Source organism: Actinoallomurus iriomotensis, from assembly GCF_030269445.1.
Lineage (GTDB): Bacteria > Actinomycetota > Actinomycetes > Streptosporangiales > Streptosporangiaceae > Actinoallomurus > Actinoallomurus iriomotensis.
Genome location: NZ_BSTJ01000007.1, coordinates 268824 through 490690, shown reverse-complemented (window position 1 = coordinate 490690; position 221867 = coordinate 268824). Strand labels below are relative to the sequence as shown.

Below are 221867 nucleotides of genomic sequence, written 5' to 3'. Positions count from 1 at the left end.
CGCGTGCCGGCGGAAGTGCTTGAACTCCAGGCGCGCGCGCCGGCCCTGGGCCCGCCAGATGTTCCCGGTGTGCTCGAACAGGCCCTGCGGGTGGTACTCCATGACCAGGCAGATACGGGTGAGGTTCGGGGCCAGCTCGGAGAAGGAGACCGCGCCGTCGACGTAGCCCTTGGCGCCCTTGGAGCGCCAGATGATGTGGGAGTCGGGCACCTGTTCGAGCGTCGTCGCCTCCCAGGAGCGGTGGGACAAGAAGACCTGCGCCTTCCAGTTCGACTTCTCGTCCTCCGGACGCTCGACGTGCTCGACCTTCTTCATGAACGAGGGAAAGTCCTCGTACTGGGTCCACTGGTTGTAGGCGACCCGCAGCGGCACGCCGACGTCGATCGTCTCGACGATGTTGGTGAGCTTGGCCTTCTTGCCCTTGCCGGCGCCGAAGAGCTTCTTGACCTTCTCCTTCAGCCCGGTGGCGCCCGCGCCGAGCGCCGCGCGTACGGGCCCCTTGCCCTCGGTCAGCGCCGTCAGCCCCGAGACCGCGGCCTTGACCCCCGGGCCGGCGCCCTCCGCGTCACCGACCTTCTCGAGCAACCCGTGGCTGAACTCGTTGACCTTGTCGCTGACCCTGTCTCCCACCGAGGACAGCACCCTCTCCGCGAAGGCCTCCAGCAGGCTCTTGGCCTCCTTGGCGAGCCTCTGCGTGGGCAGGCTCTCGGTCAGTTGGGCGCTCTCCCGGCCGAGCCGGTCACCCTCGGTCATCGCTGCTCCCTCCCCTGGGCGTTCGCTCAAGGTCGCGAGATCGGCCCCGGCGGACCCGGCTCACGGGTACGGCGGCCCCGGAGAGCCGTCAGCGGGGTGACCGTCCCCTTCTCGGGCGGTCGTCCTCACGCCTCGGCGTCCGGCGGCGCGGCTCCGGCCGCGACGAACGGGCCGGCGGGCGGCGGTCCTGACGGGGACGCCGCTCCGGCTCGGAGCCTCCGCGCTCGTCCTCTTCCTCTTCCTCGTACTCGTCCCGGTCGTAGTCGTCCCGGTCGTAGTCGTCCTCGTCCTCGTACTCGTCGTAGTCGCCACGGCGCGGCGCGCGCTCGCGACCTCGGCGGTCGTCCTCGCGCTCGTCCTCGTCGCGCTCGTAGTCTTCGTCCTCGTCGTACTCGTCCTCGTCGTACTCCGGCTCGCGTGTGCGCCTACGCCGGGAGGGCTCCTCACGGCCCCGCTCGCGGCGGCCCGGTTCCTCGCGCCTGCGCCGAGTGGGCTCCGCGCGCTCGCGCCGTGGCCGGGCGCGCTCCGGCTCCTCCTCGCCCTCTTCGGGGACCTCCTCGCGTCTCCGGGTGCCCGACCGCAGCGTCTCCGCGCGCTCCTGCAGCCGGTCGCTCAGCGAGTCGATGCGGCTGCTCGCCGCCTTCTTCGCGACCGACATGCCGGCGTCGACGATCTGGCCGCGCAGATCTCCGGTGAGCTTGTCGAGCTGCCCGCCCAGCGGCGTCTTGCGCAGCAGATCCTCGGGCCCGACGGGAAGCTTGCCGCCCCCCGCAGCCATGAGCGCCAGCAGGATCGCCATCCGGGTCTTACGGCTCCGCCCCAGGACATAGCCCCCGACGACGGCGACGGCGATCTGACTTCCGCACTTCATGCCATCTCCCCCCTGCGCTCCCCCCGGCGCGACCCGAGAACTCAGCGGTACCTGACGACGGTGTCGGGGCGCGGAAGCCGCCTGGCCGTGGCCTCCGGGGCCTCGGAGGGAAGAGAGGGCGGTCTCGGGACCGGCGTCCGTCGGCCAAGGTCCTTGTCGCCAGGGGCCGGGCGCGAGCCGAGTCGTGCGACGCGGCCGACCGCGGGTCGCGGTGTCTTTTGTATCGACTCTACCCAAGTGATTCCCGTTAGAGCAGGTCAGAGCCTTTCTTTGCGAGGTCTTCACTCCTCACGCCCGCGGCTCGCACCGGCCGATCCGGGCGTTCGGCGCCGTCTTCGGCGCCGTCTTCCGCGGGCTCCACCGGGATGGCGGCGAGGACGGACGTGCCCCCGCCGGGCGGGCTGATGATCTCTATGGTCCCGCCGAGCGCCTCGACCCGATCTTTCAGGCCGACGAGGCCGGACCCCCGGGTGAGGTCGGCTCCGCCACGGCCGTCGTCGCGGACCGACAGCCGTACGGCCCCGTTCTCCAGGCTCAGGTCGACCCGTACCTCGGAGGCCCGCGCGTGCTTGGCGACGTTCGTCAGCGCCTCGGCGGCGGTGTAGTAGACGGCGACCTCGACGCGTTCGGGCAGGCGTTCCGCGAAGCCCGTGCCGAGCCGTACGGTGACGGGTGAACGCCGGGCGAGGGAACGCAGCGCGGGGCCGAGGCCGCTCCGGCCGAGGATCGGCGGGACGATGCCGCGCGAGACCTCCTGCAGGTCGTCCAGCACGCCGGACAGATCGTCGACGAGGGCGGACATCTGCGCCCTGAGGCGTTCCTGACCGGGGGCGACCGCGGTCTCGAGCGTACGGACCCGGAGCGCGAGCGCGACGAGCCGCTGCTGGGCTCCGTCGTGCAGGTCGCGTTCGATGCGGCGGCGGCTCTCGTCGGCGGCCGCGACCACGCGGGCCCGCGACGCGAGGAGGTCGCTGCGGCTCTGGGCGCCCGCGATCGCGGTACCGACGAGTTCGGTGAACTGCCGCATCCGCTCCTCGGTCCCCCCCGGCGGCGGTTCCTCGTCCATCGAGTGCAGGAACATCGCGCCCCAGACGCGGCCCTCGACCTTCACCGGGCAGCCCACCACACAGCGGATCCCCGCCTGGCGCGCCCAGACCCCGATCGCGCTGGTGGCGCGCTCGTAGTCGCACATCCGCGCCGGGCGTTCGGTGTTGCGCGTCGCGGCCGTGACGGTGCCGTCCTCGACCGGCCAGCGCCCGCCCATGGGCGGCATGGCCCTGGGCACGCGCGGGTCGCTCCAGTGGCCGACCACCCGCGCCGTCTCGTCGGGCTCGAACCGGATGATCGACGTGTGCTCCACCTTCAGAACGCGCCCGACCTCGGCGGCGACGGCGTCGAACACCTGCGCCGGCGAGACCCCGCACGCGACGAGCGTGGCGACGCGCCGCAGCGCGCGCTGCTCGTCGGCGAGGGCGTCGGCGAGGTCGGCGGCCTGCCGGACCGGGCGGACGACCAACCGGGGAAGGAAGGCGACGAACGAGACGAACAGCAGCGCCGCGGCCGCGCAGACCACCGCGGAGACCGTCATCCTCCGCGCCACCTCGGCGGCGTGCCGCCCGGAGCCGGCGACCGCGTTCGTCCGGGTCGCCTCGAAGCCCGCGCTCCGCTCCCGCAACGAGGAGAGCCGCGACAGCCCCTGGCCGTCACGCACCATGGCGCGCGCCCCGGCGGGATCGCCGCGGGCGGCGTTCACCAGGGGGGTGAGCCGGTCGCGCACGTAGGCGTCGTCGGCCTGGACGATCTCCCGGGCCAGGCGGGCCTCGTCCGGGTCGACCCGCGCGGTGAGCCGCGCGAAGTTCGCCCCCTCTCCGGAGAAGGCGGCCCGCTCGGCGTCGTAGGCGCGGAGGTAGGCGGGAGCACCGGTGAGCGCCAGGGCACGCGCGTCCCTATCGAGGGCGAGTACGAGCCGGTCGAGCCGGTCGGCGGAGATCAGCACGGCCGCGGACCGCCGGGCGGTCGCATCGGCGTCCCGCAGGGCGGTCACCGCCGAGAACAGGAGCGCGAACGCTCCGATCATCGGCAGCGCCATGACGCCGCCGACGAGGATCAGCCGAAAGGCCGGCCCCCTCCGCCGCACGATCCTCCACCTTGGGCCCGGGCCCGGCACCCTCACGCTCACCTCCTGATCGATACGGCAGGCGGTCCAGGTGGCCACCGGCGGAAAAGCGGCAATGTCGCCATGCTCCGCGAAGCCCCCCGTCCCCACATCGGCCGGTCGGGCAGGTTGTACGCCCTGCCGGGAACGTCCCGGGCAGGCCGTGCGGCCGGGGCGGGCGAGTTTGGAATGGCGTTCGGCCGGGCGTCACAGGGCGTAACCGTCGCGCATGGGTTTGTACAGGGCAGGCCACCCCCGGACACCGCCGAATCCCGCCAACCGACCCGACCTGCGGATATAGCGCCACTAACGATTCAGCTTCAGGAAAAATCACGCGCAATCACCTCTGATTTAGAGGTACTTTTCGTACCTGTCCCCCGAGCCATCTCCTGTGGAGACGGTGGCGCTTGCCCGGATTCCTTTCGCCGACAGGAAGAGTTGCGTGTGCTGATCCGACTTCTGCGCGCCTATCTGCGCCCGTACCGAAAGCCGTTGGCGCTCGTGGTGGTGCTTCAGCTGGTGCAGACCCTGGCGACCCTGTACCTGCCGAGCCTGAACGCCGACATCATCGACGACGGCGTGGTGAAGGGCGACACCGGCTACATCATGCGGACCGGCGGCATCATGCTCGCCGTCGCTCTCGTACAGATCGTCTGCTCGGCGACCGCGGTCTACTTCGGCGCCCGTACGGCGATGGCGCTCGGCCGTGACGTACGGGCGGGGATCTTCAATCGCGTGCAGGAGTTCTCCGCGCGTGAGGTGGGCCGGTTCGGCACGCCGTCCCTGATCACCCGGACCACGAACGACGTGCAGCAGGTCCAGATGCTGGCCCTGATGACGTTCACGATGATGGTGTCGGCGCCGATCATGGGGGTCGGCGGCATCGTGCTGGCGCTCAACCAGGACGTCGAGCTGTCCTCGCTGCTGCTGGTCAGCGTGCCGGTGCTCGGCGTGGTGATCAGCCTGATCATCACTCGGATGCGCCGGCTGTTCCGGCTGATGCAGGGACGCATCGACACGATCAACCGGGTCCTCCGCGAGCAGATCGGCGGCGTCCGGGTGATCCGGGCGTTCGTACAGGACCGGCCCGAGCAGGAGCGGTTCGCCACCTCCAACACCGAGCTGCTCGAGGTCTCGCTCGGCACCGGGCGGCTGATGGCCCTGATGTTCCCGACGGTGATGCTCGTCGTCAATGTCTCCAGCGTCGCGGTGCTGTGGTTCGGCGGCCACCTGATCAACGACGGGTCGATGCAGATCGGCGCGCTGACCGCGTTCCTCAGCTACCTCATGCAGATCATGATGTCGGTGATGATGGCCACCTTCATGTTCATGATGGTGCCGCGCGCCGAGGTGTGCGCCGAGCGCATCCAGGAGGTGCTGGAGACCGAGCCGAGCGTCGTCGCGCCGGACGAGCCGGTCCGTACGCTCGCCGTGCACGGTCATCTGGAGCTGCGGGACGCCGAGTTCCGCTACCCCGGCGCCGAACAGCCCGTGCTGAGCGGCATCGACCTGGTCGCGCGGCCGGGCGAGGTCACCGCGATCATCGGGTCGACGGGCAGCGGCAAGACCACGCTGCTCAACCTGATCCCCCGGCTCATGGACGTCACCGCCGGCACCGTGCTCGTCGACGGCATCGACGTGCGCACGCTCGACCCGGACGTCCTGTCGGAGGCGGTCGCGATCGTGCCGCAGAAGCCGTACCTGTTCTCCGGCACGGTCGGCTCCAACCTCCGGTACGGCAAGCCCGACGCGACCGACGAGGAGATCTGGCACGCCCTGGAGATCGCGCAGGGCCGCGACTTCGTCGAGCGCATGGACGGCGGCCTGGACGCCAAGATCGATCAGGGCGGCACCAACGTCTCCGGCGGCCAGCGGCAGCGCCTGGCCATCGCCCGGGCGCTCGTACGCCGGCCCGAGATCTACCTGTTCGACGACTCCTTCTCCGCCCTGGACTACGCCACCGACGCGGCGCTGCGGGCGGCGCTCGCCGCCGAGACCTCCGACGCGACCGTCGTCATCGTCGCCCAGCGCGTCTCCACCATCCGGCACGCCGACCGCATCATCGTCCTCGACGAGGGCCGCGTCGTCGGCACGGGCACCCACCACGAACTGATGGACACCAACGAGACCTACCGGGAGATCGTCCTCTCCCAGCTCACGGAGCAGGAGGCCGCTTGACGTCCTCCCCCTTCCAAAGACGGGGGATTCCAACCCGGTTCCTACCCGAAGGAGAGCACAGGTTGAGGTTCGCGGTTCGCAGCCCCGCCCAACGGCTGGAGGGCTCCCCGCGCAGTCACGGCACGTCCTGCCGCGATGTTCTTGGCCGCGTTCACATCCGCGTGATCGGCATGTCCGCAGGCGCGACAGCGAAAGACCGCTTGGCTCTCACGGTTGTCCGCAACGCAGTGCCCGCACGCATGACAGGTCTGGGACGTGTACGCGGGGTCGACCTTCTCCACCCGGCCCGGAGCCTTGTCCTCCAGCCGGGTCACCAATCGGCCCCAGCCGGCCGAATGGATGGCCCGGTTGAGTCCGGCTTTGGCCCGCACGTTCTTCCCCGGCGTTTCGAGCGTGCCGCGTGCGGAGCGGACCATGTTCTTGATTTTCAGGTCCTCGATGCGGACGAGGTCGTAACGGCGGGCCAGACCGGTGGAGGTCTGCTCCGCCCAGTCCCTGCGCCGGTCGGCCTGGCGGGCCTTGATCCGGCCGATCGCGGTTTTGATCCGCTTACGCCGGTTCGACCCCCGCTGCGCCCGCGCCAGCCTACGCTGCAGCCGCAGCAGGCGCCTGGTCTCGGTCTCACGCAGGCCAGGCACCGACAACAGCTCTCCGGTCGACAGTGCGGCCGACACGGTCACGCCACGATCGACACCGACGATCTCACCCGTACCGGGGCCCTCGATCGGCGGCGGGATCACCGCGAACGCCACATGCCAGCGCCCCGCCTGGTCCCGGTTCACCCGGAACGACTTCACATCGCCGGGGAGTTCGCGGGACCAGCGGAACCGTACCCAGCCGACCTTGGGGACCCGGACCTCGCCCACCTTGCGGGACAGACGGCGCGTGTCCCAGTGGTTGCCGCGCTGCCCGACGATCCGAAATCCTTCATGCACGCCCGCCTTACGCCACCTCGGACGCCGATGCGTGCCGGCGAAGAAATTCGCCATGGCCTGGGCGAAGTCACGCAACGCCTGCTGCTGCACCGTCTGCGAACCCGCCGCCAGCCACTCGAACTCTTTCCTGGCCTCGGTCAACTGGCGGGACTGCTCGACATACCCCGGCGCGCTCGCCCGCCCCGGCGACCAGTGTTGATGCTGCTCCACCGCGAGATTCCACACATACCGGGCATGCGCACAGTGCTCCAGCAAAGCCGCCTCTTGGGCGGGCGTGGGCGCAAGCCGGAACCGCATGCCAGCACGCTAACCACCACCACCGACATTCTGAGGAGGGAGCGGCGTTTCCTCCCCGGCATGAAGACCGGGGATCTCCACGCCGCACAACCGATGAGCGAGCGGAGCGAGCGAATCAACGACACAGCGTCCCCGGTTACTCGTACGGTGAAGGAGGCCCTGTGAGTCGCCCCGCTGGGGAACGTCCCGTACCGGGTCGCGGGCCGGGACCGGCACCCGGTACGGCCCGTGGACCGGCCGCGTTCATGGCCGGGCGGTCGGTCGAGAAGTCCCTGGACTTCCGGGGATCGAGCCGGCGTCTGCTGCGCATGCTGCGGCCCGAGCGGCCGCTCATCATCGTCACGCTGCTGCTGGCCGTCGCCAGCGTCACCACCACCGTGATCGGTCCGCGCATCCTCGGCCGGGCCACCGACCTGATCTTCGCCGGAGTGGTCGGCCGTCAGGCGCCGGCCGGGCTCACCAAGGCCCAGATGGTCGCGCACCTGCGCGCGAGCGGCCAGACGACCCTCGCGGACATGCTCAACTCGATGGACTTCGTGCCGGGTCACGGCATCGACTTCGGCAAGGTCGGCACGGTGCTGCTGGTCGTGCTGGCCCTCTACGTGGTCGCCGCGGTGTTCGGGCTGCTGCAGGGCCGGCTCACCACGACGATCGTGCAGCGGTCGATGTACCGGCTGCGCGAGGAGGCCGAGACGAAGCTGGCCCGGCTGCCGCTGGGCTACTTCGACCGGCAGCCGCACGGAGAGGTGCTCAGCCGCGTCACCAACGACATCGACAACCTCCAGCAGACGCTGCAGCAGACGCTCAGCCAGATCCTGACCTCGCTGCTCACCATCGTCGGCGTGCTCACCCTGATGATCGTCATCTCGCCGCTGCTGGCGCTGATCGCGCTGGTGACCGTGCCGGTGTCGGTCTTCGTGGCGGCGCGGATCGGCAAGAAGGCCCAGCCGCAGTTCGTCAAGCAGTGGGCGACGACCGGCCGGCTCAACGGGCACATCGAGGAGATGTTCACCGGGCACGCGCTGGTCAAGGTCTTCGGGCGGCAGAAGGAGTCGCGGGAGACCTTCGAGCGGCACAACGAGACCCTGTACGCCGCCAGCTTCCGCGCCCAGTTCATCTCCGGCATGATCCAGCCGGCGATGATGTTCATCGGCAACCTCAACTACGTGCTCGTCGCCGTCGTCGGCGGGCTGCGGGTGGCCTCGGGGTCGCTGTCGCTGGGCGAGGTGCAGGCGTTCATCCAGTACTCCCGGCAGTTCACCCAGCCGATCACGCAGGTGGCCAGCATGGCGAACCTGCTCCAGTCGGGGGTGGCCTCGGCCGAGCGGGTGTTCGCGCTGCTGGACGCCGACGAGCAGGAACCGGACCCGGTGACGCCGGTACGCCCGCAGGACGTACGCGGACGGGTGGCGTTCGAGCACGTCTCGTTCAGCTACGACCCGGAGATCCCGCTGATCGAGGACCTGTCCCTGACGGTCGAGCCGGGGCAGACGGTCGCGATCGTCGGCCCGACCGGGGCCGGCAAGACCACGCTGGTGAACCTCCTGATGCGCTTCTACGAGGTCACCGGCGGCCGGATCACCCTCGACGGCGTCGACGTCGCCGAGATGACCCGCGAGGACCTGCGCGCCCGTACGGGCATGGTGTTGCAGGACGCCTGGCTGTTCGGCGGCACGATCGCGGAGAACATCGCGTACGGCGCGGCCGGCGCGACCCAGGAGCAGATCGTGGAGGCGGCACGCGCCACCCACGTCGACCGGTTCGTCCGTACGCTGCCGGACGGCTACGACACGGTCATCGACGACGAGGGCGCCAACGTCAGCACGGGCGAGAAGCAGCTGATCACCATCGCCCGCGCGTTCCTCGCCCGGCCGTCGATCCTGATCCTGGACGAGGCGACGAGCTCGGTCGACACGCGCACCGAGGTCCTCATCCAACGGGCGATGAACTCCCTGCGGGAGGGCCGCACCAGCTTCGTCATCGCCCACCGGCTGTCCACGATCCGGGACGCGGATCTGATCCTCGTCATGGAGTCGGGGAGCATCGTCGAGCAGGGCACCCACGACGAGCTGCTCAAGGCGGAAGGGGCCTACGCCCGCCTGTACACGGCGCAGTTCGCGCAGGCCGTCGTCGAGGTCGACTAGTAACGAGAGGGCGGTTTCGACGTTTCGAAACCGCCCTCTCTCCGTATCAGCGGCGCAGCCGCCGGAAGCTCCGCACCGACAGCGGGAAGAAGATCGCCACGATCAGCAGCGGCCACGCGACCGCCATGGGCAGCGCGTGGTGGACGATCCACGAGTCGCCGCCCCAGCCGGGGTTGCCGAACAGCCGCCTGGTGGCCGAGATCGTGGCGGACAGCGGGTTCCATTCGGCGATGGCGCCCAGCCAGCCGGGCATCGTCGCCGGGGAGACGAACGCGTTGGCCAGGAAGCCGATCGGGAACTCCAGCGTGCGCACCGCCGTGACCGCCTCGGGGTTGCGGTGGAACGTCAGGCCGAGGTAGACGCCCACCCACACGAACGCGAACCGCAGCAGCAGGAGCAGGCCGACCGCGAGCAGCGCGTCGCCCAGGCCGCCGCGGGCCCGCCAGCCGACCGCCAGCCCGCACGCGATCATGGCGGCCAGCGCGAGAGCGGAGTTGAGCATGTCGGCGGCGGCGCGGCCGACGACCACGGCCGACGGCGCCATCGGCATGGAGCGGAACCGGTCCGTGACGCCCCGGGCCGCGTCGGTGCTGACCGAGACCAGCGTGGCCCCGATGCCGAACACCATGGTCATCGCGAACATGCCCGGCATCAGGAATTCGAGGTACCGCCCGTCCCCGGGCGTCCTCATCGCGCCGCCGAACAGGTACCCGAACATCAGCACGATCATGATCGGGAACAGCACGCTGCCGGCGATGACGGCGCCGGGCCGGCGGGCCCAGTGCGTGAGGTCGCGGCGGGTGACGGTCCAGCCGTCCGCGACCGCCCACCGCATCCGGTCGAGCGGCCCGCGCGGAAGCGCCGGGGCCGGCGTGGTGGGGGTCATCGGCTCGCCTCCGCGTCGACGCGGTCGCCCGGCGCCGCGGTCAGGTGCAGGAACACCTCGTCCAGGGTGGGGCGGCGCAGCGCGATGTCCTCGGCCACGACGCCCTCGTCCCGGAGCGCGCGGGCGGCCTCGGCCAGGGCGGCGACGCGGTCGGCGGGCGGGCGCACGGGCACGCTGACCCGACGGGTGTCCTCGTGGGTCTCCGGTCGCGCGCCGAGCGCCCGGCCGACGACGGCCGCCGTCGCGGGCAGGTCGGCGACGTCGCGCACCACGACGTCGAGCCGATCGCCGCCGAGGGCGGCCTTCAGCCGTTCCGGGTCGCCCTCGGCGATCACCCGCCCGGAGTCGATCACCGAGATGCCGTGCGCGAGCTGGTCGGCCTCCTCCAGGTACTGCGTGGTGAGCAGCACCGTGGTCGTGCCGTCGGCGACCAGTGAGCGCACGGCCGCCCAGACCTCGTTGCGACTGTGCGGGTCCAGGCCGGTGGTCGGCTCGTCCAGGAACAGCACGGGCGGCGCGACGATCAGCCCGGCGGCCAGGTCGAGGCGACGGCGCATCCCGCCCGAATAGTCCTTGACGGCCTTCCGCCCGGTGTCGGCCAGCCCGAACCGCTCCAGCAGCTCGTCCGCCCGCCGCGCGGCCGCCCTCGCCCCGAGGTGGTAGAGGCGGCCGAACATCGTCAGGTTCTGCCGCCCGCTGAGCGCCTCGTCCACGGCCGTGTGCTGCCCCACCAGCCCGATCCGGGCGCGCACCCGGTCGGCCTGGCGCCCCACGTCGTACCCGGCCACCTCGGCCCGCCCGCCGTCGGACCGCAGCAGCGTGGTCAGCACCCGCACGGCCGTGGTCTTGCCCGCGCCGTTGCGGCCGAGCAGGCCGTGCACCGTGCCCGCCCGTACGGCCAGGTCGAACCCGTCGAGCGCGGTCGTGCCGCGGAAGCGTTTGCGCAGCCCCTCGGCGACGACCGCGTAGTCGGTCAAGCTCATGAGCCCCATCTCTCTACGCCGTATAAAGTTGGACGCACAGATTACCTTACGCCGTAGAGAGTTCAAGCCGGCCTGCTGACGCAAGGACAATGGCGGGGTGACGACGGAGTACAGCGCCGCGGGCGACCCGAAGCGCAGCCTCGAGCTCCTCTGGGGCGCCGAGGGGCGCGACGACAGACCCGGCAGACCCGGCCCCAAGCCACGGCTGACCGTGGACGGCATCGTGCGGGCCGCGATCGAGATCGCCGACACCGAGGGGCTGGCCGCCCTGTCGATGCGACGCGTCGCCGAACGCCTCGGCGTCACCGCCATGTCCCTCTACACCTACGTGCCGGGCAAGGCCGAGCTGATCGACGTCATGCTGGACCGGGTCTACGGCGAGACCACGACGCCGGCCGCGCCCGAGGACGGCGACTGGCGGGCCCGGCTCCAGGCGATCGCGCGGGACAACCGGGCGCGGTACCTCCGCCACCCCTGGCTCCTCCAGGTCGCCACCAGCCGCCCGGTGCTCGGCCCCAACGAGACGGCCAGGTACGACCGCGAGCTACGCGCCGTCGACGGCCTCGGCCTCTCCGACATCGAGATGGACCTGGTGGTCAGCGTGCTGTCCGACTACGTCCACGGCGCGGTACGAGGCGCGGTCGAGTCCGCGCAGGCGCAGCGGCGCACCGACCTGACCGACGAAGAGTGGTGGCAGGCCCGCGCCCCGCTCCTGGAGAAGGTGCTCGACGTCACCCGCTTCCCCACGGCCACACGCGTCGGCGCCGCCGCCGGGGCCGAGTACGGGTCCGCGCACGACCCGGCGCGCGCGTTCGAACTGGGCCTCCGACTGATCCTCGACGGCCTCCAGGCCCTCATCCAGGCCCGCTCCGACGAGTCCGGATGAACCCGTCGCCGGCCCCGGTCACGGCTCGGAAAGGATGAGCGGCCCGGCCGCCTCCGAGGCGGACGCGAGGCCGGGGCCCAGGTCGCGGGCCAGCGTGGTGGCCAACGCGCGGAAGGCCCGTACCTGCGGGCGGATGTCGTCCCTCCGGCTGGCCAGCACGCTCTGCGCCCAAGGCGCGTCGATCACCGGGACGAACCTGATGCCGGGCCAGCGATAGAGGCGGGAGAAGGAGTACAGCGCGGCCCCGATCGCCCGCCCGGCCGAAGCACTGGTGAGCACGTCCTGGATGGTCGCCGCCTCGTCGACGCCGCACCGTGGCGACATGCCGTTGCGCGCCGAGGCGAAGTACAGGTAGTCGGTGAACACCCGGGGCACGCCCTCGGGCAGCCCGACGAAGGCCAGGTCGAGCACGTCGCTCAGACGCAGCGCCTCCGCGTCGCCGACCGGGCCGGCCGTGGGCAGGATCAGCACCCGGGGCTCGGTGGTGAGCACGTCCACGTTGAGGCGCTCGTCGTCGGGCCGCGGGCGGACGAACGCCAGGTCGACCCGGTGCTCGGTCAGCGCGGTGGTGTGCTCGGCGAAGGCGAGGCTCTCGACGATCAGCGGGATGGTGGGCTGCGCCCTGCGGAAGGCCCTCAGGATCACGGGCGTCAGCTCGGCCGAGCCGGGAGCCATCACGCCGACGCGCAGCGGGAGATCGTCGTCGGTGCGCAGATCGGTGACGGCGTCGGTGGCGGCGTTCGCCGCGGCGAGCATCGTACGGGCGTGGGGCACGAGGCGCTCGCCCGCCGGGGTCAGCGCGATCGGCGAGCGTTCGAGGAGCTGCACGCCCAACTCGCGTTCGAGCCGCTGGATGTGGCCCGTCACCGCGGGCGGCGACAGGAACAGCCGGGCGGCGGCGCGGGCGAACTGGCCCTCCTCGACGACCGCCAGGAACGACGCGAGTTGCCGTAGTTCCACGGTTCTCACCGTACGTGACCGGCCGTCCGGCGCCTGAGGGCGATTCAACTTTCGTGAACTTCGTCCGCTCCTTCGGCCACGCGGCGTTATACCGGAAGCGTGACCGCGAACACGTTTTCCCCGGCACCGGGCCCCTCGGCATCCCTGGGCCATGCGTTTCGCCGTCGGCGCGGCGGGTCCCCGGCCCGCCGCCGGTACGCTCACCGCCGTCACCGCCCAGCCCTGGTCACTTCCCCCATCGGCGCCCGCGTCCCCACGCTCGCCGGCCAGGGTCTTCCGCCGCACCGGTGGCGGCGGTGAGCGCCTCATCTTTCCTATAGGCCACATTCCCCGCATACGGGATGTCTCGGAATCGACCTCACACTTTGGGTGATGGTTCAGTTACCGACGGAGAAGAAGGTAACGCTTCCGGGCGATTGAAGCAGCGAACGCCTGTCACCACCATGAAGCTGCGCTTTCACCTGCACATCAGACGTACCGGAAGGACCGATCACATGGCGAGTGAGTTCCAGAGGAAGAAGATCGCCGGGGTGTTCGAGGCGATGGACGCCGACGGCGACGGCTTACTCCAGGAGGCCGACTTCGCGGCCCTGACCGCACGCTGGATCGCCATCCGGGGGACGAGCGGCAGCGTCCGGCTGACCTCGATCATGATGGGCTGGTGGGACACGTTGCTGGCCGCCTCCGACGCCGACCGGGACGGCAAGATCACCCTCGATGAGGTCCTGCTGGTCGTCGACCGGCTCGGCGGCATGCCCGGAGCGGTCACCGACACCGCCGAGGCGATGTTCGTGGCCGTCGACGAGGACGGCGACGGGCGCATCTCCGCCTGGGAGTACAACCGGCTGATCGAGGCATGGAGCGGCCGCCCGACCGACACCGACGAGGTCTTCCCCCTGCTCGACCTCGACGGCGACGGCCACCTGTCACGCGAGGAGTTCGTCCGGCTGTGGACCGCCTTCTGGGCCGGCGACGACCCCGCGGCACCCGGCACGTGGCTGTTCGGGCGCTTCGAACTCCCGGTGGGCTAGTGCCCGTCCTCAGTGCAGGACCCAGCCTCCGTCCACACACACGGTCTGACCGGTCATGAAGGCGCTGTCCGGGCCGGCGAGGAAGCTCACCACGTTCGCGATGTCCTCGGCCAGGCCCCGGCGCTGGAGCGCCTGACGCGACAGGGCCTGCCGCTCCATCGCCTCCTGGTCCGGGTAGGCCTCCAGCTCCTCCTCGGTCCGGATCGCGCCCGGCATCACGGAGTTGACCCGTACGCCCGCCGGCCCGAGGGCGCGGGCCATCGAGCGGGTGAAGCCCAGCAGGCCCGCCTTCGTGGTGGCGTACGGGACCGAGTCCGCCGCGCCGATCCGGGCGAGGACGCTGCTGACCGTGACGATCGCGCCGCCCTCGGCCGGCGATTCGCCGAAGGCGCGCCGCGCGCACAGCCACGCGCCGGTGAGGTTGACCCCGAGGATCCGGTCCCAGTCGGCCTCGGTGAGATCGGTCCACTCCGTGCGCCGGGTCACCGCCGCGTTCGTCACCAGCACGCCGACCCGGCCCAGCTCCTCCTCGCAGCGGCCGAACATCGCGTCCACCGCGCCGGCCTCGGCGATGTCCGCGACGTACACCGCGGCCGTGCCGCCGTCGTCGCGAATCCCGGCGGCGACCCGGTCGGCCGTGGCGACCATCCGCTCCTCCGGGTGGGAGTTGATCGCCACCGCCATCCCGTCCCGCGCGAGCCGCCGCGCGGTCGCCGCCCCGATGCCCCTCGACGCACCCGTCACCAACGCCACCCGCTCCGGCATCCGCCCCGCCTCTCTCTCACACCGTCCGACGACCAAGAGTCTGGAGCAGCGGACGGGAGCCCGGCCAGCCGCCGGACGACCGAGACCGTCCATCGACTTTTTGCAATCAAAAGTCAGCCTCTTGCGTTGTCTTGTCGGCGAATCTAATCTCTGTGATGCGTCCCACATGCCTCCCCCAGGCACGTGCCCCCTCCAGAGCGCCGACCGTGCGCGGTCGGCGCTGTCGCAGACGAGAGGCGCAATGAGACCCCACCACACCCGCCTGCGGCTGATCGCCGCCACCGCCGTGATCAGCCTGTTCGCCGCCCTGGGACTGGCGTCCCCCGCCGCCGCGTCCCCCGTGCCCTCCTCGCCCCGTCCGGCCGCCGACACCGACCTCGCCGCCGGAAAGCCGATCACCGCCTCCTCGCACGTGTACGACTTCGTCGAGACGAACGCCAACGACAACAACGTCGGCACCTACTGGGAGAGCGCCTCCGGCGCGTACCCGGCCACCCTGAGCGTCAACCTCGGCGCCAAGGCCGTCATCAGCTCCGTCGTGATCAAGCTCAACCCCGACCCGATCTGGGCCGCCCGTACGCAGACGATCGCGGTACTCGGCCGGGCGACGCACTCCGGCGGCTACACCATCCTCGTCGGCGCCAAGAGCTACTCCTTCGACCCGAACAACGGGGCGAACACCGTGACGATCCCCGTCTCCGCCACGGTCGCCGACGTGCAGCTGGCGTTCACGAGCAACTCCGGCGCGCCCGGCGGGCAGGTCGGCGAGCTCCAGGTCATGGGCTCCCCGGCCCCGGCGCCCGACCTGACGATCGGCGACATGTCGTGGACCCCGTCCTCTCCCGTGGAGACCGACACGGTCACGCTCAAGGCCACCGTGAAGAACATCGGCACCGCCGCCTCCGACGCGACGAACGTCAACTTCTACCTGTCCGGGCAGAAGGCCGGCACCGCGTCGGTCCCCGCGATCGCCGCGGGCGCCTCGGCCTCGGTGTCCGCCTCGGTCGGCACGCGGACCGCCGGGACGTACCAGCTCGTCGGCAAGGTCGACGAGTCCGACACCGTGCTGGAGCTGAACGAGAACAACAACACGTACACGAACCCGGCCTCGCTGGTCGTCTCGCCCGTCGCCAGCTCCGACCTGGTCGCCTCGTCGGTCAGCTGGACGCCGGGCAACCCGGCGAGCGGAAACAACGTGTCGTTCAGCGTGACCGTCAAGAACCAGGGCACCGTCGCCTCGGGCTCGGGTTCGCACGGGATCACGCTGTCGCTGCTCGACGCGAACAACTCCGTGGTCAGGACGTTCACCGGCTCGGTCAGCTGGACGATCGCCGCGGGCGCCACCGCCGCACCGGTCACCCTGGGCTCGTGGACGGCCGTCAACGGCAAGTACACCGTCAAGACCGTCCTCGCGAACGACCCGAACGAACTGCCGGTCAAGCAGGCCAACAACACCAGCACGACGCCGTTCTTCGTCGGCCGCGGCGCGAACATGCCCTATGACGCCTACGAGGCCGAGGACGGCGTCCTGGCGGGCGGCGCGACGATCGTCGGCCCGAACCGGACCATCGGCGACCTCGCCGGTGAGGCCTCGGGCCGCCGGGCGGTCAAGCTGGCGAGCACCGGCGCCAGCGTGGAGTTCACCACCAAGGCGTCCACCAACACCCTGGTCACGCGGTTCGCCATGCCGGACGCCTCCGGCGGCGGCGGGATCAACTCCACCCTGGACGTCTACGTCAACGGCACCTTCCTCAAGGCGATCGACCTGACCTCCCACTTCGCCTGGCTGTACGGCGACGAGACCAGCCCGAACAACGCGCCGAGCTCGACGCCCCGGCACATCTATGACGAGGCGCACGCGATGCTCGGCACCACGGTCCCGGCCGGCAGCAGGATCAGATTGCAGAAGGACGCGGCCAACACGGCCGCGTACTACTCGATCGACTTCATCGACACCGAGCAGGTCTCCCCCATCGCCAACCCCGACCCGGGCAAGTACACGGTGCCCGCCGGGTTCACCCAGCAGGACGTGCAGAACGCCCTGGACAAGGCCCGCCAGGACCCGAGCCTCGTCGGCGTCTACCTGCCCGCCGGCACGTACCAGACGTCGAGCAAGCTCCAGGTGTACGGCAAGGCGATCAAGATGGTGGGCGCGGGCCCCTGGTACACGCAGTTCCAGGCGCCGACCGGCCAGGAGAACACCGACGTCGGCATCCGGGCCGACTCGTCGGCGAACGGCTCGACGTTCTCCGGGTTCGCCTACTTCGGCAACTACACCTCGCGCATCGACGGGCCGGGCAAGGTGTTCGACCTGCAGAACGTCGCGAACGACACGATCGACAACATCTGGGTCGAGCACATGGTCTGCATGTACTGGGGCAACAACACCGACCACATGACGATCACGAACGACCGCATCCGCGACACCTTCGCCGACGGCGTCAACATGACGAACGGCAGCTCGGACAACCTGGTGTCCAACGACGAGGCCCGCTCGACCGGCGACGACAGCTTCGCGCTGTTCGCCGCGACCGACTCCGGCGGCACCGGGGAGAAGAACAACACCTACCAGAACCTCACCGCGATCCTGCCGTGGCGCGCGGCCGGCGTCGCCGTGTACGGCGGGCAGGACAACACCGTCAAGAACGTCTACATCGCCGACACGCTGACCTACTCCGGCATCACCATCAGCTCGCTCGACTTCGGCTACCCGATGGAGGACTTCGGACCGGACCCGACGAACTTCGGCAACATCTCCATCGTGCGGGCGGGCGGCCACTTCTGGGGCGCGCAGACCTTCCCGGGGATCTGGATGTTCTCGGCCTCGAAGCAGTTCCGCGCGATCCGGGTCAGTGACGTCGACATCATCGATCCGACGTACTCGGGGATCATGTTCCAGACCGACTACAGCGGAGGGCGGCCGCTGAACCCGGTCACCGACACCGTGCTGACCAACATCACGATCAGCGGCGCGCACAAGAGCGGCGACGCGTACGACGCCAAGTCCGGCTTCGGGATCTGGGCGAACGAACTGCCCGAGTCCGGCCAGGGCCCGGCGGTCGGCTCGGCGACGTTCAACAACCTCAAGCTGAGCGACAACGCCATCGACATCCGGAACACGACGTCGACGTTCACGATCAACGTCCAATAAGGGGAGGCGGACGGCCCCGGCGCCTTCCAGGCGCCGGGGCCACGCGCCGTCCAGGCGCGTACGGCGGGCTATTGGAAGCCGTAGACGTGCTGGTCGGTGGAGCAGCGGTTGTCTGGGCGGGCTCTGGTGGTTTCGGTGACCTGCTTGGCGTTAAGTCCGCCTGGAGTTCGCCGGTCAGGAGTCGGACGGCTGTGGGGAGCGCGGCCGTCCGGGCCACCGGCGTCAGGGGCACCGCTCGCGCCTGGGCAGCGGGGACGGCGAGGAGGCCGATGGCCGCGGACGGGCCAGCCGCTGAGGCGCCCACGGCCGGGATCTTCACTGTGGTACCACCTGAGCTCGGAGATTGAACGCTCCACGGCTGGAGTGAGCGCTCCACCGCCCCCGCTGTGGCGGGGGCGGTGGAGCCGCCGCGCTGTCTTGGGGTGTCAGTAAGTGAGGACGACGCAGCCGTTCGCGCCGGGGAAGCCGCGCCGGTAGGGGGCAGGAGCCGAGTCGGCGCCGTTTCCGCCTCGGCCGACACCGGCGGGGCAGGCGCTGGAGACCCCGGCGCCGGGCGCGCCTCCGGGGCCTCCCGTGTCTTTGACTCCGGCCGTGCCGGCCTGGCCGAAGTTCTGACCGGCGTCGTCGCCGGCGCACCAGGTGGCGTTCATACCTCCCGCGCCGCCGGCGTTGTCGTGACCGCCGGGGCCGGTATGGCCGCCGCCGCCGGCGTCGGCGCTGGCGCCGCCGCCGCCGGCGTCGGCGCTGGCGCCGCCGGCGCCGGCGTAGGCGACGGAGGAGGCCGTCCCGGCGAGACCGTCGCCGTTCGGTGCGGCACCGCCGGCGCCGACGGTGATGGTCATCTGGTCACCGGGCTGGACGGCCAGGGTGCAGAACGAGGTGGCGCCCCCGCCCCCGCCACTGCCGCCGGACAGGTAGACGGTGTTGCCGGTCCCCATGCTGCCGCCTCCCCCAGCACCGGTCAGGACGACCCTGATCCGGGACACACCGGTGGGCACGGTGAAGGTGTTCGTGCCCGGCGCGGCGTAAACCCTTTGGGTCTGGGCGTAGGCGGGAACGGTCCCGGCCGTCGCCAGCAGTACCCCGGCCGCCGCCGCGACGCCCACGACGCCTCCTCGGACGCGGCAGAAGAGGTTGCCCGTGCGACGACCGGGCTGCGGTGTGTGGGTGTGCATGCACTCTCCCATGTGATGGTTACCTATGGTGCCGGAATGACTACACAGAATAACCATCACTCGGGACGGCGAGACCCAGCAACTCCGGGCGTACGGCGCGCCGGCGCCACTCCGCGGCCGGGTCCCGGACAAGGCGTCGCGTCCGCAGGTCGAGCAGGCCGCTCACGTGCTTCAGCTCCGCGGCGACCGTCCCGTCGATCCGGCGCAGGACGTGCCGCACCTCGTACGTCCGGCCCGGCCGCCAGGCCCAGGCGCAGGAGACGTCGACCGTGTCGCCGCCGCGCAGCTCGGCCCGGTAGTGGATGACGGTTTCGAGGTTGACCGGGCCCATGCCGTCGGCGATCAGTTCGTCCACCGAGACCCCGGCCGCCTGGACGCAGGCGAACCGTGCGTGGTCGGCGTACTGGTGGTAGACCGCGCCGTTCACGTGCAACTGCGCGTCGAGGTCGTAGAGCCGCACGTCGAGGCGTACGGAGAAGGGGTCAGAGCTCATGGCCGGGCTCCTGTTCGGCGAGCCACCGCACCGATCGGCTGGTCAGGTAGCGGAGCCCGTCGTCGCGGACCTCCAGCCAGTCGCCGCGGACCCAGCCCCCGGCCGCCTGGGGGGAGAAGCCGTGCCGGCGGAAGAGGTCGCTGGCCTCGGCGCGGGTCAGACCACGCCGGCCCCAGGCGACCATGAGGTCACGGTGGCGCTCCTCTTCGGACCGCTCCCCCGTGCCGCCGTCGAGCGCGTCCGCCAGCGCGGTCAGACCCTTGCTGATCTGCCGCAGCGCGGCGGCGACCTGAGTCGGCTCCATGGCCGAATAGCATAAGCGATCGGTAGCGATCGCCATAGCGATGAAGGAGGCTAAGCGGCGCTGCGCGCACTGACCGGCCGGCGACGGAGGGCCGAATCCCGCAGGGCGGGGGGCAGGTAGGCCTGGTCGAGCGTGCCGACATCGGTGCCGGGCGGGACGATCTCGTCGATCCGGTCGAGGATCTCGTCGGTGAGGGCGACGTCGAGGCCGCCGAGAAGGTCGTCGAGGTGGTCCATCGTGCGCGGTCCGATGATCGCGCTGGTCACGTCGGGGTGCGCGATGGCGAACGCCGTCGCCAGGTGGGTCAGGCGCATGCCCGCCTCGTCGGCGAGGGAGGCGAGCCGCTCGGCGACGTCGATGCGGCGCTCGTCGTTCAGGTGCTTGACCAGGCCCGCGCGGCGCAGGTCGTTCGGCCGGCCCCTGCGGACGCGGCCGGTCAGCATTCCCTGCCCGAGCGGCCCCCACACCAGCACCCCCATCCCGTGGCGCCGCACGGTCGGCAACACCTCGCGCTCGATGCCGCGGCTGAGAATCGAGTACGGCGGTTGTTCGGTGTGGAACCGTTCCAGTCCGCGCCGCTCGGCGACCCACTGCGCCTCGACCAGGTCCGATGCCGGCATTCCGGACGTCCCGATCGCGCGGACCTTTCCGCTGTGGATCAGGTCGGAGAGCGCCGACAGCGTCTCCTCGATGTCGGTCGCGGGGTCCGGCCGGTGGATCTGGTACAGGTCGATGTGGTCGGTCTGGAGGCGGCGCAGCGAGTCCTCGACCGCCTTCATGATCCAGCGCCGTGAGGCGCCCTGCCGATTGGGATCGTCGCCCATCGGGCGGCTCACCTTGGTCGCGAGGACGACGTTGTCCCGGCGCCCCTTGAGCGCCTTGCCCACGACCTCCTCGGAGTCGCCGTAGGCGTCGGCGGTGTCGATGAAGTTGATCCCCGCGTCCAGCGCCTTGTGGATGACGCGGGCCGAGTCGTCGGGATCGGGGTTGCCGACGGACGTGGCGAACATCAGTGTGCCGAGCGCGTACGGACTGACCTTGATCCCGGTCCGGCCGAGGGTGCGGTACTGCATGCGATCACTCCTGAGATGACGGCCGATGCCCTATCCTCGACCTAAGTGGAAAGCCCTTCCGGAACTATACGGAAAGGCTTTCCGGTTATGCAACCAGAGGAGTGTGGTGACCGAGAACACCCCGTCGGCCGGACGCACGCCGCGCCGGCTGCGCGCCGACGCGCAGCGCAACGTCGACTCCCTGCTCGAAGCGGCGAAGACCGTGTTCGCCACCTCGGGAGTGGACGCCCCCGCGAAGGAGATCACCGATCTGGCCGGCGTCGGCGTCGGCACGCTGTACCGCCACTTTCCGCAGCGCTCGGACCTGGTCGCGGCCGTGCTCCAGCGCGGGATCGACGTCTGCGCCGAGGCGGGCCCGGCGCTGAGCGCCGCGCACGAGCCGGGCACGGCACTCATGAAGTGGCTCCACCGGTACACCGAGTTCGTCGGAACCAAACGAGGGCTCGCGTCGGCCCTGCACTCGGGCGATCCGGCGTTCGACGCCCTGCCCGGCTACTTCATGCGGCGGCTCGAACCCGTCCTCGGGGCGCTGCTCGACGCGGCGGCCGCGACCGGCGAGGTCCGCGCCGACGTCAGCGCGAAGGACCTCCTGCACGCCGTCGCCCTCCTGTGCCAGCCGGTACGCGGCGAGGGGCTCGACTACAACCAGCGCATGGTCGCCGTCCTCGTCGACGGACTGCGCCGAACCGCCGAACGGCGTGGAACGGTGGCCGCGCCGCCCCGGCCAGTGGAATGATCGTTAGGACGTACCACACCCGTTTTCGTGCCCGATGTCGCGATTCATAGGATGTGGTCAATCCTGCCCTTGACCTCGGAGGGGTTATGAGCATTGTCGGCACCCGCGTCGTGCGAACCGAGGATCCGCGCCTGCTCACCACCGGCGCGCAGTATCTCGAAGATCTCCGGCTGCCCGAACTCCAGGGCGCCGCGTACGCGACCTTCGTGCGCAGTCCGATGGCCCACGCGCGGATCACCGGCATCGACGTCTCCGCGGCACTCGACGAACCCGGCGTGGTCGCCGTGCTGACCGCGGACGACCTCGACGACATCCCGGAGTCGCCGCCCGGCCGGGAGCCGCTGCTCGCCAAGGACGTCGTGCGCTTCGTCGGCGAGCCGGTCGCGATCGTCCTCACCGAAGAGCACTACCAGGGTGAGGACGCCGCCGAGCTGGTCAGCGTCGACTACGACGAGCTGCCCGCCGTCGTCGGCGTCCAGCAGGCGCTCACCGACGAGACCCTGCTCTTCCCCGACAAGGGCACGAACGTCCTCAGCCGGGGAGGCGCCAAGGAGTTCGACGACGAGGCCTTCGCCGACTGCGAGGTCGTCGTCGAGCGCACCATCGTCAACCAGCGCGTGGCCGCGGCTCCGCTGGAGGTCCGCGCGGCCGCCGCCCGCTGGGCCGACGACCGGCTGACGCTCTGGTCCAGCACGCAGAACGTACACGGGGTCAGGGACGAGCTGACCGGGAAGCTCGGCCTCGACAAGAAGGCGGTCCGCGTGATCGCCCCTGATGTCGGCGGCGGCTTCGGCGCCAAGATCGGCGCCGACCGGGAGACGGTCGTGGTCGGCTGGGCCGCGCGCCGCACCGGCCGGCCGGTCCGCTGGGTCGAGACGCGCAACGAGAACCTCATGGCCATGTCGCAGGGCCGCGCCCAGCTCCACACCATCACGATCGGCGGCAGCCGCGACGGCCGCGTCCAGGCCTACCGGCTCGACATCGTCCAGGACTGTGGCGGGTACGTCCGCATGGGCGGCATGCTGCCGCACCTGACGATGCTCATGGCCAGCGGCGTGTACGACCTGCCGCGCGTCGAGACGGCGTTCCGCAGCGTCGTGACCAACACGACGCCGATCGGCGCGTACCGCGGGGCCGGCCGCCCGGAGGCGACCGCCGCGATCGAGCGGGCGATGGACCTGTTCGCCGCCGAGATCGGCATGGACGCCGCCGAGGTACGCCGCCGCAACTTCGTCGCGCCCGACAAGTTCCCGTTCACCACGCCGACCGGGGCGACCTACGACACCGGCGAGTACGCCAAGGCGCTGGACACCGTGCTGGAGGCCGCGGGCTACGACGAGCTGCGCGCCGAGCAGCGGCGGCGCCGCGAGCGCGACGACCCGATCCAGCTCGGCATCGGCGTCTCGGCCTACGTGGAGATCACCGGAGGCGGCCCGGACGCCGGCGAGACCGCCCGGGTCTCGGTGCACCCCGACGGCACGGTCACCGTCTGGACCGGCAGCTCGCCGCACGGGCAGGGCCACGCGACCGCGTGGGCGATGCTCGTCCAGGACGAGCTCGGCATCCCGATGGACCGCATCACCGTACGGCACGGCGACACGGACGTGCTGACCGAAGGCGTCGGCACCTTCGGATCCCGGTCCCTGCAGATCGGCGGCACCGCCGTACGGAACGCGGCCGTGGAGATCAAGGAGCGGGCGCGCGAGCTGGCCGCCGAGGAGATGGAGGCCGACCCGGCCGACCTCGTGCTGGACCTGGAGAGCGGCACGTGGACGGTACGCGGCGTGCCGGGCCGGGGCGTGCCCTGGGCGCAGCTCGCCGAGCGCGCCGGGCCGGAGGGGCTGTCCGCCGACACGACGTTCGCCACGGACCAGTCGACGTTCCCGTTCGGCGCGCACGTCGCGGTCGTCGAGGTCGACATGGAGACCGGCCGGCCGCGGCTCGTACGGCACGTGTCCGTCGACGACGCCGGGCCGGTGGTCAACCCGATCCTCGCCGAGGGCCAGCGCCACGGGGGCATCGCCCAGGGCGCCGCGCAGGCCCTGTTCGAGGAGGTCTCCTACGACGAGTACGGCAACCCGGTGACCGCCACCCTGCTGGACTACACCTTCATCAGCGCCGCCGAGCTGCCGAGCTTCGAGCTGGTGCCGATGGAGACGCCCACGTCGGTGAACCCGCTGGGCGTGAAGGGCATCGGCGAGGCCGGGACCATCGGCTCCACCCCCGCCGTGCAGAGCGCCGTCGTGGACGCGCTCGGCCACCTCGGGGTACGGCACATCGACATGCCCGCCTCACCCGAACGCGTCTGGACCGCGATCAACGAAGCGAGGACCGCCCAGTGAACGTGACGATCACTGTCAACGGCGAGAAGACCAGCCACGAGGTGGAGGACCGCACGCTGCTGGTCCACCACCTGCGGGACGTGGTCGGCCTCACCGCGACCAACGTCGGCTGCGACACGAGCACCTGCGGGGCGTGCACCGTGCTCGTCAACGGCGAGTCGGTCAAGTCGTGCACCGTGCTCGCGGCGCAGGTCGACGGCGACGAGGTACAGACCCTCGAAGGCCTGGCCGGCGAGAACGGCGAGCTCGACCCGATGCAGAGCGCCTTCCGGGAGCACCACGCCCTCCAGTGCGGATTCTGCACCCCCGGCATGGTGATGGCCGCGACGTCGCTGCTGCGCGAGAACCCGCACCCGACCGAGGAGGAGGTACGGGCCGCCCTCAAGGGCAACCTGTGCCGGTGCACCGGCTACCACAACATCGTCCAGGCGATCATGTCGGCCGCCGAGAGCGCGGAGGGTGCGCGATGATCCCCCCGAAGTTCGCCTACCGGCGCGCGGGCTCGGCGGAAGAGGCGGTGAGCCTCCTCGCCGAGTACGGCGACGAGGCCAAGATCCTCGCGGGCGGGCACTCGCTGCTGCCGCTGATGAAGCTGCGCCTCGCACAGCCGGAGTTCCTCATCGACATCGGCCGCGTCCACGAGCTGTCCTACATCCGCGGCGAGGCCGACCACATCGCGGTCGGCGCGCTCACCCGGTACCACGACCTGGAGCACTCCGAGCTGCTCGCGGCGGAGCTGCCGCTGCTCGCGCACGCCTCGGGCAAGGTCGGCGACCCGCAGGTACGGCACCGCGGCACCATCGGCGGCTCGATCGCGCACGGTGAGTCCGCCTCGGACGTGCCCGCCGTCGTCCTGGCGCTGGACGGCACGCTGGTCGTGTCCGGCCCGTCGGGCGTACGGGAGATCCCGTCGAGCGAGTTCTTCCTGGGGCCGTTCGAGACGGTTCTGGAGCCCGACGAGCTGCTCACCGAGATCCGCCTGCCCCGTCCCGCGTCGCCGGGCTGGTCGTTCCAGAAGCTGACGAGCCGGGCCATCGACTGGGCCATCGTGGCGGTCGCGGTCCAGGGGTCGTCGGTCGGGCTGGTCAACATGGGCTCGACGCCGCTGCGGGCGACCGCGACGGAGCGGGCGCTGGCCGACGGCGCCTCGATCACGGACGCGGCGGCCCGGGCGGCCGAGGGCACCTCGCCGTTCGCCGACCGCAACGCGAGCCCGGAGTACCGCAAGCACCTGGCCCGCGTACTGGTCCGCCGCGGCCTGGAGGAGGCGGCCGGACGGGCGGGCTGATCAGAGCCAGTCGCGGCGCTTGAACAGCACGTACGCCACGATCGAGCCGAGCAGCATCAGGGCGAGGGCGAACGGATAGCCCGCCACCCAGTGCCGCTCCGGCATGTGCTCGAAGTTCATCCCGTACACCGTGCCGACGAACGTGGGGGCGAAAAAGATCGCCGCCCAGGCGGAGATCTTCTTGAGGTCCTCGTTCTGCGCGAAGCTGGCCTCGGTCAGGCGCTTGACCTCCTCGTTCTGCGCCTGGCCGATGAGCGTCGACTTGATGGTGAGCACGGTCCGGTAGAACTCGATCACGCCGTGGAGGTACTCCTGCTCGCCCTCGGCCAGGTCGCGCACGCGGGCGAGCCGGTCGGCCGCGTCGGCCACCAGCGGGCGCCCGGCCGGTGAGATCCCGGTGAGGGCCTGCATCCGGCCGTACGTCGCGGCGCCGAGCGCGCCCATGGTCCGTACGGCGAGCAGGCCGTGGCGGGCGCGGAACAGCTCGTTGAGGAACTCCTCGGGGTCGCCGACCTGTCCGCCCGTGACCCGCTGTTCGAGCCGCCAGACGTCCTTGGTGACGGTCTCGACGAACTCCTCCTGGGTGCGGATCATGGCCGAGACGATCGCGTGCGACAGCTCCCACGAGGAGGACGGGCGCAGGCGGCCCGCCCGTATCCGCCGCAGCACGGTGCCGGTCTCCCGCAGGGCCGCCTCCGGGGGCACCGCCGGGTTGACCGGGCCGTGCACGGTGACCAGATAGTTCCGGCCGACGAACTGGTCGAGCTCGACGTAGTGCACGTGGCCGCGCTCGCCGCGCTCGGGCGTGTGCAGGACGACGAAGACGTGATCGGAGTAGGCGTGCATCTTCGGCACCCGGTTGCGCTCGACGCACTCACGCACCGCCAGCGGATGGAAGCCGAACACCTCCGACAGCGCGTGGGCGGCGTCCTCGTCGCATGCCGGGATGTCGACCCAGACCAGCCCCTCCTCGCCGTGGACCAGCGCCGGCAGCTCCTCGGCGCGGCGATCCTCGACCCCGTCCGCGGTGACCAGGCGAACACGCATCCGCCTCACGCTCCTTCGACCCCCGCCGTGCCCCGTGTCCGATCATGCCAAGCATGTTCCGGTGTGCAGTAGGACGGGTCGGTGTGGCGTCCGGTTCACCGCTCCAGTTCGGCTCGTACGCCGAGCAGGCGCACCGGCCGGTCCGGGGTGAAGGCGTCGAGGGCGGCGAGCGCGGCCCGCTCGACCGCGTCCGTCTCGGCGGTCGGCATGGCCGGCGTCCGGCCGTGCGTCCGGGTCGTGAACGGCGCGTACCGCACTTTCACCACGACCCGGACGGCCCGGCGCCCGTCGGCGGCGACCTCCTCGGCGACGCGCCGCGCGAGCCGTGCCACCTCCGCGCGCACCTCGGTCCAGTCGTCGAGATCGCGCTGGTAGGTGGTCTCCCGGCCGCGCGAGTGCGGGACGTGCGGCGCGGCGCTCACCGGCGAGGAGTGCTCGCCCCGCGCGATCCGGACCAGCCACGGACCGGTCGCCGGGCCGAACCGGGCGGCCAGCGCGTCCGGCTCGGTCTCGGCGAGCCCCCGTACGGTGCCGATGCCCAGCGCGGCGAGCCGCCGGGCGGTCTTGCGCCCGATCCCCCACAGCGCGTCGGCCGGCCGGTCGCCGAGCACGTCGAGCCACGTGGCGCCGGTCAGCCGGAAGATCCCGCCGGGCTTGCCGAAGCCGGTGGCGACCTTGGCCTGGAGCTTGTTCTCCCCGATCCCGACGCTGCAGTCGAGGCCGGTCGCCGCGTGGACGCGGCGGCGGATCTCGCGAGCGTCGGCCTCCGGGTCGCCGGTGTCGACGGCCAGGAACGCCTCGTCCCAGCCGAGCACCTCGACGACCGCGTCGTACGCCCGCAGGACCGCCATCACCTCGGCGGACGCCGCCTCGTACACGGGCCGGTCGACCGGCAGGAACACCGCGCCGGGACACCGCCGCGCGGCCGTACGGAGGGGCAGCCCGGAGTGCACGCCGAACTCCCGCGCCTCATAGGAGGCCGTGCTGACCACACCACGCTTGGCCGGGTCGCCGTCGCCGCCGACGACGACCGGGAGGCCGCGCAGCTCCGGGTGGCGCAGCACCTCCACCGCGACCAGGAACTGGTCGAGGTCGACGTGCAACACCCACGGGGCCACACTCCATCTTCACCCGAGAGTGTCGACACTGACCTGCCACAGGCGCTCGGCCGCCTCGGGGTCCAGGGCGTGGGCCGCGACGCCGGAGCGGGTGCCGGGCCGGTGGGGCTCGGCCTCATCGCAGTCCTCGAAGTAGCGCCCGCTCACCCCGTCGAGCAGCGGAGAGGCCGCGACCAGGACGGACGTCGCGGCGCCCTGCTCGGGGGTCTTCCACTTCGGGCCGCCGCCGCCCACCGCCGCGCGGAGCCGGTCGAGCTCCTCGTCGGTGACGTGACGCTGCAGGTTGGTGCGGATCCCGCCCGGCATCAGGGAGTTGACGGCGATGCCGTCCCCGGCCCAGCGCCGGGTCGCCTCCACCGCGAACAGGACGTTGGCCGTCTTGGACTGGCCGTACGCGGACCAGGGCTCGTACGGGCGCTCGCGGAAGTGGATGTCGTCGAACACGACCGCGGACCGCAGGTGCGCGCTGGAGCTGACGGACACGACCCGCGCGCCCCCGGCGGCGGCGAGCGCTTCGTGCAGGCCGGTGGTCAGGGCGAAGTGGCCGAGGTGGTTGGTGGCGAACTGCAGCTCCCAGCCCTCCGGCGTGCGGGTCTCCGGCGCGGCCATGACGCCGGCGTTGTTCACGAGGATGTGCAGCGGGCCCTCCCAGTCGGCGGTGAAGCGCCGCACGGAGGCCTGGTCGGCGAGGTCGAGGTCGGCGACCAGGACCTGCTTGTTGCCGGTGGTCGCGATGATGTCCTCGGCGGTGCGCTCTCCGGCCTCGCGCCTCCGGACCGCGATCGTGACCTCCGCGCCCGCGCCGGCCAGTGCCCGCGCGGTCTCCACGCCGATGCCGGACGCGCCGCCGGTGACGATGGCGCGGCGTCCGGTGAGGTCCACGCCGTCCAGCACCTCGGCGGCCGTGGAGGCGAAGCCGAAGGGCGTGGTGATACGTGTTGCCATGATTTTTCCGTCTCCCCGGGGTCCTGCGGTGCGCAGGTCCGGCCGGTAGGATGTGAACCGGAGGAACCTCCGAATGACTGCCACTTTAAGCGGAGGATCCTCCATTTACAAGTCTCGCGCCACCCGAGGAGGAGCCGTGCCACCCACCGGCCCCCGACCGCTGCGCGCCGACGCCCAACGCAACCGCGATCGTCTCCTCGACGCCGCCGCCCGCGCCTTCTCCCAGGCCGGCGGGGCGGAGGTCACCCTCGACGCGATCGCCAAGGACGCCGGCGTCGGCATCGGCACGCTGTACCGGCACTTCCCCACCCGCGAGGCTCTCGTGGAGGCCACCTATCGCAAGGAGCTCGCGCGCCTGTGCGACGCCACGTCGGAGCTGCTGGAGAGCCTGCCTCCCGACGAGGCGCTGCGCACCTGGATGGACCGCTTCGTCGACTACATGACCACCAAGCGCGGCATGGCCGACGCCCTGCGCGCCGTCATCGCCTCCGGCGGCAACCCGTTCTCCGAGAGCAAGGCCCGCCTGACGGAGGCCGTCACGACGCTGACGCGCGCCGGCGTCGACGCCGGCCGGGTACGGCCCGACGTCGACGCGGCCGACCTCGTGGCGAGTCTCGGCGGCGTCTCCCTGATGGCCGCCGAGCCCACTCAGCGCGAGCAGGCCGGCCGGATACTCGACCTGCTGATGGACGGCCTCCGCTACGGCGCGCGGGGCACGGCCGCCGAACCCGGCACGTAGCGCCTCACCCCTGACGGGCGAGGCACACGGCCGGCGCGCCAGGCGGCCCGGGACGGCCGCCGCCCGCACAAGAGCACGACCAAGCCCTGGACCGGCTCCGGCACGTACCGCGCCAGCCCTGGCATGGCCGGCGCGCCGGCGGCCGCCGCCCGCACAAGGAGCGCGACCAGCTCCTGTAGCGCGTCAGCCCTGGCGGGTGAAGCGCGCGGCGGGTGCGCCCGTCAGGCGGTCCGGGGGCAGGCGCCGTCCGCACAGGAGCACCGCCAGGTCCTGTGCGGCGCCGGTGACGGGTTCGCCCGCCCCGTATGACCAGTCGATGTCGTCCGCGCGCAGTTCGACGCCGTTCAGGTCGACGCCGAACCACTTCAGGCCCCTTTCGCTCGCCAGGCCGTCCAGGACGAGGCGCAGGCGCTCCTCCGGGACCTTCCGGTCGAGGCCCAGCGGCACCGTGACGTCCAGCCCGTGGACGACGTCATGGGTGAGTGCCGCCCCGTACCCGCCGCGCGGTGGCTTCCACGGGTGTTCGGCGTTGTCCCGCAGCACGGCGGTCAGCTCTCCGGCCGACAGCGCGGCCGTGTCGCGGCGGGCGGCGCGGTCCAGCATCCGGTCGAAGCCGCCCCTCGCGCGTACGAGCCCGAAGATCACCTTCGGGGCCGAGTAGCGGAACGCCATCGTCATGTGCGCCACGACCTCGCGCACCCGCCAGCCCGCGCACAGGGAGTCGGCGTCCCACGCGTCGGCGGGGAGGCCCGCGAGCACGGCGGCCAGCTCACGGCGCTCCTCCGCGATCTGCTCCCGGATCTCGCTCATCGGTTCCCGGCCTCCCACGCCGCCACCACGCGCTTGGGGGCGCGGGTGCGCCAGGCGAGTTCGACCAGCCGGCCGAGCAGGTCCACGTCCGCCTCGCCCAGGTCCAGCTCGACACCGATGACCTTGTCGAAGCGCCGCAGCTCGGTGAGCACCGGGTGTTCGGCGACCAGTGCAGGCACCTGCTCGGCCGGCACGGACAGGCCCGCGTGGCCGTTCGGCAGCATTCCGGCGAAGCCCTTGCGGCGCACCTTGAAGTCCACCAGCCGAAAGTGGGTCCCCTCCTCCGTCTCGGGGAGGGCGAGCGCCAGGCGGCGCAGATCGTCGAGGTCGGCCATTGCCGTCTCCTCCGTTCGTCGTCATGGTCTTCCGGTTCACCCCACCGACGAACGGCCCGGACGCGGGAGGACACCCTCAGGCCAGAATCTCGGTGAGCCGGCGGCCGAGGTAGCGCCGCTCGGTGTCGGTGGTGGTCAGTTCCAGCGCCGCGCGGTAGGCCGCCGCGGCCTCGTGTGTACGGCCGAGCCGGCGGAGCAGGTCGGCGCGGGTCGCGGGCAGCAGGTGGTAACCGGCCAGGGCGCCGGACTCGTCGAGCCGGTCCACCAGCGCCAGTCCCGCTTCCGGCCCGTGGGCCATGCCGACCGCCACCGCGCGGTTCAGCTCCACCACCGGGGTGGGCACGAACCGGGCGAGCCGCCCGTACAGGGCGGCGATCTGGGGCCAGTCGGTGTCGGCCGGGCCGGCGGCGGTGGCGTGGCAGGCGGCGATGGCGGCCTGTACCTGGTAGCGGCCCGGCGCCCCGCGCCCGAGCGCGCCGTCGAGCAGGGCCACGCCCTCTTCGATCCCGGCGGCGTCCCAGCGGCGGCGGTCCTGGTCCTCCAGGGTCACCAGGTCGCCGGCGGCGTCGAGCCGGGCGGCGCGGCGGGCGTCGTGCAGCAGCATGAGGGCGAGCAGGCCGGCGGCCTCCGGCTCGTCCGGCATCAGCGTGGCCAGGACGCGGGCCAGCCGGATCGCCTCGGCGCCGAGGTCGGGACGCGTCAGGTCGGCGCCGGCCGTCGCGGAGTAACCCTCGTTGAACAGCAGGTACAGCACGGCCAGGACGGCGTGGAGGCGTTCGGGCAGCAGGTGTGCGGGAGGCACCCGGTACGGGATGCCGGCGTGGCGGATCTTCCGCCGGGCGCGTACGAGCCGCTTGGCCATCGTCGCCTCGCCGACGAGGAACGCGCGGGCGATCTCGGCGGTCGTCAGTCCGGCGAGGGTGCGCAGGGTGAGCGCGACGCGCGCCTCGGGCGCCAGCGCGGGATGACAGCAGGTGAACATCAGGCGCAGCCGGTCATCGGGCACGCCGCCGTCGTCGGCGTCCTCGCCGGGTTCGGCCGGGGACAGGGCGGCGACCTCTCGCAGCTTGGCGGCGCCGACCGCCTCGCGGCGCAGCCGGTCGACGGCGCGGTTGCGCGCGGCCGTGGTCAGCCACGCGCCGGGCCGGCGCGGGATCCCGTCGCGCGGCCAGTGCCGCAGGGCTTGCGCGAAGGCGTCCTGCGCGCACTCTTCGGCGAGGTCCCAGTCGCCGGTGACCCGGATCAGGGTCGCGACGACCCGGCCCCACTCGTCGCGGAAGGCCCGGTCGACGGCGGCCTCGACCTCGGTCGTCACGGCTGCCGGACGGGCCGGACCTCGATGGTGCCGTAGGCCGCGGCCGGATGCCGGGCGGCGATCTCCAGCGCCTCGTCCAGGTCGGCGCAGTCGATCAGGCAGAACCCGCCGATCTGCTCCTTCGTCTCGGCGAACGGCCCGTCGGACAGCAGCACGGTGTCGTCGCGCACGCGTACGGTTTTGGCCTCGGACGGCGGCCGCAGCCCGGCCCCGTCGCGTACGACCCCCCGGCGCAGCATCTCCTCGCTCCAGCCGCCGCAGCCGTCGTCGGCGTGCTCGGCGGCGGACTCGTCACCGCAGATCAACAACAGGTACTTCACCGGATCCTCCTCATGCCGCGCTGCGGCTCATCGGCTCGCTACGGCGCGGTCGAGCAGCTCGTGAACCAGGCCGACGACCTCGTCGGGGGTGAACTCCATGGCGTTCTCGCCGACGCTGATCTCGAACGCGCACCGGCGCGGGTCCGGGAGCGAGCGCACGCGGGGGAACAGCTGCACGCCCGTCTCGGCGAGCAGCGCGGCCCCGGCCCGCTCGACCGCGTCCTTCGGCGCCGGCAGGTGGATGTGGAAGAGGGGCGTCTGCGGCGGCTCCGGGCACGTGCGGGCGGCACCGTCGGCGTTGACCGCCGCGGCGATGGCGAGCGCGTGCTCGCGGAAGACCGGCATGCGCGGCGGGATGGTGTCGAGGCCCGCGAGGGCGGTCAGCGCGAGCGGCCACGCGTCGGGAATCGAGCCGCCGAGGCGGGTGCGCCACACGTCCGCGGCGGCGATCGTGGCCGCGTCCGCGGCCAGGACCGCGCCTCGGGTGCCCTGAAGGCTCTTGTAGAGAGAGACGTACACCGTGTCGAACAGCCCGGCGATCTCCTCGAACGGGCGACGGTAGTAGGTCTGGGCCTCCCACAGGCGGGCGCCGTCCAGGTGAGCCGCCGCGCCGCCGGCCCTGGCGACCGTGACCTGCTCGGCGAGGTCGTCCCACTCGGGGAGCAGGCCGCCGAGGTCGCGCTGCGGCAGCTCCCAGAGCACCGCGGCGAGCGGCTCGCCGATCGCCGCGAGGTCGGCGGCGGTCATCAAGGTGTTCGGGTCCCCGGCGCGGTGGTACCAGAGGCCGTGCACGGCGTTGTAGCCCTGCCTCTCCCACTGGTCGAGGTGGCAGTGCGGGTGCGCGGCGAACCCACGGCGCCCGCTCCGCTCGGCATGCACCCGCAGCGCGACCTGCTGCGCCATCGTGCCGCTCGGGAAGAACAGCGCGGCCTCCTTGCCCAGCAGCGCGGCGAGGCGGCGTTCCAGCACCGCCATCGGCCCGTCGGGCCCGTCGGGCGGCGTGTCGGCGTCCACCAGGGCGAGCAGTCCTTCGAGCACGACGCGGGGCCGCCGGCGGATCGGCGCGTGCAGGAACAGCGACCGCCGGATCTCCGGAGTCGTCGCGGTCACCCCGGCCGCCTCAGGACTCGCGCCAGCGGGCGGGGGCCCCCGGCCAGGTCGGCGGGGCGGGCCACCGCGCGGCGGAGGCACCGCCGCGACCGGTGAGCCAGGCCAGCAGCTCGTGGCCCGGCGCGCTGATCTCCGGGCCGTCGCCGAGGCGTACGTCCACGTCGAGGTCGGTGGCGCGGACGCGGCCGGCGGCCAGGCCGCCGTCGAGCCGGATCGCCGCGAGCGTCTCGCCCAGTTCCCACCGCACGTACGCCGGCGACCAGTCGGTGTGGGTGTAGCCGAAGTCCAGGTCGACGTGGTGCGCCTCGACCTCACGCCAGCGGCGGTGCAGGACGTACCAGGCCGGATGCGTCCAGCCGGAACGGGCCGCGACCGTGGACCGCCACGCGGCCTCGGGCAGCGTGGCGGCCTGGAGGGCGAACCGCTCGACCGCGAGGCGGAGTTCGGCGCGCAGCTCGGTCGCGGGGCGGCCGGAGTTGGCCTCGACGCCGGCCTCGCGGACCCGGTCGTCCGGGTACTGCCGGATCATCGCCCCCGTCCGGGCCCATTCGAGCAGGTTCCAGCACGAGTCGGCGTTGCGGGCGAGGTGCGCGAGCACGTGCCCGCGGGTCCAGCCTGGCAGCCGCGACGGGGCACGCAGGTCGTCGTCGGTCAGCTCCGCCGCGGTCGCCGTCAGCCGCTTACTCGCGGCCTCGACCTCCGCCAGTGTCGCGCGTACTTCCTCCATCGGCTCTCCTCCCGCCGGGCCCACCGGACCGAAGCATCGTCCCGCAGGGCACCGACAGCCCACCACCTCGGCCCGCCGGACGGCGGCGTACGTCCGTTACTCAACCGTTACTTGTTACCGACTGGTCAAGCATCTCTGACTCAGTTAATTTACTGGTCAGTAACCGTCATGTGACCTGCTTCACACCCCTCCGGCACGCCGTCCCCTGCTCTCCCTCGCCCCCGGGAGGATCCGTGCTGCCCCGCCGCGCACTCCGGTCCCTGCTCGTCGCCGTCACCGCCCTGCTGGGCACGACGCTGCTCGCCTCCGCCGCCCAGGCCACCGACCCCGTCGACGCCGCCAAGGCCCTCGCCGCACCCGGCGTGCCCGGCGCGAACGACTGGTCGTGCCACCCGAGCGCCGCACACCCGCGTCCGGTCGTCCTGGTCCACGGCACGTTCGCCGACGGCACCGTGAACTGGGTCGCCGCCGCTCCCGCCCTCGCGGCGCGGGGCTACTGCGTCTTCGCCCTGACGTACGGCGCGCAGGCCGGCGTCCCGGTGCTGCGGGCCATCGGGCCGGTGGCCGGCTCCGCCGCGCAGCTGTCCACGTTCGTCGACGGCGTCCTCGCCGCGACCGGGGCGTCCCAGGTCGACATCGTCGGGCACTCGCAGGGCGGCATGATGCCGCGCTACTACCTGAAGTTCCTCGGCGGCGCGGCCAAGGTGCACACGCTCGTCGGCCTGGCGCCCTCCAACCACGGCACCACGCTCGACGGACTCGCGACGCTGGCGACGCAGTTCCCGGGCGCGACCGACGTCCTGAACTCCGCCTGTCCCGCCTGCGTCGACCAGTTCGCCGGATCGGACCTGCTCAGCCGGCTGAACTCCGGCGGCGACACCGTCCCCGGCGTGAGCTACACCGTGATCGCGAGCCGGTACGACGAGGTCGTCACGCCGTACTCCACCCAGTTCCTCAGCGGCAGCGGCGTGCACAACGTGACGCTGCAGGACCTGTGCGCCGCCGACATCTCCGAGCACGTCGCGATCGCCTTCGACCCGGTCGCGCTGCACGAGACCGAGAACGCCCTGGACCCGGCGCACGCCTCGCGGACCACCTGTCTGTCACACGGCTGAACCACCACCGACCCCGCCAGGCGGAGGCCGGGGATCCCATCGACGGATCCCCGGCCTCCGTGCACCACGCTCAGGCGATCCAGCCGCCCTCCCGCGCCTGCTCGAGCGCTTCGTGCGCCCCCGGGGTGTCGAGCATCTCCAGCCCGCGGATCGCCCAGAACCGCACCGAGTCGTCGTCGCTCTCCAGCTCACCGGTCAGCACGCGCAGGGCGCGCGGCGACCGCGCCTCGGAGATCAGCTCAAGGAGCCAGCAGCGCAGCTCGTCATCCTCTTCTCGGCCGAACTCGGCGATGAGCTCGTCCACGTACGCGTCCGCGTGCTCACGCAGGAAGTCGAAGCCGTGCGTCCGGAGCCGCGCGTCCGGGCTCCGCATCGACTCGAGCGCCTGCGCGAAGCGCCGGTTGGTCATCAGGTCGTCCTCGCGTCCACAACGAATACGGAATACGGACGCGTCGAATGCTAAACGCCGGATACGACATTTGCTCCGGTCTCCCCCGGTACTGTCACCTTCGTCGCATCCGTCGTTGGAGGATCAATGCCGCAGGCCCTGCGCACCGGAGACCCCCAGAAGATCGGCGACTACCGCCTGGTCGGGCTCCTCGGGGAGGGCGGCCAGGGCGCGGTCTACCGCGGCGAGGCTCCGCGCGGCGAGCCGGTGGCGATCAAGCTGCTGCACGCCCGGTTCAGCGGGGACGCCAAAGCCCGTGCCCGGTTCGCGGCCGAACTCGCCCACGCCCGGCGCGTGGCACCGTTCTGCACGGCCCGGGTCCTCGACGCGGACCTGGACGGCGACCGTCCCTACATCGTCAGCGAGTTCGTCGAGGGACCCACGCTGTCCGACGTCATCGCCGGCGGGCCGCCGCCCGATGGATCGGCGCTGGAGCGGATCGCCATTGCGACGGTCACGGCGCTCGCCGCGATCCACGAGGCCGGTGTCGTGCACCGTGACTTCAAGCCCGGCAACGTCATCATGGGCCCCGACGGTCCCCGCGTCATCGACTTCGGCATCGCACGCGCGCTCGACGCCACCGGCACCCTGTCGAGCGCCGTGGTGGGCACGCCCGCGTACATGGCACCCGAACAGATCGCCGGCGGCGCCATCGGACCGGCCGCGGACATCTTCGCCTGGGGCTGCGCGATGGCCTTCGCGGCGAGCGGCGTGACGCTCTTCGGGCAGGACTCCATCCCTGCGGTGATGCACCGGATCCTGCACGAGGAACCCGACCTGGGCCGGCTGGCCACGCCCCTGCGTGAGATCGTCGCCGCGTGCCTGGCGAAGGAGCCGGACCGGCGGCCGAGCGCCCGGCAGATCCTGCTCCGGCTGCTCGGCGGGGCCGAATCCGCCGCGACCCCAAAGACCCTGCTCACCGAGGGTGCCCGGATATCGGCGTCGCCGCCGGGCCCGCGAAACGCCACGCGCCCCTGGCCGCCCGGCGATCCGTCCTCGCCGGCGTACGGTCCAACTCAACGGGCGTACGGGCCGGCCGGGCAGGCGTACGGGCCCGGGCAGCCGGTGGCCGTACGCGACGGGACACCGAGGAGTCACCGGGCCCTGACACGCGCGATGGGCGTCGCCGCCGTCGTCCTCGGCGTGACGACGCTGCTGCCCTGGGCGCACGTCGGCCGGCGGCTGATCGGAACATCCGTACCGATCGACGTCGTCGGCGTCAGCGGGCTGCGGACGCTCTGGGGGGTGCTCATCCTGGTCATGGCGGTGATCGCCGTCAACCTGGCGATCATTGATGAATTCTCGCCGCGCCTGTCGGCCGTCTGGGCGGCCGTCCCCGGCGGGGTGACGATCGTCTCGATCGCGGGGTTCGTCGTCCGGCGGCAGGACCTGTTGAGCAAGCACCCGAACTTCGGCCTGCTCTCCGTGGACGACCTGCACAAGATGGGCTACGCCCTGGACATTTCCCTGTCTCCAGGCGTGTACGCCGCGCTGGCCGCCGCGGTGGTCCTCACGGCCCTCGCCCTGCTCTCCCGGCGCTAGAGCGGGACGGACCAGTCGAGACGCCGGACGACCTCTTCGTCGGGGATCCCCGCGGGCCCCGTGCCGGGCCGCCGGGCGGGTGCGCGGCCCGCCGTCAGCCGGGCGCTGGTGGCGGTGTTGAGCTCCACGCGAGGACGCCGCAGCCGTTCGTACGTCTCCAGGGCCGCGTCCGTGGACGGTGCGTCGCGCAGCGCCTTGGCCAGCACGATCGCGTCCTCCATCGCCATGGAGGCGCCCTGCCCGGTCGCCGGGGAGGCGGCGTGCGCGGCGTCGCCGATGAGCAGCGTCCGCGCGCTGCGCCAGCGCCCGCCCGGGGGCAGGTCACAGGCGTTGACGGCCATCAGCCGGTCGCCGGTGGCGGCGACGATGTCCGCGGCCGGGGTGGCGTCGGGCCGCAGCAGCGGCAGCAGGTGCTCGCGCCACGCCTCCGGAGTGCCGCCGGTGAGTTCCCCGGCCGTCAGCGCGGCCCCGGCGACCCGGGCGAACCAGTAGGTCTCCCCGGCGGGAGAGACGGCGTGCCCGAATGCGACGGCGCTGCCGCGGATCATCTCGATCCGCTCGGGCTCCCCGTAAGCGGTGGTGGTGTAGCCGTAGAAGACGCGCTGTCCGGCGTAGCGCGGCGGGCCGCAGTCCGGATCGACCGCCGCGCGCGCGGCGGAGCCCAGCCCGTCGGCGGCGACGAGGAGGTCACCGGCCGCGCCGTCGCCGTCCGCGAAGCGCGCCACGACCTCGTCCGGCCCCTCGGTGACCGAGACGAGCCGCCGGCCGTGCCGTACGGGGATGCCTCGGTGGAGCACCTCCGCCCGCAGCGCCGCGCACAGCTCGGCGCGCCGCAGGCAGCGGTAGCGGGCGAGCGGTTCGTCGTGGCGGCCCAGCGGCACGGTGGCGAGCGCGGCGCCGTCGGCGCCGGTCACCCGCATCGAGGTGAGCGGAAAGCCCGCGTCCGCCACCCGGCGCGCGGCGTCGACCTGGGCCAGCGCGATCATCCCGTTGGTGGCGAGCGTCAGGAACGCGCCGAGGTCGTCGCCGCTGGTCGGGTGCGCCTCGTACACCGTCACCTCGGCCCCGATCTTGTGCAGCGCGAGTGCCGCCGAGAGCCCGCCGACACCGCCACCGATCACCAGAATCCGCACCGATCCCCCTTCACACCGCGTCCTCCGGCCAGTCTCTCAGGGACCCGCGCCGGCGTACGGCTCGAGCGCGGCTGTGGATGACCCCGGCTCCGCTTCATGCCGGGCTCTCAACCCCCTGCGGCGCGGTAGAACTCCGCGTCGTCCGGCGCCAGCGGCGTTTCGCCCAGGATCAGGTCGGCGGCCTTCTCCGCCACCATCATCACCGGCGCGTAGATGTTGCCGTTGGTGATGTACGGCATGACCGACGCGTCCACCACCCGCAGTCCGTCCAGGCCGTGGACTCGCATGCTGCCCGGGTCGACGACGGACATCGGGTCGGTACCCATCTTGGCCGTGCACGAGGGATGCAGGGCGGTCTCGGCGTCCCGTGCGACCCAGTCGAGGATCTCCTCGTCGCTTCCCACCCGCGGACCGGGCGAGATCTCGCCGCCGTTGAACTCATCCAGGGCCGGCTGGTTCAGGATGTCGCGTGCGACGTTGATCGCCTCGACCCATTCGCGCCGGTCGTTCTCCGTGGACAGGTAGTTGAAGCGCAGTGCCGGATGTTCCGCCGGGTCGGTGGAGCGGATCTTCACCGACCCGCGTGTGTCGGCGTACATCGGGCCGACGTGGACCTGGTACCCGTGGCCGCCGGCCGGCACCGAGCCGTCGTAGCGGATCGCGATCGGCAGGAAGTGGAACATCAGGTTCGGGTAGGCCACCTCATCGTTGCTCCGCACGAAGCCGCCGCCCTCGAAGTGGTTGGTCGCGCCCGGCCCGGACCGCAGGAACAGCCACTGCGCGCCGACGAGCGGCCGCCGCCACTTCGCCAGCGCGGGCTGTACCGAGACCGGCCGCTTGCAGGCGTACTGGACGTAGACCTCGAGGTGGTCCTGGAGGTTCTCCCCGACGCCGGGCAGGTCCGCCACCACGTCGACGCCCAGGGCGCGCAGCTCGGCGGCATCCCCGACGCCGGAGAGCTGGAGCAGCTGCGGGGTGTTGATGGACCCGCCGCACAGGATGATCTCCCCGCCGTACGCCTCACGGCCGTGGCCGTACCGTACGCCCACCGCGCGCTCGCCCGCGAAAAGGATCTTCGTGACGTGCGCACGGGTCCGTACGGTGAGGTTGGGCCGGTTCTTCACCGGGTGCAGGTAGGCGCGGGCGGCCGACAGCCGCCGGCCCCGGTGGACGTTGCGGTCGAACGGGGCGAAGCCCTCCTGCCGGTAGCCGTTGACGTCGTCCGTACGCGGGTAGCCGGCCTGCTCCGCGGCGGCGAAGAACGCCTCGAACAGCGGGTTGGCCGCCGGCCCACGCTCCAGCACCAGCGGGCCCTCGTGGCCGTGCCACTTCTCGTCGCCGGCCAGGCAGTTCTCCATGCGCTTGAAGTAGGGCAGGCAGTGGGCGAAGTCCCAGTCCTCCATGCCCTCGTCGGCGGCCCACCGCTCGTAGTCCATCGGGTTGCCGTGCTGGAAGATCATCCCGTTGATGCTGCTGGATCCGCCGAGGACCTTGCCCCGGGCGTGGTAGATCCGCCGTCCGTGCATGTACGGCTCGGGCTCGGATTCATAGCGCCAGTCGTAGAACCGGCTGCCGATGGGGAAGGTCAGCGCGGCCGGCATGTGGATGAACACGTCCCAGCGGTAGTCCGGACGGCCGGCCTCCAGCACCAGGACGGTGTTCCCGGCGTCCGCGGACAGCCGGTTGGCCAGCGCGCTGCCGGCCGACCCGCCCCCGACGATGACGTAGTCGTACCGCTCGCGGCTCACGACACCACCTCGGCGTCGTCCGGCCTCGTCCACGCCCGGCGACGTATCGCCAGCATCACGCCGCCCACGACGACGATCAGCACGCTGGTGAGCAGCGCGCCCCACTGGTAGTACCAGTGGTCGGTGCCGTAGACCGCGCCGCGCGGCCAGAACAGGTTGACGATCATGGCGATGCCGTACAGGACGGCGAAGGCGTTGACGGCGAGGCCGAACCGGCCCATCCGGAAGTACGGCCCGTGGTCGGGGCCCGGCCACGCTCCGCGCAGCCGCCGGAGCAGCATCGGCCCGGTCACCATCAGGTACGGGATGTAGAACAGGATGATCGCGGTCGAGGTGAGCACGAAGAACGCACGCTGGTTGCCGATGTTGATCAGCAGCACGACGATGGTGAGCACGCCGGTGATCAGCGCGGGCACGACCGGCGTCTTCGAACGCGGCGAGACCCGCGAGAACGACGCGCCGAAGGGCAGCCGCCCGTCGCGGGCCATCGCGAAGATCATGCGGATGGCGGCGGTCTGCACGGCGAGGCAGCAGACCGTGATCGCGATGGCCGAACAGATGAGGAAGACGTCGCCGAGCGTGTTGCCCAGGGTGGACTTCAGCAGGTAGGGCATGCCGGAGACGCCGAGCTCCTTGGCGTGGATGTCGCCCACGGCCATCATGCCGACGAGCATCAGCAGGCCGCCGACGACGAAGGCCGCGGTGATGGCGCGGATGATCGCGCGGGGCGCGTGCCGCCGCGGCTCGACGGTCTCCTCCGCCAGCGACCCGGCGGTGTCGAAGCCGTAGAAGACGTACGCGCTCATCAGCGAGGCCACCAGGAACGCGCCGAGGTATCCGGCCGAGTGCCCCGCGCCCGAGCCGCTGGTCTGGAGCACCACCTGCGGGCCGCGCTTGATGTGCACCGCCAGTGCGAGGATCAGCAGGATGATGCCGCCGAGCTCGACCGCGACGCCGAAGTTGTTGATCTTGGCCATCACCCGGACGCCGACGATGTTGATGACCGTGGTGAAGACGACGAGGCCCAGGGCGAGCACGATGGCGTTCTTCGCGCCTCCCGGCGTCGAGGTCGCGCCGATGTCCGCGGTGCCGCCGACGATCTGAAAGCCCGACCAGACCTGCGGCAGGATGATCTGGTACGCCACGGCCACGGCGGCGGCGGTGACCACCGCTCCGATGACCATGATCCAGCCGGCGAACCACGAGGTCACCGGCCGCGCGATCTGTTTGGACCACTGGTAGACCGATCCGGCGAGCGGGTACTGGCCGGCCATCTCGGCGAAGCAGAACGCCACCGCCAGCTGGCCCAGGAAGACCAGCGGCCAGGTCCAGATGAACGCCGGGCCGCCCGATCCGAAGCCGAAGAAGAAGAGCTGGAACACCCCGGTCATGATCGAGATGTAGCTGAACCCGGAGGCGAAGCTGGAGAACGATCCGAGGGAACGTTCCAGCTGCTGCTTGTAGCCGAACCCGGCGAGGTCGGCGCTGTCGGTGTCGTCACGCCCCGCGTTCACGGGGAGTGAATCGCCATGGACTGCCATGGCCGGCTCCTTTGTTCGATCGACCCTCAGCCGGAGAACCAGCGCATGGGCTCAGGGGCGGTGTTGTGGTAGATGTGCTTCTTCTCCTGGTACTCCTCCAGGCCTGAGGGGCCGAGTTCACGGCCGATCCCCGATTTGCCGAAGCCGCCCCACTCCGCCTGCGGAAGGTAGGGGTGAAAGTCGTTGATCCAGACGGTGCCGTGCCGCAGCGCCGCGGCCACCCGCTCCGCCCGTCCGGCGTCGGCCGTCCAGACCGCTCCGGCCAGGCCGTAGCCGGTGTCGTTGGCGAGCCGTACCGCCTCTTCCTCGGTGCCGAACCGCTCGACGGTCACCACCGGCCCGAACACCTCCTCGCGGACGACCGCCATCTCACGGGTGCAGTCGCCGAGCACGGTGGGGCGGAGGAAGAACCCGCCGGCGAGTGCCGGGTCCGCCGGACGGGCGCCGCCGGCGAGCAGCCGCGCGCCGTCCGCGAGCGCGCGCTCGATGTGGCCCTCGACCTTGGCGCGGTGCTCGGCCGAGACGAGCGGCCCGCACTCGGTCCCGGGATCGAGGCCGTTGCCGAGGCGGATCCGGTCGGCGCGGGCGGCCAGCTCCTCGACGAACCGGTCGTGGATCTCCTCCTGCAGGATCAGCCGCGCGCCGGCCGAACAGACCTGGCCGGAGTGGAGGAAGGCGGCGGTGAGCGCGTAGTCCACCGCGGTGTCGAAGTCGGCGTCGGCGAACACGACGTTGGGGTTGTTGCCGCCGAGCTCCAGCGCCACCCGGCGTACGCCTCGCGCCGCGGCTGCCATGATCTCCTGACCGGTGGCCAGCCCGCCGGTGAAGGAGATCAGGTCGACGCCGGGGTGGGCCACCATGGCCCGCCCGGCCGTGCCGCCGGCGCCGAGCAGGAGGTTGACGACGCCGGGTGGCACCGCCGCCTCCTCGACCAGTTCGACCAGCGCCACCGTGGTGAGCGGGGTGAGCTCGCTGGGTTTGAGCACGGTCGTGTTGCCGGCGGCGAGGGCGGGGGCCAGCTTCCATGACATCTGCAGGAGCGGGTAGTTCCACGGCGCGATGAGGGCGCAGACACCGACCGGCTCGTGGGTGATCCGGCTGACGACGTCCGGCCGCCCCGGATCGACGACCCGGCCCGCGTGAGTGCCGGCGAGGCCCGCGTAGTAGCGGAACACCGCGGTGACGTCGTCGACGTCGGCGCGCCCCTCCTTCAGCGTCTTGCCCGTGTCGAGGCTCTCGGTGCGGGCGATCGACTCGCGGTCGCGCTGGAGCAGGTCCGCGATCCGCGCGAGCGTACGGCCGCGCTCGGTCGCGGGCGTACGCGGCCAGGGGCCGGAGTCGAAGGCGGCGCGGGCGGCGGCCACCGCGCGGTCGACGTCGTCGGCGGACGCCTCGGCCACCATCTCCAGCACGGTCGCGTCGAAGGGATTGAGCGTCGTCGACGTCGCTCCGGTGGAGGAGTTCGTCCACACGCCGTCGAGGTAGAGCTGCCTGATGCCGAGGTTCCTCTCGTCTTACCCCTTTCGCTCCCCTTGCGTACGTTTGTACATAAGTGAGGGACCGGCGTCAATGCACCCGTGCGGCCTCGGCCGCGGTTTGGGAGACTGCTGAGCTATGTCGACGGACGGGGACCTCGGCAGACGAGGACGGGGGCCGACCGATCCGGCCCGCCGGGAGAAGATCGCGAACGCGGCCATCGCGGTCGTGGCCGAACGGGGTGTCGAAGGCGTGACCCACCGCGCCGTCGCGGCGGCCGCCGGCGTACCGCTGGGGTCGACGACGTATCACTTCGCCACCCTGGACGACCTGCTGGCCGACGCCCTCCGCACGGCCGCCGACCACAACGTCGCCCGCCTGCGCGCGTGGGAGCGCGACCTGCCCGCCGACGCCGACCTCGCCGCCGCGCTCACCGAACTCGTGATGCGCGGCCTCACCGACGAACGCCCGCAGACCGTCGTGGAGTACGAGCTGTACGTCGCCGCGCTCCACCGCCCGCCGCTCCGGCACGCGAGCAACAACTGGGACGACGCGCTGGTCGAGCTGTTCGCCTCCCGTACGGACGCGGTCACCGGGCGGCTGCTGGCCGCGGCCTTCTGCGGCCTGCTGATGCAGGCCCTGCTCGCCGACCCGCCCCCGACCCGCGACGAGATCGACGCCCTCTTCCGCCGCGCCCTCGGCGAGCCGCCGGCCTCCCGCCGGCCCTAGGATCCGTCAGCGGCGGGGCACCGCGGCGACGCCCTCGACCTCCACGGTCAGTTCGGGCGCGGCCAGGGAGTCGACGACCATGAGCGAGTGGGCCGGCCAGTCGCCCTCCGGGTACCACGCCGCGAAGATCTTCTCCCGTGCCGCGCGGCTGCCCGCGAGGTGTTCGCGCGCCGAGACCATCGTCAGCAGTTTGACGAGGTGCGCCGGACCGGCGCCGATCGAGTCGAGCAGCGTCGCGATGTTGACGAACGCCTGACGTGTCTGCGACTCCGCGTCCGGCCCGGCGAGCGTGCCGTCGTCGAGCACGCCGACCTGCCCGGAGATGAAGACCAGCTCATGGTCGGACGGCACGGAGGCCAGGTGGCTGTACTGCCCGATGGGCGCGGCCACGCCGTCCGGGCTCCAACGTCGAATCATGCGTCCTCCAGGCGGATGTAGCCGGCGAAACGGCCCGTCGTACGGTCGCGGCGGTAGGAGTACAGCTCCGGGGTCTCGATGGTGCAGCGCCCGTCGTGGTGGATCTCGGTGACGCCCTCGGCGGCGAGCTGCGCGGTGATGCCGGCCCGCAGGTCGAGGGCCGGGGTCCCCTCGCGTGTCGTGGACCACGACTCCGGCAGCTTCGCGGCGACCTGGTCGCGCAGCTCGGCGGAGACCTCGTAGCAGAGCCCGCAGGCGCACGGGCCGATCAGGGCGCGCATCCGGGCCGGATCACCGCCGCGGGCGGTCATCGCACGGACCAGCGCGGGCACGACGCCCTGTTCGGTGCCGGCCCGCCCGGAGTGCGCCGCGCCGACCAGCCCGGCGTCCGCGTCGGCGACCAGCACCGGCGCGCAGTCGGCGACCAGCACGCACAGGGCCAGGCCCGGCTCGTCGGTGAACACGGCGTCCAGCGCGGGCGGCTCGGCTCCGAACGGCGCGGTCACGTACGCGACGTCCGCGCTGTGGACCTGCCGCATGTAGACCACGCGCGCCGGGTCGGCCCCGAACTCCAGCGCCGTCTTCTCGCGGTTGCGGCGGACCGCCTCCGGGTCGTCGCCGACCGCTCCGCCCAGGTTGCGGCCGTCGTACGGCGCGGCGCTGACGCCACCGAGCCGATCGGTGATGACCATGTGAACTCGACCCGCCGGCTTCATCGCGTGGCTCCCCCCGATGCGTCGCCGCCGAGCTTACCGAGCCGTGTTCATCCCCGCCCGCGACGCCCGCCGTGGTGCCCGTCGTCGGCCGCGGAACGGGCGACCGGGGAGCCGCCCTCGCAGGCCACCGTGACGGCGTACTCCTCCTCGTCCGACTCCAGCTTCAGCGTGACCGAGGGCGCCGGTCCGCGCGCGAAGCCGTCGGTGTGGAAGCCCTGCGCCGGGGTGACCGCCACGATCGTCACCCTCCCGCCCGCGCAGCGCGCGGTGACCGTTCCGCCGCCCGTGCCGAGACTGCGGGTGACGCCTCCGGTCGCGGACGCGCTCGGCGACGGACTCGGCGGCGCGGCCGGTGACGTGCCGCCCGTACGGCCGAGGGCCCGGTGCACCGCGTCCTCGTCCAGGGGACGCACGCTCCGTCCGGTGATGCCGCCTTCGAGGACGTCGATGGCGGCGACTCCGGCCGCGGTCGCGGCCGCCGCGACGGCGAGCCAGCCCGTGATGCCGAGGAGGACGCGCCGGTTCATGCCGCCATCATCCCCCCGCCGACCGCTAAGACGGGGTTAAGACGGAGGTAAGGCGCGTCCGGCGGGAAGCCCGGCGATACCCCCACGAGTTACCGTGCTCGGGTGCCCCAGGTGCTCATCGTCGAGGACGACAACCAGATCCGCGCCTCACTGGTGCGGGCGCTCACCGAACACGGCCACGCCGTCTCCTCCGCGCACACCGCGATGAGCGGTCTGCAGCGCGCCGTGGAGGACCGGCCGGACGTCGTGGTCCTGGACCTCGGCCTGCCCGACCTGGACGGCCGCGAGGTGCTGCGGATGCTGCGGGCCGTCAGCCGCGTCCCGGTGGTCGTGGCGACCGCGCGGGACGCCGAGGAGGAGATCGTCCGGCTGCTCGACGCGGGCGCCGACGACTACCTCATCAAGCCGTTCGGCACCGCCCAGCTGGAGGCGCGCATCCGGGCCGTACTGCGCCGCGCCACCGAGAAGGAGGCCGCGCCGATCATCACCGTCGGCGCGCTGAGCGTCTCCCCCCGCGCCCGCGAGGCCGTGCTGGACGGTGTCACGCTGGACCTCAGCCCACGGGAGTTCGACCTGCTGCACTACCTCGCCGCGCGGCACGGCGAGGTGGTGACCAAACGCGACCTGCTCACCGAGGTCTGGCGGGTGCCGTACGGCGGAACGGACAAGACGGTCGACGTGCACCTGTCGTGGCTGCGCCGCAAGCTGGGTGAGACGGCGCAGCAGCCGCGTTACCTGCACACCGTACGCGGCGTCGGCGTCAAGCTCGTCGACCCGGACGCGACGCGATGAGACGCCGGCTCACCCTGCTCGTCGCCGCCACGACCTCCCTGGTCCTGGTGGCCTTCCTCGTGCCGCTGGCCCTGCTGGTCCGTACGGTCGCCGCCGACCGCGCGCTCAGCGGAGCCACCCTGGAGGTCGAGTCGCTCGCCTCCCTCGTGACGACGGTCGACCGGCAGCCGCTGACACTGGCACTCGAACAGGCCGCCGCGTCCGGCGGGCGGCCGGTCACGGTCTTCTTCCCCGACGGCAGCACGGTCGGCGCGCCCGCACGCCGGTCGGCCGCCGTCGACCTGGCCGCACGCGGCAACAGCGTCACCGCGAAAGTGCCCGGCGGCCGGGAGATCCTGGTCGCCGTCGAGGGCATGCCGGCGGGCACGGCGGTGGTCCGGACGTACGTCTCGGACGGCGAACTGTCGCGAGGCGTCACGCGGGCCTGGCTGATCCTGGCGATCCTCGGCGTGGCGCTCCTCGGCCTGGGACTGCTGGTCGCCGACCGGCTCGCCCGCTCCCTCGTCGGCTCGGCCCGCGAACTGGCCTCGGTGTCACACGAGCTCGCCGCCGGCCACCTCGGCACACGGGCGCAGCCGGGCGCCACGCCCGAACTGCGGGACGTCGCGACCGCGCTCAACCACCTGGCCGGCCGGATCCAGGAACTCATCGCGCAGGAACGCGAGGCGGCGGCCGACCTCTCCCACCGGCTGCGCACCCCGCTTACGGCGCTCCGCCTGGAACTGGAGTCCCTACGCGACCCCGACGAGGCCGCGCGCGCCGAGGCGTCGGTCGCCGCGCTGGAGCGCGCGGTCAGCCAGATCATCGCCGACACGCGCCGCCCCTCGCGTACGGCCACGGGCGGCCGATGCGACGCGGCCGAGGTCGTCGGTGAACGGGTCCGGTTCTGGGCCGTGCTGGCCGAGGACCAGAACCGGCCCCTGACCTTCCCGGACGCGAACGGCCCTCTCCCGGTCGCCGTCTCACGCGACGACCTCGCCGCGTGCGTCGACGCGCTGTTCGGCAACGTCTTCGCGCACACACCGGAGGGAACCCCGTTCGCCGTGGGCCTGACCGCACGACCGGAGGGCGGCGCCCGCCTGACGGTCGCCGACGAGGGCCCGGGCTTCGCCACCCCGGACCTTCAGGAACGGGGAGTGAGCGGTGCGGGCTCCAGCGGTCTGGGCCTCGACATCGTCCGCCGCACCGCCGAATCCTCGGGCGGCACCCTCGCCCTGGGCCGCTCTACGCCCGGCGGCGCCCTCGTAACCCTCGACCTCGCCGCCCCCTGACGCACCTGTTCGTCCGGGGTCCCGGGTCGCTCCATCGGCGGTGCTCTCGGTCTTAACGGTTCCTTAGGAACGGCGCAGCGCGGCCCTATCCGCCCCTGGGCGAACCTCTTCTCACGCCGGCCTCCACGAGACGGAGGTCGCACGCGAGGAGGGTCACGACATGCGTAAGAAGGCAGTCATCACCGGCGGCGTCGCCGCGGCCGTGCTGGGCGGCGCGCTGGTGCTCGGCCTGAACGGGGGCGGTACGGCCTCCGCGGAACGGACCGCGGCGGCGCGCCCGGCGGCGGCGTCGCCGTCGGTGCGGAGCATCGGCCGGGCGGAGGCGGAACAGATCGCGCTCACGGCGGTTCCCGGCGGCCGGGTGCGCTCGGCCGAGCGGGAGACCGAGCACGGCGCGCCGGTCTGGTCCGTCCGTGTCGTCAAGGACGGCGTGACGCACGACCTGCACATCGACGCGCGCACCGGCAAGGTCCTCCGTGACCGCACCGACCGGCGCACGCCGACCGGCCGCCGGCACGATGACGCCCGCGCGACGGAACCCCGGCACGCCGCGACCGCCCAGCGCCACGACCGCGGCCGGGAGACCGAGGCCCGGCACGGCACCGACGACGCGACGGACGACCACGGCCACGGCCACGCGGCCGAACCCGGCGACGACCACGGCCACCACGGCGCGGGCACGGACGACCACGGCAACGACGACGGCCACCGCGGCCACGACGGCTGACACCGGCGATGGGCCCGCCGCACGAACAGCGGCGGGCCCACGGCCTGGTGTCCTGAGTCGTTGGTTCGGTTCGGATATCCGGCGAGACGTTCGAGGATGCGGTTCGAGACCGAAGGTCCGCCGGCGCGTGGCGTTGGCGGAAGCGGACTTGTCGGACCGGGCGGGTGGCAGGTGCCGGTCTGCGACGTTCTCATGACAGCAGAATTCTCTACTCACGGAAGAACCGCGTCATCCATCGCCCCCGGCCTCCAGGGCGTCATCCACGGACGCCGAGACGACCGCCGCCACGACGACGCGGACGCCGGGCATCGTCAAGGTGCGGTAATAATCCCGCCCGCAAACGGCGGGAGCACGATCATCGCTCTCGCATCGGGTACGCCAGCGGAGCGCGCTACCGCAACAATCCCCGACGTAACCGAGGTCACGAGGAATGATTCACCATGTTGTCGCCATTTCCGCCGCGACGACCTTCATCGGGACCACCCGCACCCCGCCGTCGAAAGCGGCGCCCGCCATCGTGCGTCGCGATGGCGACCACCACGGCAACGGGCACCACAACCGGAACGTGATCTCGTCCGGGAGTCCCACCCACAACCGCGGCTACCAGCACACCAGCAACGGCAACGCCGGCGGTACGAACCCGGTCCAGAACGCGCTCTGCCGGCACGTCACCTCCTGCACCATCAGCCAGAAGGTGAACATCATCCAGCCGGAGCGGCCCGCGCCGGCTTCCGCCTCCCCGGCCGTCGAGGTCCTGCCGCAGACCATCGTGCCGCAGACCGTCGTGCCGCAGACCGCCGCACCGCAGACCGCCGCACCGCAGACCGTGCCGCGGACGATCGTGCCGCAGACCAGGACGGCGCCACGACCGCGACCCCGCCCGCGCACCCCGTTCATGTACATGGGCCCGGAGGGGTTCGTGCTCATGGCGTCCGACGGGGGAACGGGCTTCGGCACCTCGGCGGGCACTGGAGCCTTCCCCCTGCCGTTCGGATTCTTCGGCTGATTCCGGCCGGGGCAAAGAGAGGGCCATCATCCGCGCCCGTACGCGGTGTCCCGGCGGCGACCGGGTATGGAGCGAATGCACCCTGATGTCCGCGCCGAGCCGGTCGCGCTCCCGCCGAAAGGAATCCGTCCATGAGAGGGAATGGCGGCCTCGTCGTCTTCCTCACCCTGGGGAGCTGCCTGGTCACGGCCCCGGCGTACGGCGCGGCTCTCGGCGGCGACGTCAACCACAACGGCAACGGTTCGTACAACCACAACGCGTTCTCGATCCGCAGCCCGACCCGCAACAGCGGCTTCCAGGCCATCTCGAACGCCAACGCGGGCGGGGCGAGCTCGAGCCGCAACGCGCTCTGCAAGCGGGTGCGGTTCTGCCACCTCCACCAGGTGTCATTCCCCTGACGCCTGATGAGGGGACGTACTCAAGCCCGGCCCGCGAAGGAGTAGACGACGCCGCCATCCCTCCGCTCGGGCACGACCGGCACCGCGCGGCCGGTCCGCCACGCGAGGTCCGCGGCGGTCGCCAGGTCGAAGGCGGCGAGCGCGTCCAGGCCGGTGACGGCGGGCTCGGTGCCGTCGCGGACGCAGCGGGCGAACGCCTCCATCTCCTCGGCGTAGGCCAGCGGGTACCGCTCCTCGAAGTCGCGATTGATCCCGTACGTCGCGCCGTCCGGCGTCAGCCACTGGTAGTGGCGGTGCTGCGGCCGGTCGATCCGCACCGTGGCCGACCGGCCCATCACCTCGGTCGAGCACTCGTACCCGTACCCCGCCGCGCGGCTGTTGTCGATCACTCCGAGCGCTCCGCTCTCGAACCGCAGCACGACCAGCGCGGTGTCCAGATCGCCGATCTCGCCGATGGCCGGGTCCGCGAGGGCCGTCCCGTACGCGGCGACCTCGACGACCTCCCCGACCATCCAGCGGGCGGTGTCCAGGTCGTGGATGGTCATGTCCACGAAGAACCCGCCGGAGCCGGCCAGGAACTCCACCGGCGGCGGCTTCATGTCCCGCAGCGACGTACGGAACAGGTACGGCTCGCCCATCTCGCCCGCGTGGATGCGCCGGGTCGCGGCCACCCAGTCGGGGTCGTGGCGCCGGTGGAAGCCGATCTGGAACCGCACGCCCGTGGCCGCGACCGCCTCGACGGCGCGTACGGTCGCGGGCCGGTCGAGGGCGATCGGCTTCTCGCAGAAGACGTGCTTGCCGGCCCGCGCGGCGCGGACCACGAGATCGGCGTGGGCGGCGGTGGGGGTGGCGACCGCCACGGCGTCCACCGTGGGGTCGTCCAGGAGCGCGCCGGCGTCGGTGGTCCAGGGCACGTCGAACTCCGCGCCGGCGGCCTCGGCCATGCCGGCGTCGGCGTCGGCCACGGCGGCCAGTTCCGCCGACCGGCAGCGCCCGGCCAGGTTGCGCGCGTGGACGCGCCCCATCCGGCCCAGGCCGATCAGGGCGACTCGCACCTTCGGTCTCATCGGACTCCTCGACGTCACTCTCAGGGGACGCCGTACAGACTGACAGCCGCGCGGGATCAGGGCTCCGGCGCGCGCCGCAGGCTGATGCGGAAGCAGGCGCCGCCGTGGTCGCCCGGCTCGTAGTGGACCTCGCCGCCGTTCGCGCGGGCGAGGCAGCGGACGATCCACAGTCCCAGCCCCGAGCCCTCGGTTCGCCGCTCCCCGCACGGGTTCCGGGCGAAGCGGTCGAACAGGTGGGGCACGAAGTCCTCCGGGACGCCCGGACCGCAGTCGCAGATCCACAGCTCGATCCGGCCGTCCGACCCGGTCGCGCTCACCGTGATCGGCGGCCGCCCGTACGCGAAGGCGTTCTCCAGGCAGTTGACGAACATCTCCGACATCTCACCGCGGTTCACGAGCGCGGTCAGGCCGGCGTCGCAGGTGACGACCACGTCGCCGGCCTGCTCGCCGAACTCCGCCAGGCGTTCAAGGACGAGTTCGAGGAGGGGCACGCGTTCGGGCGGCGCCCGTACGGTGCCCTCGTCGATCCGCGCGACGGTGAGCAGCTTGGCGACCATCGCCTGGAGGAACACCGTCCGCTCCGCGATGCGGTCGACGACGTCGGCGCGGCGCTCCGGGGTGAGCGTCGCGGTGGGGTCGCGCAGCACGTCGGTGAGCGTGCGGATCGCCGCCAGCGGGTTGCGGAGCTCGTGGGCCACCACCCCCGCGGTCGCATGCTGGCGCTCCAGCGCACGCCCCAGTTCCTGTTCGAGATGGTGCCGGCGGGTGACGTCGCGCAGTGCGGCGACGTGAAGGCGCTCTCCGTCCAGGATCGTGCTGGTGACACGCATCTCCACGATCCGCTCGCCGCCGTCCGGCAGCATGAGTTCCACCTCGGTGGCGCCGCCGGCGACGATCGGGAAGCCGAACGGACCGCCCAGCAGGTCCTCGGCGGGACGGCCGAACAGTTCCTCGGCGGCGGGGTTGCAGAAGCGGATGCGCCCGTCGCCGCCCACCAGGACGATGCCGTCCGCCGACGCCGAGATGATCGCTTGCCCGGCGTCCGGACCGGCCCGCGCCCTGTGGCCGGAGACGGGGATGCTCATGTGCCCTCCTCAGCCCGCCGCGCCGTGCTCGCCGGCTCGCTCGCTCATGATGCGCCCGCCTGGTCGCCGCCTCCCGCATCGGGCTCGCGCACGGCGGCGTCCGGCCCGGCCGGCCACGGCGGTTGCTCGGTCAGCGCCGCGCTGCCGGACAGCACGTGCGCGACCCGCGGCAGCGGATCGCCGATGTGCATCCCGGCGTCGTCGACGGTGACCTGCCGGATGGCGTGGTCGTGGTCGCTGCCGCGCGCCTGGAGGACGGCGATCGCGCGCTGGATGTCGCCGATGCGCTCGACGTAGCGGAGCATGATGGTGACGTCGGTGACCCGCGCCAGGTCGATCCCACCGGACGACGGCTGCCCGCCCTGCGGCGCCTGGCCGGTGTAGGCGGCCGTGATGAGCGTGGTGATCTCCTTTTCGCGGACCATGGTCGTCAGCGCGATGACGAAGTCGAGCAGTGACTGCGTCGAGACCACCCGCTCCAGCGACGAGAGCGTGTCGATGACGATGCGGCTGGGCGCGTAGTCGGCCACGGCGTGCCTCAGGTGCATGAAGTGGTCTTCGGGTGACGCCGACTCTGGGTAGTCGGCCTTGACGAGCAGCCGGTCCGCCGCCTCCATCGCCCCCAGGTGCAGGCCCCAGCTGGCGGCGTCGCGCACGAGCTGGTCGTGGGTCTCGTCGAACGTGCAGTACAGGCAGCGCTCGTCCGTGCCGGCCGCCCCGCACGCGAAGCTCAGGCCGGTGAGCGTCTTGCCGACGCCCGCCGGGCCGGTGAGCAGCGCGATCGCGTCCTTGAACAGGCCGCCGCCGACCATCTGGTCCAGCCCGGCGTTGCCGGTGGACACGCGGACCGTGGAGGCGTGCGCCGGCGGGTGGGCCACGCCCAGCGGGATGACCACGAACCCCTCACGCGAGTCGATCGTGAACAGCCACTCCCCCGTACGGTGCGGCAGGCCGCGGAACTTGACGATCTCGACGGTCCGCCGCCGTCGCCCGTCCCGCAGGACGTTGCGGAGCACGATCACGTTGTCGAGCACGAACTCCTCGACGCCGTACCGGGAGATGCCGTCGTACTCCTCGGTCCGCTCGGAGGTGAGTATGAGGGTGACGCCGAGCGACTTCATGCCCGCCACGATCCGGACCAGCTCGCGCCGCATGACGCCGAGGTCGGTGAACCGGCCGATGATCGAGCTGAACGAGTCGAAGGACACCCGCCGCGCCCCGCTACGGCGGATCGCATGGTCGATCCGGGCCATCAGCGCGCCGAAGTCGTACGCGCCGACGGTCCTGATCGGTTCCTCCTCGCCCTCGATCGGCGAGGCGTCGACGAACGCCCACCGGCCCTCGCGCTCCCACTGCTCGATGTCGAAACCGAGCGACGCCGCGCTCGATCGGACCGAGTCCGCGGTCTCCTCGGCGGTCACGAACACCCCGGGCTGGCCGAAGAGCACGATGCCGCGGGCCAGGAACTCGATCGCGAAGCACGTCTTGCCGCTGCCGGTCGTCCCGGTCACGAGCGTGGGCCGCCCCAGGGGCAGGCCACCCGCGGCGATGTCGTCGAAGCCGCTGATCCCGGTCGGGAGCCGCTCGATCGGCCCGCGTGCCGTCATCGTGGTCCCTCCTCCAGCACCGCGCTGGGCAGCCCGAGCACGGCGGCCGCGCGTTCGTGGTCCGACAGGTCGCCGATGACCCGCAGCTGCGGCGCCGGGGTGAGCCGGATGACGGTGGGGGTGGCGAGGATCCGGGCCTCCTCCGCCTGATCGGGCCGTTCCGCGACGTCGATGATCTCGATCGCGTGGCGAGCCAGGCGCGCCTCGCACAGCAGGCGCAGGTTGGACTCGGCCGCCTGGGACCTGGCGGTCCGCCCGGCGACGTAGAGCCGGAAGGAGTAGTCGGCCATGAATCCTCCTGGGCCGGAGGGAGTGACCACCGGGGCCGTGCTCTCAGGTGCCCTCACCGCGCTCGGGTCGCCGGTGGGATGACATGCCTGGGTACGCTAGGAAATGTCCTGTTCCTCGGCCTACCCGCGCCGTACGGTCCGGACACCGGGTCCGGCGGCGGTCACGGGCCGTCTGGAGGCAAGCCGATCATGGGCCGTGCGTTCGGATGACACGAGTACTGCTCGTGGAAGATCAGCGAACCCTCGCCGAGGCTCTCGCGATCGCCATCGACGCGCAGCCGGACCTGGAGTGCGTCGGGGCGGCGAGCACCGCCGAGGAGGGGCTGCTGCTGGCCCGTGCGCGTGCTCCGGACGTCGTGCTCATGGACGTCCACCTGCCGGGCGCCGACGGCATCAGCGGCACCCGGCTGATCAAGGCGGCGTGCCCGGACGTCCGGGTCTTCGTCCTGACCGCGGACGCCACGGCGGAACTGTTCGCCGCCGCCTTCGCGGCGGGAGCCGCCGGGTTCCTGGCCAAGGACGGGCCGTTCCCCGACGTCCTCGCGGCGATCCGCACGCCTCCGACGGCCCGCGCGATGGTGGCGGGCGGCACGTTCACAGCGCTGATCGCCGAGTTCCGTCGTGCCGGGCACGCGCAGGCCGCCCAGGAGGAGCGGGTCGCCCTCACCCGGCGCGAGGGCGAGGTGCTGGCGCTGATGGGCGAGGACCTCGGCGCGCGAGCGATCGCGGCCCGGCTGGGCATGAGCGAGCACACCGCCCGTGACCACGTGAAGCACATCCTGCGCAAGCTCGGCGCGCACAGCCGCGGTGAGGCGGTCGCCGCCGCCACCCGCACGGGGCTGCTCCCCGAAGGTCGTCAGGAGGGGTCGAGCGCGAAGGAGCCGAACGCCGGGTCGCCGGCGCGCTCGTAGGTGTGCACGGTGACGCCGGCGCCGGTCGTCCGGGTCGCCACGTGGCGCATGGTCGCGGGCACGGCGCCGGATCCGAAGAGGCGCTTGCCCCGGCCGAGCACCACCGGGTACACGAACAGCCGGTACTCGTCGACCAGGTCGTGGGCCACCAGGGTCTGGAGGAGACCCGCGCTGCCGTGCACCTGCAGGTCGCGGCCGGGTCGATCCTTCAGCTCCCTGACCTGCTCCACCACGTCGCCCTTGAGCAGGGTGGTGCCCTCCCACGCGGCCGTCTCCAGGGTCCGGGTCGCGACGTACCTCGGCAGGGTGTTGATCGCGGCGGCCACCGGGTCGTTCGGGTCGGTGACGCGGGGCCAGTGCGAGGCGAAGATCTCGTAGGTCGTACGGCCGAGCAGGAGCGCGTCCGCCGTCGCGAACCACTCGACGACGTGACGGCCCATGTCCTCGTCCGCGAAGGGCACCAGCCAGCCGCCGAGGTCGAACCCGCCGCTCGGGTCCTCCTCGGGGCCGCCGGGGCCCTGCATGACGCCGTCGAGGGACAGGAACGTGGTCACGGTCAGTTTCATCGCTGCTCTCCTGGCTTCCTGGGATCCGCGGCAGGGTCCTGCCGTCGTGATCGCGTGCCCCCACCCTGATACCGACAACTTTTTTTGTCAAGACTCCTCTCATTGTCGGCGATGCGCGGAGACCGCCACACGGCACGGGGGTACCGCGGCGCCAAGATGGTGGGCGCGCTGCTCGGCGGCCTGCTCGTCGGCGCGGTCGGCGCGGGCGCGTACGCGGGGATGCCGTTCGGCGGGCTGCCGCCGGCGCGCTCACCACGGTCGGCGGGCGCACCGTCGTCGTCTTCGCGGGCGTCTACCTGCTCGCGTCCGTGCCCTCGTTCGCCGTACCGGCCTGGCGGACCTTCGGACCCGGCCCGGAGGCGCGTACGCCCGGCCGCTCCGCCTGAGAGCCGCCGTCGAGGGCCGCGATCTCCGCGCGTACGCTCTCGGCACGCTCGTCGCCGATCGCGGCGTAGCAGGCCAGAGCCTCCTCGAAGGCCTTTCGAGCCGCCTCCGCCTCGCCCAGCTCCCGCAGGGCGACGCCGAGATCATGGCTGCGGTCGCCGACCCAGAGCGGACCGCCCTGCGTGCGCAGCAGCGGGATCGACTCCCGCAGGCTGTCCGCCGCCGCCCGCCATTCGCCCAGCGCCGCGTGGTCGGCGCCGAGGCGGGCCAGCACCAGGGCCAACGTCGTACGGCGAAGGAAGGGCCCGCCTCGGTACGCCGGATCGCGCAGCTCTTCGAGCAGCGCGCGATGCTGCGCGAGGGCCTCACGGGGACGGCCGAGGAACCGCAGAACGTCGCCGTAGGCGCTCATGGCCTGGCGGCGGCCGTCCCACTCCTCGGCCGCCTCGAACCGGGCGATGGCCTCGCGAGTGTGGTCGGCGGCCGCCTCCAGCGAGCCGGGAATCCGCCGCAGGGCCAGGCCGGCGTACTGCAGCGCCCAGCCCTGCTCGCGCAGGTCGCCCTCCTCCACCGCCAGCTCGTACGCCCGCATCGCGCGGTCCACGCTGTCCTGGAAACGCCCCTGGCAGGCGCACAGCGCCCAGGCGAGGTAGTTGAGGTGGACGATCTCGGCGTGCCGGTCCCCCAGCGCGCGGGCTGCGCCGCTCGACAGCTCGAACAGCTCCACCCAGTCGTCCCAGTGCACCACCAGGTCGGAGAACCAGTGCAGCGCGCCGGTCACCTCGACCACCCGGGCGTGCTCGCCTTCCTTCGCGGCCGAGCGCAGCGCGGCCAGCCAGTTGGCGCTCTCGCCCTCCAGCCAGGCCCGTGCCTCCTCGCGAGTGCCCAGCGACACGAGGCCGTCGAAGCCGGCCGGCGGCTCGCCGTACTCCGGCTCGAACCACCGGCCCGCGACGGTCGTGACGTCGAGCAACCAGGAGTTCATACGGCGGAGGACCCTCCGGCGCGCGTCTTCCGGCTCCTCTTCGGTCAGCCGGGCGCGGGCGAACAGCCGGACGAGGTCGTGCAGCCGGTAGCGCGCGAGATACGGCGCCTGGAGCAGGCCGAGCTCGACGAGCTCCTCGAGCGCGTCCTCCGCCTCGTCCGGCGTGACGCCCGCGAGCACGGCGCCGATCGCCACCCCGAAGTCGGGCCCTGGGACGAGCGCGAGACGCCGGAACAGCTCGGCCGCGCGACCGGACAGGTGCCGGTACGACAGGGCGAACGCCGCGGCCACGTGCAGGTCGCCGGCGGCGAGTAAGTCGAGCCGTCGCTCCTCGTCGGCGAGCCGCCCCGCGAGCTGCCCGGCGGTCCAGCCGGGCCGGCTCAGCAGTCGGTTGCCCGCGATCCGCATCGCGAGCGGCAGGTGACCGCACAGCCCCGCGACGGAATCCAGGTCGCCGGCCCCGCCGCGTTCGCCGCCGAGGATGCGGCGCAGCATCGCGACCGAGTCCTCCACCGGCATTCCGGCCAGGGGAACCTGGTGCACCCCTTCGAGACCGGCGAGCGACCGGCGGCTGGTGATCAGCACCAGGCTGCGACCGCCTCCCGGCAGCAGCGGGCGCACCTGAGCCTCGTCGAGGGCGTTGTCCAGCAGGATGAGGCTCCGCCGGTCGCGCAGTGCGGAACGGTAGAAGCCGGCGCGCTCCTCCTCGTCCTTCGGGATCCTGGCCTCGGCCACGCCGAAGGCCCTCAGCAGGCGGGTCAGCGCGGCTCCGGCGGCGACCGGGGTGGCGTCCATGCCGCGCAGGTCGATGAAGAGACAGCCGTCGGGAAAGCGGTCCGCGAACAGCTCCGCCGCGTGCACGATGAGCGCGGTCTTGCCCATGCCCGGACCGCCCGACACGGTGGCGACCACGGCCGGGCCGTCTCCGGCGGCCTCGGCGGTGAGGTGCTTCAGCCGGGCGAGCTCGGCGGCACGGCCGGTGAAGTCGCCCACGCCCCGCGGCGGCTCGCAACCGCCCGCCGAGGACGCCGGGGCGCGCGGCCGTCCCGCCCGCGCCGCGTCCTCCAGCGCCCGCCGTTCCACCGGCCCGAGCCCGAGCGCGTCCGCGAGCGCCGCCACCGTACGCCGCTGAGGGCCCCGGCTGCGCCCGCGCTCCATGTCGCCGATCGCGCGGACGCTGACGCCGGAGGCGGAGGCGAGATCCTCGATGGTCAGCTCCGCCGCGTGCCGGTATCCGCGCAGGAGCTCGCCGAACGCTCCGGTCCGTACCATCGCCACCTCACCCGCCGTCGGCCGCGACCGGCGAACGCCTACTTCTGCCGGTACTTCTGCCTGGCCGGGCCGGGCGAGCCCCTGCTTGCATCGGAAACACGGCCGCCACGGATCCCGGCCGCGCCGCCCTCCGGGTGCGACGGCGAACCGCCGCACCCGGATTTCGGCACGCCTGCCAATCCTGCCTCCGCGCACGGCGGAACGCCTAGATCGGCGGCGGGTCGAGTGTGAACCGGCCGGCCCCCTTACGCCGGTTCGTCCATCAGCTCGTCGATGTGCAGCCGGAGCCGGCGCAGGGCGTGGTGGACGCGCGACTTGACGGTCCCGACGGGCAGGTCCAGCAGCACGGCGGCCTCGGCCGCCGTACGGTCGGCGAAGTAGACCACGCTGAGGACCTCACGGTGGGCGGGCCCGAGCCGGGATAAGGCCCTGGCGACGACCACGGAGTCCACGACGGCGCCCGCGTGGTCCTCCGCGGACGGGGCGGCGGCGGCGTCCGCGGCGACCTCCGCCGGGCGCGCCCGGCGGGCGCGGAACCGGTCCACGCAGATGTTGTGCGCCACACGCCTCAGCCAGGCCGCGGTGGAGCCCTGCCCGGAGCTCAGGCGCCCGGCGTTGCGCCAGGCGCGGAGCATGGTCTCCTGGACGACGTCCTCGGCCTGGTACGGGTCGGACAGCAACCGGGTGACGTAGGCGAGCAGCATCGCGCCGTGGTCGGCGTACAGCCGGTGGACCAGAGTCCGGCCCTCGTCCTCCGGCAGCGGGCCGGTGTCGCGGGACGGGCGGCGGTGGCGTTCCGGTGCGAGGGGACTCATGGGGGCGCTCCAGCTTCACGCGGTCATCTCCGACGTGACGATGCAAACAAGCGCCCTGGTCACGGGCCAGGCAGAAGCACAGGCAGAACTTCCGGGCAGAACCCCCTCACGTCTCCGTGTCGCCGGTCGCCGGACCGTCCTCGCGGGGCTCCGGACCGGTCCCGGAGTCGCGCGGGCCCGGCCGCTCCGCCCGCGAGCCGTCGCAGGTCTTCTCGGCGGCCATCGGGTCGAGCAGGTCGCACGCGATCTTCAGCAGCCGGTCCACGTCGACGACGGGCTTTTGCAGGTACTCGTTGGCGCCGCTCGCCAGGGCCTTCTCGCGTTCGCCGGGGATGGCCTTGGCGCTGAGCACGACGATCGGCAGGCTCGCGAACCGCGACTCGGCGCGGATCGCCCGGATGGCCTCGTACCCGTCCATCACCGGCATCATGATGTCCATCAGCACGAGCGACACGTCCGGGTCGCGCTCGAGGATCTCGATCGCCTCCCGGCCGTTCAGCGCGTACCGGACGGGCAGGCCGACACGTGCCAGCAGGCGGGTCAGCGCGATGACGATACGGATGTCGTCGTCGACGATGAGGACCTTGCCCGACAGCATCCGCGCGGCGCGTTCGGCGTTCCACTCCTCCAGCCGCGTCGCGGCGCCGGGCCGGTCGTCCCGCGCCTGCCAGCGCATGGCGTCCGTGTCCTCGTCCTCGGCGATGGCTCCCGGCGCGACCCTGCCCACCAGGACCGGCGGCTCAGCGACCACCGGATGGCCCGGGTGCACGACCGGGACGTACAGGGTGAAGGAGCTGCCGACGCCGGGCTCGCTCTCCGCGGTGATGCGGCCGCCGAGCAGCGTCGCGAGCTCGCGGCTGATCGACAGGCCCAGGCCGGTGCCGCCGTACTTGTGGCTGCCGGCGCCGTGGGCCTGCTCGAACGCCTCGAAGATCGTGCCGAGCTTCTCGCGGGCGATGCCGATGCCGGTGTCCTCCACCGTGAAGGCGATGGTGTCGCCGAGGTCGCGGGCGGCCTCGGCGCCGGCGCGTTCGACGCGGAGTGTGACCCGTCCCTGCGGCGTGAACTTGATCGCGTTCGACAGCAGGTTGCGCAGGATCTGCTGGAGCCGCTGCTCGTCGGAGAACAGCTCGCCGGGCGCGTCCTGGGCCACGTGCACCTCGAAGTCCAGGCCGCGGTCGCGGGCGATGGGCCGGGACGTCGCGTTCACGTAGTCGAGCAGCGTGACCAGCGGCAGCTTCTTCGGGCGGATGTCGAGGCGGCCGGCCTCCACCTTCGACAGGTCGAGAATGTCGTTGATCAGCTGCAACAGGTCGGAACCGGAGCGGTGGATGCTGGTGGCGAAGGTCACCTCCTCGTCCGAGAGGTTCCGCCGCGCGTTGTCGGCCAGCAGCCGCGCGTAGATCAGCATCGAGCTGAGCGGCGTGCGCAGCTCGTGCGACATGTTGGCCAGGAACTCCGACTTGTACTGCGACGAGGAGGCCAGCAGGGCGGCCTTCTCGGCCAGCTCCTCGTTGGAGTGCTGGAGCTCGCCCTGCTGCCGTTGGAGCTCGTCGGAGCGCTCCTGCAGCTGCTGCGCGAGGTTCTGGGACTCGGCGAGCAGCATCTCGGTGCGGGCGTTGGCGAGGATCGTGTTGAGCGCGACGCCGATCGTGGTGACGAACTGGTCGAAGAACGCCAGGTGCACGTCGGAGAAGCGGGAGAACGACGCCAGCTCGATGATGCCGAGCAGCGTGTCCTCGAACAGGATCGGGATGATGACGATGCTGGCCGGGGACGACTGCCCCAGCCCGGAACTGATCTTGATGTAGTTCGGCGGGATGTCCTCCAGGAGCAGGCGCTTCTTCTCCCGGGCGGCCTGCCACACGAGGCCCTGGGCGAGCGCTCCGGACGACTCGGTGTCGCCGTCCTGCAGGCCGTACCCGGCGATCAGCGCGAGGCCGCGCCGGTGACCGGCCGGGCGGCCGGGCCAGTCGTCGCCGGCCTCGGTGTCGGCGAGGAAGAACGCGCCGTACTGGGCGTTCACCAGCGGGGTCAGCTCCCGCAGGATCAGGTCGGCGACCTCCACCAGGTCACGGTGGCCCTGCATCAGGCCGGCGAGACGGGTCAGGTTGGACTCCAGCCAGTCCTTCGCCCGCGTCGTCTCGCGGAGGTTGGAGACCATCAGGTTGATGTTGTCCTTCAGCTCCGAGACCTCGCCGTGCGTCTCGACGGTGATGTGGCGCGACATGTCGCCCTGGGCGACGGCCGAGGTGACCTCGGCGATCGCGCGGACCTGGGTGGTGAGGTTGCGGGCCAGCTCGTTCACGTTCGTGGTCAGGCGCTTCCAGGTGCCGTGCACGCCCTCGACCCGCGCCTGGCCGCCCAGCCGGCCCTCGCTGCCGACCTCGCGGGCCACACGGGTGACCTCCGAGGAGAACGACGACAGCGTGTCGACCATCGTGTTGATCGTCGTCTTCAGTTCCAGGATCTCGCCGCGGGCGTCGACGTCGATCTTCGCGCCCAGATCGCCCTGGGCGACGGCCGTCGCGACCTGGGCGATGTTGCGCACCTGCGAGGTCAGGTTGGCGGCCATGAAGTTGACGTTGTCGGTGAGGTCCTTCCAGACCCCGGACACGCCGCGGACCTGCGCGCGGCCGCCCAGGTTGCCCTCGGTGCCGACCTCGCGGGCCACGCGCGTGACCTCGTCCGCGAAGGCGGACAGCTGGTCGACCATGGTGTTCACCGTGGTCTTCAGCTGGAGGATCTCGCCCTGGGCGTCCACGGAGATCTTCTTGGACAGGTCGCCGTTCGCGACCGACGTGGTGACCTGGGCGATGTTGCGGACCTGCGACGTCAGGTTCGACGCCATGAAGTTCACGTTGTCGGTCAGGTCCTTCCACACCCCCGACACGCCGCGGACCTGGGCCTGCCCGCCGAGGTTGCCCTCGGTGCCGACCTCGCGGGCCACCCGCGTCACCTCACCGGCGAACGCCGACAGCTGATCCACCATCGTGTTGATCGTCGTCTTCAGCTCGAGGATCTCGCCGCGGGCGTCGACGTCGATCTTCTTGCCCAGGTCGCCGCGCGCGACCGCGGTCGCGACCTGGGCGATGTTGCGCACCTGGGACGTCAGGTTGTCCGCCATGAAGTTGACGTTGTCGGTGAGGTCCTTCCATACCCCCGAGACGCCGGGCACCTGGGCCCGGCCGCCGAGGTTGCCGTCCGTGCCGACCTCGCGGGCCACCCGCGTCACCTCACCGGCGAACGCCGACAGCTGATCCACCATCGTGTTGACGGTCGACTTGAGCTGGAGGATCTCGCCCTGCGCGTCCACCGTGATCTTCTTGGACAGGTCGCCGTTCGCCACCGACGTGGTGACCTGGGCGATGTTGCGCACCTGGTACGTCAGGTTCGACGCCATGAAGTTCACGTTGTCGGTCAGGTCCTTCCACACCCCCGACACACCGCGGACCTGCGCCCGGCCGCCGAGCCGCCCCTCCGTGCCGACCTCGCCGGCCACCCGCGTCACCTCACCGGCGAACGCCGACAGCTGATCCACCATCGTGTTGACGGTCAGCTTCAGCTCCAGCAGCTCGCCGGTCGCCTCGACCGTCACGGACCGGGTCAGGTCGCCGCTCGCCACCGCCTTGGTGACCACCGCGATGTCGCGCACCTGGGCGGTCAGCCGGTCGGCCATCGTGTTGACCGCCTCGGTCACGTCACGCCAGCTGCCCGACAGCCCGCGCACCTTCGCACGTCCGCCGAGCCGGCCCTCCGTGCCGACCTCACGGGCCAGGCGGGTGACCTCGCCGGTGAACATCGACAGCTGGTCGACCATCTGGTTGATCCGCTGGCCGAGCCGACGCAGGTCGCCGCGCAGCGGGTGCTTGCCGTCGCCGGTGTCCATCCGCTGGGACAGGTCGCCGCCCGCCACCGCGTCCAGCACCCGGGTGGCGTTCGCCGTGGGGATCACCAGCGCGTCGATCAGCGTGTTCACCGAGTCGACGCTCCCCGACCAGGCGCCGCCCGGCGCCGGGCAGAGACGCTCGTCCAGCCGGCCGTGGCGTACCACCTCACGGGTCACCCGGGCCAGTTCGCCGGCGAAGTGCTCGTGCCGGTCGGCGATCTGGTTGAACGCCCGTGCCAGGTCCGCCGTGATCCCCTCGTGCTCGGCGGGCAACCGCGCCCGGAAGTCGCCGTCGCGCAGGGCCGGCATCGCGGCCAGCAGCGGCCGGAGCTCGCTCACCCGGATCCATCCGTCGCCGGGCGGATGATTCACTTCTCTTGCCGTAGTCGTGCTCACGTGGAAATTCCCCCCGTACGGCCGGTCCTCCGGCGCTCATCTGTGGGCGCGGATCGGAGCACGAGCCGGTACGCCGGACTGACCTGATCGGGTCCGAAGTGAGGGCATCGGCGGCGCCCGTCAACCGCAGTCCGACGGACGGAAGCGGGCGACCGTGTCGTCCGGCCCCGCCCGGCAGGAGACGGCGGGCAGGGTACGAACCGGTCCAGGCCGCGCCTGGACGATCATGTTGTGGCGAGCCTCGCATCGCCGTACGCGACATCCCCCGTCGCCGTATTGGTTTTGACCCTATGGGACAAGCCGCTGATTGGCGAGTATGTCGCCATGATTCCCTCCGTATCGTCGATCCAGGTCGCGTCCCGCCCACTCCTTCGAGACCTGCGCCCGGCCGATGACACCGCGGGAGTACACCGTGACGTTCGGGCATCACCGCTGGTCGTACGGTGGCGCGCGTAGCATGGAAGCTGGCGATGCTAGGACAGTGGCGGCCCGAGATCGGGCACGAACCCGATGGCCCGGTCCCTCAACGAGGACGCGTGGTCCTCGCGGACGACGACGTCCTGTTGCGCGAGGGCATGGCGAGCCTGCTGACACGCGAGGGATTCGACGTGGTCGGCCAGGCCGGCGACGGCGCACGGCTGCTCGAACTGGTCCGCGAGCACCTTCCCGACCTGGCGGTCGTGGACGTGCGCATGCCGCCGACGGGCACCACCGAGGGACTCCAGGCGGCGACGGAGATCCGCCGGCGGTTCCCCTCCGTGGCGATCCTGGTGCTGTCGGGGTACGTCGAGGTGGACCACGCCCTGGAACTCCTGTCCGGCGGTGACCGCATCGGCTACCTCCTCAAGACGCGGGTCACCGACCCGTCCGAGCTGATCGACGCGCTGGAGCGCGTCCGCAAGGGCGGTTCGGTGATCGACCCGTACCTCGTGCAGCGGCTCTTCGCCGCTCACCGGCGCGTCGACCCGCTGGCCAAGCTGAGCGCGCGCGAACGCGAGGTCCTCGCCCTGATGGCGGAAGGCCGGTCGAACGCCGGCATCGTCCACAAGCTGTGGATAACCGAGCCCACGGTGGAGAAGCACGTGCACAGCATCCTGACCAAGCTGTGCCTGCCGGAGACCGACGCCGACCACCGGCGGGTCCTCGCGGTCCTCGCCTTCCTCAACGCCGGTTAGAACCGCTGGACGCGGACAGGAGTTCCCGGATGCGCGCGGGCGAGACGGTGGTCTTGTCAAGGAAGCCGAACGCCGGATGGGCGGCCACCAACGCGGTCAATTCATCCTCGGCCTGGGTCGACACCAGGATGACGACCGGACTCCAGCCCGTGCCGGCGGCACTCTCGTCGATGCGACAGGCGACGTCGAAACCGCTCTCGGACCCCAGGCGGACGTCGACCAGCACGATGTCGGGGTGGGTGTCCGTCGCGCGCTCGACCGCCTCCGCGCCGTTCGAGGCCGTGGCCGCGACGACCGCCCCGCCGCGTTCGAGCATGTGACACAGGGCGGTGCGGAAGCCGGTGTCGTCGTCGACGACAAGGCAGCGCATGTCCATGTCTCCAATATGACTCCGCAGGCCCCGGTCCCGCATGGTGGGCCGCCCCCAGACGCCCTGGTGGACAACCACACCCGGCCGTGGCGGTCAGCCGACCGGCACGCGTGACCGCTGGGTGGCGTCGGCCGTCAGCACCGCGTCGAGCAGGCCTGGGAAGAGCGCGTCGAGGTCGTCCCGGCGGATCGCGGTCATCTTGGCCGTGCCCCGGTAGACCTGGTGGATCACACCGGCCTCACGCAGTACGCGGAAGTGGTGGGTCGTGGTCGACTTGGTGACCGCCAGGTCGATGGCCGAGCACGGCGCCTCCTCCCCCTCCGCCAACCCGGCCAGGAAGCGCACCACCTGGAGGCGTACCGGATCGGACAGCGCGTGGAGGACGGCCTCCAGCCTGATCTCCGCGCGAGTGGGGTGATCGAGGGTCCGGACGGTCACGGTGGGCTCCCTTCGCCGCCGGCTCCGCCCATTGTACGAGAGCCGTCGTAATTTGACGTGTATCGTAGTTCGATAAGCGCCGTACTATGGCGTCTTTCGTACCGGACCATGATGGAGGAGCGCGGCCGTGAGCGCACTGTTCGAGCCCCTGACCCTGCGAGACGTGCGGATCCCGAACCGGATCTGGATGTCGCCGATGTGCCAGTATTCCGCGCCCGACGAGGGACCGGACACCGGGGTCGCCGGCGACTGGCACCTCGCCCACCTGGCGGCGCGTGCCGTGGGCGGCGCGGGCTTGATCTTCACCGAGGCCGCCGCGGTCAACCCGGAGGGCCGGATCAGCCCTGCGGATCTCGGCCTGTGGAACGACCGCCAGCAGCGCGGACTCGCCCGCATCACCGGTTTCCTGCGTGAACACGGCAGCGTGCCCGGCATCCAGCTCGCCCACGCGGGGCGGAAGGCCTCCACCGAGCGCCCGTGGCGCGGCGGCCGGGCCATCTCACCCGACGACCCGTACGGCTGGCGGCCGGTCGCGCCGAGCCCGGTGGCCTTCCACGACGGCGACCCGACGCCGGCCGAACTGACCCGCGAGCAGATCCACGGCATCGCCGACGACTTCGCGGCCGCCGCCCGGCGCGCCTTGGACGCCGGCTTCCAGGTGATCGAACTCCACGGCGCGCACGGCTACCTGATCCACGAGTTCGTCTCCCCGCACACCAACCGGCGCACCGATGAGTACGGCGGCTCGTTCGAGAACCGGACGAGGTTCGCCCTGGAGGTGGTCGACGCCGTACGCGCGGTGTGGCCGGCCTCGCTGCCGCTGGTCTACCGCGTGTCGGCGACCGACTGGCTGACCGAGAACCCGGAGGACGACCGCGAGGGCTGGACCGTCGACGACACCGTACGCCTCGCCAAGGAACTGCTCGCCCACGGCGTCGACCTGCTCGACGTCTCCAGCGGCGGCGCCGCCCCCAGGGCACGGATCACCACCGGCCCGGGCTACCAGGTGCCGTTCGCGGCCAAGGTGAAGGCCGAGACCGACCTCCCCGTCGGCGCGGTCGGCGAGATCACGCAACCGCGGCAGGCCGAGGAGATCATCGCCTCGGGGCAGGCCGACGCCGTACTGTTGGCCCGTGAGCTGCTGCGCGACCCCTACTGGCCCAACCGCGCCGCCCACGAACTCGGTGCCGCCCCGTCCTGGCCCGACCAGTACCTGCGCGCCTTCTGACGAGCCCTGATCCCATGGCGTGGGGCATCCGCGGTGTTCCCCGGCCGGGGAGCCGGCCGGCCGACCGGCCGTTGCTGTACCTGGACGTCGACGGGGTGCTGAACCCCCTGTCGCCCTCCGACCCGGCACGGTTCGTACGCCACGAGACGGGCGGACCGGCCGTCCGGCTCTGCCCGGAACACGGCGGCTGGCTGCGGGAACTCTCCGCACGCTACGAGCTCGTCTGGGCGACGACATGGGAACATCTCGCCAATGAGCACCTCGGCCCGCTGCTCGGCCTGCCGGAACTGCCGGTCGTGGAGTTCTCCGCGTACCGGCGCCGGCATGACGACCCGAGGTTCGGCATCCTCCAGCTCTTCGAGTCACGCAAGTGGGCCCCGATCCTCCGCCACGCCGACGGCCGCCCGTTCGCCTGGGTCGACGACGTCATCCCGATGCGAGTCCGGCGGCAGGCGTGGCCCTATCGGGGCATCCTGCTCGTCCCGGTCGCCCCGGACGACGGACTCGCCCGCCATCACGTGGAGCGCCTCCTGACCTGGCGCCGAGCCGCTCCCGCCGGGTGACACGCGGCCCGTGGAACGTCCGCGAAAACCACTCTCCACACGAGGGCGACGGCCCCGGACTCCGACGACCGGGATCGGCACGGGCGGCGGCCACATCGTGGTCGGCGGGCGGTCTGTCAGCGGAGGTCGGCGGCGGTGATGAGGCGGAGTTGGGCGTCGACCCAGGTTCGGGTCATCGCGTCCGCCTCGCCGATCCGGGAGGCCGCCAGGAAGGCGGTCGCCGCGTCCGCCGTCGCCGTCAGGCCGACCCGGCGGAGTTCGGCGGCCGCCTCCTCGATTCTCCGGTGGACGCCCGGCGTCGCGTGGCGTAGCCCGCGGTGGGCGATCTCCGCGAAGGCCGTGAGCGCCGCCTCCAGTGCCGTGTCCAGGCGGTCTCGTGCGGTGGGCACGTGGACGGCCAGGTCGCCGTCGCCCTCGCCCGGAGCGAGGTCCGGCACCGTGACGCCTCCGGCGGTCAGGACCGCGATCGGGTCGATCACCAGGGCGCCCCGGCCGCGGCGCAGGAAACCGGTGATGACGCGGGGGCCGTCGGCCAGCGCGGCGGCGAGGACGTCCAGGGCTCCCGGACAGTGTGCGCGGTACTCCGCCGTAAGCCTGGCGGTGCCTCCCTCCGCGTCCGCGATCTCGGCGTCCAGCCGCTGGGCGCCCGGGTGATAGCCGACCTCACGCACCTCGGCGACCTCGACGACCCGTACGTGCTCGGCCGCCACCCGTGGCCGGATGAGCCGGGGCGGCAGCTCCTCCAGCGCGCGGGACGCCGCCGCGAGGTCGCGGACCATCACCGGTGCGGGCAGCCGTGACCAGGCGTCGCCCACCGGCGTGACCGTCGTCCTGGCGACCCGGCCCGGCGCGATGTGCACGACCCGGCTGGCGCTGCGCGAGGCGGACTCCGAGACCAGGTTGGCCACGGCCAGAGCCCCGAGCGACGTGCCCGCGACCCGGCGTCCGGCCAGGTCGTGCCCTGTCGGTTGCGTGTCCGGCGGTACGTCCCAGCGCCGCCGCAGCACCAGCACCGTCCCGTCGCCGGCGTGCGCGAAGAACACCTCGGCGACGCGTTCGTCCACCGTGCCGCCGACGCGGCAGCCGAGGCTCACGAGCCGTACGCGGCGCAGCGGCGTACGGCCCGGTTCACCGCCACCCAGGATCTGCGAACGCAGCCCACCGGCGGCGGCCGCACGCCTGCGCGCGTGCAGTTCGGTGAGGAGTTCGGCGTAGTGCTCCGCCGAGTAGCGCGCGCCCCGCGCGGCGTACGCGTCCAGTTGCTCGACGAGGTCCTCCAACGCCCCGGCGGGCCAGTGCAGCCCCTGCTCGCCGACGGTCCGGCACATCCGCCGCAACGCCGCCCCGAGCACCGGACCGGCGTGCATCGCCCCCTCGGCCAGCAACTCGGTGGCGAGCCCGGCAGCGGACTCCATACCGGCCGGAACCTCGACGCCCGGCCTGGCCAGACCGCCCTCGCGACCCCCAGCCCGATCACCGACCGCACCGCCCCGGCCACCCGGCCCCGCCGCTCCGCCGTCCTGCGGCCCGGCCCCGTCCGATGCCCCCGTACCGCCCTCCCGCAGCCCGGCATCTCCACCCGGCCCGGATCCGCCACCCGGCGCCGGCCCCGCCGCTCCGCCCTCTCCCGGCCTGGCCCCCGCATCGCCCTCCCGCAACCCGGCATCTCCACCCGGCCCGGATCCGTTCTCCCGCGACGCAGCACCGCCGCCGGACGCTCCCGTACCGCCACCTGACGCCGCCGCTGCGTCCGCTCCCGGCCCCGCACCGGACTCCGGCCCCCGCGCACCGCTCTGCCGCGACGCGGCACCACCGCTCGATTCCGCCGGGATCTTCTCCCGCTCGACCACGTCCAGGCGGACCTCTCGTTCGCCCGGGGCATGCTCGTCCGCCTCGCGGAACGCCCAGACGGCCAGGGCGATCGCCTCGGCGCGTTCGGGGCCGACCGCGTCCGTGTGGGCGTAGCCGAGCTCGCCCGGGACCAGGAACCGTACGGTGCAGGTCGCCAGTTCGACCCACGGCGCGGGCGCGTCCCGGTGGACGTACGCCGAGTAGCCCGCGGCGCGTCGGCGGCGGGCCGCCGTCAGGGTCCGGGCGCCCAGTACCTGCCGTAGCGTCTCGTCGTCGATGCCTCCCGGCGACCACTCCGACGCCGGCCCCCGTTCGGCGGGCTCCGTCTCGCGCTGGTAGGCGAGGACGAGCCCGACACGGTGCCGGCAGACGCCCGTCGCCGGGCACGTACACGAGGCCGTGTCCAGCCCGGCGCCCACCGGGAAGGCGACCTCGACCCCGTCGGGGAACCGCCCGCGTACGGTGCCGTCGGCGTCGGTCGACAGGGCCGGTACGGCGCCGGCGTCCAGCTCTCTGGCCGCGCGCTTGACCAGCCCGCGGTTGGCCAGCGCGACGAGGGCGTCGGTGTCGAGGGCGAGCAGGTCGGCGCGCGTCATCGGCCGATCCGTTCGGCGACGAAGGCGGCGAGCTGACCCGGTGTCATCGCCCCCACGTGGGCGCCGACGTCGGCGAGCCGCTGGGCCAGCGCGCGGTCGTAGGAGGGGTTGGCCTCCTCGTCGAGCGCGGCGAGCCCGAGCACCCGGGTGCCCTGTTCGGCCAGGCGGGCGACGGTACGGACGAGCCGGTGCTCGTCTCCGCCCTCGTAGAAGTCGGTGATGACGGCGAGGATCGTACGACGCGGGTTCTCGATCAGGCTCGCGCCGTACTCCACCGCACGCGCGATGTCCGTACCGCCGCCGAGCTGCACCTTGAGCAGCAGTTCGACCGGGTCGGAGACGTCCGCGGTCAGATCCACCACGTTGCTGTCGAACGCGATGAGGTGCGTCTTGAGGCCGGGGAGGTTCCACAGGCAGGCGGCGGTGACGGCGGAGTGGATCACCGACCCGGCCATCGAACCGGACTGGTCGACGATGAGCACGAGCTGCCACTGTTCGAGGTGCGGGCGTACGCGCGACACGAACTTCGGGTGCTCGATCAGGATCCGCCGCTCCTCCGGCTGGTAGTGCGCCAGATTCGCCCGGATCGTCCCGTGGAAGTCGAAGTTGCGCGCTTGGCGGAACCGGCTCGGCCGGCGCGTACGGGTGCCGCTGAACGCCTGCCGCACCTCGGGCACGATCCGCTTCATCAGGTCGCGTACGACGGCCTCGACGATGCGCCGCGCGAGCCGCAGGACCTCGGGGTTCATCAGGTGCTTGGTGCGCAGGACGGCGCGGAGCAGGGTCGGGTTGGGCTCGACCCGGGACAGGACGTCGGGGTCGGTGACCACCTCGTGGATCTGGTACCGCTCGACGGCGTCGCGTTCGAGCCGCTCGATGGTCTCGCGGGGGAACAGCCGGTGGATGTCGTCGAGCCAGTCGACCGTGGTCAGCGCCGAGGGCCCGGTGCCGCCCTCACGGGTGCCGCTCTCTCGGGTGCCGCCGCGCCGTACGCCGCGGCGAGCCAGGTCGGGGTCGCGGCCGTAGAGCCAGTCCAGCGCCCGGTCGCTCGCGGCGGCGTTACCGTTCAGCCCGCCGGTGCACGTCTCGGCGGGCGCGCCGAGCACCAGCCGCCAGCGTTCGAGCCCCGGATCGGGTGCGCTCACGAGATCTCCTCCGCCAGAGGTCACCGGAACTGTGCCGTCGGTCCCCTCACCGCGCTCGGTCATGAGGCCTCCTTCGTCGGGAGGAGTGACCACCGGGGCGTGCCCTCGATTCCCTCGCTCCGCTCGGTCACGAGGCCTCCTTCGTCGGGGGGAGTGACCACCGGGGCGTGTCGTCGATTCCCTCGCTCCGCTCGGTCACGAGGCCTCCCCCGCCGGGAGGAGCGACCACCGGGGCGTGTCGTCGATTCCCTCGCTCCGCTCGGTCACGAGGCCTCCCCCGCCGGGAGGAGCGACCACCGGGGCGTGTCGTCGATTCCCTCGCTCCGCTCGGTCATGGGAGCAGCCCCTCTCCGGCGAGCAGGCGGCTCGTCCGCTCCTCCAGCGCTCTCGCCTCCGCGATCAGTAGTGGGTCGGCCGTCGTACGGAGGAGGGCCCGCGCCGATCCGGTGAGCCGGCGGCGTTCCAGCAGCCGTCGGGCGATCAGCTCGCGCTCGCGCGGCGGGAAGTAGGCGAACGCCTGGCGGAGCGCGGGCAGTCCCGCCAGAAAGTCCGGCATCGTGGTGACGAGGTCGTCCAGCACCGCGAGCACGCCGCCCCCGGCCGACCCCCCGTCGGCGAGGACCTCGTCGCGGGCCAGCGCGAACAGGCCCGCGAGCCAGTCGCCGAGCGTGTCCGCGCCGGCGGCGCCGCGCAGCGCGCGTACGGGATCGGCGGAGGCGCCGAGCGACCAGCCGAACCCGAAGGCCGCGCCGCGCAGGTCGGGCGGCGCCTCACGGTCGGCGCCGATGCGGGCCATGACGTCCAGGGCGGCCTCCCGGCCGGTCGAGAGCACCTCGTGCGCGTGCAGGAGGGCGTCCCTCGTGGCGGTGACGGCGCGCAGCCGGGCCGGGTCGGCCGGCGCGGGACCGCCGTGCACCCCCTCGGCGAGCCACAGCACCCGCGTCACCGCGCCGTCGATCACCGCGGCGTACATCGGGCTGCCGGCGGTGCCGAGGACGCGGTCGTGCCGCCAGAGGGCGAGCACCGTGGCGAGGGCGTCGCCGAGCGGACCCAGCTCGCGCGCGCCGGCGATGTTCGCGGCGATGAGCTCGGTGATCTGCTCGGACAGGTCGGTGACGCCGCACAGGGCGGCGTCGAAGAGCACCGCGGCGAGACCGTCCGGCTTCGTGCCCGCGGCGGCGACGCCCTCGGCGAGCACGGCGGTGGCGGCGTCGCGCAGCGTGCCGCCGTACGCCCCGGCCTCGATCAGCGCGGCCGTGCGCTCCTCGTCGTCGGTGAGCTCCCAGCGCTCGTCCAGCACCGGGTCCGCGCCGGAGACCGGCCCGGACACTCGCCTGTATCCGGGGACCCGCAGCACCCGCAGGCGGTGCAGCGCACGGGCGCGGACGAGATCGCCGGCATCGCTGAGGTCCAGCTCGACCGTGCCCGTACGGTCGAGGCCGAGGCGCGCCAGCTCGGCGTCGACGTCGTGGACGAGCGGCGGTGCGGGCGTGTCCGGGTGCAGGCGCCCGGTCCGGTCGCCGCTCAGCGCGGCCACCATCTCGGCCACGACCGGATGGGCGCCGGGCTCGAGCGCGCCGCGGCGGGTCCACGGCAGCGGCTGGTCGAGGTCGTCGGAGACGAGCGCGCTGACCAGCCCGTCGAGGATGTCCGTCCGGGCCGGGTGCGGGTGGCCGCGCAGCCGCGCGAGCCCCGCGGACAGGGTGCGGGCGGCGATGAGGTCGGCGGTCGAGACGGCCACGCCGCGCCCCCGCAGCCTCGTCGCGACCGCCTCGACCAGGCCGTCCGCGGCGGCGTCCGCTCCCTGCTCCCAGAGCCGCTGGTAGTACTCGGGCGACGGCATGCCGGACTGGTAACCGGAGAAGGCGTCGAGCCGCCGGAACGAGTAGGGCACCAGGTAACTCCCGCCCACCGCCCCGGCCGCCGGGCGGGGAATCTCCGGCCAGCCGCTCGACGCCGCTACCAGCGGCGACGCAGCGGACCGCGGCAAGCGGGCGGCCGCCCCCGCCGGATCAGCCCCCACGTCGGCACGGGCGGCCTCCGGCCCGTCACCGCCCGGATGAAGACCTCCGCCCACCTCCACCGGACCATCCCCCGCGTCGGCGACCGGCGACGCACCAGGCGCCTGCGAACGGTCGGTCACCTCCAGCGGGCCGGCCGGCTCCTCCGTCCCTGTTCGCGGGGCAGGCCGGTGCAGGCCACTCGTCACCTCCACCGGAACGGCCCTCACGTTGGTGATCTCCGGCACGACGCTTCCCGGCTCGGCCACCAGTCGCCGCAGGGCGGGGCGGTGGAAGCCGCCGGTCACGACGACGACCGGGCGGTCACCCGCGTCGGCGGCGGCCGCGCGCACCCAGGCCGCCATGTACGCCTCGCGCGCGGTGTCGTCCTCGCCCGTCTCCGTCTCGCCGCGGACCAGGTCGAAATAGGTCGCGAGCCGCTCCTCCAGGCCGTCGTCGGGTTCGACCTCGACCAGGCGATCCCACAGGGCGTCGACGTTGTCCACCGCGAACGCCCGGCACAGCCGGTCGGCCGCGTCGGCGTAGCGCTGCTCGGCGTCGGCGTAGCGGTTGCGGCGGCCGGCCAGCGCCGGATGCCAGGCGGGCAGGTCGATGAACCGCAGCTTCGCGCCGTGGGCGCGGCCCACCGTGAGCGCCACCCATTCGGGCGAGTACGCGCAGAACGGCGCCCACGACAGGTGGGCGCGCTCGTCGTCGCGATAGTGGCTGAAGATCGCGATCGGGAGTTGGTGCCCGAGCAGCAGCTCGTCGAGCCGGTCGTTGACGTCGGCCGGCCCCTCGACCAGGACGTACGCGGGCCGCAGCGTCTCGATGGTTCGGCGGACCAGCCGGGCGCAGGCCGGGCTGTGGTGCCGGACCCCGATGAAGGTGACGGCCATCAGCCGGGCAGCAGGTGCCGGGCGTCGTGCAGGGCCCGCCACTGGTCGCCGCGCCGCCGGGGCACCTGTTGTTCGAGGTAGCGGCGCAGTCGTGCCAGGTCGTCGGCGTTGTCCTTGGCCGCCGTGCCGGCGAGGCACGCGACGATGTCGGCGGCGGTGCCCGGTTCGCCGCGCAGGAACCAGCCGCGCAGCCCGACCGCGTGCGCCACCGACACCGTCTCGGCGGTGCTCATCACGGTCGAGAGCCGGTCGGCCGGACCGCCGTCCGCGTTGGTGCCGGCGCGCAGCTCGCGGAACGTGGCGACCAGCACCTCCAGCACGTCGCGGCGCGGCGGCACGGTGACGCCGGAGGCCTCCAGCAGCGCCCGCGCCTCGGCCTCGACCAGGTCGAGCTCGGTGGCGAAGTCCGCGATCGGGAACACGGTCTCGAAGTTGAAGCGGCGTTTCAGGGCCGCGCTCATGTCGTTCACGCCTCGGTCGCGGGTGTTGGCGGTGGCGATGACGTTGAAGCCCTGGCGGGCGAAGACCATGCCGTCGGTGCCGTTCAGCTCCGGGATCGCCAGCACGCGTTCGGACAGCGGTGACAACAGCGAGTCCTGAACCTCCAGCGGGCAGCGGGTGATCTCCTCGAATCGGACGATCTTGCCCTCGGCCATGCCCTTGAGCAGCGGCGCCGGGACGAGCGACCGCGGCGAGGGCCCTTCGGAGACGAGGAGCGCGTAGTTCCAGGAGTACTTGATCTGGTCTTCGGTGGTGGCAGCGCCGCCCTGGATGGTGAGGGTGGAGGTGCCGCTCACCGCGGCGGCGATGAGCTCGGACAGCAGCGACTTGGCGGTGCCGGGCTCGCCGACCAGGAGCAGGCCGCGGCTCGTGGCCAGGCTCACCAGCGCGCGGTCGATCAGCGAGGGGTCGCCGACGAACTTGCGGCGGATCCCGCGCCGCTCGTCGCCGACGATGAAGGCGCGTGCCGTCTCCAGGCTGAGCGCCCAGCCCGGCGGCCGGCCGCCGCGATCGTCCTCGCCCAGCCGGGCCAGCTCGTCGGCGTAACGGATCTCCGCGGGCGGGCGCTGGAAGGTCTCTTCGGTCGTCATTCGGGTGCTCCGGGGGTCAGGCCGTCAGCTCGGTGAGTTCGGCGATGACCTCCGACGCCGTCACCGGGTCGAGGTCGTCCAGCCGCAGTGGGTCTCCGTCGTGGCGCGCGTAGCCGTCCGGCCGGTCAGTGATCCAGATCGAGTCGATCCGGGTCTCGGGGAACTCATCCGGGTAGCCCACCACGATGCCGGGATCCAGGCCGATCGTGATGAAGCGGCCGTCTCCCGCCGGGCGGGAGATCGAGCCCTGGATGCCGGCGTCCTGCGGGAATTCGCGGAGCCAGCCGCGGCGTTCGAGGCCGATCACCGCGCGGCTGGGCACCGTGGCGCCCTCGAACCGGGTCAGCCGCGAGCCCGCCCGTTCCTCCTCGGTCAGGGTGTACGTCGGCCGGCCGAGCTGCGGGAACGGCTGCAGGATCTCGTAGTCGGCGAACACCTCCGACCACGCCGCCAGCGTGCCGGGCAGGTCGAACGGGTGGGCGATGCGAATCGGGCCGTCCGGCACGGACACGGTGTTCTCTTCGACGTCGGCGAGCGTACGGTCCTCGGCGATGCGGAACTCGGCGCCGCCGGCGCCGACCCAGACCAGGCGGCGGGCGACGTGCCAGGTCAGCGGATGCCCGACGAACAGGTCCGCGAACTCCGCCGGAGTCCAGCCGCGCTGCGTGACCATGGCGGTCTCCAGCCGCCGGATCAGGTCCCCGGCGATGGTCCGCACGTCCTTCTTCAGCGCGGCGAACCGCTTGCGCTCGTCGACCGCCTTGTCGTCGTCGCGCGCCCCCGGCGCCGGCAGGTCCTTGCGCCGCTTGCCGTTCTCGTCGAGGACGTACGGCTTGAGCTGCTCGTCGAAGCCGACCACGAACCGCCGCGGCCCGTAGTCGAGGGTCATGCTGCCGTTCTCGTCCAGGCCGAAGTCGGGTACGAGCCGGTCGGCGAGCCGCTCCGGGGTCAGCCCCAGACCCTCGGCGACCTCCTCGATCTTCTCCTGGGCCCGTTCTTTGAGCCCCTTGAACTTCACCCGCTGGGCGATGCCGTTCAGGTGCACGAGAGCTATCTCGGTGCCGATCTCGGCCAGCACCTCCAGCCCGGCGACGGCCCTCGTGTGACCGCCCTCGCCCGGCCAGGCCCGGATGACCGGGGTGAGCCGGCGTACGGTCTCGTCATCGCCCAGGCGACCCAGGCCGGTCAGCGCCCAGCCGTCCTTGGCCGGCATCCCCGCGAGCTGCCACTGCCGGAACACCGCCCAGCCGAATTCGGCCAGGGACGCCCGGTCGCACGCCTCCCGGACGATCTCGAGCCCGGCGTACGGCTCACCCGGCTTGGAGATCGTGAGCATGGTGACGACGTGCCCGGCGGCCTCGGGCGGCAGCGCCCGCTCGCGGTCGCGCAGCAGGACCTGCGGCAGCCGTTCCTGGTCCAGCCAGTCGCCGATCTTGGGCAGCCGGGACGGTACGGCGTCGAGCGGGTCGGCGGCGAGCATCACCTCGACGGCCGCCGCCGCCTCGTCGCCGTGGACCTTCGCCGCCGTGACCACGGCGTTCGCGTCGTGGGTCGACGCGAGGTGCCGCAGCGCGGCCTCCGCGCCGGTGCGGGCCCGGCCCGCCGGGCCGACGGCGTCGGGGACCAGCAGCGGAACGGCGTTCAGGCCGTGCGCGCCGAGCCAGCCGGTCGCGACCTTCCGCGCGGACTTCAGCCGGGCCAGCCAGTCGGCGACCAGCCGGGCCACCCGGACGTCGAGGAACGGCAGCAGCAGACCGCCGACCACGCTCGGAGTGTCCTCGAGGACGAGACCGAGCGTGAGCCGCAGCGCGTCGAGCTCGAACCGGGCGATGATCGGGCGCATCCAGTACTCCGCGCCGTACCGGCGCAGAGCCGGCCAGTCGGCGACGTACGGGCGGAGGGCGTCGACCGGCCCCAGGGTGAACAGGGCCTCCTCCTCGATGGAGTTCAACGCGCGGGCCTCGTACCGGCGGATCATGTCCGGCCAGTCGCTCTCCTCCAGGTGGCGGGCGTAAGGCGTGGCCGAGCGCAGCCATTCGTCGCGGAGGCCGTCCGGCCAGACGATCGAGGAACCGTCCGGCGGCGTCAGGCCCGGGATCACTGTCGGCTTGGCCGGCTTGCGGCGGCGCGTCCACGGCGGCGCGACCAGGAGCGGCGGCAACGCCTCCGCCGGCGCCGACGCGACCCGCTCGGCCCGGTCGCCCGTCTCGGCGGCGATCCGCTCGACCATCGCCCGCGCTCCGGCCGGCAGAGCGGGCAGCGCGGCGGCGGCCGCCTCGGGATGGCCGTGAATGTGCCCGGCGAGCAGGTCCCGGGCCGCGGCGGCATCCTTCGAGGAGCCGTCGGCGGCGACGGCCAGCAGCCGCACCGCGCGTACCGGATAGCGCTTCATCGCGTCGAACAGTGCGGGCGTCACATGCTTTTCGCCTCGGTGGTCGAGCAGCACCCCGAAGGCCTCGTCGGTGGGCAACCGGCTCAGCACCTCCGCGCCCACCTTGCGGTCATCGGCGTACGTGGCGTCGAACGCGCCGGCCATCATCGCGACCACCGCGTCGACGCCGGCCGCCTCGATCAGGGTGGCGATCACGCCGCGCGACCACTCCCCGTACCCGAAGTGGGCCCTCGCGAGGAGGGCGGTGAGCTGTTCGGCCGACCCGACGGAGCAGAACAGCATCGTCCGCAGCGAGTCGAGGTGGCCGGCGGCCTCGGCACAGCACTCGTCCATCCAGTCCGTCTCGGTCGGCGCCAGGTAGGACACCAGCACCCGCTGCGCCCCGGTCCGCCGGCAGCCGGCGAGCGCCTCGACCGCCGCGCGGTAGTCCTCCTCGGACGCGTCGGCCAGCAGGTCGCGCATCCGGTCGGCCGTCGCCTGCCAGGACCACCTCCAGAACGAGCGCTGCTCGGTGGGCCCGGTGCGGAGCCGCCACCAGCGCCGCCGCCGGTTGACGTCCTGCCACCAGACCTGGACGTCCGTATCGGCGATCTCGGCCGTCGCGGCGGCGGCGAAGGCCAGGCCGTGCGCCGACGCCCAGGCGTCGGCGAAGGCCCCGCGGTCACCGACGGCGGTGCGGTCGTCGTCGGCGGGCGCGGCGATGACGTGCGCGAGCAGGGCGGCGGCGCGCGGGGTGACCCGGCCGGAGAGGTGGGCGCGCAGCTCTTCGGCGAGGGCCTGGTCGCTCTCCGGGTCGGCCAGCGCCTGCTCCGTACGCTCGGCCGCGCGCTCGGTCCACCCGGCCACCGTGGCGACGGCCCCGTCGTCGACGGTGACCGGGGTCCGGTGCGGGCCGCCGCGCCGGCGGCGTACGACGCGCCGCCAGGAGGCCGGCATCTCGAAGGTGTCCTCGTCCGAAACCGCGAAGTCAGTGGCGTTCATACCTGTTCTCACGAATAGCTGGGCGTAGGGGGATCATCTAGGTCATACGGGTCTCGCGCGGGCGCGTGGGCGTCACGTGTCAGCCCGCCGGCTCGGTGAGCTCCGCGAGCACCTCCGGCGCCGTCACCGGGTCGAGGTCGCCGAACCGCAGCGCGGGCTCCCCCGAGAGCCGGTGGCCGTCCGGGACGGTGCCGATCCGGACCGCGGCGAGCCACCGGCCGGGGACGTCGTCGAGGTCACCCGCCGCGATGCCGCGGACGACGAAGCGGCCGGGCCCGGCCTCGCGGGAGAACCAGGGATCTCAAAGGTCTCCTCGTCCGGGAGAGGGCGCCTCTCCTCGGCCACCTCGGCGTGCCGCACGCGTGCCTCCACAGCCGTCCGTTCGAGCGGTTCGCGGGTCACCGTAACGAGGGGGTGCGACAGTCTCCGGTCAGGCCTGGTACTCGAGCTTGAACTCCGCCAGCACGACGTCCAGCGAACGGGAGGCGTTGTGGGCGACGCGCAGGCCCAGCGGCACGTCGGGAGAGACGAAGATGGCCCACGACTTGGCGAAGCACTGCATGCCGGGCGAGGCCCTGCGGTGCTCGGTACAGGTGGTGTCGATCTTTCCCAGCGGATCGCGCGCGAACTGGTCGCGCAGTTCGGTGGCCGCGCCGCCCGAGGCGGTCTCCCACTGGATCATCGCGTACAGCCGCCCCCACGCTTCGTGGGCCGGCCAGATCAGCGCGCTGGCCTTGTCGGAGGGGAACGGGTGACGGGTCCCGCCGCGTGTCTCGGCGTGCATGTTGTCGGGGTCGTAGTTCTCCGCCGACCCGTACGGGAAGGGCACCAGGTGGTAGTCATCGCCGGCCGCGACGGGCAGCGGTCCGCCGTCCCGTTCGGCGTCGAACTTCAGCGAGCAGATGTGCTGCGCCATGTCCACCTCCATCAGCCGCGGCGGCTGTCAGGGGCCGTACGAGGAACACACGCCACCGTACGGCCCCGAACCCGCCGAATACCGGCATACGGCGGTCTTCAGGTGTCGGCGAGCCAGTTGCCGTGGAAGCCGTACGGGACGCGGGCGGGCAGGTGGACGCTCGCCACGGGCGGCGCGGCCAGGTCGTCGGCGTCCAGGATGACCAGGTCGCTACGGTCGGTCGCGGCGTCGTACACGTAGGTCAGCAGCCAGCCCGCACCGCCCGGCACGTCGTCGGCGGGGGCGAAGGACGCCTCGGCCGGGAAGCGCCCCGGCGCGAACTGGTGCGCGGCGACCGCCCCGGTCCGCAGGTCGTACCGGAGCAGCGCGCCGCCCTCCGGACCCTCGCCGACCGTGACGTGCCCGAATTGGGAGTCCAGCCCGACGAGACGGTCGTCGACGCGCGGGAACTCCGCCGCACGGTCGTCGATCTGCTCCTCGCGCACCGTGCCGGCGGTCAGGTCGAGGGTCCACCGCCACAGCGTGGCCCGCTCCGGCACACCGCCCGATCGCGGACCGCCGCGCCACAGCTCGGCGTAGCGCATCACGTGGATGACGATGCGGTCACCGTCGTCGTGCGCGTTGAGCGGGTGGAAGACGTAGCAGGGGTCGAGGTCGAACCAGCGCACCGTCCCGTACGGGTCGTCGCGGCGCAGGACGCCCAGGCGGGCGCCGTACCCGTCGTCCCAGCGGTACGGCATGGTGCCGGCGAGCGCCAGCTCCAGGTCGAACACCACGGGCAGGTCCATGAAGACGACGTGGCCGGCGGTGAGGTTGAAGTCGTGCAGCATCGTCGGACCGGGCACGTCGACGGGCCGGCTGACGACCAGGTCACCGGCGGCGTCCGCACGGTGATAGGTGAGGTACGGCGCCTCGATGCCGTAGCCGAAGAAGTGCATCTCGCCGGTCGCCGGGCACGTCTTCGGGTGCGCGGTCATCGCGGTCGTCAGTCGTCCGCCGAAGTCGTACGGGCCGACCGTGTCGAGGTCGCAAATCCCCGGCGGCAGCGGCGCGGTCCCGGACAGGTGCAGCTCGTGCGGGAAGGACGACTCGACCAGGGCGAGCGTACGGCCCGCGTGCCGGACGACGTGGGTGTTGGCGACGCCGGCCGCCAGGTCGAGGCGGCCCTCCCGGTCACGCAGCGGCGCGCCGTCGGTGAAGGTCTTGGTGCGGACCCAGCGGTTGCGGTACGAGGTGGCGCGGCCCCCGCCGAGGCGTACGCCGTGGATCATGCCGTCGCCGAAGAACCAGTGGCCGGAGGCGGCGTCGTGCGGGTTGGGCCCGTTGCGGAGGTACCAGCCGTTCAGTGCGTCCGGCACTCGGCCGGTGACGGGCAGGTCGTACGCGGTGAGCTCTTCGGCGACGGGGGCGTAGTTGCCGGCGAGGTGCGCTGCGGGCATCGGCTTCTCCTTGCTTGCTTCGGTGCTGTGGCGGTCAGGCGCGCCGCGCCCTGGCCCGGACGTGGGAGACGTAGCGCTGAGTGAAGACGATCGGGACGACGAGGGCGGCGATCTGGACGGCGACGGTCGCGGCGACGTTGCCGTGGGCGACGGCGGCCAGCACGACGGCGGCCACGACGAACGAGGCGGTCCACACCGACGTGATGATCGTGTTGACCCGGACGAAGGCGGGCAGTTCCCAGTACTCACGCGGCGTCGTCTGCTTGGCGATGCCGAGCGTGAACGGCCGCCGTACGGCGAGGGAGACCAGCGCGATCACCGCGAGCGTCCCGTTGGCGAGCGCGGCGGAGTAAGGATGCAGGCCCGAGTGCGGGTCCGCGAAGGCGATGGCCGCGAGCACGGCGAAGAAGACCGTGGAACCGATCTCGATGATCATCGCATCGGCGCCCCGGCCGGCCCGTACCTGCGCGGCGATCAGGATGAGCGCGACGACGAGGGCGGCGAGCGCTCCCCACCGCCAGCTGCCGGAGGGGACCACGGCGTAGACGATCCAGGGAAGGAAGGTGCGGACGTACGTCATCGCGGGCTCCTCGGCGGACGTTCCTGTTTTGACATGTCGACAGTAGAAGGTCTAGTCGCGACATGTCAATGTTGGAATGTAGAGTGGCCGCATGAGCCTTCGACACGCCCTGCTCGGACTTCTCGTCGACCGCACGGCGAGCGGCTACGACCTGCTGAAACTGTTCGACACCTCACTGGCCAACGTCTGGCCGGCGACGCAGAGCCAGATCTACGCGGAGCTCAACAAACTCGCCGACACGGGCCTGATCACCATCGCGGCCGAGGGCCCGCGGGGCCGCAAGCAGTACGCGCTGACCGACGACGGCCTCGCCGAGCTGCGCCGCTGGCTGACCGAGACCGAGCCACAGCGCAACGTGCGCAGCGAGGTGCTGCTTCGGGTGTTCTTCCTGGGCGTGGTCAGCCGGGAACAGGCCCAGTCCTACCTCGCGGACCTGGCCACGCGCTTCGCCACGGAGGAGAACGCCCTGCGGGAACTGGAGAACGCCGTCGAATGGGACGAGAGCGACCTGTCGCTGTACGGCCGGATCGCCCTGGAGTACGGCCTGCGCTTCAACACCATGCGCCGCGAGTGGGCCGAATGGGCCGCCGACCAGGTCAAGTAACGAACACGCCGGAGTCGAAGCCGTTCTGGGATCGGGTGGAGGGGCCCATCCCAGTTCCATCGTCAAGCACCGTGGTCGGTGGGGGCAAGGCGCTTCCCTGGGCTGTGGACAACCCGAAGCGCAGGGGGCGGAGTGGTTTTAGATCAGCGGTCGAGGCCGGCCGCGTGGCGCATGGCCTCTCGGGCGCGGGTCGGGGCCGACGGGTCCTCCAGCAGCTGGATCTCCTGGTTGGCGGCCATCGAAAGGCCGATCAGCGTCGTCACGACCTCCTCCGGCGGCCGGTGTGGGCCGGGCAGCTCGGCCTGGGCGGCGGCGACCTCCGCGGCCAGGCGTTCGCGGGACGAGGTGACCGTGCTTCGCAGGCGGTCGCGCAGCGGGCCCGGGCGTCCGTCGAGTTCGGATGACGCGGCGGTGACGAAGCATCCGCCGGGGAACGGGCAGTCGGCCAGGTAGTCCACCCACGCCGCGATCAGCCGCTCCAGGCGGCTCCGGCCCGGCGGCAGGTCGGCCAGCGGCTCGATGACGGCCGACCAGAAGATCTTGCCGGAGTGTTCGAGGGCGGCTTCGAGTAGCTGCTCTCGGGAACCGAAGGGGCCGACGAGCCCGGCCTTGCTCATGCCGAGCCGCCGCGCGAGGGACCCGACCGTCAGCCCCTCCAGGCCCAGGCGGGACGCCTCGTCGACCGCGGCCCGCACGATCCGCGTACGGGTCCGTTCCGCTTCGGCCATCGAACTCCGAGGAGACATGCCCCGACTATAGCGAACGGGCGTACGCTAATCAGATAACGTACGACCGTTCGCTATCTTCGACACCCCTGGAAGTGGATCCGTGGACGTAAGCCTGCTGCGCCTCGACGCGACCGCACTCGCTCTGCTCGGCCACGACGTGGCGCTCATCCCCGATTCGGCACTGGCGAACCCGACGCCGTGCGAGGGCTGGACGGTCACGGACCTGATCCGCCACATGAACGAACGACACGAGGCCGTGAACCGGACCGTGCTGCCGCCCCTCGACGCGGAGAGCGACGACCCGCGCGAGGACTTCGCCCGCATCACCGCGCGCTGGCTCGCCGCCGCCGAGAGGACCGGCCCGACCCTGGACCTTCCCGGGAGGGGCCCGACACCGACCGACCGCGTGCTCGGCATCCACTTCGTCGACATGCTCGTCCACCGCTGGGACCTGGCCACCGCCCTGCGGACCGCACTCGTCGTACCGGAACGGCTGACCGACGCCGCCCTGCCGCTCGCACGCGCCAACACCGCCCCGGGCAGTCCCCTGAACGGGCCCGGCGGCGTCTACCGCCGGCCCGTCGCCGAGGATCCGGGCGGCTCGGCGATGGACGCCGTCGTCGCGCTCCTCGGCCGGAACCCCCGCTGGTCCCCGCCCGATCGGTGAGCTCGACGGCTCAGGCCAGGGTGACCAGACGGGCGCCGCCGTCGGCCTCGATCACCGTGCCGGTCATGTTGGGGTTCACGGCGGCCAGGACCACGACCTCCGCGACGTCGTCCGCGGTCGCGATCCGCCGCGTCGGGAGCACCCTGGCGGCGTTGGCGAAGTAGTCGCGCCGCGCGCCGTCCGGCAGGCCGCTCCACCACGGTGTGTCGACGATGCCCGGCGACACGCCGTTGACCCGGATGGGGGCGAGCTCGGCGGCGAGCGGCCGGACGAGCGCCTCGACGGCGCCGTTGACCGCCGCGAGCCCGGCGGTGCCCGGCATGCCCGTACGGGCCGTGATCGCGCTGACCAGCGTGATCGAACCGGTGGGCGCCAGGTGCGGCAGCGCGGCCTGGATCGTCGTCAGCTGACCCCAGAACTTCGCGTCGAAGGCCCGGCGGAGCACGCCGAGGTCCAGGTCCGCGAGGGGCCCCGCCCCCTCGCCACCGCTGAGCGCGACGACGAGCCAGTCGATCGTGCCGATCTCCTCCACGACGGCCGCGATCGCGTCGCGGTCGCCGCCGTCGGCGCGGTGGCCGACGATCTCCGGGTCGGTGGCCGCGAGGCCGGCGAGCCGCTCGGCCCCGCGCCCGGCCACGTGGACGGTGGCCCCGCGTTCCCGCAGGCGGCGGGCGGTCGCCAGCCCGATGCCCGAGGTCCCGCCGACGACGAGTGCGGTGTGATCGCTCATCACATCTCCTATTTCGAACCGTAACGTCTCGTCTCGAAATAACGCTAGCATGGATTCATGAGCACCCAACCCGGCCGGCCCGGCCGTAAACGGAGCGAGGAGAGCCGCCGCGCGATCCTCGCGGCGGCGGCGGAGCTCACCGCCGAGGTCGGCTACGCGAACCTGACCATCGAGGGGATCGCCGCCCGGTCCGGCGCGGGCAAGCAGACGATCTACCGCTGGTGGCCGTCAAAGGCCGACGTGCTGCTCGACGCGCTCGCCACCAAGGCGGACGTGCACATCCCGATCCCGGACGAGGGCGCGTACGAGGCCGACCTGCGGGCCTTCCTGGCCGCGACGTTCACGCTCGGCAGCCGGCCGCAGGTGGTCCAGCTGCTGCGGGCACTGATGGCCGAGGCGCAGATCAACGCGGAGTTCGGCGAGCGGTTCCGCGAGACGTTCCTGCGGCAACGGCGCGCCGCCCTCGGCGTGATCGTCGAGCGCGCCGAGGCCCGTGGTGAGCTGCCGCCCGACCTGACGCCCGACACCGTGGTCGACCTGGTGTTCGGCATGCTCTGGTACCGGATCCTCGCCGCCCACCGGCCCGTCGACCAAGCACTCATCGACGAGCTGATCACCGTACTCACCGCCAGGAGACAACGTTGACCGACGAGCGGACCATCCTCATCACCGGCGCCACGGACGGGCTCGGCCGGGCGCTCGCCGGCCGCCTGGCCTCGCGCGGCGCCACCGTGCTGCTCCACGGCCGTGACCAGAGCCGGCTCGACACCGTGGCCGACGAGATCCGCGACACCCACGGCGTACGCCGCCCGCTCACGCTGCGCGCCGACCTCGCCGAGCTCGACCAGGTACGGCGGCTGGCCGGGGAGGTCCGCGAGGCGACCGGACGACTCGACGTGCTGGTCGGCAACGCGGGCATCGGCTCGGGCCTGCCGGAGGGACGGGAGCGGAGCACCAGCCGCGACGGGTACGAGTTGCGCTTCGCCGTCAACTACCTCGCCGGCTTCCTGCTCACCCTGGAGCTCCTCCCCCTGCTGCGGCGTTCGGCGCCGGCCCGGATCGTGAACGTCGCCTCCCTCGGCCAGCACCCGATCGACTTCGACGACCTGATGATCGAACGCGGCTACAGCGGCGGCCGGGCGTACGGACAGAGCAAGCTCGCGCAGATCATGTCCGGTTTCGAGCTGGCCGACCGCCTCCCGGCCGAGGAGGTCACGGTCAACAGCCTGCACCCGGCGACGTACATGCCGACCAAGATGGTGCTCGAGGAGATCGGCCACAGCGCCGACAGCCTGGAGACGGGCGTGGCGGCGACGGACCGGCTCGTCAGCGACGAGAGCCTGGCCACGACCACCGGCCGTTTCTTCGACCGCACCCGGGAGGCACGGGCCGACGCCCAGGCGTACGACCCCGCCGCCCGCGCCCGGCTTTGGCGGCGCAGCCTGGAACTCACCGGCGCGAAAGGCATCACCGACTAGCGCCTTTCCGGAAACGGAGTGCGGTGCGAGGGTGCCGTGGCGTCACAGTCGGAGAAGGTCGCGTTACAGCGGCATACCGTCGAATGGTCGTCGACCGGCCGGCCGGTAAGCAGCTAAAAGCGATGATGCTCGCGTTAGGAATGTCATACGCGGGTGAGACCGTCCACCGCATGTTCGCCTCCAGCGGCCAGGAGGCGTTCTTCGATCCGTTCTATTGCCGGCCGGACATCGAAGGCGCTCATGAAAAGGGCGGATGGAAGACGACACCGCACGGCCGGAGAGCATTGCGCGGTCGAACAGCCGTTACTCAGGCCCTTGCCGGAGGAGGTGTTCGAAGCGTCGGCGGCGCCACCCTCATTCGGTGGGGAGAACGGGCTGGTGGCGGCGAGCGGTCGACGGTCGCCGATCACGTCGGCGCTGGCCACCCCCAGTCCGGCGGCCGGCCACGCAACGGCAGCGCGCCGGCACGCCGAGCCACAGGTACGCGATCCGCCGCCGCCGGTGCATTATGCGCCAATCGTAAACCCAGCAGGCCAGGACATCGTGGATGCGCTATGGCGGCCAAGCGCACCCGGCCCATTGATTTTCCTGCTAGCGTCTCGTCGCACGCTTGGGCATTCTCCCCGATACAAGGAGCATCCGCGATGAAAAAGGCAATGTTGGCGGCCGTCCTGGTCGCCGCCGGTAGCGCGCTGGCGACGGTGACCGCGGTTCCCGCGGAGGCGGGAACCGCGAGCCCGTACCCGTGCGGTTTCTTCATCGAGGACGGGCGAAGCTACTACTACAACTGCTCCCAATTCGACGCAGGCCTTAGGGTCGTGCACAAAAACGGACAGCTCACCTATGCCTGCATCCCGTCCTACATAATGAGTTACCTCGGTGAGGCATACGACGTCTCGGGCGCATATACCTACAAGACCTGCTGAGACCGACAGGGGTGGTGCCCGCAGCCGGACGGGCGCGGGCACCACGACCGAGGGCACCCCGGTCCGGCAGCGCGCCGACAGCGGACGCGCACACACCACGCCGAGCCGGCCCGGGTACGGCGGCCGGCCGGGGAGGTCCGCGAGGCGACCGGACGACTCGACGTGCTGGTCGGCAACGCGGGCATCGGCTCGGGCCTGCCGGAGGGACGGGAGCGGAGCACCAGCCGCGACGGCTGTGGCGGCACAGCCTGGAGCTCACCGGCGCGAAGGACATCACCGACTAACGCATTTATGAAAAACAAAACTGGCAGACGGCAGAATCTCCTGCTAACGTAATTCACGTGATTGCCGGATCGGCCTTGGGCCACGACCGAGAAAGCTCGCCGGCCATGCCGTGATCGCCGGTCGGCGGGCCCGCGGCCCGCCGGTTCTCCGCGCTTCGACCAACGGAGTCGCGCGGAGAAGGGAGGTGATCACATGAGTCAGCCGCACACACCCGCCCCGCTGTCCGCCTGGCAGGACTTCCTCGCCCGGCACGCGGAGGGCGGCGCGCTGGACGGACGCGTGGCGAGCGTCGTGCCGTTCGGCGCGTTCGTCGAGGTGGCGGACGGCATCCACGGGCTGCTGCCGAGCGTCGAGTGGACGACACGTCCGGAGGTCGGCGCCGACATCCGGGTACGCGTCAACGTCGTCGACATCGACCGTCGCCGGATGAGTCTTCTGCCCGCCTGATTAATGGCACGTATGGCGGTCGCCTGAATGGCGACCGCCATACGGTGCTGTCCTTTTCAGTATTCGAGAGAACGGCGCCATACGACGTCGTTCATATCGCCCTGCCCGCACGCCGCCTTTTCCTCGGCGCGGCGCGTCACGACGGACCGGAAATGCGGGCACTCGGTCAGATCCTCGTGAGTGCAGGCCAGCGCCGACTCGACCATTTCGAGCGACGCCCGCGCCCGCGCGATGCGGCGGGTGAGGTCGGAGTGGTGCCGCTCCAGCGTCGCCCGCCGAGCCGCCGGATCCCGGGCCGCGATGAACCGCCGGATGTCCTCCAGCGCGAGTCCGGCCTCCTTCGCGCGCAGGATGACCGCCACCCGGTACAGGTCATCGGGTCCGTACCGGCGCCGGTCGCCCACCCGCTCGGGGCTGAGCAGACCCACCGACTCCCAGTGACGCAGCACATGCGTCGCCAGGCCGAAGCGCGCGGCGACCGCGCCGATGCCCATGCCGTCGGTTGACTTCATGCCGACATTAAGTCGCAGCATGTCGCGCATGTCGACACAACACGAGATCGAGGCGCTGGTCACGCGCCTGGACGCGGCCGACGCGTTCCCCGGCGCGGCGGAGCTGCGCGACCGTTCGTACCGGCTGCTCGGCCTGCGTACGGGGGCACGTGTGGTGGACGTGGGCTGTGGCGCGGGACGGGCGGTCGCGGAGATGACCGAGAGCGGCGCCGACGCGGTCGGCGTGGACGTCGCCGAGCCGATGCTCCGCATCGCGCGGCGGCGCTGGCCCGGCTCCGCCTTCCGGATGGCCGGCGCGTACACCCTGCCGTTCGAGGCCGGCACGATGGACGGCTACCGGGCGGACAAGGTCTACCACGAGCTCGGCGACCCGGTCCGCGCGGTGCGCGAGGCCCGGCGGGTGCTGGCCCCCGGCGGGCGGATCGCGCTCGTCGGCCAGGACTGGGACACGCTCGTGGTCGACGCCGCGGACGGCACGCTCACCCGGGCGATCGTCCACGCGCGGGCCGAAACGATCCCGAGTCCCCGCGTCGCCCGCCGTTACCGGGCGTTGCTGCTCGACGCCGGATTCACCGACGTCACCGTCGAGGTGCGCACCGCCGTCCTCACCGGTGCGGGAGCGCTGCCCCTGCTGACCGGGCTCGCCGGCGCCGCCCGCGCGGCCGGCGCGGTCACGGAGGAACAGGCCGCGGCGTGGGCGGCCGAGCAGACCGACCGCTCGCGGACCGACCGGCTCTTCGTCGCGGTCCCGATGTTCGTGGCCTCCGCCACCCGGTGACCGCCCGGACACGTCAGGCGACGGCTCGCACCGCGCTGACCTGGGCCGAAACCGGCCAGCCGGTCGCGTCGCACTCGTCCGCCGGGGATAACCTCAGTGCTGCGATCAGTTTGCAGCGGTCCACCCGAGTCGGCGGGAGCCCGCCGCGCGCAGTTCCGGGGAGATCGGGGATCATGACACGCAAGGTGGTCGGTAACCTCATACTGGGCCAGGCCGTCCTCTATGTCGGCCTGCTGATGTGCGTGGCGCTCAAGCCGGACGGACTCGGCGCCAACGACGGGATCAGCTACTACGGCATCTTCCGGCAGACCGTGGTGCCGTACGCGATCGCGATCCTCGGGCCCGGGTACTTCATCTGGACGGCGCTGCGCTCGGCGGCGCCGTTCGCGCCCGCACCGGTCTACGTGCGCCGCATGGCGAACTGGCTCGCCGTCTTCTCGGTGCTCGTCGTGCTGACCCCGTACAGCGCCAACCTGGTGTTCGACTGGGTGCACACTCTGGCCGGCACCTTCCTGTTCGTGCTGCAACTGGTGCTCGGCCTGCGGCTGCTCGGCTGGAGCGGCGGTGACGGCTGGACAGCCGGGCTGTTGCTGGCGCAATTCGTCAGCGGTGTCTTCTGCGCGGTGTACGTGCTGCCCAAGCACGGTTTCCTCCTCCAGGGACAGGTGGCGTTCCAGGTCGCGTTCGGGGCTCTGCTCGTCCGCACCATGCGCCTTTTCGTGCCCCAGACGATCGCCCAGACCACCTGACCCTCCCCGCGCTCGGCGCCGCGTCACCGTGCACGTAAAGTGACGATATCCACGTTCATTCGTGGGGCCGGCCACCTCACCGGCCGGGGGAGAGATGAGGACAGGAGCCCGGCGGCAGCGGTTCGGCGGGCGGTGGGGCCTCACCGCCCGTCTGGCGATGGCGAGCGCGCTGTTGTCGCTGCTCATCGGCGGTGTGTTCACCTATCTCATCGTGGCGGTCATCAGCATGCGGGACACCGCCGCGCTGGCCCGTCACTCCGAACGCACGCTCGCCGCCGCGTACGACCTCGAACGGGTGGTCGTCGACCTGGAGACCGGGGAGCGCGGCTACCTCCTCACCCGCGACGAGGCGTTCCTGGCTCCCTGGAAGGCCGCGCGGGCCCGCTTCGAGCCTCAGGCCGCCCAGCTGCGCGAACTCTCCGGCCGATACCCCTCACAGCAGGAACGCGCCAACAGGATCACCCGGGACGGGCGCGCGTACCTCACGCAGTACTCCGAGCCGCTCATCCGCGACGCGCGGCGGGACCCGGCCGCCGTGGTGACGCCCGCCAGGATCGCGGAGGAGAAACGACGCGTCGACGCCCTCCGGGCGGATTTCGACGACTTCGTGCAGTTCGAGCAGAAACGCGCGGCGGACCGGAGCGCGCGTTCCGACGACGCCGCCCGGCGAGCCGTCCTCGTCGCCGTCTGCGGCACGGTCGGGTCGGTCCTGCTGATCACCGGTTTCAGCGGCCACCTGACGCGCCAGGTCGTACGGCCGGTGCGGCGCGTCTCGCGGATGGCCGTCGCGGTCGCGCGGGGCGATCTCGCCGTACGGCTGCGCGAGACGGGGAAGGCGGAGATCGGTCACCTCGAACACTCGATGAACACCATGGCCCGCTCCCTCGAGCGGAACCGCGACGAGCTGATCGCCTCACGGGCCCGCATCGCGGCGGCCGGAGACGCCGCGCGCCGCCGCATCGAGCGCGACCTGCACGACGGAACACAGCAGCGGCTGGTGGCGCTCGGGCTCGAACTGCGTCTGGCCGAGGACGACGTGCCGCCTGACCAGACGACTCTCCGGCACCGGCTGGCGGGGCTGGTGACCCAGACGACCGACGTCGTGCAGGAGCTGCGGGAGCTCTCTCGTGGCATTCACCCGGCGATCCTGACGAAGAGCGGCGTCGTCCCCGCCATCACCGCGCTGGCCCGGCGTTCGCCCCTCCCGGTGGAGACGGACCTGCGGATCGACCGGAAGCTGCCCGAACGCATCGAGGTGGCCATCTACTACGTCGTGTCCGAGGCGCTGACGAACGCCGCCAAACACGCCCACGCCTCGTACGTGCGGATCACGCTGACCGCGACCGACCGGGAGGCGCACCTGACGGTGAGCGACGACGGCATCGGCGGCGCGAACCCCGGCCGCGGGTCCGGGCTGATCGGCCTGCGGGACCGCGTCGAGGCCCTCGGGGGCCGGGTGGAGATCAAGAGCCCGCCCGCCGGCGGCACCACGCTGTCCGTCTGCCTTCCGATGCGGTGAGGGCCGCACTCCTACGGGGCGCAGGCGGCCGCGCGTTCGAGGAGGAGGGTGCGCTCCCGCGCGTTCCGCGTGAGCGAGGCCGCGCGCTCGTACTCCGAACGCGCCTCGGCGGAGCGGCCGAGCCGGGCCAGCAGGTCGGCGCGCACGCTCGGCAGCAGGTGATACTTGGCGAGCGCCGGCTCCCCGACGAGCCGGTCGGCGTGCTCCAGCCCACGGGCCGGGCCGAACGCCATGCCGAGGGCGACCGCGCGGTTCAGCTCGACGACGGGTGAGGGGGTCAGCTGAGCGAGCGCCCCGTACAGCGTCGCGATCCGCTCCCAGTCGGTCTCCTCCGCGCTCCGGGCCTGGGCGTGGCAGGCGGCGATCGCGCCCTGCACGACGTACGGGCCGAGCGGTGCGCCGGCCTTCTCGGCGCGGAGCAGCGCGGCGAAGCCCCGCCGGATCAGGAGCTGGTCCCAGCGGCCGCGGTTCTGCTCCAGGAGCGGGACGGGCTCGCCGTCGGGGCCGGTACGGGCCGCCGCGCGGGACGACTGGATCTCCATGAGGGCGACGAGGCCGTGCACCTCGGGTTCGTCCGGCGCCAGCTCGGCCAGGATCCGGCCCAGGCGCAGCGCCTCCTGGCACAGCGCCGGGCGCATCCAGTCGTCTCCGGCGGTGGCCGAGTACCCCTCGTTGAAGATCAGGTACAGCACCTCCAGCACCGACGACAGCCGGGCGGCGCGCTCATCGGCCGGCGGGACCTCGAAGGGGATCTGTTTCCTGGCCAAAGTCCGTTTCGCGCGGACGATCCGCTGGGCGACGGTCGGCTCCGGCACGAGGAACGCCCGGGCGATCTCGTCGGTCGTCAGGCCGCCGAGCAGGCGGAGCGTGAGCGCGACGCGCGCCTCGGTGGACAGCACCGGATGGCAGGAGATGAACATCAGGCGCAGCAGGTCGTCGCCGACCTCGTCGTCGAGCGCGGCATCGACCTCGTCCTCGGCGGAGGCCTGCTCGGTCCGCAGTTCGTGACCGAGTTGCTCCTGCTTGCTCTCGAGGCGGATGTCACGACGGACCCGATCGACCGCCCGGTGCTTGGCGGTGGCCATGAGCCAGGCGCCCGGGTTGGTGGGAACACCGGACTCCGGCCACTTCTCCAGGGCGACGACGAGCGCGTCCTGCGCGAGCTCTTCGGCGACGCCGACGTCGCGCACGATCCGCATCAGGCCGGCGATGATCCGCGCCGACTCGAGCCTCCACACCGCGTCGATCGCGCGATGGACATCATGGACATCCGAAGCGGTCACGCGACCGATCAGAGCATTTCCGCCGGCCGGGGCGCAAGCGGGCCGGCCCGCCCCGGGACCACGGGGTCCCGGGGCGGGCCGGTGGCGAGTGCGGCGCCGGCGGCCGGTTCAGGGGCCGAAGACCTGACGGATCTCCCCCTCGCCGTCGCCGACGATCGACCAGAACCGCTTGGAGAGCTCGATCGCCTCCTCTCGCGACCTGACGTCGATCAGGGCGAACCCGACGACGGCCTCCTTGGCCTCGGCGAACGGCCCGTCGGTGACCGTGACGTCGCCGCCGGAGCTCTTGATGTGGATGCCGTTCGGGTCCAGCCCACCGGTCGCGAGCAGCACGCCCGCCTTGGTCATCTCCTCGATGAACTGCCCCATCTCCCTCATCAGCTTCTCGTCCGGAGGGTTGCCGGTGGAGGACTCGTCGCCCTTGGTCATCAGCAGGAATCGCATCGCCTGTCTCCTTGTCGAAGCGGTCTCGGGCCGGGTCCGATCCCGGTCCGTCCCCTACGCGTCGAACGGGCCGCGGCCGGATCGACACCTCGCTCGAAAAAACTTCCCGGAAAAAACTTAGGCGAGGTGTCGATCCGGCCGTCCCTCGTTCGACGCGTCAGCACGAGGCCGGGTCGAGACACGATCTCCGGCCGTCCGACGAGAGGAACCGACATGAGCACCCAGACCCTCGCGACGCCCGCCACGACGACGGACCGCCGTACGGCCGTGAACATCACACTGTGGACGATCCAGATCCTGCTGGCGGCGTTCCTGCTGATCGCCTCCGCCGCACCCAAGTTCGCCGGCCAGCGGGACGCGGTGGAGACCTTCCGGCAGATCGGCTGGGGCCAGTGGCTCCGCTACCTCACCGGCACCTGCGAGGCCGCCGGCGCGATCGGCCTGCTCGTCCCCCGGCTCGCCACCCCCGCCGCGATCGGCCTCATCGGCCTCATGATCGGCGCGGTGCTCACCCAGCTGCTCGTGCTCGCACCGGCGTGGGCGCTGCTGCCGGCGTCGTACGGCGTGCTGTTCGCGATCATCGCGTGGTACCGGCGGGAGGGCTTCCAGACTCTCGTGAGCCGCCTCCGGCGCTGAGGGTGGTGCCAGAGAAACGCCTGGTCAGCGTGTTGAGGGGGAGGCCACGGCGGTCGTCAACCGGCTGTTCTCCGCCGTAGAGTGACAGGCAGGGACGCGCCGTCACAGGCTGTTCGGGGGGATGACCAGTGGGCGCACGGGCGCTGTGCCGCGTCCGGCCGGCGTCAGGTCCGCGGCCAGGACTCACTCGCCGTATCGTCGTCGCGAGCGCGGTCGTCATGCTGCTCGCGATCGGGGCGTACGCCCTGCTGTTCTCGGTGATCATGGACCTGCGCGACTCCGCCGCCCTCGCGAACCGGTCCAAGACCGTCCTGTCCTCGGCGAACCGGCTGGAGCGGCTGGTGACCGACCTGGAGACCGACGTACGCGGGTTCATCATCACCGGTGACCGGCGCCTGCTGGCGCCGGTCACCGACGCCCAGGGCCAGGCCGTCGAGGAGGGCCGGCGGCTGGAGCGGCTCACCGCGCGGAGCGATCCGGCTCAGGCCGGGCAGGCCCGCCGGATCGTGAGCGACGCCGAGGCGTACGTGCGGGACTACTCGATTCCGCTGCTGGCGGCGATCCGGCAGCAGCCCGCGTCGGCACGGGCACTCGCCACGATTGCCGAGAGCGAGCAGCGCCTCCAGCCCCTGCGCGACGAGTTGGACCGATTCATGACCGCGCAGCGGACGCTGGTCCAGACGCACGAGGACCGGTCCAGCACCGACGCGGCCCGGGCCACGGCCATCGCGGCGGCCGGAGCGTGCGGTGCGCTCCTGCTCCTCCTGCTGTTCTCCGGGTACCTGACACGCGCCATCCTGCGCCCGGTGCGGCGTACCGCGGCCATCGCCGGCGACCTGGCCGGCGGCGACCTGTCGGTACGGATCCCCGAGGTGTCGCACAACGACGTCGGCGTGCTCGAACGCACGTTCAACGTGATGGCGGGATCGCTGGAGGCGGACCGGCGGCAGCTCCGCAGGGTCGTGGCGGAACAGGGCGCGCTCCGCCGGATCGCGACGCTCATCGCCCGTGGCGTGTCACCGGCGGAGATCTTCACCGCGGTCGCCAGCGAGCTGGGCCGCGTCCAGGACATGCAGTACGCGGTGATCAACCGCTTCGATCCCGCGCTCATCGCCACGTCCGTCGGCTACTGGACCGCCTCCGGCGCGGCGAACATCCTGCCGCCGGTGAACGGCCGCTGGCCGGTCGAGGAGGAGAGCGTCGCCGCGCGGATCGTCCGGACGGGCAGGCCGGCGCGGATGAACACCGACACGGCCACGAGCACGATCGGCGTCTGGTCGCGCCTCCACGGGATCCGGTACGTCGTGGGCTGCCCGATCACGGTCGGCGGGCACCTGTGGGGCATGATCGCGGTGTTCTCGCGCAGCGACCGGCCGCCGCCGGAGCACACCGAGGATCGCCTCATGAGGTTCGTCGAGCTCCTCGCCACCGCGATCGCCAATGCCGAGAACCGCAACGAGCTCCTGGCCTCCTCGGCGCGGATCGTCGCCGCCACTGACGAGGCCCGTCGCCGCATCGAGCGCAGCCTGAACACCGGGCCGCAACGACGCCTGACCGCCCTCGGGGAGGAGCTGCGGCACACCCAGGCCCTCATCGCGCCGGAACACGAACAGCTGAGAGCCCAGCTGGCCAGGACGGTCCAGGGCGTGGACAGCGTGCTGGACGACCTGAGGGAGATCTCGCACGGTCTGCATCCGACGGCCCTGTCGCGCAGCGGCCTGCGGCGGGCCCTCGAGGCGCTGAGCGAGCGGTCGGAGGTGCCGGCCCGGCTCGACATGCGCGTCGACCGGCCGCTGCCCCACCACATCCAGGTCGCGATCTACTACACGGTGTCCGAGGCGCTCACGAACGTGGCGAAGTACTCCCACGCGGCCGTCGCCCACATCGCGCTGACGCTGGAGCACGGGACGCTGAGGCTACGGGTCGACGACAACGGCATCGGCGGGGCCGATCCCGCCCGCGGTTCCGGTCTGGCCGGGCTGAAGGACCGCATCGAGTCGCTCGGCGGAACGATCGAGGTGATCAGCCCGGCCGGCGGCGGCACGTCCCTCGACGTCGGCATCCCGATGCCGTCCTGAGCCGAATAGCGGCCGGTTTCTGACCGCTGGCCCGTGCATGATGAGTGCATGGCGAACACGAGCTCACGGACCCTGCGGTTGCTCTCCCTGCTGCAGACCCACCGGTATTGGCCGGGCGCCGAGCTCGCCGGACGCCTGGGAGTCTCCGTGCGCACCCTGCGCCGCGACGTCGACCGGCTGCGCGAGCTCGGCTACCCGGTGGAGGCCCAGCGGGGCGTCGACGGCGGTTACCAGCTCGCGCCGGGCGCCGCGCTGCCCCCGCTCGTGGTCGACGACGAGGAGGCGGTTGCGCTCGCCATCGGCCTGCGCGCCGCCGCCCAGGGCGCGGTGGCGGGCATCGAGGAGGCCTCGATCCGTGCGCTCACCAAGGTCGTCCAGGTCATGCCGCCCCGGCTGCGCCGGCGTGTGGACGCGCTGCGGACCGCCACGGTGCCCGCCGTGTGGGCCACCGGCCCGACCGTCGACTCGGAGGTGCTGACCACGGTGGCCCAGGCGTGCCGCGACGAGGTACGCCTGCGGTTCTCCTACACGGCGCACCGCCGCGAGCGGACCGCCCGCTTCGTCGAGCCGCACCGGCTGGTCTCGCTCGGCCGCCGCTGGTACCTGGTGGCGTACGACCTGACCCGGCACGACTGGCGCAGCTTCCGGCTCGACCGGCTGGAGCGCCCGGAGGGCACGAGCGAACGCTTCCGCCCGCGCGAACTGCCGGGCGGCGACCCCGTGGCGTTCGTCCGCGCCGGCATCGATGCCATCCCCACGCCCTTTGCGATCGAGGCGATCGTGCACGCGCCGGCGGCGAGCGTCCGCGTCCAGGTGGGCCAGTGGACGACGATCGAGGAGGACGGCGACGACCGCTGCCGTCTCCGGATGACCGCCGACTCCCTCACCTGGCCGGCCCTGGTCCTGGGCATGGCGGGCGCCGAGTTCGAGCTGGTCGATCCGCCGGAACTGACCGACCTCATCCGCGAATGGGGCACCCGCTTCACCCGCGCCGCCGGCACCTGAGCCTCGGACGGATTCCGGATGTTCACCGCCTCACCAGACAGGGCTGGCGACGGAACAGTTCCGATGAGTGGTGGTGCCGATGCGGGACCGCGCCGTCGGCGCCGCGGGCGAGTCGGATGCGGTGGGCGCTGAGCGCACCGTTGCTGGCACTGGCGTCGGCCAGGAGATGGTGACCGATCTCAGGGAGATACTCGGCATCGCCGGCCCGGACGACGACCGGATCGTGCTGCCTGGCAGCGGAAACAGACATGAGCGACTCCTGTCGAGAATGCTGGATTGATGGCCTAGCTTGCTAGCATGTTAGCCTCGACATCATGGGTCACGAGGAGGTCAAGCAGTTCAACGTGTACCTGCCGATCGGACTGATCAGGCAGGTCAAGCATCACGCGATCGAGGCGGGCACGTCCCTGTCGGCGCTGGTCGCCGACGCGCTGCGCGCCTACCTCGACGACACTCACGGACAGCGACAGCAGTCTTCCGAAAAGGAGTCATGACATGGCGACCGAAGGGCTCGACGCGGTGTTCCTGGAGACCCGCAACTGGGGGAAGACCGCGAGGTTCTTCCAGGCACTGGGCTTCGAACTGGAGATCTCCGCCGGCGACGGCTCCGGTGTGTTCCGCAACGGCGAGGGTCCTTATCTCGTGGTCGCTGAGATCCCCGAGGATCGAGAGCCCCAGATGCAGGTCGCACTGAAGGTGTCCGATGCGGACGAATTCCGTCACGATCCCGCCGTCGAGGTGGTGACCCCGTTCGAGGACACCCATTACGGCACCCGGGAGATGACCGTTCGCGACCCCGACGGGCGCGTCTGGAGCCTGCAAGCCCCCGCCGAGCACTGACACATGCCGGCGGTCCGGGCGAGCCGATCGGAACCGGCCGGCCCGGACCGCCGGCGACCGCGGTGGCCATGACCTACGGAGGGATACGGATGAACAGATGGCGCGGCGACCCCTGGGCTGTGCTGCTGACCCTCAGCCTGGGATTCTTCATGACGCTGCTGGACATCACGGTCGTCAACGTCGCCATCCCCAGCATGATCGATAAGCTGCACGCGTCGCTCGACGAGATGCTGTGGGTGATCAACGCCTACATCCTCGTTCTCGCCGCTCTGCTGATCACCTCCGGGCGGCTGGGCGACGTGCGCGGGCCGCGCACCATGTTCATCGGAGGCGTCACGCTGTTCACGGTCGCGTCCGTGCTGTGCGGCCTGGCGCAGGATCCGGCCCAGCTCATCGCCGCCCGTGTCGCGCAGGGACTGGGTGCCGCGGCGCTGGTGCCGCAGACCATGACGATCATCATCGGCACGTTCCCGGCCGAGCGCCGCGGCGCCGCACTCGGCGTCTGGGGCGCGGTCGCGGGCGTGGCCACGATCGCGGGACCCACACTCGGCGGGTTCCTCGTCAGCGCGGTCGGCTGGCGCTGGATCTTCTTCGTGAACGTTCCGATCGGCGCGGTCGTGCTCGCGATGGCCGTCGTGCTCGTGCCCGACGTCCGGCACGGCGTCCGCCACAAGCTGGACGTGCCGGGCGTCGCGCTCGCCACGGCGACACTGTTCTGCCTGACCTTCGGGCTCACCGAGGGCCAGCGGTACGACTGGAACGCCGGTATATGGGCGCTGCTGGGCGGCGCCGCGCTGTTGGTGGTGGTGTTCCTGATCTACCAGGGCACCCGGCAGGACGACGAACCGCTGCTGCCCTTCGCGCTCTTCCGCGACCGCGGTTACGCGGTCATGAGTTTCGTGTCCGCGACCGTCCAGGTCGGGATGATCGGGCTGTTCCTGCCGGTGATGATCTATCTGCAGTCGGTGCTGCACTTCAGTGCGCTCAATGCCGGTCTGGTGATGGCGCCGTCGATGGTGGTGTCGGCGTTCCTGTCGCCGGTCGCGGGCCGCATGTCGGACCGGATCGGCGGCAAGTACATCCTGATGACCGGCCTGAGTCTGTTCGCGGTCGGCATGGCCTGGCTCGCCCTGGTCACCGGCGTCGGCCGCGCGTGGTGGGAGTTCCAGCCCGCCCTCATCGTGGCCGGGTTCGGCATCGGCTGTGTGTTCGGCCCCATGGTCACGGTCGCGATGCGCAACGTGGAGCCCGCGATGGCCGGAGCCGCTTCCGGCGTGCTGAACACGATCCGGCAGATCGGCACGATCTCCGGCAGCGCCGCGGTCGGCGCGGTGCTGCAGAACCGTCTCGCCGCCTCACTTCACGCCGAGGCGGCCAAGCGGGGAGCCGTCCTTCCGGCGGGCGTCCGCGGCCGGTTCGTGGCCGGCTTCGACGATGCGGGGAAGGCAGGTCTGGAAGTCGGCGCCGGGCAGACCGGCGTGGCGCTGAAGCCGGCGCCGGGAACGCCGGCGAGCCTCGCCCGGCACATTCACCAGCTGGCCGCGTCGGTGTTCGAGCACGGCTTCGTCCACGCGATGCGGCCGACCCTGGCGCTGCCCATCGCCGTGATCTCGGTCGGCGTCGTCTCGTGCCTCTTGGTGCGACGCCGAGCGGCGGACAGCACGGCCGTCGTTCCGGACGCCGCCGACTCACCCGCCGTGTGATCGACTCTGGGCGGGTGGCACGACGCGGCCGGTACCCCTCGGGCACCGGCGACGAACGGATGGTGGGGCGACGACGAGCTCGTGTTGATGCCGGTTCACGCCGTGAGCCTCGTCGCGATGGGTCTGTGGCTGCTCGACAACTGCGACCTGGAGGCGTGCGCGACGACGGCTGCCGAGCTCGGCCAGTGGGACTTCCAGCTCGCGGTCGCACCGGTCCGCTTCGCCGGCACGTCCGGCAGCCCGGTCAACCCGATCGCCACCTTCTGACCACGGGGCTCCGGCCCGGCGGTGTCGGCGTTGCCCTGCGCTGGGTTGCGGGCTACGGCTCCAGGCGGGCGAGGAGGAGGGTGGCGTCGTCGGCGCTGTCGCCGTTGTGCAGGTGCTTGACGATGGTGTCGCAGGTGCTCTCGAGGTCGGGGGACGCGCCGGGCAGGAGGGAGCGGAGGTCCGCCAGTCCCGCGTCCATGTCGCGCGTGCGGCTCTCGATCAGGCCGTCCGTGCAGAGGATCAGGGTGCTGTCCTCCGGCACCCGCAGTTCGAGCGCCTCGTAGCTGGCCTCCCCCACGCCCAGCGGCAGGCCCGGGGGCAGGTCGAGGATCCGGGACGAGCCGTCGGCCGCCGCGAGGACCGGCGGCACGTGACCCGCCCGGGCGATCGTGAGGACGCGGCGGCCCGGGTCGCAGAGGGCGTACACGCAGGTCGCGAACTGCGCCGTCGTCAGCTCCTGGGCGATCTCGTCCAGGTGGCCCAGGAGGTCGGCCGGAGGCAGGCCGAGACGGGCCAGGATGCGCACGGCCGTACGGAGCTGGCCCATGACGAGCGCGGCGGCGGTGCCGTGGCCCATGGCGTCGCCGACGACGAGCCCGACCTTTCCGCCGGGCAGCGGGATCGCGTCGTACCAGTCGCCGCCGATCCGGCTGGTCTGCCCGGCGGGCAGGTAGCGGTGGGCGATCCGCATTCCCGGCGGCGTCTTGAGCGCCACCGGCAGCAGGCTGCGCTGGAGCGTCTTGGACGTGCGCCGTTCGCGGTCGTACAGGCGGCCGTTGTCCATGCAGACGGCGGCGTGGTCCGCGAGCCGGCGGGCGAGCCTGCCCTCTGCGGTGCCGAACGGCCGGTCGCCGGACCGGCGGGCGAGGACGGCGAAGCCGAGGACGTTGCCGCGCGCGATGAGCGGGACGGCCAGGAAGCTGTCGTAGTGCAGTGCCTCGTTGATGCGCGGCCGGATCGACAGCCGGTTCTTGAACCGGCCGAACGTCGTGCTGTCGAGCGCGGTGAAGACGATCGGGCGGCCGTTGGTCATGCTGCGGACGACCGGCGTGTCGGCCGGGAAGGCGATCACCTCGTCGGCGGGGAACGCCGAGGACCACTCGAGCTGCGTCACGTCGGAGACGCGCAGCGCCATCCGGCGTACGACGACGCGGGCCTCGCTGTCCTCGTACGACGGGAGGTGGTCGTCGACCAGGAGGCGTTCGAGGAGGTAGACGCCGGCCCCGTAGCAGAGGCGGGACACGAGGACGTCGGCGAGCTCGCGGGCGGTCTGCCGCAGGTCCAGGGTCGCGCCGATGCCGAGCACCGCCTGGTCCGGGTCCTCGGGCGGGGCGTCCCGGTGCGGCAGCGCGCTGATCCCGACGCTGACCTCGCCGGTGGGCTCGATCACCGGCTCCCAGCGGAACTCCACCGGGACGACGGTTCCGCCGGGGAGCCGTACGGGCAGTGAGCCGACCGAGGCCGTTCCCTCGGCGGCGCGTGTGACGGCGGCGTCGAACGTCTCACGGTGCTCACCGCCGAGCACCGCGTCGCACAGGTCGCGCCCGCGCACCTCGGCGTCGGTCCGGCCGAACAGCTCGGCCGCCGCCGGACTCCAGCGCAGCACGTGACCGGTCGCCGCCACACCTAAGGTGACGAGCGCGCTCAGCCCGGGGACGGTCACTCGATCCTCCTCAGCGCGCGTGTCAGCGGCGGAAATCATCCACTCCGGCATTGGCATTTGCCGAACTATATTCGCATAAGTGGCGCTGCCATCGACCTGTGCCGCGCCAGCCTTTAGGCTGACTCGGGGCCGGGCGTTCTGTCAGCGTTCCGGCCGAGCCCATGACCCCGGTACACGAATGGCAGGCACGTGGAGCACGAGAGCTGGGCACCTCCGGAAGTCGACGTCGAGCGCGCCAACGTGGCCCGGATCTATGACGCTCTGCTCGGCGGTTCGCACAATTTCGCCGTCGATCGGGACGTCGCGAGCGCACTGACCGCGATCGAGCCGTCATCACGCGAGGCCGCACGCGCGAATCGGCAGTTTCTCGGCCGGGCGGTCAGGTTTCTCGTCAAGTCTGGAATTCGGCAGTTCCTTGACATCGGGTCCGGCGTTCCGACCTTGGGAAACGTCCACGAGATCGCACAGTCGGCCGCCCCGGACGCCCGCGTGGTGTACGTCGACACGGACCCGGTCGCCATCGCGCACAGCAAGTCGATCCTGGCCGGCAACGACCAGGCCACGATCGTCCAGGCGGACCTGCGCGAGCCCGACGTGATCCTCTCCCACCCCGACGTCAAGCGGCTCATCGACTTCGACCGGCCGGTGGGGCTCCTGCTCGTCGCGGTGCTGCACTTCATCACCGAGGAGGAGCACCCCGGCGACCTGGTGCGGCGGCTGGCGGACGCCCTGGTGCCCGGCAGCCACCTGGTCATCTCGCACGCGACGCTCGACGGCCGCGCGCCCCAGGTGAACGAGGCCGTCGAGAAGCTGTACTCCCGCACCTCGGCGCCGGGCCGGCCCCGCGACCACGCGAGCGTCAAGGCGTTCTTCGACGGCTTCGAGATCCTCGAGCCGGGCCTGGTCTACCTCCCGCAGTGGCGCCCGGAGGAGGGCGACCTGACGTTCGAACGGCCCGAGCAGGCGTGGGGCTACGCCGGAGTCGGCCTCAAGACCTGACCCCGGCGGGTCACCAGAGGGCCAGGGACCGGGTGAGGATGCCCGCGATGTCCTCCTCGGTCGCCTCGCGCGGCGCGGTGGCCAGCAGGCGCTGCTGTTTCAGCGTGCCCGCGACCAGGTCCGGCACGTCGGACTCGGTGTAGCCGGTCGCCCCGATCCCGTTCGGCAGGCCGATGTCGCGCATCAGGCGCAGCAGGGCCACCGGCAGGTGCTCCGACGGGTCGCCGCCGTGGTCGAGTTCCGGGTCGAGCAGTTCGGCCGCGCGCACGTGCCGGTCCGGGCCGGCCTCGAAGGTGAACCGGAACGCCTCCGGCGCCGTCAGCGCCACGGCCATGCCGTGCGGCACCATCGGTTCCTCGTCCGGGTAGCCGTCGGGGTGGAAGTCCTTGACCTGGCCGGCGATCGGGTACGCGTTCGCGTGCGGGAGGTGCACGCCGGCGTTGCCGAAGCCGAGCCCGGCGAAGGTCGCGGCGAGGGCCATCTCCGTACGGGCCGTCATGTCGTCGCCGTCGCGTACGGCGGTGCGGAAGGACCGGGCGATCAGCCCCAGGGCGCGCTCGGACCACATGTCGGCGACGGGGTTGGCACCGCAGTACGGCACGCGCTGCTCGGGCCGCTTGCGCTCGTAGGAGGTGTACGGCCGGGCCGTGTAGCTCTCCAGCGCGTGGCAGACGATGTCCATGCCGGCCGCGGCGGTGACCTCGGCCGGCTGGCTGCGGGTGAGCTCCGGGTCGACCACCGCGAGCGTGGGCCGCAGGCGCGGATGGCTGATGCCGGTCTTGACCCGCAGGTCCAGGACGTCGAGCACGCAGACGGTCGTGCTCTCCGCGCCGGTGCCGGTCGTGGTCGGCACGGCCACCAGCGGGTTCAGCGGACGCGCCGGGGCGCGCCCGGCCCCGATCGGCGGGTTGAGGTAGTCGGCCAGCTCACCGTCGTTGGTGGTCAGCAGGTTGATCGCCTTCGCGGTGTCGATGCTCGACCCGCCGCCGACCGCGACGATGGCGTCCCACGGGCCGGTCTCGCGGGCGTACGCGACGGCCTCCTTCATCGAGGCGTCCGTCGGCTCGACGTGGACCCGGTCGAAGACCTCCGCCTCGATCCCGTACGCCTTCATCTGCTCGGCGACCCGCTGCGGGCCGCCGGTGGCGGCCACCCCGGGGTCGGTGACCACCAGGACGCGCCGCGCGCCGTACTGGCCGAGGTCGTAGCCGATCTCCGCGGAGGAACCGGCGCCGAATTTCAGCTGCGGCGCGCCGTAGGTGAACACCGACTCGGGGTTACCAGGCAAAAGAGGCATATTTCGGATCTTCCGGATCCCGTCGTTCCATGTCAACGCATGGCGGCGTCCGGGATGAGCGCGGCGAACTCCGGTCCGGACGCCTCGGCCGCCAGCTTGATCGCGCCGGCCGGGTCGTCCAGGCCGACCGTGCGCGGTTCCAGGACGTTCAGGTTCAGCGTTCCGGCGGCGACCATGCGCCACACGTCGAGGACGGTCTCCGGCGGGGACATCCACGAGCCGCGCACCGTGAGCCGCCGACGCATGATCTCGCCGTACGGCAGCGGCAGGTCCTGCCGCACCCCGCCGATCAGCGCCATCGTCCCGCCAGGGCGCAGGGCGTCGAAGCCGGTCAGCGTCGGCTCCGGGCCGGGCACGGAGCCGAGGGCGTCGATCACCACGTCCACCTCGCCGATCGCGGCGGCGTCGCGGGCCCGGTCCCCGGTGAATGCCACGGTCCGCACGCGCGGGTCCATCCCGGCGAGCCGGTCCAGGACGGCGGTGTCGCGGCCGACCGCCACGACCCCGGCGGCCCCGCGGGCCAGCGCGGTCAGCAGGGTCGCCACGCCCAGTTGGCCGGTGCCGCCGATGACCGCGACGGTCTGGCCGGGCCGCTGACCGGCACTGTTCAGCCCCTCGGCCGCGATGGCGAGCCACCCCAGGAAGGCCAGCCGGTCGAGCCGCGCGTACTCCTCGGCGCCGGCCAGCCGTACGACGGTCTCCTTGGGGCACAGGGCGCGCTCGGCCCAGAGCCCGTCGCGCCACACCGCCCGCATCGCGGTGGTCGTCGCGGTCGCCCTGCCCCGTCCGCCCACGCCCGTCCAGCCGACGAGGATCTCCTGCGGTCCGTCCGTCTCGCCGGAGCTCAGCAGCGGGTTGATCATCACGATGTCGCCCGGCGCGACGTTGAAGACGTCGTCGGCCACGGACTCGACCCGTCCGATGCCGCCCGCGCCGAGGACGAGCGGCGTCGGGATGGCGCCCCGCGCCCCCTGCGAGAGGGCCTCGGTATAGGCGGGCAGGTACGCGGCGAGCACGCTGACGATCACGCCGCCGCCGCGCGGCGCCGGCTCCGGCACCTCCGCCAGCCGTATCGGTTGTCCTGCTTCTTCCAGTGTCCATGCACGCATACCGACCAGTCTGTGAGCGTCTCAGCCTGGTATCCAGAGCCGGTTTATTCTGGAACTGTGACTACCGTGACCGCTCGGGTCCTGCGCCGGCGCGAGCTCGGCACCTTCCTGCGCAGCCGCCGCGAGCGCGTCTCCCCCGCCGAGGCCGGGCTGCCGACGACGGGACGGCGCCGCACCCCCGGGCTGCGGCGCGAGGAGATCGCCCTGCTCGCGGGCATCAGCGCCACCTGGTACACCTACCTGGAGCAGGGCCGCGACGTCCGCCCCTCCGGCCAGGTGCTCGAGGCGCTCGCCACGGCGCTGCGGCTCAGCGAACACGAGCGCGACCACCTGTTCCACCTCGCCGGCGACACCCCGGCCGAGCAGGTCGACGAGCCCGAGCCGCTCGCTCCCGGCGTCGCCGGCGTCCCGGCGCTGGTCGAGCCCAACCCGGCGTACGTCACGGGCGTGCGCTACGACGTGCTGTGCCACAACGCGGCCGCCGCGGAACTGCTCACCGGCATCGACACGTCACCCGAGCCCAACCTGGCCCGCTGGGTGTTCACCGAGCCCGCGGCGCGGCGGGTCCTGGTCGACTGGGAGCAGGAGGCACAGAACCTCCTGGCCCGCCTGCGCGCCGCCGCCGGCCGCCACCCGGACCATCCCCGCTTCGCCCGCCTGGTCGACGAGCTGCACGCGGAGAGCCCGGAGGTACGCGCCTGGTGGCCCCGCTACGACATCCAGATCAGCCGGGCCGGCACCAAGCGGCTGCGCCACCCGAGGCTCGGCGTCATCACCCTGGCGCACACCGCGTTCCACGTCGCGGAGCGGCCGGAGCAGACCCTGGTGATCTACTCCGGCCTGCCCGCGACCCGGTCCTGATCCGGATCAGGTGGTGTCGAAGCAGCCGTCGAACTCCCACAGCGGATTGGTCACCGTGGCGCCGTCCGCGGCCGTGATGAGCTGCTGCCCGTTGAGGTCGACCGGCCCGTCGCCGTCCGCCGTGTAGCAGCCGTTGGTCTGGACGTGCACCTGGTACTGCGCGTTCACCGCGATGTTCGGCCCGGTGTTGAACCAGGTCACCGTGCAGGTCCAGTCGTTGCCCGCGCCGCTGTCGGCGGTCTGCGCGTCCCCGCGCGAGCAGTCGGCCTTCGAGTTCAGCGACGCCGCGGTCACCTTGCGGCCGCGGAGCGACTGCTGGATGACGTACAGGTTGGCGAACGTCGGCGCGACCGCGTGGTCCAGCCGCGCCTTGGTGATGCCGGACGAACCGCAGCCGGAGACGCCGACGAGGACGGCGGACGCGACCGCGGCGGCGCGCCCCAGGGCACCCGAACGCATGATCAGCCTCCCGTGATGTCGCGACGGCGCAGCAGCGCGTACGCGCCGCCGACGCACAGGACGAAGTAACCGGCGCACACGATCGCGCCCTGGACCAACGGCCCGTAGAACGGCGTCGCCGTGAACAGGCCGTGCCACGCGCCGAACGGCGTCGTCAGCAGCAGCGCGCGGACCGCCGCCGGCGCGTTGACCAGGGACGCCAGCTGCATCACCAGCCCGACCACGACCGGCCCGCCGACGCCGACCGCGCTGCTGCGGCTCGCCACCGAGAGCAGCAGCCCGAGCGCGGTGAAGCCCAGCACCGGCAGCAGCGTCGCCGCCCAGCTCTCCAGCACGAGCACCGTGCTGTGCCCGGGAGACAACAGCGTCCCCGACAGGCCGATCAGCGGCTGCCGGCCGACCACCAGCACGCCCGCGGCCAGGCTCGACAGCCCGAGCAGCACGGTCGCGGCCACCGAGAACGTCAGCGCGGCCAGGGTCTTGCCGGCGAAGATCTGGGACCGCCCGCAGGACCGGGTCAGGATCGTCTTCCAGGTCCCGTACCGGTCCTCGCACGCGAAGATGTCACCGGCCACCACGCTGGTGACCGCCGGCAGCGCCCACTGCCCGGCGAACCCGAGCACGACGAGCGGGACGGAGAAGCCCGAGTCGTGCACCCACCGGCCGAACAGCGTGTCCTGTGGCGTGTTGCTCTGCACGTTCAGCGCCGCCACGAACAGGAACGGGGCGAGCAGGCACAGCCCGAACACCACCTGCGCCTTCACCTGCCGGCTGAGCTTGATCAGCTCCCACCGGTAGACGACCCACGCCCCGGCCCGCGCCGCCGGGCGCGTCTCCGTGCGCTCCGCGACCGCCGTCACGGTCCCTCCTTGGTCGGTACGCCGCGTTCTTCGGCGTCGCTCTCGGTCAGGCGGAAGAACAGCGCCTTCAGCGCCGAGGACTCCAGGTCCAACCGGCGTACGGCGACGCCGTCCCGGCCGAGCGCGATCACGTACGCGTCGAGCTGCTCGCGCTGCGCGTGCACGAGCAGCCCGTCGCCCTCGGCCCGTACCTCGACGCCGGGGCCCGCCAGGGCGAGCGCCCGCTCGTCGTCGCTCGTGGCCAGCCGGAACGCCGGGTCGGGCGCCTTGTCCCGCAGCTCGTCCATCGTCCCGTCGAAGACCACCTGCCCCGCTCGCATGATCGTGACGTCGTCACAGAGGTCCTCGACCTCGTCCATGTCATGGCTGCTCAGCAGCACCGTCACGCCGTCCTCGGCGAGGCGGGCGATCAACGCGCGCATGTCGCGCATCCCGGCCGGGTCGAGGCCGCTCGCCGGCTCGTCCAGGATCAGCAGCCTCGGGTCGCGCAGCAACGCCGCCGCGATGCCCAGCCGCTGCCGCATGCCGACGGAGTAGCCGCCGACCCGCGCTCCGGCGCTGTCGCTCAGGCCCACCACCTCGAGTGAGGTGTCGATCCGCGCCCTCGCGCCGCCGCCGTCGAGGTCGGCGAGCAGCGCGAGGTTGCGCCGCCCCGACAGGTACGGGTAGAAGCGCGGAGCCTCCACGAACCCCGCGACCCCGTCGAGCGACCCGCCCTGTTGTCCAAGAATTCTGATAGTGCCCGCGTCGGGGCGTACGAGACCCATGAGCATGGTCAGGAGAGTGGTCTTGCCGGCCCCGTTCGGGCCGACCATTCCGTGGACCCGGCCGGGGCCGACCCGAAGGTCGACCCCGGCCACGGCCGTCGTGTCCTCGAAGCGCTTGACCAGACCGTGCGCCTCGACGGCGGGTTGATTGTCAGCCATTCGCCTTGTGCGGTGTCTGGGCCCGGCTCGACGGCAGGTCGTTGTCCACCGAGTTGGGCGCCGTGGTCTGCGGGAACTTCTTCAGGACCTCATCCGGCGTCATGACCTTGGAGTCGCCCGGGTACGGCCGCTTCCAGCCGGTCGTGGCGTACCAGGTCATCCGGTTGAAGGGCGCGAACGCCAGCTGGTCCTCCGAGCGGAAGTCCTGCTTCTCCGACCACTCCAGCCAGGTCTTCTGCATCGGGTTCGTGGCCTGCGCGGCCGTGACGTTCATGGTGTCGAGCGGGATGTTGTTCGGCAGCACGTCGAACGGCTGGTAGTTCGGCGTGTCGCTGAATGCGCCGTACATCGGCTCGGCCGCCATGTCGAGCTGGTTCATCGGCGGGAGGCCGAGGATCTGCTCGATCGTCCGGACCACGTTCTCCTGGCTGTAGTAGGTGTGGTCGACCGCGCCGTGCCGCGCGTACGGGCTCGCGATGTACACCGGGGCGCGGTGCCCGTCGACGTGGTCGATGCCGTTCTGCGAGTCGTCCTCGACGACGAAGACCGCACTGTCCTTCCAGTACTTCGAGTGCGAGATCGTGTCGATGATGCGGCCCGTGGCCAGGTCGTTGTCGGCGACCATGGCGGACGGGATCGGGTAGCCCGCGTTCAGGCCGTTGGTGTGGTTGTCCATCACCCACAGCATGTTGAGCGACGGCAGCTTCCCGTCCTTCTCGTACTGCTTGAAGTCCCGCTCGAACAGGTCCGCGCGGTACTGGTCGGTGATGTTCGTCTGGAAGTTCGGGAAGTCACGGGAGAGGATCTTGTCCAGCGACGGCACGTCGGCCGTGGTCTGGCAGTACCCCACCGGCACGTGCGGCGTGCCCGTGGCCTTGCCCTCCAGGATCTGCGAGTCCTTGTACCAGTCCGTCCACGTACCCGGGCAGGTGGACTTGTCCGGGCCGTTCCAGAACTCGGCGTACTCCCCCCAGACGTGGGCGGTCAGGCCGTGCGCCTGGGCGTTGTCCCACAGGAACCCGGACTTGGGGTAGACCATCGCGTCCGGCTGCCCGTAGGAGCGGGTGTAGTTGGCGTAGGACCGCTCCAGGTAGTCGTTCACGAAGCCCGCGTCGAGCCAGGTGTGACCCACCGCGGAGTTGGTCCCCTCGGAGTACAGGTCGTCGATCAGCGGGAACTGCTTGGCGAGCGCGTGCGCGTTCGGCGTGACGTTCTGCCCGAACTGCGCGTAGTCGGGCTTGCCGTTGCCCCGCGGGTCGTCGCCCAGCACCTGGTCGTACGTCCGGTTCTCCTGCACGATCACGAAGACGTGCTTGATCTTCGACGGGTCGCCGGTGCGGAGCGGCACCGCGACCGGGCTCGCGTGCCCGGAGCCCTGCTTGTTGCGGTCCTTCAGGCCGTACCACCGGTTGTTGGCGAAGACCTGCGCGGTGTACTTGGCGATCTGCTGCCGGGTCGGCGTGGCGACGATGCCGATCGTGCCCACGTCGGCGAACACCTGACGGCCGGTCGCCGGGGTGGTGCCGGGCCCCTCGCTGATCGTGCCGTCCTTGCCGAGCGCGCCGACGCCGGCCTGGTTGGCGACGATAAGCCGGTTCAGCGCCTTGTCCCAGTGCAGGGTGCCCGGGTACCAGGCGGTGGGGATCAGGCCGTCGAAGCTCGCCGGCCGGCGCGCCCCGCGGTACTCGTACACCGCCAGCGCGTTGTCCCGGCCCAGGCTCACCGCGAGGTGGGAGGAGTCGAGGAACTCCAGGGCGTTCGGTGAGCTGCCGAACGGCTGGCCGGGCAGGGGGTTGACGTTGAGGGTCTGCGCGACGCGACCCTTCGCCGTGTCGATGATCGACACGGTGTCGTCGCTGGAGTTGGTGACCAGCAGGTCGGTGCCGTGGGCGAGCAGGCTGCTCGGGTCGAGGCCGACCTTGTAGGTGTTGACCACCTGGTTCGTCGCCAGGTCGATCTCGGAGACGGTCCCGGTGTCGGCCCGGCCGTCTCTCTTGTCCGCGACCACCGGCGAGTCGTAGCTGAGGTTGGTGAAGTCCTTGTCGGTCGGCGTACGGCCGCCCTCGTTGCTGACGAACGCGTGGTTCCCGATGAGGACGATGTCCCGGGGAGCCACTCCGACCTTGGTCGGCGCGCTGAACGTACCCGAGGCGGGGTCGAGTACGGCCACGCGGTCCCAGCCGTCGAGAACCGTGATGATGTGCGTGCCGTCGGGCGCCCACACCATCCCGGACGGGAGTGGCGCCGCGGCGGCGCCGGCGGGGTTCTTCGGCACGTCGGCGTCGGCCGGGATCTTGATGACGCTCGGGATGCTCAGCGTGCCGTCCGCGGCGACCGAGAACTTCAGGATGTCGGTGGTCTGCGTGGCGTACAGCGTGTTGCCGTCCGGGGAGTACAGCAGGCCGACCACGCCGACGTTGCCGGCGCCGGTGCCCTTGGGCGGGGTGTACTGCTGCAGCACCTTGTGGTTGACCAGGTCGACGACCGTGAACAGGCCGCTTCCGGACTTGGTGAGGTCGACGGCGGTCTTGCCGTCCGGCCGGACGGCCAGGTCCATCGGCCGGCCGGTCTGCTCGATGCTCACGCCCGCGGGCGTGACGTACTGGTTGTCAGGGTTGAGCACGGACCCGTCGCTCTGCCGTCCGACCAGGTGGTCCGACAGCGGCTTGTTCTGACTGGACGCGCTCGCGGCGTACGCCGCCGTCGAGGTCGCGAGCACCGCCGCGGCCCCGAGCACCGACATGGTGAAAGATCTTCGACGCAACGCTCCCCCTCGTGGCATGTCGCCATGCCGCCGGGAATCTTGGTGAACAGTGAGGAACTTAACCCACATTTACGTGAAGATCGAGTGAAATCTAACGCGATTGTCACATCTTTCTGGCCAGAACCTGACTGCTCTTGACTCGGCCGGGGTGTCAGTGGCACCGCCTACCATGGGCCGCCCGACGCACGCCGTTCCCGGAGGTGGTCCCCCTATGGTCGACATGGCCGACGTCATCACAGCTCAGCCCCACCCCGACGAGCTCGAGGCGTACCGGGTGCAGCTGACGGGCTACTGCTACCGCATGCTCGGCTCGCCCTTCGAGGCGGAGGACGCCGTCCAGGAGACGCTAGTACGGGCGTGGCGCGGGCTCGACCGCTTCGAGGGACGCTCGGCGTTGCGGTCGTGGCTGTTCCACATCGCCACCAACGTCTGCTTCGACCTGCTCAAGGGGCGCGGACGCCGCGCCCGGCCGATCGACCTCGGTCCCGCGTGGGAGGGCTCCGCCCTCGGCCCGCCGCTCGCCGAGTCGACCTGGGTCGAGCCGGTGCCGGACGCCCGCGTCCTGCCGGGCGGTGGTGGCGACCCCGCCGACGAGGCGGTCTCGCGCGAGACCGTCCGCCTGGCCTTCGTCGCCGCGCTGCAGCACCTGCCGCCTCGGCAGCGCGCGGTGCTGATCCTGCGCGAGGTCCTGCGCTGGAAGGCCGCCGAGGTGGCCGAGCTGCTCGGCACCTCACCGGCCTCGGTCAACAGCGCCCTTCAGCGGGCCCGCGCGACGCTCGACGACCTCGGCCTCGACGACTCCTCCGACCTCCAGCCGCTGGACGCCGCGCAGCGTTCACTGGTGACGCGCTACTGCGACGCCTTCGAGCGCTACGACCTCGACGCGCTCGTCGCGCTGCTGCACGAGGACGCCACCCAGTCGATGCCGCCCTACGACATGTGGGTCCGGGGTCCCGCCCGCATGCGCGAGTGGTGGAGCGGGCCGGGCATCGAGTGCCGGGGCTCCCGGCTGCTGCCGACGGCGGCCAACGGCTCCCCCGCCTTCGGCGGATACCGCCCCAGCGGGCCGGGCGGCCGCCACGAGCCGTTCTCCCTGCACGTACTGGAGTTCCGCGGCGACCGCCTGATCCGCCTCAACTACTTCCTGGACGTCGACCGGCTGTTCCCGCTCTTCGGCCTGCCGGCCCACCTCTGAGCTCGGCGGCGACGAGACCTCTCCACAGCGGAAGACATCGTGCATGGGGCAGGAGTCGAACCTGCACAGCGCGAAGCGGGCGGTTTACAGCCGCTTGGTCTCACCCATGACCAGGCCCATGCAAAGGGTGAACAGGGGGATTCGAACCCGCCTCTTCCGGGGCCACAACCCGGCGTGCTTCCGTTACACCATGATCACCATGGCGTCCCTTTTCCGTGGGACGCGGTCGACCGAGCAGGAGTCGAACCTGCCACGCGCGCCGTGTAAAGGCGCCGCTCTACCGATGAGCTACCGGTCGTGACGTACCCTCGGCCGGAATCGAACCGGCGACCTACCGCTCCGGAGGCGGGCGCTCTTTCCGCTGAGCTACGAGGGTCTGGCTCCGGTGGCCGGATTCGAACCAGCATGTCGCGGGCAACAACCGCGCATCCTGCCGTTGGATGACACCGGAATGGTCGCGCAGGTGGGATTCGAACCCACGATCTCCCGGCTTATGGGGCCGGTGGGGACGGCCTGACTCCCCTACTGCGCTGTGATCTTCTTCTGGCGGAAGGTGAGGGATTCGAACCCCCGCAGGTGCGACCCTGGCCTCCGTTTTCGAAACGGGCGCGATACCGGACTCCGCCAACCTTCCCTGACCGGGCCGTCGCCCCCGTCGGGACGGCCCGGTCGTCGTACCGCCACAAGGATTCGAACCTTGACCTTCGCGTCCTGAGCGCGACGCCTCTACCGGTTGGGCCATGGCGGCCTGATGACACTGCGTACGCTCGGCGGGACTCGAACCCGCACCTCCGGCTCCTCGGGCCGGTGCCTCTGCCGATTGGGCCACGAGCGCTTGAAGAGCCGCCACCCGGTGCCGACCCGGGCCACCCGCCGTACGAAGGCGGGGTCACAAGCCGTGTGCGGCGGCCTCGCTCCCTGGCAAGGATTCGAACCTCGTTTCCGCGATCCAGAATCGCGTGTCCTGCCGGTTGGACGACCAGGGAATGATCACGTACGCGCCTCCACCAGGACTCGAACCTGGGGCCTCCCGTTCCGCAAACGGGCGCTCTCTCCACTGAGCTACAGAGGCTGGGCGCGGCGGCCGGGAACCCGGAAAAGGCCGCCGCGTGTAAATGTCTTCCGCTGTGGAGTTGTCAAAACGCGCTCCCCCGCCATAGGCAGGAGAAAAGCATGGGTGGCAGGAGTCGAACCCGCTTCTCGCCGGACTTGGAAACCGGCCGCCTATCCGTTGGCTCACCCACAAGCATTGCTTACTTATAAAAAGAGCCGCCCGGGACGATGTCCTCGGGCGGCCCGTCACGACAGGCGCGACCTATCCCGAGGATCCCCTGAGGAGGACATGCAGCAGCTCATATCGCGTGCCCTGCGACATCTGCCAGTGCGCGGTATTCATTCGCGCTTCCTCCTCTCCTGTCGTTCTGATGCTTCCATCATAAGAACCCTCGCCGCGAGGGCAACGTATTTAATTCGGACGCCGTACCCGCGAATCGGGTTCCCCTCAGCCGTCCAGTTGTTCGATCGTCGCGATCGACGGCGTCTCCGTACGGCTCAGGTCGCGGGCGGTGTCCTCGGCGGCGCGCAGGACGCGTACGGCGTTGCCCCAGGTGAGCTTGGCCAGGTCCGGCTCGGACCACCCCCGGCCGAGCAGTTCGGCGATCAGGTTCGGGTATGCGGCCACGTCGGACAGGCCGTCCGGGGTGAACGGGGTGCCGTCGAAGTCGCCGCCGATGCCGAGGTGGTCGATGCCGGCCACCTCGCGCATGTGGTCGAGGTGGTCGGCGACCGTCGCCGGGGTCGCGACCGGCCGCGGGTTGGCGGTCTCGAACTCCGTGCGCACCTTGGTGGCCTCCGGACTGGTGTCGAAGCGGTGGAAGCCGGCCGCCTCGACGTGCTCGTCGGCGGCCTTGGTCCAGTCGATGGCCTCGGGCAGCACGAACTTCGGCACGAACGTCGCCATCGCGACCCCGCCGTTGGCCGCCAGGGACGTCAGGACGTCGTCGGGGATGTTGCGCGGGTGGTCGCAGACGGCGCGCGAGGACGAGTGCGAGAAGATCACCGGTGCCCGGCTGACCCGGAGGGCGTCCCGCATCGTGTCGGGGGCCACGTGGGAGAGGTCGACGAGCATGCCCAGCCGGTTCATCTCGCGGACGACCTCCTCGCCGAAGCGGGTGAGGCCGTTCGCGGCCGGCTCGTCGGTGGCCGAGTCCGCCCAGGGCACGTTGTCGTTGTGCGTAAGCGTCATGTAACGGACGCCCAGCGCGTACAGGGCGCGCAGTGTGGCCAGTGAGTTGTCGATCGAGTGGCCGCCCTCGGCGCCCATCAGCGACGCGATCCGGCCGTCCGCCCATGCCGCCTCGACGTCGTCGGCGGTCAGGGCGATGCGCAGGTGGTCCGGGTAGCGCGCGGCGAGGGCGCGGACGCAGTCGATCTGCTCCAGCGTCGCGCTGACCGCGTGGCCGCCCCCCAGCTCCGCGGGCACGTACACGGACCAGAACTGCGCACCCACCCCGCCCGCGCGCAGGCGGGCGAGGTCGGTGTGCAGTCGTCCCGTCTGGTCGATGGCGATGTCGCACGCGTCGAGGTCGTATCCGGACTGCTCGCGCAGCGCCCACGGAAGGTCGTTGTGCCCGTCAACCACGGGGTGGCCGGCGAGCAGCGCACGGGCGCGCTCCAGATGGCCGGAATCGACGGTGTACGTCATACGGTGTCCTCACTGCCCGCTGTCGGATGGTGCTCAACGCAATTCTGATACGGCCGCCAGCAGCCGTTCGACGTCGGACCGGTCGTTGTAGTGCACGAGCCCGGCGCGTACGGCGCCGCCCTGGTCGCGAATGCCGAGGGCCGCGGTGAGCTCCCACGCGTAGTTGTGCCCGTTCCAGACGTTCACCCGGCGCGAGGCGAGGTGCTCGGCGACCGCGCGCGGCGTGTGCCCGCCGACGGTGAAGTAGACGGTGGCGGTACGCCGCCGGGGAGCGCCGATGAGCCGTACTCCGGGGATGGCGGCGAGCCCGTCGAGCAGGTGGGCGAGCTCGGCCTGTTCGTGCGCCTCCACCGCGGTCATCGAGGCCAGGATCCGCTGCCGCCGCGTGCCGGTGGCGTCGGAGCCGAGTCCGGCCAGGTGGTCGACGGCGGCGGTCACGCCCGCGAGGTCGGCGAACGGCGCGGTGCCGGTCTCGAAGCGTTCGGGCACCTCGGTGGTCGAGGAGGCGAGCTTGTCGGGCTGGACGGTCTCCAGCAGCGACGGCGCGGCGACGACCGTGCCGATGTGCGGGCCGGACCACTTGTAGGCGCTGGTCGCGTAGAAGTCGGCGCCGAGCGCGGACACGTCGATCGGGGTGTGCGGCGTGGCGTGCACGCCGTCGACGTAGGTGAGCGCGCCGGCGTCGTGGGCACGCTTGGTGATCGCCGCGACGTCGGGCATGGTGCCGAGGATGTTGCTGGCGGCGGTGACCGCGACGAGCCGGGTGCGGTCGCCGAGGAGGGTGTCGTACTGCTCGGCGGGCAGTTCGCCGGCGGGCAGGTCGACCTCGGCCCAGCGGACGGTGGCGCCGGCGCGCTCGGCCGCCTGCACCCAGGGCCGTACGTTCGCGTCGTGGTCCAGGCGGGACAGCACGATCTCGTCGCCGGGACGCCAGGTACGGGAGAGCGCGTACGAGAAGCGGTAGGTCAGTGTGGTCATGTTGGGCCCCAGCACGACTCCGCGCGGATCACCGCCGACCAGGTCGGCGACGGCCCGGCGGGCGTCCTCGACGATGGCGCCGGAGCGGTCGCTGGCCGGGAACGCGCCGCCGACGTTGCCGACACCGCCCTCGTACGCGCCCGCGATCGCGGAGATCACCGACTCGGGGACCTGTGTGCCCGCCGCTCCGTCCAGGTAGGCGTAGCCATCGCGCAGGGCCGGGTACGCTGCGCGAATCGATGCCAGGTCCAGGGTCATGTCAGCTCCAAAACACGCGTTCGGTCCGAAACTACGTGGCCCCAGGCTCTCGCGGGACGGCGGAGAGGGGAACCCCGACCGTCCCGCGCGAATCCAACCGGAATGAAAACGGCTAGGCGGGACATACTCCGCGTGGAGCCCCCGAGTACGGAGGAGATCGCATGATCCTTCCCGGCGTTCTCGCGCTTCTCGTCGGCGCGGTGCTGGCCTTCGCCGTCCACGGTGACGTCGGGGGCGTCGGCGTCGGCACGGTCGGCGTCATCGTGATGATCCTCGGCGCCCTGATCCTCATCGCAGGCCTGCTGCGCCTGCGCCGCGGCAGCCGGCAGCGGGTCGCCGGCCACCGGGACCGGGTGTACCGCACGAGCAAGGGCAAGATCATCGCGATGGTCATCGCGGTGATCTACATCGTGTCCCCGATCGACATCATCCCCGACTTCCTGCTGCCGGTCGGCGTGATCGACGACGCGACGGCGTTCGGCTGGCTGCTGTTCGCCATAGGCCAGGAACTGACCCGCCGCCGCGGCGGCCAGGCGGCCTAGATGAGGGGTGATCTGAGGCCGATCAGCCGCCGCTGCCGTACGGGCGGGTGAGGATCTCCAGGTTGTGGCCGTTCGGGTCGTCGAAGTACGCGCCTCGGCCGCCGTCGCGGTGGTTGATGCTTCCCTCCTCGTGGTGGGCGGGGTCGGCGTAGTAGTGGATGCCGGCGTCCTGGATGCGCCCGAAGATCGCGTCGAACTCCTCGTCCGACACCAGGAACGCGTAGTGCTGCGGCACGATCCGGTCCGGTTCGGCCTCCATGAAGTCCAGCGTGACCCCGTTGGCCGTCTGGACCGGCAGGAACGGGCCGAACGGCGCCCCGACCTCCAGGCCCAGGACGCGGGCCGTGAACTCCGCGGAGGCCGCCTTGTCGCGGGCCGCGACGATGGTGTGGTTCAACTGGATCGACATCGGTCTCACCTCTTCCCGAGACTCCTCACCCGGGGTACCTACCCAGCCGTACCCGGGTCGGCGGGCAGGATGGCGGGGTGCGCATCCGGCCGATCACCCCTCCGCTCCTGATCGAGGAGATCGCCGACCGTGTCGCGTCCGCCGGGACGCCCTGGGTGCGGGTCGCCGTCGATGGTCCGCCGCCCGCGCGGCCGGACGAGCTCGCCGACGCGCTGGCCGGGCCGCTGCGGCTGCGCGGCCGGGCGGTCGTGCGCGTCTCCGCGCGTGACTTCCTGCGCCCGGCGTCGCTGCGCTTCGAGCACGGCCGTACCGATCCGGACGTCTTCTACGACGACTGGCTCGACGTGGGGGCGCTGGACCGGGAGGTCCTCGGTCCGCTCGGGCCTGGCGGCACGGGCCGGGTGCTGCCCGCCCTGTGGGACAGCGAGACCGACCGTGCGGTGCGGGCCGCGTACGTCACGCTGCCGCCGGGCGGGGTGGTGCTGGTGTACGGCGCGCTGCTGCTCGGCCGCGGCCTCCCGTTCGACCTGACGGCGCATCTGTGGCTCTCCCCGGCGGCGCTGCGGCGCAAGGTCGCGGCCGACGAAGCGTGGACGCTGCCGGCCTACGAGCGGTACGAACGCGAGGCCGACCCGGCCGGAACCGCCGATCTGGTCGTCCGCATGGACCACCCCGATCGGCCCGCGCTCGTCGAATGAGCCGTAAGGGCCGCCGGAAAGGCGCCCGCGGACACGCCGCGCTGTTCCACGGGCACGTAAATGGGCGATGATGAAACGCACCGCCACTTCCCCGAAAAGCCGTGTGGAGCCGATGTGTCAGAGTCGTTGACCTATGTCGACGCGCTGAGAATCCTTGGTGATCGCCAGAGCCGACTCGTCAGCCTCCTCGACGGCGTGATGTCGGCGGGCCTTGCGACCTGGGCGGCGACCGCGTGGACGATGGGCGGCGACGCGTCCGCGCCGATGAACCTGTTCGACCTCAAGGACGAGGTGGTCCGGTTCGGGCACGAGTCGATGCGCCGGATCTCCGAGCGCCGCAACGGCCTGTCCCGGTACGACCGCACCCAGCGGCTCGCCGCCGCGCACGCCGTGCTCGTGGTCTCGTCCTACTTCGAGACGCTGGACCGTACGGAGCTGCCGCTCACGCCGGACCGGCTCGCCGTCGCGGCCGGTGAGCGGCTCGCGCCGGACGAGAGCCCGTCCAAGGGGTACGTCGACCTGATCGACGGGCTGCTCAGCGACCGGCTGCCGATGCCCGAGCCGCACGTGCCGTACGCCCGCACGCGCGAGGCCATCGAGGGCGTCTACGACCTGATGTCACGCCGTCTCACGACGCTGCTGCGCGCCGCGCCGGAGTGGAGCGCCCTGGCCGGGCGCGAGCGCACCCGCGTGCTGGACGCCGTGCGCCGCATGCCGCCGCAGGCGCTCAGCGCGTACGACGACGCGTTCCGCCGGCTGGCCTCCGACAACCGCGAGTTCGAGGTGTGGGCCAGCTTCACCGAGGCGTCCGGGCTGAGCGCGGGCCTGGCCGAGGTGGGCCGGCTGCTCGGCGAGATGGCGGGCCGGCAGGCCGGCGACCGGCCGCGCAGCCACCTGATCCGCGCCTACCGCGCCGCACTCGCCGAACCGGTCGTGACCACCGGGCACGCCCCGGAGTGGGTCTCGTTGCCTCCGCTCGGCGAGGCGTACATCAGCCCGCGCTGCAAGGCGGCCGAGGTGGGTCCGGGCGACACGCCGTCCGGGCAGGAGTGGTGGGACGCCCACGAGCCGGTGCCGTACGTCGAGAGGTTCCTCGCCGGGTACCTCACGCTGCCGCGCGCGGTGCGGGTGCCGCTCGTGGTGCTCGGCGAGCCCGGCTCCGGCAAGTCCAAGCTCACCGAGGTCCTCGCCGCCCGCCTGCCCGAGCAGGACTTCCTGCCGATCCGCGTCGAGCTGCGCGACGTCGAGGCCGAGTCGCTGATCCAGGAGCAGATCGAGCAGGCGATCTTCCGGCAGGCGGGCGAGCGCGTCTCCTTCCAGGACCTGCTCGACGCGGCCGCCGGAGCGCTGCCGGTGGTGATGCTCGACGGCTTCGACGAGCTCCTGCAGGCCGCCGGGGTCAACCGCTACGACTACCTGGAGCAGGTGCGCGACTTCCAGCGGCGGCAGCTCGCGCTGGGCCGTCCCGTGGTCGTGCTCGTCACGAGCCGTACGGTCGTCGCCGACCGGGTGCGGTACCCGGCGGGCAGCATCGCGCTCCAGCTCCAGCCGTTCACCGACGCCCAGGTGCGGCAGTGGCTGGAGGTCTGGCGGCGGCACAACGCCGACCTGCTGCGGGCGCGCGACCTGCGCCCGCTGACCCCCGAGGCCGCGCTGGCGCACCGCGAGCTGGCCTGCCAGCCGCTGCTCCTGCTCATGCTCGCGATCTTCGACGCGACCGAGAACGCCCTGGTGACCCGCGACGCCGGCCTCGGCCAGGCCGAGCTGTACGAGGCGCTGCTGATGGACTTCGCGCTCCGGGAGATCCGCAAGTATCCCGGCAACCAGTCGCTGTCGGCGTCCGCGCAGCGCAAGCTCGCCGAGAACGAGCTGGACCGGCTGGCGATGGTCGCGCTCGGCATGTTCGCGCGCGGCCGCCAGAGCATCACCGACGCCGAACTCGACCGCGACCTGGCGCTCCTGCGCCCGGAGCCGGACGCCGTCGATCCCGGCGACGAGGCGGCGCTCAGCCTGGCCCAGCGGGCGATCGGCCGGTTCTTCTTCATCCACCGGTCCGAGGCGCATGCCCGCGGCCACCGCACCCGCACGTACGAGTTCCTGCACACGACGTTCGGGGAGTTCCTGGTCGCCTGGCTGACCAACCGGACGCTCGGGGACCTCGTGGCAGTGCACGACCTGGTCCGCGACCGGCCGACCGCGGCCGCCGGGCGGCTCGACGACGGCTTCCTGTTCGCGGTCCTGTCGTTCGCGTGCGTGGCCGAGCGGGCGCCCGTGACCGACTTCCTCGCCGCGATCTTCCACGGGCTTCCCGACGAGACCCGTGACGGCTATCGCGAGCTGCTGCTCCAAGTGCTCGACGGCGCGCTGTACACCCATCCGAGCCGGTCCTACGCGGCGTACGAGCCGGCGCGTCACCCGCTCACGCGCCGCCTGGCCGCCTACTCCGCGAACCTGACGGTCCTGCTCGTGCTGCTGTCCGCCGAGGGCATCGGGGTACGCGCGATGTTCGCGGGCGCCGCCGTCGAACGCTGGGTCGAGCACGGCCACCTGTGGAAGGGCCAGCTGACCCCGTCGGAGTGGAGCGGCCTGGTGAACACCGTACGGGGCCGGGTGAGCCGCGGCGAGGTGGGTGTCGACGTCACCCTGACCCGCGAGGACGGCTCCCCCGCGCGCCTGCTGGAGACGTTCGTCATCGTGCCGCCCGGCGCGGTGACCGACACCACCGACTACGACGTGCTCCTGTCGCACGACCCGAAGACCTGCGACCTCGCCGTGCCGGCGTCGAGCTACCTCGGCCTGTCGATCCGGGAGCTGGCGTTCCTGCCGAACTGGCACACGGGGATGCTGCTGCTCCAGGCCGTGCCGTACCTGCGGGCGATGGGCGAGCAGCTCCGCTGGCGCCGGGGCGAGGACGGCGCGATCCTGCCCGCGTACCTGCTCTCGCTGCTGGACCACACCAAAGAGGCGCCGGCGTGGGAACGCGTGGAACACTACGCACCCTGTTTCGAGGCCCTGCCGGCGTTCCCGGCACTGGGCCGGCTGGTCCTGCTCCGGCTGCGTGAGGACGCCCGCTCGCTGCCGGTCGCGACGACGGTCGACCTCCTCCGCGAGGCCGCCTGCGTGCCGCCGTCAGAGGCCTACCTCGACATCGTCAACGACCTGTGGGCCCGCCACTCCGGCAAGACCTCCCCCGGCATCGGCGGCCGGGGGATGGTCATCGCGCTGGTACGCGCGCTCCGGCAGAAGTGGCCGGACGCGGACCTGGACGGGCTGGCTCCGGGCCTGCGCTCGGCCACGTTCGGCAAGCGCCGCCCGGAGTCGTGACCCGCCCGCTCAGACGCGCAGCGCGCGCCGGGCGAGCCGGAACCCGAGGTCCAGCCCGAACTGCGTGAGTACGCCCGCTCCGCAGGCGCCGGCGATCGCCAGCGCGATCGGCTCGAGGAGCGGGAACAGTGCGCGCATCACCGCGGCGAGGTCGCCGGGGATGCTGATAACGATGGTCATGACGGACCTCCCGTCTCCGCGCCGGAGGGCGCGGCGCCGGACCCGTCACGCGTCAGCGACGGCGCATGCCGGGTGCGACGGATCGTCGCCGGTGGGACACCGGCCGGGATGACAGGAACTCAACTCCGTCTCACCTCCTCAGACATGCGTCACGCCTCGCGATGAGGCGCCGTTTTCAGTGAAACCGCAGTTCACCGGGCTTGTCAAACGATTGCGTGAATGGGAGGAAACCGGGGCGGCGGCCGTCGCCGGGCCGGGTAGGCACCCTGCATGTCCGCTGGATACGGCGGTTCGCTGTCCACCTTCCGGCGTTCGCCGATAAGACGCGCGATCGGCCGCGGGTCGATTTTCCGGCGCCTCGACTGGGTGCTGCTGGGCGCCGTCCTCGGGCTGACCTGGCTGGGCACGCTGCTCGTCTGGTCGGCGACCCGGCCCGGCCTCGTCCAGGCCGGCCGCGACCCGGAGAGCTACCTGAAGAAGCACCTGCTGACCGTGGCGGTCGGCCTGATGCTGGCCCTCGCGGTGTCCATGCTGGACTACCGGCTGGTCCGCGCGTACGCGCCGGTGCTCTACGTCGCCTCCTGCATCGGGCTCGTCGCGGTGCTCACCCCGCTCGGCTCGACGATCAAGGGCCACCACTCGTGGATCGAGGTGGGCGGCGGCTTCCAGCTCCAGCCGGCCGAGTTCGGCAAGGTCGGGCTGGTGATGGTGCTCGCGGTCCTGCTCGGCGAGCCGCGCGACGGCCACACCGAACCCGGCGCCGGTGACCTGCTCGCCTCCCTCCTGCTCGCGGGAGTGGTCGTCGGCCTGATCGTCATGCAGCCGGACCTCGGCACGACGATGGTCCTCGGCGTGCTGATCCTGGCGATGGTGGCGGTGTCCGGGGTGTCCCGGCGCTGGCTGTTCGCGCTGTCCGGCGGCGCGGTGGCGGCGGCCGTCGCCGGCTGGCAGCTGCACGTGCTCAAGCCGTACCAGGTCGACCGGTTCATCGCCTTCGCCTACCCGGCCGCAGACCCGAAGGGCGTCGGCTACAACGCCGCGCAGGCACGGATCGCGGTGGGCTCGGGCGGCGTGTTCGGCCGCGGCCTGTTCCGCGGGCAGCAGACCGCGGGTCACTTCGTGCCCGAACAGCACACCGACTTCATCTTCACCGTGGCCGGGGAGGAACTCGGCTTCATCGGGTCCGCGCTGATCGTGGCGCTGCTCGGCCTGGTGGTGTGGCGTGCGCTGCGCATCGCGATCAACTGCGAGAACAGCTTCGGCGTCCTGCTGGCGTCGGGTGTCGCGTGCTGGCTGGGCTTCCAGGCCTTCGAGAACATCGGCATGTGCCTCGGCCTGATGCCGATCACCGGCGTACCCCTGCCCTACCTGTCGTACGGCGGATCGGCGACGCTCGCCAACATGGTCGCGCTGGGCCTGCTCCAGGCCGTCCACGTACGCCGTCACACGTTCGCCTGACGCGCAGTGATCACCGAACCGTTCCGGACCCCCGGTAGGCGGGGTATGGAGTAGTTTCGAAGGCCACCGACCAGGAGGTTTCATGCCGGCCGCCGACCGCACGCGCAGGTCGCCGCTGGCCTGCCTGCTGGTCGCGCTGGCTCTCGCGCTCGGGCTGAGCGGCGCCGCGCAGATGGGCGCCGGAGCGGGCGGCGGGCACCCGATGGTGACCGCCGCGTCCGGCGTTCCCGGCCCGCAGGCCGTTCTCGATCTCCACGCCCAGCCCCGGCTCGGTGCGCCTCGGGCGGACGCCGCGGCGGTGCCGTCCGCGCTGCTCGTCATCCTGCTGCTCGGCCGCCGGCTCCGCCGGATCCCGGCGCGCGCGGCGCGAGGAGCCCCGGGCCGCCCGCCGCGCGGCGGCCGGGCTCCCCCGGCCTCCCCACCGGTCCAGGGCCCTCTCACCGCGGAGCTGTGAGGACGGGCCTTCGGGCGGGGCGGTCGTGGGAGGACCGTCCGGCCGGGCCGGTTCGCGCCCGCGGTGTCCGTACGGGACCCGTGTCACGCACGGACGGTGTGTCTTCCGCCGTCCGCCGATTCCACGTGGAGACGTCTCCATGTCCACTCTTGCCATCTGCGTCGTGGCCGTCACGGTCTGCGGCGTGGCCCTGCTCGTCGCGATGTTCCCCCGGAGCGACAACCGCCTGGGGATGGCCGGGCTGGGCGTGCTGATGGCCGCCGACATCATGGCGATGGTGCACGCGGCCCTGCACGCCTGAGCGCGGCTTCCGGGCCCCTCACCCCCCTTAACCGGCCGTGACCTGCGGCTTAGTCTGGGAGTGAGGGGCCCAGACCGTTCGCCGCCCCGGCCCCGGGCGGATTCGACGGGGGGAAAGACATGACATCTCCGGATGACAAGCAACGGCAGCTCGACGCCTACCGGGTCGATCCGTGCGCCTCCGAGATGACCACGGATCTGGGGATTCCGATCGGCGAGACCGACAACTCCCTGACGGTGGGTGAACGCGGGCCGACGCTGATGGAGGACTTCCACTTCCGCGAGAAGATCACCCATTTCGACCATGAGCGCATCCCGGAGCGGGTCGTGCACGCCCGGGGCGCGGGGGCGTACGGGCACTTCGAGCTCTATGAGTCGCTCGGTGAGTACACGCGCGCGCGGTTCTTGTGCGACACCTCGGCGAGCACGCCGGCGTTCGTGCGCTTCTCGACGGTCGCCGGGTCGCGCGGATCCTCCGACACCGTGCGGGACGTGCGCGGATTCGCCACCCGGTTCTACACGAAGGAGGGCAACTTCGACCTGGTCGGCAACAACATCCCCGTCTTCTTCATCCAGGACGGGATCAAGTTCCCCGACTTCGTCCATGCCGTGAAACCCGAACCGCACAACGAGATCCCGCAGGCGTCCTCGGCCCACGACACGCTCTGGGACTTCGTGCAGCTCCAGCCCGAGACCATGCACATGATGATGTGGATGATGTCGGACCGGGCGCTGCCGCGCAGCTTCCGGATGATGCAGGGCTTCGGCGTGCACACCTTCCGCCTGGTCAACGAGGCCGGGAAGGGCACGTTCGTGAAGTTCCACTGGAAGCCGAAACTCGGCACCCACTCACTCGTCTGGGACGAGACCCAGAAGGTGGCGGGCAAGGATCCGGACTTCAACCGGCGCGACCTGTGGGAGGCGATCGAGTCCGGCCAGTACCCGGAGTACGAGCTCGGCGTCCAGCTCGTGCCCGAGGGCGAGGAGGGCCGGTTCGACTTCGACCTGCTCGACCCGACCAAGATCATCCCGGAGGAGGAGGTCCCGGTACGGCCGGTCGGCCGCCTGGTGCTGGACCGCAACCCGGACAACTTCTTCGCCGAGGTGGAGCAGGTGGCCTTCCACCTGGGCAACGTGGTCCCGGGCATCGACTTCACCGACGATCCGCTGCTCCAGGCCCGGCTGTTCTCCTACCTCGACACCCAGCTCCTGCGGCTCGGCGGCCCGAACTTCACGCAGCTGCCGGTGAACCAGCCGGTCGCGCGGGTCGACAACCACCAGGTGGACGGGCCGCACCAGACGCGGATCCCGCAGAGCCGCGCGACCTACCACCCGAACTCCATCGGCGGCGGCTGCCCGGCCCTGGCGGACGAGAACGCGTACACGCACTTCCCGGAGTACCTCGCCGGCCACAAGACGCGCAGGCGTCCCGAGAGCTTCGCCGACCACTACTCGCAGGCCACGCTGTTCTGGAACAGCATGGCGGACTGGGAGAAGGAGCACATCGTCGCGGCGTTCCGGTTCGAGCTGGGCAAGGTCGACCGCCACTACGTGCGCGAGGGCGTGGTGGAGAACCTCAACCACGTCGACCACGACCTCGCCGTCGCGGTCGCCGAGGGGGTCGGCGTCGAGCCGCCGGAGAAACCGGTGACGGACAACCACGGGCGCAGCTCGCCGGCCCTGAGCCAGGCCAACACGGCCCACAGTCCCGCCACCCGCAAGATCGCGATCCTGGTCGCCGACGGAGTGAACGCCGAGGACGTCGGGACGGTACGGGACGGGCTGCGCGACATCGGGGCGACGCCCGAGGTGCTGGCCCCGCGTGACGGTTCCGTACGGTCCGCCGACGGTGCGGCCGTGGAGGTCACCCGTGCGCTGCCGACGGTCGACTCGGTGCTGTACGACGCGGTGGTGGTGCCCGGCGGCGCGGAGTCGGTACGGACGCTGTCCCAGGACGGCGGTGCGGTGTACTTCCTCACCGAGGCGTACAAGCACTACAAGGCGATCGGCGCGCTCGGCGAGGGCCGCGACCTGCTGTCCGCCGCCCGAGTCCCGGACGGCGGCCTGGACCTGGGCGTCGTGGTGACGGACCGGCCGGACGGCGCCTTCGTCAAGGAGTTCGGCGACGCCGTGGCGGCCCACCGCCACTTCAACCGGGAGACCGCCGCCGTACCCGCCTGAGCGGCGAGAGGCGGACTCAGCGGACCGTCGGGGCCGGCGGCGCGACCGCCTCGCGCAGCTCGGCGGCGGCCTGGGCGACGAGCTCGGCGAGGGTCGCGTCCGGGTCGGCCAGCCAGCGGGACGTGGCGCGCCGGGAGATCGCTATCGCCACGTCGATGACGAAGCGTGCCTCGCCGGGCTCGACCCCGCGGCGCTCGAGCGCCCGTGCCAGCGCGCCGGCGATGTCGGCGAGCTTGTTCAGATCGCGCTCGGCCAGTGCCGGGTTGGCGGCGATCACCTTGACGCGGCGCAGCAGGAGCTCGCGCGGGCGAAAGATCTCGTCGGCGGTCCCCAGCGCGGTCAGGAGCGCCTCGAACGGTGTGAGGCCCGGATCGGCCGCCTCGACCTGGGCGACGAGGTGGGCCTCGAGTTCATCGCCGGCGAAGAGGACTTCCCGCTTGTCGGGGAAGTAGCGGTAGAAGGAGCGCTCGGTCAGACCGGCGGTGCGCGCGATCTGCGCGACCGAGGTGCGCTCGAACCCCTGCGTCTCGAACAGCTCGAGCGCCGCGCGCTCGAGCCGGCCCTGTGCGTCGGACTCCCACCTTGGCATGCCCACCAGGCTATGACAGCAGAGGCTGTCGTCGCAGTGCTACGGTCGATGACAACAGATGCTGTCATCAGTGGGAGATCGTCATGAAGGCTCTTCAGTTCGACCGATTCGGATCCCCGGACGTGATCGTGCTCCGCGACGTCCCGAAGCCGGAGCCGGGACCCGGCCAGATCCGGATCGCCGTTCGGGCGTGCGGCCTGACCCCGGCCGACTGGCACACGGTCGACGGCCTCCTCGCCGACCAGTTGCCGCCGCTGCCGCGCGGGCTCGGCTTCGAGGTCGCGGGCACCGCCGACGCGCTCGGTGCGGGCGTCGACGGTGTCGAGATCGGCGACCGTGTGTTCGGCCCGGCGACCTTCGACGGCCCGACGGCCGGGGCCGCCGAGTACGCGCTGATGGCGACCTGGGCACGCATCCCCGAGGGCGTCGCCGCCGAGCAGGCCGCCGCGCTGCCGATGGCGGCCGAGACGGCGTGGCGCGCGCTCGACGACCTCGGTGTCCAGCCGGGTGAGCTGTTGCTCGTCCACGGCGCGGGCGCCACCGTGGGTGAGGCGGCGGTGCGCTTGGCGCTGCACCGGGGTGTCCGGGTGATCGCCACCGCCGGGCCGGCGCGGGCCGCCGCCCTGGAAGAGATCGGCGCCCGGGTGACCGGCTACGGCGCCGGCATGGCCGAACGCGTCGCCGCACTGGCCGGTGGCCGCGTCGACCGTGCTCTGGACACGGCCCCGACCGGTGGCCGGGTCGACCGCGCCGACCAGGCCAGCCCGGCCGGCGGCTCGCTGCCGACCCTGATCGAGCTGACCGGGGACCCCGACCGCGTCCTCACCGTCTCGGACTTCGCCGCCGCGGCCGAGCTGGGCACCCGGGTCACCCGCATCGACATGCGCTACCACCTGCTGGGCGAGTTCGCCCGGCTGGCCGGCGAAGGCGTCCTGGTCGTATCGGTCGCCCGCACCTACACGCTCGACCAGATCCAGGAGGCGGCTGAGCTCAGCCGGTCCCGCCGGCCCGGCGGCAAGCTCATCCTCGTCCTGTGATCGCCTTGCCGGCCTGGTCGGGCGAGACGTAACAAGATCGCGAAGTCGTACCGGCGTACTAGCCGCGGTGGATGATGACCTGGGCGAAGCCCTCGGCGCGCAGGCCGGGGATCGACGCGCGCAGTCGGTCGTACTGCCGGTCGACGAACTCGGCGGGCACGCGTCGTCCCCAGCGTGCCGAGCCGATCGGGCCGGGCCGGGTGGCGTTGCGCGCCTGGGCCAGATGCAGGGGCGTGTCGACCACGAGGGCCACGGCGGGCATCTCGTGCGCGGCGGCGAGATCGAGCAGGGGGCGGCGTGCGGCGGCCTCGACGTTCGTGGCGTCCACGACGGTGGTGAGGCGGCGGCGAAGCCTGCCGTCCAGCACGGTGTGCAGGGCGCGCACGGCTTCGCCGGTCGCGGCCTGGTTGTTCTCGTCGCCGCTGACGATCTTCCGGAAGCCGTCCAGGCTGAGCACCTGGGACGGGCGCCACTTCGCGGCGACCGTGGACTTGCCGGAACCGGGGACCCCCATGAGCACCACCAGGACGGGGTCGGTGGTCAGCGGTCCGGTCAGGCGCCGGCCCGCGGTCCCCCGGCCGAGAGCGGCGCCACGGAAGAAACGCGTCGCGACCTGGAAGGGCCCCAGCCGCCCCGCAGCGTCACCTATGGCGTTCAGGTCGGGGACCTCCGCGTGTCAACCGTACTCGGGGGCGGGGCACGGATTGCTCTGCCACACGTTCGACAGCCACTTCACCAGGTAGATCAACGCGATCAAGGCGGCGAGGACCACGGTCGCGGCCCACAGGTACTGCTCCGCCTCCCACAACGAGAGAACACCCGCGACGAAAAAGGGGGCGAACACCAGCAGGGCGAAGGTCGCCGCGATGGCGATACCGATGACTTTTCGCGTGTGACAGTTGAAGGCCTGGATCGTCTCCGCGTTGTTCCTGTCCATGGCACTCTGGTTTTTGGCCTGCGTCTGAATATCGCCGAGAAGCTGATGGTAGGTCGCCTGCGTCCAGGCCTGGTGGCCGTCGCTCGCCCGCCCCGACCACGAGTCACCGAGGCGTTCGAGCCCATCGAGCGTGGCGGAGTGCAGCCGGTTCGCGGTGCGTGTGACGCCGTCCAGCCGGTCGGCCGCCTGGAGGTACTGCCCGGGGTCTCGCACGTTGCTCCGAAGAAGCGCACCGATGGGCTGGACGAGATGTCCGAGTCCGACGAGATTCGCCGCTTTCTGAAGGCTCTGGTAGAGGCGGAAGATGTCCTCGGCGGAGGTCGAGTCCGAGGAGGTCACCGTGGTCGCCGCCGTGGTGTCCAGGGTCTGCCCGGTCGGCTGCGGCGGGGTGCCCGGCGGCGAGGAAGGCGGATCCGCCGCGACGCCCGGCTGCGAGGCGAGCCAGGACCGCCATTCGGCCTGCCCGTAGCCGGCCATCGCCGTGTCCATGTCATCGATATGGCCGTCAACGTGGCGACGGGCTCCCTGAACGCCGTCGTGCAGGCCGTCGAGCGCCACGTCGCGGTTCTTCGCCGCGTCTGCGACCACGGCCGGAAAGGCGTCCGCGGAAAGGCCGGCGGCCGCGATCGCCTGATGAAGACCCGGCAGGCTTTCGGCGACATTGGTCAGAGTGCCGTCGCGGAAATCCCGCAGTCCCGCGGTCTCGACCGTATATCCGTCCAACGCCTGGTCTGTCATCGCCCCTGACCTGCTTCCGCGATCGAATTCCGGCGCGCGAGACCACGGTAAGGAGAGGCGATGAAATCACGATGAAACAGTGGTCAATCGCCTACGCGGAGAGCGCGGCGAGGAACCATCGCGCGGCCGGCACCGGGTCCGTACGGGCCGGCGCGCCGTTGATCGTCGCGAGCAGCCGCAGATAGCGCGTCACCCGGGCGTCGGCGCCGATGCGGATCCGCTCGGCCAGCCACGCGCGGAACTCCCGGTCGTCGCGGCGGCGGTGTGCCTCGGCGAACACCGCGACGAGCCGGTCGACGATGGGGCGGGCCTCCGCGGAGGCGGGTGGCAGCCCGTCGGCGAGCGCTCCGCCGGCCAGTTCCAGTACCGCCTCCTCGGCCGCCTGCCAGTCACCCGGGTCCCCGCCGTCGGCGCCGGTCGCCCGGTCGGCCGCGTGCCGTTCGAGCGCCCGCCGTACGGCCGAGCGGAAATCCGGGTCGCTCACGAGGTGGGCGAGCTCCACCCAGGCCTCGATCCGCTCGGGGTCGTCGGGTGGCTCGGGCAGCAGGGAGCGCAGCCGGGCGGCGAAGCCCGGTTCCGGCTCGAGCCCGGCCGTGGCCTCGGCGACGAGCCCGGCGACCAGCGCACGGCGCTGCCCGCCGGACAGCCGCGCCAGCCGACCGGCCCGTACGAGCCCGTCCGCGTCCGTGTGCCGCGCGGCGGTGTACCGGAGCACGGCCTGGCGTACGCGCAGGTCGGCGATCCGCTCCTCCAGCGCCGCGGCCTCACGGGCGGCGACGTCGGCGACCGCGCGCTCGTCGGCGAGGATCCGCGCGACGGTGGCGAGGTCGACGCCGAGGTCGCGGAGGGTGCGGATCAGTTCCAGCCGGCGCAGTGCCTCCCGGTCGTAGAGCCGGTGGCCGCCGGCCGTCCGCGCGGCGACCGGCAGCAGACCGGCGTCGGAGTAGAACCGTACGGTCGGCACGGACAGGCCGCTGAGCCGCGCCACCTGGCCGATCGTCCGCAGGTCGTCCATGCCGCCCAGTGTCGCTCATCCCTCCTCCAGCACGAGACCGGCGACCGTGCCGGGAGCCTCCAGATGGACGTCGTGGCCGGTCGGGACGTCGAGCAGGCGCAGCAGCGGGGTGGCCGCCGCGACGGTGCGCAGGCGCCGGGCGAAGCCGCGCCGGTACGCCCCGAACGCCTCGGCCACCTCGGGCGGCAGGAGCTCCTCCATCTCCGGCCGCGCGGAGGAGACCACGACCAGCGGGCAGCGCGGCGCGGCGTACGTGGCGAACAGGTCCAGTGCGTCGAACTCCGCGATCAGGCGGGTCAGCGCGGGATCCCCGGCCTGCTCCAACGACGCGTCCAGGAACCCGCGCATCGTACGCCGGGCGGCCGCGGCGTCGACGCCCTCGAACGGGCCGGTCGGGTTGGTGTGCCCGTCCAAATTGACCGCGAGCGGGCACTCCGGGTGCCGCGTCGCCCAGATCGCCGCCACGAGGCCGCCGAGCGAGTGGCCCACGACCGCCGGCGCCGCCAGCCCGCGATGGGCGATGACCGCGGCCAGGTCGCCGACCGCGCCCGGCCAGGACCAGAGCGCCGCCCCCGACCGCCCGTGCCCGCGCAGGTCGGCGGTGACGACCCGGCGTCCGGCCGCGACCAGCGGCGGGACCACCGCGTCCCAGTCGTCCATGGTCCGCCCGCCGCCGTGCAGAAGTACGACCGCACGCCCGTCTCCGCCGTGGTCGCGTACCGCGATGCCCACGCCGTCCGACGGCACGACATGCTCTGAGACCGTCACCGCCGCTCCTCTCGTCGTTCCGGCGCGAACGACTATGAGGTCTCAAGCGACTTGAGCTTCAACCCTGCGATCAGGAGGCCGACCAGCCGGCGCGCGTCGTAGCGGGGACCGTTGCCGGCGCCCGCGCACAGGCCCCCGATGCCGCGCATGAGCTCGTAGGCGTCCTGGCCGGGGCGGATCTCGCCGGAGCCGGCCGCGGCGTCGAGCAGCCGGGCGCACACGGGCACGAGGCGGTCGACGAAGTAGGAGTGCAGGGGGTCGAAGCAGGGGTCGTCGGACTGCAGTACGGCGGCGAGTCCGTGCTTGGTGACCAGGAAGTCGACGAAGAGGTCGATCCACTGCCCCAGTGCGGCGTACGGCGTCGGGCCCTCCGCCAGGAGGGCGGGGCCGGCCTCGGCGAGAGCCTCCACCTGATGCCGGTAGACGGCGATGATGAGGTCCGCCCGTGTCGGGAAGTGGCGGTAGATCGTGGCCGTACCGACGCCGGCCTTGGCCGCGATGTCGCGTATCGGCGCCTCCACGCCCGAGGAGACGAAGACCGCGGCGGCCGCGTCGAGCAGGGTCTCCTTGTTGCGCCGCGCGTCCGCCCGTTTGGGCCGGTCCGCACGCCCCGCGCTCTGGTCGCTCACGCGCCCTTCCCTTCGCCACCGGCCTTGCTAAGCGGGACAGTGTCCCGTATGTTCGAAAACGGGACAACGTCCCACTTATCCATCATGCCAGATCACGGGCCCGGCACCAAGCCGCGCACGCTCGCCGGGCCGCCCGCCGTGAACCAGCCGAAAGAAGATCCCGACATGACCGAATCAGACCCGGCGATCACGGACGCGGCCATCGGCCTCGGCGCGCCCACGCCGATCGTCTCGGTGAAGCCGATTACGCTGCCGGCGCCAGGCCGGGGCGACGACCTGCGAGTGAAGGTGTCCGCGCCGACGACCGGGCGCGACCTGCCGATCATCGTCTTCTCGCACGGCTCCGGCTCGTCGCTGGACGGCTACGGCCCCTTGGCCGACTTCTGGGCCGCTCACGGCTTCGTGGTCATCCAGCCCACCCATCTGGACTCCAGGACGCTGGGCATCCCTCGCGACGATCCCCGCACACCCCGGATCTGGCGCCTCCGGGTCGAGGACCTCAAGCACGTGCTCGACCGGCTCGATCTCCTGGAGGCCGCCGTTCCCGGCCTCGGTGGACGCCTGGACCGGAGCCGCATCGCCGCGGCCGGGCACTCCTTCGGCGGCCAGACGGCGGGCAATCTGCTGGGCCTGCGCGTCCTCGATCCGGAGACCAAGGAGGAGGCGGACCTGTCCGACTCGCGGGTCAGGGCGGGCGTCCTGTTCGCCACGGCAGGAGAGGGCGGGGCCAACCTGACGCCGTTCGCGGCCGAGCACTTCGCGTACATGAACCCGAACTTCACACACCTGACCACGCCGACCCTCGTGGTCGCCGGGGACCGGGACGACACCCCACGGAAGCACCGGCTGACCGTTCGCGGGCCGGACTGGATGACCGAGCCGTACCTCCTGAGCCCCGGCGGCGAGAGCCTGCTCACTCTCTTCGGGGCGGAGCACTCGCTCGGCGGAATCGCCGGCTACGAGGTCAAGGAGACGACGGACGAGCACCCCGGACGAGTCGCCCTGGTCCAGCGGCTCACCTGGGCCTACCTCCGCCACGCGCTCGGCATCGACGACGCCGGCTGGCGTACGGCGGAAAAGGCCCTGACGGAGGGCACCCACCCACTGGGCCGCATTGAGTCCAAGTAGTACGAGTCGGAACATAGGTGACATTTCTTAGGTAGTCGCTGGAATTTCGGGCGCAAACGGCTCGATGACGCGGCACCGCCGTCGAGTGGACAAGTGACGTCGAAGAGGGGTCATTTGCCCGGCCCGCTATCGACTTACATTGACAGCCTGTAACCGAGCCGACGCCCAGGGTGATGCCTTTAGCAGTGCGAACAATGGGGGGTGTCCTAAACGAGCGCCGATGACGTTCCGTGAGTCGAGGCCGGGGACGGCCGGGATGTATGTGCGACTATGCCACCCCATTCGTCCGGCTCTGTCGCATGTGCGGTGTCACGCAGGGTGAGCGATAAAGTGTGCCTGAAGAAGCGGTGCGCGATTGACTTTCCGAAGCCGGGTAATGGCCGCTGGATTTCCTTGGTCATTTTTGCGGGAGGAATCCGGGTGAGAGTGAGCCGGAGCTTCACAACAGAAAACCGCGAGACCGCCGACACCGTACCGCCATGACGAGCGGCGATGCGACCGGTCGCGCACCCAATGTGAATTGTCCCGATTCGCTCTTGCAGAACAGGCGCGATGCAGGAGTGTGATGAAATGGCAATGATGACCATTTCGCTGCGGTTCATGGGTGATCGTGGCGACGACCCGCTGCTGTCCGGACCTACCGCACGTCACGCCTTGTCGGCCTGGGCGCGGTACGCGACCGGGAGCGGCGGCGGGCCGGACCCGGCCCCCGGTGGCGGTCGTGGGTGACCAGGCGCCGCGGTCCCGGCGCTCCGGAGAATCCGGGAGCGAGCGGGACCGGGCGGGCCGTCGCGGCCCGCGGCGCTGCCGCATCATCCTCTTCGTCCTCGGCGGCCTGCTCGGGCCCGGCTACTGGCTGTGCGGCTCGGTGTGGGGCGGCCGGCTGGTCGGGAGGTCACCGGCGGAGGGCCGCTTCACGGAGTTCGTCCTCGCGATGGTCGTCGTGGTGGTGGCGTCCTGGGGGCTGCTGCTCATCCTCGGCGAGGCACTGCTCTTCGCGCTCGCGGTGGTCCGGGCCGACGACCGGGAGCGCTACGACATCTACCGCAACCTCATGATCCTTTGGGGGTACGTCCTGACACTCGGGATCCCCCGGCACTTCCGCAAGCTGCCGGCCCAGTTCGGCACCCTGCCCGACGACGCACGGCCGCGGACGGGCGGAAGGCCACCGGCACGCGGGGACGCCCGGACGGGCCGGACCGTGAACGTGCACCACGACCGTACGGAACGCGGACAGCAGACCCGCGAGACGGCTCCCCGCCCACGGACGCGAACCGGCGCGGAGGACCGGACCCGCGAGGGCGCGCGGGACCGCTCGGCGACGCCGGAACGCACCGACGTTCGCGACGACCGTACGGAACGCGGAGAGCAGATCCGAGAAGCGGCCCCCCGCCGACGGACGCGAAGCGGCACGACCGCCCCGAGGCCCCGCACGAGCGGCGGAACGGAGGACCGGGACTCCTCGGCGGCGCCGGGGGCGCGGAAACGAGCAGCTTCGCTCGGCGCCGTCGCGCGGGAGGGCGCTCCGCCGTTGGGGCCGATCTTTCCGCCGCGACCGGCGGCCGAGGCCGAGACGACTCCTGTCTCCGGGCCCGCCTCCGGGCCGGTGGCCGCGAGCGCGCCCGTCCCGGTCGCCGCGGGTCCGGCGGCGGAGGCACGGCCGGGAACCGAGCTGCGGGACGCGCTCGACCTCCTCATGCGGTACGCCGCGCGCTTCGGCATCGGTGAGCCCGGTACGCCGGAGCCGGCACCGCCGGATCCCGGGACGCCGTTCGGCGTCGTCGCCGAGGCGGGAGGAGACACGTGACCGTGCCGTCCCGCAGCTTCCCCGGACCGCCCGGAGAACCATGTCTCGTCGAGTGACGGGCGAGGGTTCCCGGGCGGTTCGCGCATGGATCGCCGGGAGCCGGGCGGGGTACCGGCCCGGAGCCGCTCTGGACGAGCCTGGTGATGCGTCACCGCCCGTACATCACGCGCCGGAGGCAGGGGTAGCCGATGGCGGGCTTCTTCTGGGAGGAGAAACTTCTCCTGTCAGGAGAACCCCTCGAGAGGAACCACCCGCCTCTCGCCCCTTGGAATCGACCGTTAGACGAGGTCTTCCGGCGTGGCGAGTACGGCCTTCAGCAGCCCCGGGAAGCAGGCGTCCAGGTCCTCGGTCCGCAGGCTGATGATGCGCTGGGCGCCGTGGACGCGCTCACGGAGGATCCCCGCCTCGCGCAGGACCTTCTGGTGGTGGGAGAAGGTCGGCTGGCTGATCGTCAGGCCCGCGGTGTGATGCAGCTCGACGCAGGGTGACTCGTCGAGCGCCGCGAGGGCCCGCACCATGGTCAGGCGGACGGGATCCGCGAGCGCCGCGAGCACCTTCCTCAGCCGGAGATCCTCGGTCGCGGGATGCCGGTCGTCACTCATGACCACACCATATCGACAACCATCGATCTGATCGACTAACGTCACAGACATCGACGGACATCGATATATGGAGCGTGTCATGACCTGGACCACCGCCTTTCTCGCCGCGCTGGGTGACCCGGACGGAACGCCGCCCTTCATGCCACAGCCCCGGTCGTTCTCCGCCCAGACGGTGCGGCAGGCCGTCCGGCTGCGGCGCGGCGGCCGCTCCCTGCGGCTCACCCTGAGCAACGAGTTCGGCCGTACGCCGCTGGTCATCGACGAGGTGACGGTGGCGGGCGGCGTGCCCGTCCCGTACCGCGGTGGGACGCGCTGGGAGATCCCGCCAGGAGAGACCGCGACGAGCGACCCGGTCCCCCTCGACACCTCGGCGGGCGACGAACTCCAGGTCCGCTGCTTCGTGGCCGGCCGCGCCGAACCGGCCGCGTACCTGCACTCGGCCCAGCGCACCGGCGAGATCCTCCCGGGCGCCGAACGGTTCCCCTCGCTCTACTGGATCAACCGGGTCCACACCGACGCGCCCGCGACCGGACCGGTCGTCGTCGCCCTCGGCGACTCGATCACCCGAGGCGACGGCACCTCCGCCGACCGCGACCAGCGGTACCCCGATCACCTGCAGCGGAGGCTGCTCTCCGCCGGGATCGAGGGCGCCGTCGTCCTGAACGCGGGCATCGGCGGCAACCGGCTGCTCGGCCCCTTGTTCGGGCCGACCATGACGGAGCGGTTCACCCGCGACGTGCTCGGCGTCCCCGAGGTCACCCACGTCCTGATCATGGGCGGGCTCAACGACCTCGCCATGGGATCGACGGCGGGCGACATCACCGCGGCCCTGTTCGCGCTGGCCCGCCGTACGCAGGAGCACGGCGCCCAGCCGATCCTGGGCACGATCACCCCGGTCGGGGGCAGCACTTATGAGATGTTCCAGGCCGACGGTCTCGAAGACGAGCGGCGAGCCGTCAACCAGGCCGTCACCGGCCAGCGGGACTGGCCGGTCGCCGACTTCGCCGCCGCCCTCGCCGACCAGGACGATCCCACCCGGCTCCCCGCGGCCTTCGACTCCGGCGACGGCGTGCACCCCGGAGACGCGGGTGCCCGCGCCCTCGCCGAGACCGTGGACCTCGACCTGCTCAAGTAGGCCGGACGGCTCAGAGGGCGACGAACGTGAGGCCGCGCTGCTGAAGGGCCGGGATGACGGTGCGCAGGGCCTCGATCGTCTCGGAGCGGTCGCCGCCGCCGTCGTGGCAGAGCAGGATGTCGCCCGGCTTGGCGGCCAGCATCGTCTCGGTGATGTGGCTCGTGCCGGGGCGCGCCCAGTCGCGGGGGTCGACCGCCCAGTCGATGTTGATCATGCCGTGTTCGGCGGCGGTGTCGAGGACCTGGGTCGACCACGCGCCGCCGGGCGAGCGGAAGAACTTCGGCGCGACCCCGGTGGCCTGCGCGATCCGGTCGTGCGCCTCGCCGATCTCCTGCCTGATCTTGTCGGAGCCCATTCCCGGCAGGTTGAGCGGGTGCGTCATCGTGTGGTCCGAGACCTGGTGGCCCGCCGCCACGATCCGCTTGACCAGCTGTGGAGTCTCGATCACCTGTTCGCCGATGAGGGAGAACGTCGCCGGCACCTTGAACTCCGCGAGCAGGTCCAGCATCTTCGGCGTCCAGGTCGGGTGCGGACCGTCGTCGATGGTCAGCGCGACGGCCGTGGCCGGAGCGGGCGGCGACAGGTCCTTCAGCCCGTGCACGGGACGCTGGAGCGCCTGGATCGGCCCATGGGCGTACCCCGGATCCGGCGGAGGGCGATGCGCGGCCGCCGTACGGGCCCGCCGTTTCGCGGGCTTCGTGTCCGGCTGAACCGCCCGTACGATCACCGGCCCGCCTCCGGCCAGGAGGCCGAGGGTCCCGGCGGCCGCCGTAAGCAATACCTGACGTCGGTCAAGTCCGCCCATTGCGCCTCCCCGAGTGCCGGTTCTCTTTGGTGACTTGCCCCGACATGAGAATGCGGATACTCCCCGTCAGGTTCATGCTTCGGTGAAGGAAGAGTATTGCCGCGTCCACGGGCGTACCGCCGCTTTCCGTGGCGTGTCGCCGACCGCACCAAAAAAGGGGGCGCCGTACCAGGATCGCCCCCGCGAGGACATAATCGTGTGGTGTTCGGAAACGGACCGCGCTTCCCCGTCATCGAGTCCACCTGCGGCTGGTCGGCGGCGCCCGTGGTCAGCGACGACCTGATCCTGCTCGCGGGCGGCGCGAGCGGCCAGGAGGTCGGCGACGCGCCGATCCTGCAGGCGATCGACCATGAGAACGGCGTGGGAGAGCGGTTCCGGCTGACCCGCGAGGCCAGCGGCCGGGAGATCGAGCCCGGCGAGATCACCACCACTCCGGGCGGCGACATCGTCCTGCCCGTCTACGAACACGACACCTCGCTCCACGTCATGCGGATCGCCCGCGACGGCGACGTGCGCGCCGTGGACGCGCTCCCCGACGACGAGCCGTACGACATCGTCGCGTACGACCTGGGCAGCAAGCTGCGGGTGGCGGTCCGTGCCCTGGACGACGAGGGGTACCTGTGCTCGTGGCTGTACCGGCAGGGCCGGCGGCAGGGCATCACCTACCGGCGCTGGGGCGAGGACGGGTACCTGTGGGGCAGCGAGGAATGGCTGCTGCACGCGAGCGGCGACATCGTCGTCGGCGCGACCTCGCCCGACTACGGCCGGCCGGGACCGGCGCAGCGCTGGGTCGGACGCGACGCCGCCACGGGCACCACCCGGTGGTTCACCGAGACCGCAGGGTACGTGCTGGCCGGCCGGGCCGGTGACGCGCTGATCGCCATCGACCTGGCCTCCTTCGACCGCTCCGATCGCGGCGAGCGCGACGACGACTTCGTCACCTGGGCGCACGACACCGGGGTGCACGCCATCGACCTGGCCACCGGCGTACGGCGCTGGACCAGTACCGTGCCGGGCCGGGTGCACAGCGCCGCCGTCGGACCGGACGGGGTCGCGCTGTGCGCCGAGTCCGCCGACGACGGCACCTGGCGGGTGCACCACCTCGACCTCGACGGCGCGTACACGGGCGTGACGCCGCTCGGCGGGCACGCGTGCGTGGTCGCGCGTACGGTCGAGTACACGTTCGCGCTGGTCGAGGGGCAGTGGCTCATGGCGCTGGACAACCCCGGCACCGCCGCGTCCGGCGCCGCCGAACCCTGGACCATCCCCATCCCGCTCGGCGGCCTCGCGCCGAGCTACGCCGCCCGGGTGGCCGACATGCGGCTCGACACGGTGCCGATCACGCTCGCCGGCACCCGCTGCCACCTGCGCGGAATCGACAGTCTGCAGATCATCGAGATCTGATCCGAGAAAGGAGCCAATCCGCTCCGCGTCCGGCCCCGAATAAGGGGGCATGGACGGAAAACCGGCAGACGGCGTCGCGGGTGTCATCGCCGGCGGAGTGGCCCTCGGCGTGGCCGAGTTGTCCGCGGCCGCCGCCGGTGGGCAGCAGGCATCGCCGCTGATCGCGGTGGGTGCGGCGGGCATCACGTTGACCCCGGAGTGGCTCAAGGATTTTGCCATCCGGCATTTCGGGACGAATGACAAGCTCGTCCTGCTCATCGGCCTTGGCGCCGGCATAGCGGCGATAGCCGTAATCCTCGGAATCATCACGCGTCGGCATCCGGTGATCGGTCTGGCGGGCCTCGGCGCCCTGGCCGTACTGGGCGCCGTGGCGGCGGTGACCCGGCCGGCCGCCGGTTGGACCGCCGTCATCCCCTCGATCGTCGGCGGCCTCGCGGGAATGGCCGCGCTGGCTCTTCTCGTACGCCCCCATGATCACCCACGGACCGGTCAGGCCGTCGGCGCGGATCGGCGGAACCTCCTCCTGACCGGCGCGGGGGCGGTGGCGGTCGCCGGGGCATCCGGTCTCGGCGGCCGCCTCCTGCTGGAGCGCGGGAACGTCGACGCCGCCCGCAGGTCCGTACGGCTGCCGCGCGCGGCCTCCGCGGCCAGGGCGGTGCCGGCCGGCGCGCAGATCCGGGTGCCCGGCATGACGCCGTTCGTCACGCCCAACCCCGGCTTCTACCGGGTCGACACGGCGCTGACGCTGCCGCAGGTCGCGCCGCGGGACTGGACGCTGCGGATCCACGGCTTGGTCGACCACCCGGTCGAGCTGTCCTTCGACGACCTGCTGAAGCGCCCGATGCTCGAACGCGACATCACGCTCAGCTGCGTCTCGAACCAGGTCGGCGGCAGGTACGCCGGCAACGCCCGCTGGCTCGGCGCCTCCCTGGCCGGGCTCCTGCGCGAGGCCGGGATACGGTCCGGCGCCGACCAGATCCTCAGCCGCTCCGCCGACGGCTTCACGGTCAGCACGCCGATCGAGACGATCATGGACGGCCGCGACGCCCTGCTGGCGGTCGGCATGAACGGCGAGCCGCTCCCGGTCGCCCACGGGTTCCCCGCCCGCATGGTGGTGCCCGGCCTGTACGGCTACGTCTCGGCGACCAAGTGGGTGGTCGACCTGAAGGTCACCCGGTTCGCCACCGACAAGGCCTACTGGACCGAACGCGGCTACGCCGACCACGCGCCCGTCAAGACGCTGTCCCGCATCGACGTGCCCCGCGCGTTCGCGCAGGTCACGGCCGGCCGAGTGCCGGTGGCCGGTACGGCGTGGGCGCAGCACCGGGGGATCGACGCGGTCGAGGTCCGCGTCGACGGCGGGCTGTGGCGGCGGGCGGAGCTCGCCCCCGTGTCCGGACTGGACACCTGGCGCCAGTGGGTCCTCGAGTGGGACGCCACGCCGGGCTCACACCGGCTGGAGGTCCGGGCCACCGACGGCACCGGCGCGATCCAGCCGAGTACACGCGTGCCGCCCATCCCCGATGGGGCGACGGGTTGGCACTCGATCGTGGTCACCGTCACCTGACGGGCCCACAGGAAACCCACAGTTGAAGGAGAAGTCTCGTGAAGACCCGTGTTCTGACCGTCGGCATGCTCACCGGTGGTCTCCTGCTCAGCGCCGCGGCCTGCGGCGGTGACGGCAAGAGCGGCGACGGCGCCTCCTCCGCCCCGGCGGGCGGCGGCGCGCCGACGTCGAGCGCCGCGATGGCGGACAAGCCGTTCGGCTCCGGCTGCTCGGCCGTGCCGGACTCCGGCAAGGGCAGCTTCTCCGGCATGGCGCAGGACCCGGTCGCCACCGCCGCCTCCAACAACCCGGTCCTGTCCACGCTGGTCACGGCGGTCAAGAAGGCCGGCCTGGTGGACACGCTGAACTCCGCGCAGAACCTCACGGTGTTCGCCCCCACCAACGACGCCTTCGCCAAGATCCCCAAGAAGACGCTCAACAAGGTGCTCGCGGACAAGAAGACCCTGTCGAGCATCCTCACGTACCACGTCGTCGGCCAGAAGGTCGCGCCCGGCGGACTGACGAGCGGCAGCTTCAAGACCCTCCAGGGCGGCATGGTCAACACCAGCGGCTCGGGCGAGTCGTACAAGGTCAACGACGCGAACGTGGTCTGCGGCAACGTTCAGACGGCCAACGCCACCGTCTACATCATCGACTCGGTGCTGATGCCGAAGAAGTAAGCGGGGCGTCCCCGGCCCACCGCTCCGTGGCGGGCCGGGGGACCGTGGGCCGGGGAAACGCCGTCAGCCGCTCTTGCGCAGGATCACCGTGACCTTCGTGGCCGGGCCGACGTTTCCGGCGGCGTCGATGGCGCGGTACTCGATGGTGTGCCGGCCGTAGCCGGGCGGTACGTTCTCCCAGGCGACGGCTCGCGCGGGCTTGCCGAGCTTGCCGTAGTAGAGGTCGTCGATGTTCGTGCCCAGGGGTGTGAACACGAACGGCGCGGTGGAGTCGGTCGGCCAGCCGAAGTAGCGGTACCAGCCGTCCCCGTCGACCTGGAACTCCGCCAGTGTGCTGCCCGGCCCGTCGTCGGACGGGTTCAGCTTCATGGTGAACCGGTCGTCGAAGACCTTGGTGCCGCCGTGCGTCGCGGCCGGTGTGGAGAACTGCGCGGCGATCGCCGGACGCCGCGCGTCGACCTTCCAGGACAGCGGCGCCGACCGGGCACCGGTGGCGGGGTCGGCCGCTCGCGCGGTGACGGTGTGCGTCCCGGAGGTCAGGTGGAAGCGCCCCAGGTCGAGGTCGCGGTCGTTCCCCGGGGTCGTCACCCGCCGGCCGTCGACGGTCCACCGGACCGCCGGGACCGACACCGTCGGGTGCGTCGTCTCCGCGTAGATCACGTCGTCCGCGCCCACGTCCGTGCCGGCGGGGGTGGCGTCCGTGAAGCCCACGGCGGGGGCCACCGGCGCGGTCGTGAGCCGGGTGTCCACCGTCCAGGTACGGGTCTGGGTGAGGGCCGCGGAGGACCTGATCGCCGGGTCGCGTACGAAGCCGGTGGAGTCGTCGACCTTCGCGGTCAGGGTGTGCGTGCCCGGCCTGAGGTGCCGCCGGGCCAGGTCGAGGTTGTGCCGGTCCGTACTGCCGGGGACGGTCCGGCCGTCGAGGGTCCAGGTGATGTGCAGCGGGTGGCTCACCGGGTGGAGGGTCTCCAGCCAGACGACGCGGTCCGCGCCGACGGGCGTCCCGGTCGGGGTCTGGTCCTGCACCAGGTCGAGCTTGGCGGAGATGGCCTGCGTCATCCGTTCGCGTTCGACCTGGTCGTAGGCGTAGCCGAGGGTCTTCATCATCGAGTGCTCGCTCGGCCGCCACACGCCCGTGGTGTCGTAGACGCCGCCCTCGTAGCGGCCGACGACGCCGCCGGCCGTGCTGCGGTCGCCGAGCCAGCGCCACCATTTGGCGTGCTGCTCGCGCATCTGCCGCTCGGTGAGGAGGGTGTGGTGGATCGAGTCCGGTTCGCCGCCGGTGTACGCGCCGCCGGGCACGCCCCGCTGGTAGTAGTTGTACTCGTCCTGCAGGCCGCCGAGTGAGTGGCCGATCTCGTGCGGCATGATCAGCGAGGACATCGCGTTGCCGCCGGACGCCGTGGCGTACGTCCCGCCCGCGCCGCCGTACGTGGTGCTGTTGGCCAGCGCGACGATCTGCCGGTTGGCGGCGCTGGTGCCGGTGACCAGGTCCGCGTACCTGCCGGCCGCGTCATCGTCCATGACCAGCAGGCGCTGGATGCCGTCGGTCCGGCAGCCGCTCCAGAACCGCATGCTCAGCGGCGTGGTGCGCTTGGCGGAGTTCACGGAGGGGTCGCAGCTCACGCCCGACTCGCCGGACGTGATCTCGACCCGGTAGACGTTGACGTAGCTGCGGTAGGACTTCCACGGTTCGAACCCGAAGAGGGTGCTGACCTCCCGGTCGACGTTCTCGCGGAACTTCGGCATGTCGGCCTCGGTGTAGCCGTCGCCGAGGATGACGACGTTGAACCGCTTCGCCGGATCGCCTGTGACCTGGACCGGCACGACCTTGGCACCGCCGACGTCGTCGGCGTGTGCCGGACCGGCCGGCGCCACGAGCGACGCGGCGACCGCCATCGTCGCGATCATGCGTCTGAGCATGAGAGGCCCTCCTACGGATGCGCATCGGACCAGCTGATCATCGTCCGCTGGAGGCCGATGCGGAACCGTCCGCCACGCCCTGACCCGGCTGATTTCCCTTGTGACGGAGCTCGGTGACCGGGCGCTGTGGGCAGGAAGGATATTGAAACGCCTATCACTCCCCATTCATATGCATCTTGGACTTTTCGCTGGTCAGCTGCTGTCCTTGTCGGCCTGACGAAGTCTGGCGGACAGAGGGGAGTCCGATGATGCGCCGATCCCGCATGGTCGCCGTCGCGGTGGTCGCGGCCGTGGCCGTGCTTACGGGGGTGGGAGCGGTGTGGTTCCTGCGTGACGACGACGGGCCGGGCGACACCGCGAAGCGGTACCTCGCGGCCTGGAGCGGCGGCGACTTCGCCGCCATGCGCGCCCTGACCGACCGTCCGCCCGCCGATTTCGCGACCCGGTTCACCCGCATGCGGGACGACCTGGGCGTCACCAGACAGCACTACCGGATCGCCTCGGTCGGACACGCCAAGGACGGCGAGGCGGGCGGCTCGTACCGGGCCGAGCTGACGCTGTCCGGGGGACGCGTCTGGACGTACGGCGGGTCGCTGCCGTTCGTCGAGCGGGACGGCCGGTGGCGGGTGGCCTGGTCTCCGCGGGTCATGTACCCGGGTCTCGAGGAGGGGCAGCGGCTCCGCGCCGCGCACACGTGGCCGGACCGGGCGGACATCGAGGCGGCGGACGGCAGCGGTCTGAGCGGGTCGCCGTCCGGGTCCGTCCAGCAGCTCACCGGTCCGCTCGGCCCCGCGTCCGCCGCCGCCGCGAAGAGGCTCGGCGCGCCGTACCGCGCGGGCGACACGATCGGCGTGGACGGGCTCCAGCGGCAGTACGAGCGCCGTCTCGCCGGTACGCCCGCCCTCGCCGTACAGATCGTCGGCGCGCACGGCACGCCGGTGCGGACGCTCCAGCGGTTCGGCGGCACCGAGGGCCGGCCGCTGCGGACGACGCTCGACCCGAAGGTCCAGAGCGCCGCCCGTGACGCCCTCGCCGACGTGGCCAAGCCCACGTCGCTGGTCGCGCTGCGACCCTCCACCGGGGAGATCCTCGCCGTGGCGAACAAGCCCGGCGGCTACAACCGGGCGCTGATGGGCCAGTACCCGCCGGGCTCGACGTTCAAGGTGGTCACGGCGGCGGCGCTGGTCGCGGGCGGCATGGACGCCGGGACCCGGGTCGGCTGCCCGGCCACCACCACGGTCGGGGGCCGCTCGTTCCACAACTACCAGCAGGAGGACTTCGGGACGGTCGCCCTCCGGGAGGCGTTCGCGCACTCGTGCAACACCACGTTCGCGCGTCTCGCCGTGGACCGGCTCGGCCAGCGGCGGCTGGGCCAGGTCGCCACCGAGTTCGGTTTCAACGCCCCGATCATCGCCGGGCTGCCCGCCGTACGGGCCTCGTTCCCGGACAACAAGGACGACGCCTCCTTCGCCGCCGCCTCGTTCGGGCAGGGGCAGGTCCTCACCAGCCCGCTGAACATGGCGAGCGTGGCCGCGGCCGCCGCCGACGGCACCTGGCGCTCGCCCCGGCTGGTCGACGCCTCACTCGTGTCGCAGGCCGTGGACGCCGGCGGCCACCGGCCCGAGCCGCCGCACCGGTTGCGGCCCGCGGTGGAGCGGGCGCTGCACTCCCTGATGCCCGCCGTCGTCAGCGAGGGGACCGCCGCCGGCGTCGACTTCCCGTCCGGGACGGCGGGCAAGACCGGCACGGCGGAGTACGGGACCGGCGCCGAGCCGCCCACGCACGCCTGGTTCATCGGCTACCACGGCGACCTGGCCTTCGCCGTGATCGTCGAGGGCGGCGGGACCGGCTCCGAAGCCGCCGCGCCCATCGCGGCGAAGTTCCTCAAGGCCGCCGGATGAGCGCGCTGGTCAAGCTGCTGCGGCTGCTCGGGGCGGCCGCCTTCGCCGGGGTGCTGGTCGGTCTGCTGGCGCTGCCGGGTGTGGGCAGTGTGGGGATGGCGGCGCGGGACGCGTCAGCGGGTTTCCAGGACATGCCGGACTTCAGCCTGTCGCCGCCGCCGGAGCGGAGCACGGTGTACTCGGCCGACGGCCAGGTGATCGCACGGTTCTACTACCACAACCGTGAGTCGGTGAGCCTGAACCAGGTGGCGCCCGTCATGCGGAAGGCGATCGTCGCGATCGAGGACGACCGGTTCTACGACCACGGGCCGCTGGACTTCAAGGGATCCTTCCGCGCGCTGGTGACCAACGCGCAGGACGGCGGGATCAAGCAGGGCGGTTCGACCCTCACCCAGCAGTACGTCAAGAACCTGCTGGTGGAGAACGCCAGGACGGACGAGGAGGCGCAGGCGGCCAAGGCGCCGAACTTCGGGCGGAAGCTGCGGGAACTCCGGTACGCGGAGAATGTGGAGAAGCGGCTGACCAAGCAGCAGATCCTGCAGGGTTATCTCAACATCGCGTACTTCGGGTCGGGCGCGTACGGGGTGCAGGCGGCCTCGCAGTACTACTTCAGCAAGAACGCCTCACAGCTGACGCTGTCGGAGGCGGCGCTGCTCGCCGGTGTCACCAACAGCCCGTACTTCTATGACCCGGAGATCAACCAGAAGGGCGCCACCGACCGCCGCAACACGGTGCTGTACCGGATGGCGCAGCTGAAGATGATCACCAAGGCGCAGGCCGACGCCGCCGCGGCGACACCGATCACGCTGCACATCAAAAAGCCCAAGGCCGACTGCGTCGACAGCAAGGCCCCGTTCTTCTGCGAGTACGTCAAGGACGAGATCCTGGGCAACCCCGCGTTCGGCAAGACCTCCGCCGACCGCGAACGACTCCTCTACCGCGGCGGCCTCACCATCCGCACCACCCTCGACATGAAGGCACAAAAAGCCGCCCAAAGAGCACTGGCGCTACGACCGAACAAGGCCAAGACCGCGACCGAGGCGATGGTCAAACCCGGCACCGGCGAGATCAAGGCCATGGTCGTCAGCAAGACCTACGGCGACAGCAGGAAGAAGGGCCAAACCACCCTCAACCTCGCCGCCGACTACGCCCACGGCGGCAACGGCGGCTACTCCGCCGGCTCCACCTTCAAGATCTTCACCCTCGCCGCCGCCCTCGACAAGGGCTACAGCGTCGGCACCACCCTCCCCGCACCCAACAGCACCACCGTCAGCGGCTACACCGACTGCAAGGGCAACCACTTCGAGCCGTGGTCGGTACGCAACGCGGAGACCACCAAGGCGTCCTCGGCCAGCTTGTCGACCGGCACCTGGGAGTCGCTCAACACCTACTACGCCTACCTCGAACAGCGCGTGGGCCTGTGCGACTCGGTCCGCATGGCACAGAGGTTCGGCATGGCGCAGGCGACCGGCCGGCCGCTGCAACAGGTGCCCTCCCAGGTGCTGGGGACCAACGACATCGACGTCACCCACCTCGCCGCCGCGTACGCCGCCTTCGCCGCCCACGGCCGGTACTGCGCGCCGATCGCCGTCACGGCCGTCACCGGTTCCACCGGCAAGAAGATCGACGTCCCCAGGGCCGAGTGCGACAAGGCGATCGACGCCGGCGTCGCCGACGAGGCGACGCGGATCCTGCGGGGGGTGCTCACCAAGGGCACGGGCCGGGGCCTGGGCATCGGCCGTCCGGCGGCCGCCAAGACCGGCACCTGTGAGAGTTTCTCGTGCGCGGCGTTCGCCGGCTACACGCCCGACCTCGCGGCGGCCGTCTGGTTCGGCGACCCGGCCGCGCCGTTCGGCGACCCGAGCCCCGGCGTCTTCGGCGCCAACGTGGGCCCGATCTGGCGGGCGTCCATGGAGGGCGCGCTGCGCGGCGCCGCTCCGACGCCGTTCACCGCCCAAAGGTGATCATTGTGGCGGTCCCTGTCGTAGGTCTGCTCTAGGGTCGGGCGCCGTGGGAGACAACCATGCTGCGACAGCGGACGAGGACGCCCTGGACATCCCGGAGTCGTGGCGGCGCCGGCTGTATCCACGGCGCGGCGGGCGGCCGGGACCGGCGGTCAAGGTCGACCGCTCGGCGGTCGCGGACGTACGCGAGAAGCTCCAGCGGATGGAGGCCGCGCGGCCACTCGCCGAACGGGCCGATGTCGAGCCGGGCCTGGCCGAAGCGGCACGGGAGTACGTCTCCGGCGGCGCGAATCCGCTGGGTGCGGCCGTGGCCGCCACGCTGCTCCTCGGCGAGCGGCCGGGCTACTACGCGATCGAGAAGCTCGCGGTGCCGCTGGCGGACGCGTGGGTGACCGAGCACGGGCTGCCTTTCGCCGCCTGCGCGTTCGCCGAGTTCAGTCAGCTCCAGTGGGACTCTTCCGAGCTCCGGCTCATCGGGGACGGAAGCAGTGCCTCGTCGGTCGTCGCGAGTCCCGCGGCGAAGGCCGGTGTGCGGCTGCGGGGCCTGCTGGCCGTCGCCGGCGACCGTGAGTACGCGGAGGCCGTCGACGGCCTGGCGGGGCGCCGCCGCACCGCGTCACAGCGGGTGGTGGTCTCCTTCCTGGTGCCGTCCCGGCACGACTGGGTGGAAGAGTGCTGCGCCGCTCCGCCCGACACCAGGCACGAGGCCCATTTCTGGTGGATGCTCTACTGCTCGCTGGGATCGTCCCGCCATGTGGAGCTGATCGCCCCGCACGGAGTCGTCTTCCACTATTCGTGGAACCGGTCGCACCTGGTCACCCTGCTGGACGGCGTCGGCACGGACGCCACGCCCTTGCTCGTCAAGGCCTTCGACGCCGATCTCTACCTCACGGACCTTCGCAAGCTGATCCTGGAGACGCTCGCCATCGTGCCGAGCGACGAGGCGTTCCAGGCTCTGGTCGACCGCGCCGACCAGAAGTACGTGCGGGCCGCCCTGCTCACGGCGATGACGCACTTCCCCGCCCGGGCGCTGCGGCTCCTGGCCGGTGCGCCGCAACTCGCCGATCTGCTGGCCGCGCACGCGCGGACGCACCAAGAGCTGGTGGCCGAGTTGCCGCCCGCGCTACAGGACGCGATCGGTTCGCTGGACGACCAGGACCGGCTGCCGGACGCCCCGGCGGACGCGCTGCCGCGACCGCTGGCCGACCCGCCGTGGCTGCGCACCACCGCGCCGGCCGAGCCGGTCGTCGTCAACGGGCTTACTCCGCCCGCCGAGCCCGGGATGCGATGGGAGCCCGGTGAGCAGGAGCAGTGGGCCAAGACCGATCAGCGGCACAGGGTCCCGGACAGTGACGACTGGGACAAGCTGATCGAGGAGTTCCGCGCCGGGAAGGCCAACGGGTACGGATTCGGCGTCCTCACGTACGGCCCCGTGGAGAAGGTCGGCCCGCTGCTGGCCGACTGGTCCCCGCAGCTGTGGGAGGCCGAGATCTGGCTACGGCCGATCGTGGCCCGGTCCGGTGTCGACGCGCTGCCGGTCGCACGGCGGATCGCGGAGGCCGACCCGGCCGGTCTCGCCGATCGGGCACTGCCGTTCCTGGACGCCGGTGTCGCGCGGGTGATGGCCGAAGGCCTGGCCAAGCCGAAGCGTCGCAAGCTCGCGCTCTCCTGGTTCGACCGGCATGGCGTGGACGCGGTGCCTCTGCTGGTGCCGGCCGCGCTGGGCAAGCCGGGCGCGCCGCGCCGGGAGGCCGAGGCCGCGCTGCGCCTGCTGGCCGGAAGGCACGGGAACGAGAGCGTCGTCGAGGCGACGGCGCGCGTGCACGGCGACGAGGCGGCGGACGCTCTGAAGGCGCTGCTCTCGGTGGATCCCCTGGAGCTGCTGCCGAAACGCATACCGGTGGTCGGCGAGTGGGCCGACGCGATACGGCTGCCGCAGATCCGGCTCCGTGGCCGGGACGACGCGCTCCCGGCCGATGCCGTCCGCCACCTGCTGACGATGCTGGCCATGTCCAGGCCCGACGAGGTGTACGCGGGCGTCGGGATCGTCAAGGACGCCTGCGACGCCGGTTCGCTCGCCGCATTCGGATGGGCGTTGTTCGAGGAGTGGCAGCGGGGCGACGCGCCGGCCAAGGACGGATGGGCACTGACGCAACTCGGCTGGTTCGGCGACGACGACACCGTCCGCCGGCTGACGCCGCTCATCCGCAAGTGGCCGGGCGAAGGCGGCCACGCCAAGGCGGTCGCGGGCCTGGACGTCCTGGCCGCGATCGGCACGGACGTGGCGCTGATGCACCTGTACGGCATCGCGCAGAAGGTGAAGTTCAAGGGCCTCAAGGCGCGTGCGCAGGAGAAGATCGAGGAGGTCGCCGACGGGCTCGGCCTGACGGCCGAGCAGCTGGGCGACCGGTTGGTCCCCGACTTCGGCCTGGACTCCGACGGCGGGCTGGTCCTGGACTATGGGCCGCGCCGTTTCGTCGTCGGCTTCGACGAGCAGCTCCGGCCGTACGTGGCCGACGAGGGCGGCAGCCGCCGCAAGGCCCTGCCCAAGCCGGGCGCCAAGGACGACCAGGAGCTGGCCCCCGCCGCGTACCAGCGGTTCACCGCGCTGAAGAAGGACGTGCGCACGGTCGCCGCCGGCCAGATCCGGCGGCTGGAGTCGGCGATGGTGGCCCGGCGCCGCTGGACGACCGAAGAGTTCCGCCGGCTGTTCGTGGCGCACCCGCTGATCTGGCACATCGCGCGGCGTCTGGTGTGGGTCAGCGAGGACGGCGGCAAGGCGACCGCGTTCCGCGTGGCCGAGGACCGCACGTTCGCCGACGTCGACGACGACGTGCTGACGTTGCCCGAGACGGCGCTCATCGGCATCCCGCACCCGCTGGAGCTGGGCGATGCGCTGGACGCGTGGTCGGCGGTGTTCGCCGACTACGAGATCCTCCAGCCGTTCCCGCAGCTCGGCCGCGAAGTCCACGTCCTGACCGACGCCGAACGCGCCAGCCGGCGACTGAAGCGATTCGAGGACGTCACCGTACCGCCCGCTGCCATCCTCGGCCTGGAAGGCCGAGGATGGCAGCGCAGCTCCCCGATGGACGCCGGAATCCAGTTCTGCGTCTTCCGCGAGGTCCCCGGCGGCCGGTACGTCAACATCAAACTGGACCACGGCATCGTCATCGGCTACGTGGAGGACAGCCCCGACCAGAAGCTGGAGGAGATCCGGCTCGACGACCGCCCGGAAGACGGCTACTGGTCGCCGAGACGCGAGGGGCTGCCCTTCGGCGACCTGGACCCGGTCACCACCTCGGAAGTGATCGCCGAGCTCACCGACGCGGCGTCCTGAATGTCAGCACGTCATTTCGACCGGTACGAAGAGCTGCTCGGTGAGATCTACTGCCTCACCTTCGTTCGCGGCGTCGACGAGACCGGGGCCCTGCTGCGCATGGGCGGGTTAGCGGACACGATCCGGCCCCGCCCGCTGGCCCACGTGTGGCAGGAGATGCGGTCGTACGAGGCCGGATACCCCACGATCGCCCAGGCGTTGAACGCCGGACCGTGGACGGTCGTCATCGAGCCGAGCGGGGTCCACGGGTCCGGCGCCCAGTTGCTGAACGCCGTGTCACGGGGCACCGAAGCGGTGTCGGTGCTCCGCCACGACTACGCCGATGACCACCTCGCCTACAGCGTCGACGGCGAGCTGGTGACCGAGCTGGTCGGCGCGAAACCCGCGATCCGCCGCGGAACCGAACCGGACCGGATCCTCCCCCAGCTACGCGCCGCCGGCCTGGATCCCGAGGGACCTGACGACGGCGATCCCCTGATACACCCCCATGTCGGGATCTTGCGTCTCGTCGGTCAGATCACCGGCTTCCTGCCCGACCTCACCGGCGGCCCGCTGGCGAGTGCCCACCTCGAACCATGGTTCAACGCGACCGAACCCTCGGCCGTCCACCGCCTCTCGCACGAGGAACTCGCCGACGCCCTGACCGCCGTCCCCGCCTCCCTGCGCCGCACCATCGCCGTACGGGAGGTCCGCCGCCTGACCGAACTGCTCGACGTCGCCCATCACCGGGACGTGTCCGAAGCCCTGGATACGGCCGAACGCGAAGGAAGCGTGGCCGTACCCGCCGGCTCCGCCCTGGGCCACCGCGTACGCGACTGGCTGATGAACGGAAGACGCGCCCACCACGTACTGACCGACCCCACCGAACGCCACCGCATGACCGAAGAAGAGAGAATCCAAGCCACCCGCCTGTGGTGTCTGGCCGGAGCACTACGCGGCGCACTACGGTCCGACTCTCCCGCAGGCGCGTTCGAGGCATTACGCCCACTCATCGTCGACGTCTTCGACTGGGCCGACGACGCCTCCCACCGCGCCACGCTCCTAAGAGAACTCCACACCCACTGACCCGCGCCAGGAAGCGCTTAGCGACAGCTCACTCGCCGCCCTCTATGACGGCAACCTGCACACAGTCGCCCCCCTGGTTGCCGCTGCGGGTGCTCTTGCGCCACACCGGCGCGCTCACGCTGACTCGCTGCTCTCCGTGACGGCGACCTCGACACAGTCACCCTCCTGGTTGCCGCTGCGGGTGCTCTTGCGCCACTCGGGAGTGCTCATCCCATTGCCTCCATGTACTGCTTGATTAATACACGAGACTGATCTTCAGGCAACGCTTTTTGCCCAATTCGGTCATACCGAAGAACGTACGACTGGACTTCCGTGGGGGAAAGCACAAGCCTTCCGCCACCGGTCGCCTCGGTGAATGCCACATCCCCCGAGGGTCCCGTCATCACTTTGAAACTTCCGTTCATGCCGTAATGGGCTCCTGCCACCTTCGGCACGACGCGTATCCCGACGTCCGGCCGCTCCGACACCTCGAGCAGATGAGCGAGTTGCTCACGCATCAGATCCGAACCTCCGACGGGCCAGTCGAGTATGTTCTCCGTCAGTAACACCCATAGTACGGGCGGGGTTTCGCGGGTCAAGATCTCCTGACGGGCCATACGCCTCGCGACTATCTCATCGGTATTCGAGACACCGCTTGCTGCGACCAGCGCGTGCGCGTACTCCCTGAGCTGGAGCAACCCGGGCACGACTTGAGTCTCGTAAACCTTGATGACCAGGGCCTCGGACTCGATGCCGAGATGCTGCTTGAGCCAGCTCGGATCGTGGCCGAGGCGGGCGTACCAGAGCAGCGTGGTGAAGTGGCCGCCGGTCTCCCAGCGGGCGTCCAGGATCTCCATCTGGCGTTCCGTTGGCTTGGCCTCGTTGTTCTCCAGGCGGGAAATGGTGGATCTTCCGCAGTTGAGCAGGCGGGCCACGGCGTCGCCGGACAGGCCGCGCTGCAGGCGGTAGTAGCGCAGGTCATGGGCCAGCCAGGCCCACATCGATGACTTCGGGTCCGGGGATGGCTTGGGGAGCACGGCGCACCTCCGTGATGTCCATAATCTTCCAGGTCTTGAGTGGAACGGCGACAGATTAACCCGCCCCATGCATTCTTGTTCGCAGTTCTGGACGAAAAAGCGAACGGCGAGGAGGGCGGCGGATTGCACGCGGCACCGGATACGAAAACCTGCGGCGAAGAGTGTTCATCGCCGCAGGACATGGCGGAGAGCCGCACGTATCGGCTTCCGCTTCCTCCTCATCCGATCGCGGCCGAGCAGGCGCGCGTATTGATGAAGATAGCGCTCGCTGATTGGAAGATAAACGACATTATCGACAACGCCCTCATTATTGTCGCCGAGCTAGTCACGAATGCCGTGAAACTCGGTGACGTCTTTCACCTCAGCCTGTCCCGCCAGGGCGACACCGCCCTCATCGAGGTCACCGATCGCAGCGAGGCCTCCCCCGACCGCCGGCGGCGGTCCCTCGACCGGGTCGACGGACGCGGGCTGCTCCTGGTGGAGGCGTGCTCCCGCGACTGGGGCTGGCGCCTGGAAGAGCCCGGCGGCAAGACCGTGTGGGCCCTGGTCGAGGGCCCCGACACCGGTGCGGCGCCGCCGTGCGGCCCGCGGATGTGAGTTACCCGTGAACGTCCGACGGAAAGAGATCATGCGAGACCAGGATGACCTGCTGAAACCACGGGAGGTGGCGGAGATCTTCGGCGTCCGTACGACGACGATCGCCCGCTGGGCGCGAGAGGGAAGGCTGACACCGTTGCGTACGCCGGGCGGCCACCGCCGGTACAGCCGCGCGGCGATCCGCGACGTGCTGGAGCGATCGGCGCCCGAAGAGACCGACCAGCTGATGGCCGAGGACGCCGCCCGCCTGTACGCCCAGGGATGGAGCATCCGGCAGGTCGCGGAACGCTTCGAGTGCAGCTACGGCACCATGCGCCGCATTCTCCGCGAACGCGTACCCCTGCGAAAACGCGGCCATGTCGACTCCCCCACTCCCCGCGAAAGGTCGTGAGCCGGCCGCGACAATGACCCACATGCGCATCCGTACGGTCCGCGAGGCCGAGCTGCCGGTCCTGCGCGCGATCGAGCGGGCGGCCGGCGAGTGCTTCCGCGACGTCGGCATGCCCGAGATCACCGACGACGAGCCGCTCCCGGTCGAAGTCCTCGCGGCCTACCGCCGGAACGGCCACGCATGGGTCGCGACGGACGCGACCGACCGGCCCATCGCGTACCTGATCGCCGAGGTGATCGACGGCGCGATGCACGTCGAGCAGGTCTCGGTGCACCCGTCCGCCGCGCGACGCGGCATCGGCCGGACCCTGCTCGACCACGTCGCGGACGTCGCGACGAAAGACGGCCTGCCCGCCCTGACACTGACGACCTTCGCCGAGGTGCCGTGGAACGCCCCGTACTACGAAAAGTGCGGATTCCAACGGCTGGACGACACGAAACTGACACCCGGCCTACGAGAAATCCGCCGACGAGAGGCCGCACACGGCCTGGACCGCTGGCCACGCGTCTGCATGCGCCGCGACCTGAAAACCTGAAGGGACGCTCCGACCCCAGCCGGTGGGGGGCGTGGGGGGGCGGAGCCCCTCACATCGGGGGTTCCAGGGGGTCGCCCCCCTGGACCAACACTGTCGGTGGGGTGCGGCAGACTGCGTCCCGAGGTGAGGACGATGACGGAGATAACACTCGAGCCGTGGGCCGAGGACGACCTTGATCTGCTGCGACGGCTCAACACGCCGGAGATCTGGGCCCACCTGGGCGGCCCGGAGACCGAGGAGAAGGTCGTGGAGCGCCACAGGCGTTACCTCGACCTCGGCGAGCCGGGGCGCATGTTCACCGTGGTCCTGCCGGGCGGCGTCAAGGCCGGCACGATCGGCTACTGGGAGCGCGAGTGGCAGGGCGAGACGGTGTACGAGACGGGGTGGAACGTCCTGCCGGAGCACCAGGGACGCGGTATCGCCAGGGCCGCGGCCTTGGCGATCATCGAGGAGGCCCGCGCGGAGGGGCGCCGTCGTCGCCTCCACGCGTACCCGTCCGTCGACAATCCGGCGTCCAACGCCATCTGCCGTAAGGCGGGCTTCACGTTCGCCGGCGAACACGACTTCGAGTTCCCCAAGGGCCATTTCATGCGCTGCAACGACTGGCGCCACGACCTCTGACCGTCTTGGGCGGCGTCGACGCACCGTGGTGGAGCGGAGGGTGACAGGGAGCGCCCCCTCGGCATCACGGCGTCAAGACGAGACGGCCTCTCAGGCCGCCCTTCTCCAAGCGCCGGTGGGCCTCGGCGACCTGTTCCAACGGCAGGGTTCCGGCGACTCTCAGCGTGAGGGTGCCCGCCTCGGCCAGGGCGGCCAGGTCGCGCAGGCGTTCGCCGTCCGCGTGGATCCAGTGGTTGAAGACACGGATGCCGCGCAGCGGCGGCGGTGCCGCACCGCCGACCACCGCGGCGAACGCCCCGCCCGATCGCACCGCGTCGAGGGCGGCCACGCCGACCGATGCGGCGTCCAGGGCCGCGTCTACGCCGCCGGGCTCCAGGGCACGGACCGCCTCGCCCAGCCGCGCGGTGCGCGGGACGAACTCCGCCGCGCCCAGTTCCCGTACCAGCGTCTCGTCGGCGGGTGCGGCGACGGCCGTCACCCGGAGTCCGCGTGCGGCGGCGAGTTGCACCGCGTAACCGCCGACGGCCCCGGCCGCGCCGGTCACCAGCAGCGTGCCGCCGGGCGACAGGCCGAGCCGGTCGAGCGCCTGGACGGCGGTGAGGCCGTTCAACGGCAGCGTCGCGGCCTCGACCGGCGACGTGCCGGCGGGCGCGGCGGCGACGGCGTCCGCGTCGAGGACGACCTGGTCGGCCTGCGTACCGAGCGGCACGTCGAGCCGGTCGGACAGGCCGATCACCCGGTCCCCGGCGCGCAGCCCCGTGACGCCCGGCCCGGTCCGCTCGACGACGCCCGCCACGTCCCAGCCGATGCCGGTCACCTCGCGTGGCGGCATCAGGCCCGCCCCGGCGAGCGCGCCTGAACGGGTGGCCACGTCCACCGGGTTGACCGTCGCGGCCTCGACCCGGATCAGTACCTGGCCCCGCGCCGGGACCGGGACCGGGACGTCGGTGAGCCGCAGTTCCTCCGGTCCGCCGAAACCGCGAATGACGACCGCTCGCATGAGATCTCCCTACGTTCGAAGAGGCTTCGGAACGACTCTAAGGAGAGCTACTCTCTGATGGAGAGTACGCACTTCGAGGTGCGTACCGTACGCCGAGGAGAGCCATGGCCACCCGCACCGCCGCCCAGCGACGCCAGGACGCGCGTGTCGCGTACGACGCCTACCTCGCGACGTGCCCGGCCCGGACGCTGCTCGACCGGATCAGCGACAAGTGGGTGAGCCTCCTCCTCAACGCGCTCGCCGGCGGTCCGCAGCGCTACAGCGACCTGTCCCGCACCGTCGCCGGCGTCAGCCAGAAGATGCTGACCCAGACCCTGCGGAGCCTCGAACGCGACGGCCTGGTCTCCCGTACGGTCACCCCCTCGGTCCCCGTACGGGTCGACTACGAACTCACCCCGCTCGGCGTCAGCCTGCTGCCCGTGATGCGGGCCATCAAGGACTGGGCGGAGACGCACATCGAGGAGGTCGCCGCCGCCCAGGGGGCCTACGACGCACAAGTAAATGCCCAGGAACGTCATTCGTAATATGCGAGTGCAAAGGGGGTGGTCGCCAGCGGTAGGCGGGTACGACTGCCATCGCCGACAGCGCACTGACACCATCAGGAGGACGCATGCTCGATCGCAGTGCGCTCTACGCCATGGTCTTCCTGCTGCCGGCCGTGGCCTGCCTGACGGCCGCGCCTGAGAGCCGGGCGTCGACCCGCGCCGGGCTCGCCATGTACTGGGGAGGCGGCGACCAGCACAACGGTAATGGCAGCCACAACAGAGTCTCCGCTCCCTTCAACAGCCCCAACTTCATCCGCGGAGCCCAGACCATCATCAACGCGAACTCCGGCGGCGCGACGGTGACCCAGACGCAGCTGTGCAAGCGAAGGGTCCGCTGCCGGCTCTCGGAGAAGTCGCACCTGGTCATCAGATAGCCGGGGTTCGCAGCTCGGCGAGGACCCGAGCCGTGGGTCCCGAGCGTTCCAGCATGTCCAGGTCGCGCAGTTGGCGGCGGTTTTCCTTCTCCACCAGCGGATCGCTCTCCGCGAGGGCGTCCTTCCGCCGTGAGAGGGCCTCGGCCAGTGCGGCGTCTCGGCCGTACCGCAGGCAGTGCAGCGTTTCGGTGACCCGGCCGTGGACGGCGACATGACAGGCAGCGGCCGCGGCCCAGGCGGCGTGCACGGCGTTCTCCGCCAGCGGGGTGGCGGCGCCGTTCACCACCCGCCACGCCTCCCACGCCCTCGTCCCGGCGAGGGCGAACCCGAAGTCCGCGGCGACGAACGCCTGTTCCATGCAGGCCACGCCCACGGTGACGACGTCCAGGGCGGCCCCGTGCTCCAACCGATCCCACACGCCGTCGAGAGCGCTCCGCAGCACCGCCGGATCACCCTGCCCGGTCTCCTCGTGAAACCGCCGGAAGTACGGCAGGAGCCGACCGGCCACTGACGCCGCGAGAGCCGCCCGAGCCGCGAGGGAAAGACCGCCGAGACGGTCGCCGACCTGCCTTCCGTCCACGACGCCAACCTATGGCGGCCGCCCCGTCGCCGGTCAGGCGTGTCGGGTCGGGCGGTAGGTCAGGATCTGCGTGTGGCCGTCGAAGGTCCGGGCCGAGAGCAGTTCGAGGTCGAAGTCGTCCGCGCCGTCGAAGATCCGGTCCACGCCGGTCGTCCCGGAGATCACGGGGAAGACCGTCACCTCGATGGTGTCGATCAGGCCGGCGTTCAGCAGCGCCCGGTTGAGCGTCAGGCTGCCGTGGGAACGCAGCGGCACGTCGGATTCGGCCTTGAGCCGCCTGACCACCTCGACGGGATCGCCGGACTCGATGGTCGTGTCCGGCCAGTCGAGCGGCTCGGTCAGCCGGCGGGACAGCACCGTGACCGGAGAGTCGAACATGCGCGTGATCCACCCGTCGAACAGGCCGCGGTCGAAGCCCGGGCTGAGGAACGGCGCGTTCGAGGAGTAGGTCTTGGCCCCGAGCACCATGCGCAGCGGGTCGCGGTAGGCGGCGGCGCGATACGCGAGGAATTCGGGCCCCTGCTTGCTCCAGTAGCCGCCCCAGTCGCCGTCGTGGTCGGCGAACCCGTCGAGCGTGGAGAAGACGTCGAAGGTGTACGTGGCGGTCATGGTGTCTCCTCATGAGAAGCCGGTCACGCCGCGCCCTGCGGCGGCCTCACCCCTGCTACGAACACCACCGCCCCAACCCGACACACTTCCCGGATCTCTTCCAAACCTCTCCGCGGAGGAGGGACGCTGAGACCTCAGCCCGTGGGGGGCGTGGGGGGCGGAGCCCCTCACATCGGGGGTTCCAGGGGGTCGCCCCCCTGGACCAGCACCGCCAAAACAGATGATTCCGAGATGCACGCTTCGCGTCCGGTTACGCTCGGAGCGTGACGATGGGGAGTGAGCGACTCGTCGGTGGGAAGTACCGGCTGATCGAGGTCCTCGGGGAAGGTGCCATCGGAGTCGTCTGGCGGGCGCACGACGAGTCACTCGGCCGTGATGTGGCCGTCAAGGAGATCCGGCTTCCGGCCGGTCTGGACGTCGAGCAGGTCGGGGCGCTGCGGGCGCGCACCCTTCGGGAGGCACGCGCCGCCGCGCGGCTGAGTCATCCCGGCATCGTCACCGTGCACGAGGTCGTCCGTGACGACGGCCGGCCGTGGATCGTCATGGAGCTGGTCCACGGCCGTACGCTCGCGCGGGTGCTGAAGGAGGACGGGCCGCTGCCGCCTTCGCGGGTGGCGGAGATCGGCGCGCAGATCCTGACCGCGTTACGCGCGGCGCACGCCGCCGGTGTCGTGCACCGTGACGTCAAGCCGAGCAACGTCATCCTGGACGGCGACCGTACGGTGCTGACCGACTTCGGCGTCGCCTCGCTCGACGGCGGCACCGTCCTCACCGAGACCGGGGCCATGCTCGGCACGCCGTCCTACATGGCGCCCGAGCAGGCGCGCGGCGCTGAGGCCACGCCGGCGTCGGACCTGTGGTCGCTGGGCGCGACGATGTACGCGGCGGTCGAGGGGCAGCCGCCGTTCGACGGGGAGACGGTCGCCACCGTCCTCGTCTCGCTGCTGACCACCGACCCGCCGGCGCCGGGCCGGGCCGGGCCGCTGGCCCCCGTCATCGCGGGGCTGCTCGCCAAGGAGCCGAGCATGCGCATGCCCGCCGACGTCCTCGCGGCGCACCTCTCCCGCCTCACCGGCGGCGAGCCCGAACCCGCCGAGCCGCCGCCCCCGGAGGCGGAGGAGGAGACGGCGCCGCCACGACGCCGCCGCTCGCGTACGCCGCTCCTGCTCGCCCTCCTGTTGACGCTCGCCCTGGGCGTCGCCGCCGCCGCGATCTGGCTGCCCCGGCGTCCCCCGCACCGGGCGCCGGCGGCCGCGCCCGCCCCGCCGGTCGTGCACCTCGGCATCCATTTCCCGTCCACCCGGCTGAAGTCGGACACGAACATCTTCTCGGTGGCGTTCAGCCCGGACGGCAGGAGACTCGCCTGCGCCGGGTCGGACACGACGGTCCGCCTGTGGGACGTGGCGCGGCGCGTCGAGCTGGCACAGTTACCGGGCCACACGGCGCCGATCGAGGGCGTGCGGTTCAGCCCCGACGGCCGGCTGCTGGCCACGGCCGGCGACGACCGGACGGTACGTCTCTGGGACCTGTCCTCCGACCGGCAGCTCGCGGTGCTGTCCGGGCACCGTTCCGAGGTCTGGTCGGTCGACTTCAGCCCCGACGGACGTTATCTGGCCAGCGGTTCCCGTGACCACACCATCCGTGTCTGGGACGTCCGGACGCGCCGGACCGTACGCGTCCTCCGCGACGACCGCGGCGCGGTGACCTCGGTGCGGTTCAGCCCGGACGGGTCCCTGCTGGCCGCGGGCGGGCTGGACCACACCGTACGGCTGTGGAACACCGCGTCGTGGGCTCAGGCCGCGGTGCTCGACGGGCACGCCGCGCCGGTGCACGCGATCGCCTTCAGCCGTGACGGGAGGATGCTGGCCAGCGGCGGGGAGGACGAGAAGGTCCTGCTCTGGAACGTACGGACCCACCTGGGCATGGGCGTGTTCACCGGGCACCGGGGCGTGGTGGACGCCGTCGCGATCAGCCCGGACGGCCGGACGCTCGCGAGCGCCGGCCAGGACCACAAGGTCCTCCTGAACGGCATCCTCACCAACACGCGGCTCGGGGTCCTCGACGGCCATCAGGGCCGGATCGACGCGCTCGCGTTCAGCCCGGACGGCCGCACCCTGGTCACGGGCGCGGAGGACCGGAGCATCCGGCTGTGGGACCTGACCCGGTAGGAGGGTCCGCCGTCAGGCGAGGGCGGCCGAGCGCGGTTGCCGCCCTCGCCTCGACGGAGGGCAACGAGATACCCCGCCGTTCGCGGCGAGGTCCCCGTGCCACGTGTGGGTCACTTGCTGGGTTCGGGGGTCTTGCAGGAGATCTTCGGGTTCACGCCGACGTAGTTGAGCGGGCCCGCGATGATCGTGACGAGGAGCGTGCCGGCCTGGGAGCAGTTACTCGGGCCGCGACTGTAGTAGTGCCGTTGACCGGCGGCGATGGCGCCGATGATAAGCCAGATGAGGACCACGGCTGTCGTGACTCTCATGAATACCTCCAAGGTCATGGTCGCCGCCTTGATACCCAAAAATTTGCGAAATAGGACACTTGTACTTGCGAATCGTGGACACATCGATCTGCCGGGTGCTCGAGGGCTCGATCACGCTGGTCGCGGGCAAGCGACACGAGAGAGAGCACCATGCGCGGAGGCATCACCTACGACACCGGGTTCCGCCCGGGAGGCCGGCTGTCACGTGAGCGGTTCGACCACGAGACCGTACGGCGCGAGATGCGCGTCATCGCCGACCGGCTGCACTGCGACGCCGTACGGATCACCGGCGACGACGCCGGGCGGCTGGCCGTCGCCGGACGGTACGCGGCCGAGGCCGGGCTGGAGGTCTGGTTCTCGCCGTTCCCCTGCGACCTGACGCCCGAGCCGATGCTGCGCCTGTTCGAGGAGTGCGCCGGGCACGCGGAGGACCTGCGGCGCGGGGACGCGGAGGTCGTCTTCGTCACCGGCTGCGAGCTGAGCCTGTTCGCGGCGGGCTTCCTGCCCGGCGAGGACGTCTTCCAGCGGATCCAGGGCGTCATGTCGGGCGACCCGGAGGTCGTGGCCGCCTTCCCCGCCCTCGTACGGGAGGTGAACGGCTTCCTCGCCGAGGCGGCCGGCACCGTGCGGCGGCGGTTCGGCGGGAAGGTCACCTACGCGTCGGGCCTGTGGGAGGACGTCGACTGGACGCCGTTCGACATCGTCTCCGTCGACGCGTACCGGGACGAGTCGAACGCCGCCGGGTTCCGCGCCGACCTGCGCCGGCGGTTCGCGTACGGCAGGCCGGTCGTGGTCAGCGAGTTCGGCTGCTGCGCGTTCCGCGGCGCGGCCGGCCGCGGCGGCACCGGCTGGATGATCGCCGACCGCCGGTCCTCCCGCATCAACGGCGACTACGTGCGAGACGAGGGAGAACAGGTCTCCTACCTGCGCGAACTGCTGGAGATCTTCGAGGAGGAAGGCGTGGACGGCGCCTTCTGGTTCACCTTCGCCGGGTACGGCCTGCCGCACCGGGCGGACCCGCGCGAGGACCTCGACCTCGCCTCGTACGGGGTGGTGAAGTTCCTCGACGAAACCCGGTGGGAGCCGAAGGAGGTCTTCCACGCCCTCGCCGCCGCGTACGCCCGCTGATCCACCGATAGATTGCGGGCAGTCGTCGGCTCTGGTGAGGAAGTGTCTTGCGGAACGATCACCCGATCATCGAGGCGGCGGCGGCCGGTGACACGGACCGGCTGGCGGAGCTGCTGGACGCCGACCCGGAGTCGGTGAACGTCCGGGGCTGGATGGACATCACCCCGCTGATCGCGGCCACGTGGCGAGCCGATTCCGCGCCGGCGGTCCGGCTGCTGCTCGAACGCGGCGCGGATCCGCTCGCCGCCCGGACGAACGGCGACACGGCGCTGCACTGGGCGGCCGGTGGCGAGGTGGCGGAGCTCCTCGCCGAGGCCGCCGGGCCGCGCGGGCTGGCGGCGCGATACCTGTTCCGCCAGACGCCGCTGCACATCGCGGTCGAGAACGACCGCCTGGACGTGGTGCGGGCCTTCCTCGCCGCGGGCGCCGACCCCGCCGCGCTCGATTCGCGCGGCGGAACACCGCTGGACATGGCCGGCGACCCGCGCGTCGCACGGCTGCTGGTCGAGGCCGGAGCTCCGCACCGGACCGGCGGGCCGGGCCTGCCGCTGCACGACGCCGCCCGGCGGGCCGCCTCCGACGAGGACTGGGTGCCGGTGGTCGAGCTGCTGCTCGAACGCGGCGCCGATCCGGGACTGCGCGACCCGTTCGGCGCGCTGGCCTCGGACCTGACCGGTCCGGGTGAGCTGCGAGAACGACTGGTCGCCATGGTGGAAGCGTCCGGGCGCCCGGTGGAACTGACGTTGGACGAGGCCGCGGTGAGCCCGCAGGGGCGTGTCGCGGTCCACCCGGATCGGCCGGAGGCGCTGACCACCGCGTTCTCCGGCGCGGTGCTCGTACGGTGGCGGCTGGCACCGTCGATCGCGCCGGTCGAGGTCATCCGGGTGGGCGGGCGCAGGCCCGTCCGCGGCCCGTACGGCGGGGGCACGGCGCTGGCCTTCTCCGACGGCGACTCGGTGTGGTCGCGGGACTGGGCCGACCTCCGGCGCTCTCGTGAGCTCCCCTTGGAGGCGCTCCCGGACGACATGTACGGCACGCCGGTGCCGTCCCCCGACGGGCGGTATCTGGTCGTCCCCGCGTCTGAGTGCGTGCGCCTGATCGACCTTGGTCGCGGCGAGGCGGTCTGCGAGCCGGCCGGCTTCGGCGACTGGAGCGTGGTGCCGCGGTTCAGCCCCGACGGGACGGTGCTCGCGGTCGGCAACTCCATGCAGGGCACGTGGTGGCCGACCGTGCTCGACGTCGGCGACGACGGGAACCTACGGAAACGCTACGAGCGCACGACCGGGCTCCCCACCGGGAAATGCCCCGAGATCGTCACCGACGTCGCCTTCGCCCCGGACGGGCGCAGGTTCGCGACCTGGGTCCGTCCCGACCACGGCCGGCGCGGACCTCGCGGGCTCGTCGCCGTTATCTGGACGCGGTCCGGCGAACCCGCCTGGGACCTGCGCATCGACGACGACATCGCGCCGGGTCAGGCCGCGTCGGCGTCACTGTGCTTCACTCCCGACGGCGCGTGGCTGGCCGTCGGCCTGGACTCGGGCGTCGTGTGGCTGGACGCCGAGACCGGCCGGGCCGCGGGCCGGGACGACACGACCGGCGCGGTGAACGCCCTGGCGGCCCGTGACGGCGTCGGCGTGCTCGCCGCCACCGAGCGCGGCCTGCGCCGCGTCGATCCCCCGGCCCGTAGCGCCTGAGCCCGGACGATACTGGCTGGTGTTCATCAGGCTCGTCGGAGGGTGACATGCTCGAACGCGTCGACCTGGGTGAGGTCGAGTACGAGGACGCACGGCAGCGGATGGCGGGATGGGTGAAGGAGCGCCGTGAGGGTCTCGCCGGAGACCGGCTGTTCCTGCTGAGCCATCCGCCGATCGTGACGTACGGCCCGCGCACGTCCGCCGCCGATCTCCCCGCCGACCTGGGGATACGCACGGTGGAGGTGGACCGGGGCGGGTTCGCGACCTACCACGGTCCCGGGCAGCTCGTCGGTTATCTCGTGGCGGACATCGGCCGGCACGGGCCGGTCGACATCGTCCGCTGGATGGAGAACGGCCTCATCGAGGCGCTGGGCCGCCTGGGCTTCCCCGCGCTCCGCCGCGACACTCCGCCGGGTTCCACCAGCCTGGCCGGCGTCTGGACCCCGGACCATCACAAGGTCGCCTCGATCGGCATGCGGATCCGCCAGGGCGTCACCAGCCACGGCTTCGCCCTCAACGTCGACCCGGACATGAGCGCCTTCGACCGCTTCACGGTCTGCGGCCTGCACGACGTGACCATGACGTCCCTGCGCCGCGTCGCCGACGCACGCGGCCTGCCGACGCCGTCGCACGCCGAGGTCCGCGACACCGTCGCGGACGCCTTGATCGGCGGCTCCACCGCCTGGAGCCGCTGAGTCGACCGCGCGTTACCAAAATCGTTGAAGCGTGCCGATGCGGCCGATCCTCCCTGATACTTTCCGGCTCGAATTCAGACGTTGTCATCAGGCGGGGGTGCACACGCATGCGGAAGAGGCTTTCGGCGCTGGCGGCGGCCGGGTCGGCGATGGTCGTACTGGCATCCGGATCGGCTGCCACGGCCGCGGCGGAGAATTACGGCGACTACTCGCGCATGTTCTCTCGCTCCGCGGGCCAGTACTGGTCCGGCAGCCAGGTCGGGGGCCAGTGGGCCTGGAGCCCGCAGGACTCATCGACGAGCGACATCTCCTGGGGAGACCCCGCGCAGTGGCCGCCCGCCTACGCGGAGCGCTTCGTCCGCCGCGGCGACTGGGTGGAGCTGGAGGGGTACTCCGGCGGCCAGGGCAAGCCGGTCACCCAGGTGCAGCGCGTCACGTCGGAAAAGATCGGCGACGCCGGCTGCGGAAACATGACGGATCTGCCTTCCGACGGCGGCCGTCAGCACTACGTGCGGTGGACCATTCCGTCCGCCGGCTACTGCCTGGACGCGTCCGGCACCATAACGTCCCCGGCCGCCGGCACGGTCGTCCACTTCCGCCACAGGCAGCGGTGGACCGCGCCGGCGTCCTGCTCCAACGCCTACTTCACCGGCCGGACCTGCCTCAGCCAGCACGAGCAGTGGTGGGACGACAACGGCCACGCCTACAGCCTGCGGATCGACCGCACCCAGTACATCGCCCGCGGCCTCGGCATGGCCTTCGCGATCCGTCAGACCGTCCCGAGCACCTGGGCCGCGGACGGCCGCTACTACTGGTCCTGGTAGGGAGGCGAACCGCGTCCCGGAGGGGAGCGCGACGTCGTTCACTCGGCGTGGCCGACCGAGCCGCCGTCCGCTGCCGGCACGAAGCGAGGGAGCCGGGCCGGGTTGATGTTGGCGAGTTCGTCGAAGGTGGCCCGTTCGTAGGACTTGGCCCAGGCGAGGTCCGCATCGGACAGTTGGCCGGCGGCCAGGCCGGTGATCAACCGCTCGCCGTATTCGGTGTGGTCGTGCGAGGTCAGGACGAGCAGTTCCGGGAGTTCCCGGCGCAGCCACTGGATGCGGCGGATCGAGTCGACATAGCGCGTCTCGCCGCCGGTCTGGATGGCGCGCACCTGGTCGACCGCGAGGTGCCGGATGGTGTACATCGCGTCGCCGGTCAGGAGGAACCGGTGGTCGACCAGCACGCTCGTGCTGCCGGGGCTGTGCCCCGGGGTGGGCAGAGCGATGACACTGCCGTCGCCGAACACGTCCGCTGAACCGGCGAAACCGCCGAGGGCCGGGCCGGTGAATTCGAGTGGGCGCCAGTCGGTGATCGCCGCGATCGACGGCGGGTAGGCCAGTGGCACGAGGCCGAACACCTTGTCCTCGCGCGCCGCGTACTCGGCCGCGCCCAGGTAGGCCGGGGCGTGCGCGAACAGGTTGAGCGCGCCGACGTGGTCCTCGTGGAAATGCGTGATGAACACCGCGCGGATGTCCTCCGGGCGGTGGCCGAGCCGCGCGAGCCGGGTCGGCATCGTCTCCTCGGCCGGCAGGTCGTACTCGTCGGCGTCCATCACGTGCTCCATGATCGAACCGCGGTAGTAGTCGGTGTGCGCGGCCTGCGCCGGGCTGATCCCGGTGTCCACCAGAAGCGGGCCGACGGTCGGGTGCTCAAGCAGGTAGGCGTGGATCGGCACCCAGATGAAGTGGTCCTTGTCGGCGGCGAACTCGCTGACGGAGAACCCTTGCAGGCCACCGTAGAACTGGCCGAACGGGACCTTGGTGCGACCGATGCGCAGCGGGTGGATGTTCATGACCGACTCCCCTCCGATACGTCGGAACGGGTCCGTTCCGACGCTTCCCGGCGAAGCGTAGTGAGGAGAACGATGGAACGCAACCGTTCCGTCGTGGATATACTGCGCGGCATGCCGCACAAGCGCGAGCCGGCCGGCGCCGCCGTGCTCCAGGAGTCCGTCACCAGCGCGATCACGACCGCGATGTTCGACGAGTTGGCCGAGACCGGATATGCCCGCATGTCCGTCGACGCGGTGGCTCGGCGGGCCGGCGTCGGCAAGGCCGCCATATACCGCCGCTGGCCGTCCAAGCAGGCCATGTTGCTCGACCTGCTCGAGGCGGCGGTGCGCCGGAACGTGCCAGATGTGCCGGATTCGGGGTCTCTGGCCGGCGATGTGCGCGGCTTCCTGGATGTGATCGTCGCGCAGGCCGGTGATCCGTGGGTCAGACGGATCGCGCTGGACATGATGGCCGAGACCACGCGCAGTCCCGAACTCGGCACCGCGCTCCGCGAGGCGGTGGCCGGACCACGTCGTGCCGCTGCCGCCGCCGTTCTGCGCCGGGGGGTCGAACGCGGCGAACTGCCCGCCGACATCGACCACGAGCTCGGCCTCGACCTGCTGATCTCGCCCTTGCTGGTGCGCCTTCTGCTGGACGAGGGACCGGTCGACGACGCCTACCTGAGCCGGCTGACCACGGTCATCGTGGCCGGCCTCGGCTCAGCGTGATCGCTACCGGCGTGAAGACCACGGGCTGACGCGGTCCTCGACCTCTCCGCCCTGCCTGAAACGCGACGGGCGACCGCCGTCGACGGCGGTCGCCCGTGAGTCAGACCGGAGGTCGGCCGGTCAGGTGCCGGATCAGTGGCCCAGCCACACGTCGTGGGCTTCCTCGTCCTTGCCGTTCAGCACCACGGAGGAGGCGACCGGCGGGTAGCCGGAGGCCGTGATCGTGTACTGGCCGCTGGTCAGGTCGCCGAAGGTGTACGTGCCGTCCGGGCCGGTGGTCGTGACGCCCACGACGTTGCCCTGGGCGTCCACCAGCGTGACCCGGGCGTCCGGCAGCGGGCCGCGGCCCTCCGCCTGGATCGTGCCGCCGATGCGGGCGCCCGCGGGGAGTTCGATCTCCTTGTGGGTGCGCGCGCCGTTCAGCTCGACCGGGATCGCGGTCGGGCGGTGCGTCGCCGCGCTGACCGCCAGGGTGTAGGCACCGGAGGGCAGGCCGGAGAAGGCGTACTGGCCGTCGGCGCCCGTGGTGCCGGTCGTCACGACCTCGCCGTACAGGTCGGTCACGACCACCCGGGCGTCCGGGACCGGTTCGCCGTGGGCGTCGCGGACCAGGCCGGTCAGTCCCGCCGAGCCCGCGAGGACCGGGTGGAACTCCACCGGCCGGTCGCCGACCACCAGCGTGCTCGCCTGCGGCTCGTGGCCCTCCGACGACGCGACCAGGACGTACGTCCCCGCGCCCGGCGTGGTCAGCTCGTACCGGCCGTCCGCCCCCGCGGACGTGCGGCCGAGCTGGTGGCCCTGGATGTCGATCAGCGTGAGCACCGCCCGGGTCGCCGGGGCGCCCTCGGGGCTGCCGACGAAACCGTGGATCACGCTGCCGCGCGGCGGCACAGGGTCGACGACGGTCGGGGCCGCGTGACGACCCACGCCTTGAGCGGGCCCGGCGACCGACGCGGCCGGGGCCGTCGGCGCGGCCGACACCGCCGCCGGAGCCGCCGAGGCGGCGGGGGCGGCCGCCGGGCCGCTTCCGCGCAGCGGCACCTCGCGGATCAGCCAGGCGACCAGGAACCCGGCGAACGCCAGCACGGCCCCGCCGACGACCACTCCGTGCACGCCGTTAGTGACGCCCAGCTCGAACGCGTCGCGCACCATCTGCGGCAGCTTGTGCAGGGCCGCGGGGGTCACGTGGACGCCGCCGTCGGTCAGCGAGCCGCCGGCCTTGGAGCCGAGGTGCTCGGACAGGGTGTCCTGGAGGCGGTTGGTGTAGATCGAGCCGAGCAGCGCGACGCCGAGCGAGCCGCCGATCGTGCGGAAGAGGGTGACCGAGCCGCTGGCCGCGCCCATGTCACGCAGTTCGACGCTGTTCTGGGTGACCAGCATCGTGTTCTGCATGATGAAGCCCATGCCCAGGCCGACGCCGAGGGTCAGCGCGGAGCTCGCCGCCGTGCTGGTGTCCACCTTCAGCATGAGGAGGATGAGCATGCCGGCGGTCAGGATCGCGCCGCCGATGATCGGGTAGATGCGGTAGCGGCCGTTGCGGGTGATGAGCTGGCCGGTGGTCAGCATCACGATGAGCATGCCGAACATCAGCGGCAGGAGCAGCAGGCCGCTCGCCGTGGCCGAGGCGCCCTGGACGTACTGCATGTACTGCGGGAGGAAGTTGACCGCGCCGAACATCGCGGCGCCGACCAGGAAGCTGAGGATCTGCGCGACGCTGAAGTTGCGGCTGCGGAACAGGCGGGGCGGCAGGATCGGCTCCGACACCTTGCTCTCGGCGTACACGAAGAGCACCAGCGTCACGACGGCGACGATCGCCAGCACGATGATCTGCCAGGACAGCCAGGGGTACTCCGTGCCGCCCCAGCTCGCGACCAGGGTGAGCGAGACGACGCCGACGGTCAGCAGGAACGCCCCGATGAAGTCGATCTTGGCCTTGACGTGCTGGGTGTGCAGGCGCATGCCCAGGCCGGTCACCAGCAGCGCGGCGGCGCCCAGCGGCAGGTTCACGTAGAACGCCCAGCGCCAGCTGGCGTGGTCGGTCAGGAAGCCGCCGAGCAGCGGTCCGCCGACGAACGCCACCGGCATCATGCCGCCGATCAGCGCCTGGAAGCGGCCGCGTTCGCGCGGCGGGACCAGGTCACCGATGATCGCCATCGCGCCGACCATCAGACCGCCGGCGCCCAGACCCTGCAGCGCGCGGAAGCCGATGAGCTGGTCCATGTTCTGCGACATGCCTGAGAGCGCGGAGCCCGCGAGGAACACGACGATCGCGGACATGAACATGCCCTTGCGGCCGTACAGGTCGCCGAGCTTGCCCCAGATGGGCGTCGCGGCCGCGGTGGCGAGCGCGTACGCGGTGACGACCCAGGACAGGTGGGCGAGGCCGCCGAGGTCCCCCACGATCGTCGGCAGGGCCGTACCGACGATGAGGTTGTCGAGCATGGCCAGGAACATGCCGAGCATCAGGCCGATCATCGCGATGTAGATCGACCGCGTGCTCCTGGGTGGTGCCGCCGTCTCCGGCGGAGTCACCTCCGCGGTGTCCGTGACCGTCATTGGTCCACCCCTCCCCGAAAGGACATCAGGTACCCCGATTCCCACCAATAGCAATCTTACTTGCCGTACGGTAAGCTACCAACTAACCGGGCGTCAAGTAAGGCAGGTGGGGCGGGGGATGGGCGAGCGCCGAAGCGACACACGCGAGCGGATCCAGGCGACGGCGCTGGAGCTGTTCGCCGAGCACGGCTACGAGAAGACCTCGCTGCGGGAGATCGCCGAGCGTCTCCACGTGACGAAGGCGGCGCTCTACTACCACTTCAACAGCAAAGAGGACATCGTCGTCAGCCTCTTCGACGGCCTCATCGCCGAGATCGACGCGACCATCGCCTGGCTCCGCGACCAGCCCCGCACCACGGAGACCCGCAGGGAGCTGGTCCAGCGGTACGCCCGGCTGGCCCACGACAGCCCGCCCGGCATGCGACGGCTGCTCCAGGACGTACGCTCCTCGATGCGCGAGCTGTCCGTCGGCGAACAGCTGCAGGAGCGGATGCGCACGATGGTCCGCCTGCTGACCGACCGGGACGCCCCGGCCCTCACCCAGCTCAAGTGCGTGATGGCCCTGGCCTCGATCAACGCCGCGATGTTCGTCCTGCAGGACACCGACATCGCCGCCGAGGAACGCCACGCCGCCGGCCTGACCCTCGCCCTGGAACTCGTCGGCTGACCCGGAGCGGCGAGCCGACGAGCGAGCGGAGTGGACGGTGAGGGACGAGCCGTCCGCGTAGCGAGTGAGGAGGCGAGCGCGACCGGCAAATGCGTGCGGCGAGCCGACGAGCGAGCGGAGTGGACGGTGAGGGACGAGCCGTCCGCGTAGCGAGTGAGGAGGCGAGCGCGACCATCAAACGCCGCCGTGGACGCGGCGGCCGGCGACATACGTCGCGTGCACCGGGATGGACGCGATGCCGTGCGGGTCGGCGGTCAGCGGGTTCTCGCCCAGGACCACGAAGTCGGCCGCGTACCCGGGCGCGAGGCGCCCGCGTGTGGAGGCCACGCCCTCCGCCTCGGCGGAGCCGATCGTGTAGACGCGCAGCGCCTCCTCCACGCTCACCCGCTGCGAGACGCCGACCGGGGCCCCGTCGTCCAGGCCCTCCCGCGTCACCATCGACTGGACGCCCACCAGCGGCTCGTACGGGCCGCACGGATGGTCCGACGAGCCCGCCACGGTCACGCCCGCGTCCAGGAAGGACCGGTGCGCGAACATCCGCTCCGTACGCGACGGGCCGTACCAGTGGTTCAGCGCGTCCCCGTGGTACGCGACGTAGCCCGCGAACGGGACGGCGACGGCGTCCAGGTCACGCATCCGCGCCAGGATGTCCTCGTCCACGACCGAGCAGTGCTCGATGCGGTGCCGGAGGCCCGGCCGGGGGAAGTCCCGCCGCGCGGCGGCGAAGGCGTCCAGGACCAGGCGGATCGCCGCGTCGCCGTTCGCGTGCACGCCGATCCGGTCGCCGCCCCGGTGCACCGTCGCCACGGCCTCGAACAGGTCCTCCGTCGAGGTCGTCTGCATGCCGTGGCCGCCGCCGTCGGCGTACGGCTCGGACAGCAGGCACGTGCGGCCGCCGACCGCCCCGTCCGCGAACGCCTTCACCCCCACGAAGCGCAGGAAGTCGTCGCCGAAGCCGCTCCCGACCCCCAGGGCGCGCGCCCGGTCGTAGTGGTCGAAGGACAGCAGCATGCCGACCCGCAGCGTCAGCAGGCCACGGTCCCGCGCCCGCCGCAGCAGCTCCACGTCCGGCGGCGCGACCAGCGCGTCGCAGATCGAGGTGAGGCCCGCGGCGTGCCACCGCCGGACGACACGCTCCAGGCCCCGCAGCCGCTCCTCCGGCGAGGCGGCCGGCAGCACGGCGCCGCCGCGCGCCGTCCCCCGATAGGCCACGTTCAGCAGCGCGCGTTCGATCAGCCGCCCGTCCAGGCGCCCGTCGGGGGAACGGCCGTACTCTCCCCCGGCCGGAGGCGGCGAGGACTCGTCGATGCCCAGTTCGCGTAGCGCGCGGGAGTTCGCGACGCCCCAGTGCCCGGCCACCTGCACGACGAGCACCGGGTGGTCCGGCGCGGCCCGGTCCAGGTCCCAGCGCGTGAGCGGCCCGGTCTTGGCGTCGTCGTACCGGCCGCCGCGGATCCAGGTCCCGGCCTCGGTCGTACGCGTCTCCGCGCCGACGCGGCCCAGGAGGTCCTCCACCCCGCTCACCGCGGCCGCCGACAGGTCGAGGCGCAGCAGTTCCTCGGCGGCGTGCACGAGGTGGACGTGGGCGTCGTGCAGGCCGGGGACGACCGTGGCCGCGCCGAGATCGACCTCGCGGGCGCCGGGGAACCGCGACCGCAGCGCGGCCAGGTCGCCGACGGCGCGGATCCGGTCGCCGTCCACGGCGAACGCCTCGGTCTCCGGCCCGTCGAGCGTGAGGACGCAGGCGGCGCGGAACAGCACCGGCGGGTTCTCGCGGATCACCGGTCACCCCCTCTCACAAGGGAACACGCAGTCGACGTCAAGCGAACGCTCATGCCCGCGTCCGGGTTTGGACATGATCTGTTCACCCGGTGATTCCGGCACAGCAACGGCCGCCGGTCGCATCACGTCTAATCTCATTTGCCATCCCTTGACCATTCCTTTGCGGCGAACGGTGGCCGATGGCATCCCGCCTGATCTTGCACATAGGCCTGCAGAAGTCCGGCACGACCTACCTCCAGGAGCTCATCGCGAGCGGCGCCGGGGAACTGGCCGACGCCGGCGTCGTCTACCCGGTGACACCCGCCGGCAAGCGGCGGCGCCGCACGGAGAACCACGAATGGGCCTCCTATGGCCTGCTCGGGCCGGAGTACCCCTGGGTGTCCGAGCAGCGGGCCGCGGCGGAGAAGGGCGCGTGGAAGACCCTCGAACGCCAGGTCGCCCGCACCAAAGGGACGGTCCTGCTGTCCGCCGAGGCGCTCTCGGTGCTCCGCGCGTCGGCGATCCGCGCGCTGCTCGACCGGCTGGCCGTACGGGACGTCGAGGTCGTGGTGACCGCGCGGAGCCTGAGCCGGTCGCTGCCGTCGCTGTGGCAGCAGCACGTCCGCAACGGCCGGCGTCTCGGATTCGAGCGTTACCTCGACATGCTGGCCGAGCAGCGACGCATGCCGTCGGCGCGGATCGAGGAGGACGTCGACCTGCATCTGTGGCGGGCGTTCGCGATCGGGCGCCTCGTACGGCGCTGGGCGCGCGAGGTGGGCGAGTCCCGCGTGCGCGTGGTGACCAGTCCCGGCCGTCCGCCGGAGCTGCTGTGGGCGCGCTTCGCCGAGGCGATCGGCGTGCCCGGTCTCACGTTCCGCTCCGACGAGGCCGAGCGGCCCGTGCACACGGGGCTGACCGCGCCCGAGGCCGTGGTCCTCACCTCGCTCAACGCCGCGCTGGCGTCGGCCGGCTGGCCGTCGGACCGGGCCCGGCGGCTGCGGGAGGCGGTGCTGACCGACGGCTTCCAGTCGCGCGCCGAGCGCGGGCCGCGCATCGCGATCCCGGCGCACTGGCGGTCGTGCGTCGCGGCCTGGAGCGCCGAGGACGTCGCCGACCTGCTGGACAGCGGCGTGACGCTCATCGGCGACGCGGCGGACCTGCGCCCGGAGCCGGCGCGCGAGGACATCCCGGCGCCCACGATCGAGGAGGTCGGCGCCGCGTGCGCGGCGGCCGTCCTCGCGGTGAACGGCAAGGTGACGGGATCGTAGGCGCGAGTACGCGCTGATCGGCACTTCGTTCCGCCAGGCGATACGGATCAATTCTTGACCAGGGCGAACTTGCGATCATTCGAAAGTTTGTTCGAGAATGCCTGGTCATGCGCGATGCCCGTCAGCTCGATCACTATCCGTCCGGCTCCTACCGGGTCGAGGCTCGGAATCCCTGGGTCTGGATCCGTCACCGGGGCGCGTGGCGGAAGGGCGCGATCCACTGCTGGTACGTCCACGGCGACGTCTGGATGGCCTGGATGCAGCACGAGGATCCGGCGCCGGACGTGCCGTGGGCGCAGTGGGGGCTGTACCAGTACGACGGGACCACCATCCGCCGGCGCTACTCCCCGGCGGCGCGGGCGCGCGTCGAGGTGCCGGACGGCGGACCGCGCGACCGGTTCACCGCGCTCCTGCGCGACACGGGCTACAGCGTCGTGCAGGAGAAGACGGAGGCGGCGGTGACCCTCCACCTCGGCTGAGGCCTCAGCCGAGGTGGACCAGCTCCAGATGCGCCGACACCACCCAGTTGGGCGCGTCCACGACCTCGGAGATCTTCAGGTCGGCGGCGACGCCGGCCAGCAGGTACGCGTCGACGGGGGCCAATCCGGTACGGGCGGCGATCTCCGCCACGAGCGCGCGGGTGGCCTCCACCGCCGCGGCCATGAGGTCGGGTCCGACTCCGGTCGTGGCGAGCGCCGCCCCGGTGCGGTGGGTGCGCGGGTGCGTCTCGATGACCGGCGTCCCCGGCGCGGCATCGCGGCGCAGCCCGACCCGGAGCCGTACGGTCGCGTCGGTCTCCACGCCGGTGCCGCTCACCTCGCCGTCGCCCATCGCGGCGTGCGCGTCGCCGAGCGAGAGCAGCGCGCCCTCGACGCCGACCGGCAGGACGAGCCGTGCGCCGGGGCCGATGTGGCGCACGTCGAGGTTGCCGCCCCAGCGGCTCGGCGGCACCATCGGGTGCGGTCCGGGCTCGGGCGGCGCCACGCCGATGGTGCCGATCATCGGCACGACCGGCACCGAGACGCCGGGCAGCAGCTCGGCACGGCCGTCCGCGATGGTGGAGACGCGCAGGTGCGGGTCGGGGAAGTCCTCGGCGAGCAGGCCGAAGCCGGGGATGCAGGCGGTCCAGCCCCAGGAGCCGACCTCCACGTCGAGGATGTCGACCACGAGCGCGTCACCCGGCCGCGCGCCCTCGACCGCGAACGGGCCGGTGACCGGGTTGACCCGGGTGAAGTCCAGGCCGGGCACGTCGGCGGCGGTCGAGCCGGCGGTGAGCTGGCCGCCGCTCGCGTCGGCGGTCTCGACGGTGATCTCGTCGCCGGGCGCGACCGTCGCGATCGGGTCCAGCGCGCGGTCCCAGGCGGTGTGCGTCTCGGTCCGCTTGACGTGCATGGTCAGTCCTCCAGAGAGAGCTCGGTGCCCCGGCCGGTCCGCCGGTAGAAGACGAGCAGGGCCGCGCCCACGGCCAGCCAGATGATCCCGCCGACCTTGGCGCGCGTGTCCGCGTTGACCAGGACGTAGCCGATGATCACGAAGCCGACGGCGGGGGCGACCAGGTGCAGGTGCCAGCGGCGGCTCCCGTTCCTGAGCACGAAGTGCACGAACACCGAGACGTGCAGCAGCAGGAAGGAGAACAGCGCGCCGAAGTTGACCAGCGACGACAGCAGGTCGACCTGGCCCACGAACGTCAGGCCGAGGATCAGTGAGAGCACCGAGACGAACAGGATGGCGCGCTCGGGAATCCTCCTCGTGGGGTGGACGTGCGCGAGGAAGGCGGGCAGCTTGCGGTCGCGCGCCATGCTGAACAGCAGGCGCGAGGTGGCGGCCTGCGCGACGAGGGAGTTGGCGACTCCCGCGGCCAGTGCCGAGGCGACCGCGACGGTCGTCTTGAGCCAGGCGCCGCTCGCGATCTTGGCGATGTCGTAGAACGCGGTGTTGGTCGGGTCGCCGTCGGCGAACGACGTCTGGTGCGGCACCAGCAGGCACGCCACGTACGTCTGGACGATGAACAGGGCGGCCACCGCGCACAGCGACAGCACCGTGGCCCGGCCGACGAGGCGCCGGTCGCCGTCCTTGACCTCCTCCGACAGCGTCGAGATGCCGTCGAAGCCGAGGAAGCTCAGCACCGCGATGGACAGCGCCCCGAAGATCAGGCCGGGCGTGACCAGGTGCGGCTTGAGCAGCGGGTCGAACGAGAAGTGCGCGCCGTTCTTGTGCGCCGCGATCGCCGCGATGCCGAACGCCGTGAAGAGCGCCAGCACGATCATCTCCAGCAGCAGGAACAGCCGGTTGAGCCGGGCCGTCGACTCGATGCCGAGATAGTTGACGACCGTGTTGACCAGGACGAACGCCACGATCCAGAGCCACTGCGGCACGCCCGGCAGCAGCGAGGTGAGCGCGGCGGCGCTGACGACGTACAGCAGGGTGGGAACCAGCAGGTAGTCGAGCAGGATCGCCCAGCCGGCGAGGAAGCCGACCTTGTCGTTGATGCCGCGGCCCGCGTAGGAGTAGACCGAGCCGGCGATCGGGAAGGCCCGCGACATCTCGCGGTAGCTGAGCGCGGTGAACAGCATCGCGACCAGCCCGATCACGTACGTGAGCGGCACCATGCCCTTGGCGCCGTTGAAGACCACGCCGAAGATGGCGAACGGCGCGATCGGGACCATGAACACCAGGCCGTAGATCATCAGGTCGGCCAGGCTGAGGGAGCGCTTGAGCTCCTGCTCGTACCCGAAGGAGTGGAGGGTCTCTGAGGACATGGGAGTGGGGGCCTCCTCAGTCGGTGGTGCTGCTCGCAGGGCTCAGTCGTGCTGGTCGAGGAAGGCGGCGACGGCCTTGAGACAGGCGTCCTTCTCCTCCACGTGCGGCATGTGGCTGGAGTGTTCGAAGATCTGCCACCGGACGTCGGCGATGCCGTCGGCGTACGGCCGGACGACCTCGGGGGTGGCCTCGTCGTACTTCCCGGAGATCAGCAGGGTGGGCACGGCGACGCGGTCGAGCCGGTCGATGATGGTCCAGTCCTTCAGCGTCCCGACCACGTGGAACTCGCTCGGCCCGTTCATCGTGTGGTAGACGGTCGGGTCCTCGTCCATCGCCGCGAAGGTCCGCGCGACCTCCTCGGGCCACGGGACCCGGCAGACGTGACGGTCGTAGAAGACCCGGGTGGCCCGGGTGTACTCCTCCGAGCCGGTGGTGCCGGCCTCCTCGTGGCGGAGCAGCGTCGCCTGGACGTCGGCCGGGAGCCGTGCGCGCAGTTCGCCGGCCGCGGCGAGCCACAGCTCCATCGACGCCGGCGAGTCGGCGATGACCAGCGACCGCAGGCCCGCGGGCCCGGTGACGGCGTGCTCGGCGCCGAGCATGCCACCCCACGACTGGCCCAGCACGTGGTAGCGGTCGCCGATGCCCAGATGGGCGATGAGGTTGGCCAGCTCCTCCACGAACAGCTCGACGGTCCAGAAGTCGGCGCCCCGGTCGCGCAGGTGCGTGGACCGGCCGTTGCCGAGCTGGTCGTAGTGGACGACCGCCCGTCCGGTGCCGGCCAGTTCGGCCAGGGAGTCGAGATAGTCGTGCGTGCAGCCGGGCCCGCCGTGCAGGACCACGAGGGGCGCCTTGTCCGCGCCCGGCTCCCCGGTCACGCGGTACCACGTCCGGTGGCCGCGGAAGTCGGCGTATCCCTCGTTCACCGGCAGACCCTCCTAGAGTTGGGATCACATTCCACGCAGCATAAGAGGGTAAAGGTCTAGTTTCCAGACCTTTACGTGCCGGACTTTCGGGGTGCGCATTGGCCGAGGAACCGCCACCGCTGGGCCCGCTGCGGGCCGCGACGACCGGCGAGCAGGTCGCCCACCGGCTGTCGACGGCGATCGCGCTGGGCGAGTTCAGCCTGGGCGACCGGCTGCCCAGCGAGCGCGAGCTGGCCGCGCTGCTCGAGGTGAGCCGCGAGAGCGTACGCGCCGCGCTGCGGCGGCTGACCGAGGCCGGCCTGATCGAGGTGCGGAGAGGCCGGGGCGGCGGCGCGTTCGTCCGCGCCCAGTGGGCCGAGTCCAGCGAGACCTCGGTACGCGAGGCGCTGCTCGCGCAGTGGGAGGACTTCGAGGCCCTGTTCGACTACCGGCGGCTGATCGAGAGCCTGATCGCCCGCACCGCCGCCCAGCGCGCCACCGACGACGACCGTGCGGCCATCCGCGCGGCGCTGACCGCCTTCGAGGGGTCGGCGAACCCGGCCGAGGCCCGCCGCCACGACACCGAACTGCACCTGGTGATCGCCCGCACGACGCACAACGCCCGCCTCGTACGGCTGCACCAGCTCCTGCTGTCGGAGGTGAGCCTGGGCGTGTCGGAGGAGCCGTACACCTGGGAGATCTACGAGGAGGCCAGGCCGCACCACCGCGACCTGGCCGAGGCGGTGCTCGGCGGCGACGCGGAACGCGCCGCCGAGGTCGCCGGCGAGCACTTCGCCATCACCGAGAACGCCCTGCGCCGCCTGGCCGCCCGGGTCGGCCGGGATCGGCCGTGAAGAAGTCCCGCAGCGCATCGGCCACGACGAGCGGGTCCCCGTCGTTCGTCGGGCCCGAATGGTCGAGGCGGGGGAAGGTCACGCACCGCGCGTGCGGGAGCACGGCGGCGAGCCGGCGCAGCGCGGCACGGAGGTAGGCGGGGGACCGTGACCAGGGCGGCGCCCGTACGACCGGCCGCGAGCTCCCGCTCGTAGCGCGGCAGCCAGTCCAACGGCATCGCGCCGCCGGCGTCCAGCGGCGGCTCGTAGAGCGCGATCCGCTCCAGTTCGGGTACGGCGAGGGCCGCGCGCAGGGCGACGAGTCCGCCGGAGCTCAGGCCGAAGATCCGGTTCGTCCCCGTCTCCGCGACCAGGGCCCGCACGTCCTCCACCTCACGTGCGACGCCGTAGTCCTCGCCGTGTCCGCCGCTCAGCCCGCGTCCGCGGCGGTCGGGCACGTAGACGGTGAAGTCGTCCGCGAGGGCCTCGGCGAGCCCGGTGAGGTGCTGCGACGCCAGCATTCCACCGTGCAGGAGGATCAGCGCGGGGCCGTCGCCCCAGCGCCGGTAGCCGATCGTCGTCCCGTCGGTGGATCGGACCTCACCCTTGCCGTACCCGCTCACGAGTCCTCCTTCGTCGGGAGAGTGACCAGACGCGCGTGTCTTTTCGGCTCGCTCGCTCCGCTCGCTCACAGCGTCACCTCTCCCCGGTTCGCGGTGTCCGATGGGACGAACCGCTTCGCCGCCCGCTTACCGACCTCCACCGCCGCGTTCCCGCGTTCGAGCAGGTCGCGCTGGTACTCCCCCAAGGCCGACGACAGGTCCCGCTCGCCTTCCAATGCCTCGGCCAGCCGCGCGCTCAGGCGTACGGCGTCCTGCATCGCGGTGTTCGCGCCGTTGCCTCCGCTGGCCAGGGTCAGGTGCGCGGCGTCGCCGAGCAACGTGACCCGCCCCACCGGCCAGGGCGGCATCGGCCGGTCGAGGACCTTGGACCGGCCGACCGCGCTCATGTCGGAGGAACGCACCAGCTCGAGCAGGTCGGGGTGCCAGCCGTCGATGAGCTCCAGCACCAGGTCGCGCGCGTCCTCCACGGCGGTGACCGCCGGATGCCCCGGTGGCACGAGCAGCACCCAGCGCACGTAGTCGTCGCGATACGGCAGGTCCAGGCCGGGAGACAGCTCGGCGGCGGCTGCGGACGGCTCACGGCCGAACCGCATCGGTCCCAGCATCAGCGTGATCCCCGGGCCCCTCACCATCGTGCCGCGGCCCGGCACCAGCCGCAGGAACCGCTCGGTGAGGGTGGTGCGGCCCATCGCCCCGCACAGGTCGGCGTCGGCCAGCCCGACCTCGGGCACGAGACGCCGCCGTACCGCGGAGTTCCCGCCGTCGGCGCCGACCAGCACCTCACCGCGGGACTCCGTGCCGTCGGCGAAGCACGCGGTGACCCCGCCCGTGTCTTCGGCGAAGTCCACGAGCCGTCTGCCGTACGCGACCCGGTCGCCCAGCCCGCCGAGCAGTATTCGCCGCAGCACCTGCCGGTCCGTCGCCAGAGCCCCCTGCGGCGGCCCCTCGTGGTCACGGCTCAACTCCGTGAGCCGCTCGTCGAAGAGCAGCCCCGGGCCGGTCAGCCACCCGCCCGTGGCCTCCGCCAGCGCGTACAGGCGCTCCGGCAGGGCCGCCCGCAGCGCCTCCAGGCCCGGCGACGCCAGGCCGATCCGGTACCCCTGGAAGCGGTCGCCGGTCCCGTCGTCGGCCTCGTACACCCGCACGTCGACACCCGCGCGCACGAGGGCGTGGGCGAGCGTCAGGCCGCCGAGCCCCGCTCCGATCACCAGTACGCGTCCGTCCATCTCGTCCTCTCCGTCCGAGGTGAACAACGTTCACGTGTACATTGTTCACATCGGCCACGCCGAGTTGTCAACCGGGAGGACTTCAATGGGGCAGCGCCGCGTCGAGGTGGTTCGGGCGGCGATCGAGCTGCTCGACGAGGTCGGTCTGGACGGCCTCACCATGCGGCTGCTGGCGGCCCGGCTCGGCGTACGGGCGAGCGCGCTCTACCGGCACTACCCGAGCAAGCAGGCCCTGCTGGACGCGATGGTCGCCCACCTGGCCACGCCGCCCGCCGCCGCCCCTCCGCCGCCCGAAGGCCCGTGGGACGAGCGGCTGCGCCACGTCGCGACCGGCGTCCGCGAGGTCATGCTGGCCCACCGCGACGGCGCGCGCCTCATGGCCGGCTTCCAGGACCCGGGCGGCGCCGCCGTCGCCGCCTTCCACGACCTCGTCGCCGCCCTCGGCGCCGACGGGCTCACCACCGAGGCGGCCGTCGTCGCCGTGGACACCGTCCTGGCGTTCGTCAACGGCTACACGTTCGAGGAGCAGGCGCGTAAGGCCGCCGTCCCCCGGGACCGCCGGGACCGCGACTTCCACGCTGGCCTCGAACTGATCATCGGCGGCGTCCACGCGTCGCTGCCCTGAAAGGCGGCAGGCGTACTTCGCCCTCCGCGGGTATGTACGCGGCATGCCGATCCTCGTTGGCACGTCCGGCTGGCAGTACAAGGACTGGCGGGGGCTGCTGTATCCGGCCGGACTGGCGCAGAACCGCTGGCTGGAGACGTACGCCGCCGCGTTCGGCACGGTGGAGAACAACAACGCCTTCTATCGCCTGCCCGCTCCGGAACTGTTCGAACGCTGGCGCGGCCTGACGCCCGAGGCGTTCGTGATGGCGGTCAAGGCCTCGCGCTACCTCACCCACATCAAGCGGCTCGTCGAGCCCGAGGAACCCGTCGAGCGCCTGATGAACTCCGTGCGCGGCCTCGGCGACCGGCTCGGGCCGATCCTGCTCCAGCTCCCGCCCACGCTCCGGGCCGAGCCGGAGCGGCTCGACCGCTGCCTGCGGGCGTTCCCGCCGGGCGTACGGGTCGCGGTCGAGCCGCGCCACGACTCCTGGTGGACCGACGAGGTACGGGACCTGCTCACCGAACGCGGCGCCGCCCTCTGCTGGGCCGACCGGCTCGGCCGGCCGCTCATGCCGCTGTGGCGGACGGCCGGCTGGGGGTACGTGCGGTTCCACGAGGGGGCCGCGAAACCGTGGCCGGGCTACGGCGACCAGGCGCTGCGCGCGTGGGTCGGCCGTATCGGCGACGCGTGGCCGGACGACGCCTACGTCTACTTCAACAACGACCCCGGCGGCGCGGCCGTACGGGACGCAATCCGGTTCGGGCGGTTCGCCGGACGGGCCGGGCTCCCGGTGAGCCGCACGCCCGATCCGGCCCTGGCGCGGGCCTGAGAGGAGCGGTCAGCCCATCGCCTCGCGGAAGCGCCCGGCGAGGTCGAGCATCCGCGTCAGGTCCCCGGTCGTCTGCTGGAAGTCGGCGAAGACCTCGTACGCGCCGGTCGACCGGGCGTACTCGGCGATCTGCTCGATGGTGCCGGTCCGCGGCACCAGGTCGGCGGCGGCCGGCTCGTCGGTGATCCTCGGGTTGATGCGCAGCATCATCCGCAGCGAGTCCGGGTCGCGGCCGGCGTCCTCGGCCGCGCGTCGCACGGCGTCCCACATCGGGGTCAGTACCGGCAGCGGCACGCCCCCGGCCAGCCAGCCGTCGGCGCGACGGCCGATGCGCCCGAGCGCCGCGGAGGAGTAGCCGCCCAGGTAGATCGGCGGGCGGGGGCGCTGGACCGGCTTGGGCTCGATGCGTGACTCCGGCACGGAGAAGGACCCGCTCTCGTACGTGACCGGGTCGTCCGCCCAGATCCGCTCCAGGACGTCGATGATCTCCTCCAGCCGCGCGCCGCGCCGCGCCCACGGCACGCCCGCCGCCGCGTACTCGTCCGAGGACCAGCCCAGGCCGAGGCCCACGTCGAGGCGGCCCTCGCTCAGCACGTCGAGGGTCGTGAGGCTCCGCGCGAGCAGCACCGGGGAGTACCAGGGGGCGTTCAGCGTGCTGGTGCCGAGCCGGACGCGCTCGGTGACCGCGGCGGCGGCGGTGAGCACGGTCAGCGGGTCGAGGAAGGTGGTGTACTCGGCCGGCATCCGCCCGTCGGCGCTGCCGGGGTAGCGATCGCGTGGGTGCACCGGGTCCAGGATGCGGTCGCCGGTCCACAGGCTGTCGAAGCCGAGCGCCTCGGCGGCGCGGGCCACCTCGATGACCGCGTCGCGCCGTGCGAACGCCCCGTACTGGCTCAGCGCCACGCCCACCCGCACGTTGAACTCCTTCCCTCGCGAGACCGGTGATCAACTTAGCCTGACGGGTCCGCCCGCAGGAATTCGGGAATGCCCGTCATAAGGGGACCAACAAGGGGGAACCATGTCGCACCACAACGGCCACGAGCACGGGCCCGCCTGCGGCCACGTGGCGGTCCCGCACGGCGACCACGTCGACTACGCGCACGAGGGCCACCTGGACGCCATGCACGAGGGGCACTGCGAAGAGTGCGAGCCCCGTGGCCACAGCGAGCACGATCACCACGAGCACCAGCACCGGGAGGGCTGCGGGCACGTCGCCGTCCCGCACGGCGACCACGTCGACTACATCCACGACGGGCACCGGCACGCCGCGCACAGCGGTCACTGGGACGAGCACTGACCGGGCACGCGCGGCGGCGTCGAACCCGTGTCGATCATCGACGGCCCAGAACTTGACGCGAGCACGATCTGATCGTGACCGATGTCCGGGCATACCGGGTTCATCACACCCACCACCGCCCGCTCGGAGCGGTAACCGTACCTAGGAGTGCAACGATGGGATTCTCGCGTTCGCGCCGTCCGATTATGCCGCTCGTCGTCCTGGCCATGACCGCCGCCCTCGCCTACGCCGCGGGCAAGCGGCAGTCCACCGGGGGCAGGTCCGGCGGTCGGATCAAGGCCGCGAAGCGTCGCGCCCGCAAGGCACGTTCGCGCGCCTGAACGGCTGAAGGACCGCCCGTGAACCCCGCCCGTCCGGCGCTCAGGGCCGCCAGGCGGGGTCGCGCCCCGCGAGGCCCAGCGCGCGTTCGACGGGCGAGGCCGACGCGGGGACCGGCACCTCCGGTCCGAACGCCCCGTACCGGCGCCCCATGTCCGCCATCGACGACACCTGGCCGAACAGCGCCTCGGCCAGGTCGTCGTCGAGGGCGAACTCCTGGCCGGTCGCCGTGGCCAGGTCCCAGCCGTGCAGCAGGAACTCGGCGAACACCAGCCCGCCGATCGTCCCGGCGGGCATCTCCATCTCTCCGGACAGAGTGGCGGTGCCCTCCCAGGCGGCCGGCTCGGACCAGGCCTCGGCGGTCGCGCGGGTCCGTTCGGTGAGGCGTTCCGCCCAGCCGGGCTCGGGGGCGAAGTCCTCGTCGGGGGCGCCGGTGTTCGGCCGCTTGAGCGCCGCCGCCCGCGCCGGTTCGGTCATCCAGCCCGACAGGTGGCCGAGCAGCGCGCGCACGTCGAACTCCGGGCACGGCGTGGCCCGGTCCATCATGTCCGGCCCGATCCCCCGGACCACCGCGTTCGACGCCTCGACGGCCCGCACCATCAACGGCCGCAGCTCCATGACCTCTCTCCTCCCGATCCGCCGCTCCCCCATGACGAGTACGCCACCGTAGCGGCGCGCCGGCGGACCGGTATTGAACAAATGCGACACTGCTCCCATGGCCGAAGGGGCATACGGGGGAGGGCGCGGCATCCTCCGGCGCCGCACCGCGCTCGACCGGTTCGCCATCGAGCGCCGGGCGCCCTCGCCGGACCTCGCGGCGTTCGCCGACTACCTCTGGATCCTCACTTGGGACCTGCGCGACCATGAGCCACACCGGCAACAGGTGCTCACCCGCCCGGCGATCAACCTGACCTTCACGACCGGAGGCAGAGCGAGGGTCGTCGGGGTCGTCCGCGACGTGTTCGGCGAGACGATCGCGGGCCGGGGGCGGGTCATCGGCGTGTGCTTCCGGCCGGGCGGGTTCCGGCCCTTCCTCGACGGGCCGGTGTCCGGCCTCACCGACCGGTTCACGCCGGTCGAGGAGATCTTCGGTCCCTCCGCCCGCGCCGTCGCGGACGCGATCATCGCCGAGCCGGACCGGGACCGCGCCGCCGAGCTGGCGGAGGATCTGCTGCGGTCCCGCGCGCCAGACCGGCCGGACCCGGTGATCGCCGAGGTCGCGGCCATCGTGGACCGCATCGCCGCCGACCCCGCCCTGCTGCGCGTGGACGATCTGGCTGCGGCCCTGGGCATCGGGGCGCGACGGCTGCAGCGGATCTTCGCCGAGTACGTCGGCGTGGGCCCCAAGTGGGTGATCCGGCGGCACCGGATGCAGGAGGCGGCCGAGCGCGCGGCGGCCGGCACCGGCGTCGACTGGGCCGCGCTGGCCGCCGAACTGGGTTATGCCGACCAGTCCCACTTCACCCGCGATTTCACCCGGACGCTGGGCATCTCCCCCGCCCAGTACGCTCGGAAGTGCTGACCGCAGCGGTGGCGCACCGGCGCGGCGGCCTCACATAGCATGAATACCGACCGAATCCGGTAGGAGGATTTCCAGGTGAGCCCCGCTAGTGCACCCCGCCGCGCGCTGCTGTTGGAGAACATTCACCCCGACGCGGTCTCCGGTCTGGAGAAGAACGGCTACGCCGTCGAGACCGTCGCCGGCGCGCTCGACGAGGACGAGCTGATCGCCCGCCTCGGCGGCGTCGAGCTGCTCGGCATCCGTTCCAAGACGAACGTCACGGACGCGGTGCTGGCCGCGGCGCCCGACCTGCTCGCGGTCGGCGCGTTCTGCATCGGCACGAACCAGATCGACGTGGCGTCCGCCTCCACGCGCGGCGTCGCCGTGTTCAACGCCCCGTTCTCCAACACCCGCAGCGTGGTCGAGCTGGTCATCGCCGAGATCATCGCGCTGACCCGCCGTCTCGTGGACAAGAACACCGGGATGCACGCCGGCGTGTGGGACAAGTCCGCCGAGGGCAGCCACGAGGTACGCGGGCGGCGCCTGGGCATCATCGGGTACGGCAACATCGGCAGCCAGCTGTCGGTGCTCGCCGAGAACCTCGGCATGTCGGTGTTCTTCTACGACACCGCCGACAAGCTCGCCCTGGGCAACGCGCGCCGCTGCTCCAGCATGGAGGAGCTGCTCGCCACGGTCGACATCGTGACGCTCCACGTGGACGGCAGGCCGGGCAACAGCGGCATGTTCGGCGAGGCCGAGTTCGCGCGGATGCGCCCCGGCAGCCTGTTCCTCAACCTCTCGCGCGGCTTCGTCGTCGACCACCAGGCGCTGCGGCAGCACATCGAGTCCGGGCACCTGGCGGGCGCCGCCGTCGACGTGTTCCCCAACGAGCCCAAGAAGCGCGGGGACGAGTTCGTCTCCGAGCTGCGCGGGCTGCCCAACGTGATCATCACGCCGCACATCGGCGGATCGACCGAGGAGGCGCAGCAGGACATCGGCCAGTTCGTGGCCGGCAAGCTGCACGACTTCGTCTCCACCGGCAACACCGCGCTCAGCGTGAACCTGCCGCCGGTCTCGCTGACCTCGCAGAACGGCGTGCACCGCCTGACCCACCTGCACCGCAACACGCCCGGCGTGCTGGCGACGATCAACAGCGTGCTCGCCGACCACCAGGTCAACATCGAGGGCCAGCTGCTCGGCACCCGCGGCGACCTCGGGTACGTGATCACCGACATCGGCAGCCAGTACACCTCCGACGTGATCGGTCAGCTCCGCGACCTGCCGACGACGGTCCGGCTGCGGCTGCTGTCCTGACGCCCGTACACCACGAGAGCGCCCGCCGGTCCGCAGGGACCGGCGGGCGCTCCGTTGTATGTGGGGGTCAGTCGGCGAGGTTGAGGGCCGGGGCCGACCTGAGCTCGGCCTCCTCCGCCTCCACGGCGGCGTTGACCTCGGTGCTGGAGACCGCGAGCGACACCGCGACGTAGTAGACGACGAGCGCCCAGACCGCGACGATCGCGATGTCCGCCCACTCGGGGATCGTGTTGTTGCCGCCGTACCGGCCGAGGGCGCCGATGACGACCATGACGCCGAACCACGGCCAGATCCAGAGCGAGGACCTCAGGTTGAGCCGGACGCGTTCGCCGGCGGGCAGCATCGCCCGGTTGACCGCGAAGATGATCAGGCCGAGGAGGGACGCCACACCGAGCTTCCACTCGGCCTGGAAGGTCGACCAGTAGATGATCAGGTTGGCCCCGACGAAGGAGAGCGGCGCGAGCACGTGGAGGGCGGGCAGGCGGTACGGCCGGGGCCGCTCCGGGTCGCGCAGGCGCAGCGCGGTGATCGCGATCGGCGCGAAGGCGTACATGATCGCGGTGGCCTCGGTGACCAGGGAGACGAGCTTGCTCCAGCTCGGGAAGGGCAGGAAGCACAGCTCGCCGACGATGAACGCGATGATGATCGAGATCAGCGGCACGCCCTTCCTGCTGACCTGGGCGACCTGCCTGGGCAGCGCCTTCTCCCGGCCCAGGGCGTAGGACAGGCGTGAGGAGGTCGCGATGTAGACCAGGCCGGTGCCGGCCGGGGAGATCACGGCGTCGGCGTACAGCATCCACGCCAGCCAGGCCACGCCGGCTCCGGTCGCCAGAGTGGCGTACGGGCCGAAGTCGCCCTTGCCGATCGGGTTGGCCCAGCCGTGCGCGAGGTTGCCCGGGTCGAGGGCGCAGATGAAGGCGATCTCCAGCAGGATGTAGATGACCGTGCCGATCACGGTGGCGGTGATGACCGCGCGGGAGACGTCCCGCTGCGGGTTCCTGGCCTCACCGGCGAGCTGGATCGCCTGCTCGAAGCCCTGCAGGGCGAAGACCACACCGGCGGGCAGCGCGGCGAACACCCCGTGTGCGCCGAACGGCGCGAATCCGCCGCCGGCCGTGAAGTTGCCGGCGTGGAAGGTCAGCAGCATCAGGACGACGATCGTGAGCAGCGGGATCGCCGTCTTCCAGACCACGGCGATCGAGTTGGACTCCGACAGGAACTTGACCCCGACGATGTTGATCACAATGAAGATCAGCATGAAGACGCTCGCGACGATCAACCCGGTGCCGGTCAGGGTGCCGTCGGTGTGCAGCAGCGGGAAGTTCCGGTGGACCCAGCCGATGTGGTCGGAGTACGACAGCGTCGCCTCGACCTCGATCGGGGCGAGTGACACCGCCTGGATCCAGGCCATCCATCCCGCGGCGAAGCCGGCCAACGGCCCGAACGCGAAGGCCGGGAACCGCGCGGTGCCGCCCGCGACGGGGTAGGCCGCGCCGAGTTCGGCGTGCACCAGGGCGAGCAGCGCCAGCATGATCGCGGCGAGCACCCAGGAGATCAGGGACGCGGGCCCGGCGAGCTTCGCCGCCGTCAGCGCGCCGAGTAGCCAACCCGACCCGATGATCGAACCCAGGGACACGAACATGAGTCCCCAAAATCCGACATCTCGGCGCAGATGTCTCCCCGAACCGACTGCGCCGGTCGTGGTGGTCGCCATGCCGCCTCCCTAAGCAGGGGTCTCTATCGAGTGTCGTCCGCGCGGCACTCACGGCCTCATCCGGGCAGCCGCGACCGCTCGCCGCGGACAGCCCGAGGAGCGCGAGCGCTGGAGGGAGAGTAGGCCGATCCGCACTGCCATGCAATGGATGAAACCGCTGGTCACGGCGGATTTCACCGTAATGAAACATTGCATAGTCAACTATGAGCAAAGTCTGAGCAAAGGCGGGTTACGACTCTCGGCGACGGGAAGTGAACGTTGGTTGCGGTGAGATCGCAGATACGTGCCATTCGAACTCGTGTTCGATACAATGAGGACATGAAGCGGCGAACGTGCGATCACCCGGTCCAGGTCGAGATCCGCGGCGACAGTCCGGCCTGCTTCCGTCAGGACGACTGCGACTACGAAGTCATCACCTTCCTCAAGATGCTCGCCTTCCGCCGTCCGCAGGACGGCGTCGACACCCAGCTCTGGCAGGTGCGGGCCCGGTCCGCGGACGCGCCGGAGCGCACGTACGAACTCGAGTGCGACCACGGCCACTGGCGCATGACGGCCTTCTGGTGCTGATCCGGTCCTACCCCGCCACTCCCGCCGATCGCCTCGTCTCGGCCATTCGTTACAAAACGGCCACAGCACCAGGTTCCCCGGCAGCGCGCTGGTAGTTTCCTTTTCGGAAACAACGCGAGCTTTTCCGGATGCGACGCGGGCGGCGGCCCTGTGGTCCCCGCGTACATTGACGCTCACCGAGCGGGACCGGGAGGCGCAGGTGACCGAACAGGCCTGGTTGCCCCGAGGCGTCGACGCACACCGGCCGACCGAAGCGAGAGTCCACGACTACGCGCTCGGCGGCAAGGACAACTACGCCATCGACCGCGCGTACGCCCACAAGCTCATGTCCCTCGTCCCCGGCATCGGCCGCCCGATCGTGGAGAACAGCAGGTTCGCCCGGCGCGCAATCCGCCACCTGCGCGACGCCGGCATCCGGCAGTTCCTGGAGATCGGCTGCGGCCTGCCGCGCCAGGGCAACGTGCACGAGGTGGCCGGCCCGGACGCGGCCGTCGTCTACGTCGACTACGACCCCGTGGCGGTCAGCCACTTCCAGGCGGTGCTGCCCTCCACCGGTCCCGCACGGGCGATCCGCGCCGACGCCACCAGGCCCGCCGAGGTCCTCTCCCACCCCGTGGTCGGCGAGGTGATCGACTTCGCCGAGCCGGTGGGCCTGCTGACGACCTATTTCTTCCACCTCGTCACGCCCGAGGACGACCCGGCGCGGATCCTGCGCGAGTTCCGCGAGCCGCTGGCCTCCGGCAGCCACCTGGTCCTCAGCCACCCGACGCTGGACTTCCTGGCCGAGGAGGAGATCGCGGCGGTCCGCGAGGTCTTCGCCGAGCTGCGCGAACGCGTGACGGTGCGCGGCCGGGCCGAGGTCGCCGCGCTCTTCGACGGCTTCGACCTCCTCGACCCCGGCGTCGTCGAAGCGCCCCGATGGCGTCCCGACCGCCCGTACCGGATGTCGGCCGGCCGGCTGCTCGCCGGAGTGGGCCGCAAGGCGTGAGGGCCTCACACCGGCGCGCGATGCATACCTGCGGTGAGCTGCCCGGTTTCGCGGGCGGCCACGGGGATAGGCTCAGCGTGTGGTGAGCTCGACCGGCGGTTCCATCGACAAGGCGCTCACGGTGCTGGAGGCGCTCGCCGAGCACCGGCGGGTGACCGACATCGCGACCGGCACCGGGCTGCCGAAGTCGACGGTGCACCGCATCCTGCAGTCGCTCGTCGGGTGGGGGTTCGCCCACCCCGACGGCAACGGCGGCTACGTGCCGGGTCCTCGCATCCTGACGCTGGCCGGCAAGGTGATGAGCCGCTTCGACCCGGCCCAGCACGCCGACACGGCCCTGCGGGGCCTGCGCGACCGTACGGGCTTCACCGTGCACTTCGCGGTCCGCAGCGGCGACGAGGCCGTCTACGTGCGCAAGCTCGAAGGCCTGCGCCCGTACCAGATGGCCTCACGGGTCGGCATGAGCATGCCGCTGCACTCCACCTCGATCGGCAAGGCCATCCTGGCCCGGCTGCGCGACGGGGAGGTCGCCTCGATCACCTCCCGTACGGGACTCGAACGCCGCACCGAACACACGATCACCGAGCCGAAGGCGCTGCTGGACCACCTGGCGGAGATACGCCGCCGGGGCTACGCGGTCGACGACGAGGAGAACGAGGCCGGCATCCGGTGCATCGGCGCGCCGGTCTTCGACCACACGGGCGCCGTGATGGGCGGCATCTCGATCTCGGGCCTGACCTTCGAGGTCACCCCGGACGACAAGGCCCTCGCGGACGAGGTCGTCACCGCCGCCCGCGAGGTCTCCCTGGCCCTGGGCGCCCCTGCGGACCGCGCCGTCGACGGCACGGACATCGCCGAAGCACCCCTGGGAGACCGCTCGACGCGGCCTCCCATCCGTCCCGCCGGCTCGCTCTAGAACTCGCGCAGCAGGGCGTCGATCTCGGCGGCGGTCGCCACGCGGCCGGTGCCGCCCTGGCCCGCCAGGGTCACGGACGCCGCCGCGGCACCCGCTCGCACCGCGTCCACCAGCGACGCGCCCGCGGCCAGGCGGGCCGTCACCACACCGGCGAACGCGTCACCCGCGCCCGTCGCGTCCACGATCACCTCCGCCGGTACGGCGGGCACGGTCGTACGGCCGGCCGCCGACGCCACGTGCACGCCGTCGGCGCCGCGGGTCACGGCGGCCGCCGCCGCGCCCAGCCGGAGGCACGCCTCGGCGGCCTTCCCCGGATCGGCGGTGCCCAGCAGCGCGACGCTGTCCGCCGGGCAGGACGGGGTGATCAGGGCGGCATGCGGGGCGACCTTCACGAGGGTCTCCCGCGCCGCCTCCGGGGTGATCAGCCGGCCGCGGAAGTTCGGGTCGTAGACGACCGCGCCGCGGGCCTCCTCCGCCGCGGCCACGACGGTGGCGGCGCAGGACGCCGACAGCGCCGCGGTGATGCCGCTCAGCAGCACCGCTCCGGCCTCGGCCACCGGGGCGGCGGCCACGTCCGCCGGGGACAGCCGTGACGCCGCGCTGCCCGACCGCATGTACGCGAAGGCGCGATCGCCGTCCGGGTCCGCACCGACGGCGTACGCGCCCGAATGGCCCGGCCCGCGCCACATCCAGCGCGTGTCGATGCCGTGCGCGTCGGCGAAGGCGATCAGGCGTTCGCCGAACTCGTCCTCTCCGGTCCGCGTGACCAGCGCGACGTGCGCACCGGTCGCGGCGGCCGCGACGGCGGCGTTGAGCGCGTCGCCGGAGAACGACAGGCGGAACGTCTCCGCGCTGGTCAGCGGCCTGGGCGCGGAGAACTCGACCAGCGGCTCGCCGATGACGACGACGTCCGGATGACCGCTCACGACAACTCCTCCAGCAGCTCCCGTACGGCCGCGGCCGGGTCGGGGGACTTGACCAGCTCCGAACCCACGCCCACCGCGTACGCGCCCGCGTCGAGGTAGGCGCGGACCTCGCCCAGGCCGATGCCGCCGGTCGGGACGATGCGCGCGCCCGGCAGGACGGCCAGGACCGAACGCAGGTACGCCGGGCCGCCGACGTGCGCGGGGAAGAGCTTGGCGATGCCGCGCCCGGACGCCGCCGCGACCTCGCCCGGCGTGAACCCGCCCTCCAGGAACACCGTGCCCGTGTCGGCGGCGAACACGCGGACGGCCTCGGCCGGGTACGGGCTGACGAGGAAGTCGGCGCCCGCCTCGACCGCGCGGCGCGCGTCGGCCTCGGTGGTCACCGTGCCCGCGCCGAGAACCGCGCCGGGATGGGCCTGCCGGACGTCACGCAGCGCGTCCGCCCAGCCGGGGGTCGTGGCGGTGAGCTCCACGACGCCGAGGCCCGCGTCGATGAGCGTCGAAGCCGCCCGCACGGCCCCACCGGCGTCCGGAGTGCGGAGCACGGGCAGCAGACGTGCCTCCCCGATCGCCCGCTCGATCGCGACATGGTCCATTCCGGCTCCCTTTGTTCCGCTGTACGGGACGTTGTTCTATATTATGGGCGACACTGGAACGGACGGGGAAGCCGGGGCCCGCGGCAGGTCCCATTCGTCCAATCCGGGGGGCGGCGCGGCGGTTACGTTGCGAGCCATGACGTCGAACGAGAGCATTCCGTCGGCCTGGCAGCTGCTGGCTCCGGTCATGGACCTGGTGACCCCGATGGCGGTCCGCGTGGCCGCCACGCTGAGGCTTCCCGACCTGCTGGCCGACGGCCCGCGAAACGCCGACGAGCTGGCGGAACGGAGCGGCACGGACGCCGACGCTCTGCGCCGGCTACTGCGCCACCTCATCGCTCAGGGCGTGTTCGCCGAGCCGTCACCCGGCCGGTTCGCGCTCAACGAGACGGCCGGCCTGCTGCGGTCCGACCACCCGTCGCGGATGCGGATGTGGCTGGACCTGGACGGGTTCGGCGGCCGGATGGACCTGGCGTTCACCGGCCTGATGCACACCGTCCGCACCGGCCGGCCCGCCTGGGAGACCGTCTTCGGCACCCCGTTCTGGGACCATCTCGCGGCCGATCCGGCGCTCGCGGCCTCGTTCGACGCGACGATGGCGGGCTCGCTGCGGACCACGGCGATCACCGGCTACGACTGGTCCGGAGTGCGGCACGTCGTCGACGTCGGCGGCGGCACCGGGGCGCTGCTGGCCGAGGTGCTGCGCGCCGCGCCCGGCGTCCGCGGCACGCTGGTGGACCTGCCCGGCACCGTGGCCCGAGGACGCCACCTCATCGCCGAACGCGGGCTGGACGGGCGGTGCGAGTTCGCCGGCCAGAGCTTCTTCGACCCGCTGCCGGCCGGCGCCGACGTGTACCTGCTCAGCGGCGTCCTGCACGACTGGGCCGACGAGCCGGCCACCGCGATCCTGCGCCGGTGCGCCGAGGCCGCCGGGGAGACCGGTCGCGTCGTCATCGTCGAGTGGTACGGCACCTCCGGCGACGGTCCCGCCGTGTCGGCCGAGATGGACCTGCGCATGCTGGTGCTGTGCGGCGGGCGGGAGCGCGGCCCCGGCGACTACCGCACGCTGGCCGCGTCCGCCGGACTGGAGGTCGCCGACGTCCGGACGGTCTCGTCGGGCCATGTCCTCATCGACTGCCGGTTCGCGGGAGGCGGGTCCTGACGACGCCCCGGGGCTCAGCGGCGGCGGATCAGCACGGCGGTCAGGATCGCGCGCAGGTCCGGAGGGATCTCCGCGCACAGCAGGACGGCCATGTCGTTGCCCGGCCGCGAGGAGGACGTTCCCAGCCGTACGCCGCCCGCGTTGACGAGTTCGGCGCCGTTCTCCACGGCGCGGACGCTGCCGACGAGGAGGGTGCCCTGCCGGACGAGGATCCGGTCGTCGCCGTACGGCCGGAACACGTAGCGGATCTCGGTCTCACCGCGCAGGATCTGCACCTGGGTCCGCGAGATCCGGGCGCGCCAGAGGGTGGCGCCGGTGGCGTTCTTCAACCGCACGCCGTCGCGGTAGTTCCGGACCACGGCCAGGAGCCGGCCGTTGCGCGTGTACCGCCCGGCCTTCCCGGCGATCGTGACCTTCCGCCCGCCGAGCCGACTGGTGATCGTCGCGACGCCGTTGCGCCAGACGACGGCCATCATCGAACTGGTGGGCCGCCCGGACACCCGCAGGAACGCGGGCATCGCCACGGCGCTCGACTCCGAGGGGGCGACCGGCGCCGAAGCGGGCAGCTGACCGCCGTTGCCGCATCCGGCGACCACGACCAGCGCCACCGTCACCTGCAACAGCCTCTTCACCGCGCCTCCCGACCCACGAACGGGCACACGGCGCCCGGCGGATCGCCCCTCGGCGCGCCCCGCACACGCACCCGGCGACCCGCGTCACCGTTACCCGTATGGTGCGTAACGGTAGCGGATTAGAGCATTCCCGGCGGTGCACTCCGTGACGCTCGGAAATACTTTTTGTAATCGCCGCCGGTTAGGAACGGCTTCGGTGGTTTTCCCGGGAACGGGCGGCGGCCCAATCGCCGATGCGCCCGATGAGCGCGGGGGTCACGGCACCCTCGGCATGCCCGTACCCGGGCTCGATCCACAGCTCACGCGGATCGCCCGCGGCATCGTACAACTGCTCTGCGTGTTCAACTGGAAGAAAAGGGTCACTGTCACCGTGAACCACCAGGAACGGCACCGGAGAAATGCGCCCCGCGACGGCGTACGGCGGCTCGGGCTCCCGCAGCCATCCCCGCGCGGTGACGCGCGTCCGCCGGGCCAGGCGTACGGCGAGCCGGCCGGAGCGGCGTTCGATCGCCCAGTGCGCGCGGCGCATCGGCTTGGTGTCACGGAAGTACCAGCGGGCGGGCGCGCTGACCGACACGACGGCGTCCACGCCGCCGAGCAGGGCCGCGTGCCGGATGACGATCATGCCGCCCAGCGAGAAGCCGACCAGGGCCACGCGTTCGTACCCGAGATGCCGCGCGTGGCGTACGGCGGCGTCCACGTCGAGGATCTCGCGGTCGCCGGCGGTCGACAGACCGCCGGACCTGCCGTGCCCGCGAAGGTCGATGGAGATCACGCCGGCCACGCGGTTGAGTGCGGCGGCGATGCGACGGGGCGCCGGCAGCCGCCGGTTGCCGGTGAAGCCGTGCGCGAGCACCACGCACAGGCCGTCCGCGCCGGGCAGGTGTCCGGCGTCGATGCGCACGCCGTCCATGGAGTACAAGGTCAGGGGCTGATCGATCATGCCCTCCATGGTGCCGCCGGCCACGCGGCGGCGCGCCCGCGGGCCCTGGGCACGGCCGTTCAACGGCTGATGTAGTCGACCAGCTGCTCGCGCTCGCTCTCCAGCTCCGCGATCGCGGACTTGACCACGTCGCCGATGCTGACGATGCCGGCGAGCCGCCCGTCGCGCACGACCGGCAGGTGGCGGATGCGGTGCTCGGTCATCGTGGCCCGCAGGTCCTCGACGTTGTCGCCGGGCGCGCAGGTCCGTACGGTCGCCGTCATGATCGACGAGACCGGCTCGTCGAGCAGCCCGGCTCCGCGCTCGCCCAGCCGGCGGACGATGTCACGCTCGGAGACGATGCCCTCGATGGTGCTCCCGTCCGTGGAGACGACGACAGCGCCGATGTTGTGCTCCGCGAGCATCGCGAGCAGGCGGCGGACGTTCGCCTCCGGCTCGATGGTCGCGACTTCTCCGCCCTTCCTCCGGAGAACTTCTGAGATGCGCATGTGGCCTCCCGACTCGCTGTGACCGGCTTCACTTACGTTAACCATCCCCGGTCCGGGAGCGAAAGGCCGCGCGTCAGAAAGAGCCGTCAGCGGGGCCGCTGGCCGATGAGGTGGCCGTACACGATGGTGTTCCCGTCGTAGCTGTGCCCCGTGAAGTCCCCGCCGCAGGTGATGAGCCGGATCCCGGCGAAGCCGAGCTCGCCGTACACCCGCTGCGTCGGGAAGTGCTTCTTGGAGACGTTCTCCACGGAGTCCACCGAGAACGCCGCGACCTTGCCGTCCTTGCGCGTGACGTCGACGGTGTCGCCGGGCCGCAGCCGGCCGAGCGCGAAGAAGACGGCCGGTCCCTTCTTGGTGTCGACGTGTCCCACGATCACGGCCGGACCGCGCTCCCCCGGAGTCGGCCCCTTGTCGTACCAGCTCGCGAGCTGCGCCTTGGACAGGGGCGGCACGGCGATGGTGCCGTCGTGTTCCAGCCCGAGGGACAGCAGCTTGGAGTGGACGCCGATCCGCGGGATGTCGACGTGGACCGGGGTGGAGGCCGCCAGCACGGGTCCCGACGGCGGGTTCGCGGCCTTTGGCCGGGCCGCCCCCGGAGCAGGCCGCGGCGGCCCGGAGTTCTGACAGGCGTCGAACCCCAGGACCGCCGAGCCCGCCGCGATCAGGGCGGCGGCCGTCCCGGTGAGGAGACGGCCGCCACGCGGTCGTGCCGATGAGTCAGGAACGGGCACTGGCCTGGAGACGCCGGCGGGCCAGCGGGAGGAGCCCCGCACCGCCGAGCAGCAGGGACATCCCCGCGACACCCAGCGGGACGTTCGCCCCCTGCGTGCCACCGAAGCCCGTACGCACCGCGCCCGTGGGAACGTAGTGACGCGGAGCCGGCGGAGCCGGCGCCGGACGCGTCACCTTCACGCGAGCGGCTCCCCCGGCACAGCAGGCGCTCGAGTGCTCGGAGGCGAAGTCGCCGCCGCCGGGGCCCTCGTCGTCATCGTCGTCGTCCCCGGACTCCTCCCCACAGCCGTGAGCCATGCCGCCGATGCGGCCGCCGACGCCACACAGGCCGCGCGGGCCGTTGGCGTGGTGCGAGCGGTGAACGCCGCCGATCTCGGCGTCGCCGCCACCGTCGTCGTCGCCCTCATCGTCGTCATCGTCACCCTTGGGAAGCGCCACCTGGTGCATCCCGTTGTGGAGCACACCCTGGTGGTGCGCCCCGAAACCCGTCTGGTTGTGCACTGCCCCGAGCATGTCGGCCGTTGACGCCAGAGCAAGCGCAGGTGAGGCCAAGCCGATGGTCAGTGCGGCCGCTGAAGCGGTTGTCAGGGTCAGAGTCTTGACCCTCATGGGTCCCCCCTAGATGTCAGCGGCAGCCCGGACTCCTCCCGGCTGCCGGCATCGCCACCAGCCCCCTCATTCCCGCAATGCGGGCAGTACGACCAAGATCACTATCCTCTTGAGCTAATGATTACGGTGCAGATCATGCGGCTTAGGAGAACGGCCGATTTCGTCCGTCGTGAGCAGTGGATTGGCGCTTCTTGTCCGGCTTTGTAGCTCGCTAAGGCGGCTCGTAGCGCAAAGTGTGGTTGTGGCACGGTAGACGATGAGACGAGGGCGTCGGAGCCGCTTTCGGCGGTTCACCTATCCGACACGACGCGACATTCCGCTGCGTACGGACGCCAGGCGCGCGGCGCCCACGCCGGACACCGAGCCGGGCCGGCCGCGGACGTCGCGCCGCATAGCAAACAGATATCGCTCTTCACCGTGAAAACGCTCGCTCACGGCGTACGGTCGATCGCCTTCTTATCGGCTGATCGCCGCATAAAGCCGCTCGGCCCGGTTCGAAAGCACATCTCCGCCCGGAAATCCACCGGAGACAAACCGCGAACCGGGCATGCCGGCAGAGGTCCGCTCAAATTACATGTGCCTGGGAACGGCGAGAGCCGCGCCGGGCCGCCCGGCGAGAGTCCCTGGGCCGGGACCCGTCCGGCGTCACCCGCACCGGCAGGCGCCGCGCCGCCCGGCGACGCGACCGGCTCTGCCGCGCGTGCGTCCGGTGCTCCACGCGAAGCTGGTCCGACAACCGGTCCAGGTGGGCCAGCAGCTCGCCGCGCAGCGACCACTCGCCGGAGTCGCCTGCCGGCATCCTCAGCAGTTCCTCGGCCAGCAGGTCGCGGTGGTGCTCGGCCCGGCCCAGGCTCCTGCGGAGCTCCCCGTCCGCCGGACCCGTGTCCCCGGCCACCTCGGCCCTGATCACGCGCCCGTACACGCGCATGGCCGCGGCGAGGTCCGCCAGCATGCCCGCGAGATGCTCCTGGGCGGCACGGCCGAACGCCGGATCGTCGCGCTCATGCGTGCTGTCGGCGATGACGCGCGCGAGGACGCGGATGTTGATCCAGAGGTGCTCCAGGGAGTCCAGGCCCGTACGGAGCACGAGAGACGCGTGGGGGAACCCGGTCGCGCGCGGGTTGAGCCGGATGCTGTCCTCGGCATCGCCGAGGGCGCGGTCGACCCGGCCCAGCTCCTTGCCGAGCGTGCGCGCCCGGTTCAGCCAGCCGACGGCCTCCTCGTGGGAGGGCGTCTGGCGCAGCCCGTCGGCCATCTCCTGGAGCAGCCGGCCCATCTCCAGGCCGACGTCCTCCACCGCCTCTTCGGCGGGCTGGACGCGTACCGGCGACAGGATCAGACCGGCGGCCAGCCCCACGGCGGCGCCGACCAGGGTCTCCACGACCCGGTCGGTGGCGTTGACGCCGGTCGGCAGGGACAGGATCAGCATCGCACTGATCGGCACCTCGAGGATGTGCTCGCCGAGGCGCAACACGTGGCCGAGTACGAGCGCCGCCCCGATGGCCAGGCCAAGGGTCCACCAGGTGAACCCGAGGACCATGGCGAGGAGGACGGCGATCAGGACGCCGCCGACCACGCTGCCGATCCGCTGGACCGCGCTGCGCAGCGTCCGGTACAGACTGACCTGGAGGACCAGCAGCGCGGTCAGCGGCGCGAGGGTCGGCTTGGTGGTCGTGCCGGGCAACAGCAGGGCGATCAGGTACGCCACCGTGGCGGTGCCCGTGAGCCGGGCGACCAGCGCGGCCGTCGGCTGGGCCCTGCGGCGAATGAGGTTCAGGGGCTCGGAGACTCGGAAGGAGACAGGCTGAAGCGTCATAAGGCATCAGGAGAGAGTCGAGGGACGCAGACCGGGCCCGGTCGGGCCACTCCAGAGTCCAATCACCTGACGCGGCGCGACTATTCCCCGGATCTCCCCGAGATCGGGACGGATTGTCGCGTTCTGCGAAATCGCTGGTAGAGGCGGGTATGGAGCCGGTCGCCGTGCGCTGACACGGGGTGAGCCGCGCTCTCGTGCTCAGGGGAACCGCGCCCTCACGCTCAGGGGAACCGCGCCCTCACGCTCAGGGGAACCGCGCCCTCACGCTCAGGGGGAACCCCGCCCTCACGCTCAGGGGGAACCGCGCCCTCACGCCGGCACCGGCGCGGCGGCGCGCCGTGAGAGCCGGGGTCGCCGCGCGAGTTATCCCCAGCCGCCCGCTGGTCTTTCGCCGGGGGTTCCAGCGCTTGACAATGGAAGTGGGCTGAGCCCCCCGAGGCGGGCGGGGACTGTCTCCGGGCGGGGACCACCGCCGCACAGCAGCCACCGCCGCACAGGAACCACCGCCGCACAGGAACCACCGCCGCACAGGAACCACCGCCGCACAGGAACCACCGCCGCACAGGAACCACCGCCGCACAGGAACCACCGCCGCACAGGAACCACCGCGGCTACGGGCGAGCTCTCAGGCGACGCGTTCGAAGACCGCCGCCAGGCCCTGGCCGCCGCCGATGCACATCGTCTCCAGGCCGTACCTCGCCTCGCGGCGGCGGAGTTCGTACAGCATGGTCGTCAGGATGCGGGCGCCGGTCGCGCCGACCGGGTGGCCGAGGGAGATGCCCGAGCCGTTGACGTTGAACCGGTCCAGGTCGGGCAGTTTCCACTCGCGCAGGACGCCGAGGACCTGGGCGGCGAAAGCCTCGTTCAGCTCGATCAGATCCATGTCGTCCAGGCTCAGTCCCGCCCGGCGCAGGGCCTCGGCGGTCGCCGGCACCGGGCCCAGGCCCATCAGGTGGGGCGGCACGCCGGCCACCGCCCAGGACACGAGCCGTGCCTGGGGAGCGAGGCCGAGCGCCTCCGCCTTCTCGCGGGTCGTGACGAGGCAGACGGCCGCGCCGTCGTTCTGGCCGCTGGAGTTGCCCGCCGTGACGGTCGCGCCGTCGATCCTCATCACCGGCTTCAGCGCGGCGAGGCGCTCCAGGGAGGTGTCCGCGCGCGGGTGCTCGTCGCGGTCGACCATCTGGGTGCCCTTGCGGTCGGTCACCTCGACCGGCACGATCTCGTCGGCGAACCGGCCCTCCTCCTGGGCCGCGACGGCCAGCCGGTGTGATCGCAGCGCCAGTTCGTCCTGCTCCTCGCGGCCGATGCCGTACTGTGCGCGGACGTTCTCCGCCGTCTCGAGCATGCCGCCGGGTACGGGATGGTCGCGGCCGCCGGCGGTGACGCGGGCGCGCGCCAGCCGGTCGGCGAACTTGATCTCCGCGCCGGGGCGGCCCCAGCGCAGGTCGTCGGCGTAGTACTCCACGCCGCTCATGCTCTCGGCGCCGCCCGCGATGATCGCGTCGCTGGCCCCGGTGGCCACCTGCATGACGGCGTTGATCACCGCTTGGAGACCGGAGCCGCACCGGCGGTCGATCTGGTACCCGCCGACCTCCACCGGCAGCCCGGCGTCGAGTGCGGCGACCCGGCCGATCGCGGGGCTCTCGCCGTTCGGGTAGCCCTGCCCGAGGATGACGTCGCTCACCTCGGCGGGTTCGATCCCCGTACGGGCGACCAGGGCGCGGATCGCCGTGGCGGCCAGTTCGGCGACGCCCACGTCGCGCAACGCGCCGCCGTAGCGGCCGACCGGCGTACGGACAGGGGAACAGACGACAACATCGCGCATGATTCGCACCCTATGGGACGGATGGCGACGCGCCCCAGAATCTTCTGTCTAGTGGAAGGCGGGCAGGCCGGCGCGGGCCGCGGCGATGGCGTTCGCGAGGCACCGCTGTTCGCTGGCGGCGCGGTCCTTCGCCGCCGGCTGTTCTTCGGTGTACTGCATGCGCAGGACGACGTTGCGGTAGCGGACCGTCGCCTCCCCCACCGCGACGTGCACGTCCCGGTCGATCCAGTAGCGCTCGAACGCCGCGTCGCCGAGCCCGCCGATGCGGCGCAGCGAGCGGGTGTCGGGGGTCAGGTCCTTGACGGCCTGCTTCCACTGCGCCTCGTACGACCAGATCGTCATGCTGGTCGCCTGTTCGTGCATGTACTTGGGCAGGAAGGCGCGGGCGTCCACCTGGACGGCCCGGTAGCGCTGCCCCTGCGACAGGGAGTACTTGCAGACGCTGGCGGTCTCGGCGCCCATCTTGTCGACGGTGGGACGGTCGGTGGGCACCCACCGGCGTACGGTCGCGGGCTGGAGGACGTCGCAGGCGTTCGGGATCGTCGCGAACACCGGCGCCTGGGAGGGCGGCGCCGGCCGCGCCGTCGTCGAGACGCCGGACCGCGGCGGCCGGTCGACCATCGTCGACCCGGCCTTCGGACGCGCGCCGTCGCGGGCGAAGGCGAAGACGCCCACGGCGGCCAGCGCCACCGCGGCGACCACCGCGAGGATCGCGCCGACGACCCCCGACCGGCGCGCCTTCGCCTTGGGCGCGTCCGGCGGGGAGTACACCCGGTGGAAGGGCTCCGGTAGGCGCGGCAGACCCAATCCCTCTCCCCAATCCCCGGCCGCCGGGCCGGGACGATCGCTCGTTGAGAAGGTAACCGGGGAACCGGCCGGTATACCAGGGCCGGTTTCGGTCGATGGTGGTGGTGCCGCCGGTCTGTGACGGGAGGCCATGCCGCTCCTCGCTCGGGGGGTGGGGGGTCGTCTCGATTGTCGGCCCCCAGAGTCACAATGCGAATGTGCTGCTGACGGACATCGCCGAAACCTCACGCGCGGTCGCCGCGACGTCGGCGCGGCTCGCCAAGCGCGAGCTGCTCGCCGACCGCCTCCGCCTCGCGACGCCGGACGAGGTGGCCATCGCGGTCGCCTATCTGTCCGGTGAGCTGCCCCAACGCCAGATCGGCGTCGGCTGGGCCGTTCTTCGCGAGCGGCCCGCTCCGGCCACGGAGGCCACCCTCACACTGGCCGACGTGGATGCCGCGTTCACCGCTGTCGGCCAAGTCTCGGGTAAGGGTTCCGTGGCCACCCGGAAAGCCCTGCTGGCCGACTTGTTCGCCCGCGCGACGGCCGAGGAACACGGTTTCCTGCTCCGGCTGCTCTCGGGAGAGCTGCGCCAGGGCGCGCTCGACGGGGTCATGGCCGACGCGATCGCCGCCGCGGCGAAGGTGCCCGCCGCCGAGGTACGGCGCGCGGCGATGTTCCGCGGCTCGCTGTTCGCGGTGGCCGAGGCGGCGCTCACGGCGGGCCGCGAGGGCCTGCGCGGCTTCGGGCTGGAGGTCGGCCGCCCGGTCAAGCCGATGCTCGCCGCCAGCGCCCCGTCGGTCGAGGCCGCGATGGACAAGGTCAGTCCGGCGGCGGTCGAGTGGAAGCTCGACGGCATCCGCGTGCAGGCCCACGTACGCGACGGCGAGGTGCGTCTGTTCACCCGCACGCTCGACGACATCACCGCCCGCCTGCCGGAGGCGGTGGAGGCGATCGGCGCGCTGCCCGTACGCTCCGCGGTCTTCGACGGCGAGCTGATCGCCCTGCGCGACGACGGGCGGCCGCACCCGTTCCAGGTGACGTCGGCGCGGGTGGCCCGTCGCGGCGCCGGGCAGGACGTGCCGCTGTCGGTGTTCCTGTTCGACGTGCTGCACGCCGACGGCACCGATCTCATCGACCGGCCGGGCGCCGAGCGCAATGAGACGCTCGCGGCGCTCGTGCCGGAGCCGCTGCGCATGCCGCGTCTGGTGACCGATTCGGTGGAGGAGGCGACCGCGTTCTTCGGCGACGCCCTCGCCCACGGCCACGAGGGCGTGCTGGTCAAGTCGCTGGACACTCCGTACACCGCGGGCCGCCGGGGAGCCGGGTGGATCAAGGTGAAGCCCCGGCACACGCTCGACCTGGTCGTGCTGGCGGTCGAGTGGGGTCACGGACGGCGGCAGGGCATGCTGTCCAACCTGCACCTGGGCGCCCGCGACCCCGAGTCGGGCGGTTTCGTCATGCTGGGCAAGACGTTCAAGGGCCTGACCGACGAGATGCTCCGCTGGCAGACCGAACGCCTCCTGGGCCTGGAGGAGCGGCGCGACCAGTGGACGGTGTACGTCCGGCCTGAGCTGGTCGTGGAGATCGCCTTCGACGGCGTCCAGCGCAGCCCCCGCTACCCGGGCGGCCTGGCGCTGCGCTTCGCCCGCGTCCTCCGCCACCGCCCCGACAAGACCGCCGAGGAGGCGGACACGATCGACAGCGTGCGCGCCACCGCCGCCTTCTGACCGCGCCTCAGCGGCGGTGGCGCCGGCGGTGGTCCTGGACGATCAGGTCGTGCCGGCCCGCGATGAACTCCTGCACCCAGATCTTCGCCCGGATCAGGGGCCGTCTGAGGCGTTCCTCCCGGCGCAGGGCCCGGTGGAGCTTCCTCGTGTCCGTCCCGTACCGCCAGCGGGCCCACGGAGAGCCGGGCCGGGCCAGGCGGAACGCGCTCACCACCAGCACCACCGGCAAGAACAGCCCCAGCAGGCCGGTCCAGATCTTGCCCTTGAACAGCGTCACGATGGCCAGGGCCAGGTTGACGAGCACGTTCGACAGGACCAGCAGGAACACCCCGACCGGCACCGTACGGTCCGGGCCCAGGTCCCGTACGTCGCTGAAGCCGATCGGGCGGACGCCGACGAGGATCAGGCCCGTCACGGCCACGGCGATGAACACCGCGTCGACCGACGCGCGGCCCTCTTCCATCCAGTACACGTCACGCAGGTGCAGGATCAGGGCGAACTCGTCCAGCACGAGCGCCGCGCCGACGCCGAAGACGCTGGCCGCCGCCGCGAACCAGATCGTGTACGCGTCCGGGATGGACAGGGCGGCCACCCCGCCGACCAGCATGAGCACCACGCCGAAGACCACATGGTGGATGTGCAGGTCGCCGACCTGCACGTTCTTGAACCACCAGCGGACCTTGGCCCGGATGAGCCGCACGTTGATGCGTACCGCCACGAACGTGACGATGAACGCCACAAAGAAGCAGAACAGCGGCAACCTGCCGGTATCCACGATTCGCTGCGTGAAGAACTCCCCCACGATTCGCCCCCGAGTTCGTACGCCCTCATCATGACCCATTCCGGCCGTCGGCGACGATTGCCCCTAAGGGAAATACCAGGTCAGCGAAGCGTAATGCCGGTCAGCCGTTGAGACGTACCGGGTTCACCAGGTCCGCGTAGATCAGCAGCGCGCCCATCGTAATGATCACCGCCGCCATGGCGTACGTCAGCGGGAGCGCCTTGGCGACGTCCACGTGACCCGGGTCGGGCCGGCGGGTCAGCCGCGCCACGCCACGCTTGACGCCCTCCCAGAGCGCCCCGAGGATGTGGCCGCCGTCCAGCGGGAGCAACGGCACCAGGTTGAACATCCCGATGGCGAAGTTGACCGTGCCCAGCATCATCAGGAAGAACGCCAGCTTGTCCAGGCCGGGCTCGTGCGACGCGGCGATCTCGCCGCCGATGCGGCTCGCGCCGACCACGCCGATCGGGCCGTTGGGGTCGCGCTTCTTGTCGCTGAACGCGGCGTTCCAGACGCCGACCATCTTCTTGGGCATGTTGACCAGCGAGCCGAACGTGCGCGTCGTCAGGTCCGACATCGTGCTGACCACCATGCCGGGGCCCTGGCGCTCGCGCGCGTTCGTCGGCGTGATGCCGAGGAAGCCGACCTTCTCCGTCTTGTCGGGGTCGGTCAGCGACTGCATCTGGTTGGTGGTGACCGGCACATTCAGGTCGAGCGTCTGGCCGCCGCGCCGCACGACGACCGCCACCGTACGGCCGCCGGAGGCACGGATCAGCCCCTGGAGCTTGTCGTAGGAGGAGATCTTGTGGCCGTCGTAGGACAGGATCCGGTCGCCCGGCCGGAGCCCGGCCTGCACCGCCGGGGTCGCCGGGTCGCTCGCCGAGCAGTCACGGCCGGCCTGCGCCGCCGGGATCGTGCACTTGGCCACTTCACCGATGACCGGCTGGTACGTCGACACGCCGATGCCCATCACCACGATGCTGATGAACACGAACGCGAGCACGATGTTCATGAACGGCCCGGCGAACATGATGATGACCTTCTGCCACCACTTCTTGCTGTAGAAGACGCGGTCCTCGTCGCCGGGGCCGACCTCTTCGAGCGAGGCGCCGCGCGCGGACTCGATCAGCGTCTGGAACCGCCCGGTCGAGGAGGCGCGCAGCATGCCCTCCGGGTCGTCCTTGCGCGGAGGCAGCATGCCGATCATGCGGATGTAGCCGCCCAGCGGGATCCACTTGACGCCGTACTCGGTCTCGCCCGTGTGCCGAGACCACATCGTCGGGCCGAACCCGACCATGTACTGCGGCACGCGCACGCCGAAAAGCTTCGCGAATGACAGGTGGCCCAGCTCATGCAGGGCGATCGAGGCGAGCAGTCCGAAGAAGAAGACGACGATGCCCACCACGAACAGCCAGCTCATTCAATGCTCCACATCAGTCGTGCCGGAGGCGCCCCGAACGGCGGCGAGCCGACGAACGATGCCTCAGTCGGACAAGCGTATGCCGTGAAGGCAAACTCATGTCAGGAAGCCGCGCAGTAGTGCCGCGGTGCCTTCAAGATGTTCGGCCACGGCCCGGCGCGCGGCGTCCTGGTCACCGGCCAGAATGGCGTCGACGATGGCGGCATGCTGGACCGCGGCGTGCTCGATGTTGCGCCGGAGCACGGGGATCGCGCCCAGCAGGTCGTTGAGCCTCATGCGCGCGTCGGCGCACGCGGCGGCCAGCGTCGGTGAGCCGGTCAGCTCGCCGATGGTCAGGTGGAAGCGTGTGTCGAGCCGCCGGTAGTCGGCGGGCGCCGCGGTGTCGGTCTCGCGCAGGCACTGCCGCAGCCGGGCGACCTGCTCGTCGCCGAGCCGCCGCGCGGCCAGCGCCTGCGCCGCGCCGGTCTCGACCGCCATGCGGAACACCAGAGCGTCGTTGAGCCGGTCGCCCATGCCGGCGGCGACGCGTTCGAGGTCGCCCCTGCGCGGCTCGGGCGGCCGGTACGTGACGAACGTGCCGCCGAAGCGCCCGCGCCGCGACTCGACGTACCCCTCATGCTGGAGCGCGCGGATCGCCTCGCGAAGCGTCACCCGGCTGATCCCGAGCCGGGGGGCGAGTTCGCGTTCGGGCGGCAGCCGCTCGCCGAGACCGACCACGCCGAGCTTGACGGCCTGGAGGAGCCGCTCCACGGTCTCCTCGAAGGCGTTCCCCTCGCGCACCGGGCGGAAGACCGCCGAGGTCGTGACGTCGGCCGGCCGGTCGCTCAACGCGGGCCGCCTTCGCTCATGCGGCTCAGCGTAGCGAGCCGTGGGCGGCCCGGAACCGGGCTGGGACCATGGCCGCCATGAGGCGAGTCCGTGATCCGGAGTCCGCGTGCACCGAGGGGCTTCGTCGCCCGCGTCACGGCCGGCCGGGCTTCGAGCCGGCCGTGACGCCGCCCACGGCCGGTCAGGCGGTCGCGGGGCCCGCGTCCAGGTCGCCCGGTTCGAGGGACTCCGCGACGCCGTCGACCGTACGGCGCGGGCCGGTGAACCAGTTCCTGGCCGAGAGCCCCCACCAGCCGCCGACCAGCAGCAGTACGGCGCCGAGCGCGATCGGCGCGTAGTTCACCGCGCTCCAGCTCCAGGCCTTGTCGCCGGGCACGCCGGCCGGCGCGAGCGGCATGATGAAGTAGATCGAGATCACGATGATCTCGATGACGGCGATCCAGCCGAGCACCCGGTACTTCGACCCCAGCGTCCACGGTCCCGGCCGGAACCGGTCACCCATCCGCAGGCGCAGGTAGATCGGGATGAGGAAGGCCAGGTACAGGCCGATCACCGCGATCGACACGACCGCGTAGAAGGCGACGGGCGTGCCGGTCGGGCTCTTGTACAGCGCCGGCAGGGTGAGCACGAGCGCCGCCACGCAGCCCATGACGATCGCGTTCACCGGAGTGCGGTTGCGGTCGACCTTCGACCACAGCCGCCAGCCGGGGACGCCGCGGTCGCGGGAGAACGCCCACGTCATACGGGACATGCTCGTGACACAGCTCATGCCGCAGTAGAACTGGCCGACCACCGAGATCGCGACGACGACCTTGGCCAGGGCCGGGCTGAGCGCGGTGGTGAAGATGGCCGTGACCGCGCCCTCCTGGGCGTCGATGCCCTTGACGTCCGTCGCGGCGAACAGGAACGACAGCAGCAGGATCCAGCCGCCGACCGCGGAGTAGGCGATGGAGCGCCACAGGCCCTTCGCGGCGGTGAGCGCCGCGCCGCGGGTCTCCTCCGAGACGTGCGCGCACGCGTCGAAACCGGTGATCGTGTACTGGGTCAGCAGGAAGCCGAGCGGCAGCACGTAGAACCAGTACATGCCGTTCGAGAACCCGGAGTTGTTGATCCGGTGGCCGAGGACGAACGACAGGCTCTGGTGTGAGTCCGGGCCGAAGACCAGGATCAGCACGATCGCCGCGACGCCGAACACGTGCCACCACACGGAGACGTTCTGCAGGACCGCCACGAGGTGGTGCCCGAAGATGTTGATCAGCGCGTGCAGCACCAGGACGATCAGGAACAGCAGGAAGACGAAGCTCAGGCCGCCGTCCCAGCCCTTGTGCAGCATGCCGAGGAGCACGTTGAGGAAGGTCGCGCAGCCGTAGTCGACGGAGGCGGTCACCGCGACCAGGCCGATGAGGTTGAGCCAGCCGGTGAACCAGCCGTGCACGGGCCGGCCCATGGTCGCCGCCCACCAGTAGATGCCGCCGGCCGTGGGATAGGCCGAGACCAGCTCGGACATGCAGAAGCCGATGATCAGGATGAACGCCGAGATGAACGGCCAGCCCCAGGTGATGGCGACCGGCCCGCCGTTGTTCCACGCCTGCCCGAAGGTGGTGAAGCAGCCGGACAGGATGGAGATGATCGAGAAGGAGATCGCGAAGTTGGAGAAGCCGCTCCAGGAGCGTTCCAGCTCCTGTGTGTAGCCGAGCTCGGCAAGTCTCTTGGCGTCGTCATCGAGGTGGGTGGCCATCAGTGCCTCCTCGAGGCTCGTGACCATGGCCTGTCCTTAACCCATTGGAAACACAAGGGCAGTCCAGCGGCCTGATGTTGTTCCGGAAGTCTGCGAGCGACCGAAGATCGCGTCAAGAGGGTGCCCGAATTTTGTTCGGTCCCGGATGGGCGGACGCCCCCTCGATAGGGTGCGCCGATGGCGGAGGAGTACTGGAACCACAACGTGCACTACCACCCGCTCGTACTCCGCGCGGTTCCCGAGGGCTGCGACGCCGCGCTCGACATCGGCTGCGGCGACGGGTTGCTGGCCCGGCGGCTGGCGCGGCGGAGCGACACGGTCGTCGGCGTGGACGTCTCGGCGGAGATGGTCCGGCTGGCCCGCGAACGCGGTAAGGGCCTGGACAACGTGACGTTCGCCGAGGCGGACTTCCTGCACCACGAGCGCGAGCCGCTCGGCGAGGGCCGGTTCGACTTCGTCAGCGCCGTCGCGGTCATCCACCACGTCGACTTCGCGCCGGCGCTCGCGGCGGTCGAGCGCCTGCTCGCTCCGGGCGGCCGGGCAGTGATCGTCGGGCTCGCCCGCAACGGGACGCCGCTCGACTGGATCCTGAGCGGCGCCGGCGTCCCGGCCGCCTCCTGGCACCGGCGCCGCAACGGCGGCAAGACCCAGCCGGACGGGCTGCCGATGAAGGATCCGGCCATGAGCTGGGGCGAGATCCGCCGCGACGCGCAGCGCCTGCTGCCGGGCTGCCGGTTCCGGCGGCATCTCCTCTGGCGCTACTCCCTGACCTGGGACAAACCGCGCAGTACCTGACGCGCGAGTCTTGACACGGCCACGGCTCAGGGCTCTCAATGGTCACAAATAACACCATTGGCCTTTCAAGCAATGGCCTCTCCCCCGAAGGGCGCCATCGTGCCGAACCGAGGTCTGCTCACGCTGGAACAACTCTGGGTCGAGGTGGAGGCGGACCGGATCGACACGGTCCTCATCGTCGTCACCGACATGCAGGGACGGCTGCAGGGCAAACGCCTGTCCGCCCGGTACTTCCTGGAGGAGGTGGTCGCGCACGGTTCGGAGGGGTGCAACTACCTGCTCGCGGTGGACGTCGACATGAACACGGTCGACGGGTACGCCATGTCCTCGTGGGAGCGCGGCTACGGCGACTTCGTCATGCGCCCGGACATGCCCACGCTGCGCTGGCTGCCCTGGCACCCCGGCTCCGCCCTGGTCTTCGCCGATCTCGCCTGGGGGGCGGAGGGGCGTAGCCACGGGGGTGAAGAACGGGACGGCACCGACGTCGTCGCGTCGCCCCGGCAGATCCTCCGCCGCCAGCTGGCCCGGCTCGCCGAGCGCGGCTGGGGCGCGTACGTCGGCACGGAGCTGGAGTTCCTGGTCTTCCAGGACACCTACGAGGAGGCCTGGAACCGGCGCTACCACGGCCTGACCCCGGCGAACCAGTACAACGTCGACTACTCGATCATGGGCACGTCGCGCGTCGAGCCGCTGCTGCGCCGCATTCGTAACGCCATGGACGGCGCCGGGATGTACGTCGAGTCGGCCAAGGGCGAGTGCAACCTCGGCCAGCACGAGATCGCCTTCCGGTACGCCGACGCGCTCAGCACCTGCGACAACCACGTGCTCTACAAGACCGGCGCGAAGGAGATCGCGGCCCAGGAGGGCAGCTCGATCACCTTCATGGCCAAGCCGAACGAGCGGGAGGGCAACTCCTGCCACATCCACATCTCGCTGCGGGACCGGGACGGCACCCCGATCATGGCCGGCGACGGCCCGCACGGCCTGTCGGAGATCGGTGCGCACTTCATCGCCGGGCAGCTCGCCTGCATGCGCGACTTCACGCTCCTGTACGCCCCGAACGTCAACTCCTACAAGCGGTACGCGCCGGGCTCGTTCGCGCCGACCGCGATCAAGTGGGGGCGCGACAACCGCACCTGCGCGCTGCGCCTCGTCGGGCACTCCGGACCGTCCCTGCGCGTGGAGAACCGCGTGCCCGGCGGCGACGTGAACCCCTACCTCGCCGTGTCCGCGCTGATCGCGGCCGGTCTGCACGGCATCGAGAACGAGCTGCCGCTGGAAGAGGCCTACGAGGGCAACGCCTACACCTCCGGCGCCGCCCAGGTGCGCGCCACGCTGCGCGAGGCCGCCGCCGACTGGACCGACAGCGACCTGGCCCGCGCGGCGTTCGGCGACGAGGTCGTGGACCACTACGCCAACAACGCGAACGTCGAACTGGCCGCCTACGACCGCGCGGTGACCGACTGGGAGCTGTTCCGCAACTTCGAGCGCACCTGACCGGGGGGATCGCGTGGCCGACTTCAAAGTGATCAATCCGGCGACCGAGGAGGTCGTCGCGGCCGTGCCGATGGCGGGCGCCGAGGAGGTCGACGCCGCGGTCGCGCGCGCCCGCGAGGCGTACGCCACCTGGCGGAACGTCGCGCCCGGCGACCGTGCCCGGCTGCTGCGCGCCTTCGCACGTACCGTCGACGAGCACGTCGAGGAGCTGGCGGACCTGGAGGTGGCCGAGGCCGGGCACCCGATCGGCCAGGCACGCTGGGAGGCCGGGAACGTCCGCGACGTGCTCGACTACTACGCGGGCGCGCCGGAGCGGCTGTTCGGCCGGCAGATCCCCGTGCCGGGCGGGCTGGACGTGACGTTCCGCGAGCCGCTCGGCGTGGTCGGCCTCATCGTGCCGTGGAACTTCCCGATGCCGGTCATGGGCTGGGGCATGGCCCCGGCGCTCGCCGCCGGGAACACCGTGGTCGTCAAGCCCGCGGAGGCGACGCCGCTGACCGCGCGCCGCATCGGCGAGCTCGCCCTGGAGGCCGGGCTGCCCGAGGGCGTGCTCCAGGTGGTGCCGGGTGAGGGGCCGGTCGCGGGACGGCGGCTCGTCGCGCACCCGGACGTCCGGAAGGTCGTCTTCACCGGCTCGACCCGCGTGGGCAAGGAGATCATGCGGTCATGCGCGGACCAGGTGAAACGGCTCACGCTGGAGCTGGGCGGCAAGAGCGCCAACATCGTCTTCGCCGACGCCGACCTGGAGCGGGCCGCCGCCACGGCGCCGTACGCCGTCTTCGACAACGCGGGGCAGGACTGCTGCGCCCGCTCGCGCGTGCTCGTGGAGCGCAGCGTGTACGACCGGTTCATGGAACTTCTGGAACCGGCCGTACGCGGCGTGCGCGTCGGCGACCCGCGCACCGAGGACACCGAAGTGGGACCGCTGATCAGCGCGGCGCACCGGGAGAAGGTGCGCGGTTTCACCGGTGACGGCGTCGCCTTCCGCGGGAGCTGCCCGGACGGGCCGGGGTTCTGGTTCCCGCCGACCGTGCTGACCGGGACGGGCCGCGCCTGGGACGAGGAGATCTTCGGTCCGGTGGTGAGCGTGCGGCCCTTCGAGGACGAGGCCGACGCCGTACGGATCGCGAACGACACGGTGTACGGGCTGGCGGGCTCGCTGTGGACCCGTGACGTCGGCCGGGCGCTGCGCGTCGCGCGTGCCGTCGAGGCGGGCAACCTGTCCGTCAACTCCCACTCGGCGGTCCGCTACTGGACCCCGTTCGGCGGCTTCAAGCAGTCCGGGTTCGGCCGTGAGCTGGGCCCGGACGCCCTGGACGCCTTCACCGAGACCAAGAACGTCTTCATCGCGACCGGCTGACGGCCGGTCTCCCGGGAGCGGAGGATCAATGCAGCGTCTGCAGGACCGCGTCGCGGTCGTCACCGGCGGTGCCAGCGGCATCGGCCTGGCGACCGTACGGCGATTCGCCGAGGAGGGCGCCAGAGTCGTCATCGCCGACGTGGACGAGACGACCGGCAAGAACGTCGCGGAGGAGGTCGGCGGGCTGTTCGTCCGCGCGGACGTCACCAGCGAGGAGGACGTGCGCGGGATGTACGCCTTCGCCAAGAACGCCTACGGCTCGGTGGACATCGCCTTCAATAACGCCGGGATCTCCCCGCCCGACGACGACTCGATCCTGACGACCGGCATCGACGCGTGGCGCCGCGTGCAGGAGGTCAACCTGACCAGCGTGTACCTGTGCTGCAAGCACGTCATCCCGTACATGCGCGAGCAGGGACGCGGCTCGATCATCAACACGGCGTCGTTCGTGGCGGTCATGGGCGCGGCGACCTCGCAGATCTCCTACACCGCCTCCAAGGGCGGCGTGCTGGCGATGTCGCGGGAGCTGGGCGTGCAGTTCGCCCGCGAGGGCATCCGGGTCAACGCCCTGTGCCCGGGACCGGTGAACACCCCGCTGCTCCAGGAGCTGTTCGCCAAGGACCCCGAGCGCGCGGCCAGGCGGCTGGTGCACATCCCGGTCGGCCGGTTCGCCGAGGCGAGCGAGATCGCGGCGGCCGTGGCGTTCCTGGCCAGCGACGACGCCTCGTTCGTCACGGCCTCGGAGTTCCTGGTGGACGGCGGGATCTCCGGCGCGTACGTCACTCCGCTCTCGTGACCCCGCCGGTCATCGGGGTGACGTCGTACGTGGAGCCGGCGCGGTTCACGGTCTGGGAGACGACGGCGACGCTGCTGCCGCACGCGTACGTCGAGCAGATCGTCCAGACCGGTGGGCAGCCCGTGCTGCTGCCGCCGGCCGGCGACCCGTCCTCGGTGCTGCCGCGCCTCGACGCGCTCGTGCTGTCCGGCGGCGGCGACCTGAACCCCGCGTCGTACGGCGCGGCGCCGCACGAGCGGACCGGTCACGTCCGCGACTTCCGGGACGAGGCGGAGCTCGCCCTCGTGCGCGGCGCGCTGGAGCTCGGCCTGCCCTTCCTCGGCGTCTGCCGTGGCCTCCAGGTGCTCAACGTCGCCCTGGGCGGCACGCTCCACCAGCACGTGCCGGACGTGGGCGGCGACGTCCGGCACTCGCGGAGCCCCGGGATCTACAGCCGGTTCCCGGTGAAGGTCGCGCCGGGCACGCGGCTGGCCGCGGCGCTCGGCGCGGAGACGGTCACGGTGTCGCACTACCACCACCAGGCGATCGACCGGCTCGGGGCGGGGCTGACCGCGACCGCGTGGTCCGACGACGGCCTGGTCGAGGCCGCCGAGGCCGGCGACCGCCCGTTCACGCTGGGCGTCCAGTGGCATCCGGAGGTCGACGCGGACCCGTCGCTGTTCCGTGCCCTGGTCGCGGCGGCGGACGGCCGGCCCGGTCAGCGACAGGTCAAATCGCGACCAGGCGAATTCCAGGTCGGTGGGGCGTGACGTCGCGTCACGCTTTCATCGTTTGCCGTGACAAGACCTGTGATCGGCGTGAGCGCCTACGCCGAACGGGCCCGCTGGGCGGCGTGGGACATGCCCGCCAGCGTCGTGCCCCAGCGTTATCTCGACAAGGTTCTCGCCGCCGGTGGGACGCCGGTGGTCCTGCCGGCCCTGCCCGGCGTCGACGGCGTGCTGTCGCGTCTCGACGGGCTGCTGCTCGTCGGCGGCGGTGACGTCGACCCGGCGCGGTACGGCGCGGTCCCGCATCGGGCGAGCGGGCCGGTCAACGCCGTCCGCGACGCCGCCGAGCTGGCCCTGCTGCGGGAGGCGCTCGCGCTGCGGCTGCCGATCCTCGGCATCTGCCGTGGCCTCCAGCTCATGAACGTGGCCCTCGGCGGCACGCTGCACCAGCACGTGCCGGACGTCGTCGGCCACGAGGGACACGCGGGCGGGGACGGCGTCTTCGTCCGGCACGACGTGCACCTGCATCCCCGCTGCGTCCTGGCCCGCGCGCTGAACCGTACGACTCTGGACGTGCCGAGCCTGCACCACCAGGCGATCGACCGGCTCGGCGGGGGCCTCACCGCGTGCGCGTGGTCCGACGACGGCCTGATCGAGGCGGCCGAGCTGGACGGGCACCCGTTCACGGTCGGCGTCCAGTGGCATCCGGAGGCCGACGCGGAGGTGGCGGTCTTCTCCGCGCTGGTGGCGGCCGCGGCCGTCCCCGCACCCGTCGTCGTCGTGTGAGAGGTCGGGAAAACCGAACCCCCGATCGGCGTGGTGGCACGATTCCGCCGCCGCGCCCGCCCGACCAGCATTGAGGCCATTCCTGCGACACCGGAGGTCCTCTCATGAGCGAGCGAAGCGAGCGAGTCAAGAACACGCGCGTCTGGATCACTCCACCGACGAAGGAGGGCTCGTGAACGGTTCCCGTCTCATCGGTGGTCTGGTGGCGGGCGGCCTGGCCACGGCCGCTCTGCTGGCGGCCGGGCCGACCGTCTCCTCGGCCGTTCCGCTGCGGCCGAACGTCCACACGGCGGCGTCCACGAACGCGGCGCGGCTCACGCTGCCTTCTCCCAGTGGGCCGGACGACGTCGGCACGGTCGCGGTGCGTCTGGTCGACGACTCACGGCACGATCCGTGGGTGCCCGCGCAGGCGTACCGGGAGCTGATGGTCAGCGTGTTCTACCCGGCGCGCGACGCCGCGGCCCACCCGCTCGCGCCGCAGATGACACCGGGCGCGGCGAAGCACTTCGACGCCTCGCTCGGCACCCCCGTCCACCAGGGCCTGGGCATCAAGCCCGGCGCCGCCGACTGGGGCGCCACGATGACGCACTCCCACCAGGGCGCGCCCGTGACGGCCGGCCGCCATCCCGTCGTGCTGTTCTCCCCCGGCCTGGGCGACCCGCGCACGCTCGGCACCACCTTCGCCGAGGACCTGGCCTCGCGCGGCTACGTCGTCGTGACGATCGACCACACCTATGACGCGTCGGAGGTGGAGTTCCCCGGCGGCCGGGTCGAGCCGTTCAAGCTGCCCCTGGACGGTGACCCGCTGGAGACGTTGAAGAAGGTCGTGAGCGTACGGACCGCCGACACGCGGTTCGTGCTCGGCCGGCTGAGCACGCTCCCGAACGGGCTGGGCGACGCCGTCGACCCCGGGCGGATCGGCATGGCAGGCCAGTCGGCGGGCGGGTTCACCGCCCTGCAGGCGCTGCACGACGACCCGCGCGTACGGGCCGCGGCGGACCTGGACGGCACGGTCGGCTTCGACCAGAGCGACGGCGGTCCCGGCCTGTCGTCGCTCGCCGAGAGCGGCCTGCGGCGGCCGTTCCTGCTGATGGGCAGCCAGGCGAGCGACCACCACACCGTACGGTCGTGGGAGGCGCTGTGGGACCACAGCACCGGCTGGAAGCGCGACCTGCACCTGCGCGGCTCGGCGCACCACACCTACACCGACCTGGAGTCACTGGCGCCGCAGCTCAAGGTGGACGCGGACACCGGCTGGATCGACTCCTCGCGGGCGGTGGCCGAGCAGCGTGCGTACCTGGCGGCCTTCTTCGACCGGTGGCTGCGCGGCCGCGACGACGACCTGCTGGACCGGCCGTCGCCGCGGTACCCCGACGTGACCTTCGTGCGCTGAGCCCCTCACCGTGGTCGCGTCGACCACGGTGCGGGCCGGCAGACCGGCGCGGGCTTTGCCCAGGGCCCTGTTCGCCCCCGGGCGGCCGTTCTCGCGGCGGCGGAGGTTGTACCCCCGCCGCCTGCACGAGGAAGGGGAAGGCGGTACGAACAGCCTGGACATGATGGGCGCGATGGGTTTCGTCCAGAAGTCCACGATCACCGCGTGGGAGCCGGGCGAGCGCCTGGCCTTCCGGGAGGACAGCCCGGACGGCACGTTCACGGCCTGCGAGTACCTGCTGGAGGGCCGGGACGGCGGAAGCACCGTCCTGCGGTTCGTGCACAGCGGCATCCTGAGCGACGACTGGGATGCGGAGTACTACGACAGCATGAAGGCAGGCGACCTGATGTACCTCAAGCAGCTCGCCGCCTACCTGAAGTACTTCCCGGGCCGCCACGCCACGCGCAACCTGTTCCTGGTCGGCCCGGCCGTGCCGGACAACGAGCGGGTGTGGTCGCGGTTCGCGGCCGCGCTCTCGCTGACCGGCGAGATGAACCAGGGTGCGCCCGTGCGATTGAACGTACCCGGCCTGCCCGCCACCGACGGTGTGGTCGAGTTCCTCGGCACGCCATATTTCGTCGGTGTGCGCACCCCGCACGGCATCCACCTGTTGATCAAGGGCTACCGGAACACGCTCGTCGTCGGGTACCACGGCTTTTCCGCCGACGAGGACGAGAAGGAGATCGAGTCGGCGTGGCGGTCCTGGCTCGCGTCGTAGGTGTCCAAGAGGGGCGTTGGACCTGCGCTGGGACCGTCCCGGCGCGGGAAGAAACAAACGGAGGCGTCGGATGCGTAGGTTGATTCTGGGCTTTTACGTCTCACTCGACGGCAAGAGCGCCGACGGGGACAACGGAATCCGGGACGTCATGGACAGCATCGACGACCCCGAGCAGGAGGAATACTTCGTCAGCCGGCTGTGGGAGGCCGGAGCCTTCCTCATGGGCCGCAAGACCTACGAGATCTGTGCCGGATACTGGCCCACCTCCGACCACCCGTCCGCCAAGGCCATGAACGAGATCCCCAAGGTCGTGTTCTCCCGCACCCTCGAAACCGCCGACGACTGGCCCGAGACCCGGATCGCCGGCGGTGACACCGCGGAAGAGATCGCCAAGCTCAAGGCCGGGCCCGGCAAGGACCTCGTCGCCTGCGGCGGCACCGAGTTCATGCAATCGCTGATCAAGCTCGGCGTGGTCGATGAGTACCGCCTGTGGGTGCTCCCCGCCATCACCGGCAAGGGCGCGCCACTGGTCCCCGAACTGGACGAGGCTCGGAAGCTGCGCCTGGTGAAAAGCACGGCCTTCCCCTCCGGAATCCTCGAACTGTGTTACGTACCAGCCGACAGATAAAACCCGCCAAGCGACGCACAGTCACGGTGGCATCGGGACGTAGGCGTGCCGAACGAGTGAGGGGATCGGTGAGCCCCTCACTCGTTCCGCGCGGTCTCGGGCCCGGTGATCCGCCGGAGCAGGGGCAGGGTGGCGGCGATGACGCCGAGGGAGACGGCGAGCCCTGCCACGACCGTGACGGCGAAGCCGATGCCCGGCGGGTGCAGCGGGTAGTCCAGCTGCGACCTCAGGAACAGCCCGGCGGCCAGGAACCCCGCCCCCGTCGCCACGACGGCGTTGGCCAGCAGCGGGACCGCGCTCTCCAGGACGACGGCCCGGCCGAGGGTCGCGAGCCGGACGCCCGTGAGCCGCAGCAGGCTGAACGGCCGTTTGCGCTCGTTCAGGCCGCCGACCACGCTCGCCGCCAGGGCACACCCGGCGATGCACAGGCTGACGACGATCACCACGTCGGCCAGGCGTTCGTACCCCCTGAGCAGCCGCGCGGTGTCGGCGTTCGCACGCATCTCCCGGACGGTGGCCGCCGGCTCGCGGTGCGGGAAGGCGACGGTGAGCACGGTCCGCGCCCGTTCGACCGCCGACGCCGACCCGTCCGTGCCGACGACGACCGTCTGGACCGGGAGGCGCCGCGCCCGCGACGAGGACAGGGCGGCGGCGGGCCAGTCCGTGCCGGGGAGGCGCTCGGAGTCGAACACGTAGTCGGGCGGCACCGACACCACGTCCGCGCCGGCGGCGCACCGCCCGAAGTGCGGCACCCCGGCCAGCTCGCGGCACGACATCAGCCCGGCCACCATCGGCCGGGGGCCGCCCAGCGAGAGCGTCGTGCCGAGCGGGTTCGTGTGGATCAGCATGACGCCCCGTACGCCGGGGATCGAGCGCAGCCGGGCCAGGACCTGGTCGGAGACCGGGACGGAGGCGCGGGGCACGCCCGGCGTCCTGGTCCAGCCGTGGGAGTACTCGGCCACCAGCGTGCCGCGGGCCGCCGCGTCGCTCTCGGGCAGGCCCTCTTCGGCCACCATCGTGTTGATCACTCCGACCGCCGTGCTGGTGACGAAGAGGGCGAGCACGAGGCCGCTGACCGCGCGATAGCCGGCCTTCGGGTCGTCGGCGAGCCGTCGCCCGGCGATCAACGTCGCGGGACGGCGGGCGTACCGCGCGACGACGCGTGAGCCGGCCATGGTCAGCCACGGCCCGGCGACGACCAGGCCGCCCATCATCAGGAAGATCCCGGTGAGGTACGCCCAGATCTGGCCGTTCGTGGTGTCGGGGCGACGGCCGACGAAGAACGCCAGCTCGGCGACGCCGGCGACGAGCGGGATCAGCCGGTACGGGCGAGGCGGGCGCGGAGTGACGCGCCGGCTCACGCCGAGCGGGGAGATCCGCACCCGGCGCAGCGCGAGGCGCGCCGCGATCATCGCCCCGATCGGGACGCCGACGGCGGCGAGCGCGATCTGGAGCGGGTTGAGCGACAGGTCGGCGGCGTAGAACCGCTCGCCGGTGAGCGGGAGCGCGGTCAGGCGCGTGCGGAAGAGGAAGAACAGTCCGAAACCGCCCGCGGTGCCGGCGACCGCCGCGACGCTGGACTCGACGGCCGCGACCAGGGAGATCTGCCGGGGCGTGGCGCCGACCAGGCGCATGGCGGCGAAGCGCTGTTCGCGACGCGTGGCGACGAGCCGGGTGACCGTGCCGATGAAGATCAGCACGGGGAAGAGCAGCGCCGCCGCCGTGACCGACAGGATGAGGTCGATGCCGTTCGCGTTGGTGCCGGCGTTGCAGCTCGAACAGCTGCTGGGCGTCCTGGTGGCGATGGCGGTCACCTTCGCCGCGCCGGGGGCGCGCGAGAGTTCGGCGGCGCTCGCGCCCGCGATGACGTACAGCGAGTCCGGGGACGGGAGCGCGGCCGGGCCGATCGTGCCGATCCGGCGGCCGGGGTAGCGGTCGCCGAGCCGGCCGGGCGGTGCCGTGCGCAGCAGCGCGGTCAGCGCGGCTGACGCGTAGTACTCCCCCGGCCCGGGCGGGCGCGGGATGCCGGGTGGAACGGGTGAGCGGGGCCCGGTGGCGGCGACGTCGACCCGGGTGATCGTCCTGCCCTCGTAGCGCTCGTAACCGAGGGTGGCCCACAGTGGGTCCGGGGACGGCGGAACACCCGCCGTGGCCTCGGGGGACGCGGAGTTCAGCCAGGCGTAGCGGGCGTTCTGCGCGTTGACCGCGTTGACGCCCGCCAAGGTCGCCAGCAGCAGCCCGACTCCCAGCGCGACGGCGGCCGCCGTGACCACCAGCCGCACGGCCGCCTCTCGCCCGCCCGCCACGGCCAGCCGCACACCGAACCCGATCACGAGATCACCCCGATCGACGTGGTCCTCCCGTCGCGGACGATGACCTCGCGGTCGGCGTACGCGGCCACCCGTGGCTCGTGGGTGACCAGGATGACCGTGGTGCCCTCCTCGCGGGCGGCGGACACGAGCAGCTCCATGACCTGCTCGCCGGTGAGCGAGTCGAGCGCGCCGGTCGGTTCGTCGGCGAACAGCACCCGCGGGCTCGCGACCAGGCCTCGGGCCAGTGCGACGCGCTGGGCCTGCCCGCCGGACAGCTCGCCGGACCGCCGCCGCTCCAGGCCGTCCAGGCCGAGCCGTTCGAACCAGGGGTGGGCCTGCCGGACGGCCGCGCCCCGGCGCATGCCGCCGAGCAGCAGTGGCAGCGCGACGTTCTCCTCGGCGGTCAGCTCGGGGACGAGCTGACCGAACTGGAACACGAAGCCGAAGCGGTCGCGGCGCAGGGCGCTGCGCTCGGCCTCGCCCATGGTGTCCACCCGGCGGCCGTCGAACCGGACCTCGCCGGAACCCGGCGTGAGGATCCCGGCCAGGCAGTGCAGCAGGGTCGACTTGCCCGACCCGCTCGGGCCCATGACGGCGAGGATCTCGCCGGCCTCGGCCGACAGGCTCGCGCCCCGCAGCGCGGGCGTGCTGCCGAACGACAGCGTCACGTCGCGCGCCTCCACGAGAGTCGTCACGGCAGGACCTCGCGTTTCAGCGCGTCGAGCCGGGCCGCGGTGAGGTCGATCCAGCGCAGGTCGGACTCCAGGTGGAACAGGCCGTGGTCGGCGAGCAGCGCGTCGACCAGGTCGCCGGTCCGCTTGGTCTCGGTCAGCTCGCGCATGCGTTTCAGGTGGGCGGCGCGCTGGGCGTCGAGGTACGCCTCGGCGTCGCGGTCGAGCAGCAGCGCGAGCACGACCTTCGTGAACAGCACCGTCTGCAGGTGCGGCTCGGCCTCGACCGGCTCGGCGAGCCAGGACTCGAACTCGGTCGCCCCCGTCTCGGTGATGACGTACCGCTTGCGGTCGGGGCCCGCGCCGGCCTCGGTCTCGCCCACGACCACCTTCCCCGCACGGGCGAGCCGGCCGAGGGTGGCGTAGACCTGGCCGAAGGACAGCGGCCTGCCCCGGCCGAACAGCGCGTCGTAGTCGCGTTTCAGGTCGTACCCGTGGCTCGGCTCCCGTTCGAGCAGGCCGAGGAGGGCGTAGGGAACGCTCATGAGACGGAGGGTACGTCGCGCGTATACTCGCCGTCTATACACTCAGCGTGTATCCGCGTGGCCAGGTGGGCCGATGTGCGGGCTGTCGCCGCGCGACGGGCGCTGCTAGCCTGGCGGCAGCCGTTGATCCCGCGCGGGAGAGCGCCCGGACCGCCAGTCCGGGCCGCCGAAGGAGCAACTCCTCCCCGGAACCTCTCAGGCGACGAAGACCGCGCGGAGCAGGCGACCTCTGGAAAGCGGAGCACCGCTCCCGCCGAAGGTGCAAGCCCCCCGGGCGAAGCTCTCAGGCGCCGATGACAGAGGGGGAGGCGCCGAGACCGCACGCGAACCAGTGGGACGATATGACCCCCGGATCGCCCGCGCGATAAGGAGCCTGCCGCGATGTCCGTTCCGGACACCAAGAAGACACCACTCCACGAGGTCCACGAGGGCCTCGGCGCCACCGTCACCGAGTTCGCCGGTTATCGGATGCCGCTGCGCTACGGCAGCGAGACCGCCGAGCACCAGGCGGTCCGTACCAGCGCCGGCCTGTTCGACCTGTCCCATATGGGAGAGATCTTCGTGACCGGCCCGCAGGCCGGGGCGGCGCTCGACTACTCCCTCATCGGACACCTTTCGGCGCTCGCCGTGGGCCGGGCGCGCTACACGATGATCTGCGACGCCGACGGCGGCGTCCTGGACGACCTGATCGTCTACCGGCTGGCCGCCGAGACCTATCTGGTCGTGGCCAACGCCGCGAACGCCGCCACCGTACGCTCCGAGCTGACCGCGCGGGCCGGGAAGTTCGACGGGGCCACCGTCGACGACCGCTCCGACGCGTACGCCCTCGTCGCGGTCCAGGGGCCGAAGGCGCAGGGGATCCTCGGCAAGCTCACCGACGCCGCGCTCGGCGACCTGAAGTACTACGCGATCCTGCCCGGCGCGGTGTCCGGCGTCGACGCCCTGATCGCCCGCACCGGCTACACGGGCGAGGACGGCTTCGAGCTGTTCGTCTCCGCCGGCGACGCCGTGGCGACCTGGGCGGCGCTGACCGAGGCCGGCGGCGACGACCTGCGGCCCTGCGGGCTGTCCTCGCGCGACACGCTGCGCCTGGAGGCCGGGATGCCGCTGTACGGCAACGAGCTGACCACCGAGACGACGCCGTTCGACGCGGGCCTCGGCCGTACCGTCAAGTTCGACAAGGGCGACTTCGTCGGACGTGCCGCGCTGGCCGCGATCGCCGACAAGGCGCCGGAGCGCACCCTCGTCGGCCTGGTCGCCAGGGGACGGCGGGTGCCCCGGCACGGGTACGACATCGTGGGATCAGACGGCACGCCGTGCGGAGTCGTGACCAGCGGCGCGCCGTCCCCGACACTGGGCAAGCCCATCGCCATGGGCTATATCCACGCGGGTCACACCGAAGACACCGATCTGGCGGTGGACATCCGCGGCAAACATGAGCCGGTCGACAAGGTCGCCCTGCCTTTCTATAGGAGGACCCCGTGAGCAACGTTCCCGAGACCCTTTCCTACACCGAAGAGCATGAGTGGATTACCGAGCCGTCCGACGGTGTTGTGACTGTGGGGATCACCGCCTATGCCGCCGACGCCCTCGGTGACATCGTGTACGTCTCGTTGCCGCAGGAGGGCGCCACGGTCGAGGCCGGGGAGCCCTGTGGCGAGGCGGAGTCGACCAAGTCGGTGAGTGACATCTATGCGCCGGTGACGGGGGAGGTCGTGGCGGTGAACGGTGCGGTCGAGGAGGACCCGGCCGTGATCAACACCGACCCGTACGGGGAGGGCTGGCTGCTGAAGATCCGTACCGACGGTGACGGCCCCGACCTGCTGGACGCGCCGGCCTACTCCAAGCTGATCGAGGAGGCGTGAGATGAGCCTGTCCAACGCCCCTCTCTCCGAGATCGACCCGGAGGTCGCGTCGGCCATCGCCGAGGAGCTGCACCGCCAGCAGTCGACCCTGGAGATGATCGCCTCGGAGAACTTCGCCCCGGTGGGCGTGCTCGAGGCCCAGGGCTCGGTGATGACGAACAAGTACGCCGAGGGCTACCCGGGCCGCCGCTACTACGGCGGCTGTGAGTACGTCGACGTCACCGAGCAGCTCGCGATCGACCGCGCCAAGGCCCTGTTCGGCGCCGACCACGCGAACGTGCAGCCCCACTCGGGGGCGCAGGCCAACATCGCGGTGTACTTCGCGCTGCTCCAGCCGGGCGACACCATCCTGGGCCTGGACCTCGCCCACGGCGGGCACCTGACCCACGGCATGAAGATCAACTACTCGGGCAAGATGTTCAACGTCGCCGCCTACCACGTAGGCGAGGACGGCCTGGTCGACATGGACGAGGTCGCCCGGCTGGCGCGCGAGCACCGGCCGAAGATGATCGTCGCCGGCTGGTCGGCGTACCCGCGGCAGCTCGACTTCGCCGAGTTCCGCCGCATCGCCGACGAGACGGGCGCGCTGCTCATGGTTGACATGGCGCACTTCGCCGGGCTCGTCGCCGCCGGGCTGCACCCCTCGCCGGTGCCGCACGCCGACGTCGTCACGAGCACGACGCACAAGACCCTCTGCGGGCCCCGCGGCGGCCTCATCCTGTGCCGCGAGGAGTTCGCCAAGAAGATCAACTCCGCGGTGTTCCCGGGCACGCAGGGCGGGCCGCTGGAGCACGTGATCGCCGCCAAGGCCGTGGCCCTGAAGATCGCCGCGTCCGAGGAGTTCGCCGAGCGCCAGCGCCGTACGGTCGAGGGCGCGAAGGCACTGGCGGCGCGGCTGTCGCGCGAGGACGCCGCCAAGGCGGGCGTGAAGGTACTGACCGGCGGCACCGACGTGCACCTGGTCCTGGTCGACCTGGTCGACTCGGAGCTGACCGGGCGCGACGCCGAGGACCGGCTGCACTCCATCGGCATCACCGTCAACCGCAACGCCGTCCCGAACGACCCGCGGCCGCCGATGGTGACCTCCGGGCTGCGGATCGGCACGCCCGCGCTGGCCACCCGCGGCTTCCAGGAGGCCGACTTCGCCGAGGTCGCCGACATCATCGCGCTCGCGCTGCAGCCGTCGTTCGACGAGGCAGCGCTTTCGGCCCGGGTGACCGCCCTGGCCGAACAGCACCCGCTATATCCCAGTTTGTGAGATGAGATGACCATCGCCCCGGAAGGCCGCAAGCTGCTCCGCGTCGAGGCGCGCAACGCCGCGACCCCGATCGAGCGCAAGCCGCCGTGGATCAAGACCAAGCTGAAGATGGGGCCGCAGTACCGGGAGCTGACCGACCTGGTGCGCAGCGAGGGCCTGCACACCGTGTGCCAGGAGGCGGGCTGCCCGAACATCTACGAGTGCTGGGAGGACCGCGAGGCCACCTTCCTCATCGGCGGCGACCAGTGCACGCGCCGGTGTGACTTCTGCCAGATCGACACGGGCAAGCCCGCCGCGTACGACCCGGACGAGCCCCGGCGCGTCGCGGAGTCGGTCGAGCGGATGGGCCTGCGGTACGCCACGATCACCGGCGTCGCCCGCGACGACCTGCCGGACGGCGGCGCGTGGCTGTACGCCGAGACGGTGCGGCAGATCCACTCCGCGCTGCCCGGCTGCGGCGTCGAGCTGCTCATCCCGGACTTCAACGCCGTGCCGTCGCAACTCGCCGAGGTGTTCTCCTCCCGGCCCGAGGTGCTCGCGCACAACCTGGAGACGGTACCGCGGATCTTCAAGCGGATCCGGCCGGCCTTCCGGTACGAGCGGTCGCTGTCGGTCCTGACCCAGGCGCGTGAGGACGGGCTGGTCACCAAGTCCAACCTCATCCTCGGCATGGGCGAGACCCGCGAGGAGATCACGCAGGCGATGCGCGACCTGTACGACGCGGGCTGCGAGCTGCTCACCATCACGCAGTACCTCCGGCCCACCCCCCGCCACCACCCGGTCGAGCGCTGGGTCAAGCCGGAGGAGTTCGTCGAGCTGAAGGCCGAGGCCGAGGAGATCGGCTTCGCGGGGGTGATGTCCGGGCCGCTCGTACGCTCCAGCTACCGCGCCGGGCGTCTCTACCAGCAGGCCATGGAGGCTCGCGGCGTCGTGGCCGAGTAGTCATGGCGATCAGCGTCTTCGACCTGTTCAAGGTGGGTATCGGTCCGTCCAGCTCGCACACGGGCGGGCCGATGGTGGCGGCGCACCGGTTCGCGCGTTCCCTCTCCGCCGACGGCCTGCTGGAGAAGACCGCGTCCGTACGCACCGTGCTGTACGGCTCGCTGGGCCTGACCGGCAAGGGGCACGGCAGCGACAAGGCGGTCATCCTGGGCCTGGAGGGTGACCGGCCGGAGTCGGTCGACGTCGACGGTGTTCCGGCGCGGCTGGCATCGGCGCGTTCGCGGGGGACGATCCGCCTGCTCGGCTCGCGCGAGGTGCCGTTCGTCGTCGGCTCGGACCTGATCTTCGAGCGCAAGGAGTCGCTGCCGCACCATCCGAACGGCATGCGCTTCACGGCGTACGACGACGCGGGCGAGGTGCTGCGGGAGAAGGTCTACTACTCGGTCGGCGGCGGTTTCGTCGTGGACGAGGACGCGACCGGCGCCGACCGCATCAAGCCGGACGACACGGTCGTGCCGTACCCGTTCGCGACCGGGGCCTCGCTGCTGTCGCTGACGGAGGAGACCGGGCTGTCGGTGCCGGCGCTGATGATGGAGAACGAGAAGGCGTTCGGGCGCGACGAGGAGACGATCCGCGCGGACCTGCTCGGGCTGTGGCAGGTGATGCGGGAAAGCGTCACGCGCGGCTGCACGAACGAGGGGCTGCTGCCGGGCGGCCTGAAGGTACGGCGCCGCGCGCACCTGCTCTACCGCAAGCTGCTCGCCGAGACCGAGGCGGACCCGCTGCACGCGATGGACTGGGTGACGCTGTTCGCCCTCGCGGTCAATGAGGAGAACGCCGCGGGCGGCCGGATCGTCACCGCCCCGACCAACGGCGCGGCGGGCATCGTCCCGGCGGTCCTGCACTATTACGACAAGTACGTCCCGGGCGCGTCCGACGAGGGCGTCGTGCGCTTCCTGCTCACGGCCGGGGCGATCGGCGTGCTCATCAAGGAGAACGCCTCGATCTCCGGCGCGGAGGTCGGCTGCCAGGGCGAGGTCGGCTCGGCGTGCGCGATGGCGGCGGCGGGCCTGACCGAGGTGCTCGGCGGCACCCCGGAGCAGGTGGAGAACGCCGCCGAGATCGGCATCGAACACAACCTGGGCCTGACCTGCGACCCGGTGGGCGGGCTGGTGCAGGTGCCGTGCATCGAGCGCAACGCGGTCGCGTCGATCAAGGCCATCAGCGCGTCCCGATTGGCTCTGCGCGGCGACGGCCGCCACTTCGTGTCGCTGGACAAGGCGCTGAAGACCATGCGCGACACCGGCCGCGACATGCTCGACAAGTACAAGGAGACCTCACGCGGCGGCCTCGCCGTCAACGTCATCGAGTGCTGACCGCTCACTACGGTGGCGGCTCCGGACACTGCCGGGTTGATCCGCGTCCACCGCGCGGCGCACCCCCGGCCACATCGTCCGGCTCGCCGGTCCGGCGCAACCACCAGGCCACCGCAGCGGCTCGGTTGGGCACCTCCGCCTTGGCGAAGACGGACTCAAGGTGCTTGCGTACGGTGCGGGTGCGGATCCCGAGCCGCGTGGCGGTCTGGTCGTTGGTGTGGCCCGCCGCCACCAGCCGTAGTACCTGCTTCTCCCGTTCGGTCAGGTGGGGTCCGTCCGCCGGCGCGAGCCCGATCGTCGCACGGACCGCCCGTACCTCGGTCTGGAAGGCGAGCGCGGCGGACACCATTCGTCGAAGCTGGTCGACGGCGCCGACTTCCCGGTCCGAGAAGTCGCGCCTGGTGCGCATGAGGCCGATGAACACGAGGTCCTGTTCGGTGAAGGCCAGGGTCGCGGCGAGTTGGTAACGCAGGCCGTAGTGGGCGAGCAGGTCGCGATATACGGCGGTGTCCAGAAAACGACGGAAGGACATCAAGTCGCTGGTCCGGTACGAGCGTGGATCATGGGTGGCCAACAGGTGGGCGAAGTAGGGGTGCTCGCCGAACTTCGTGGTCCAGGCGTGTAGTTCGTCCAGTGGCGGAGTGTCCGGACCGGACACCGTCATCGTGGGAAGACGGCCCGGTGTACGACGCCACACGGTGAGGGTCGTCGTGTCCGCGCCGACCGTTCGTCGCAGGCCGTCGGTCAGGATCGTCTCGAACGGCTCGCCGGCGATGATGGCATTGCCGGCGCGCAGCCCGTAACGCAGCAGTTCTGCCTCGTTCATGCGATCACCCTTGCTCACCAGGCAGTCTAGCTCCGCGTGGCGCGTCATCACCGCAGAGTCAAGGTGGCGGAATGGCCACTGTCCGGACGTGGCCTCGCGCGACCATGCTCGTGCTTCATGGGCGAACCATCATTTCTCACCGTCGACCACGGCGAGTTCCACGTGGTACGCGACCAGGTGCACACCGCGGTCAC

209 protein-coding genes, 12 tRNA genes, 1 pseudogene and 2 riboswitches (2 of these 224 cut by a window edge) are annotated in these 221867 nt (G+C 71.8%); of the genes and pseudogenes, 102 read left to right on the top strand and 120 right to left on the bottom strand.

Annotated features, from left to right (window positions below):
• From QSK37_RS29050 to QSK37_RS29040, 3 genes are all read right to left on the bottom strand, one after another.
• On the bottom strand, positions 1-753 hold the 5' portion of the coding sequence (locus QSK37_RS29050; RefSeq protein ID WP_285627289.1) for an SRPBCC family protein. It extends 525 nt beyond the left edge of the window; 753 of the gene's 1278 nt are visible here — the first part of the coding sequence; its start codon is at positions 751-753; its stop codon lies beyond the left edge, outside the window.
• Positions 754-841: 88 nt separating this feature from the next.
• Positions 842-1624: a hypothetical protein gene (locus QSK37_RS29045; RefSeq protein ID WP_285627286.1), complete on the bottom strand. Its 783-nt coding sequence runs from the start codon at positions 1622-1624 to the stop codon at positions 842-844.
• A 247-nt stretch (positions 1625-1871) separates the two neighbouring features.
• Positions 1872-3761, bottom strand: coding sequence for a GAF domain-containing protein (locus QSK37_RS29040; protein WP_285627283.1), 1890 nt, complete (start codon positions 3759-3761; stop codon positions 1872-1874).
• A gap of 462 nt (positions 3762-4223) precedes the next feature.
• Between QSK37_RS29040 and QSK37_RS29035 the strand changes: the two genes are divergently transcribed.
• On the top strand, positions 4224-5957 hold the full coding sequence (locus QSK37_RS29035) for an ABC transporter ATP-binding protein (RefSeq protein WP_285627280.1): 1734 nt from the start codon (positions 4224-4226) through the stop codon (positions 5955-5957).
• Positions 5958-5998: 41 nt separating this feature from the next.
• Here QSK37_RS29035 and QSK37_RS29030 read toward each other — a convergent pair whose 3' ends face one another.
• On the bottom strand, positions 5999-7189 hold the full coding sequence (locus QSK37_RS29030; RefSeq protein ID WP_285627277.1) for an RNA-guided endonuclease InsQ/TnpB family protein: 1191 nt from the start codon (positions 7187-7189) through the stop codon (positions 5999-6001).
• Between the two features lie 161 nt (positions 7190-7350).
• On the opposite strand from QSK37_RS29030, the gene QSK37_RS29025 reads away from it, so the two are divergent.
• Complete coding sequence (locus QSK37_RS29025) at positions 7351-9333, top strand: ABC transporter ATP-binding protein (RefSeq protein WP_349497999.1); 1983 nt, start codon at positions 7351-7353, stop codon at positions 9331-9333.
• 46 nt (positions 9334-9379) lie between these two features.
• Here the strand turns inward: QSK37_RS29025 and QSK37_RS29020 are convergent, their stop codons facing one another.
• Both QSK37_RS29020 and QSK37_RS29015 read right to left on the bottom strand, forming a co-directional pair.
• Positions 9380-10219 (bottom strand): ABC transporter permease, encoded by an 840-nt coding sequence (locus QSK37_RS29020; RefSeq protein WP_285627274.1) that lies wholly within the window; start codon positions 10217-10219, stop codon positions 9380-9382.
• Positions 10216-11202: an ATP-binding cassette domain-containing protein gene (locus tag QSK37_RS29015; protein ID WP_285627272.1), complete on the bottom strand. Its 987-nt coding sequence runs from the start codon at positions 11200-11202 to the stop codon at positions 10216-10218. Before QSK37_RS29015 ends, QSK37_RS29020 begins: the two co-directional genes overlap by 4 nt.
• Before the next feature lie 97 nt (positions 11203-11299).
• On the opposite strand from QSK37_RS29015, the gene QSK37_RS29010 reads away from it, so the two are divergent.
• Entirely contained in the window at positions 11300-12088 is a 789-nt protein-coding gene (locus QSK37_RS29010; protein ID WP_285627269.1) for a TetR/AcrR family transcriptional regulator, read from the top strand.
• 18 nt (positions 12089-12106) lie between these two features.
• Here the strand turns inward: QSK37_RS29010 and QSK37_RS29005 are convergent, their stop codons facing one another.
• Entirely contained in the window at positions 12107-13048 is a 942-nt protein-coding gene (locus QSK37_RS29005; protein ID WP_285627266.1) for a LysR family transcriptional regulator, read from the bottom strand.
• Between the two features lie 494 nt (positions 13049-13542).
• Between QSK37_RS29005 and QSK37_RS29000 the strand changes: the two genes are divergently transcribed.
• Positions 13543-14079 carry an EF-hand domain-containing protein gene (locus QSK37_RS29000; protein ID WP_285627263.1) on the top strand — a complete coding sequence of 179 codons (537 nt, stop codon included), beginning with the start codon at positions 13543-13545 and terminating at the stop codon, positions 14077-14079.
• A gap of 9 nt (positions 14080-14088) precedes the next feature.
• Here the strand turns inward: QSK37_RS29000 and QSK37_RS28995 are convergent, their stop codons facing one another.
• Positions 14089-14844, bottom strand: a complete 756-nt coding sequence (locus QSK37_RS28995) for an SDR family NAD(P)-dependent oxidoreductase (protein ID WP_285627260.1) — start codon at positions 14842-14844, stop codon at positions 14089-14091.
• 241 nt (positions 14845-15085) lie between these two features.
• Here QSK37_RS28995 and QSK37_RS28990 point away from each other — a divergent pair, with 241 nt between their 5' ends.
• On the top strand, positions 15086-17995 hold the full coding sequence (locus QSK37_RS28990; RefSeq protein ID WP_285627257.1) for a CARDB domain-containing protein: 2910 nt from the start codon (positions 15086-15088) through the stop codon (positions 17993-17995).
• 425 nt (positions 17996-18420) lie between these two features.
• Here the strand turns inward: QSK37_RS28990 and QSK37_RS28985 are convergent, their stop codons facing one another.
• From QSK37_RS28985 to QSK37_RS28970, 4 genes are read right to left on the bottom strand one after another with little or no spacing between them, the layout of a single operon-like run.
• Entirely contained in the window at positions 18421-19170 is a 750-nt protein-coding gene (locus QSK37_RS28985; RefSeq protein ID WP_285627255.1) for a glycine-rich domain-containing protein, read from the bottom strand.
• A gap of 40 nt (positions 19171-19210) precedes the next feature.
• Positions 19211-19663: an acyl-CoA thioesterase gene (locus tag QSK37_RS28980; protein WP_285627252.1), complete on the bottom strand. Its 453-nt coding sequence runs from the start codon at positions 19661-19663 to the stop codon at positions 19211-19213.
• The gene (locus QSK37_RS28975; protein WP_285627249.1) at positions 19653-19967 is read right to left on the bottom strand and encodes a hypothetical protein; all 315 of its coding nucleotides are present in this window, start codon (positions 19965-19967) and stop codon (positions 19653-19655) included. The genes QSK37_RS28980 and QSK37_RS28975 overlap by 11 nt, the downstream gene beginning before the upstream one ends.
• Positions 19968-20017: 50 nt before the next feature.
• The gene (locus QSK37_RS28970) at positions 20018-21040 is read right to left on the bottom strand and encodes an aldo/keto reductase (RefSeq protein ID WP_285627246.1); all 1023 of its coding nucleotides are present in this window, start codon (positions 21038-21040) and stop codon (positions 20018-20020) included.
• A 106-nt stretch (positions 21041-21146) separates the two neighbouring features.
• Between QSK37_RS28970 and QSK37_RS28965 the strand changes: the two genes are divergently transcribed.
• The 4 genes from QSK37_RS28965 to QSK37_RS28950 all read left to right on the top strand — a co-directional run bounded on the left by QSK37_RS28965 (position 21147) and on the right by QSK37_RS28950 (position 25406).
• Positions 21147-21776, top strand: a complete 630-nt coding sequence (locus tag QSK37_RS28965; RefSeq protein WP_285627243.1) for a TetR/AcrR family transcriptional regulator — start codon at positions 21147-21149, stop codon at positions 21774-21776.
• An 86-nt stretch (positions 21777-21862) separates the two neighbouring features.
• Positions 21863-24118, top strand: coding sequence for a xanthine dehydrogenase family protein molybdopterin-binding subunit (locus QSK37_RS28960; RefSeq protein ID WP_285627241.1), 2256 nt, complete (start codon positions 21863-21865; stop codon positions 24116-24118).
• 2 nt (positions 24119-24120) lie between these two features.
• The gene (locus QSK37_RS28955) at positions 24121-24588 is read left to right on the top strand and encodes a (2Fe-2S)-binding protein (RefSeq protein WP_490246505.1); all 468 of its coding nucleotides are present in this window, start codon (positions 24121-24123) and stop codon (positions 24586-24588) included.
• Positions 24585-25406 (top strand): FAD binding domain-containing protein, encoded by an 822-nt coding sequence (locus QSK37_RS28950; protein WP_285627235.1) that lies wholly within the window; start codon positions 24585-24587, stop codon positions 25404-25406. Before QSK37_RS28955 ends, QSK37_RS28950 begins: the two co-directional genes overlap by 4 nt.
• On the opposite strand, the gene QSK37_RS28945 is transcribed toward QSK37_RS28950, so the two are convergent.
• The 3 genes from QSK37_RS28945 to QSK37_RS28935 form a co-directional block, all read right to left on the bottom strand.
• A complete protein-coding gene (locus QSK37_RS28945) occupies positions 25407-26453 on the bottom strand; it encodes a magnesium transporter CorA family protein (RefSeq protein ID WP_285627232.1) in 1047 nt (348 codons plus the stop codon).
• A gap of 95 nt (positions 26454-26548) precedes the next feature.
• Positions 26549-27559, bottom strand: coding sequence for a DNA polymerase IV (locus QSK37_RS28940; protein ID WP_285627229.1), 1011 nt, complete (start codon positions 27557-27559; stop codon positions 26549-26551).
• A gap of 21 nt (positions 27560-27580) precedes the next feature.
• Complete coding sequence (locus QSK37_RS28935) at positions 27581-28516, bottom strand: SDR family NAD(P)-dependent oxidoreductase (RefSeq protein ID WP_285627226.1); 936 nt, start codon at positions 28514-28516, stop codon at positions 27581-27583.
• Between the two features lie 136 nt (positions 28517-28652).
• Between QSK37_RS28935 and QSK37_RS28930 the strand changes: the two genes are divergently transcribed.
• Positions 28653-29255, top strand: coding sequence for a TetR/AcrR family transcriptional regulator (locus QSK37_RS28930; protein ID WP_285627223.1), 603 nt, complete (start codon positions 28653-28655; stop codon positions 29253-29255).
• A 183-nt stretch (positions 29256-29438) separates the two neighbouring features.
• On the opposite strand, the gene QSK37_RS28925 is transcribed toward QSK37_RS28930, so the two are convergent.
• The 6 genes from QSK37_RS28925 to QSK37_RS28900 all read right to left on the bottom strand — a co-directional run bounded on the left by QSK37_RS28925 (position 29439) and on the right by QSK37_RS28900 (position 33872).
• Positions 29439-30065, bottom strand: a complete 627-nt coding sequence (locus QSK37_RS28925; RefSeq protein ID WP_285627220.1) for a maleylpyruvate isomerase family mycothiol-dependent enzyme — start codon at positions 30063-30065, stop codon at positions 29439-29441.
• Positions 30062-30400 carry an MmcQ/YjbR family DNA-binding protein gene (locus QSK37_RS28920; RefSeq protein ID WP_285583555.1) on the bottom strand — a complete coding sequence of 113 codons (339 nt, stop codon included), beginning with the start codon at positions 30398-30400 and terminating at the stop codon, positions 30062-30064. Before QSK37_RS28920 ends, QSK37_RS28925 begins: the two co-directional genes overlap by 4 nt.
• 76 nt (positions 30401-30476) lie before the next feature.
• A complete protein-coding gene (locus tag QSK37_RS28915; protein ID WP_285627217.1) occupies positions 30477-31715 on the bottom strand; it encodes an RNA polymerase sigma factor in 1239 nt (412 codons plus the stop codon).
• The gene (locus QSK37_RS28910; RefSeq protein WP_285627214.1) at positions 31712-32035 is read right to left on the bottom strand and encodes a YciI family protein; all 324 of its coding nucleotides are present in this window, start codon (positions 32033-32035) and stop codon (positions 31712-31714) included. Before QSK37_RS28910 ends, QSK37_RS28915 begins: the two co-directional genes overlap by 4 nt.
• A 27-nt stretch (positions 32036-32062) precedes the next feature.
• Positions 32063-33145, bottom strand: coding sequence for a threonine aldolase family protein (locus QSK37_RS28905; RefSeq protein WP_285627211.1), 1083 nt, complete (start codon positions 33143-33145; stop codon positions 32063-32065).
• A gap of 10 nt (positions 33146-33155) precedes the next feature.
• Complete coding sequence (locus QSK37_RS28900; RefSeq protein WP_285627208.1) at positions 33156-33872, bottom strand: maleylpyruvate isomerase family mycothiol-dependent enzyme; 717 nt, start codon at positions 33870-33872, stop codon at positions 33156-33158.
• Between the two features lie 233 nt (positions 33873-34105).
• Here QSK37_RS28900 and QSK37_RS28895 point away from each other — a divergent pair, with 233 nt between their 5' ends.
• Positions 34106-34987, top strand: a complete 882-nt coding sequence (locus QSK37_RS28895) for an esterase/lipase family protein (RefSeq protein ID WP_285627205.1) — start codon at positions 34106-34108, stop codon at positions 34985-34987.
• Between the two features lie 70 nt (positions 34988-35057).
• On the opposite strand, the gene QSK37_RS28890 is transcribed toward QSK37_RS28895, so the two are convergent.
• A complete protein-coding gene (locus tag QSK37_RS28890) occupies positions 35058-35396 on the bottom strand; it encodes a HEAT repeat domain-containing protein (RefSeq protein WP_285583566.1) in 339 nt (112 codons plus the stop codon).
• 126 nt (positions 35397-35522) lie between these two features.
• Here QSK37_RS28890 and QSK37_RS28885 point away from each other — a divergent pair, with 126 nt between their 5' ends.
• Positions 35523-36977, top strand: a complete 1455-nt coding sequence (locus tag QSK37_RS28885; RefSeq protein ID WP_285627202.1) for a serine/threonine-protein kinase — start codon at positions 35523-35525, stop codon at positions 36975-36977.
• Here the strand turns inward: QSK37_RS28885 and QSK37_RS28880 are convergent.
• The 4 genes from QSK37_RS28880 to QSK37_RS28865 form a co-directional block, all read right to left on the bottom strand.
• The gene (locus QSK37_RS28880) at positions 36974-38110 is read right to left on the bottom strand and encodes an FAD-dependent monooxygenase (RefSeq protein ID WP_285627199.1); all 1137 of its coding nucleotides are present in this window, start codon (positions 38108-38110) and stop codon (positions 36974-36976) included. The genes QSK37_RS28885 and QSK37_RS28880 overlap by 4 nt on opposite strands.
• Positions 38111-38217: 107 nt before the next feature.
• Positions 38218-39858 (bottom strand): choline dehydrogenase, encoded by a 1641-nt coding sequence (gene betA, locus QSK37_RS28875; RefSeq protein WP_285627196.1) that lies wholly within the window; start codon positions 39856-39858, stop codon positions 38218-38220.
• Entirely contained in the window at positions 39855-41399 is a 1545-nt protein-coding gene (locus QSK37_RS28870; RefSeq protein ID WP_285627193.1) for an amino acid permease, read from the bottom strand. Before QSK37_RS28870 ends, betA begins: the two co-directional genes overlap by 4 nt.
• Positions 41400-41425: 26 nt before the next feature.
• Positions 41426-42895: an aldehyde dehydrogenase family protein gene (locus QSK37_RS28865; RefSeq protein ID WP_432705614.1), complete on the bottom strand. Its 1470-nt coding sequence runs from the start codon at positions 42893-42895 to the stop codon at positions 41426-41428.
• Positions 42896-43013: 118 nt separating this feature from the next.
• On the opposite strand from QSK37_RS28865, the gene QSK37_RS28860 reads away from it, so the two are divergent.
• Positions 43014-43604: a TetR/AcrR family transcriptional regulator gene (locus QSK37_RS28860; protein WP_285583577.1), complete on the top strand. Its 591-nt coding sequence runs from the start codon at positions 43014-43016 to the stop codon at positions 43602-43604.
• Between the two features lie 6 nt (positions 43605-43610).
• Here QSK37_RS28860 and QSK37_RS28855 read toward each other — a convergent pair whose 3' ends face one another.
• The 3 genes from QSK37_RS28855 to QSK37_RS28845 all read right to left on the bottom strand — a co-directional run bounded on the left by QSK37_RS28855 (position 43611) and on the right by QSK37_RS28845 (position 45264).
• On the bottom strand, positions 43611-44021 hold the full coding sequence (locus QSK37_RS28855; protein ID WP_285583579.1) for a RidA family protein: 411 nt from the start codon (positions 44019-44021) through the stop codon (positions 43611-43613).
• Positions 44018-44713, bottom strand: a complete 696-nt coding sequence (gene pgeF, locus QSK37_RS28850) for a peptidoglycan editing factor PgeF (protein WP_285627189.1) — start codon at positions 44711-44713, stop codon at positions 44018-44020. Before pgeF ends, QSK37_RS28855 begins: the two co-directional genes overlap by 4 nt.
• A gap of 71 nt (positions 44714-44784) precedes the next feature.
• Positions 44785-45264, bottom strand: coding sequence for a hypothetical protein (locus QSK37_RS28845; RefSeq protein WP_285627187.1), 480 nt, complete (start codon positions 45262-45264; stop codon positions 44785-44787).
• 102 nt (positions 45265-45366) lie between these two features.
• On the opposite strand from QSK37_RS28845, the gene QSK37_RS28840 reads away from it, so the two are divergent.
• From QSK37_RS28840 to QSK37_RS28820, 5 genes are all read left to right on the top strand, one after another.
• Positions 45367-46056, top strand: a complete 690-nt coding sequence (locus QSK37_RS28840) for a response regulator transcription factor (protein WP_285627185.1) — start codon at positions 45367-45369, stop codon at positions 46054-46056.
• Positions 46053-47327 carry a HAMP domain-containing sensor histidine kinase gene (locus QSK37_RS28835; RefSeq protein WP_285627182.1) on the top strand — a complete coding sequence of 425 codons (1275 nt, stop codon included), beginning with the start codon at positions 46053-46055 and terminating at the stop codon, positions 47325-47327. The genes QSK37_RS28840 and QSK37_RS28835 overlap by 4 nt, the downstream gene beginning before the upstream one ends.
• A gap of 160 nt (positions 47328-47487) precedes the next feature.
• Positions 47488-48054 (top strand): PepSY domain-containing protein, encoded by a 567-nt coding sequence (locus QSK37_RS28830; protein ID WP_285627180.1) that lies wholly within the window; start codon positions 47488-47490, stop codon positions 48052-48054.
• A 430-nt stretch (positions 48055-48484) separates the two neighbouring features.
• A complete protein-coding gene (locus QSK37_RS28825; RefSeq protein WP_285627178.1) occupies positions 48485-49060 on the top strand; it encodes a hypothetical protein in 576 nt (191 codons plus the stop codon).
• A 131-nt stretch (positions 49061-49191) separates the two neighbouring features.
• Positions 49192-49458, top strand: a complete 267-nt coding sequence (locus QSK37_RS28820) for a hypothetical protein (protein ID WP_285627176.1) — start codon at positions 49192-49194, stop codon at positions 49456-49458.
• A gap of 20 nt (positions 49459-49478) precedes the next feature.
• Here QSK37_RS28820 and QSK37_RS28815 read toward each other — a convergent pair whose 3' ends face one another.
• From QSK37_RS28815 to QSK37_RS28800, 4 genes are read right to left on the bottom strand one after another with little or no spacing between them, the layout of a single operon-like run.
• Complete coding sequence (locus tag QSK37_RS28815) at positions 49479-50525, bottom strand: Gfo/Idh/MocA family oxidoreductase (protein WP_285627174.1); 1047 nt, start codon at positions 50523-50525, stop codon at positions 49479-49481.
• 56 nt (positions 50526-50581) lie between these two features.
• On the bottom strand, positions 50582-51610 hold the full coding sequence (locus QSK37_RS28810) for a PAS domain-containing sensor histidine kinase (protein ID WP_285627172.1): 1029 nt from the start codon (positions 51608-51610) through the stop codon (positions 50582-50584).
• A 44-nt stretch (positions 51611-51654) separates the two neighbouring features.
• The gene (gene kaiC, locus QSK37_RS28805) at positions 51655-53217 is read right to left on the bottom strand and encodes a circadian clock protein KaiC (protein WP_285627170.1); all 1563 of its coding nucleotides are present in this window, start codon (positions 53215-53217) and stop codon (positions 51655-51657) included.
• Positions 53214-53507 (bottom strand): circadian clock KaiB family protein, encoded by a 294-nt coding sequence (locus QSK37_RS28800; RefSeq protein ID WP_285627168.1) that lies wholly within the window; start codon positions 53505-53507, stop codon positions 53214-53216. The genes kaiC and QSK37_RS28800 overlap by 4 nt, the downstream gene beginning before the upstream one ends.
• 224 nt (positions 53508-53731) lie before the next feature.
• On the opposite strand from QSK37_RS28800, the gene QSK37_RS28795 reads away from it, so the two are divergent.
• Positions 53732-54418 carry a response regulator transcription factor gene (locus QSK37_RS28795; RefSeq protein WP_285627166.1) on the top strand — a complete coding sequence of 229 codons (687 nt, stop codon included), beginning with the start codon at positions 53732-53734 and terminating at the stop codon, positions 54416-54418.
• On the opposite strand, the gene QSK37_RS28790 is transcribed toward QSK37_RS28795, so the two are convergent.
• The 4 genes from QSK37_RS28790 to QSK37_RS28775 all read right to left on the bottom strand — a co-directional run bounded on the left by QSK37_RS28790 (position 54364) and on the right by QSK37_RS28775 (position 62638).
• A complete protein-coding gene (locus QSK37_RS28790) occupies positions 54364-54984 on the bottom strand; it encodes a dihydrofolate reductase family protein (RefSeq protein WP_285627164.1) in 621 nt (206 codons plus the stop codon). The two genes, QSK37_RS28795 and QSK37_RS28790, sit on opposite strands and share 55 nt — an antisense overlap.
• Before the next feature lie 292 nt (positions 54985-55276).
• The gene (locus QSK37_RS28785; RefSeq protein ID WP_285627162.1) at positions 55277-57625 is read right to left on the bottom strand and encodes an ATP-binding protein; all 2349 of its coding nucleotides are present in this window, start codon (positions 57623-57625) and stop codon (positions 55277-55279) included.
• A gap of 245 nt (positions 57626-57870) precedes the next feature.
• Positions 57871-58440, bottom strand: a complete 570-nt coding sequence (locus tag QSK37_RS28780; protein WP_285627160.1) for a sigma-70 family RNA polymerase sigma factor — start codon at positions 58438-58440, stop codon at positions 57871-57873.
• Positions 58441-58546: 106 nt separating this feature from the next.
• Entirely contained in the window at positions 58547-62638 is a 4092-nt protein-coding gene (locus QSK37_RS28775; RefSeq protein ID WP_285627581.1) for a HAMP domain-containing protein, read from the bottom strand.
• Positions 62639-63261: 623 nt separating this feature from the next.
• Between QSK37_RS28775 and QSK37_RS28770 the strand changes: the two genes are divergently transcribed.
• Positions 63262-63900, top strand: a complete 639-nt coding sequence (locus QSK37_RS28770; protein ID WP_285627158.1) for a response regulator transcription factor — start codon at positions 63262-63264, stop codon at positions 63898-63900.
• On the opposite strand, the gene QSK37_RS28765 is transcribed toward QSK37_RS28770, so the two are convergent.
• Together QSK37_RS28765 and QSK37_RS28760 are read right to left on the bottom strand one after the other, a co-directional pair.
• Positions 63887-64276 carry a response regulator gene (locus tag QSK37_RS28765; protein ID WP_285627156.1) on the bottom strand — a complete coding sequence of 130 codons (390 nt, stop codon included), beginning with the start codon at positions 64274-64276 and terminating at the stop codon, positions 63887-63889. The genes QSK37_RS28770 and QSK37_RS28765 overlap by 14 nt on opposite strands.
• Positions 64277-64363: 87 nt before the next feature.
• Positions 64364-64708 (bottom strand): ArsR/SmtB family transcription factor, encoded by a 345-nt coding sequence (locus QSK37_RS28760; RefSeq protein WP_285583611.1) that lies wholly within the window; start codon positions 64706-64708, stop codon positions 64364-64366.
• Positions 64709-64835: 127 nt separating this feature from the next.
• On the opposite strand from QSK37_RS28760, the gene QSK37_RS28755 reads away from it, so the two are divergent.
• Both QSK37_RS28755 and QSK37_RS28750 read left to right on the top strand, forming a co-directional pair.
• Positions 64836-65936, top strand: a complete 1101-nt coding sequence (locus QSK37_RS28755; RefSeq protein WP_285627154.1) for an NADH:flavin oxidoreductase/NADH oxidase — start codon at positions 64836-64838, stop codon at positions 65934-65936.
• Positions 65937-65950: 14 nt separating this feature from the next.
• On the top strand, positions 65951-66499 hold the full coding sequence (locus QSK37_RS28750; protein ID WP_285627150.1) for an HAD domain-containing protein: 549 nt from the start codon (positions 65951-65953) through the stop codon (positions 66497-66499).
• Between the two features lie 116 nt (positions 66500-66615).
• Here the strand turns inward: QSK37_RS28750 and QSK37_RS28745 are convergent, their stop codons facing one another.
• The 8 genes from QSK37_RS28745 to QSK37_RS28710 all read right to left on the bottom strand — a co-directional run bounded on the left by QSK37_RS28745 (position 66616) and on the right by QSK37_RS28710 (position 80389).
• Entirely contained in the window at positions 66616-68946 is a 2331-nt protein-coding gene (locus QSK37_RS28745; protein WP_285627148.1) for a hypothetical protein, read from the bottom strand.
• Positions 68943-70091: a VWA domain-containing protein gene (locus QSK37_RS28740; protein ID WP_285627146.1), complete on the bottom strand. Its 1149-nt coding sequence runs from the start codon at positions 70089-70091 to the stop codon at positions 68943-68945. Before QSK37_RS28740 ends, QSK37_RS28745 begins: the two co-directional genes overlap by 4 nt.
• A 331-nt stretch (positions 70092-70422) precedes the next feature.
• Positions 70423-72990, bottom strand: a complete 2568-nt coding sequence (locus QSK37_RS28735) for a DUF5682 family protein (protein ID WP_285627144.1) — start codon at positions 72988-72990, stop codon at positions 70423-70425.
• On the bottom strand, positions 72990-74081 hold the full coding sequence (locus tag QSK37_RS28730) for an ATP-binding protein (RefSeq protein WP_285627141.1): 1092 nt from the start codon (positions 74079-74081) through the stop codon (positions 72990-72992). The genes QSK37_RS28735 and QSK37_RS28730 overlap by 1 nt, the downstream gene beginning before the upstream one ends.
• Before the next feature lie 16 nt (positions 74082-74097).
• The gene (locus QSK37_RS28725; RefSeq protein WP_285627139.1) at positions 74098-77454 is read right to left on the bottom strand and encodes a DUF4132 domain-containing protein; all 3357 of its coding nucleotides are present in this window, start codon (positions 77452-77454) and stop codon (positions 74098-74100) included.
• A 430-nt stretch (positions 77455-77884) separates the two neighbouring features.
• On the bottom strand, positions 77885-78370 hold the full coding sequence (locus QSK37_RS28720) for a hypothetical protein (RefSeq protein WP_285627136.1): 486 nt from the start codon (positions 78368-78370) through the stop codon (positions 77885-77887).
• A gap of 98 nt (positions 78371-78468) precedes the next feature.
• On the bottom strand, positions 78469-79809 hold the full coding sequence (locus tag QSK37_RS28715; RefSeq protein ID WP_285627133.1) for a carotenoid oxygenase family protein: 1341 nt from the start codon (positions 79807-79809) through the stop codon (positions 78469-78471).
• Between the two features lie 34 nt (positions 79810-79843).
• Positions 79844-80389 carry a hypothetical protein gene (locus QSK37_RS28710; protein ID WP_285627130.1) on the bottom strand — a complete coding sequence of 182 codons (546 nt, stop codon included), beginning with the start codon at positions 80387-80389 and terminating at the stop codon, positions 79844-79846.
• Between the two features lie 91 nt (positions 80390-80480).
• Between QSK37_RS28710 and QSK37_RS28705 the strand changes: the two genes are divergently transcribed.
• Positions 80481-80993 carry a PadR family transcriptional regulator gene (locus QSK37_RS28705; RefSeq protein WP_285627127.1) on the top strand — a complete coding sequence of 171 codons (513 nt, stop codon included), beginning with the start codon at positions 80481-80483 and terminating at the stop codon, positions 80991-80993.
• A gap of 143 nt (positions 80994-81136) precedes the next feature.
• Here the strand turns inward: QSK37_RS28705 and QSK37_RS28700 are convergent, their stop codons facing one another.
• On the bottom strand, positions 81137-81739 hold the full coding sequence (locus QSK37_RS28700; RefSeq protein ID WP_285627124.1) for a TetR/AcrR family transcriptional regulator: 603 nt from the start codon (positions 81737-81739) through the stop codon (positions 81137-81139).
• An 82-nt stretch (positions 81740-81821) separates the two neighbouring features.
• Here QSK37_RS28700 and QSK37_RS28695 point away from each other — a divergent pair, with 82 nt between their 5' ends.
• The gene (locus QSK37_RS28695) at positions 81822-82388 is read left to right on the top strand and encodes a maleylpyruvate isomerase family mycothiol-dependent enzyme (protein WP_285627121.1); all 567 of its coding nucleotides are present in this window, start codon (positions 81822-81824) and stop codon (positions 82386-82388) included.
• Positions 82389-82398: 10 nt separating this feature from the next.
• Here QSK37_RS28695 and QSK37_RS28690 read toward each other — a convergent pair whose 3' ends face one another.
• Positions 82399-83118 carry an SDR family oxidoreductase gene (locus QSK37_RS28690; protein ID WP_285627117.1) on the bottom strand — a complete coding sequence of 240 codons (720 nt, stop codon included), beginning with the start codon at positions 83116-83118 and terminating at the stop codon, positions 82399-82401.
• A gap of 57 nt (positions 83119-83175) precedes the next feature.
• Here QSK37_RS28690 and QSK37_RS28685 point away from each other — a divergent pair, with 57 nt between their 5' ends.
• The 4 genes from QSK37_RS28685 to QSK37_RS28670 all read left to right on the top strand — a co-directional run bounded on the left by QSK37_RS28685 (position 83176) and on the right by QSK37_RS28670 (position 86254).
• A complete protein-coding gene (locus QSK37_RS28685) occupies positions 83176-83763 on the top strand; it encodes a TetR/AcrR family transcriptional regulator (protein ID WP_285627114.1) in 588 nt (195 codons plus the stop codon).
• Entirely contained in the window at positions 83760-84596 is an 837-nt protein-coding gene (locus tag QSK37_RS28680) for an SDR family NAD(P)-dependent oxidoreductase (protein ID WP_285627111.1), read from the top strand. The genes QSK37_RS28685 and QSK37_RS28680 overlap by 4 nt, the downstream gene beginning before the upstream one ends.
• Before the next feature lie 644 nt (positions 84597-85240).
• On the top strand, positions 85241-85522 hold the full coding sequence (locus QSK37_RS28675) for a DUF6355 family natural product biosynthesis protein (protein WP_285627109.1): 282 nt from the start codon (positions 85241-85243) through the stop codon (positions 85520-85522).
• Positions 85523-85999: 477 nt separating this feature from the next.
• On the top strand, positions 86000-86254 hold the full coding sequence (locus tag QSK37_RS28670) for a S1 RNA-binding domain-containing protein (protein WP_285627107.1): 255 nt from the start codon (positions 86000-86002) through the stop codon (positions 86252-86254).
• 56 nt (positions 86255-86310) lie between these two features.
• Here QSK37_RS28670 and QSK37_RS28665 read toward each other — a convergent pair whose 3' ends face one another.
• Positions 86311-86796 carry a MerR family transcriptional regulator gene (locus QSK37_RS28665; protein ID WP_285627104.1) on the bottom strand — a complete coding sequence of 162 codons (486 nt, stop codon included), beginning with the start codon at positions 86794-86796 and terminating at the stop codon, positions 86311-86313.
• On the opposite strand from QSK37_RS28665, the gene QSK37_RS28660 reads away from it, so the two are divergent.
• The 3 genes from QSK37_RS28660 (at position 86795) to QSK37_RS28650 (ending at position 89812) form a co-directional block, all read left to right on the top strand.
• Complete coding sequence (locus QSK37_RS28660) at positions 86795-87544, top strand: methyltransferase domain-containing protein (RefSeq protein WP_285627101.1); 750 nt, start codon at positions 86795-86797, stop codon at positions 87542-87544. The two genes, QSK37_RS28665 and QSK37_RS28660, sit on opposite strands and share 2 nt — an antisense overlap.
• Before the next feature lie 173 nt (positions 87545-87717).
• The gene (locus QSK37_RS28655) at positions 87718-88293 is read left to right on the top strand and encodes a hypothetical protein (protein WP_285583649.1); all 576 of its coding nucleotides are present in this window, start codon (positions 87718-87720) and stop codon (positions 88291-88293) included.
• Between the two features lie 94 nt (positions 88294-88387).
• Positions 88388-89812 (top strand): sensor histidine kinase, encoded by a 1425-nt coding sequence (locus QSK37_RS28650; RefSeq protein ID WP_285627098.1) that lies wholly within the window; start codon positions 88388-88390, stop codon positions 89810-89812.
• A gap of 11 nt (positions 89813-89823) precedes the next feature.
• Here QSK37_RS28650 and QSK37_RS28645 read toward each other — a convergent pair whose 3' ends face one another.
• Together QSK37_RS28645 and QSK37_RS28640 are read right to left on the bottom strand one after the other, a co-directional pair.
• The gene (locus tag QSK37_RS28645) at positions 89824-91011 is read right to left on the bottom strand and encodes an RNA polymerase sigma factor (RefSeq protein WP_285627579.1); all 1188 of its coding nucleotides are present in this window, start codon (positions 91009-91011) and stop codon (positions 89824-89826) included.
• Between the two features lie 192 nt (positions 91012-91203).
• Positions 91204-91539: a YciI family protein gene (locus tag QSK37_RS28640; protein WP_285583652.1), complete on the bottom strand. Its 336-nt coding sequence runs from the start codon at positions 91537-91539 to the stop codon at positions 91204-91206.
• A gap of 213 nt (positions 91540-91752) precedes the next feature.
• Here QSK37_RS28640 and QSK37_RS28635 point away from each other — a divergent pair, with 213 nt between their 5' ends.
• The 8 genes from QSK37_RS28635 to QSK37_RS28600 all read left to right on the top strand — a co-directional run bounded on the left by QSK37_RS28635 (position 91753) and on the right by QSK37_RS28600 (position 98068).
• The gene (locus QSK37_RS28635; protein WP_285627095.1) at positions 91753-92175 is read left to right on the top strand and encodes a DoxX family protein; all 423 of its coding nucleotides are present in this window, start codon (positions 91753-91755) and stop codon (positions 92173-92175) included.
• A gap of 218 nt (positions 92176-92393) precedes the next feature.
• Positions 92394-94253, top strand: coding sequence for a CHASE3 domain-containing protein (locus QSK37_RS28630; RefSeq protein WP_285627092.1), 1860 nt, complete (start codon positions 92394-92396; stop codon positions 94251-94253).
• Positions 94254-94301: 48 nt separating this feature from the next.
• Complete coding sequence (locus QSK37_RS28625) at positions 94302-95258, top strand: helix-turn-helix transcriptional regulator (RefSeq protein WP_285627089.1); 957 nt, start codon at positions 94302-94304, stop codon at positions 95256-95258.
• 67 nt (positions 95259-95325) lie between these two features.
• Positions 95326-95538, top strand: a complete 213-nt coding sequence (locus QSK37_RS28620; protein ID WP_285627086.1) for a hypothetical protein — start codon at positions 95326-95328, stop codon at positions 95536-95538.
• Between the two features lie 34 nt (positions 95539-95572).
• Positions 95573-95752: a ribbon-helix-helix domain-containing protein gene (locus tag QSK37_RS28615; protein WP_285627083.1), complete on the top strand. Its 180-nt coding sequence runs from the start codon at positions 95573-95575 to the stop codon at positions 95750-95752.
• A gap of 1 nt (position 95753) precedes the next feature.
• Positions 95754-96098, top strand: a complete 345-nt coding sequence (locus tag QSK37_RS28610; protein ID WP_285627081.1) for a VOC family protein — start codon at positions 95754-95756, stop codon at positions 96096-96098.
• Positions 96099-96187: 89 nt separating this feature from the next.
• Positions 96188-97801 (top strand): DHA2 family efflux MFS transporter permease subunit, encoded by a 1614-nt coding sequence (locus tag QSK37_RS28605; protein ID WP_285627078.1) that lies wholly within the window; start codon positions 96188-96190, stop codon positions 97799-97801.
• Between the two features lie 87 nt (positions 97802-97888).
• Entirely contained in the window at positions 97889-98068 is a 180-nt protein-coding gene (locus QSK37_RS28600; RefSeq protein WP_285627075.1) for a hypothetical protein, read from the top strand.
• 52 nt (positions 98069-98120) lie between these two features.
• On the opposite strand, the gene QSK37_RS28595 is transcribed toward QSK37_RS28600, so the two are convergent.
• The gene (locus QSK37_RS28595) at positions 98121-99731 is read right to left on the bottom strand and encodes a SpoIIE family protein phosphatase (RefSeq protein WP_285627072.1); all 1611 of its coding nucleotides are present in this window, start codon (positions 99729-99731) and stop codon (positions 98121-98123) included.
• Positions 99732-99920: 189 nt separating this feature from the next.
• Here QSK37_RS28595 and QSK37_RS28590 point away from each other — a divergent pair, with 189 nt between their 5' ends.
• Positions 99921-100730 carry an SAM-dependent methyltransferase gene (locus QSK37_RS28590; protein WP_285627069.1) on the top strand — a complete coding sequence of 270 codons (810 nt, stop codon included), beginning with the start codon at positions 99921-99923 and terminating at the stop codon, positions 100728-100730.
• Positions 100731-100740: 10 nt separating this feature from the next.
• Here the strand turns inward: QSK37_RS28590 and QSK37_RS28585 are convergent, their stop codons facing one another.
• Both QSK37_RS28585 and QSK37_RS28580 read right to left on the bottom strand, forming a co-directional pair.
• The gene (locus QSK37_RS28585; RefSeq protein WP_285627066.1) at positions 100741-102027 is read right to left on the bottom strand and encodes a hydroxyacid-oxoacid transhydrogenase; all 1287 of its coding nucleotides are present in this window, start codon (positions 102025-102027) and stop codon (positions 100741-100743) included.
• Between the two features lie 32 nt (positions 102028-102059).
• Positions 102060-103136, bottom strand: a complete 1077-nt coding sequence (locus QSK37_RS28580) for a zinc-binding dehydrogenase (protein ID WP_285627063.1) — start codon at positions 103134-103136, stop codon at positions 102060-102062.
• Positions 103137-103202: 66 nt separating this feature from the next.
• Here QSK37_RS28580 and QSK37_RS28575 point away from each other — a divergent pair, with 66 nt between their 5' ends.
• A complete protein-coding gene (locus tag QSK37_RS28575) occupies positions 103203-103997 on the top strand; it encodes a helix-turn-helix transcriptional regulator (RefSeq protein ID WP_285627060.1) in 795 nt (264 codons plus the stop codon).
• A gap of 6 nt (positions 103998-104003) precedes the next feature.
• Here QSK37_RS28575 and QSK37_RS28570 read toward each other — a convergent pair whose 3' ends face one another.
• From QSK37_RS28570 to QSK37_RS28555, 4 genes are read right to left on the bottom strand one after another with little or no spacing between them, the layout of a single operon-like run.
• Positions 104004-104456, bottom strand: a complete 453-nt coding sequence (locus tag QSK37_RS28570) for a hypothetical protein (protein ID WP_285627057.1) — start codon at positions 104454-104456, stop codon at positions 104004-104006.
• A gap of 2 nt (positions 104457-104458) precedes the next feature.
• Positions 104459-105316, bottom strand: coding sequence for an ABC transporter permease (locus tag QSK37_RS28565; protein WP_285627050.1), 858 nt, complete (start codon positions 105314-105316; stop codon positions 104459-104461).
• Positions 105313-106242: an ABC transporter ATP-binding protein gene (locus QSK37_RS28560; protein ID WP_285627046.1), complete on the bottom strand. Its 930-nt coding sequence runs from the start codon at positions 106240-106242 to the stop codon at positions 105313-105315. Before QSK37_RS28560 ends, QSK37_RS28565 begins: the two co-directional genes overlap by 4 nt.
• On the bottom strand, positions 106235-108985 hold the full coding sequence (locus QSK37_RS28555; protein WP_285627043.1) for a bifunctional YncE family protein/alkaline phosphatase family protein: 2751 nt from the start codon (positions 108983-108985) through the stop codon (positions 106235-106237). Before QSK37_RS28555 ends, QSK37_RS28560 begins: the two co-directional genes overlap by 8 nt.
• Positions 108986-109217: 232 nt before the next feature.
• Here QSK37_RS28555 and QSK37_RS28550 point away from each other — a divergent pair, with 232 nt between their 5' ends.
• Positions 109218-110201 carry a sigma-70 family RNA polymerase sigma factor gene (locus tag QSK37_RS28550; RefSeq protein ID WP_285627030.1) on the top strand — a complete coding sequence of 328 codons (984 nt, stop codon included), beginning with the start codon at positions 109218-109220 and terminating at the stop codon, positions 110199-110201.
• Positions 110202-110241: 40 nt separating this feature from the next.
• Here QSK37_RS28550 and QSK37_RS28545 read toward each other — a convergent pair.
• The 14 genes from QSK37_RS28545 to QSK37_RS28480 all read right to left on the bottom strand — a co-directional run bounded on the left by QSK37_RS28545 (position 110242) and on the right by QSK37_RS28480 (position 114141).
• Positions 110242-110323, bottom strand: a tRNA-Tyr gene (locus QSK37_RS28545).
• A 3-nt stretch (positions 110324-110326) separates the two neighbouring features.
• A tRNA-His gene (locus QSK37_RS28540) sits at positions 110327-110400 on the bottom strand.
• Between the two features lie 27 nt (positions 110401-110427).
• Positions 110428-110499, bottom strand: a tRNA-Val gene (locus QSK37_RS28535).
• 5 nt (positions 110500-110504) lie between these two features.
• A tRNA-Arg gene (locus QSK37_RS28530) sits at positions 110505-110577 on the bottom strand.
• 1 nt (position 110578) lies between these two features.
• Positions 110579-110652, bottom strand: a tRNA-Asn gene (locus QSK37_RS28525).
• Between the two features lies 1 nt (position 110653).
• Positions 110654-110733: transfer RNA gene (locus tag QSK37_RS28520), tRNA-Met, on the bottom strand.
• Positions 110734-110745: 12 nt separating this feature from the next.
• A tRNA-Ser gene (locus QSK37_RS28515) sits at positions 110746-110835 on the bottom strand.
• Between the two features lie 41 nt (positions 110836-110876).
• Positions 110877-110949, bottom strand: a tRNA-Leu gene (locus QSK37_RS28510).
• Between the two features lie 14 nt (positions 110950-110963).
• Positions 110964-111036, bottom strand: a tRNA-Leu gene (locus tag QSK37_RS28505).
• A gap of 79 nt (positions 111037-111115) precedes the next feature.
• Positions 111116-111187: transfer RNA gene (locus tag QSK37_RS28500), tRNA-Gln, on the bottom strand.
• Positions 111188-111200: 13 nt separating this feature from the next.
• Positions 111201-111273 (bottom strand) — tRNA-Arg (locus tag QSK37_RS28495).
• 100 nt (positions 111274-111373) lie between these two features.
• A tRNA-Gly gene (locus QSK37_RS28490) sits at positions 111374-111445 on the bottom strand.
• A gap of 257 nt (positions 111446-111702) precedes the next feature.
• Complete coding sequence (locus QSK37_RS28485; protein ID WP_285627027.1) at positions 111703-112905, bottom strand: dipeptidase; 1203 nt, start codon at positions 112903-112905, stop codon at positions 111703-111705.
• Between the two features lie 33 nt (positions 112906-112938).
• Positions 112939-114141, bottom strand: a complete 1203-nt coding sequence (locus QSK37_RS28480) for a cysteine desulfurase-like protein (RefSeq protein WP_285627024.1) — start codon at positions 114139-114141, stop codon at positions 112939-112941.
• 161 nt (positions 114142-114302) lie between these two features.
• Here QSK37_RS28480 and QSK37_RS28475 point away from each other — a divergent pair, with 161 nt between their 5' ends.
• Complete coding sequence (locus tag QSK37_RS28475; RefSeq protein WP_285583709.1) at positions 114303-114683, top strand: YkvA family protein; 381 nt, start codon at positions 114303-114305, stop codon at positions 114681-114683.
• Between the two features lie 22 nt (positions 114684-114705).
• Here QSK37_RS28475 and QSK37_RS28470 read toward each other — a convergent pair whose 3' ends face one another.
• Positions 114706-115092: a VOC family protein gene (locus QSK37_RS28470; protein WP_285627019.1), complete on the bottom strand. Its 387-nt coding sequence runs from the start codon at positions 115090-115092 to the stop codon at positions 114706-114708.
• Between the two features lie 77 nt (positions 115093-115169).
• On the opposite strand from QSK37_RS28470, the gene QSK37_RS28465 reads away from it, so the two are divergent.
• Together QSK37_RS28465 and QSK37_RS28460 are read left to right on the top strand one after the other, a co-directional pair.
• Positions 115170-115790: a nucleoside/nucleotide kinase family protein gene (locus QSK37_RS28465; RefSeq protein ID WP_285627016.1), complete on the top strand. Its 621-nt coding sequence runs from the start codon at positions 115170-115172 to the stop codon at positions 115788-115790.
• 114 nt (positions 115791-115904) lie between these two features.
• Entirely contained in the window at positions 115905-119114 is a 3210-nt protein-coding gene (locus QSK37_RS28460) for an NACHT domain-containing protein (protein WP_285627013.1), read from the top strand.
• A gap of 9 nt (positions 119115-119123) precedes the next feature.
• On the opposite strand, the gene QSK37_RS28455 is transcribed toward QSK37_RS28460, so the two are convergent.
• On the bottom strand, positions 119124-119294 hold the full coding sequence (locus tag QSK37_RS28455; RefSeq protein WP_285627010.1) for a hypothetical protein: 171 nt from the start codon (positions 119292-119294) through the stop codon (positions 119124-119126).
• A 270-nt stretch (positions 119295-119564) separates the two neighbouring features.
• Between QSK37_RS28455 and rodA the strand changes: the two genes are divergently transcribed.
• The 4 genes from rodA to QSK37_RS28435 all read left to right on the top strand — a co-directional run bounded on the left by rodA (position 119565) and on the right by QSK37_RS28435 (position 123687).
• Positions 119565-120752, top strand: coding sequence for a rod shape-determining protein RodA (gene rodA, locus QSK37_RS28450; RefSeq protein ID WP_285627007.1), 1188 nt, complete (start codon positions 119565-119567; stop codon positions 120750-120752).
• Between the two features lie 82 nt (positions 120753-120834).
• Positions 120835-121206, top strand: coding sequence for a hypothetical protein (locus tag QSK37_RS28445; protein WP_285627004.1), 372 nt, complete (start codon positions 120835-120837; stop codon positions 121204-121206).
• A gap of 139 nt (positions 121207-121345) precedes the next feature.
• Positions 121346-121507 carry a hypothetical protein gene (locus tag QSK37_RS28440; protein ID WP_285627001.1) on the top strand — a complete coding sequence of 54 codons (162 nt, stop codon included), beginning with the start codon at positions 121346-121348 and terminating at the stop codon, positions 121505-121507.
• A gap of 119 nt (positions 121508-121626) precedes the next feature.
• Complete coding sequence (locus tag QSK37_RS28435) at positions 121627-123687, top strand: catalase (protein ID WP_285626999.1); 2061 nt, start codon at positions 121627-121629, stop codon at positions 123685-123687.
• Positions 123688-123703: 16 nt separating this feature from the next.
• On the opposite strand, the gene QSK37_RS28430 is transcribed toward QSK37_RS28435, so the two are convergent.
• The gene (locus QSK37_RS28430) at positions 123704-124276 is read right to left on the bottom strand and encodes a TetR/AcrR family transcriptional regulator (protein WP_285626997.1); all 573 of its coding nucleotides are present in this window, start codon (positions 124274-124276) and stop codon (positions 123704-123706) included.
• Between the two features lie 83 nt (positions 124277-124359).
• Between QSK37_RS28430 and QSK37_RS28425 the strand changes: the two genes are divergently transcribed.
• On the top strand, positions 124360-125313 hold the full coding sequence (locus tag QSK37_RS28425; RefSeq protein ID WP_285626994.1) for an NADP-dependent oxidoreductase: 954 nt from the start codon (positions 124360-124362) through the stop codon (positions 125311-125313).
• A gap of 58 nt (positions 125314-125371) precedes the next feature.
• Here the strand turns inward: QSK37_RS28425 and QSK37_RS28420 are convergent, their stop codons facing one another.
• From QSK37_RS28420 to QSK37_RS28400, 5 genes are all read right to left on the bottom strand, one after another.
• Positions 125372-125839, bottom strand: a complete 468-nt coding sequence (locus QSK37_RS28420) for an AAA family ATPase (protein WP_285627576.1) — start codon at positions 125837-125839, stop codon at positions 125372-125374.
• 150 nt (positions 125840-125989) lie between these two features.
• Positions 125990-126988, bottom strand: coding sequence for a hypothetical protein (locus tag QSK37_RS28415; RefSeq protein ID WP_285626992.1), 999 nt, complete (start codon positions 126986-126988; stop codon positions 125990-125992).
• 91 nt (positions 126989-127079) lie between these two features.
• Positions 127080-128003: a MerR family transcriptional regulator gene (locus tag QSK37_RS28410; protein ID WP_285626989.1), complete on the bottom strand. Its 924-nt coding sequence runs from the start codon at positions 128001-128003 to the stop codon at positions 127080-127082.
• 15 nt (positions 128004-128018) lie between these two features.
• Positions 128019-128771: an alpha/beta fold hydrolase gene (locus QSK37_RS28405; RefSeq protein ID WP_285626986.1), complete on the bottom strand. Its 753-nt coding sequence runs from the start codon at positions 128769-128771 to the stop codon at positions 128019-128021.
• A 32-nt stretch (positions 128772-128803) separates the two neighbouring features.
• Positions 128804-129400, bottom strand: a complete 597-nt coding sequence (locus tag QSK37_RS28400; protein WP_285626984.1) for a TetR/AcrR family transcriptional regulator — start codon at positions 129398-129400, stop codon at positions 128804-128806.
• Between the two features lie 165 nt (positions 129401-129565).
• Here QSK37_RS28400 and QSK37_RS28395 point away from each other — a divergent pair, with 165 nt between their 5' ends.
• Together QSK37_RS28395 and QSK37_RS28390 are read left to right on the top strand one after the other, a co-directional pair.
• On the top strand, positions 129566-130528 hold the full coding sequence (locus QSK37_RS28395; protein WP_285626981.1) for an alpha/beta hydrolase family protein: 963 nt from the start codon (positions 129566-129568) through the stop codon (positions 130526-130528).
• A gap of 712 nt (positions 130529-131240) precedes the next feature.
• Positions 131241-132335 (top strand): hypothetical protein, encoded by a 1095-nt coding sequence (locus QSK37_RS28390; protein ID WP_285626979.1) that lies wholly within the window; start codon positions 131241-131243, stop codon positions 132333-132335.
• A 278-nt stretch (positions 132336-132613) separates the two neighbouring features.
• On the opposite strand, the gene QSK37_RS28385 is transcribed toward QSK37_RS28390, so the two are convergent.
• A complete protein-coding gene (locus QSK37_RS28385) occupies positions 132614-132937 on the bottom strand; it encodes an ArsR/SmtB family transcription factor (protein WP_285583739.1) in 324 nt (107 codons plus the stop codon).
• A 79-nt stretch (positions 132938-133016) separates the two neighbouring features.
• Between QSK37_RS28385 and QSK37_RS28380 the strand changes: the two genes are divergently transcribed.
• Positions 133017-134072 carry a GDSL-type esterase/lipase family protein gene (locus QSK37_RS28380; RefSeq protein WP_285626976.1) on the top strand — a complete coding sequence of 352 codons (1056 nt, stop codon included), beginning with the start codon at positions 133017-133019 and terminating at the stop codon, positions 134070-134072.
• Between the two features lie 10 nt (positions 134073-134082).
• Here QSK37_RS28380 and QSK37_RS28375 read toward each other — a convergent pair whose 3' ends face one another.
• A complete protein-coding gene (locus QSK37_RS28375; RefSeq protein WP_285626973.1) occupies positions 134083-134877 on the bottom strand; it encodes a polysaccharide deacetylase family protein in 795 nt (264 codons plus the stop codon).
• Positions 134878-135078: 201 nt separating this feature from the next.
• On the opposite strand from QSK37_RS28375, the gene QSK37_RS28370 reads away from it, so the two are divergent.
• From QSK37_RS28370 to QSK37_RS28360, 3 genes are all read left to right on the top strand, one after another.
• Positions 135079-136281: a hypothetical protein gene (locus tag QSK37_RS28370; RefSeq protein ID WP_285626971.1), complete on the top strand. Its 1203-nt coding sequence runs from the start codon at positions 135079-135081 to the stop codon at positions 136279-136281.
• Between the two features lie 49 nt (positions 136282-136330).
• A complete protein-coding gene (locus tag QSK37_RS28365) occupies positions 136331-137848 on the top strand; it encodes a molybdopterin-dependent oxidoreductase (RefSeq protein ID WP_285626969.1) in 1518 nt (505 codons plus the stop codon).
• Positions 137849-137913: 65 nt separating this feature from the next.
• On the top strand, positions 137914-138507 hold the full coding sequence (locus QSK37_RS28360; protein ID WP_432705613.1) for a fasciclin domain-containing protein: 594 nt from the start codon (positions 137914-137916) through the stop codon (positions 138505-138507).
• A gap of 63 nt (positions 138508-138570) precedes the next feature.
• Here QSK37_RS28360 and QSK37_RS28355 read toward each other — a convergent pair whose 3' ends face one another.
• Entirely contained in the window at positions 138571-140430 is a 1860-nt protein-coding gene (locus QSK37_RS28355) for a M64 family metallopeptidase (protein ID WP_285626964.1), read from the bottom strand.
• 248 nt (positions 140431-140678) lie between these two features.
• On the opposite strand from QSK37_RS28355, the gene QSK37_RS28350 reads away from it, so the two are divergent.
• The 4 genes from QSK37_RS28350 to QSK37_RS28335 are packed head-to-tail and all read left to right on the top strand — an operon-like array spanning position 140679 to position 148697.
• Positions 140679-142331 carry a penicillin-binding transpeptidase domain-containing protein gene (locus QSK37_RS28350; protein ID WP_285626961.1) on the top strand — a complete coding sequence of 551 codons (1653 nt, stop codon included), beginning with the start codon at positions 140679-140681 and terminating at the stop codon, positions 142329-142331.
• A complete protein-coding gene (locus QSK37_RS28345; protein ID WP_285626959.1) occupies positions 142328-144295 on the top strand; it encodes a transglycosylase domain-containing protein in 1968 nt (655 codons plus the stop codon). The genes QSK37_RS28350 and QSK37_RS28345 overlap by 4 nt, the downstream gene beginning before the upstream one ends.
• A gap of 46 nt (positions 144296-144341) precedes the next feature.
• Complete coding sequence (locus QSK37_RS28340; RefSeq protein WP_285626956.1) at positions 144342-147632, top strand: DUF4132 domain-containing protein; 3291 nt, start codon at positions 144342-144344, stop codon at positions 147630-147632.
• Positions 147633-148697 carry a DUF6461 domain-containing protein gene (locus tag QSK37_RS28335; protein ID WP_285626954.1) on the top strand — a complete coding sequence of 355 codons (1065 nt, stop codon included), beginning with the start codon at positions 147633-147635 and terminating at the stop codon, positions 148695-148697.
• 28 nt (positions 148698-148725) lie between these two features.
• Here the strand turns inward: QSK37_RS28335 and QSK37_RS51835 are convergent, their stop codons facing one another.
• The 3 genes from QSK37_RS51835 to QSK37_RS28325 are packed head-to-tail and all read right to left on the bottom strand — an operon-like array spanning position 148726 to position 149677.
• Positions 148726-148803, bottom strand: a complete 78-nt coding sequence (locus tag QSK37_RS51835) for a DUF397 domain-containing protein (RefSeq protein WP_432705612.1) — start codon at positions 148801-148803, stop codon at positions 148726-148728.
• Between the two features lie 8 nt (positions 148804-148811).
• On the bottom strand, positions 148812-148907 hold the full coding sequence (locus tag QSK37_RS28330; protein ID WP_285626952.1) for a DUF397 domain-containing protein: 96 nt from the start codon (positions 148905-148907) through the stop codon (positions 148812-148814).
• Positions 148904-149677 carry a helix-turn-helix domain-containing protein gene (locus tag QSK37_RS28325; RefSeq protein WP_285626949.1) on the bottom strand — a complete coding sequence of 258 codons (774 nt, stop codon included), beginning with the start codon at positions 149675-149677 and terminating at the stop codon, positions 148904-148906. The genes QSK37_RS28330 and QSK37_RS28325 overlap by 4 nt, the downstream gene beginning before the upstream one ends.
• A gap of 111 nt (positions 149678-149788) precedes the next feature.
• On the opposite strand from QSK37_RS28325, the gene QSK37_RS28320 reads away from it, so the two are divergent.
• The 4 genes from QSK37_RS28320 to QSK37_RS28305 all read left to right on the top strand — a co-directional run bounded on the left by QSK37_RS28320 (position 149789) and on the right by QSK37_RS28305 (position 151857).
• Positions 149789-150310, top strand: a complete 522-nt coding sequence (locus QSK37_RS28320) for an ATP-binding protein (RefSeq protein ID WP_285626946.1) — start codon at positions 149789-149791, stop codon at positions 150308-150310.
• Between the two features lie 31 nt (positions 150311-150341).
• Positions 150342-150701 (top strand): helix-turn-helix domain-containing protein, encoded by a 360-nt coding sequence (locus tag QSK37_RS28315; protein WP_285626942.1) that lies wholly within the window; start codon positions 150342-150344, stop codon positions 150699-150701.
• A 22-nt stretch (positions 150702-150723) separates the two neighbouring features.
• Entirely contained in the window at positions 150724-151236 is a 513-nt protein-coding gene (locus QSK37_RS28310) for a GNAT family N-acetyltransferase (RefSeq protein WP_285626939.1), read from the top strand.
• A gap of 132 nt (positions 151237-151368) precedes the next feature.
• Positions 151369-151857, top strand: coding sequence for a GNAT family N-acetyltransferase (locus QSK37_RS28305; protein ID WP_285626936.1), 489 nt, complete (start codon positions 151369-151371; stop codon positions 151855-151857).
• A gap of 64 nt (positions 151858-151921) precedes the next feature.
• On the opposite strand, the gene QSK37_RS28300 is transcribed toward QSK37_RS28305, so the two are convergent.
• Positions 151922-152857 (bottom strand): NADP-dependent oxidoreductase, encoded by a 936-nt coding sequence (locus tag QSK37_RS28300; protein WP_285626933.1) that lies wholly within the window; start codon positions 152855-152857, stop codon positions 151922-151924.
• 104 nt (positions 152858-152961) lie between these two features.
• Here QSK37_RS28300 and QSK37_RS28295 point away from each other — a divergent pair, with 104 nt between their 5' ends.
• Both QSK37_RS28295 and QSK37_RS28290 read left to right on the top strand, forming a co-directional pair.
• Entirely contained in the window at positions 152962-153381 is a 420-nt protein-coding gene (locus QSK37_RS28295; RefSeq protein ID WP_285626931.1) for a winged helix-turn-helix transcriptional regulator, read from the top strand.
• A gap of 86 nt (positions 153382-153467) precedes the next feature.
• The gene (locus tag QSK37_RS28290) at positions 153468-153776 is read left to right on the top strand and encodes a hypothetical protein (RefSeq protein ID WP_285626929.1); all 309 of its coding nucleotides are present in this window, start codon (positions 153468-153470) and stop codon (positions 153774-153776) included.
• On the opposite strand, the gene QSK37_RS28285 is transcribed toward QSK37_RS28290, so the two are convergent.
• Positions 153769-154356 carry a DUF416 family protein gene (locus QSK37_RS28285; protein WP_285579993.1) on the bottom strand — a complete coding sequence of 196 codons (588 nt, stop codon included), beginning with the start codon at positions 154354-154356 and terminating at the stop codon, positions 153769-153771. The two genes, QSK37_RS28290 and QSK37_RS28285, sit on opposite strands and share 8 nt — an antisense overlap.
• Before the next feature lie 33 nt (positions 154357-154389).
• Positions 154390-154965, bottom strand: a complete 576-nt coding sequence (locus tag QSK37_RS28280) for a dihydrofolate reductase family protein (RefSeq protein WP_285626927.1) — start codon at positions 154963-154965, stop codon at positions 154390-154392.
• Between the two features lie 269 nt (positions 154966-155234).
• Between QSK37_RS28280 and QSK37_RS28275 the strand changes: the two genes are divergently transcribed.
• On the top strand, positions 155235-157133 hold the full coding sequence (locus QSK37_RS28275; protein ID WP_285627574.1) for a WD40 repeat domain-containing serine/threonine protein kinase: 1899 nt from the start codon (positions 155235-155237) through the stop codon (positions 157131-157133).
• A gap of 110 nt (positions 157134-157243) precedes the next feature.
• Here QSK37_RS28275 and QSK37_RS28270 read toward each other — a convergent pair whose 3' ends face one another.
• A complete protein-coding gene (locus tag QSK37_RS28270) occupies positions 157244-157441 on the bottom strand; it encodes a hypothetical protein (protein WP_285626925.1) in 198 nt (65 codons plus the stop codon).
• A gap of 150 nt (positions 157442-157591) precedes the next feature.
• On the opposite strand from QSK37_RS28270, the gene QSK37_RS28265 reads away from it, so the two are divergent.
• From QSK37_RS28265 to QSK37_RS28250, 4 genes are all read left to right on the top strand, one after another.
• Entirely contained in the window at positions 157592-158569 is a 978-nt protein-coding gene (locus tag QSK37_RS28265; protein ID WP_285626923.1) for a glycoside hydrolase family 113 protein, read from the top strand.
• Positions 158570-158616: 47 nt separating this feature from the next.
• The gene (locus tag QSK37_RS28260; RefSeq protein WP_285626921.1) at positions 158617-160263 is read left to right on the top strand and encodes an ankyrin repeat domain-containing protein; all 1647 of its coding nucleotides are present in this window, start codon (positions 158617-158619) and stop codon (positions 160261-160263) included.
• A 47-nt stretch (positions 160264-160310) separates the two neighbouring features.
• Positions 160311-160958 carry a lipoyl(octanoyl) transferase LipB gene (gene lipB / locus QSK37_RS28255; protein WP_285626919.1) on the top strand — a complete coding sequence of 216 codons (648 nt, stop codon included), beginning with the start codon at positions 160311-160313 and terminating at the stop codon, positions 160956-160958.
• A 107-nt stretch (positions 160959-161065) separates the two neighbouring features.
• On the top strand, positions 161066-161782 hold the full coding sequence (locus QSK37_RS28250; RefSeq protein WP_285626917.1) for a hypothetical protein: 717 nt from the start codon (positions 161066-161068) through the stop codon (positions 161780-161782).
• A 38-nt stretch (positions 161783-161820) separates the two neighbouring features.
• Here QSK37_RS28250 and QSK37_RS28245 read toward each other — a convergent pair whose 3' ends face one another.
• A complete protein-coding gene (locus QSK37_RS28245) occupies positions 161821-162792 on the bottom strand; it encodes an N-acyl homoserine lactonase family protein (RefSeq protein WP_285626915.1) in 972 nt (323 codons plus the stop codon).
• Positions 162793-162864: 72 nt separating this feature from the next.
• On the opposite strand from QSK37_RS28245, the gene QSK37_RS28240 reads away from it, so the two are divergent.
• On the top strand, positions 162865-163500 hold the full coding sequence (locus QSK37_RS28240; protein ID WP_285626913.1) for a TetR/AcrR family transcriptional regulator: 636 nt from the start codon (positions 162865-162867) through the stop codon (positions 163498-163500).
• Positions 163501-163632: 132 nt separating this feature from the next.
• On the opposite strand, the gene QSK37_RS28235 is transcribed toward QSK37_RS28240, so the two are convergent.
• A complete protein-coding gene (locus tag QSK37_RS28235) occupies positions 163633-166056 on the bottom strand; it encodes an MFS transporter (RefSeq protein WP_285626911.1) in 2424 nt (807 codons plus the stop codon).
• Positions 166057-166174: 118 nt separating this feature from the next.
• Between QSK37_RS28235 and QSK37_RS28230 the strand changes: the two genes are divergently transcribed.
• The gene (locus tag QSK37_RS28230; RefSeq protein ID WP_285626908.1) at positions 166175-166723 is read left to right on the top strand and encodes a TetR/AcrR family transcriptional regulator; all 549 of its coding nucleotides are present in this window, start codon (positions 166175-166177) and stop codon (positions 166721-166723) included.
• A gap of 174 nt (positions 166724-166897) precedes the next feature.
• Here the strand turns inward: QSK37_RS28230 and QSK37_RS28225 are convergent, their stop codons facing one another.
• Positions 166898-168505 (bottom strand): amidohydrolase, encoded by a 1608-nt coding sequence (locus tag QSK37_RS28225; protein WP_285626906.1) that lies wholly within the window; start codon positions 168503-168505, stop codon positions 166898-166900.
• A 179-nt stretch (positions 168506-168684) separates the two neighbouring features.
• Between QSK37_RS28225 and QSK37_RS28220 the strand changes: the two genes are divergently transcribed.
• Both QSK37_RS28220 and QSK37_RS28215 read left to right on the top strand, forming a co-directional pair.
• Positions 168685-169752: a hypothetical protein gene (locus QSK37_RS28220; protein WP_285626904.1), complete on the top strand. Its 1068-nt coding sequence runs from the start codon at positions 168685-168687 to the stop codon at positions 169750-169752.
• 107 nt (positions 169753-169859) lie between these two features.
• Entirely contained in the window at positions 169860-170231 is a 372-nt protein-coding gene (locus QSK37_RS28215) for a hypothetical protein (protein ID WP_285626902.1), read from the top strand.
• A gap of 4 nt (positions 170232-170235) precedes the next feature.
• Here QSK37_RS28215 and QSK37_RS28210 read toward each other — a convergent pair whose 3' ends face one another.
• Genes QSK37_RS28210 through QSK37_RS28200 form a run of 3 tightly spaced genes read right to left on the bottom strand, consistent with a single transcriptional unit; the run spans position 170236 to position 173435 of the window.
• Positions 170236-171144 (bottom strand): acetamidase/formamidase family protein, encoded by a 909-nt coding sequence (locus tag QSK37_RS28210; RefSeq protein ID WP_285626900.1) that lies wholly within the window; start codon positions 171142-171144, stop codon positions 170236-170238.
• Between the two features lie 2 nt (positions 171145-171146).
• A complete protein-coding gene (locus tag QSK37_RS28205; protein WP_285626897.1) occupies positions 171147-172511 on the bottom strand; it encodes an APC family permease in 1365 nt (454 codons plus the stop codon).
• 42 nt (positions 172512-172553) lie between these two features.
• Positions 172554-173435 carry a proline iminopeptidase-family hydrolase gene (locus tag QSK37_RS28200; RefSeq protein WP_285626894.1) on the bottom strand — a complete coding sequence of 294 codons (882 nt, stop codon included), beginning with the start codon at positions 173433-173435 and terminating at the stop codon, positions 172554-172556.
• Positions 173436-173533: 98 nt separating this feature from the next.
• Between QSK37_RS28200 and QSK37_RS28195 the strand changes: the two genes are divergently transcribed.
• Complete coding sequence (locus QSK37_RS28195; protein ID WP_285626890.1) at positions 173534-174268, top strand: FadR/GntR family transcriptional regulator; 735 nt, start codon at positions 173534-173536, stop codon at positions 174266-174268.
• A gap of 32 nt (positions 174269-174300) precedes the next feature.
• On the opposite strand, the pseudogene QSK37_RS28190 reads toward QSK37_RS28195, so the two are convergent.
• Both QSK37_RS28190 and QSK37_RS28185 read right to left on the bottom strand, forming a co-directional pair.
• Positions 174301-174870 (bottom strand): annotated as a pseudogene (locus QSK37_RS28190) (alpha/beta fold hydrolase); the annotation flags it as partial.
• A 65-nt stretch (positions 174871-174935) separates the two neighbouring features.
• On the bottom strand, positions 174936-176096 hold the full coding sequence (locus tag QSK37_RS28185; RefSeq protein WP_285626888.1) for an FAD-dependent oxidoreductase: 1161 nt from the start codon (positions 176094-176096) through the stop codon (positions 174936-174938).
• Between the two features lie 85 nt (positions 176097-176181).
• On the opposite strand from QSK37_RS28185, the gene QSK37_RS28180 reads away from it, so the two are divergent.
• A complete protein-coding gene (locus QSK37_RS28180; protein WP_285626885.1) occupies positions 176182-176721 on the top strand; it encodes a TetR/AcrR family transcriptional regulator C-terminal domain-containing protein in 540 nt (179 codons plus the stop codon).
• Between the two features lie 43 nt (positions 176722-176764).
• Positions 176765-177532: a DUF72 domain-containing protein gene (locus QSK37_RS28175; protein ID WP_285579964.1), complete on the top strand. Its 768-nt coding sequence runs from the start codon at positions 176765-176767 to the stop codon at positions 177530-177532.
• Positions 177533-177541: 9 nt separating this feature from the next.
• Here the strand turns inward: QSK37_RS28175 and QSK37_RS28170 are convergent, their stop codons facing one another.
• Entirely contained in the window at positions 177542-178447 is a 906-nt protein-coding gene (locus QSK37_RS28170; RefSeq protein ID WP_285626883.1) for a TIGR03619 family F420-dependent LLM class oxidoreductase, read from the bottom strand.
• Between the two features lie 103 nt (positions 178448-178550).
• On the opposite strand from QSK37_RS28170, the gene QSK37_RS28165 reads away from it, so the two are divergent.
• Together QSK37_RS28165 and QSK37_RS28160 are read left to right on the top strand one after the other, a co-directional pair.
• Positions 178551-178829 carry a hypothetical protein gene (locus tag QSK37_RS28165; protein WP_285579960.1) on the top strand — a complete coding sequence of 93 codons (279 nt, stop codon included), beginning with the start codon at positions 178551-178553 and terminating at the stop codon, positions 178827-178829.
• A gap of 185 nt (positions 178830-179014) precedes the next feature.
• Positions 179015-179149 carry a hypothetical protein gene (locus QSK37_RS28160; RefSeq protein ID WP_285626880.1) on the top strand — a complete coding sequence of 45 codons (135 nt, stop codon included), beginning with the start codon at positions 179015-179017 and terminating at the stop codon, positions 179147-179149.
• Between the two features lie 40 nt (positions 179150-179189).
• Here QSK37_RS28160 and QSK37_RS28155 read toward each other — a convergent pair whose 3' ends face one another.
• Positions 179190-179765: a TIGR03086 family metal-binding protein gene (locus tag QSK37_RS28155; RefSeq protein WP_285626877.1), complete on the bottom strand. Its 576-nt coding sequence runs from the start codon at positions 179763-179765 to the stop codon at positions 179190-179192.
• Between the two features lie 97 nt (positions 179766-179862).
• On the opposite strand from QSK37_RS28155, the gene QSK37_RS28150 reads away from it, so the two are divergent.
• Both QSK37_RS28150 and serA read left to right on the top strand, forming a co-directional pair.
• Entirely contained in the window at positions 179863-180669 is an 807-nt protein-coding gene (locus QSK37_RS28150; RefSeq protein ID WP_285626874.1) for a helix-turn-helix domain-containing protein, read from the top strand.
• Positions 180670-180744: 75 nt separating this feature from the next.
• Positions 180745-181962 carry a phosphoglycerate dehydrogenase gene (gene serA / locus QSK37_RS28145; protein ID WP_285579953.1) on the top strand — a complete coding sequence of 406 codons (1218 nt, stop codon included), beginning with the start codon at positions 180745-180747 and terminating at the stop codon, positions 181960-181962.
• Positions 181963-182029: 67 nt separating this feature from the next.
• On the opposite strand, the gene QSK37_RS28140 is transcribed toward serA, so the two are convergent.
• Positions 182030-183676 carry an APC family permease gene (locus QSK37_RS28140; RefSeq protein ID WP_285626872.1) on the bottom strand — a complete coding sequence of 549 codons (1647 nt, stop codon included), beginning with the start codon at positions 183674-183676 and terminating at the stop codon, positions 182030-182032.
• A gap of 318 nt (positions 183677-183994) precedes the next feature.
• Here QSK37_RS28140 and QSK37_RS28135 point away from each other — a divergent pair, with 318 nt between their 5' ends.
• From QSK37_RS28135 to QSK37_RS28125, 3 genes are all read left to right on the top strand, one after another.
• Positions 183995-184243 carry a hypothetical protein gene (locus QSK37_RS28135; protein WP_285579951.1) on the top strand — a complete coding sequence of 83 codons (249 nt, stop codon included), beginning with the start codon at positions 183995-183997 and terminating at the stop codon, positions 184241-184243.
• Between the two features lie 199 nt (positions 184244-184442).
• Positions 184443-185231, top strand: a complete 789-nt coding sequence (locus QSK37_RS28130) for an SAM-dependent methyltransferase (RefSeq protein ID WP_285626869.1) — start codon at positions 184443-184445, stop codon at positions 185229-185231.
• A gap of 79 nt (positions 185232-185310) precedes the next feature.
• Complete coding sequence (locus tag QSK37_RS28125) at positions 185311-186147, top strand: IclR family transcriptional regulator (RefSeq protein WP_285626867.1); 837 nt, start codon at positions 185311-185313, stop codon at positions 186145-186147.
• Here QSK37_RS28125 and QSK37_RS28120 read toward each other — a convergent pair.
• Both QSK37_RS28120 and QSK37_RS28115 read right to left on the bottom strand, forming a co-directional pair.
• Complete coding sequence (locus tag QSK37_RS28120; RefSeq protein ID WP_285626865.1) at positions 186144-187073, bottom strand: PfkB family carbohydrate kinase; 930 nt, start codon at positions 187071-187073, stop codon at positions 186144-186146. The two genes, QSK37_RS28125 and QSK37_RS28120, sit on opposite strands and share 4 nt — an antisense overlap.
• On the bottom strand, positions 187070-187669 hold the full coding sequence (locus QSK37_RS28115) for a bifunctional 4-hydroxy-2-oxoglutarate aldolase/2-dehydro-3-deoxy-phosphogluconate aldolase (RefSeq protein ID WP_285579942.1): 600 nt from the start codon (positions 187667-187669) through the stop codon (positions 187070-187072). The genes QSK37_RS28120 and QSK37_RS28115 overlap by 4 nt, the downstream gene beginning before the upstream one ends.
• Positions 187670-187805: 136 nt before the next feature.
• On the opposite strand from QSK37_RS28115, the gene QSK37_RS28110 reads away from it, so the two are divergent.
• Positions 187806-188831 carry a methyltransferase gene (locus QSK37_RS28110; RefSeq protein WP_285626863.1) on the top strand — a complete coding sequence of 342 codons (1026 nt, stop codon included), beginning with the start codon at positions 187806-187808 and terminating at the stop codon, positions 188829-188831.
• 14 nt (positions 188832-188845) lie between these two features.
• Here QSK37_RS28110 and QSK37_RS28105 read toward each other — a convergent pair whose 3' ends face one another.
• The 8 genes from QSK37_RS28105 to QSK37_RS28070 form a co-directional block, all read right to left on the bottom strand.
• Positions 188846-189463 (bottom strand): hypothetical protein, encoded by a 618-nt coding sequence (locus QSK37_RS28105; protein WP_285626861.1) that lies wholly within the window; start codon positions 189461-189463, stop codon positions 188846-188848.
• 181 nt (positions 189464-189644) lie between these two features.
• Entirely contained in the window at positions 189645-190406 is a 762-nt protein-coding gene (locus tag QSK37_RS28100) for an alpha/beta hydrolase (protein ID WP_285626858.1), read from the bottom strand.
• 59 nt (positions 190407-190465) lie between these two features.
• Entirely contained in the window at positions 190466-190894 is a 429-nt protein-coding gene (locus QSK37_RS28095; RefSeq protein ID WP_285626856.1) for a CBS domain-containing protein, read from the bottom strand.
• 86 nt (positions 190895-190980) lie between these two features.
• A complete protein-coding gene (locus QSK37_RS28090) occupies positions 190981-191625 on the bottom strand; it encodes a class F sortase (RefSeq protein ID WP_285626853.1) in 645 nt (214 codons plus the stop codon).
• A complete protein-coding gene (locus tag QSK37_RS28085; protein WP_285626851.1) occupies positions 191612-192127 on the bottom strand; it encodes a hypothetical protein in 516 nt (171 codons plus the stop codon). The genes QSK37_RS28090 and QSK37_RS28085 overlap by 14 nt, the downstream gene beginning before the upstream one ends.
• A 673-nt stretch (positions 192128-192800) precedes the next feature.
• The gene (locus QSK37_RS28080; protein WP_285626846.1) at positions 192801-194051 is read right to left on the bottom strand and encodes an FUSC family protein; all 1251 of its coding nucleotides are present in this window, start codon (positions 194049-194051) and stop codon (positions 192801-192803) included.
• Between the two features lie 625 nt (positions 194052-194676).
• Entirely contained in the window at positions 194677-195876 is a 1200-nt protein-coding gene (locus QSK37_RS28075; RefSeq protein WP_285626843.1) for an acetyl-CoA C-acetyltransferase, read from the bottom strand.
• 48 nt (positions 195877-195924) lie between these two features.
• Entirely contained in the window at positions 195925-196683 is a 759-nt protein-coding gene (locus tag QSK37_RS28070) for a hypothetical protein (RefSeq protein WP_285579925.1), read from the bottom strand.
• Positions 196684-196880: 197 nt separating this feature from the next.
• Here QSK37_RS28070 and QSK37_RS28065 point away from each other — a divergent pair, with 197 nt between their 5' ends.
• Entirely contained in the window at positions 196881-198392 is a 1512-nt protein-coding gene (locus tag QSK37_RS28065) for an ATP-dependent DNA ligase (RefSeq protein ID WP_285579924.1), read from the top strand.
• 7 nt (positions 198393-198399) lie between these two features.
• Here QSK37_RS28065 and QSK37_RS28060 read toward each other — a convergent pair whose 3' ends face one another.
• The 4 genes from QSK37_RS28060 to QSK37_RS28045 all read right to left on the bottom strand — a co-directional run bounded on the left by QSK37_RS28060 (position 198400) and on the right by QSK37_RS28045 (position 203186).
• Positions 198400-199194, bottom strand: a complete 795-nt coding sequence (locus tag QSK37_RS28060; protein WP_285626841.1) for a hypothetical protein — start codon at positions 199192-199194, stop codon at positions 198400-198402.
• A gap of 100 nt (positions 199195-199294) precedes the next feature.
• On the bottom strand, positions 199295-200593 hold the full coding sequence (locus QSK37_RS28055) for a M50 family metallopeptidase (RefSeq protein WP_285626839.1): 1299 nt from the start codon (positions 200591-200593) through the stop codon (positions 199295-199297).
• A 96-nt stretch (positions 200594-200689) separates the two neighbouring features.
• Positions 200690-201421, bottom strand: coding sequence for a FadR/GntR family transcriptional regulator (locus QSK37_RS28050; protein ID WP_285579921.1), 732 nt, complete (start codon positions 201419-201421; stop codon positions 200690-200692).
• Positions 201422-201602: 181 nt separating this feature from the next.
• On the bottom strand, positions 201603-203186 hold the full coding sequence (locus QSK37_RS28045) for an amino acid permease (protein WP_285626836.1): 1584 nt from the start codon (positions 203184-203186) through the stop codon (positions 201603-201605).
• A 150-nt stretch (positions 203187-203336) separates the two neighbouring features.
• Between QSK37_RS28045 and QSK37_RS28040 the strand changes: the two genes are divergently transcribed.
• From QSK37_RS28040 to QSK37_RS28000, 9 genes are all read left to right on the top strand, one after another.
• Positions 203337-203954, top strand: coding sequence for a class I SAM-dependent methyltransferase (locus QSK37_RS28040; RefSeq protein ID WP_285626833.1), 618 nt, complete (start codon positions 203337-203339; stop codon positions 203952-203954).
• A gap of 72 nt (positions 203955-204026) precedes the next feature.
• On the top strand, positions 204027-205451 hold the full coding sequence (locus QSK37_RS28035; RefSeq protein ID WP_285626830.1) for a glutamine synthetase family protein: 1425 nt from the start codon (positions 204027-204029) through the stop codon (positions 205449-205451).
• Positions 205452-205464: 13 nt separating this feature from the next.
• Complete coding sequence (locus tag QSK37_RS28030) at positions 205465-206811, top strand: aldehyde dehydrogenase family protein (protein ID WP_285626828.1); 1347 nt, start codon at positions 205465-205467, stop codon at positions 206809-206811.
• Between the two features lie 28 nt (positions 206812-206839).
• Positions 206840-207607, top strand: a complete 768-nt coding sequence (locus tag QSK37_RS28025; RefSeq protein ID WP_285579914.1) for a 3-oxoacyl-ACP reductase — start codon at positions 206840-206842, stop codon at positions 207605-207607.
• Positions 207604-208356: a gamma-glutamyl-gamma-aminobutyrate hydrolase family protein gene (locus tag QSK37_RS28020; protein ID WP_285626824.1), complete on the top strand. Its 753-nt coding sequence runs from the start codon at positions 207604-207606 to the stop codon at positions 208354-208356. Before QSK37_RS28025 ends, QSK37_RS28020 begins: the two co-directional genes overlap by 4 nt.
• A 27-nt stretch (positions 208357-208383) precedes the next feature.
• On the top strand, positions 208384-209100 hold the full coding sequence (locus tag QSK37_RS28015) for a gamma-glutamyl-gamma-aminobutyrate hydrolase family protein (protein WP_285626822.1): 717 nt from the start codon (positions 208384-208386) through the stop codon (positions 209098-209100).
• A 172-nt stretch (positions 209101-209272) separates the two neighbouring features.
• Positions 209273-210493, top strand: coding sequence for an alpha/beta hydrolase family protein (locus tag QSK37_RS28010; protein WP_285626820.1), 1221 nt, complete (start codon positions 209273-209275; stop codon positions 210491-210493).
• Between the two features lie 172 nt (positions 210494-210665).
• Complete coding sequence (locus QSK37_RS28005) at positions 210666-211250, top strand: SRPBCC family protein (RefSeq protein ID WP_285626817.1); 585 nt, start codon at positions 210666-210668, stop codon at positions 211248-211250.
• 70 nt (positions 211251-211320) lie between these two features.
• Positions 211321-211878 (top strand): dihydrofolate reductase family protein, encoded by a 558-nt coding sequence (locus QSK37_RS28000; protein ID WP_285626815.1) that lies wholly within the window; start codon positions 211321-211323, stop codon positions 211876-211878.
• A gap of 77 nt (positions 211879-211955) precedes the next feature.
• Here QSK37_RS28000 and QSK37_RS27995 read toward each other — a convergent pair whose 3' ends face one another.
• The 3 genes from QSK37_RS27995 to QSK37_RS27985 are packed head-to-tail and all read right to left on the bottom strand — an operon-like array spanning position 211956 to position 215406.
• The gene (locus QSK37_RS27995; RefSeq protein WP_285626808.1) at positions 211956-214211 is read right to left on the bottom strand and encodes an ABC transporter permease; all 2256 of its coding nucleotides are present in this window, start codon (positions 214209-214211) and stop codon (positions 211956-211958) included.
• A complete protein-coding gene (locus tag QSK37_RS27990) occupies positions 214208-214885 on the bottom strand; it encodes an ABC transporter ATP-binding protein (RefSeq protein ID WP_285626805.1) in 678 nt (225 codons plus the stop codon). Before QSK37_RS27990 ends, QSK37_RS27995 begins: the two co-directional genes overlap by 4 nt.
• On the bottom strand, positions 214882-215406 hold the full coding sequence (locus tag QSK37_RS27985) for a PadR family transcriptional regulator (RefSeq protein ID WP_285626802.1): 525 nt from the start codon (positions 215404-215406) through the stop codon (positions 214882-214884). The genes QSK37_RS27990 and QSK37_RS27985 overlap by 4 nt, the downstream gene beginning before the upstream one ends.
• A 124-nt stretch (positions 215407-215530) precedes the next feature.
• Positions 215531-215628, top strand: a riboswitch (glycine riboswitch).
• 4 nt (positions 215629-215632) lie between these two features.
• Positions 215633-215709, top strand: a riboswitch (glycine riboswitch).
• Positions 215710-215787: 78 nt separating this feature from the next.
• Here QSK37_RS27985 and gcvT point away from each other — a divergent pair.
• From gcvT to QSK37_RS27960, 5 genes are read left to right on the top strand one after another with little or no spacing between them, the layout of a single operon-like run.
• A complete protein-coding gene (gcvT, locus tag QSK37_RS27980; protein ID WP_285626800.1) occupies positions 215788-216891 on the top strand; it encodes a glycine cleavage system aminomethyltransferase GcvT in 1104 nt (367 codons plus the stop codon).
• Positions 216888-217271 (top strand): glycine cleavage system protein GcvH, encoded by a 384-nt coding sequence (gene gcvH / locus QSK37_RS27975; protein ID WP_285579899.1) that lies wholly within the window; start codon positions 216888-216890, stop codon positions 217269-217271. The genes gcvT and gcvH overlap by 4 nt, the downstream gene beginning before the upstream one ends.
• Before the next feature lies 1 nt (position 217272).
• The gene (gene glyA / locus QSK37_RS27970; protein ID WP_285626798.1) at positions 217273-218529 is read left to right on the top strand and encodes a serine hydroxymethyltransferase; all 1257 of its coding nucleotides are present in this window, start codon (positions 217273-217275) and stop codon (positions 218527-218529) included.
• A 6-nt stretch (positions 218530-218535) separates the two neighbouring features.
• Positions 218536-219471, top strand: a complete 936-nt coding sequence (gene lipA / locus QSK37_RS27965; RefSeq protein WP_285579895.1) for a lipoyl synthase — start codon at positions 218536-218538, stop codon at positions 219469-219471.
• A 2-nt stretch (positions 219472-219473) separates the two neighbouring features.
• Positions 219474-220847, top strand: coding sequence for an L-serine ammonia-lyase (locus tag QSK37_RS27960; protein ID WP_285626795.1), 1374 nt, complete (start codon positions 219474-219476; stop codon positions 220845-220847).
• Between the two features lie 7 nt (positions 220848-220854).
• Here the strand turns inward: QSK37_RS27960 and QSK37_RS27955 are convergent, their stop codons facing one another.
• Entirely contained in the window at positions 220855-221673 is an 819-nt protein-coding gene (locus QSK37_RS27955) for a helix-turn-helix transcriptional regulator (RefSeq protein ID WP_285626791.1), read from the bottom strand.
• A gap of 117 nt (positions 221674-221790) precedes the next feature.
• On the opposite strand from QSK37_RS27955, the gene QSK37_RS27950 reads away from it, so the two are divergent.
• A protein-coding gene (locus tag QSK37_RS27950; protein WP_285626788.1) for a zinc metalloprotease crosses the window boundary here: on the top strand, positions 221791-221867 show its 5' end (the start). The gene runs 1324 nt beyond the window's last position; the window shows 77 of its 1401 coding nt (coding positions 1-77); it begins with the start codon at positions 221791-221793; its stop codon lies beyond the right edge, outside the window.

What these genes read in the sequence shown, in the direction of transcription:
- QSK37_RS29045 (WP_285627286.1), bottom strand. Translation starts at nt 1,624, where the DNA reads ATGAAGTGCGGAAGTCAGATCGCCGTCGCCGTCGTCGGGGGCTATGTC.
- QSK37_RS29030 (WP_285627277.1), bottom strand. Translation starts at nt 7,189, where the DNA reads ATGCGGTTCCGGCTTGCGCCCACGCCCGCCCAAGAGGCGGCTTTGCTG.
- QSK37_RS29020 (WP_285627274.1), bottom strand. Translation starts at nt 10,219, where the DNA reads ATGACCCCCACCACGCCGGCCCCGGCGCTTCCGCGCGGGCCGCTCGAC.
- QSK37_RS29015 (WP_285627272.1), bottom strand. Translation starts at nt 11,202, where the DNA reads ATGAGCTTGACCGACTACGCGGTCGTCGCCGAGGGGCTGCGCAAACGC.
- QSK37_RS29000 (WP_285627263.1), top strand. Translation starts at nt 13,543, where the DNA reads ATGGCGAGTGAGTTCCAGAGGAAGAAGATCGCCGGGGTGTTCGAGGCG.
- QSK37_RS28995 (WP_285627260.1), bottom strand. Translation starts at nt 14,844, where the DNA reads ATGCCGGAGCGGGTGGCGTTGGTGACGGGTGCGTCGAGGGGCATCGGG.
- QSK37_RS28990 (WP_285627257.1), top strand. Translation starts at nt 15,086, where the DNA reads ATGAGACCCCACCACACCCGCCTGCGGCTGATCGCCGCCACCGCCGTG.
- QSK37_RS28985 (WP_285627255.1), bottom strand. Translation starts at nt 19,170, where the DNA reads ATGCACACCCACACACCGCAGCCCGGTCGTCGCACGGGCAACCTCTTC.
- QSK37_RS28980 (WP_285627252.1), bottom strand. Translation starts at nt 19,663, where the DNA reads ATGAGCTCTGACCCCTTCTCCGTACGCCTCGACGTGCGGCTCTACGAC.
- QSK37_RS28975 (WP_285627249.1), bottom strand. Translation starts at nt 19,967, where the DNA reads ATGGAGCCGACTCAGGTCGCCGCCGCGCTGCGGCAGATCAGCAAGGGT.
- QSK37_RS28970 (WP_285627246.1), bottom strand. Translation starts at nt 21,040, where the DNA reads ATGCAGTACCGCACCCTCGGCCGGACCGGGATCAAGGTCAGTCCGTAC.
- QSK37_RS28960 (WP_285627241.1), top strand. Translation starts at nt 21,863, where the DNA reads ATGAGCATTGTCGGCACCCGCGTCGTGCGAACCGAGGATCCGCGCCTG.
- QSK37_RS28950 (WP_285627235.1), top strand. Translation starts at nt 24,585, where the DNA reads ATGATCCCCCCGAAGTTCGCCTACCGGCGCGCGGGCTCGGCGGAAGAG.
- QSK37_RS28945 (WP_285627232.1), bottom strand. Translation starts at nt 26,453, where the DNA reads ATGCGTGTTCGCCTGGTCACCGCGGACGGGGTCGAGGATCGCCGCGCC.
- QSK37_RS28935 (WP_285627226.1), bottom strand. Translation starts at nt 28,516, where the DNA reads ATGGCAACACGTATCACCACGCCCTTCGGCTTCGCCTCCACGGCCGCC.
- QSK37_RS28925 (WP_285627220.1), bottom strand. Translation starts at nt 30,065, where the DNA reads ATGAGCGAGATCCGGGAGCAGATCGCGGAGGAGCGCCGTGAGCTGGCC.
- QSK37_RS28920 (WP_285583555.1), bottom strand. Translation starts at nt 30,400, where the DNA reads ATGGCCGACCTCGACGATCTGCGCCGCCTGGCGCTCGCCCTCCCCGAG.
- QSK37_RS28900 (WP_285627208.1), bottom strand. Translation starts at nt 33,872, where the DNA reads ATGGAGGAAGTACGCGCGACACTGGCGGAGGTCGAGGCCGCGAGTAAG.
- QSK37_RS28890 (WP_285583566.1), bottom strand. Translation starts at nt 35,396, where the DNA reads ATGACCAACCGGCGCTTCGCGCAGGCGCTCGAGTCGATGCGGAGCCCG.
- QSK37_RS28885 (WP_285627202.1), top strand. Translation starts at nt 35,523, where the DNA reads ATGCCGCAGGCCCTGCGCACCGGAGACCCCCAGAAGATCGGCGACTAC.
- QSK37_RS28870 (WP_285627193.1), bottom strand. Translation starts at nt 41,399, where the DNA reads ATGGCAGTCCATGGCGATTCACTCCCCGTGAACGCGGGGCGTGACGAC.
- QSK37_RS28860 (WP_285583577.1), top strand. Translation starts at nt 43,014, where the DNA reads ATGTCGACGGACGGGGACCTCGGCAGACGAGGACGGGGGCCGACCGAT.
- QSK37_RS28855 (WP_285583579.1), bottom strand. Translation starts at nt 44,021, where the DNA reads ATGATTCGACGTTGGAGCCCGGACGGCGTGGCCGCGCCCATCGGGCAG.
- pgeF (WP_285627189.1), bottom strand. Translation starts at nt 44,713, where the DNA reads ATGGTCATCACCGATCGGCTCGGTGGCGTCAGCGCCGCGCCGTACGAC.
- QSK37_RS28845 (WP_285627187.1), bottom strand. Translation starts at nt 45,264, where the DNA reads ATGAACCGGCGCGTCCTCCTCGGCATCACGGGCTGGCTCGCCGTCGCG.
- QSK37_RS28835 (WP_285627182.1), top strand. Translation starts at nt 46,053, where the DNA reads ATGAGACGCCGGCTCACCCTGCTCGTCGCCGCCACGACCTCCCTGGTC.
- QSK37_RS28830 (WP_285627180.1), top strand. Translation starts at nt 47,488, where the DNA reads ATGCGTAAGAAGGCAGTCATCACCGGCGGCGTCGCCGCGGCCGTGCTG.
- QSK37_RS28825 (WP_285627178.1), top strand. Translation starts at nt 48,485, where the DNA reads ATGATTCACCATGTTGTCGCCATTTCCGCCGCGACGACCTTCATCGGG.
- QSK37_RS28820 (WP_285627176.1), top strand. Translation starts at nt 49,192, where the DNA reads ATGAGAGGGAATGGCGGCCTCGTCGTCTTCCTCACCCTGGGGAGCTGC.
- QSK37_RS28815 (WP_285627174.1), bottom strand. Translation starts at nt 50,525, where the DNA reads ATGAGACCGAAGGTGCGAGTCGCCCTGATCGGCCTGGGCCGGATGGGG.
- QSK37_RS28810 (WP_285627172.1), bottom strand. Translation starts at nt 51,610, where the DNA reads ATGAGCATCCCCGTCTCCGGCCACAGGGCGCGGGCCGGTCCGGACGCC.
- kaiC (WP_285627170.1), bottom strand. Translation starts at nt 53,217, where the DNA reads ATGACGGCACGCGGGCCGATCGAGCGGCTCCCGACCGGGATCAGCGGC.
- QSK37_RS28800 (WP_285627168.1), bottom strand. Translation starts at nt 53,507, where the DNA reads ATGGCCGACTACTCCTTCCGGCTCTACGTCGCCGGGCGGACCGCCAGG.
- QSK37_RS28790 (WP_285627164.1), bottom strand. Translation starts at nt 54,984, where the DNA reads ATGAAACTGACCGTGACCACGTTCCTGTCCCTCGACGGCGTCATGCAG.
- QSK37_RS28785 (WP_285627162.1), bottom strand. Translation starts at nt 57,625, where the DNA reads ATGGTACGGACCGGAGCGTTCGGCGAGCTCCTGCGCGGATACCGGCAC.
- QSK37_RS28780 (WP_285627160.1), bottom strand. Translation starts at nt 58,440, where the DNA reads ATGAGTCCCCTCGCACCGGAACGCCACCGCCGCCCGTCCCGCGACACC.
- QSK37_RS28775 (WP_285627581.1), bottom strand. Translation starts at nt 62,638, where the DNA reads ATGCCGGCCCTGCGCGACGGCGACTTCCGGGCGCGGTTGCCCGCCGAG.
- QSK37_RS28765 (WP_285627156.1), bottom strand. Translation starts at nt 64,276, where the DNA reads ATGGACATGCGCTGCCTTGTCGTCGACGACGACACCGGCTTCCGCACC.
- QSK37_RS28750 (WP_285627150.1), top strand. Translation starts at nt 65,951, where the DNA reads ATGGCGTGGGGCATCCGCGGTGTTCCCCGGCCGGGGAGCCGGCCGGCC.
- QSK37_RS28745 (WP_285627148.1), bottom strand. Translation starts at nt 68,946, where the DNA reads ATGACGCGCGCCGACCTGCTCGCCCTCGACACCGACGCCCTCGTCGCG.
- QSK37_RS28735 (WP_285627144.1), bottom strand. Translation starts at nt 72,990, where the DNA reads ATGGCCGTCACCTTCATCGGGGTCCGGCACCACAGCCCGGCCTGCGCC.
- QSK37_RS28730 (WP_285627141.1), bottom strand. Translation starts at nt 74,081, where the DNA reads ATGACGACCGAAGAGACCTTCCAGCGCCCGCCCGCGGAGATCCGTTAC.
- QSK37_RS28725 (WP_285627139.1), bottom strand. Translation starts at nt 77,454, where the DNA reads ATGAACGCCACTGACTTCGCGGTTTCGGACGAGGACACCTTCGAGATG.
- QSK37_RS28720 (WP_285627136.1), bottom strand. Translation starts at nt 78,370, where the DNA reads ATGGCGCAGCACATCTGCTCGCTGAAGTTCGACGCCGAACGGGACGGC.
- QSK37_RS28715 (WP_285627133.1), bottom strand. Translation starts at nt 79,809, where the DNA reads ATGCCCGCAGCGCACCTCGCCGGCAACTACGCCCCCGTCGCCGAAGAG.
- QSK37_RS28710 (WP_285627130.1), bottom strand. Translation starts at nt 80,389, where the DNA reads ATGACGTACGTCCGCACCTTCCTTCCCTGGATCGTCTACGCCGTGGTC.
- QSK37_RS28705 (WP_285627127.1), top strand. Translation starts at nt 80,481, where the DNA reads ATGAGCCTTCGACACGCCCTGCTCGGACTTCTCGTCGACCGCACGGCG.
- QSK37_RS28700 (WP_285627124.1), bottom strand. Translation starts at nt 81,739, where the DNA reads ATGTCTCCTCGGAGTTCGATGGCCGAAGCGGAACGGACCCGTACGCGG.
- QSK37_RS28690 (WP_285627117.1), bottom strand. Translation starts at nt 83,118, where the DNA reads ATGAGCGATCACACCGCACTCGTCGTCGGCGGGACCTCGGGCATCGGG.
- QSK37_RS28685 (WP_285627114.1), top strand. Translation starts at nt 83,176, where the DNA reads ATGAGCACCCAACCCGGCCGGCCCGGCCGTAAACGGAGCGAGGAGAGC.
- QSK37_RS28675 (WP_285627109.1), top strand. Translation starts at nt 85,241, where the DNA reads ATGAAAAAGGCAATGTTGGCGGCCGTCCTGGTCGCCGCCGGTAGCGCG.
- QSK37_RS28670 (WP_285627107.1), top strand. Translation starts at nt 86,000, where the DNA reads ATGAGTCAGCCGCACACACCCGCCCCGCTGTCCGCCTGGCAGGACTTC.
- QSK37_RS28660 (WP_285627101.1), top strand. Translation starts at nt 86,795, where the DNA reads ATGTCGACACAACACGAGATCGAGGCGCTGGTCACGCGCCTGGACGCG.
- QSK37_RS28665 (WP_285627104.1), bottom strand. Translation starts at nt 86,796, where the DNA reads ATGCGCGACATGCTGCGACTTAATGTCGGCATGAAGTCAACCGACGGC.
- QSK37_RS28655 (WP_285583649.1), top strand. Translation starts at nt 87,718, where the DNA reads ATGACACGCAAGGTGGTCGGTAACCTCATACTGGGCCAGGCCGTCCTC.
- QSK37_RS28650 (WP_285627098.1), top strand. Translation starts at nt 88,388, where the DNA reads ATGAGGACAGGAGCCCGGCGGCAGCGGTTCGGCGGGCGGTGGGGCCTC.
- QSK37_RS28645 (WP_285627579.1), bottom strand. Translation starts at nt 91,011, where the DNA reads ATGCGGATCGTGCGCGACGTCGGCGTCGCCGAAGAGCTCGCGCAGGAC.
- QSK37_RS28640 (WP_285583652.1), bottom strand. Translation starts at nt 91,539, where the DNA reads ATGCGATTCCTGCTGATGACCAAGGGCGACGAGTCCTCCACCGGCAAC.
- QSK37_RS28635 (WP_285627095.1), top strand. Translation starts at nt 91,753, where the DNA reads ATGAGCACCCAGACCCTCGCGACGCCCGCCACGACGACGGACCGCCGT.
- QSK37_RS28630 (WP_285627092.1), top strand. Translation starts at nt 92,394, where the DNA reads ATGCTGCTCGCGATCGGGGCGTACGCCCTGCTGTTCTCGGTGATCATG.
- QSK37_RS28625 (WP_285627089.1), top strand. Translation starts at nt 94,302, where the DNA reads ATGGCGAACACGAGCTCACGGACCCTGCGGTTGCTCTCCCTGCTGCAG.
- QSK37_RS28615 (WP_285627083.1), top strand. Translation starts at nt 95,573, where the DNA reads ATGGGTCACGAGGAGGTCAAGCAGTTCAACGTGTACCTGCCGATCGGA.
- QSK37_RS28610 (WP_285627081.1), top strand. Translation starts at nt 95,754, where the DNA reads ATGGCGACCGAAGGGCTCGACGCGGTGTTCCTGGAGACCCGCAACTGG.
- QSK37_RS28605 (WP_285627078.1), top strand. Translation starts at nt 96,188, where the DNA reads ATGAACAGATGGCGCGGCGACCCCTGGGCTGTGCTGCTGACCCTCAGC.
- QSK37_RS28600 (WP_285627075.1), top strand. Translation starts at nt 97,889, where the DNA reads ATGCCGGTTCACGCCGTGAGCCTCGTCGCGATGGGTCTGTGGCTGCTC.
- QSK37_RS28585 (WP_285627066.1), bottom strand. Translation starts at nt 102,027, where the DNA reads ATGCCTCTTTTGCCTGGTAACCCCGAGTCGGTGTTCACCTACGGCGCG.
- QSK37_RS28580 (WP_285627063.1), bottom strand. Translation starts at nt 103,136, where the DNA reads ATGCGTGCATGGACACTGGAAGAAGCAGGACAACCGATACGGCTGGCG.
- QSK37_RS28570 (WP_285627057.1), bottom strand. Translation starts at nt 104,456, where the DNA reads ATGCGTTCGGGTGCCCTGGGGCGCGCCGCCGCGGTCGCGTCCGCCGTC.
- QSK37_RS28560 (WP_285627046.1), bottom strand. Translation starts at nt 106,242, where the DNA reads ATGGCTGACAATCAACCCGCCGTCGAGGCGCACGGTCTGGTCAAGCGC.
- QSK37_RS28555 (WP_285627043.1), bottom strand. Translation starts at nt 108,985, where the DNA reads ATGTCGGTGCTCGGGGCCGCGGCGGTGCTCGCGACCTCGACGGCGGCG.
- QSK37_RS28550 (WP_285627030.1), top strand. Translation starts at nt 109,218, where the DNA reads ATGGTCGACATGGCCGACGTCATCACAGCTCAGCCCCACCCCGACGAG.
- QSK37_RS28485 (WP_285627027.1), bottom strand. Translation starts at nt 112,905, where the DNA reads ATGACGTACACCGTCGATTCCGGCCATCTGGAGCGCGCCCGTGCGCTG.
- QSK37_RS28480 (WP_285627024.1), bottom strand. Translation starts at nt 114,141, where the DNA reads ATGACCCTGGACCTGGCATCGATTCGCGCAGCGTACCCGGCCCTGCGC.
- QSK37_RS28475 (WP_285583709.1), top strand. Translation starts at nt 114,303, where the DNA reads ATGATCCTTCCCGGCGTTCTCGCGCTTCTCGTCGGCGCGGTGCTGGCC.
- QSK37_RS28470 (WP_285627019.1), bottom strand. Translation starts at nt 115,092, where the DNA reads ATGTCGATCCAGTTGAACCACACCATCGTCGCGGCCCGCGACAAGGCG.
- QSK37_RS28455 (WP_285627010.1), bottom strand. Translation starts at nt 119,294, where the DNA reads ATGACCATCGTTATCAGCATCCCCGGCGACCTCGCCGCGGTGATGCGC.
- rodA (WP_285627007.1), top strand. Translation starts at nt 119,565, where the DNA reads ATGTCCGCTGGATACGGCGGTTCGCTGTCCACCTTCCGGCGTTCGCCG.
- QSK37_RS28445 (WP_285627004.1), top strand. Translation starts at nt 120,835, where the DNA reads ATGCCGGCCGCCGACCGCACGCGCAGGTCGCCGCTGGCCTGCCTGCTG.
- QSK37_RS28440 (WP_285627001.1), top strand. Translation starts at nt 121,346, where the DNA reads ATGTCCACTCTTGCCATCTGCGTCGTGGCCGTCACGGTCTGCGGCGTG.
- QSK37_RS28435 (WP_285626999.1), top strand. Translation starts at nt 121,627, where the DNA reads ATGACATCTCCGGATGACAAGCAACGGCAGCTCGACGCCTACCGGGTC.
- QSK37_RS28430 (WP_285626997.1), bottom strand. Translation starts at nt 124,276, where the DNA reads ATGCCAAGGTGGGAGTCCGACGCACAGGGCCGGCTCGAGCGCGCGGCG.
- QSK37_RS28425 (WP_285626994.1), top strand. Translation starts at nt 124,360, where the DNA reads ATGAAGGCTCTTCAGTTCGACCGATTCGGATCCCCGGACGTGATCGTG.
- QSK37_RS28415 (WP_285626992.1), bottom strand. Translation starts at nt 126,988, where the DNA reads ATGACAGACCAGGCGTTGGACGGATATACGGTCGAGACCGCGGGACTG.
- QSK37_RS28410 (WP_285626989.1), bottom strand. Translation starts at nt 128,003, where the DNA reads ATGGACGACCTGCGGACGATCGGCCAGGTGGCGCGGCTCAGCGGCCTG.
- QSK37_RS28395 (WP_285626981.1), top strand. Translation starts at nt 129,566, where the DNA reads ATGACCGAATCAGACCCGGCGATCACGGACGCGGCCATCGGCCTCGGC.
- QSK37_RS28385 (WP_285583739.1), bottom strand. Translation starts at nt 132,937, where the DNA reads ATGAGTGACGACCGGCATCCCGCGACCGAGGATCTCCGGCTGAGGAAG.
- QSK37_RS28380 (WP_285626976.1), top strand. Translation starts at nt 133,017, where the DNA reads ATGACCTGGACCACCGCCTTTCTCGCCGCGCTGGGTGACCCGGACGGA.
- QSK37_RS28375 (WP_285626973.1), bottom strand. Translation starts at nt 134,877, where the DNA reads ATGGGCGGACTTGACCGACGTCAGGTATTGCTTACGGCGGCCGCCGGG.
- QSK37_RS28365 (WP_285626969.1), top strand. Translation starts at nt 136,331, where the DNA reads ATGGACGGAAAACCGGCAGACGGCGTCGCGGGTGTCATCGCCGGCGGA.
- QSK37_RS28360 (WP_432705613.1), top strand. Translation starts at nt 137,914, where the DNA reads ATGCTCACCGGTGGTCTCCTGCTCAGCGCCGCGGCCTGCGGCGGTGAC.
- QSK37_RS28355 (WP_285626964.1), bottom strand. Translation starts at nt 140,430, where the DNA reads ATGCTCAGACGCATGATCGCGACGATGGCGGTCGCCGCGTCGCTCGTG.
- QSK37_RS28350 (WP_285626961.1), top strand. Translation starts at nt 140,679, where the DNA reads ATGCGCCGATCCCGCATGGTCGCCGTCGCGGTGGTCGCGGCCGTGGCC.
- QSK37_RS28345 (WP_285626959.1), top strand. Translation starts at nt 142,328, where the DNA reads ATGAGCGCGCTGGTCAAGCTGCTGCGGCTGCTCGGGGCGGCCGCCTTC.
- QSK37_RS28335 (WP_285626954.1), top strand. Translation starts at nt 147,633, where the DNA reads ATGTCAGCACGTCATTTCGACCGGTACGAAGAGCTGCTCGGTGAGATC.
- QSK37_RS28330 (WP_285626952.1), bottom strand. Translation starts at nt 148,907, where the DNA reads ATGAGCACTCCCGAGTGGCGCAAGAGCACCCGCAGCGGCAACCAGGAG.
- QSK37_RS28325 (WP_285626949.1), bottom strand. Translation starts at nt 149,677, where the DNA reads ATGTGGGCCTGGCTGGCCCATGACCTGCGCTACTACCGCCTGCAGCGC.
- QSK37_RS28315 (WP_285626942.1), top strand. Translation starts at nt 150,342, where the DNA reads ATGCGAGACCAGGATGACCTGCTGAAACCACGGGAGGTGGCGGAGATC.
- QSK37_RS28310 (WP_285626939.1), top strand. Translation starts at nt 150,724, where the DNA reads ATGCGCATCCGTACGGTCCGCGAGGCCGAGCTGCCGGTCCTGCGCGCG.
- QSK37_RS28305 (WP_285626936.1), top strand. Translation starts at nt 151,369, where the DNA reads ATGACGGAGATAACACTCGAGCCGTGGGCCGAGGACGACCTTGATCTG.
- QSK37_RS28300 (WP_285626933.1), bottom strand. Translation starts at nt 152,857, where the DNA reads ATGCGAGCGGTCGTCATTCGCGGTTTCGGCGGACCGGAGGAACTGCGG.
- QSK37_RS28295 (WP_285626931.1), top strand. Translation starts at nt 152,962, where the DNA reads ATGGCCACCCGCACCGCCGCCCAGCGACGCCAGGACGCGCGTGTCGCG.
- QSK37_RS28290 (WP_285626929.1), top strand. Translation starts at nt 153,468, where the DNA reads ATGCTCGATCGCAGTGCGCTCTACGCCATGGTCTTCCTGCTGCCGGCC.
- QSK37_RS28280 (WP_285626927.1), bottom strand. Translation starts at nt 154,965, where the DNA reads ATGACCGCCACGTACACCTTCGACGTCTTCTCCACGCTCGACGGGTTC.
- QSK37_RS28275 (WP_285627574.1), top strand. Translation starts at nt 155,235, where the DNA reads ATGGGGAGTGAGCGACTCGTCGGTGGGAAGTACCGGCTGATCGAGGTC.
- QSK37_RS28270 (WP_285626925.1), bottom strand. Translation starts at nt 157,441, where the DNA reads ATGAGAGTCACGACAGCCGTGGTCCTCATCTGGCTTATCATCGGCGCC.
- QSK37_RS28265 (WP_285626923.1), top strand. Translation starts at nt 157,592, where the DNA reads ATGCGCGGAGGCATCACCTACGACACCGGGTTCCGCCCGGGAGGCCGG.
- lipB (WP_285626919.1), top strand. Translation starts at nt 160,311, where the DNA reads ATGCTCGAACGCGTCGACCTGGGTGAGGTCGAGTACGAGGACGCACGG.
- QSK37_RS28250 (WP_285626917.1), top strand. Translation starts at nt 161,066, where the DNA reads ATGCGGAAGAGGCTTTCGGCGCTGGCGGCGGCCGGGTCGGCGATGGTC.
- QSK37_RS28245 (WP_285626915.1), bottom strand. Translation starts at nt 162,792, where the DNA reads ATGAACATCCACCCGCTGCGCATCGGTCGCACCAAGGTCCCGTTCGGC.
- QSK37_RS28240 (WP_285626913.1), top strand. Translation starts at nt 162,865, where the DNA reads ATGGAACGCAACCGTTCCGTCGTGGATATACTGCGCGGCATGCCGCAC.
- QSK37_RS28235 (WP_285626911.1), bottom strand. Translation starts at nt 166,056, where the DNA reads ATGACGGTCACGGACACCGCGGAGGTGACTCCGCCGGAGACGGCGGCA.
- QSK37_RS28230 (WP_285626908.1), top strand. Translation starts at nt 166,175, where the DNA reads ATGGGCGAGCGCCGAAGCGACACACGCGAGCGGATCCAGGCGACGGCG.
- QSK37_RS28220 (WP_285626904.1), top strand. Translation starts at nt 168,685, where the DNA reads ATGGCATCCCGCCTGATCTTGCACATAGGCCTGCAGAAGTCCGGCACG.
- QSK37_RS28215 (WP_285626902.1), top strand. Translation starts at nt 169,860, where the DNA reads ATGCGCGATGCCCGTCAGCTCGATCACTATCCGTCCGGCTCCTACCGG.
- QSK37_RS28210 (WP_285626900.1), bottom strand. Translation starts at nt 171,144, where the DNA reads ATGCACGTCAAGCGGACCGAGACGCACACCGCCTGGGACCGCGCGCTG.
- QSK37_RS28205 (WP_285626897.1), bottom strand. Translation starts at nt 172,511, where the DNA reads ATGTCCTCAGAGACCCTCCACTCCTTCGGGTACGAGCAGGAGCTCAAG.
- QSK37_RS28185 (WP_285626888.1), bottom strand. Translation starts at nt 176,096, where the DNA reads ATGGACGGACGCGTACTGGTGATCGGAGCGGGGCTCGGCGGCCTGACG.
- QSK37_RS28180 (WP_285626885.1), top strand. Translation starts at nt 176,182, where the DNA reads ATGGGGCAGCGCCGCGTCGAGGTGGTTCGGGCGGCGATCGAGCTGCTC.
- QSK37_RS28175 (WP_285579964.1), top strand. Translation starts at nt 176,765, where the DNA reads ATGCCGATCCTCGTTGGCACGTCCGGCTGGCAGTACAAGGACTGGCGG.
- QSK37_RS28165 (WP_285579960.1), top strand. Translation starts at nt 178,551, where the DNA reads ATGTCGCACCACAACGGCCACGAGCACGGGCCCGCCTGCGGCCACGTG.
- QSK37_RS28160 (WP_285626880.1), top strand. Translation starts at nt 179,015, where the DNA reads ATGCCGCTCGTCGTCCTGGCCATGACCGCCGCCCTCGCCTACGCCGCG.
- QSK37_RS28155 (WP_285626877.1), bottom strand. Translation starts at nt 179,765, where the DNA reads ATGGAGCTGCGGCCGTTGATGGTGCGGGCCGTCGAGGCGTCGAACGCG.
- QSK37_RS28150 (WP_285626874.1), top strand. Translation starts at nt 179,863, where the DNA reads ATGGCCGAAGGGGCATACGGGGGAGGGCGCGGCATCCTCCGGCGCCGC.
- QSK37_RS28140 (WP_285626872.1), bottom strand. Translation starts at nt 183,676, where the DNA reads ATGGCGACCACCACGACCGGCGCAGTCGGTTCGGGGAGACATCTGCGC.
- QSK37_RS28135 (WP_285579951.1), top strand. Translation starts at nt 183,995, where the DNA reads ATGAAGCGGCGAACGTGCGATCACCCGGTCCAGGTCGAGATCCGCGGC.
- QSK37_RS28115 (WP_285579942.1), bottom strand. Translation starts at nt 187,669, where the DNA reads ATGGACCATGTCGCGATCGAGCGGGCGATCGGGGAGGCACGTCTGCTG.
- QSK37_RS28110 (WP_285626863.1), top strand. Translation starts at nt 187,806, where the DNA reads ATGACGTCGAACGAGAGCATTCCGTCGGCCTGGCAGCTGCTGGCTCCG.
- QSK37_RS28100 (WP_285626858.1), bottom strand. Translation starts at nt 190,406, where the DNA reads ATGATCGATCAGCCCCTGACCTTGTACTCCATGGACGGCGTGCGCATC.
- QSK37_RS28095 (WP_285626856.1), bottom strand. Translation starts at nt 190,894, where the DNA reads ATGCGCATCTCAGAAGTTCTCCGGAGGAAGGGCGGAGAAGTCGCGACC.
- QSK37_RS28080 (WP_285626846.1), bottom strand. Translation starts at nt 194,051, where the DNA reads ATGACGCTTCAGCCTGTCTCCTTCCGAGTCTCCGAGCCCCTGAACCTC.
- QSK37_RS28075 (WP_285626843.1), bottom strand. Translation starts at nt 195,876, where the DNA reads ATGCGCGATGTTGTCGTCTGTTCCCCTGTCCGTACGCCGGTCGGCCGC.
- QSK37_RS28055 (WP_285626839.1), bottom strand. Translation starts at nt 200,593, where the DNA reads ATGAGCTGGCTGTTCGTGGTGGGCATCGTCGTCTTCTTCTTCGGACTG.
- QSK37_RS28045 (WP_285626836.1), bottom strand. Translation starts at nt 203,186, where the DNA reads ATGGTCACGAGCCTCGAGGAGGCACTGATGGCCACCCACCTCGATGAC.
- QSK37_RS28040 (WP_285626833.1), top strand. Translation starts at nt 203,337, where the DNA reads ATGGCGGAGGAGTACTGGAACCACAACGTGCACTACCACCCGCTCGTA.
- QSK37_RS28035 (WP_285626830.1), top strand. Translation starts at nt 204,027, where the DNA reads ATGGCCTCTCCCCCGAAGGGCGCCATCGTGCCGAACCGAGGTCTGCTC.
- QSK37_RS28025 (WP_285579914.1), top strand. Translation starts at nt 206,840, where the DNA reads ATGCAGCGTCTGCAGGACCGCGTCGCGGTCGTCACCGGCGGTGCCAGC.
- QSK37_RS28005 (WP_285626817.1), top strand. Translation starts at nt 210,666, where the DNA reads ATGGGTTTCGTCCAGAAGTCCACGATCACCGCGTGGGAGCCGGGCGAG.
- QSK37_RS28000 (WP_285626815.1), top strand. Translation starts at nt 211,321, where the DNA reads ATGCGTAGGTTGATTCTGGGCTTTTACGTCTCACTCGACGGCAAGAGC.
- QSK37_RS27985 (WP_285626802.1), bottom strand. Translation starts at nt 215,406, where the DNA reads ATGAGCGTTCCCTACGCCCTCCTCGGCCTGCTCGAACGGGAGCCGAGC.
- gcvT (WP_285626800.1), top strand. Translation starts at nt 215,788, where the DNA reads ATGTCCGTTCCGGACACCAAGAAGACACCACTCCACGAGGTCCACGAG.
- glyA (WP_285626798.1), top strand. Translation starts at nt 217,273, where the DNA reads ATGAGCCTGTCCAACGCCCCTCTCTCCGAGATCGACCCGGAGGTCGCG.
- lipA (WP_285579895.1), top strand. Translation starts at nt 218,536, where the DNA reads ATGACCATCGCCCCGGAAGGCCGCAAGCTGCTCCGCGTCGAGGCGCGC.
- QSK37_RS27960 (WP_285626795.1), top strand. Translation starts at nt 219,474, where the DNA reads ATGGCGATCAGCGTCTTCGACCTGTTCAAGGTGGGTATCGGTCCGTCC.
- QSK37_RS27955 (WP_285626791.1), bottom strand. Translation starts at nt 221,673, where the DNA reads ATGAACGAGGCAGAACTGCTGCGTTACGGGCTGCGCGCCGGCAATGCC.